Genomic DNA, 230686 nt, shown 5'->3' with positions numbered 1-230686 from the left:
GCCGGCATCCGTTCGATTTCCGAGATCGAATGGTTGAGCAAGACCATGCTGCCGAAATCCGGAATCCACACCACGTCGACATTCATGTCCAAGAGGTCGATGTACAGCGCTTCGATGGTCGCGGCATGCGCCATGGTCAGGACGATGTAGACGCGGCGCACTTCCAGACGCGTGATGATTTCGCGGATCGCGGCAACGTGGCCGAGCAGCGGCAGAATGCTCGGGGCCGGGCCGCTATTGTCGGCGGCGGCGATGAAACCGAGCACCAGCGCGCGGTTCGGTCGCGAGAGTTTTTTCGCCAGCTCATGGGCCGTCGGGCAGGTGCCGATGATCACTGAACGGCGCTCTTTGCAGACCCTGCGCGAGTGCAATCGGGCCAGATAATGCAAGGGCAGAAAGCTCAAAGCCTGGACGACGAAACCCAGCACCGCCCAGACCATGATCACTTGCCGCGAGTAGATCGCGCTGGTCTGGGTAATGAAGGCAATCGCCGCCAGCACGGCCAGCAGAATCAGCCACGCTGCGAGCAATCGGCCCAGGCCGACCAACAGGCCATGGCGCTTGTGGTAAACCTGCATCACGCTGTAGATCGGCACCGAGCCGAGCACGGCGAGAATGATCAGGATGCGGTATTCGCTGTTCAGACTGCCGACGCGCCAATGCACCAGCAACATCAGCAATACGGTGGTCAGCGACAGTGCACACAGCCACTGGCCCCAGAAGGTCAGGCCTCGGCGATGCGTCAGGTGAGCGGTATAGAGCGGCGTCATGGGCTTAACCTCAAGGCAGCAGTCATGCATCAGCGCTAATCGAACGGACAGGACGTGTCGCCCGATGGCTATTCCGTAGCTCGGCAGAGGTGAAGCGGGTTGTGCGTGGGCAGAAGGGGGCGTAGCGGTTGGCGTATTCGCCTGGTGTTACCTGGGCGCGAAATCGTAGTTATAGAACGCCCGGGAGTGGTGATAGCCGTACTTGCGCGCCTTGCGCAGGTCGACCTGATTGAGCACGGTGCCAAACACCGGCACATGGCTCTGCTGCAACACGGCCAAGCCGCGCTGCACCTGGCTGATCGGCGTGCTGTCGGCCTTGACCACATAGATCACGGCATCCGAATGCCGCGCCAGCAACAGCGCGTCGCTGATCATCTCCGCAGGAGGGGAGTCAATAATGATGTGGCGATAACGCGACCTCAGCGCCTCAAGCATGCGCGCCATGCGCGGTGAGCTGAGCAGATCCTGCGGCGGTGGCTGTAACGGATTGAGCGTATCGGCCGGGGATGGCAGGCGCGGGGCGGCGAACATGTCCAGCGGTGACGGCAGGACCTTGCCGGCCGGCAACATGTCCAGATTGCCCACCGAAACAATACAGTCTTCAAGTCTGGCGGTGCCGGCAATGACATTCGCCAGCCCCGGGCTGTCCGGTGGGAAATCGAAGTTCAGCGACAGGGTTGGCTGACGCATGTCGGCATCGATCAACAGCACTCGTTCGAGTGACGTCAGCGAGCTGGCCAGATTGTTGGCAATGGTGCTTTTACCCTCACCGGCAACGGTCGATGTCACCAGCACCACCTGCGAGGGCATTTCGCTGCTTTGCAACATCAACCAGGTGCGCAGGTTGCGAATGGTCTCGGAAAAGCGCGGGTTGTCGTTATCCTCGAACAAGCGCGCCAGTTGCCGACGGGTTTTCTTCGTCACCAGTGGTACGACGCTGAGCAACGGAATGTTCAGCGCGTTTTCGATCGACTCATCGGTTTTGAAGGTATTGCTCAGGCTGTCGAAGAGCAGCGCCAAGGCAACGCCGATCACCGCAGCGATCAACCCGACGATCGCGACAATCAGGGTTTTACGCGGTTTGCTCGCATCGACCGGGACAATGGCTGGGTCGACGATGCGCACCTTGGTCGAGTCCATGTCGGCGGTGGCGGTGGTTTCTTTCAAGCGGGTGACGAAGGTTTCATACAGCGCGCGGGAGCTGTCGACCTCACGCTGGAACTCGCGCAACTGGAACTCTTTGCGCGCAATGTCCTGGATTTGCGCCTTGTTGCTGTTGAACGACTGACGCAGCGAGGCTTCACTGGCGGTAGCGAGTTGGTATTGCCGCTCAATACCGGCGACCACTTGCTGCACCTGCAATTGCAGACTGGTGGTGGCGGTGCGCAATTCGGTCTGCGCAGAAAGCAGGCTCGGGTGTTTTGGCCCATAGCGGCCCGCCAGTTCATCCACCTTGGCTTGCGCCACAGCGCGGTCGGCCTGGAATTTCTGCACCAAGGGATTGCTCAGCACCGCAGGCACGCTGGACAGTCGGCTCAGATCACCGTTGCCCAAAGCCTTCGCCTGGCGGTACTCACTCTCGGCTTCAGCGCGGTTGCGCCGGGCGTCGACCATGCGATTGCCGGTCATTTCCAGTTCGTTGGCACTGATGGTGGCAACGCCGCCAACGTCCACCAGACCTTGTTCTTCGCGGTAGCCCTGAAGCTTTTTCTCGGCGACGCGCAAGTTGTCGCGCAACTTCACCAGCCGTGTGTTCATCCAGGCTGTGGTGGTTTGCGAGGACTTTTCGCTGGTGTCGAGCTGGCTGTCGGTGAAGCCTTGGGCCAACGCATTGGCCGCTGCGGCTGCGAGAACCGGATCGGGCAACTCGACCTCGATTTCGAGCAACTGGCTCTTGCCGACGAACTTGACGCTGGTGTGCAGCATGAGGTTCTGCGTGACCTGATTGAAAACATCTTCTTCAGTGGGCTGCTCTTTGTTGGTCAGCGGCATCACCCGGCTCAGCTCCGGGATCCATTGATCAAGGTCGAGATCCGCCAGCCACTGGCGCGGTGTGAACCAGGGCTTTGCTTGTTGGCGCGGGTCGGTGACCGGGTGGGTGGTCAGGCCGAGTTTTTTCACTGCGCGTTCGGCAAGATCGCGCGATTGCAGGAGTGCCTGCTGAGTCTGCAAGTAATCCGTGGCGTTGCCGCCGGAATCCTTGACTTGCTGGAACGACATCAGCGGCGGGGTTTTATCGTTGAACAGCAAGGTAGTGCTGCCGATGTATTGCGGCGTGATGTTCGAGACCACAATCGCGGCCAGCGCAGCGCTCGCCAGCACCAGCCAGGCGATGCTCCATTTGGCGCGCCAGATCACTCTCCAGAGCTTTAACAGGTCAAGGGTGTCCTTGTCTTCGCTGTACTGCTGATGCAGATGCGCTTGCAAAGGACGTTCGACGTAGGTGCTAGGGCTGTTGTCCATGATTAGAAAAAGCCTTGTGCAATGGAAATGGTGTCGCCGGGGGCAATCGTGGTGTTGCGCGTCACGTCATCGGTGAGGGTCGCGCCACCATCGCCGCGCAAAATGGTCACGCGCTTGATCGAGGCCCGCTCGGTCAGGCCACCGCCCAAGGCGATGGCTTTCTCCAGAGTCAGACCGGGCACGAACGGGTAGCTGCCGGGTTTCTTCACTTCGCCGTTGATGTAGAAAGACCGGTATTCGATCTGGCTGAGGCTGACTTTCGGGTCGATCAGGTAACCCTGCTTCAGCCCGTCGACGATGATTTTTTCGACTTGGCCGGGGGTCAGCCCCTTGGCGGAGATCTCACCGAGAAAAGGGTAGGAAAAAGTGCCGGCATCACTGAGACGGATCTTTTTCAGGCTCAATTCCGGCTCACCGAAGACGATGATGCGCAAGACATCGCCAGCGGCCAGTTTGTATTGGGTGCTGGGGTCTGCGGCAAAGGTATGGGGTACAAAACACAGGGCGAACAGCAAGACGAGTGTGCGTGTGTTCATGTCGAGACCCTCTTAAAGGCTGACGTTGAAACTGATCTGGAACACGTTGCGGGTGAAGCTTTCATCGTCGGCATCGGAATCGTTGTCGCGGTACCGATAGCCCAATTCGATATCCAGCCAGCGGCGCATCGCGTACACCACGGCCAGGTTGTAGTCCTGAAGATTGTCGGTACGGCTTTGGCCTTCGTAGACATAACGGCCAAACCCGGCTTGTGCCACGGTGGTGATGCGTTCGGTCCAGCCGTGGCGCCAACCGACCTGAGTGAACGTCGACTTCACGGCATCAGCGCCATCGTCGCCTTCGGCGAGGGCCTGACGGGCGACAAAGGTAAACGTCGAATAGGTTCGCGGTTTCCATTGCAAGTCCACTTGCCAGGTCGGGTTGTTGAGGTCTTTGGATTCGCTGTTGTCGAAGTTCTTGCGCTCATAACCGAGGCGCACTTTGCCCGTCGTACGTGCGGTGAAGTCCCACACGGCGCCGGCCAGTACCGCATCGGATTTACTGCTGCGCGGGCTGTTGGCCTGTTGGTAATCAAAGTCGGTGTGGTCATATTCCAGCAGGCCGCGGGTGTTACTGCCGATGCGGTGGTACCAGGTGCTGGTGAGGGCGGTGGTATTGCGTTCCTTGTCGTCGTTGATGCCGTCGGCATTGTCGTAGCGAAGTTGCGCGTAACTGGCGCCGACATCGATTTGGTTGTCGGCACTTTTAGCGCCGAAGGTGTAGAGACCGCCCACGCGTTTATTGTTGAGCTTGTCGTTGATGCCCTCGACTGCCGTCGACTCGGTGCGCTCCCATTTACGGTATTCGGCGTCGAGTTTGAGACGATGGCGGTCGGTGAACTCCATGATGCTGTCGGCACGCACGCGCTGGGCGGTGTTCGAGGCATCGGAATCGTCGTGATAGATATAACGCGTGGGCTGCCAGATCAGTCGAGTGGCGCTGTTGCGATCTTCGGCCTTGAGCTCGAAGGTCGGCGCCAGTTTGGTGACCATCGATGACTGTTTACTGTTTTCCACTTCGCGAAAGTTATCGTCATAACTTTCTGAAAACAAAAAGGATGGTGTGAAATCGAATCCGTAAACATTAATGGCTTGCGGATCGATACTCCAGGCCATTCCAGGATAGAGAGAGGCCATCAGCAGTGCGACAGGGCATCGTGACTTCAAAGCCATGTTATAGCTCCTGAGCAAAGGCTTATAAGGCAAAGGGTTAGTGATAGTTCTGAACGTTGGGTTGTTGACGTTCGATCACGCTGAGTGGCAAGCAAACGGATTGTTCGCGATTCAGAAACTGCAAGAGGACCATCACCCGGTCGTTGCCGTGCAAGCCGAGAAACACGCCCTCCAAGGGAGCCAGCGGGCCGCTGACGATCTGCAGGTTCTGCCCTGGTTTCAGGGCCTGATCCGGCTCCGCCAGGGATGATTCGATACAGCGCACACGCAGGTGCTCGATGACATGCTCTGCCACCGTCGCAGGCCCGTGATTGAATTCGACGATACGACTGACCCCGCGTGTAGAACGCAAGGGTCCCCAATTGTCGTTACGACTGAGTTGGATAAACAGATACCCGGGGAACAGCGATTCGCGCACTCGCTGTCGTTTCCCGCGAATGATGCGTTCACTGAGTAGTTGGGGATGGAATACCACGTAATCCTGTTGGAGCAGGTTCAGGTGAGCACGCTCATCCTGACGTGGCTTGCATTGCAAAAGGTACCAAAAGGGACGTTCGGAGCTGATAACTGGCATGCTGGTAAACTCTGTAATGATCGAAAGTTTATGCAGGCAGAAGCTCTATCGAGGGCTAAGTAAGGGCAAGGGGTGAAGATCTATTCTTATTTTATTAACACTGAAGTGTTTCAAACTTGAATCACACAGCGTTTCATTAAGGTGCGTTGAACTGCGGCGTGACGCTATATTGTGCGGCGCATGGGGAATAAGCCGCGGCTTAACTTTTCAGAAGGCAAAGCTACCGCACGGTCTGCTCATGCAGCTTTAACGATAGGTAACTAAGTAGTTGTCTCTGAAACGACAGGGCGCGAGTAGAAGATTGCTCGCGCCCTGTAAAAATGAACCTTGGTAGTTATCGGCCAGTCTTTGCGGTCTGTCAAACGATCCCAGTCAAAAAACACGCCATTTATCTGCTAATGATGGCACTCGCACGCAGGTTATTGTTTTCTAAGGCGTCAGCCTTTTGTCGGAAGGCAAGAAACTTTACTGTCACTTCAGAGTCGTCGCTCGCTATTTAGATCGGGTGTTAATTCCTATCGTTGGGGGAAGTTATAAAGTCTGGACTGCGCAAGTCGACCAACGCTATAACTAATCGCCTGGCGACTTGGCTGGAGAGGCGAATATGTCCGTTCTTGTTACAGGTGCTGCAGGCTTTATTGGATATCACACGGTCAGACGATTGATATTGCAAGGCCATCAAGTAATCGGCATCGACAATCTTAACGATTACTACAGCGTGGAACTCAAACAGGCGCGCCTCAAGCAGTTGAGCGAGCTAAAAGGTTTCCGTTTCCAGACCATGGACATTGTTGATAAGCCAGCCTTGATGGCACTTTTCGAAGAGCAGGGGTTCACCGAAGTCGTGCATTTGGCCGCGCAAGCGGGTGTCCGCTATTCGCTCGACAACCCGGATGCCTATGCGCAATCGAATCTGCTGGGCTTTCTCAATGTGCTGGAAGCCTGCCGCCACTATGCACCCGCGCATCTGATCTACGCGTCGAGCAGTTCGGTGTATGGGGCCAACAGCAAGCTGCCATACAGCGTCGATGACGCGGTCGAGCATCCGGTTTCGCTGTATGCCGCCACCAAACGCGCCAATGAATTGCTTGCCGACAGTTACTGCCATCTCTACGGCCTCAAGGCCAGCGGGCTGCGGTTTTTTACCGTCTATGGGCCATGGGGTCGACCGGACATGGCGCTGTTCAAGTTCACCGAAGCGATCCTGCAGGGGCGGCCGATTGATATCTACAACCAGGGCCAGATGGCGCGGGACTTTACCTACGTCGATGACGTTGTCGAAAGCATCTTCCGCCTGTGCCCGAAGCCGCCGATGCCGGACAAAGACGCCAAGGGTTGCCACCGGATTTTCAATCTGGGGCGGGGCAGGCCGATAGCGCTGCTGGATTTTGTCGACTGCCTGGAGACGGCATTGGGCATAAAAGCTCAGCGCAATTTGTTGCCGATGCAGGCAGGCGATGTCATCAAGACCTGGGCGGATGTTTCGGCGCTGGCAGACTGGATCGGGTTTTCGCCGCAGGTGGAGGTTGAAGCCGGTGTGCAGCAGTTTGTACGCTGGTATCGCGAGTATTATCGGGTATGAGTGATCGGGTCGTGGATAGCACGTTCCAGCCAGTCAGAATCAAGCTGCGGAAAACGCTCTTGCAGCCACTCGATAAAAGCTTGAACCTGCGGTGCCAGATGAGTCCGGCTCGGGTATACCAACGACACAGGGCGAGGGGCTGGCCGATAGGGCTTTAGAATCTCCACCAAACCGCGACTTTCCAAATGGTCGGCCACGGCGATCCCGGGCGCCTGGATTATTCCGAAGCCCGACACGCCACACTGGACGTACGCATTCGACTCGGTGACGGTGATGCCGGCATCAGGCACAAAGGATCGATTCTGACCTTTTAGCGAAAAATGCCAGGGCAATGTTCTGTTGCTCTGACCGGACAAGAAGTTGACGCCTCGATGGGAGGCCAGATCGTCGAGTGTCTTGGGTTCGCCATGCTCGTTCAAATACTCGGGCGCGGCACACGTCACCATCGTCGCCATCGCGACAGGGCGAGCGATCAAGCTCGAATCTGGTAGATCGCCGATACGCAACGCACAGTCGACGCCTTCGCCGATCAAGTCGACGGCCCGATCAGTCACGCCCAGAATCATGTTGATGCCTGGGTAGGAGACGGTGAATTCTTTAAGGCTATTGATGAATTTCATTTGCGCGAAGGCGCTTGGAATATCGACGCGAAGCCGGCCAGTGAGCGTGACTCCGGATCGATCGAACATTGAGGTCGCAGCAGAAATACCCGCCAGAATTTCCTGTACCCGCTCATAGAACCTCTCGCCCTCGGCGGTGAGTGCCACCTTTCGCGTGGTGCGCTGGAACAACCGCACGCCCAATGACGTTTCCAGTTCCTGGATATACCGAGTGACCTGAGGTCGGCCAATGTCTAGCGATTCGGCGGCTTTGGTGAAGCTGCCAAGTTCGGCAAGCCTGGCGAACAGGCGCATTGATTGAAGCAATTCCATGACGCTTTCCCGTGAACCCCGATTGAATCAAGAGGTTGAGCATGATTGTTATCCAAGAATAGAACAATCATGTCTTTTCTCACGCATTTATTGCGCGCCATCAACAGCGAAAAATGCACCCAAGGCGGAACCGGCTCTGGTTCGTGGCCATTGATGTGTAATTGGAGATTCGCAATGAAAGCCTGGTTATTAAAAGATTTCGGACTCGACAACCTGCAATTGGGAGAGGTGGCGACCCCGCAACCCAAGGCTGGCGAGTTACTGGTGAAAGTCGGTGCTGTCTCGCTCAACTTTCGCGACAAGGCTATCGTCGACGGCATTTATGAACCCCACATGGTGCCCAAACCGCTGATTCCCGTAAGCGATGCAGCCGGCACGGTGGTCGTGATTGGTGACAACGTCACGCGTTTTAAAGTCGGTGATCGCGTCAACTCCCACCTTTATTCACGCTGGCTGGATGGTGAGCCAGGGCCGAACGAACCCGATTACTGCTTCGGTTCGCCGTTGCCAGGCGGTCTGGCCGAATACATGATCATCCATGAAGACAGCGCCGTCGGTGCCCCCGACAACATGAGCGACGAGGAGGCGGCAACACTGCCTATTGCTGCGCTCACAGCCTGGTATTCGCTGGTGGACTTTGGACAGATCCAGCCGGGTCAAACCGTATTGGTTCAAGGCACTGGAGGGGTATCGATATTTGCCGTGCAGATTGCTACTGCACTTGGCGCAAAGGTCATCGCAACATCGAGCAGCGACCAGAATCTGCAAACCGTGACGGGGCTGGGGGCCGTGGCTGGCATCAACTACCGAACCACCCCGAAGTGGGCGGACGAGGTGCTCAAGCTAACCGACGGCAAGGGTGTGGATCTGCTACTCGATGTCGCCGGTGGCAGTGGTATCAATCAATCGGTCGCAGCAACCAAAGCATCGGGGCGTATTGCACAGATCGGCTTTCTGACAGGGCAAACTGTCGAACTGAATCTGATGCCCCTCATTTTCCGCCAGACGACCATTCGCGGAATCGCCGTGGCGCCGCGCTCATCATTCGACCGGATGAACGCTTTCCTCAACGAGCACAAGATCCGTCCCGTGATCGATCAGGTATATCCGTTCGAGAAAGCACGAGAAGCTTACGAGCATCTCGCGAGGGGAGCATTTGGCAAGGTTGTGATCAAAGTCGCTTAATAACGTAAAGGCGCCAATTTGGCGCCTTTTTTCTCGCCCATCGCAGCTGATTCTCCCGCAGATCCTAATGTCAACGCATAAGCAGGGAGAGTGGAAAACTAAGCCGCCGGACGGCGCAAGTCATCAAGGCGCTGCATGCGTTTGAAAAATCTTGCTGATCACAGTCCACTTTCCATCAACTTTCAGCAGATGAAAAAAGTCAGTGAAAGAGATACCTGACATGTCGTTGGCGTCAATGCGAGCGCTAGCCGCCGTACCGACGACTTCGACGCGGACGATAGCTGCCGGTGCGTCAGGAGAAGGGCGGAAACCCTTGTCGATCCCTTCGAACAGTATTGAAATCGCCCCTCCAGCCAGCTTACCGTCGCCATCGACGCTGAACATGGTTGCTTGCTCACTGAACGCTGGCTTCATGATGCTGCTTTTGGCCTGCTTGCAGCCCTCAATGTACTTGTTAAGTACCTCGGTAATGGCTTGGTATTCTTCCACGTAAGTCGGTTTGCTCATGTGCTTGCTCCTGCTTCATAGGATTAGTGCAACGAAGGCATCAGGCTTTGGTATCAAGCCAGACAGATCCATATCGTGTGTAGGCGGCAGGAATTTCAATGATTTCTCCAAGATCATCTGCAGCGGTGCGAACCCAGAATGGATCTCGGAGCATTTGCCGCCCGACAAACACCAGATCAGCTCGGCCGTTCTGCAAGATTTCTTCCGCCTGACGCCCACTCTGGATCACACCCACTGCGCCTGTCGCAATATGCAACTCCTTGCGGAGTAATTCAGCGGCCGGTACTTGATAACCTGGGTAAGTCTCGACCTTCACCATCTTGATCCCACCTGAGCTGCAGTCGATCAAGTCAACTCCCTGTTCTTTCATCCAGCGACCGTATTCGAGAAACGACTCGGGCGTGTTTCCGCCTTCGGCGTAATCAGAACTCGAGATGCGTACGAATAGAGGGCGATCCCCCCAATGAGTTTTGACCTCTTCCAGTACCTCGCGCAGGAAGCGGTAACGACGCTTGGCATCACCGCCATATTCATCATCACGGTTGTTGGCCAGCGGGGAGAGGAACTCACTCAATAGGTAGCCGTGCGCGGCATGGATCTCTAGCACATCGAATCCAGCGTCGCTGGCACGCCGTGCGGCATCGCCAAAAAGTTTAACCAGCCCCGGAATCTCGTCAGCCGCAAGTTCGCGAGGAACAGGGCTGGTTTCCGTGAATGGAATCGCCGACGGCGCGATGTGAATCAGACCGGGCAGGTCAGCATTGCGACCCGCATGGCCGATCTGAGCGCCCGCTTTTGCACCAAAGCCGTGAAGCAACTCTGTTAGCGCCTTCAAGCCGACAACGTGCTCATCGCTCCAGATGCCAAGGTCACCGGCTCCAATACGACCGTCAGCCTGAATGGCCAGCGTTTCGGGAAAAATCAGCGCCGCCTGACCCAAAGCACGAGCGCCGTAATGAACGCGGTGCCAGTCAGTGACGAAACCGTCATCCGCCGCCATATGCATGCACATAGGGGACATGACGACCCGGTTTTTCAGGGTGAGGCCCTTAATTTCATAGGGTGATAACAACAAACTCATCTGTCCGATTCCATAGTGGTGAATATGGAATCCATGCTAACTTTTGCAGCACATTGACGTAAGTACGCACAATTTTGTGCGGTAGGCACACTTTTTATACCTAGGTGATAACAGTGAAAAAATGTAACCCTCAAGACGAAATCGAGGCTTTCGCGTGCCCCGTGGCGTTCACTGTCGATGTCATTGGTGGAAAATGGAAATCGCTCATACTTTTTCACCTGATGTCAGGCACGAAGCGCTTCAACGAGCTGCGTCGGCTAATTCCAGATATCACGCAGAGAATGCTCACACTCCAGCTGAGAGAACTGGAGACTGACGGGGTGATTCATCGCGAAATCTACCGCGAGGTGCCACCCAAAGTGGAGTATTCGCTTACAGCGTTAGGTCACTCACTCGCGCCATTGGTGAGTGCGATGCGAGAGTGGGGAGCAGTGCATGAACGCACGATCCTGGAGCTCAGGCGCTCTGCTGTCTGTGATGACAAACTGCAATCTCTGGCGTGAGTCATGGCGATGTTGAGAGATGGCGGGAGTGATCAATTCGAAGTTTGGTGCCCACTTTGGGTTCGCTGAGTAATGTCTCAAGCGCACTTCATGAACTCATGATCGCAGCCAGTTTTGGATGGTTGTTTGCGTAATACAACTCTGACTCAGCGTCATCTTCCAGGAAGTGCCATACCTTTTTTGATCCCATGGAATACATGACGATAATCAGAAATACCCCGAGATAAAGCCACATCAAACTGGTTGCGCCGGATTGGGACATGATGGCGCCCGTCATCATGAATGAAACCGAGCTTCCCAGTTGACTGATCACTAATGTGGATGCCATCAGTCGTACGCGGACGCCGGAGGGGATCGACATGAGTCTCTTGTCCATTCCGACCATCGTAATACATGCACTCGCCGCCCCGGCGAAAAACAGGCAAGCACTCAACAGCCAGATTTCGTCGGCTTGTGTCGCTGCACAGAGTGCAAAATGACGAGTCCGAGCAACGACACAAATAGCAGCGAGATTTCCAGTGAAGAAACCGTTATCACAATACCCGCCAACAAAGGCCCCGTAACCCTGGCGACAGTAACAACGATGCGCCGGACGCGAAAAGCAGCGTCCGCACGATGTTTATCAACGGTTTCCGCAGGATAGATGCCCAAGAGAGGCTGGATCATTCCAAAAGCTGATGCGCCGATCACATCGATCAGTATCAGCGCATCAAGCGAATACCAGTTTGCGGCAAAAAAGTATCGCAATACGCTAGCTATCAATACCGCAAAACAGCCGACCTTAAGCGCCGTACTGCGGCGCATCGACTCAACACGCGGCGCCAGGCACAACATTGAAATGATCGCCGCGAGCGCGAGCGCTGTTTCGTATGCGGCCAGCTCCAGCAGGCTTCCTCGCTGCAAGATGATCAGAGGTAGCGTGGTATTCCAACAACCGAGGTAGATCCAAAGTAACAAGTCCAGGCAAAGATACTTTCGAAATGTACTCAATGGGTGGCTTCCTTGCTCGCACCTTGTGTTTGGGAGGTCATTCACACGCGCCGAATTGTCCGCAATACAACTGCGCAAATATCAGCTTATACCTGCGCTGACATCCGGTGATGCTCCAGCAAGAAGTCGACGAATAATCGCACCCGTGCTGGCATTGCCGCGCCGCCGACGAACACCGCATGAATCGGCTCCTGATCCCCCGGGTTCCACGCTTCCAACAGCGCAATCAGATCGCCGCGCTGCAGATCCTCGCTCACGCTGAACGCGCCGATACGGGCAATACCGGCGCCCACTCGCGCGAGTTGTGCCAGCGCTTCACCACTGCTGCATTCGATGTTACCGCTGACCTTCAGGGAAAACGCTTTGCCATCGCGGATAAATGGCCAGTTGGGTTCGGCACGCTTGAAATTGAAGCGCAGGCAGTTGTGCTGCAGCAGGTCCTCCGGTTCCTGCGGGACGCCGTGACGCTGCAGATACTCGGGCGATGCCACCACGACCTGGCCGGTGGTGCCGATCCTGCGTGCGGTTAGCGGGCTGTCGGGCAGATGGCCAAAGCGCACTGCGACGTCGGCCTGCCCGCCAAGAATGTCGACCACTTCGTCGCCGAGGGTGAGGTCGACGACGATGTTCGGGTAACGCGCGCTGAAGGCTGCGACCAACGGAACAATGGCCAAGCGTCCATGGCCAAGGGCGGCACTGACGCGCAAACGCCCCTTGGGCACGCCCTGATCGGCGATGGCTTCTTCGACCTCGTCCATGTCGGCGAGGATACGTCGAGCGCCGCGCAGGAACGCCTCGCCCTCGGCGGTGAAGGTGATCGCTCGGGTGGTGCGCAACAGCAGGCGGGTGCCAAGCCGCTGCTCGGTGCGCGCGATGATCCGACTGACGGCCGAGGGCGTCAGGCCCAGCGCACGCGCGGCGGCCGACAGGCTACCTTCCTGCGCCACGGTGGTGAACACGCTCATTTCACCTGACCTGCCGTTGAAATCCACTTGTGCCTCCTACGCAAAGGTGATTGCCAAAAATACTATCTACCGCCTGAAAAGACAGGATCGTAGCATTGGCGGCATAGATAAGGAGCTTTCCATGCGTATCAATCCACCACTTGTCGCACTCGCCATCGGTGCCTTCGGCATCGGCGTCACAGAATTCGCCCCCATGGGCATGTTGCCGGGTATCGCTGCGGATCTGGGCGTTTCCATTCCCGCTGCCGGTTTGCTGGTCAGTGCTTATGCGCTGGGCGTATTGCTCGGCGCACCACTGATGACCCTGACCACCGGCAAGATTCCCCGGCGTTATTTGCTGATCGGGCTTATGGCGATTTTCACTCTGGGTAATCTGATGTCTGCCCTGGCCACCGATTACTACAGCCTCATGGTCGCCAGGGTGGTGACGTCACTGAACCACGGAGCCTTCTTTGGCGTTGGCTCAGTTGTCGCCGCCACCCTGGTCGCCCCGGAAAAACGTGCCGGGGCGGTTGCGGCGATGTTCATGGGCCTGACCCTGGCGACCATCGGCGGTGTGCCGCTGGCCGCCTGGTTTGGCGAACTGTTCGGTTGGCGCACGGCTTTCTGGGGGATTACCGGCCTCGGCGTGGTGACCATGGCCGCGTTGTGGTTCGCTCTGCCCAACGTGCGGGCGCCGCAAAGCGTCGGTGTCATGGCGGAAATCCGCGTATTGGGGCGCGGCCCGGTGCTGGCCGCGCTGGCCCTGACCGTCGTCGGTTCAAGTGCCATGTTCACCGTTTTCACCTACATCGCGCCGATTCTCAGCAGCGAGACCCATGCGTCCACCGCCTTCATCACCGCCATGCTGATGCTTTACGGTGTCGGTTTGACGCTGGGCAACATGTGGGGCGGCAAGGCCGCTGACCGCTCGATAGATCGCACTCTGATCGTCTCGCTGAGCGTGCTGATTGTGGTCTTGTTGGCGTTTACCGTACTGATGCGCTGGCCGCTGCCGGCCGCCGTGGCCATCCTGATCTGGGGTATCGCCAGCTTCGCCCTCGTGCCGCCGCTACAGATGCGCGTCATGGAAGCGGCCAAGGACGCGCCCAATCTGGCCTCGGCGGTGAACATCGGCGCCTTCAACTTCGGCAATGCGATTGGCGCAGCGCTGGGCGGCGCGGTGATCAGCAGCGGGCTGGGTTATCCGGCGATCTCCCTCGCCGGCGCCGCAATGGCGGGCCTGGGGTTGCTGATGGTGTTGGGGTTTGCGTGGCGTTCCAGAACGATTGAAGCCGCCGTGGTGTGACTGCGTACAGTTAACTCCACCGGTGACTGAATGTACCAACAGCTTTGGGCCGTTTTCTGCCAGTCGCGCAAGGCAGCAAAACGGCCTCCTCAAGGACGGCTTGCGGATATCACCGTCTGAGTGCCTGCCGCGTGAGTGGAATAACGCTCTGACTCGAACCTCGGAAGTTCACTGCCGATATCACTCAGGCGCTCCAGGCGAGCGCTTTCTCCCAGGACATGGTTCTCCTGATCTTGACGCGGAAGAAAACCCTGATGCATCCGCACCTCAAAAATGGTCCGTGAAACCCCGTTGATAGTTTCTACGAAGGACGTCGACACCGGCGAGCGTTGAACGCTGGCTTGATGCACTACTGACTCCGTTTCCGTTGCCACTCCTCGAATCCTGAGCAATGCCCATTCTTTTGCAGGCGTACCTGACATGACCAGTTCAACGGTGACGCCGCCATTCCCTTCGTAACCTCGTACGATGGGCCTTTGTACGCTGGAGTCGGCGTAACAATAATTGCCCGCCCACAGCCCCAGCGCTGGCGCGATGAGCATCAGTAGCGAAATAAGCGCTTTGAAAGACGACATGCTGCTATCTCAATGTACAAGGCAGCGCAGCATAGGCAACCTCGAGCTGTTGACCTATAGCGCAACTTATCCATAAGCTGTGCATATGACGTACAGCTCAGACGATATTCTCCCGCCCTTTGAAGCGCTGCAAGCTGCCCTTGCTGCCGCCAGAACCGGCTCCTTCACTGCAGCAGCGGAGGAACTGGAGGTTACCCATGCGACCATCAGCCGACGTGTTGAAATGGCTGAAAAATGGTTTCAATGCGCCTTGTTCGACCGGCATGCGCGCGGTGTCACCGTTACGGCCACGGGACAAATCGCGCTGGTCAAGGTTGCTCATGCCTTCGATCAGCTTAAGCAAGCGCGACAGCTGCGGCCCGGCGGCCAGACGTTGCCCGTCGTCAAATTGGCCACGACGGCATCCTTTGCGCGTTTCTGGTTGATCCCGCGTTTGATCGAACTGGAAGGCTCGCCTCAGGATCTGCGTATCGAACTGGTCACCTCTGCGCTGAATGCCAGCCTTTCCTCAGGCGAGGTCGATCTGGCCATCAGGTACGGGCGCGGACAATGGAATGATGGTGACGAAGAGCCGTTATTCGACGAATCGCTTTGCCCTGTGGCATCACCTGACGTCATCTCCATGAATGAACAGCCGTTGTCCTTGATACAGAACACTGCACTGCTGCACACCGGCGATACGACATTGTGGCGAGCGTGGATGAGCCATCACGGCAAACGCCTGACCTCCAGGCCCGCCGACAGGGTGCTGGGTGATTACGCCCAGGCAATCGAAGCCGCCCGCTCAGGGTTGGGCATCGCACTCTGGAATCCGGCGATTCACTCTCTTGAGGCATTCAATGGACAATTGGTTGCGTTGGATGCATTGAACTGCCCAAGTCCGCTGAGGTTCTTCCTCCTTTCGAAGCCCGGGCCGGCGCATACACCACCAATGAGGGTTCGGTCGAGGCTTCGCCGGTTGTTGAATTTAAGCCAAGAGACGAAAACGACCGCCAACTAACTGTCCGGCAAAGGCTGGTTAGCGGTCGCCTGCCTGACGCCGCAACAAGTCATCGACGGCGCGGATGGCGAGGGGATATCCGTCGGCGCCCATGCCGCAAATTACCGCATTGGCCACCCCAGACATGATCGAATGGCGGTGCAGTTCGTCCCGTGCATGGATGTTCGACAGGTGCAGTTCAATCAGCGGTGTGTCGAGCAGCTTCAGCGCATCCAGTACCGGAATCGAGTGGAACGACAGTCCGGCCGGGTTGATGATGACGGCCGCACCTTGCTCGAACGCCTGCTGAATCCAGTCGACCATCACGCCTTCGTGGTTGGTCTGGCGAAAGTCGCAGATCAGGTCAAGTTCCGCGGCCAGTGTTTCACTGCGTTGGCGGATCTGCTCGAGTGTGGTGTGGCCGTAAATGTGCGGCTCACGGCGACCCAGCAGGTTGAGGTTTGGGCCGTTGAGGATGAAGACGGTGCGGTTCATGGTTGTCCTGCTGCGTTATTTGGAAAGAAGGGCGGTGGCGCGGGTGTCGAGAGTGTCGTCACTGGCGACGGCGTTGAGGTCAATGCCGCGGGTTTCCGGGCCGATGACAATCATCGCCAGGGAGATCAGGTTGATGACCGCGCACAAGGTCACCAGCGGCCACGGCGAGTTGTTCGACTGGCTCATCAGCCATACAGCGATCATCGGTATCGGCCCACCAATCACCAGGTTGGCGCCGGTGTAAGCCAGTGCCGAACCCGAATAGCGAACCTGGGTCGGGAACGCCTCGGCGAAAGCCACAGGCTGGATTCCGCTCTGGAATTGGGTGAAGCCCAGAAACAGCCCCATGATTGCCATGATCGCCGCAACGTTCAGCGTGTTGAGGATCGGGAAGTACACGAACAGGATCAGCAGGGTCATGCATGAACCCAGCGCCAATGCCTTTTTTCGGCCCCAGCGATCGGACAGATAACCGCCGGCCAGCGCACCGAAAATCGCGCAGACGTTAGCCACCATCAGTGACATGAACCCCGTCGATTGGCTGAAACCCAGGTGCTTGGTCAGGTAGCTGAGGGAAAAAATCACGATCAGATAGAACAGCGCAGCGGGCGAGCAGAAAAACAGCATCAGGCGCAGGATGGTTTTGTAGTGGCTGCCGACCGCGGATTTGAGCGGGCTTTTTTCCTGTTTGACCGGAGTCTTTTTCAAGGCCACGAAAGCCGGGGTCTCATCGATTTTCAGGCGAATGAAAATCGCCACCACGACCAGCACGAAGCTCATCAGGAAAGGAATTCGCCAGCCAACGGTTTCGAATTGCTCGCCTGAAAGTGTCGCCGCCAGACCCATCAACACGCCGTTGGCCAATATCTGGCTGAGCGGTGAGCACAAGCCGAGCATGCCGGAATAACGTCCGCGGCGATCGGGGGAGGCGTGTTCCAGCGCCATCAGTTGCGCACCGGTGGACTCGCCACCCAGCGCAAAGCCCTGAATGATCCGCAGCAGCACCAGCAGGATCGGCGCCCAGATGCCCACCTGAGCGTAGGTGGGCAACAAACCCATGAGCACCGAAGCCAGCCCCATCATGGTCACGGTGGCCAGCATCAGGTTACGGCGGCCAAGTTTGTCTCCCAGGTAGCCACAGGTAATGGCGCCCAATGGCCGAGCGGCCAGGCCGACACCGAACGTTGCCAGAGACGCGAGCAGGCCGGCGGTTGGTTCCATGGCGGGGAAAAACAACTTGGGCAAAATGGTCGCAGACATCGCGCCATACAGCGTGAAGTCGAACCATTCGAGGGCCGTGCCGATCGTCGCAGCGGTCACCGCTTTGCGAGGCATGCGCGAATCATGAGTCTCGTGACTGATTGTGCTCATAAGGGTGCTCGTCATTATTTTTATAGTGTCGGGATGCCCGGACGGTTCTGCGCAGTAACGACGCAATGGGCAGGAATCGTCGAGGTGGCTAGACGTTAGCGCATCCTGCTTGCAGAATAATTATCGAAATCACGACAAATAGATAAGCCGACCTTATGAGTAGCGAGTATGGAACTGCGTCACCTGAAAGCCTTTGTCGTTGCCGCTGACCTGCAGCACTTCAGTCGCGCGGCTGAACAGTTGGGTGTTGCACAGCCGGCACTGAGCCAGTTAATGCGAACCCTCGAGTCCGAACTGGGCTTGGCATTGTTCCGGCGGGAAAACCGTGGCGTCGCGTTGACCGCTGCCGGCGAGGCATTTCTGCCCCATGCGCGGCAGTCCATCGAATCCAGTGAACTGGCGATTGCTGCTGCACGGCGAGCGCGCCGTGGTGAGGTGGGCGAGATCAACATCGGCTATCACTCGGCGCTGTTCGAGGCCAATTTGCCGCAGTTGCTGCGGCATTACTTCAGCACCTTCCCGGAAGTCAAAGTGTCGCTGGTGGACGCCGGTATTCGCGCGCAGTTCGACATGTTGCTCGACCACAAGCTTGACCTGGCCTTCGCCCGGGTTTTCAAGGACCACCTGCCGGATCGCCTGCGCACCCATCATTTCAGTCAATCGAGGCTGGTGCTGCTGATGCCGGACAACCATGACATGGCGGACAGTTTTACCGGCGAACTGGCGACGCTGCGCCATGAGAAATTCGTGTTCCTGCAGGACAGCGCCGGCATCGGCCTGACCTCACACACCCTCCAGGCGTGCCGGCAGAACCAGTTGCACCCCGAGAACATCATGCACGTGCCGTCGCTGATGAGCATTCCGGGGCTGGTGGCGGCCGGCATCGGCCTGAGCATCGTCCCGGAAACGATGACGCGGTTGACCATGCCGGGCATACGCATCGTACCGCTGGCGCAAGCGGAAATGGTCAGCGAGCTTTCGCTGATTTCGCGCATTGATGAAAGGTCCAGCGCGGTGCTGCACTTCATTGAAGAGGCGCAGGGGTGGGGGTGAAATGCGCTGTTCATAGAGCATCACACGTTGTCAGTCACCGACAGGGTGAGTAAGCTGCCCCCATGAATCAGCCATCCCTCTCTACCTCCTCGCCGAGCACTCGCGGCCCCGCCGAACACGACATTCGTGACCAGATTGTCGCCGCGGCCAACGAGCATTTCAGCCAATACGGCTACGGTAAAACCACGGTTTCCGACTTGGCCAAGGCCATCGGTTTTTCCAAGGCCTATATCTACAAATTCTTTGATTCCAAGCAGGCAATTGGCGAGGCCATTTGCGCCAACTGCCTGGGGCAAATCGCTGCAGCAGTCGAACAAGCGATTAACGCAGAAGCGCTTTCAGCGACCGAGCGTTTGCGCAGGTTGGTCAAAACTGTGATCGCCACGGGTGTGGACCTGTTCTTCAACGATCGCAAGCTCTACGACATCGCGGCGTTTTCCGCATCGGAGCGCTGGAACAGCGCCCAGGTGTATGAGGCGCAGATCAAGGGCTTTATCCTCGATATCGTGCGTCAAGGTCGAGAAGCGGGGGAGTTCGAGCGCAAGACGCCGTTGGACGAGACCGTCGAAGCGATCAATCTGGCGTTGCGACCTTTCGTCAACCCGCTGCTGCTGCAACACAATCTGGATCTGATCGAGCAAGCGCCCACGCTGACTACAAACCTCATCCTGCGCAGCCTCATGCCTTGACCCATCGCTGAGCACGGTTTCCAGGCGATTCGAGTCAAACGACATCCCCCCATTACGTTTCCTGACCACCGGCACATCAGTGCCGGGAGGGCGTCGAATTTAGCTCGTCGTGACCATTGACTGAATTGGTCACATGGATAATATGGCTGCGCTGTAGTGCTCGATGTTCTATTCCAGTGATCTCCATAGAGTCCCGATAATGAAAAAAACAATGCTCAAGAGCCCCGTGGGCCTAGCCGTCGTGCTTGCGTCTTCCAATGTGTTTGCCGGTGGCTTTGCACTCAACGAACAAAGCATCAGCGGGATGGGCTCCGGTTTTGCCGGGCGATCTTCATCAGCCGAAGACGCCAGTACGATCTACGGCAACCCGGCGGGCATGGCGCGGCTTAAACGAGAGCAGGTCAGCGTGGGCGCGGCGACGCTGTTCGCCAAGTCAGATATCAGCCGCACGCGCAGTACGTTCGGCGGCAATGAAGATGGCGACATGGTGCCGACGACCACAGTGCCGATGGGGTATTACGTCAAACCCATTGATGACCACTGGGCATTCGGCGTCGGATTTTATGTACCGTTCGGGCTGATCACCGACTACGGCAGTGGCTTTGCCGGACGCTATTACGCCAACAAGAGCGAAGTCACCACGCTGACTTTCCAGCCGACCATCAGCTACGCCTTTAACGAAAAAGTCTCGATCGGTTTCGGTCCGACCATTAACCGTATCAGCGGCGAGATATCGGGCATGGTCCCCAATCCGCTCAGCCCGGGGCGTAATGACGGCAAGCTGAAAAGCACCGGCGATGACACCGCGCTGGGCTTCAACGCTGGCGTGCTGGTGCAGGCGACAGACCAGACTCGCTTGGGGCTGACCTATCACTCCAAGGTCAGTTACCACCTGGATGCGAAAACCAAGGTCACCGATGGCATTTTCAGCGTGCTGGGTGTCAGCGGCCGCAGCTATGACGCGTCGCTGGACGTGGACACGCCGGAGTCGGTGGACGTTTCGGTCACGCATCAATTCAATAACGACTGGACGCTTTATGTCGGCAGTACCTGGACGCGCTGGAGCCGCTTCAAGGAACTGACGATCGAGAACAGTGGCTTGCCGCCGTTGCTGAGTGGCCAATTGGGCACGATCAGCGAAGAGCAGAACTGGCATGACACTTGGGCTCACGCGATCGGTGCAGCCTATCAATTGAATAACCAATGGGTGCTGCGCGCCGGTTTCTCGGTTGATCAGTCACCGGCCAACAACACCAATCGGGGGCCGCGCATTCCGACGGGCGACCGCAAGGTGCTCAGCTTCGGTGCCGGCTGGACGCCCGTGGAAAATGTCACGATCGACCTGGCTTATTCCTACCTTTGGGAGGAGAGCGTCGAGGTCAACGACACCTCGGCATCGAGAGGTACCTACAGTGCCAGATACAAGAACAGTGCGAGCGGGCTCGGGACTTCGGTGAGCTACCGTTTTTAGTCAGGCCTGTCGGTCGATTCGTGGTTCGATCTCGCAGGTGGTCAGGATGCAGGTTGTGACTATTGACGATATTGGTCACAAGACTGAGAATATGATGATCATCCTATTCCTCAGTAAGTGAACCTATGCGCCGGCTCCGACTTTTCCCCATTGCCGCATGCTTGTTGCCTCTTGCACTGACCGCCTGTGGCGAATCTTCCAGTGTTGCAGATCCCCGTACACAGGCGCCGCTGGTCAGATCCGCTGCGGTACAAGCGTCACCTGACATCGCTCGTTCTTTCACCGGTGTCGTGGCGGCGCGCGTTCAGGGCGACCTGGGGTTTCGCGTATCGGGCAAGGTGCTCGAACGCCTGGTTGATACAGGACAGGCCGTGAAGCAAGGGCAGCCGCTGATGCGTCTCGACCCGAGTGACCTCGGACTGCAAGCGCGGGCGCAGCAGGCGGAGGTCATAGCTGCTCGTGCTCGCGCCAAACAGACAGCCGACGACGAGGCTCGCTATCGCAAACTGGTCGGCGTTGGCGCCATTTCGGCATCAGCCTACGACCAGTACAGAGCCGCTGCGGAGACTGCAAAGGCGCAGCTCAATGCCGCGCAAGCGCAAGCCGACGTGGCCCGCAATGCGTCGGGTTATGCGCTGCTGGTCGCTGATGCGGACGGCGTAGTGGTGGAAACACTCGCCGAACCTGGACAAGTCGTCAGCCCGGGACAACCGGTGGTTCGACTGGCGCGCGCAGGTCAGCGCGAAGCCATCGTGCATCTGCCCGAAACCCTGCGCCCGGCTGCCGGCGCCACCGCGCAAGCCAGCCTCTACGGGGTCAATTCAGCGGCGGTGACGGCAAAACTGCGGCTGCTTTCAGATTCGGCAGACCGCACAACGCGCACGTTCGAGGCGCGCTATGTGCTCGAGGGGCCTCTGGCCAACGCGCCGATCGGTGCGACCGTGACCCTCAGAATTGCCGAGGGCGCCACCCAGACACAGGCGTTACAAGTCCCCATCGCAGCGATTTACGACCCGGGCAAAGGTCCCGGTGTGTGGGTCATCGCCGGGACGCCGGCAACAGTGACCTGGCGCGCGGTTCAGGTGCTCGGGTTGAGCGATGATTCGGCGCGCATCGCCGGCGACCTCACTGCTGGTGAGCAGGTTGTAGCGTTGGGCGCCCATCTGCTGCGCGATGGCGAAGAGGTGCGATTACCGCAACAGAGCGAAGCCAGCGTTGCCGGGAGTCGTCCATGAGCCAGGGGCGATTCAACCTGTCCGTCATCGCCGTTCGCGAGCGGGCGATCACCGTGTTCCTGATTTTCCTGATTGCCGTTGCCGGGACGTTGTCGTTCTTTCAATTGGGGCGTGCGGAGGATCCACCGTTTACGGTCAAGCAGTTGACCGTGATTACCGCGTGGCCCGGCGCGACGGCGCAAGAGATGCAGGATCAGGTCGCAGAACCCCTTGAAAAGCGCCTGCAGGAACTCAAGTGGTACGACCGCTCGGAAACCTACACCCGACCTGGACTGGCGTTCACGATGGTGTCGTTGCTCGACAGCACGCCGCCCGCGCAAGTGCAGGAAGAGTTCTATCAAGCACGCAAGAAACTCGACGATGAAGCCATCAGGTTGCCGGCCGGTGTGATCGGGCCGATGGTCAACGATGAGTTTTCCGACGTGACCTTCGCGCTGTTCGCCTTGAAAGCCAAAGGCGAGCCACAGCGCTTGCTGGTGCGTGATGCGGAAGCCATGCGCCAGCGTCTGCTGCATGTACCGGGGGTGAAGAAGGTCAACATCATCGGTGAGCAAGCCGAGCGCATCTACGTTTCGTTTTCCCATGAGCGCTTGGCGACCCTCGGCCTGTCACCGCAGGACATCTTCGCCGCGCTGAACAGTCAGAACGTGCTGACTCCCGCCGGCTCCATCGAAACCAACGGGCCACAGGTTTTTCTGCGTCTCGACGGTGCCTTCGACAAGGTGCAGAAAATTCGCGACACCCCGGTCTCCGTGCAGGGGCGCACACTCAAGCTCTCTGATGTAGCGACGGTCGAACGCGGTTATGAAGATCCGGCGACTTTTTTTGTGCGCAATAACGGCGAAGACGCGTTGCTGCTGGGTGTGGTGATGCGCGAGGGCTGGAACGGTCTGGATCTGGGCAAGGCGCTGGATGCGGAGACCGCGAGGATCAATGCAGAAATGCCATTGGGCATGACCCTCGCCAAAGTCACCGACCAGGCAGTGAATATCGACTCGGCGGTCGGCGAGTTCATGGTCAAGTTTTTTGTCGCGCTGCTGGTGGTCATGCTCGTGTGTTTTCTCAGCATGGGCTGGCGGGTGGGGGTGGTGGTCGCTGCAGCTGTGCCGTTGACCCTGGCGATCGTGTTCGTGGTGATGGCCGCCACCGGCAAGAACTTTGATCGCATCACCCTCGGCTCATTGATCCTCGCGCTCGGGCTGTTGGTTGATGACGCGATCATCGCCATTGAAATGATGGTGGTGAAAATGGAGGAGGGCTACGACCGCATCAAAGCGTCCGCGTATGCCTGGAGCCATACGGCGGCGCCGATGCTGTCCGGAACGCTGGTGACGGCAATCGGTTTCTTGCCGAACGGTTTTGCCCAGTCCACTGCCGGTGAGTACACCAGCAATATGTTCTGGATCGTCGGCATTGCGCTGATCGCTTCCTGGGTCGTCGCGGTGGCGTTCACCCCGTATCTGGGCGTGAAGTTGTTGCCGGACATCAAGAAGGTCGAAGGTGGCCACGCGGCGATCTACAACACGCCGAATTACAACCGTTTCCGCCGGCTGCTGACCGCGGTGATCGCGCGCAAATGGCTGGTGGCGGGCACGGTGGTCACGCTGTTTTTCGTCGCCGTGCCAGGCATGGGGCTGGTGAAGAAGCAGTTCTTCCCGACCTCCGACCGCCCCGAGGTGATGATCGAGGTGCAGATGCCCTACGGCACTTCGATCGAGCAGACCAGCGCCGCAGCCGCCAAGGTCGAAGCCTGGTTGCACAAGCAGGATGAGGCAAAAATCGTCACGGCCTATATCGGCCAGGGTGCGCCACGTTTCTTTCTGGCGATGGCGCCGGAATTACCTGATCCTTCGTTCGCCAAAATCGTGGTGCTGACGGACAGTCAGGAAGCACGCGAAACCCTCAAGTTCCGGCTGCGCGAAGCAGTTGCTGAAGGCCTCGCGCCGGAGGCTCGTGTGCGGGCAACGCAAATTGTCTTTGGTCCTTATTCGCCGTTTCCGGTTGCCTACCGGGTGATGGGCCCTGATCCGGCGAAGTTGCGCGATATCGCCGAGCAAGTCCGCGGCGTGATGCAAGACAGCCCGATGATGAGAACGGTGAACACTGACTGGGGACCGCTGACCCCGACATTGCATTTCAGTCTCGATCAGGACCGTCTGCAGGCAGTGGGGCTGACCTCCAGCGCGGTTGCCCAGCAACTGCAGTTCCTGCTGAGCGGAGTGCCGATCACGGCGGTGCGCGAGGATATTCGTTCTGTGCAGGTCGTCGGGCGTGCCGCCGGTAATATCCGGCTCGACCCGGCGCAGATCAAAGGTTTCACCTTGGTCGGCGCGACGGGGCAACGCATCCCGTTGTCGCAGATCGGCGAGGTCGATGTGCGCATGGAGGATCCGATTCTGCGGCGCCGTGATCGCACGCCAACCATCACCGTGCGTGGAGACATTGCCGAAGGCTTGCAGCCACCGGATGTTTCGAGTGCGATCCTCAAGCAGTTGCAGCCGATCATCGAAACACTGCCTTCCGGTTACCGGATCGAGCAGGCGGGTGCCATCGAGGAGTCCGGCAAAGCGGGCAAGGCAATCTTGCCCCTGCTGCCGATCATGATCGCCATGACGTTGCTCATCATCATTGTGCAGGTTCGTTCGATCGCGGCGATGATCATGGTCTTCCTCACTTCGCCGTTAGGCTTGATAGGTGTGGTGCCGACGCTGCTGATCTTCAATCAGCCGTTTGGCATCAATGCGCTGGTCGGGTTGATTGCGTTGTCGGGGATCCTGATGCGCAATACGCTGATTCTGATCGGGCAGATCCACCACAACACACAGGAAGGACTGGACCCGTTCCACGCCGTGGTCGAAGCCACGGTGCAACGTGCGCGGCCGGTACTGCTGACGGCAATGGCGGCCATCCTGGCGTTTATTCCCCTGACACACTCGGTGTTCTGGGGCACGCTGGCTTACACCCTGATTGGCGGCACGTTCGTCGGCACTATCATTACGCTGGTGTTTCTGCCGGCGATGTATTCCATCTGGTTCAAGATCCGCCCTGAGCACCAGGCTCAGACTGAAACAGTCAAACTGGCCTGAAATCGAGGCCCGCTTTCGCGGGCCTCTTTGTCCCCCCGTCAAAGCGTAGTGATCTGCCCGTTGCGATCCAGTTCATACACCTTGTTGCCCTGCAATTTCTCCTTCAACCAACGTTCGGCTTTACCCAGCGGCCGTTGCCGCGCCCAGAGCAAATCGACACCAATCTGCCAGTCCGTATGCGGATACGCCGAGAGCTGCAGTTCCACCAGTTCACCCTTGGCCAGTTCACGCTGAACGAGCTGGCGGGGCAGGGTGGCCCAGCCGAGCCCGGCGCGGACCATTTCCAGTAACGCCAGATAGCTTTCCGCTTGCCACAACTGGGTCGAGCGCAGGTATTCGCTGCTTGGCAGTTTGCTCGCATGAGCGCTGAAAGCCAGGCGGCGATGGACGTGCAGGTCGTCGAAGGTGACGTCATCGAGTTGCGCCAGTGGATGATCGGGATGGCAGACGTGGAGCATGATCAGTTTGCCCAGTTGCTGGAACACCAGTTCCTTGGGGTAGCCGGGCTGCGAAAACGCCACACCGAGTACCGCTTCGCCGCTGCTGACCAGTTCGCTGACGTCGCCATACACCGGATGGCGGATGATCAGGTCGACGAAGGGGAACGCGGCTTCGAAGGCTTTGAGCACCGGCATGATCGGGCCGTACGGCGTTTCAATGGCGAGCGTCAGGCTGGTTTCGACGTTGTCCGACAGGCAATCGGCGTGGGCTTCGAAGGTCATGCAGCGTTCGAGCACGGCTTCGGCCTGCACCAGCAATTTGTGGCCGCTGGCGGTGAGGGCAGGGCTGCGATTGCTGCGGTCGAACAGGTCGACGCCAAGGTCGGTTTCGAGGTTGGCAATCGCCGCGCTGATGGTCGATTGGGTCTTGCCCAGTTGGCGCCCGGCGGCGGAAAACGATCCGCTTTTGACCACTTGGACGAACATCAACAGTTGATCGAGTGAGAAGCGCAAGCGGTGAACTCCCGGGTCGAAAATGAAGGTTTGGAGCGGCTAACGAATGCCTGATTGTGCCATCGAAAAAAGCGATGGTTGCTAATTTGTTTCATCGTAATAAACGTTCAACTATGGCCCCGCGTCAAACGATCTCCGGGGTGGATCTGACTTTCAAACGCCCCTGAGCATGCCCGCGATCTCAACAGATGCCGCACCTTCAGGAGCGTGTGAAATGACCACACAACGCATTCATCCGGTGGACGAGGTTTTGCCACTGCGACAGTTGTTCACGTTTGGCTTGCAGCATGTACTGGTGATGTACGCGGGAGCGGTGGCGGTGCCGCTGATTCTCGGCAGTGCGATGGGGCTGACTTCGGCGCAGGTGGTGTTGCTGATCAACGCCAACCTGTTGACCTCGGGTGTGGCGACGTTGATTCAAACCCTCGGTTTCTGGAAGTTCGGCGCGCGTCTGCCGCTGATTCAGGGCTGCTCGTTCATTGCTCTGGCGCCGATGATCATGATCGGCAAGGAATTCGGTCTCAGTCAGATTTTCGGTGCGGTGATCGCCGCTGGCTTTATCACCATTGCGCTGGCGCCGGTGTTCAGCCGCTTGCTGCGTTTTTTTCCACCGGTGGTGATTGGCAGTCTGATCACCATTATCGGCATCTCGCTGATGCCGGCAGCGGCGATCTGGCTGGGCGGCGGCAATCCCGACTCGGCGGATTTCGGCAATCCCGCGAACTTGTTGCTGGGCCTGGCCACGGTCAGCGTGACGCTGGTGATCTACGCCAAATTCAAGGGTTTCATCGGCAACCTCAGCGTGCTGATTGGCTTGTTCGTCGGCAGCCTGATCGCCGCGGCTTGCGGTATGACTCACTTCAATCAGGTCAGCGAAGCCGCGTGGTTTGAGCTGAGTGCGCCGATGGCCTTCGGCGCCCCGGAATTCGCGCCGGTGCCGATTCTGATCATGACCCTGGCGATGCTGGTGATCATGGCCGAGACCACCGGCAACTGCCTGGCGATCGGCAAACTGACCGGCAGACCGACCACGCAACAAACCCTCGGCAACGCATTTCGCGCCGACGGTTTATCGACCATGCTCGGTGGTTTGTTCAACAGCTTTCCCTACAACGCCTTCACTCAGAACACCGGTTTGATCGCGCTTTCCAACGTGAAAAGCCGCTTCGTCGTCGCTGCGGCCGGGGCAATCATGGTGCTGATGGGCCTGTTCCCGAAACTCGGTGCGTTGATCGCCGCCGTGCCGACGCCTGTGCTCGGTGGCTGCGCGATCGTGATGTTCGGCATGACCACGGTGGCGGGGATTCAGGAATTGTCACGGGTGCAATTCGAAGGGACGCGCAACGGCATCATCGTCGCCGTATCGGTGAGCGTCGGCGTGCTACCGATGTCGTTTCCGGCATTGTTCGAACACGTCGGCCCGACCCTGAAACTGGTGCTCGACAGCGGGATTTTCCTCGGCGCAATCACCGCCATCGTCCTCAACGTCCTGCTCAACAACGACAAAAAATCGACCGAAACCCTCGGCGCTGAACTGGCCGACTGACTTTTGTTTTCCACTGCCCAGGAGTTACCCATGAATCAATTCACTCAGCTCATTCCGGCCGGCGTCAGCGCGCTTGATCTGACCTTGCTGCGCCAGACCATCGCCTTGTCCGAGGCATCGAAGCAACGCGGCCGCCATCCATTCGCGGCATTGGTGGCCGACCGCAACGGCAAGGTGATTGTCGAAGCGGGAAACAACTCGATGCCGCCGGAAGGCGATCCGACGCAGCACGCGGAGTTGGTAGCAGCCGCCGCAGCGGCAAAATTGCTGTCACCGCAAGAGCTGGAACTGTGCACGCTGTACACCAGCGCCGAACCTTGCTGCATGTGCGCCGGCGCGGTGTACTGGACCGGCATCGGGCGGGTGGTTTATGCCTTGTCGGAGCATGCGTTACTGGGATTGACCGGTGACCATCCGGAGAACCCGACGTTCTCCTTGCCGTGCCGCGAGGTGTTCGCCAAGGGGCAGCGCAAGGTCAGTGTGTTGGGGCCGATGCTGGAGGGGGAGGCGGCTGAGCCGCACAAGGGTTTTTGGTCGTAACCGCTTTGAAACGAAGCGCGAGTGGTGTGAGGTTGCGCTATCCAGAGACTTAAGAGCACTTGCTCGCCGAGAGGGAGAAGAGCGAAGTTTTGGAACTGCCAGCCCTCGGCCGATGCCGAATGCGTAACCAGAACGAGGGCAAAGCAATGACTGAAGAAACAGCACAATTTCCAGAGGAAGAAGTACCGGATCAATCGACGCCTGCGCATTCCACAGAGGAAGAGCAAAAGCGCCTTAAAGATTTTAACAAGGAAGGCATCCCGCCCGGCAGCTGCTGATGGGTAGGCACTGGCGCGGGCCACGTACCTTCGGCTCGTCGCGTGCGACGCGCCATGAGGCGTTGGCCCGCCAGTGCGGCCATCGGCGGGGATTTCAAGCGTGTGTGTCAACGCTGAGTGTCATTTGGATCAATGTTGCCTGCAGCGCGTGGAGGTTGCCAGCGCATACAGAAATCTGATTTTGAATCTCGATTGTTCTTTGAGCCTTCTCTTCTTCTGGCATATTCATTCTTTCGGTTTTAGCCAGCTCAGCTTTGCGAGTTGCAAGTTGTTGCTGGATCTCGGCAATTTGTTTTTTTATGAGCTCGACTGCACTAATCGGCTGTTTGACCGTATTAACTCCTTCTTCGCTGGAATCAATTCTAAACTTGTCGTCGCTTGTGGTTTTCTTCGTGAGTGATAGATGGCTTTGCGAATCTGATTTTATGTGTTGGTTGTCCTCTGGTTTTTTCTTATAGGTGGTTACGCTGACTGCGCTGATTTTTGGCATGGCTAATTCTCTTGGCTTTCTCGCCTATAGGGCGGTGGGGCTATTGATCTCACACGGTTGCGCGGGAGTGCTCACTACGCCTTTTATGGTAATGAGCCTTCTGCGCATGGACATAGGAATTGTCTTGTTTTTATGCGCCATGGCTAGACGCGCAGAAACGACAAGGCTCTGAATAAATCAGAGCCTTGATGTTGAAGATTGACGAATTGAACGTGTTATTTCGATGTGTCTACGCTGGTAGAGCAAGAAAGCCGGTAATGCTCATAGTTCAAATCCTTCAGTCGTTCTGGAAGCTTGTAAGGGGCGGGGCAACTTTTACCCTGCCACTTGATTGTAATGATGCCTTGATCTTTGGTAACAAGCGCTAACGCCTTGCCGGTGGGGTCAGAAAGTGCCAGTTGTTTACCATCGGCGTCCATCAAAACCGCTCCGAATGGGAGGGGTTTGCCCTCGGCATCGTAGAGTTCGAACTGGATCCGCCTCCCTTTGCTGCCTTCAAAGCGCGCGAGCACGACTGAACCTCGTCTCGGTACGAGTTGTTGAGTGGCGTTGTCCAACTCGATTTCACCGCCGAGATTGCGTGTATCCAACGTCACCCAGTTCACGCGATAGGGCTGTGCATTTGGAACGACGGCATAGCCGTTGAGGCCGGTTTTCACGCCGGAGTAGCTGCTGACTTCTACCCCTGACATGCCAGGCACCGCCACCAGTGCGAATGTTTCGCCCACGGTCTGGCCCATGTTGATGCCCCCCGCGTGGGCCACGATCGATCCGGCCGCGCTCAGGTTCTGTGATTCATAACCGCTGCCTCGGCTGTAGCCCAATCCCAGATCACCCATCGCTGTACGTGTACTCAAGCTAAGCGAGCCGGAGCGGTCACCTTGCACACTGCGCCCGGTCTGTACGGAATAGTAGGTGTCACTGTCTTCAGTCAGATAACCATTAATCCCGGCTTGTGTACTGGTGCCGGTATTCTGATGATTGCTGGAAATATAGGCGCGAGGTGCGCGAGGTGTCGATCCGAGCGGGAATGAGATCGAAACGCTCAGTTGGGTGTCGTGAGTGGTGTCACCGCGTGCGCCGAACTCTTCGGTTTTACTCAAACTGATGTTGTAGTTCAGGTCGCGCCAATTATTGTTGTAACCGGCAGAAAAGCTGCGCGAGCCACCGCGATCCCAATAGCGCTGATCACTGGCATTCAAGTACAGCGAGCCGTACTGGCGCGCTTCGCCCAGGGTCTGGTTGACCGTGAGGTCGGTACGGGTTTTGGCGTTACCTGCGCGCCGCGTAGCGCCGGTGCTGGTGTCCTGAACGTGGTCGGTCAGCGTGCGGTAACCCTCGGTCGAATAACGATAGGCGGCGAGGGTGAAGCTGGTATCGGTGCCGGTGAAGGTCTTTGCATAGAGCGCGCGTACGCTGCTGCCCTGGGTCGTTTTGCCGAATGCCTTGCTGGACGATTGCGTGACGTCCAGTGACATCGCGCCAATCGAAGTGTTCTTCGCCGCACCGACGGAAAGCGCCTTGAAACCGTTGCTGGCCTGAATGCCGGCAATGCCTGTCAGGTTGCTGGTCAGACCGTAGGCGAAAGTGCCGCCCAGGAAGGCCGGCTTGTCGTAGCCCTCGCTGTTGTTGTTGAATTTGCCGCTCGACAGGCTGTACTTCAACTGTCCCTCACGCACCATCGTCGGCAGGGCGGAGAACGCCTGTCGGGTGACCTTGCGCCGACCATCCGCCTCGACAATGGTGATCTCCAGATCGCCATTGGAACCCGACGGATAGATATCACTGATCTCGAACGGCCCCGGCGGCACGTTGGTGGTGTAAAGAATGTAGTTATCCTGGCGGACCTCGATCTTCGCATTGGTTTCAGCCACGCCACGAATGATCGGCGCATAGCCGCGCTCGCTGTCTGCACGCATGCCCTCATCAGAGGCCACCTTGACGCCTTGATAGCGCACGCTGTCGAACAGGTCTGAGTCGGAAAAGATTTCACCCGCGCTCAGTTGCCCCTTGATCGCCGTGAGGTCGCGCTGGATGAACGTGCGATTGCTGACAAACCGATTGGGCCGGCCGGTGGCACTGCTGAGGTTGGACTCGTTGCGCAAACGCCAGGCACCGAAGTTGATGCCGTTGCGCAGCCCCAGATTATTGGAGATTTGCGTCGAGTAATCGGTTTTGCTGCGGGTGCTGCTCAACTGATAGTTGATGAACCCGGCGGCCACGCCATCGTCCCAAAGTTCTGGGTCAACATAGCCGCGCATGCCACGCGCCATCGCAACCTGCGGCACGCTGATATTGAGGCGCAGGCGGTTGGCGTCAAAACTGATACTGGCTTGCTCGATCATCGACGCAAGATCGTAGTGATCGGCAGGCCGTTGCTCATCAACCAGACCTTGCTCACGCAGTTTGCGCATGTCCACACCCAGCTGCTGTAACAATTCCAGGGTGATACGTGGCTCGACTTTGCCGTTGAGCGGGTTGGCCGCGAAATCAACGTCGCGACGACCGACCAGCGTGCCGTTGCTGAACACGTCAACGCGATATCGGCCTGGAAGAACGCTGTTGGCATTCAACAAGGGTTGCAGATCGACCGCCGATGAACCTTCCAGAAACAAGGTATTGAACGCCTCACCCGCTACCGCGGCGGGGGCTTCGGCACCCATGGCGAATCCACAAATGGCCATATTGATGGCAAAGCACAATGGATGCAGGCAGCCCAACGCCGTTTTGTTTTTATGGCGCGCAACGTGATGCTTTACACAACTTGAAGATGTGTGGTGTTGGGAGGAAAACATGCAATTTGCCTTATCAGTCCGTGTTGCTTCAACCGGAGTCCGGAACTCGTAAATAGCTTGTAAATTGGCGGGGTGGGGCGGGGAAGTTATTGGGCGGATGCATCTTTCAAGCGCTCGGCATGACTTTCGGTAGCGCTGAGTGGTGCATCGAATCGTTGTTGTGCGCCGTAATCGTTAATGGCTGAAAACGTCAGACGCGGAGATCCAGGTGGCAACTCTTTCAAGTTGAATGAACGAACTTCGCCCGGAACGATCATTGTCGAATCAATCACCAACTCTGCTTTTTTTCCTGCAGCGACTTTCAGGTCGGCCAGCGATACGTGGTAATTACTTTGATTTTTTACTTTCAGTACCGACTTGCCAGCTTGCGTGACCAATTGCCATACAAGTTGCACCGGCGCTTGCGCGGCGTCACCGGTGAGTCCGTTCGGGCGGAAAAAAACCTTGATGCGCTGACGCACCGCCAGTTGCAGGGTATTGACATCGGCAGCGCTGGCCTGAGGGATTTCCTGCACGTTCAGCCACACCACCGACTCTTTGTCCGCAGGCATGCCGCGGCCTTCATACAGAATCCTCAACAGTTGCTGTTGATTGGGTTCGAGTCGGGCCAGCGGTGGAGTCACCGCAAATGGCGGCGCGCTGCCAGCCGTGTCGCCGGCATCCAGCCACGATTGCGCGAGGATGGTTTGCCCGCCGTTGCGCACGGTGACGTTTGCCTCTTTGTGCGCGCCATCGAAGATGATCCGGGTGGAACTCAAGGAGATGCTGGCGAATGCCGAGTGCGTCATCAACAACCCGGCAAGCCCCAGGCAGAGCGGAAAATAGCGACTTAACATAGTTTTCACCGATTGATCTGGTCGGGAAGGACGAGGCACAGCGGCCCCGTCCAGGTATTACGCGCTGCTTATTCGTATTCGAGAACGAACGGCAGAGTGGCGTTACCGGTACCTGCAGTAGCGGTGGTCTTGTCGCCGGTGGTGACGTAAGCGGCTGCGAACGACAGGGTGCCGTCGCCGCCAGTGGTGCCGTCGCCGGTCAGGCTGGTCTGTACTTTGGCTGTGGCTTCGGAGCTCAGGTCGATCAACTGGCCGTTGCTGTCCAGCAGCGCGATACCTACGCCTTTGGCCGCATCAGTGCCTTGCAGCTTGAGCACTTTCTTGCCATCAACCAGGCCCGAACCGCCGTTGACGGTTGGTTTGAACAGCATCGACACCTTGGTGCCGGCGTTGCAGTTCACTTTCAGGTTGAAATCGTTGGCAGCCACGCGACCAGCACCCGGAGCAGAATCGGTGCCCATGTCTTTGATCGATACGCTGCCCATGTCCACGGCGATCATCTTGTCGTTACCCGAAGCGCCATCTACCGAGCACGCATCATTGTTGATGACGCCGGTGAAGCTGATTTGACCGCTGCCGCCCTTGACGGCTTTAGCGGCTTCTTCAGCCAGTGCACCAGTGGAGGCAGCCAGCACGGAAAGAGTGAGTACTGCGAAAGCGAACTTTTTCATGTTTATATCCGAAGTTATTGTGAAGTGCTGCATTTGAAATGCCCGGCCATCTTAGGTCGGTGATGGTGGCGGGTCTTTGAGATTTGTCTTAAAGCGTGGCAAGTTCGAGCAAGTCAGTAACATCGGAAGTGCGTATTTATATTTTCAGTCAATTGTATGACGGATCAAATGAGACAATTCTCAAAGTCGCACGGGTTCTATTTGGTTAGTATTCGCGGATGCAGAAATTCTCAGTCAATGCAAAGTTTGTCAGTGTTCTTTCTGCTTGAAAGATAATTCAGATGTTTTGCTATTAATGACTGATAGAAAGAGGTTCCCGGTTTGTGAACACGCTTCGTATATTGGTATTGGAAGATCACGCCTTCCAGCGCACGGCTGCGGTCAGCGCGCTTAATAGTCTGGGTTACAAAAATATCTTTCAGGCGGCTGACGGCAAGGATGCGCTGGCTGTGATATCCCAGGCAGGGGGCGTGGACATTGCGTTGTGTGACTTGAGCATGGCGGGGATGGATGGTTTGACCTTTTTGCGCCTGGCGAGAGAGGCCGGATTGATTCGCGCAGTGATCATCTGCAGTTCATTGCCTGAAGACTTGTTGCGCACGGTTGATCGAATTGTCACGTTGCAGGGCCTGGAATTGCTCGGCAGTGTCGCAAAGCCGTTGATGGTCGATGTGCTGGCGCCATTGCTGGCGCGCTATCGGCCGCACAGCCAGGTCGATGCCAAAGTGGCGGAAAGTCATCTGGATCAGCCTTCGGAGAACGAAGTGCTCGAAGCGATACGTCGGCAGGAATTTCGCGCGTACTTCCAGCCCAAGTTCCATCTGCGCAGTGGTGAGGTGGATGGCGCCGAGGTCCTGGTGCGCTGGCAAAGCCCCAGTCGCGGGCTACTTTCACCGGGTATGTTCCTGCCAACGATCGAGCGTTGCGGGCTGCTCGACGAAATGTTTTTCAGCCTGCTCACGCAAGGACTGAGTCTGCAGCGTTTTGTGCAGTCCCACGGCAAGCCGTTCAAGCTGGCATTCAATCTCGACGTGACGCAGATGGCCAACCCGAATCTTGTCGACCGGATCAAGGCACTGTTGCGCATACACGGCGCCTCGCCAGCCGGGCTCATATTCGAGCTGACGGAAACCGGTCTGCTGCAGATGCCCGAGATCAGCATGGAAAACATGGTGCGTCTGCGCATGCTCGGCTTCAGCCTGGCGATCGATGATTTCGGTGTCGGCTATTCTTCGCTGGAGCGACTGTGTCAGATGCCGTTCAACGAAATCAAACTCGACGCCGGCTTCGTGCAGAATTTCCAGCAGGCTCGCTACAGTGCGGTCATCCACGGTGCTCTGGCCCTGGCGCGCGAACTGGACATGCGTGTGGTGGCAGAAGGCATTGAAACCGCAGACCAGGTTCATCACCTGGCTCGACTCGGTTGCCAGTGGGGGCAGGGTTTCTTCTATGCCCGACCCATGAATTGGGCGCACCTGGTCGATTGGCGTTTCGAGGGTCAAAAGTCGTCCTGGCGCCGCGCAATAGGCACGTCGGACGTTTAATGAGCGCACGCGGTCTGACTTTTGGGACAAAGCCCTATTTCGTCACATCTTCAAAACAATCATCATGTGCCGAGAAATCAATCAGATGCACCTGAAAGCTTCGGTGATGCCCGGGATCTGCTGCGGTTGCCAAGTGCTGATGATCCTTCAACCCTCCTCATCATGGAGCTGCTCATGCATTGGTCAGTCGTGAATCCGTTACGCGTTGCCATCCTTGATGATCACTCGCTCATACGTCTGGCGATGAAATCGCGGCTGACGCGCGAAGCCGAGTTCAGTGTCGTGGGCGTGTACGGGAGCAGTGCGCAGTTGCTCGCTGGATTGCGCGAGATCGACATCGACCTGCTGATACTCGACTACAAGCTGCATGATGGCGAACTGGACGGGCTTAATCTGATTCGCCTGCTGCGCAAGCAATATCCGGGCATGCGCATCCTCGTTTCATCCTCTGAAGAGCGCCCGGCGGTGGTGAACATGGCGATCGGAGCGGGCGTCAGCGGATTCTTCGGCAAGTCCCAGCCAGTCGATGATCTGATCACGGGTATCCGCTGCGCAGCGTCCGGCCAGTTGTACCTGTCGCCGGCAATGGCCTTCGAACTTGATGTGCTGCCTGCGTCGGTCGATGAGCCTGCTGGTGCCAGTGATGACGGCGCGGCGCACAGCGACGATTTCCTGAGCAATCCTTTGCTGTCGCCGAAAGAAAAAGAAGTCTTGCGCTGCTGCCTCGAGGGTATGGGGGTGACGCAGATCGCTTTGAAGTTCTCCCGAAGTCGCAAAACCATCAGTGGGCAAAAACAGGCCGCTTTCAAAAAGCTTGGCATTCGTGGTGATGCAGAGCTGTTCAAGTTGCAGCACAGCCTGACAGCCGATAACCAGGGATAACACGCTTATGTTTCATCTGTTGCGCGGTGTTTTGCTAGTCAGTGTGCTTTTCGTAGTCGGTAGCGGGTCGTTGTGGGCAGCAGAGCCGCGCACTCTGCAGGTTTTCGGTCGATCAGACTGCAAGGAGGTGCAGGTCGATCTGGGCAATGAAGACTGGAGTTGGCTACGGCAGAAACGCAGTCTCGTATTGGGATCGGCGCTTCCGGATTTCCCGCCTTATGTCATGACCGCCAGCGGTACGCGTTACGAGGGAATTGCCGCCGACATCGCCTGCATTATCGGTCAGGCCCTGCATGTCGAAGTTACTGTCAAGGCATATCCCGACCGTCGCGATGCCATGGCGGCGCTTGAACGCGGCGACATCGACATGTTGGGCAGCTCCAACAGTTTCGAGTTGATCGACGGCCTCGTCACGCTCAGCAAACCTTATGTCGAAGACGTGCCGGCAATGTTCATGCGCGGCGATGATCGGCGACCGATGCCTGCCAATCTGGCCGGTTTGCGTATTGCGGTTGCCGACGATTACCTGCCATCCAGTCAGCTGCATGGCTTGTATCCCAACGCCGAGTTCGTACTCTTCCCATCCAACGAGTTGGCACTGGCTGCGCTGGCGTTTGGCAAAGTCGATCTGTTTCTGGGCGACACGGTGTCCAGCAACTATCTGATCAACCTCAACTACTTCAATTATGTGCGCCTGCACTCTTTCGTCAAAACGCAAACCAACGGTTTCAGCTTTGCCCTGCGCCGAGGTAATGATCAACTGCTGCGTCTGATCGACTCGGTCATCGAGTCGATGGGTGAGGGCAAGATAGCCGAAATCACCAAGCGCTGGTCCGGTGGCGGCGGGGCACTGACACCCAAACGTATCGATCTGACACCCGGCGAAGCACGCTGGCTTGAGCTGCACCCGGTCGCGCGGTTCGTGATCAATGACGATCAGGCGCCATTTGCGTTCTTTGATGGCGATGGCAATTTTGGCGGGATCGGCGCCGATCTGCTGGAACTGATTCAGCGGCGCACCGGTTTGCAGATCGATGTGAAGCGCACCGACAGTTTTTCCAGCTTGAGCACCCGCCTGCTGGATGGCAGCGCCGATATCTCGTTGCTGACGCCAACCGTCTCCCGTGAAGTCGGTATGCGTTTCACCCATCCGTTCCTCGCCAGTCCCTTTGTGATCGTCACCGCCAAGGACGCAGGCGCGCCGTCAAGCCTGCAGGAGCTACGCGGCAAGCGTGTCGCCGTCCCCGAGAGTTCGGCGGAGCGTGAGCTGCTCAAGGATTATCCCGACATTGAAATTGTCGACAGCGAAACAGTGCTGGGTGCGCTGGCTGACGTGAAGGATGGCCGAGCGGACGCGATGATTACCACGCTGCACGGTGCGCGCTACTACATCGCTCACATCTACAGTGACAGTTTGCGCATCTCCAACATCGTCGGCATGAACAAGGGTTTCCTCGCCTTCGCCGCCCGACGTGCAGATACCGAACTGGTCAGCATTCTGAACAAGGCTCTGCTGAGCATTCCACCCGATGAGCTGGACGTGATTCTCAACCGTTGGCGCCCCATTGCTGCGTTCTCGGGCTTGTCATGGCGCGATTACAAGACGTTGATCTACCAGATCAGCGCTGGCGCTTTCTTGATTATCCTCGGGTCGCTGGCGTGGAATTTCTATATCCGCCGGCAGATCCGCGAGCGCAGTCGGGCAGAGCGCTTGCTCGGCGATCAACTGAAGTTCATGGGGGCGCTGATCAACGGCACGCCGCATCCCATTTACGTTCGCGATCGGGAAGGTCGGCTTGTCACCTGCAATAACAATTATCTGCAGACGTTTGGCCTGTTGGAAAAGGACGTGATTGGCAAGACCGTGCTCGAAAGCGGCAAGCGCAATCGCCAGGAAGCGTTGCAATTTCACGATGACTATCTGCGCGTCATCGAGCGGGACGAACCTTACGAGGTGGATCGCACACTGCATGTCGGTGATACGCGGCTGATCATTTATCACTGGATCCAGCCGTATCACGACACGACGGGGGAAGTCAGAGGCGTGATCTGCGGCTGGATCGACATCAGCGAACGCCGCGAACTGATCGAGGAGTTGCGTTCGGCGAAAGAACTGGCCGATGAGTCGAGCCGTGCCAAAACCACGTTCCTGGCGACCATGAGCCACGAGATCCGTACGCCGATGAGTGCTGTAATCGGCATGCTCGAACTCACTCTCAAGCGTGCCGAGCAGGGCCACTTCGATCGACCGGCGATTGAAGTGGCCTACGACTCGGCGAAAGGCCTGCTGGAGCTGATCGGCGATATCCTCGATGTGGTTCGCATCGAGTCTGGGCATGTCAGTCTTTCGCCGAAACGTGCCAACCTGCGCGAGCTGGTCGAATCCGTGGCGCGAGTGTTCGACGGCCTGGCCAGGCAGAAGAGTCTGGTATTGAAGCTCGACATCGACGCCACTGTCGGCTGTGACGTACTGGTTGATCCGATGCGCTTCCAGCAGGTGCTCTCGAACCTGGTGGGCAACGCCATCAAGTTTACCGATACCGGGCATGTCAGCGTCTCGATTCGCGGCCAACGCCTTGCTGACGAACGTTTGCAAGTCGACCTCAAAGTCGAAGACACCGGCATCGGTATTTCCAGTGCTGATCTGCAGAACCTGTTCCAGCCGTTTTCGCAAGCCAATCACGGCCCCTCGAACCGGGGCGGCACCGGTCTGGGATTGGCGATTTCACGTTCGTTGTGCGAGTTGATGGGCGGGCGGCTGAACATCACCAGTACGCTGGGCAAAGGCACCTGCCTGGAAGTGTCGCTGTTCTTCAATATCCTCAGTCCGCTCGGCGGCAAGGTGCTGCCTGTTTCGGTTGTCCAGGACAAGCCAGTGCCGACGCTGCGGATTCTGGTAGTGGACGACCAGAGCGCCAACCGTCTGCTGCTGACGCAGCAGCTCAGCTTTCTTGGCCAGGCGGTGCGTGATGCTGCCGATGGTGCCCAGGCATTGGCGTTGTGGCGCTCGGAGCCGTTCGACATTGTGATCACGGACTGCAACATGCCGGTCATGAACGGCTATGAACTGGCCCGCACCATTCGCCAGGACGAACGCGGTAGTGGTGAAGCGCCGTGTATCGTGCTGGGCTTCACAGCCAACGCGCAGCCGGAAGAAAAAGTGAAATGCCGAGAGGCGGGGATGGATGACTGTCTGTTCAAACCGATCAGCCTCAGCACCTTGTCGACCCTGCTTGCCGGCTGGGAAAAGAACGTCGAAACCGAGCCAGTGGAAAGCCCGCCTGCGGCGGGTATCAAGGAGCTGGGATCGATTCGCGAGCGTCTGAACGAGCTCACCGGAGGCGATCTCGACATGATGAAAGAACTGCTGCGCGAGGCGCTGTCGAGTTGTGAGAAGGATCTGGAGGAACTGCATTCGCTGATACCCGAAAGCGATCCCGGGCTGTTGGCTGACCTGGCACATCGGATCAAGGGCGCGGCGCGCATCGTCGCCGAGCATCAGGTCATTGAGGCGTGTAACGAGCTTGAGGCCGAGTGCGAAGCGCCGGTCATCGATCCACTGGATATCAATCGCAGCGCGTTGAAGCTGGAGCATGCACAGGCTGATCTGATCAAGAAAATCAAACGGGTCGAGCTGTAACCGTATTGGCGCAGGGCTCTGCTGACTGGCCTTGCATTGAAGGGGGATGCTAAAGATCATTTTGCAACGGGCGATACCTTGGTTAATAACCATGGAGTTTCGCGATGATCATTCGACGTCCTTTATTGATTGCCTGTCTCTGCCTGCTGGGTTTTGACACCGTCAGCGCGGCCCAGTCTGCACCCGTCAGCGGAGTGATTCGCTTCAGCGGACAGATCGTCGAGGCAAGTTGCATGGCGAGTGGCGCCAGCCGTGCTTCTGCTTCTGTCGAGCTGCTTGATTGTCCGCAGGCGAGCACTGGTCAGATGTTCTCGGTGACCAACGTCAGTGCGACAGGGCGGGGTGAGCCGCGCCAGCAAGTGTTCGTGAGGATGATTGCCGATACCCACGAGCAGGAAAAATATTACGACCAGCGTTTGCTGCTCACGGACAACAAGGGCCATCAGATAACGACTGGCAATTACGTCGTGACGCTGACGCTGCCTTGATGGACTGAGAAAGAATGAGTTTGCGCCTCTTGTTTCAAGGTTACTGACAACAAGGGGCGTTAATAATGAGAATTGTCTGGTTCGTACACAACCGTCCCGCGCTTCTGGCATTGCGCCGCTCGCCACCGTTGCAAACCCCCTCCCTCCAAAGACTTTGAACCAGGCCGGGCCCCGCTAGCGTGGGCGTGTCATCAAGGTGTGGTTTTCGTTCAGCGATCCCCGTGGTCATTTTGAGACAAGTCTCATATCGGACAGGTTGGCCCTTGGTTATTTTCTTGAAAGGAAGAATGGAGCTGCCAAAGGTGTCCGATGTTTCTTGAAAATAACCGAAGTCGATCCTTGCGGATCCTGATCGCCGATAACGACGTGCGTAGAGGTCTGTCGATTGAACAACAGTTCAACAAGCTGGGCTGTCTCAGCGTAGTGAATGTCTGTACTTATCGTGACCTGAGAGTACTGACGTATTACTGCCCCCAACGGCTAAGCCTGGTCGTCGTCAATGCTGAGTTGCTCAACGAGATGGCAATGGATCCGCTCGATTTTTTTGGGGAAAACCCGCTGATTCGTCACCTGCTGATTTTCAACCCCAGTGATGATCATCAGTGGTCGAAGACCTTCTTCAACCCGCATCCGCAACGCTGGATGCGTCTGGTCTCGAAAATCAATCTGCCGCGATTGGCGGATTTTCTGATGCTGGCCGACCCGACGCTCAAGGAACTGGCGGAGCCGGCCTCATCCGATTCCACGCTTCCTTCAGGTGCAAACCGCTAGCTGTTGCGCCTTCGCGCGGTAATCCGCTTGTGCTTTGAGGTGCTATTGCCCAGCGCCTGCTGTGCTGCCCACTCGTTTGCCCCATTGTCTTGAATACACTCTAAGGTAAGGCATCATGCTGCTTCGTAAACTCAATCTCGCGCCGCGTTCGGCGCTGTGTTTTGGCTTGTTCTGTCTCATGATTATCGCGATCGGACTGATCGCCTTGCAGCAAGTCGACTTGCTCAACAAGGCAGAGACCTATGTCGAGACGACCATCGTGCCAAGCATCAAGCTGCTCGGCCAACTGGATCGTGAGTTCATCGAAATCAAGGGTAATAACGCCCGCCTGCGCAACCCTATCGAAACCCCTGAGCGCAAGGCTCAGGCTCTGATGGACATTCAGCAGTCGCGTCAGCTCATCAAAAATCATCAGCGAGCACTCATTGATCTGCTGGCAACTGACGCTGGGCGTGAGGCCTTCGAGGCGTTCGCCAAAGCACAACAGGTCAATGATCAGGCGCAGGACCAATACCTTGAAACCGTGGCGAAAGGGCAGCTTGAAGCGGCCATTGCGCTGTCAAAGAATCAGATGCGTGCCGCCTCGGACGGCGTGCAGGTCGCGCTCAAGAAGCTGATTGCTCTCAACGAAATTGAAGCTTATGAAGCGGGCAAGCAGGCCGACAATGTTTACGAACACACGCTGTTGATCGTCAGTGTGTTCATTGTCATTGCCATCGGTGCTTCCTTGGCCTTGGCAGTGTTGTACACCCGCAGCCTGACGGTGCCGATTGCAGGCTCGCTAAGGGTTGCGGAATGCATCGCCGCCAACGATTTGAGCGAAACCATCGCGCTGGATGGTTCCGATGAGGCGGCGCAGATGCTGTCGTCACTGGCGGCGATGCAAACCAGTTTGCGTGATGCGCTGATCATGATCCGTGACTCGTCCACGCAGTTGGCCGAAACCTCGGAAGTCATGCACGGCGTCACCGAAGATATCTCGCGTATCACTCAGCGTCAGAGCCATGAAATCGAAATGGCCGCCACGGCCGTGACGCAAATGAGTGCAGCGGTGGAACAGGTTGCGGACAACGCCGCATCGACCTCGCAACTGACGTCGGAATCAAGCGCCGCAGCCATCGCCGGTAAAACCCGGGTCAGCGAAACGGTTGCGGCAATTAACCTGATGGTTTCCAGCGTGCATAGCACCTCGGCAGAAGTGCAGGCGCTTTCTACGATGGCGAGCGATATCAGCAGCGTGCTGGACGTCATCCGAGAAGTCGCCGAACAAACCAATCTGCTTGCCTTGAACGCAGCGATCGAAGCTGCGCGGGCGGGGGAGGCGGGCCGTGGCTTTGCCGTGGTCGCAGATGAGGTGAGAGGGCTGGCCCAGCGTACGCAGAAATCGACCGAAGACATCGAGTCCATGGTCAGCTCCATTCAATCGGGCACCAGCAGGGCGGTTTCTTCCATGAGCCACACCCGCTCTCAGGCCGAAAGAACGCTCGAGATGGCCAATATCGCCGGCGAAGTGCTGACCGACATCACTGGCTCTCTGAATCTTATCAATGAACGAAACCTGCTGATGGCGACCGCTGCCGAAGAGCAGGCTCAGGTTGCGCGCGAAGTGGATCGCAGCCTGATCAGCATTCGCGACCTGTCTTGCGAAACCGCAGAAGGCTCGAAACAGACGGCGGTTGCATCGGCGGAGCTCTCGCAGTTAGCGGCGTCGCTGAACAAATTGACCAAGGAATTCAAGCTCTGACTGTGAGCATAAAGCCCTGGTTGCCAGGGCTTTTTTATCAGTGCTTGATCGGTGAAGTGAAGTCTTGCGCATCGGGTGCAGAATTCTGAGCTGGCGATGCGGTTTGTGCCGTCAGTTGTTCAATGCAGGTGGCGAGTTGTTTTTCATAGCTTTCAAGCACGGCTTCGGCTTCAGCTTCGCGCTCATCACGCAAGCGAAAGAAGTCGTCGCGACTGAGCTGATCCGCTACGAGGCGGATATTTTGCTCGATGATCGCGCACAGAGAATCTTCGTCCTCTAACGCGGCGCTGGTTTGCGCCGCGCGTTGAGTGTTTTCGAGCTCCGTCTTTGCCGCCTCGGCGGCCTTCACTTGTTCCTTCGTGGTAAGCAGATCGGTTTCCAGGGCTTGCTTCTGTTCTGCCAGACGCTTGAGTTCTGCGCTCATTGACTGGATAGCATCGGCGCGGTGGGTGAGCTGGACCTCCTGTTGTTGCACCACAGCCTTCAGTGGAAACAGTTCATTGAGCTGGTAACCGGCGACCACAGTCATGGCGATCAGCGCCAGTGCCAGAATCGTCAGGCAGTAGATGGCGGCGTTGCTCTGGGGGTTTGGACTATTGAGGGTATCGAGGGCTCTCACGGAATCGTTTCTCCTATCACGAGCGGCCAGTGTAATGGCCGAGTTCGGTTGCGCCTTTAAGACGAGTCTTAAATTGGGTGTTGGTTATTTGCGCTGGTAAAGGAGGTGTTCAACAACGCGTCCTTTTTATAGGTTTCAAGATTTAGTTAGTTGACTATAAATCCATGAGAATTGTCTGATTGTTGAATAAATAAACTTTTTGCCCAAGTGCTATTTATTCATTATCTTCTCGCTCCGGTTGTGGTGATTTTGCTGCCGGTTGAATATTCGCACCATCGTCAATCATTCAGTTGTTTGCATGCAACGCAGAGTCAGAGAGAGTGTTATGAAGTTATGCTATATATTAATTGTCGGGCTCTTGTATGTGCTGTCGTCAAATGCAATGGCGGCGGTATGCGAGTTCTATCCCGACAACTCCAAGGGCAATGTCCACATTGTCCTTCCGGCCACGATCTCGGTGCCGCAGGACACACCGAACGGCACGGTTATCTATGAAAGCCCAATCGTGACCCTGGGAGCCATTCCCAGTTCGTTCAGGTGCTCTGCGGTACACAATGAAGGTGTGCGCAACTCTGTGGGTGTCACCCAATCAGGCGCGCAGATTTTTCCTGTTGGAAATACCGGGATCGGCTGGCAATGGATTCGACCACCCTCGGGTAAAGCATGGAAAGGCTTTCCGGGAGACAGCGACGTTGCTGGCGGTTGGGGTTGGAATGGCAGTGAGCACATCTTGCGGCTCGTAAAGACGGGCACTATTTCAGGGAGTGCGACGATACCCTCAGGCCAATTGGGAGTCTTTGTCGCCGCTGAAATCGAGCCTCTGGCAATGAATACAAATGGCACCAGGGTCGTCTCACAGTCTTGCGAAACACCTGATGTGAAAGTTGATATGGGTAGTTATAACTTGAGCGATTTCCCGAAGAACGGTGCCTATGCCAAGGAGCAATACTTTTTTCTCAGTATGAAAAACTGTCCTGCCGGAATAAATAACTTCCGCTACTCCTTTTCGCCCACTGCGGGCAGCCCTGCGTGGGACGCTAATACTGGCATGGTAAATCTGAACAGTAGCTCCACTGCCAAAGGTTTGGCATTGCAGATGCGCTTCAGAGACGGGAAGCCACTCAAGCTGAATCAGAACTACATAACGAAAGCGCCTACATCGGAAGGCGGGAATGCAGCTGTAGACTTGCAAGCGCGCTTCGTGCGCATTGAACCCGCCAATTCACAAATGAGAGCGGGCAATGCCAATGCCGAAATTGCCTTTGTCGTTGAGTATCTATGAGGAGGCCAACAGCTTCTTCACCTCAGCCACAATCACTTCAATGTCGAAAGGCTTGGGCAGCACCACGTCAAACAGATCCGAGCGCTGCATGCCAATGTGCGCCTGCGCTCCACTCATGAGAATGATCGGCAGGTGTTTGACGCAAGGCTGGGCACGCACGGCTTCGGCGAATTCGAGGCCGTCCATGACCGGCATCATGAAGTCCGTGATGATCAGTGCTGGCCGTTCTCTCTCCAGCACTTCGAGGGCTTTCTTGCCATTGCTGGCCGTCACCGTCATGAAGCCTTCATCCTCCAGCGCAAAGCCAAGAATGTCAGCAATCAGATACTCGTCGTCGACTACCAGGATGGTGGTCATGTTATTTCAACCCGCTCGAAGACTTACGATATTGAACCAGGCAATGACTCAGATGAGACGGAAGGTTCATTTCTCAAAGCCTTTTCCAGGAACACATCTTGATCACGGATGACTACCTCGAACCGCGAAGGGTTATAGGAGCTATCACGTATCTTGAGAATGGAAAGCGTCCTGCGAAGTTCAGCGTGATTTTCAAAGAAACGCATGAGAATCAGGTTGTCGGCAATACTGGACAGGTCGGAATTCGGTGCGCTGACCTCGGAGCCGAACAGATCGCGCATTTCCCAGGAGGCGAAGACCGTAACGCCTCGGGATCGCAGCTCGTTCATCAGTGCACTGAAAAAGTCGGTGATGCGTTCCGGTGTGGTTGAAACCCGAGTCATGCCGCTGAGGCTGTCGATGAACAGGCGTTTGATACCTTTTTCATCGACCAGGCTCAGCAGGCGCGCACCGAGGGCGTCCAGCAAGCCCTCGGTGGTCGGCTGCCAGGCAATGCTCAGCGCACCGCTGTGTTCCATTTGTTCAATATCGATGCCCAGCGAATGGCCTTTGAGTCGTAGCCGTTGCGGGCTCTCATAGAAACCGAAATGCAGGCCCGGCGCTTCGGCCGTCGACTGCGCGAGAAACTTCAGCCCCAGCGTGGTTTTGCCGATCCCGGAAGGCCCCATGACGAGCGTGACGCTGGAGCTGTGCAAGCCGCCACCGAGAATGTCATCCAGCGAAGCGATGCCGCTGGGAATGCGTGTCATGTCTGCACTGTCGGGGGCGGAAGGGCGCTTGTACAGACTTTCCAGGCGCGGATAGACCACCAGGCCGTTTTCGGTGATCTCACACTCGTGAACACCGGTCAAGGCGCCGCTGCCGCGGGTCTTGCGCAGGTGAATGCGTCGCACCGATCGCGTGCCGAACAGCTCTTCGCCCATTTCGATGACGCCGTCGACCATCGTGTGTTCCGGGCTGCCGTCGTCCAGGCGCGAGCTAGTGAGAAACAGCACGGTGCAACCGGCGAATGCCGCATGGCCTTGCAGTTCGGAGATGAATTTTTTCGTGTCGATCGGTGAGTCGGCCTTCGAGCGGGCGTTGAGCAAACCGTCGACGACCATGACCGTCGCTTTCTGCCGGCTGATTTCGCGCCGCAGCAGTTTCACCACTTCATCGAGGCCTTCGTTTTCCAGCGTATCGAAAGCGCTGACAAACTGTATTTCAGCGCCCACTCGGGATGCGTCGAAAAAACTCATGGTCGACAGAAACTGAAACAGTCGGTCGTGAGACTCGGCCAGCAACGTGGCGACCAGAACGCGACCGCCATTGCGGGCATGATTGAAGCCGAGCTGATTGGCGAGGATGGTCTTGCCGGAACCGGGGCGGCCCTGAACGATGTACGAAGCACCCGCGACCAGGCCACCCTGAAGCAGCGCGTCGAGCCCTTCGATTCCGCTTTGAAGGCGTTTTAGCTTTTCCACTTTGCGACCCTGATCTGAAAAAACAGGCTTGTTAAGCCGAATGGGTGAAATGCTAACGCCATTTCCATTTTTGGGCCATGCCGGTGGAGGGAAAGTAGCGTTGGAACGTATCGTTTTGGCGTGTTCCACGCCCCCGTGACTTCGGCCAGGCCTTTCAAAAACGGTGCCCATCCAGGGCACCGTTATCAATCGAGAACTCAACCCGTTTCAAATCAAGTTCAGCGCGATTTTAGGAACAGTCTGATAGGAAAACTCTTGATGAGTCCTGAGAATGGGGGTGAGACCTCAGATAATGCCCTCGTCGAAGGATTAAGCCGATGAAACCTCTGCGTGACCTTCAAAATCTTCAGCTAAGACTGGTTGAGTCTGCCGCTGTGAACGAAAGCTGCGCCGCTGACTTGTTAAGCATTCTGCAAAAACTGACGAACAAGGAGGCAAACAGCGTCGTTGAGATAATCGGCTTACTGCAGCATGAGGCAGCAATGCTTCAGCAACTATCGAGAGACTTAACGCTTCAACGCTATAAAACAATGTTTGGCTAACGACTTGCCGACCCGAGCAGCGCATCGCGAGCATTATCTTGGATGGAGTAACGCAAAGCGCAGGGAGAGGTTTTCACCGCTGTATACGCCATACAGCCGTCGCAAAGCAGCACTTGTACGATGTCCTATCACAAGGTATTACTGTGTCTCCCCCAAAAAAAATAAAATCACGGAGATCGCTACATGGACTCATCCCTGTCCGCCAGTTCTGAAAGCCTTGACCCAGCGAAAGGCAACACCCGCCGCAGCTTCCTGAAAAAATCCCTCGCCGTTTCCGCCACGCTCGCCACCGTCGGCAGTACCGCGCTAACCCGACTCGCCGAGGCCGCCGAACCCTTGAGTCAGCGCTACCCTGATCCGCTGATCCACATCCTCGACGACAGCTTTCTCGAACTACGTGTTTTCAACGCCAGTGTTGAAAAACTTGCCACGGGCATGCGCTGGGCCGAAGGGCCGGTTTGGATCGGTGATGGCCGCTATTTGTTGGTCAGCGACATCCCCAACAATCGCATCATGCGCTGGGACGAGATCACCGACACCTTCAGTGTGTACCGCGAACATTCGAACTTTTCCAACGGCATGTGCCGGGATCGCCAAGGGCGCCTGATTGTCTGCGAAGGCTCCACCACGACCAGCGAAGGCAGGCGCATCACGCGCACCGAAGCCAATGGCACGATCAGCGTGCTGGCCGACAGCTTCGACGGCAAGCCCTTCAACTCGCCCAACGATATCGTCTGCAAAAGTGACGGATCGATCTGGTTTACCGATCCGCCATTCCAGACCAGCAACAACTACGAAGGCCACAAAATCACTCCGAGCCAACCCCACGCCGTGTACCGCATCGACGGCGAGAGCAAAAAAGTCACCCGGGTCATCGATGACCTCAACGGCCCCAACGGCCTGTGCTTTTCGCCCGATGAAAAAACCCTGTACGTCGTTGAAGGTCGGGCCAAGCCCAATCGTCTGATCTGGGCAATTGCCGTAAAGGACGACGGCACACTGGGCGAACGTCGCAAGCACATCGAAGGGCTGGAGTATGCCGCGATCGACGGCATCAAATGTGATGAAGCGGGCAACCTCTGGTGCGGCTGGGGCGGCAATGGTGATCCCAAGGCCGACCTGGAAAAACTCGACGGTGTGCGCGTTTTCAATCCGCAGGGCAAGGCCATCGGGCACATTTCCCTGCCGGAGCGCTGCCCGAACCTGTGCTTTGGGGGACGCGAAGGGAATCGGCTGTTCATGGCCAGCAGTCACTCGATCTACTCACTGTTTGTGAATACTCGCGGGACTACGTTTGCGTTGTAAAAACAGCCTGCAGCGCATCTGAGGATGCGCTGCATTTTCGGCTGTTTTATGAAGCCCTACTGCCTGGAGACGCCTGGCACATCCATATTGATCTTGCGCCAGAACGCTTCAGAAAAACTGTAAACCGAGAAGGCAATCAACCCCAGGGCCATCATCATCAAAACCAGCCACCCAGCGGGCAGACTCTGCAGCGCATCGAGCGCTTCTTTCAGACCCGGTGGATCCATGGCTTGATAGGTGGAACCGCTGATTGCCAGGAGCAATGCAATCTCTATAAACACCAGTCCGCGAGCGATCAGACCAAACCGGGATACCGGGCGGACGTAGCGCATGACTTCTTCATCGGCCTCAAAATACCTTTCGAACGACGCTTTCCAGCCCTTGATGATGTGAGCAATGCCAACACCGAGCGGAACGAGGGCGATCACATACACCAACACATTCGAGTATTCCCACGACAAGAGATGCGCTAGCCAATCTTTGGTCTGCCCTCCGGTATTGCCCGAGCTTCGAATACCGCTTACGAGCAGGCCCAAGGCAAAAAACGCCAGAGCCCCATTGACCAGACCTCCCGCCAACAGGCCGGCGCGAATCACCAGGCCTTTGAGCTGTTTGCCGTGATGATCGACATCACGCGTAGCTTGCAGGACACGCCAGGCCGCAAAGGCGAGCAGACCCGCCACCACCAACCCAACTAAAAAGTAGCCGAATGGCTGGCCTAGCAAGGCCTCCAGACTCTTGTGGCTGTCCTTGGGTCGGGTCGAATCCCGGGCGGCGAGCAATGCGAAGATACCGATGATCAGATACAGCACTCCCCGAGCGGCGTAGCCTCCCCGAGCAAGTATGACGAGGCTGTGTTGTGCGGACATGAGGTGTATTCCTGAAGGGGGCATAGGAGAGCAGACCCTTCTTGCCAGGAGGGGTTCTATTTCGCCTTCCTGGCGTTCAAACGTTGGTTATCTGCGGCGGGCAGAGGAGGGCTTACTCAACCATCACCTCATCCAGTGCCTGCTCCAGCAGGCTGACCGTGCGCTCGATATTCTGCAGTTTTTCGAGTCCGAACAGACCGAGGCGGAAGGTCTGGAAGTCGGCCGGCTCGTCGCATTGCAGCGGCACGCCGGCAGCGATCTGCAGGCCGTGTTGGGCAAATTTCTTGCCGCTTTTGATATCGGCATCATCGGTGTAGCTCACCACCACGCCGGGGGCCTGAAAGCCCGCAGCCGCCACGCTTTTGATGCCTTTGCCGGTCAACAGCGCACGCACCCGATCGCCCAGCGCCTGTTGCTCGTCGCGAACCTTGTCGAAGCCGTACGCTTGCGTCTCTTTCATCACGTCGTTGAACCGCGCGAGGGAATCGCTGGGCATGGTCGCGTGATAGGCATGTCCGCCCTGTTCGTAGGCCTGCATGATCTGCAGCCACTTTTTCAGGTCGCAAGCGAAGCTGCTGCTTTGCGTCTGTTCGATACGCTCAAGCGCCGCAGCACTGAACATCACCAAGGCACAGCAAGGTGAGGCGCTCCAGCCTTTCTGCGGTGCGCTGATCAGCAGGTCGACCGCGCATTGGTGCATATCCACCCAAATGGTGCCGGAGGCAATGCAGTCCAGTACGAACAGACCACCCACCGCATGCACGGCGTCGCCAACGGCTCGCAGGTACTCGTCCGGCAGGAGGATTCCGGATGAAGTTTCAACGTGGGGCGCGAAAACCACTTTCGGCTTGTGCGCTGCAATGGCGGCCAGCACTTCGTCCAGAGGTGGCGGGGCGTAGGCGGCTTGGCGACCCGTCTCAACCGGCCGGGCTTTGAGCACCGTAGTGGCCGCCGGGATGTTGCCCATCTCCAGAATCTGGCTCCAGCGATAACTGAACCAGCCGTTGCGTATCACCAGGCACTGCTGGCCGGTGGCGAATTGTCGCGCCACCGCTTCCATGCCGAATGTGCCGCTGCCCGGAACCACCGCCACCGCCTCGGCGTGGTAGACCTGTTTCAGGGTCATGGAAATGTTCTTCATCACGCCTTGAAAGGACTGCGACATGTGGTTCAGCGAGCGGTCGGTGTAGACCACGGAATACTCGACCAATCCCTCGGGATCGATGCTCGGATAGAGCTTGGACATGGTGACTCCTTTGGCAGGGCTAAACATCTTTGGCAAGCAAGTGTAGGCAAAGGGCAGGGATCAGCTCATCGAAATGCGCAAATGAGGTTAGAGTGCTCAGCAATGTCTCTGTCGTTGCGTGAACCATGAAGCTGCCGCTGTTTATTTCTCTGGATGGGCCCAAGGGCACCGGCAAAACCACACTGCTGGAGGCCGTTACCGCTGCACTGCGGGCAAACAACCAGAAAGTCATCCGCCTGTGCGAGAGAAAAAGCGATCCGTACCGCGGCGAAACCATGGCCCTGGTCAACCAACTCGCCAGACATCCGTCCCGGGATCTGGAGTGGGCGGTGTGTCAGCGCCTTGCCGATAGCCGTCGCTGGATTTCTGAGCGGGTGCTGCCCAAACAGCCGCTGGACAGCATCATTCTGATCGACCGCTGGTATCCGTCGGATGCCGCATTTCGCCATAGCGTGCCGTTTGCCGAGATTCTGCATCTGAACATGCAGCGAGGCGTGCGCGTGCCGGATCTGCATGTCGGCGTCGTCACCGCGCCGGACATTTCATGGGCACGGGCAACGGCCCGATCACGAGGACTGGGCGGCACAGTGATCCAGAAACACGCCGAGCATGTCGTGTGTAGCGAGATGTTCGAGCAGGCGGTTGCCGATCATGGCTGGGTGTTGTGCCGTAATGAGGGAACCATCGAAGCCGCAACGACTCAGGTAGTTGCAGAGATCTATAAAGTGCTTGGCTGATTGTCGCTGTGCAGGCGCTGGTTTAATTTGAATTTCAGGTTTTTCTGATCTGAGCTAACTGTACTGACGGATCAAACGCCCCCATGCTCACAAACCTCTGGTATGTCGTTCTCCCATCGTCACAGCTGACTGATGGATTGATGCCGGTTCAATTGCTCGGACTACCGTTCGTTGCGTTCCGCGATGACGCGGGTGTCGCTCACTTGCTGTCGGATATTTGCGTGCATCGCGGCGGCTCGCTGTCCGCCGGCAGCAAAGTGGGCAATAGCGTGCAGTGCCCTTATCACGGCTGGCGGTTTGGCACTGATGGAGTGTGCACGCTGATACCGGCGCAGCCCGACCTGCGGATTCCCGCCAAGGCCCGCGTCGATGCGTACCCGACGCTGGAGCGATACGGATGGATCTGGGCGTTTTTAGGTGATCTGCCTGAGTCTGAACGTCCACCCTTGCCCGCGCTCGACTGGATCGATGATCCCGCCATCCGCGTGGTCTCGGGCCACTTTGACTGGCAGGCCAGTTGGGACCGGATTATTGAAAACGGTCTGGACTTCGCGCACGCACCGTTTGTCCATGGTTCAACCTTCGGCGATCCGGATCATCCCGAGATTGAATCATTCGAGGTCGCAAGCGATGCGTGGAGCGGCAGCGCGCAAATAGTCATGCGCAGGCCGGCACGCAAGGGGCTGCTGCGGCGCAAATCCTCCACTGAGTTTGTCAGCGTCGGCACTGTTCCGGGGTTTCACCTGTCCGGCCCTTGTACAACGCTTGAGCTTCAGTTGCCCAACGGCTGGCGGATCTACATCGTCTCGGCGCATGTTCCGATTGACGCCAATCGCACGCGCACCTGGTGGATGATGGGCAGAACGTTCCTGCGCACCCGACTGCTGGATCGCAGGTTCATTGCGAGCAATATCCGCATCTTCGAACAAGATCATGCCGTGCTGAAAAACGTCCGGCCCGAACGTGTGCCGGACTCTTTCCAGCAGGAGGTTTCGTTGAAATCCGATGCGCTGCAGATTGCTTTTCGCAAAGACGTGCAGGCACTGGAGCAGCGCGGCTGGCGCATTGATGAAGGCCGCCTCGCGCGAACGTTCACTGGACGCAAAGCCTGCGCAATACCCAGCCCTGAACGTCGTCAGATTCGCGCTTGGGCCATTGAGCCGATTCCGCTCGTGGACATCACCCACGAATCGGAATAGTGCTGCGAGCCAGCCTGCGCTTGACGCAGACTGGCGCAACCCTTAGCGCGTCTCACATTGTGGCGAAGGTTCGCCGCTCAGTGCATCAACCATTGGCGGATGCTCCTGCACTGCCTGACGCAGATCTTCGGTCACTCGCAATTCCGCACCTGTCGGCGAGAAGGTTGCTGCCGCTGCAAACGGCGCGGGATTTGCCGGAACCGGACGTTTGCCACGGCGCCACAGGAAGAAGGTGACCATGCACAGATTGACCAGCGCAAATACCCAGAACAAACCATTGGCGCCGAACGAATTCATCACCGGAGAGATCATCATCGGGCTGATCGCCGAGCCCAGCGAATTGATCAGCAGCAAGCCCTGAATCATTGGCACCAAGGCTTCGGCAGGGGCGCGGTCTGCGGCGTGGCTGACCGCGACCGGGTACAGCGCGAACACACCACCGCCAAGCAGAAACAACATCACCGCGAGCATCGTCTTGGACAAGGGCACCAGGACGATCACCAGCGATAACAGCGTGCACGCCACCGTCAGAATGGTCAGCACTTGCAAGCGATCCTTGCGATCGGACCAGCGCCCGACCGGGTATTGCAGGAGCATGGCGCCGAGAATCGTCCAGGCCATCATGCTGCCGACTTCCCCGACATTCAGACCGCTGCGTTGCAGATACAACGGCAGCAAGGTGTAGATCGCCGCGATGGTCACACCCGAGCCGAAACAACCGACCAGCCCGGTCGGCGTCACGCCCAGCAGTTGCCGTGGCTTGAGCGGCTCGACCTGATCGAGCAGCGGCGACACGCGCGGCAGGATCACGATCGGCAGCACCGACAACGAGGCGAGCATGCCGGCGACCATGAACGGCGCGCTGTCGCTGAGCCCGGTGATTTTGCCCAGCGTTGCCTGACCCAGCACACCGGCGCCGTACAAGACGATCATGTACAACGCGAGCAAGCGCCCGCGAATCTTCGCGTCGCCCGCCAGCAGCAGCCAGCTTTCGATCACCAGAAACACACCGACCGTGGCCCAGCCGTTGATCAGGCGCAGGGCGAACCAGCCCCAGGTGTCATAGAACAAGCCCTGCAGCAGGATGGTCACGGCGATCAGCGAAGCAAAGCTGCCGTAGGCGCGGATATGACCGATGCGCAGAATCAAACGGTCATTGAACACCGCACCCAGGGTCAGACCGATGAAGTAGGCCGATGAAACGACACCGATCATCGTCGCCGAGGCACCGGCGGCGTCGAGTCGAAGGGTGGTCAGCGAAGATAGAAAACCGTTGCCCAGCGCAACAATGAACAGCCCGAGCAGGGGCGCCAGCGCCATGGCCAGCAAACGCGGAGACATAAAAACCTCTGGAGATCGAACAGCAGAACGTGCGCCTCTGCGCATGCGATTGCCAAGCCGAAAAAATGTGTGGTGCGAATGCCTGCCGAACGGGCAGGGCGGTTGAGTCGGCCACTCGTCAATGAGGTGTGGCTAGCCCTTCAAGTCGGGCGCCAACTCTGGCGACGGCAAGAGCGCGCGGATTCTAAGGCTTGTATGGAATTTTCCAATGGCTGTTTGCTGCGACAGTTGGACGCAGGTCAATCAAGGTCATGACATAACGACAGCTCATGGTTTGCACGGCAAAAATGTTCCTTTATTGATCCTCTTGCGCTGGTTAGCCTGTGCGGTCGGTTTGCCATTTTGTGCCAGGAGTCATGATGCTGATCAAAGGTGAGCGGGCCGCCACGGCGTGTGGTTTGGTAGCGATCGTTTTGTGGAGTACCGCAGCCGGATTGATCAGAGGCGTCAGCGAGCACTTCGGCCCGCTGGGGGGCGCTGCGCTGATCTATTCGCTGGGCGCGATGCTCTTGCTGGTGTTCCTCGGCCGCCCGCGGATTCGCTCGCCCTCCAGGCTCTATCTGGTGCTGGGCAGCGCTTTGTTCGTCGCTTATGAGGTGTGCCTGTCGTTGGCGTTGGGTTTCGCCAGTGATCGTCATCAAGCCATCGAACTGGGCGTGGTCAATTATCTGTGGCCGTGCCTGACCGTGGTGCTGGCGATTGTCATGAACGGGCAGAAGACCCGGTGGTTCATCATCCCAGGCTCCGCGCTGGCGATTTTCGGCATCTTGTGGGTGGTCAGTGGCGAGGGATTATCGTTGCCGGGGATTGTGCGCAATGTTCAGTCCAACCCGTTGAGCTACAGCCTGGCCCTGACCTGTGCGATTACTTTTGCGCTGTATTGCAATGTCACGCGTCGTTATGCCGGCGGGCAGAATCTGGTGGTGCTGTTTTTCGTACTGACGTCCGTGGTGTTGTGGTTGAAGTGGTTCCTCAGCCTCGAACAGATTCCGCCATTCACCTGGGCAAACTCTCTGGAACTGCTGGCGGCGGGAATCGCCATGGCCGGTGGCTACGCACTCTGGAACATCGGCATTCTGCGGGGAAACCTGACCTTGCTGGCGACCGCGTCCTACTCCGCGCCCGTGCTGTCGTCGGCATTCGCTGCGGTGTGGCTTGGCGTCAGTTTGCAGATGCAGTTCTGGCAGGGCGCCGTGCTGGTGACGGTGGGTTCGCTACTGTGTTGGCAGGCGACCCGGCAGCACAAGATTTCCCAAGCAACTCCGATCAAGGTCAGCGTGGGCGAAAACCCTCACTGAAAGAGGCCTTAGCGGCCTCCCTTAACGATGCTAAATTAGCGTCGCAACGCAAGTCTCCCGCAATCACGCGGGTTTATGGAGAGCAACAGCATGGAAGCCACCCCGGTAGACCGTTCAGCCCCGATCCGTTACTGGGCAGTACTGGGCTTGTCACTGCTGTTCAACCCCTCAACCCCGGCCATGGCCTTTACCCCCGAGCTGCATTCGGCCTACGCGCTAAAAGCAGCGCAGGCGTTTCAGCGCTGCCCCGGAGTAAAGCTACCTGTGCAGTTGGGCGAGGCGTTGGTTAAAGGCACGGATGCAGAAGACTCAAGCCCGCGGACGATCCTTCAGCGCGCTACCCACTGGCATTTCTACAACCGCAACGAAAAGCTTGAGCCATTCTGGTTCTTCGAGCGCAATCTGGACGCGATTTTCAACAAACGCATCAAGAAGCTGAACGAGTTGCTGGTGAAACCTGATGCCGACCCGTTTGAGGTCTACGAGCAAGCGGGAAGGGTCTTGCACTACATACAGGACATGAGCGTACCCGGCCATGTGGTGCCGGCTTACCACGCAAAGTTACCGGGCAATCCTGCCGATCCGTTTGATGAGTTCGAAAGTATTGAAGCCCTGCCAGTGTTCGACTTGTCTGACGCGCAGTGTCAGGCGCTTCGTGATGGGGCGGGTAAAGCCGATGCCAACCCTCGACGTTTTCTGGACGCCGCTGCCACAGCAACCTTGCAAGCGATAGGGCAGATAGACGCGGCCGGTAAACCTGTCGTCGACGGTGCATGGAACGCGTATTGGGTTTACCCCGCACGAGACACCGATGAAGCCCGCAAAGGCTGGGGCCAATACGGTACCTGCGAATTTGCAAAGGGCAATGTCAATGCTGGGTGCAAGCGTGAAGAAGAACTTGTGACGTTGTTCGAACAACAGTCTCGGCAAGCTCAGAGAAACTCGGTGCTGATGCTTTTTTATGTGCAAAAGAAGCTGGCCGAAGCAGGCCAGAAAAACGCCAGTGCAATGGCTAATCAATAACCAGGACTGAAATTTAGAATGCGCCGCTTAATAGCTCATGGATGTGTTGTTGTCAGTATCGCGATGCTGTGTTCCGGCTGTACCTCCTATGCGACCGTGCCGACAATCAACGAGCACGCTGGAACTGGAACACAGGAAATCATCTCTAGCTTCAGCTACCAAATAGACTCTCCCTGGAAAAACAGTCGCCTTGGCAAAGACGCCTACGCGCAGACAAAAAGCATGTTTCCAAATGCACAGGATCTCAGCTCCAGACCTGCAGCCTCGAGACTCCCTGCACTGGAAATAAAAGTCTCGGAATTTTCATTGGGTGGCGCTTGCACACAAGAGTATTTGACGGGGTTGAGTTTTGGTTTGATTCCGAGCTGGTGCACAAGGCCAGACCTGTTCAAGTTTGATTTCATCCTGAATAAAGAAAACGGCGTTTGCAGGCAAAAAACCTATTCAGTAAACGCCACAACGGTTTCACATCTCGTTGTGATTCCATTTGCACTGTCGCAGCCCGACAATCGACCACTGACCCTTTATCAGGCTTCGCTAAAAGATTTCCTTCAAGCCGATCAATGTTCCAAAGGCTTGTGACCAGCGCATCAGGCTTTCAAAAATCTCGCGGCGTAGCTGACAAACAACAACAGAAATACCAATCCCCCCAATGCAATGACCAGCGTACTGAGATGCGCAACCATGCCGATAAACGCCGGCCCCATGAGAATGCCGGCGTAGCCCATGGAAATGATCGCCGGGATGGCGGTGCGCTGGGGCATGCGCTGTTGCCGACCCGCCGCCGTAAACAGCACCGGAACAATGTTCGAGCAGCCGATGCCGACCAAGGCATAACCCAGCAAGGACGCTTGCCAGCTATCGAACACAAGAGAAACCAACATGCCGGCCGCCGCGCAGATCCCGCCCAGCGCCACCACGCGAACGCCACCCAGCCGGCTGACGATGGCATCTCCGGTCAGGCGCCCGAGCGTCATCGCCGCCGCAAAACTCGCATAGCCCAAACCGGCGTAGCTGGGTTCCATTGCGCGTTGCGAGGCGAGGAAAACCGCGCTCCAGTCGAGCATGGCGCCTTCCGTCAGGAAAACAATGAAACACAGACAGCCCAACAGCAGCACGATCCCCCTTGGCAGCGCCAACAACGGGCCGTCTCTCTCCGTGCCATAGGGCAACAAACTCGGCGCAGCCTTGTACAGCGCGGCGAGGATGATCGCCACCAGACACAGCACCGACAACAGCGGATCCAGACCCAGGCTGAGCATCGCCGTCATGGCACCTGCGCCGGCGATGCCACCGACACTGTAGAGCCCGTGGAACCCGGATTGCAGGGTTTCGCCGCTGTTCTTTTCAACGATGATGGACTGGATATTGATCGCGCAATCGAGCATGCCCATGCTGGCGCCGAACCCCAGCACCGCAAGCGCCAGCCCCGGCAGCCATGTCAGATGGCTCAGCATAGGCAGCACCGAACACAACGCGAGGGTTGAGCAGATGATCACTGGCCGACAGCCAAACCGTGCAGTCAGATAACCGGCAAACGGCATGGCGACGATCGAGCCGATACCGAACCCCAGCAACAACAGGCCCAGTCCACCGTCGTCCAGTCCGGTACGCGCCTTCACCAACGGAACGAGCGGCGCCCAGGCCGACATCACAATGCCGGTGATCAAAATACGATGCGCGTGGATACGCGTTCGCCGTGGTTTGCGTAAGCTGCCAGGGATGACGTCGAGGCGTTCATTGATGCGGACATCCTTATCGGTGCCTCCCGGCTTTTTTGGCGACGAACCGGAATAACAGCTTTTCGAGACGAAAGAGTCCCTGCCAGCATCCGTCGGGATGCTGGCAGGGAGCAGGGTTAACGCAGGTCAGCCAACAGACTTCAACGGGATAGGGCCTTTGAGCCGATCCATCATGGTGGCGCAGTACCAGTCATCGAACTGGCAAACGCCGGTCTCGGCGGTTTCCGAATAAGGCCCCGGCTCGTACGAAGGCGAGGTCACGCCACGCTGGGTGCCCTCGACCAGCGTGCGGTCCTGATCGTTGGTGGCAATCCAGACTTTGGTCAGGCGTTCGATTTCGTAATCAACGCCTTCCACTGCGCTGTCGGGTACCAGCCATTTGGTGGTGACCAAGGTTTCGGTGGCGCTGATCGGCAGCACGCGGAAGCTCAGCGCATGGTCACCGAGGAAGTGATTCCAGGTGGAGGGGTAGTGGAAGTAAAGCAGCGCGCCGATGTCCGCTTCAGCTGTCTTGTCCAGGCGACCGGCAACGGCCGGTTTGCCATCCATGGTGTAGCTGACGGCACCGGATGACAGCGGAATACGGGTCATGCGGAACTGGCCATTGATGTCCATCACCAAACGGCTTGGCAGCCCGGCGCTCTCGCACTTGGACCAGTAAGCCGACAGCTCTGGATCATCTTCGCCACTGACGCCGCCCACCGACAGGTTATCGACGAACGAATGCAGCAGCTCCGGGTGTGAGCCGTCGCAGTGGTAGCACTCGCGATTGTTTTCGAAGACCAGTTTCCAGTTGCCTTTCTCGATGATGTTCGACTCGAACGCCACTTTGCAGTTTTCAAGATAATGCGGCGCTACGAAAGGGCTGACGGCTTTGCGGAAACCCTCGAAGTCCGGGGCCTTGGCGGCCACGCAGACATAAATGTAGGTATCGACGATCTCGCAGTGAACGCTTTTCAGACTGTATTGGGACTTGTCGAAATCCTGGCCCATGTTGCCGGCGAACAACAGGTTGCCATCTAGCTCATACGTCCACTTGTGATACGGGCAAACCATCTTCGCCACTTTGCCATGATCGGCCTCGCAGATTTTTGCGCCACGGTGACGGCAGGCGTTATGGAACGCCCGAACCTCGCCGTCTTTGCCGCGGACCACTGCGACGGGATAGTCACCGATCTGCAGAGTGAAATACTGCCCTGGCTTGGTAATTTCAAAGGTATGGCCGGCGAAGATCCAGTCCTTGTGCCAGATCTGCTCAAGGTCCTGACGGTAAACGCTTTCACTGCTGTAAAGAGCACCCGGCAGCGAGTGCCAGGGTTTGCGCTGAGCGATCAGGTCAAAAACGCTTTCTTTATTGTTCATTGTTATCCTCCCATAGGCGACATGGTTCTCAGCCTATATGGCTCAGGACAGACGTCACAAACGATATTTGCTGTGGGCAATTCATGCGTTGGCGTTATCGATGAGGGCCTGACTGGAGTGCCGGAAGCGGGTGGAAAATCGGTTCCAGGGCGGTTATGGCGCAGCTGGATTGAGCGATGTGTTTGATCGCTGTTTTCACCTCGGCACTGCGTTCTACACCGAGACCGCTGGCGAACAGATCAAATTTCTGACTCAGCTCTTCAGCGCTGAGGGCGGTTTCGGGATCGCCACGTGCGGCGGTGACCGGACTGACCAGCACGGCACCGTTCTTCAGGGTAATGGTCAATCGGGAGAGGATTTCGTCGGGGAATCGGGCGGAGATATCGGCGGCTTCGACGACTTCGATACGGCGGCTCAGTGCCAGAATGTCTTCGGCAAAAATCACCGCCCCGGTGACTTCTTCCGGACCGACCTTGCCCCGCACAATCAATGCGGCCAGCGGAAAGGCGAGGGCGTACTGCGCCTGGTCGGCGTCACTCGGCGTATGCCCTTGCAAACACATTGATTCGTAGAACGTTTCCACACGAACGGTTTCAATCGAGTCGGCATCGAGCTGAGGATTTTCCCGCTGCAGTTCGAGCATGGCGGTCAGCGCCGGTTGCGCCCAACGGCAGACCGGCCAGGGTTTGAAGTACTGACTGTCGATCTCCCAGCGTGTTCCGATGTCGGTCCAGTATTCGGCGACGGTGACGTCTTCAACCGTTTCTGCCGGTGCACCGGTGATGCCTTCCCGGGCCATGAACAGCGCGTTCAAACCCGCAAATGCGCCTGCTCCGTGGGCATCGCGCAGCATCGTCGGCGCTTGCACCACGCGCATCATCGGGCAGCGTGCGCTGAAGTACTCGGCGATGCCCAAGGCGTGGCGAAAGGTCGGCTCATCCAAGCCCAGCAAGCGCGCGCCGGCGCAGACAACGCCCAGCGCGGAAAAACCACCCGATGCGTGATAAGTCGGCGAGGTCGCCATCAATGCGGAACCGGCTCGCAGCGCCGTTTCATAACCGATGCACAACGCGGTTAGCAGTTCATGGCCGCTGATCGCCTGGCCTTGATGATGCAGCGCATCGGCGAGGGCGAGCACGGCGGGAACAACGGTGGCACCGGCATGACCCTTGGATTTGAAGTGGCCTTCGTGGGCGTCGAGGCTGTCAGCACTGAACCCTCCGGCCCAAGCTGCACCGAGTACGTTGACGCGCTGCCCGGCAAAGATCAGGCGACTGCTGTAAGCGCCCGCCGGGTAATGCCGTTCGGCAAAACGTCGCATCGCGCTGGTGGTGTCATTGCTGGCCGCACCGGCCATGACGCCGACGATATCCAGCAGACTGTCCTGCACGATTGCACGAGTCTTGAACGGGGCATCGAGGAAATCAAAGTCGCGACAGAATTCGAAGAGTGACATTCAACAATCCCTTCCTGTGAGTTGAGCCGAACCGATCATGGCCGGCGCGGCTCAACAATGAGCCAGGGGGAGGGTGCCGCTCTAGCAACATTTTCGGCGGGCTATTGATAACCAAATCAGCCGACGCCTGTGCGGACTGAATTAACGGCGGGGAAACTTCGCCAGAATCCATTCGCGGAAACGCCGCAGTTCGTCTTCGTTTTCGGAGCTTTCGCGACAGCTCAGGTAGTGCCAGCTGTTACGCAATTGCACCTGTTGCTCGATCGGTCGCACCAGCAGACCTTGCTGTACCAATCCCGTGACCAAGTGATTCCAGCCCAACGCAATGCCCTGATGGGTCAGGACCATGCTGATGAGCAGGTTGTAGTCGTTGGCGTTGAAGATCTGCGGACTGTTCGCCGGGCGATCGTCAATATCGATGGCCTGAAACGCCAGCCACACGCCCCAGTCGACATGTTCGGCGACTTGCGAGCGGCCGTAAGGGCTGAGGTTGAGCAATGACGAATCGCGCACGCCTTCGATCGTCGCAATCTCCGGGTGTTTCTCCAGATACTGCGGGGTGCACACTGGGTAAATCACGTCGTGGCACAACGGGTAGCTTCTATAACCATCACGAATGCGCGAAATCTTGGTGATGAAGATGTCCGGCTGCACACCGGGTTCCATGGTCAGAAAGTTCTGCGTGGTGATCAGGTTGAGTTCGATGTCCGGGCATTGCGCGAAGAACTCCTGCAAATGATTCGACAGCCACAGCGCGGAAAAGGCCGGCGAGCAACAGACGGTGAGCACCTTCTTGGTCGACTGGCTGCTGCGGATACGTTCGGCAGCTTGGGCGATGTTGACGAACGACAGTTGCGCGGCATCGAAGAACACCGCGCCGGCGGCCGTCAGTTCCACCGCCCGGCCGACCCGGGTAAACAGTTGCGCGCCCAGATAGCTTTCCAGCTCACGGATCTGCCGGCTGATCGCGGCTTGCGAAACGCACAACGCCTCCGCCGCACGGGTGAAGCTTTCGTACTTGGCCGCGGCGACAAATGCCTTCACAGCCCTCAAGGACGGCATTTTCAGCAGGATGGTGTCAGGGTCGACATGCTTGCTCATTCGTACACTCTCCTAACGATACAGCTCCCCAACGAAGCGCGAGGAGGGTAACGGAACCGTGCGGGGAGGGCTACGCGAGCGTCGCTGTGGGGATAGACCCGGTCGCTCATGGTGTTGACGCGGCACTCGGCAATGGCAGCCGTCGCAACCGATAACCCGACGTTATCGAATTGCCCCTGTAAATGTAGTTGGATTAAGCGGGGTGATGCTAATAGATTTGAAACATCCCTTTTTCCTGGGACCTCAAAAATAATAAAAGGAAGCCCGTCGTGAAGACATCTATTCATTACCGCTGCCGCTTACAATTATTTTTGCTCGTTTGCCTGTCGCTTGATGCGAAAGATGCACGATGCGAAGGAGGCAAGGTATGACAAGTTCCGACGAGATCATCTGCGTAAAGAATGTTTTCAAAGTCTTCGGTACGCAGCCAGCACTTGCCATGAAAATGGTTAAAGAAGGCGCATCAAAAGCTGAAGTGTTTAAAAAGACCGGTCAGGCGATTGGTGTTTTTGATGCCAACTTCTCGGTTCGCCGCGGTGAGATTTTCGTGATCATGGGTTTGTCCGGCTCGGGCAAATCGACCATGGTCCGATTGTTCAACCGGTTGATTGAACCGACCTCCGGACAGATCTTTCTCAATGGCAAGGAAATCACCGGCCTGGGCGACAAGGACTTGTTGCAGGTTCGTCGCAAAGACATGGGCATGGTCTTCCAGTCGTTTGCTTTGATGCCGCACATGAGTGTCATCGACAACGTCAGCTTCGGCCTGGAAATCAGCGGGGTCAGCGAGAAAGAGCGCTATTGCCGTGCGATGGGCGCACTGGAGCAGGTCGGGCTCTCGGGGCAGGAGCTGAGCTTTCCTCACCAACTCTCCGGCGGCATGCAACAACGTGTCGGCCTGGCCCGCGCGCTGGCCAACGATCCCGCCATTCTGCTGATGGACGAAGCCTTCTCGGCACTCGATCCGATGATTCGCAGCGAGATGCAGGGCGAGCTGATCAAGCTGCAGGCTGAGCAGGATCGCACGATCATTTTCATCTCCCACGATATTGAAGAAGCGGTTCGCATCGGTCACCGCATTGCGATCATGGAAGGCGGGCGCGTGGTGCAAATCGGCACGCCGCGTGAACTTCTGTGCAACCCGGTGAATAAATATGTTCGTGATTTCTTTAATGGATTCGACACCAGTCGCATTCTGAAAGCGGGCGATATCGCGCAACAGGATTGCAATGTCGCTTACATACCGGGCGGGCAAACACCGATTAAAGCGGAAGCGTCTCTTCGCGACATCTTTCATCTTGTTGCTGCCTCGGCAACTCCCATGCCGGTTGTGGATGAAGTTGGGCTTTATAAAGGCTCGATTTCGCAAGGCCATCTTCTGAGTTGTCTGTGTAACAGCTGAATTGCGAATAATCAGCATTGATATGCCGTTTCTGAGTGCGAGGTAGCATCATGTCAGACTTCAACTTTTTAGATCCCTTTCAAAGTCTCAATATTCCTTTGGGATCCTGGGTGGAAACCGCCCTTAAATACCTGGTGCATAACTTCAGGGAAGTGTTTCGCTCGATCCGCTGGCCGGTCGATCAAGTGCTCGACGGTGTGCAGTGGGGACTGCTGTCGGTTCCGCCGACGGTGTTCATCATCATCGCCGGACTGATCAGTTGGCAGATTGGCGGCAAACGCATCGCCATTTTCAGCGTCGCCACCCTCACCGGGCTTGGACTGATCGGTGTGTGGAGCGATGCGATGGTCACGCTGGCCCTGGTGCTGACATCGCTGTTGTTCTGCGCAGTGATCGGCATACCGCTGGGCATCCTGTGTGCACGCAGTGATCGCACGGAAATGATCATCCGTCCGGTACTGGATGCCATGCAAACACTGCCCGCGTTCGTCTATCTGGTGCCGGTGGTGATGCTCTTTGGTATCGGCAACGTCCCCGGTGTGATCGTCACCATCATCTTTTCCGTCGCGCCGCTGGTGCGGCTGACCAACCTTGGTATTCGCCAAGTCCCTGCGGACAAGGTCGAAGCTGCCCGCGCGTTTGGCTGCACGGCCACGCAAATGCTGATGAAGGTGCAGTTGCCGTTGGCGGCGCCAACGATGATGGCCGGTCTCAACCAGACGTTGATGCTGTCGCTGTCGATGGTGGTGGTCGCCTCGATGATTTCGGTGGGCGGTCTGGGCTTGATGGTGTTGAGCGGCATCGGTCGCCTCGACATGGGCCTGGCTAGCGTCGGCGGCGCGGGGCTGGTGCTGCTCGCGGTATTCCTTGACCGACTGACCCAGGCAATGGGTGAGCGCAGCAGCGATCTGGCCACTGGTCAGCGCTGGTATGAAAGCGGCCCGGTGGGGCTGGTCATGAAACTGAAGAAAAAGAAGAACGTTGCACGTCCAGTGACGAATTGAGTTGGCCTGCTCACCCCATTAAAAACTCCAAGCGTGGTGAAACATGAAACTGACAAATCTCAAGAAAAGCGTGGTTGCGAGCCTGGTAGCTTCAGTGTTTGGGACTTTGCTGTGCTCGGCGGCCTACGCGGCCGATGCCAACAAACCGGGTGCCGGTGTTTCGATTACACCGATTTTCCCGACCATTGCTGAAGAACGCTTTCGTGGTGAGGTGGTGATCGCCGGCCTTAAGGAGTTGGGCTACGACGTCAAACAGCCAAAAGAAGTCGACTACCCGGCGATGTTTCTCGCGCTGTCTTACGGCGATGCGGACTTCACCGTGCATGAATGGGAACACCTGCACCAAGCGTTTTATGAAAAGGCCGGCGGCGATGACGTGATGGTCAAAGTCGGGCAAGTCATGAAAGGCGTGCTCCAGGGCTACATGATCGACAAGAAAACTGCCGACGCTTATCAGATCAAGGATCTGTCGGACCTGAAGAAACCCGAAATCGCCAAACTCTTTGACAGTAACGGTGACGGCAAGGCCGACCTGACGGGCTGCAACCCGGGCTGGGGCTGCGAGATCATGATCGAACACCACATGAAAGCCTATGGCTTGGGTCCAACCGTAGTCGACAACCGCGGCTCCTACTTCGCGTTGATGGCTGACACCATTGCGCGGCTTCAGCAAGGCAAGCCCGTGCTGTTTTTCACTTGGGTTCCGCAGTGGATTGCCAGTGTATTGGTGGAAGGGCGTGACGTGGTCTGGTTGCCGGTACCTTTCACCTCGCTGCCGGATGGCAAGGAAAGCAAGGACACCTTCCATGACGGCAAGAACCTCGGTTTCCCGGTGGACACGATCAATGCCGTCATGAACAAAGAGTTCGCTGAGAAGAACCCGGTGGCGCGCAAATTCCTCTCTGAAGTCAGCATCCCGACGGCCGCTGAAAGTGCGCAAAACCTGCGCATGCAAAACGGTGAAAAGTCGCTGGCCGACATCAAGCGCCATGCCGCGGAATGGATCAAGGCCAACCAGCAAGCCTATGACGGTTGGTTGAGTGACGCCCGGGCGGTAGCGAAGTAATCGGTTCGAACACGGGTTGGCGGCGGGCGGTGCCAGTCGCCAAGCCACAGGGTTGTCGTTTCAAGTGAAGGCGAGCGGGTGACGCAAGATGGAAACGTTCCAGAGTCCGTTGAAACAACAGAACATCGGCTTTCGCCCATCCACCGTGATGTCGGGCCATGAACGCATGGTGCGGGTGGCGTTTATCCTGCTCGATCATTTTTCGTTGACGACCCTTTCAACGGCGATGGATGCCCTGGCCACTGGAAACCTGATCAACGCTGAGACGATTTACACGGTATCGACCTACTCACTTCAGGGTGGACTGGTTGAAAGTGATATCGGCGTGTCGCTGGCTTCGCAAAGGCTGGTCGCAGAAGGCTTCAGTCATGATGCAGTGATTGTCGTCGGAGGCCAGCGTGTGAGGCTCGCCACGCAGCCAGTGCTGCGCCGAGTACTCAAGAAGTCCGCGAACAAAGGGATCGTTGCCGGTTGCTGGAATGCCGCGTTTTATCTCGCCGATGCCGGTTTGCTCGATACTCAGGAGTTCGCCTGCCACAGCGACAGCTGCGGTCTGGTCCATGAATATTTCCCGCAGTTGAAAGTTTCGACTCGCGAGTTTATTTGCACACAGCGTCGGGCCACTTGCGCCAACGCTCATTCGGCGCTGGATATGACCCTGGCGATCATGCAGGAACTGGGTGCGCACAACGATGCGGTACTGGTCGATGAGATAAAACGTGTTCACCAGCCCGCACAAGCTCGTCCGAAGTTCTCGGCAAATGCCGACAGCCTTCGCTGTTCATCGATTCCAAAGCCTTTGAACATCGCGCTCGACTTGATGGAAAAGAACATTGAGGAACCGCTGGAAATCGATGCAATCGCCAGCCAGGTCGGCGTGTCACGCCGGCAACTGGAAAGAAGGTTTGCCCGCTATCTCAATGCGGCACCGAATCGTTACTACCTGGAACTGCGTTTGACTCGGGCCCGGCAACTGATTGTGCAAAGTGATCGCTCGTTGACGGATGTCGCTCTGGCCACCGGGTTTGTCAGTTATCCGCACTTCTATAAACGCTTCAAGGACCTGTTCGGCTTACCGCCCATGACCTTCCGGGATTATTACTACGCCAACGACTGTGCCAGTAGCGGACGTTATGCCGTAGCGGCCAGTTTTTAAAACAAGCAGTCAATCGTCACTGTTTGCGCAAGTGCCAGTTTTGCAAGTTTCCGGATCGACGCTACTGCGTGCGTTTGCTTTGTGCCGCGTGCGTTTTGCAACTTCAACGATTAACGGTTTAACACTATGAAAGTCAGTTCATTACCCGCCGATGATGATAGTTGTGGCTGGTTTCATCTGAGCACGCCACGCAGTCCCGAGCCGGCTCACCGTGGGCACCGTTCAGCCCGCTGGGTGATCATCGGTGCCGGCTTCACGGGACTGGCCTGCGCGCGGCAACTGGCGTTGAATTTTCCCGACGACGAAGTGGTACTTATCGAAGCGCAGGAAGTCGGACTGGGCCCGTCGGGTCGCAATGCCGGTTTTGCCATTGACCTTCCCCATGACATTGGCGCTGAGGATTACATCGGTGACATCGCACTGGCCCGCACCAGTTTGAAACTCAATCTGGCCGGCCAATCGATACTTCGCGAGCTGGTCGATCAATACCGCATCGAATGCCAGATGAAAGCCTGCGGCAAATATCAGGCAGCGGTAGAGACCCGCGGTATCGCCGTACTCGATGCCTATCGCCGGGGCCTGGAAAAACTCGATCAGCCTTTTCAGATGATTGATGCCGATGAGTTGCCCGAACATTTGGGCACGCGGTTTTACCGCAAGGCGTTGTTCACGCCGGGCGCAGTGTTATTGCAACCGTCCGGACTGGTGAAAGGCCTGGCCGACAATTTGCCATCGAACGTCACGCTGTATGAGCGCACCCCGATTCTGGAAGTGGAATACGGCGCCAAGACGCTCCTCAAACATGCCCACGGCAGCATCACCGCCGACAAACTGATTCTGGCGAACAACTCGTTCGGCATGCGCTTCGGTTTCCTGCAAGGGCGCATGTTGCCGATCTACACCTACGCGAGCATCACGCGGCCGCTGACCGAAGAGGAACAGGCGCGCCTTGGCGGTAAACCGTTCTGGGGCGCCATTCCGGCGGATCCGTTCGGCACCACGGTGCGCCGCACCCCGGATAACCGCCTGCTGATTCGCAACAGTTTCACCTTCAACCCGGATGGTCGCAGCAACAGCAAATACAACGAACGTTTCGTGCGCCGGCACAAGGCGTCATTCGATCAGCGTTTTCCGATGTTGCCGGACGTAACGTTCGACTACACCTGGGGCGGCGCCTTGGCCATGTCGCGCAACCACAACGGCTTCTTCGGTGAACTGGCGCCCAACGTTTATGCCGCGCTCGGATGCAACGGTCTGGGCGTCACGCGCGGAACCGTCACCGGCAAGTTGCTCGCTGACTGGCTGGCGGGGCAGCGTGACCCACTGATTGATTTCCTGTTGCAGGCGCCAGGTCCCAACAGCAACCCGCCAGAACCGTTTCTTTCGCTTGGGGTGAACATGAACCTCAAGTGGGGGCAGTACCGCGCCGGGAGAGAAAGCTGAGTCTGAGGTGACTAGTCGCCGAAGCCTCGTCGCTCTGCTGCCGTCCTGAAGGCTTGCGCCGCCAATAACCACGGTCTGCCCGGCATGCCGTCGGGCGCACGGATTGAACATTGAACCACTGGAGAAAACGCTATGAACTTTGACGGAATTTTTACCCCTGCCATTACCCCGTTGTCCGCTGATGGCCAGATCGACTATTCGGCGTTCGCCGACGTGCTCGAATATCTGATCGAGTCCAAGGTTCACGGCATCGTTATTGGCGGCTCCACCGGCGAGTATTACGCGCACACCGCCGAGGAGCGCGTGGCCGTGGCCGAGCGCGCCAAAGAGGTGATCCGCGGACGCTTGCCTCTGGTCATCGGCACCGGCGGCATTCGTACCGAAGACTCGGTGTACTTCGCCGAAAAGGCCAAATCCCTGAAAGCGGACGCGATTCTGGTCGGTTCGCCACCGTATGCCTTGCCGACGCAGAAGGAAATTGCCGCCCATGTGCTCGCCGTGGACAAGGCGGCCGGGCTGCCGATCATGCTTTACAACTATCCGTCGCGAATGGGCGTGGCGATGGGCGACGAGTTTTTCGAAGCCATCGCTGGCTGCAAGAATATCGCCGCGATCAAGGAAAGTTCGGGCGAGATGAGTCGCCTGCACCGTCTGGCTCACGCTCATCCGTCGATCCAATTGTCCTGTGGCTGGGATGATCAGGCGCTGGAGTTTTTCGCCTGGGGTGCGCGCAGCTGGGTTTGCGCCGGTTCGAACTTCATCCCGCGCGAACACATCGCGCTTTACGAAGCCTGCGTGCTGGAAAAGAACTTCGATAAAGGTCGGCGGATCATGTCGGCGATGCTGCCGTTGATGGATTTCCTCGAGAGCGGCAAGTTCGTGCAGTCAATCAAACATGGCAGCGAACTCAGTGGCCTGCGTGCCGGCGGCGTCCGTGCGCCACTGCAAGCACTGGAGCCTTCCGAGAAGCAAGCGCTGGAAGGTGTGATCAAAACCCTGCAGAAAAACGTCGCGCGTATCGTCGAGGAGGCTTGAAATGGCAGACCTGCTGAGTAAAGAGCAATACCTCGAGCTGGCTGCGAAGCTCGAATTTCGCAATCAAGCGTTCATCAACGGCCAGTTTTGCGCCTCGCGTTCAGGCAAGACATTCACCACAACCAACCCGGCTACCGACCAGGTGCTGACTGAGATTGCTGCGTGCAACGCCGATGATGTCGACGCGGCCGTAGCGGCGGCGAAGGAAGCCTTCGATGACGCACGCTGGCATTCACTGGCGCCGTCCGCACGCAAATCGGTATTGCTGCGCTTCGCCCAATTACTGGAAGACCACGCCCATGAGCTGGCGGTGCTGGAAAGCCTGGACAGTGGCAAGCCGATTCGTGAATGCCAGAACATCGACGTGCCGGAAACGATTCATACGTTACGTTGGCATGCCGAGCTGATCGACAAGATCTACGACGCTACGGCACCGGTCGGCTCGGGTGCGGTAACCATGGTCGTGCGTGAACCGATCGGCGTTGTCGGCCTGGTGTTGCCGTGGAACTTCCCGCTGCTGATGCTCGCCTGGAAAATCGGCCCGTCGCTGGCCGCAGGCTGTTCGATCGTGGTCAAACCGGCCAAGGAAACCACCTTGAGCACCTTGCGTGTCGCCGAACTGGCGTATCAGGCGGGGATTCCCGCCGGCGTGTTCAACGTCGTGCCCGGGGGAGGCAAGGAGGCCGGTGAGCCGCTGGGTCGTCATCCGGATGTGGCGATGGTCAGCTTCACCGGTTCAACCGATACCGGCCGGCTGTTCCTCAAATATTCCAGCGAATCGAACCTGAAACGCATCGTGCTGGAATGTGGCGGCAAGAACCCTGCTGTGGTGATGAATGATGTCGAAGACATCGACCACGTCGCCCAGCATGTGGTCAACGGCGCCTTCTGGAACATGGGTGAAAACTGTTCGGCCTCATCGCGGCTGATCGTCCACGCTGACGTCAAGGATGAACTGTTGCAGCGTGTCCAGGTGCATCTGGGCGACTGGAAAATGGGCGATCCATTGGACCCTGAAAATCGCTTGGGCTCGATGATCAGCAAGGCGCATTTCGACAAGGTGCGCTCCTACCTTGACGTGGCCCGCGACGAAAATCTGTGCGTACTGGTGGGCGGCAAAACCCGCCAGGATATTTTCGTCGAACCGACTATCGTTGACGGCGTGAGTCGCGATAGCCGTTTGTTCCAGGAAGAGATCTTCGGCCCGGTACTGAGCGTCACCACCTTCCAGACCGTTGACGAAGCCATTGCGCTGGCCAACGACACAGCCTACGGTCTGGCAGCATCGGCTTACACCGGCAACCTGCGCCATGCCCTGAAACTCTCACGCGGGATTCGCGCCGGGATCGTCACGGTGAACTGCTTCGGTGAGGGCGACGCCTCCACGCCATTCGGCGGCTACAAGGAATCAGGGTTCGGCGGGCGCGACAAGTCGATCTGGGCGCACGACCAATACACTGAAATCAAAACCATCTGGATTGACGCTTCCTGATAGCGCCTTGACGCAAGAAACCACATCGCCCCCGACACTGGATTCAGTGGCGGGGCGATTTACCCAATCCATGAGCTGTATTGGTTGGTGGCCACGTCAGCAGAAAGCTTTCAGTCATCCGCTTTTCGTCAGACATTTTGAACCTAACCCGAAGTCGGTCGCTCAACCGGGAAATGTTCGGGGTGAGCGACATGAACGCGTTCAAGAATCAACTGACATTCGCACAAGAAACCAAATTACTCGCGTTGGCGGCCTGGCAACGTGCACTGGAAAACCTTGAACTGCGAATGGACTGCCCAGACGCCTATCACGACGAACTGCTGCGCCAGTCGGATGAAATGGACCGCTTGGGCATACTCAGTTGGAACGAGTGGCGCGACCTGCGTAGAGAAGCAGATGTCGCCTATCTGCGCGCAGTCGCTGGAGACGATTACCACTGAGGTCATGTACGGTCGTTATCCGCATCCACTGAAAAGATCGAATCAACAAAACAGGAGATTTCCATGCCCGAGCCGTTGTCCTCATCAGGTGCACCAACTCGCTCCTGGTTCGCTCGTTTCTCAGGGTCTGGATGGGGCGGGCGGGTCTTCTGGTCAATTCTGATCGGCGTGACAATCTTCCTGCTGATAAGCGGGTATGGCGCCTTTGTCGGGGCCAACAAACAAAATCTGCACTTCGCTTTTATCGGTGGCATGACTGGCTTCGCTGCGACAGCAATCGGTGCTGTCGTAGCGATCGCGTTGCGAGACATCGCCGCCCGAACCCAAGACATCATGCTCGGCTTCGCCGCCGGGATGATGCTCGCCGCGAGTTCGTTTTCGCTCATTCTGCCTGGCATAGAAGCGGCTCGGGCGCTTTGCGATAACCAGTTGCTCGCGGCCTGCGTCGTCGTCGCAGGGTTGGGATTGGGCGTAGCGCTGATGGTCGGCCTTGATCGTTTCGTGCCTCACGAACACGAGAAAAGCGGACGCCGAGGGCCGGACGCGCAGCGCATCAATCGTGTCTGGTTGTTCGTCCTGGCAATCACACTGCATAACCTGCCGGAAGGCATGGCCATTGGCGTGAGCTTCGCCAACGGCGACATGAAGGTGGGACTCCCGCTGACCACGGCGATCGCCATCCAGGATATTCCCGAAGGCCTGGCTGTCGCTCTAGCGTTACGCGTGACAGGCATCTCTGCACTTCGCGCAGCGCTTATTGCAGTGGGTTCGGGGTTGATGGAACCGATTGGCGCCATTGTCGGACTGGGCATTTCTAGCAGCTTTGCGTTGGGATATCCCGTTGCGCTCGGTTTGGCCGCCGGGGCGATGATTTTTGTGGTCTCCCATGAGGTCATTCCCGAGACCCATCGCAACGGTCATGAGACCCCGGCTACCTTGGGACTGATGCTCGGCTTTGGGGTGATGATGTTTCTCGATACTGCTTTGGGTTAATCACGAACCTGACCACTGGAGAGAAACCCTCACGCACTGGCTTTAACCTCAGCCTTGACTACTGATTTACGGTAAGTCAGCAAAACGATGCCCGTGACCACAATCACCCCGCCGAAAATCTGTCCTGTACTGAGCATTTGGTCCAGCACAATCCAGCCCATCAACAGCGTTGCTAGTGGCTCGATGTTCATGACCGGCGCATTGCGCGGCATGTCGAGGCGAGGCACGGAAATGAACAGGACGATAAAACCTGTGCCGTACAGCACCACCAGGGTGGCAAGGGCCAGCCATCCGGTCGAGGTGGCGGGCAGGTTCAAGCCGCCAGGAAGGGCGCCCGTCAGTCCTGCCAGGTTGACGCTGCTGAACACGATGAAAATGGTCAGCAGACTGCGCACCGAGCCGCGTACCTGAGACAGTTTGTGGTCGGTGATCCACAACGCGCAGGCGAACACGCTGGCGGCACAGAACGCGAGCGCGACGCCGGTCAGCCATTGCGCACTGACGTCTGTCGTGGTCGAGAGACGCCCGGGGACGTCCAGCACAAACACCAGACCCAACAGAATCAAACCCATCAACGTCGCAGTGCGTGCGCTCGGTCGCTGGCCACCCAGCGCCCAGGTGAGCAATGCCAGCAGAATAGGAAATACGTTCGCCACCAGCAGGGCCAGCGCCACCGGCACCCGTGCGACAGCAGAGTAAAGGCACAGACTCTGCGCAGTGATCAGCAACCCCAGCAACAGTTGCCAGCGCCAGGCACCGGCCGGCAAGCGCCGGCTTTGTCTTTGCCACAGCACCAGGATGGCGAGCACCAGCAGGGTCCCGCCGGAACGCATCAAAATAGCCAGCAACACACCCGCACCATCATCAAATGCGACCCGCGCCGCCACATGATTGCCGGCAAATGCACAGCCCATGCACAACAGAATGATCACCGCCAGATAACGGGGGTAGGGCGGCGGTACGGTTTGCGTAGCGGTAGGGCGAGGCATGGCAGATCTCAGGATTGTTAGCCGTTCGAACGACTTGGTTTTTATTGGTTGTCGTACAACTAGCCCGTTTTATCGCATTCGGCGACGTCGGGCAATAGACCTGAAAGCGCACAGCTACGCATATGCTTGACGTTACGGTGGATTTCCCACGCCTTTGATTAGGCACAGAGATCGTATGACCTAATAAAAAGGGGCGAGTCCGCCCCTCCCATAGGTCTGCATTTGTTCAGGCATGAAATGGATAATCGATGTACCCACGCTGATCCCCGCCGAAAAAGCTGCTCGGGTCTGGCGCGTTGAGCGCCAGACCATCATGCAGCCGACGCGGCAAGTCAGGGTTGGCCAGGAACGGACGGCCAAACGCAATGATGTCGGCACGATCGGCAATCAGCGCCTGTTCGGCAGATTGCGCATCGTAGCCGCCCGCCAGGATCAGCACGCCGTTCCACGTCTTGCGCAACTGCGCAATGATCGCGTCCCAGCGCGGGTCGAAGTTCTCATCTTTGACTGTGCCGACCATTGCTGGCTCGACCAGGTGCAGATAGGCCAGATTCCATTGGTTAAGCGCTTCGACGAGGTGGCCGAAGGTTGCCTCCGGAGTGTCATCACCCATGCCCATAAAGCGCCCCATCGGCGTCAGGCGTACGCCGACCCGTTCGGCACCGACTTCTTCAGTGACGGCCGCCACCACTTCCAGCAGAAACCGCGCGCGATTCGCCACGCTGCCGCCATAGGCATCGTTACGCTGATTGCTGTTGCTGTTAAGAAACTGATCGAGCAGGTAACCGTTGCCGGCATGAATTTCCACGCCGTCCATGCCTGCCTGCAATGCGTTGCGCGCGGCCACGCGGTAGTCCTCGACGATACCGGCGATTTCCGTGGTTTCCAGCGCACGCGGCACCGGCACATCACCCCAGACGCCGTTACCGTTTTCATCGACGATAAACGTCTTGCCAGGCACCGGCAGCGCGCTGGGCGCAACCGGCAGGCCGGCATCGGGTTGAAAGCTGGGGTGGGACACCCGGCCAACATGCCACAGCTGCATAAAGATCAAGCCGCCGGCCTCATGCACCGCCGCGCTGACGTCACGCCACGCCCGGACCTGCTCTGGGCTGTAGATGCCCGGCGTCCAGGCGTAACCCTGAGCCTGCCGGGAGATCTGTGTGGCTTCGGTGATGATCAGCGCGGCACTGGCCCGCTGGCGGTAGTACTCGGCGTTCATCGGTGTCGGCACATCGCCCGGTTGGCCGGCGCGGGAGCGCGTTAACGGCGCCATCGCCACGCGATGGGCGAGGGTGTAAGGACCGAGTGCGAGGGGTTGGAACAGACGACGGGTCATGGGTAGCTCCAGATTTCAATAGAAGGAATTCAAGCGCGGCAGCGGTGCCGCGAACCATTGCCGCTAACTTAACCGCGCTCAGCGGGGCTGATAATCGGTGACCGGCGCTATGCTGTTTTGCGCGCAACGCAACGGCGCCCGTGCTCATCAGCGATGGACACGGGCGTGGCTCAGGCGGGTGGGTTTGAGCGCGTCAGCGGAAGGTTCAGCCAACGCCGGCCGGTGGCGTTGGCGACAGCGTTGCCAAGGGCGGCGGCCATCGGCCCCTGGACGATTTCAGCGGCACCGAGGAACGGTTCTCCCGGTTGGTCGAGCAAATGCACATCGACTTTTTTCGGCAGTTGTGTGAAACGCAGAATCGGATAACCGCTCCAGTCGTAGCTGCGAATACCCCCCGCGTCGTAGGCAACTTTTTCGTACAGGGTCCAGCTCGCGGACTGCACGATGCCGCCCTCGACCTGATTGCGCAGGCCGTCTGGGCTGACGATCTGGCCGACGTCAACCGCCGTCACCACGTGATCGATGCGAATCTCGCCGGTCTGCGGATGCACCCGCAGCTTCACGGCGATGGCGCAGTAACCCATGATGTTTTTGTAGCGGGCAAAGGCGAAACCGATACCGGCGCCGGGCTCGCTGCCTTTTTGGGGCCAACCGATCTCATCACGCACACGTTCAACGACCGCGCGAGCACGCGGGTCGCTGAGATGGGCCAGACGCAAGGCGACCGCGTCGAGGCCGGCCCGGATCGCGAGTTCGTCGATACTCGCCTCGATGGCGAAGATATTGATGTGCGCACCCAGCGAACGCATGGCCGAGGTGCGAAAGGGCATTTCGGTGACAAAGGTCATGTTGATGCGCGTCGAGTTCAACTCGTACAGCGGCACCGCGTTGCGATCACCATCGCCTTCGGGCTGGGCGATCGGCACGGATGGCGCTGACGTGAAGGGCCGCGCGAGCAAGCGTGCCGGCAGCAGACGCCCGGCGTTGACGATGCGTTCGTTGTGCGGCGTGGTCCAGAGTTCGTAGGCCCAGTCCTGCAGGCGGCCTTGGCTGAGGCTGGCGTCGACTTCGGTGACCATCGCCGAGCTATACGGCTCCCAAAGATTTTCCTGTTCGCGCATCCATTGCACGCGCACCGGCGTCCCGGGCACGCGCAGGGCAATCAATGCCGCATCGGCGGCGGCATCATCGGCGCCGTTGTGGCCGTAACACCCTGAGCCTTCGGTATGAATACAGCGCACCCGCTCAGGTGGCAGATCGAGCATTTCGGCAATGCCGGCGCGCAGCGGGTAAACGCCTTGGGTGTGGGTCCAGACCGTGAGATTGCCGTCCTTGAACCAGGCCACTGCGCAAGACGGGCCGATCGAGCCGTGCATCAGATATTGCTTGGTAACCCGCGCCTGAAAACGCGTGTCGGCCGCGCCGCTCGGCGTGCCGCTGTGGCTGATCGGATAGCGCCGTGAGGGCAGGCGTTTAAGCAGACCATGAATTTCGGCCGCATCGGGAATCGCCTCGCCCTCGCTCCATTGCGTCACCTCGCTGGCACGGCGCATGGCTTTGATCGCTTGCCACTCATCACCGGCGACCACCGCCAGATAGTTGCCGTCGCGGATCACCTTGACCACGCCAGCCAGCGCTTCGATGGACGCCGCATCGAATGCTTGCAGCGTGCAGCCCGGACGAGGCGGGCGGATCACCCGCGCGTGCAGAATGCCCGGCAGGCGCATGTCCTGGACGAATGCTGCGCCACCGCTGACCTTCGCCGGGATGTCGAGGCGCGGCAAAGAATGGCCGATCAGTTTGAAGTCAGCGGCGGCCATCGCCGGTGACTGGGCCTTGGCGTATTGGTGCACATCGACATGCCCGACCGCGTCGGCATAACTCATCCGCTGACTGGCCGGACCTTCGATCACACCGTCGCGGGTGCTCAGCAGCGCCGCATCAACCTGCCAACGGCGCGCGGCGGCATCGACGAGCATTTCGCGTACCTGCGCAGCGGCGTTATACAACGCGGTACCGCTGTCGAAAATGCTGTGGCTGCCGGCGGTGTAGCCTTCGTTGGGTGTCAGCGCGGTGTCGGCGGTGAGCAGGTTTATGGAGGTTGTCGGCACCTGCAAACGCTCAGCGGCAATTTGCAGCAGCGCGGTTTTCACTCCGGTGCCCAATTCGACCTTGCCGGTGTAGACGGTAATGCCATCGGCGCCGATGCGGATCCAGGCGTCGAGAAACGGGTTGGTGCGCAGGCTTCCGGGCAGGTCGGGTGCGAGGACCACGGTGCCGAGCGTATCGACTTCCGTATCCGCCAACACACGTCGCGCCACCGGCATCAGGGTGAACGCCATCAGCAACGCACCACCGCGCAGAAAGGCGCGCCGACTAGGGTTCAAACCATTCGACTCGCTCATTTCAGGCTCCCGTTGTGCCCGGCCACCTGTTTGATCGCCTCGATGATCCGCAAGTGCGTACCGCAGCGGCACAGGTTGCCGGCCATGTGCTCGAGAATGGTCGCCTCATCCGGGTGGCGATTACGCTCAAGCAAAGCTTGCGCGCGCATCAGCATGCCGGCGATGCAGTAGCCGCATTGTGCGGCCTGTTTCTCGATGAACGCGGCTTGCAGAGGGCCTGGTTTTTCCGTGCTGCCGAGGCTTTCCACGGTGCGGATCTTTTTGCCTTCGAGGCCGGCGCAGGGCGTCAGGCAGGCGAACACCGGTCGATCATCGACGATCACGGTGCAGGCGCCACATTGACCGAGACCGCAACCGTATTTGGCGCCGTTGAGGTTCAAGTGATTGCGCAGCGCATACAGCAGCGGCATGTCCGGCTCCAGCTCAAGCGGTTGCGCGGCTCCGTTGACGTTGAGGGTGATCTGGCTCATTTCGTCTCCTGACGTAACGCTTCAATAGTGGAAGGGAGGTCGGCCCACGGCTGATCGGGGCTGGCTTGCTGACGCAGATACGCGGCCAGTGCACCGAGCTGCGCGTTGTCGAGGCTGGCGGCGAACGCCGGCATCAGCGGGCCGGGCGATCCTGGCGTGGCGGGCAAGCCTTCAAGCACGGTTTTGAGGAAGTTGCGCGAACTGGCCGCTTGCAGCGCCGAGGTGCTTTGCAACCCCGGGCGACCATCGATGGTGCGCATCGGCGCCGCCGGGCCATGGCAGCCGGCGCAGGCACTGCTGAAGAGCAGGGCGCCGCTCGAATAGTCTGCCGGCTCACTGGCAGGCGTCTTCGCCGTCGTCTCTGTCACCGAAGGCGGGTTTTCCAGGCTGAGCAAATACTCGGCAATTGCCTCGGCTTCACTGGCGGGCAAGCGGGCCAGACTCAAGCTGACCGGCCGCATCGGCCCGGCGGGTGTGCCGTGGCCATCGACGATCTCGGCGCGCAGATAGCCGACCAGTTGCGCGCGACTCCACGGGTTGACGCGTTGGCCCATACCGACCAGTGCGGGCGCATGCCAGCCGTCAACGCTGCCGCCCTGTAGGTATTCCGAGGACTTTTCCGCGCCGATCAGGTTCAGCGGCGAATGGCAGCCAGCGCAATGGCCCGGACCGTCGGCCAGATAACGCCCTCGATTCCACGCTTCGCTGCGCCCCGCCAGCGGCGTCAGTGGTTCTCCGTGCAGGAACAGCAGGTTCCAGAACGACACCAACGGGCGAATGTTCATCGGAAAGTTCATCTGGTTCTGCGCGGCCGGCGCGTGCACGGCGGGGCCGCTCATCAAGTAGGCATAGGCGTCGGCGATGTCTGCTGCGCTCATGCGCCGGTAATGTACGTAGGGGAATGCCGGATAGAGCAAGTGACCATCGCGAGCGATGCCCTGACGCATCGCCCGCTCGAAGGCCGGCAGCGACCATTGGCCGATACCGGTCTCTGCGTCCGGGGTGATGTTGGTGCTGTACAGCGTGCCGAACGGCGTTACCAGCGGCAGCCCGCCGGCCAGATATTCACCGCCGGGGCGCGTATGGCAGACCGCACAATCGCCGGCCTCGACCACCCTCGCCCCGCGTTGCAACTGCGAAGTGTCGAACATCGTCGGGCGCTCGATCGGCGCAATCACCGGGCGCCACATCAGCCAAGCGGCACCGATCAGGCCGAGCACGGCGACGACGGCCACGCTGATCCAAAGCGTTCTGGATTTCAGAAATGAGTTGTTCATGGCACAGGAAGAAACGCGGCAGGCGATGACAGGACGGATGGGCTGCGGGTCATGGAAACGCTCCTTGTGATAGCCGGGGAAGGGCGCCGCCGGGGACGACAGCGCCAGAGGCCAAAGCGTAGAGAAACCACCAGCGTCGGAGAATCAGCGGCGCACGCAACAGCGCGTTGCGCGAGAAGCAACGCCTGCGCCGTTGCGCCAGACGCATCACTGCGTTGCCCGCCGCATGGATTCTGCGCATCGCCACAGGGCCGTAGCCTTGGCAGCACTTTCCTGAACTCAATGAGGTGTCATCATGCTCACGAGCAATCCGGTCATTGCGACCAACGCCGAACAGCCGGCTGGACTTTCCGGCCTGATGGTCGCGTTCCTGGCATTTTGCTGTGGCGCGGTCGTGGCCAATCTTTATTACGCGCAGCCGATCGTCGAACTCATTGCACCGCAGATCGGTCTGTCCAGCGCCAATGCCAGCCTGATCGTTTCGCTCACGCAGTTTGGCTACGCGCTGGGCCTGATGCTGCTGGTACCGCTGGCCGATCTGATGGAAAACCGTCGGCTGGTGGTCGGCTTCACGCTAGCGGCCAGCGTCACGCTGTTGTGCGCCGGACTGACCCATTCGCCGTCGATGTTCCTGGTGTTGTCTTTGCTCATCGGTCTGACGTCGGTGGCTGTGCAGATCCTTGTGCCGCTGGCGGCGCACCTGGCGCCCGAGGCCAGCCGTGGCCGCGTTGTCGGCAATATCATGAGCGGTCTGCTGCTGGGGATTCTGTTGTCGCGGCCACTGTCGAGTTTGTTGGTTGAAGTGTTCGGCTGGCGCGGAGTGTTTTACAGCGCATCAGCCCTGATGGCCGTCATCGCGCTGATTACCGCCGTGGCACTGCCGCGTCGGCTGCCGACGCATAAAGCCACCTATGCTGCGCTGATCGGTTCGGTGTTTGCCTTGGCCCGGCGCTATCCACTGTTGCGTCAGCGCTCGCTGTATCAAGGGTTGCTGTTTGCCAGTTTCAGCCTGTTCTGGACCCTCGCGCCGATTGAACTGATGCGTCACCACGGTTTCACTCAGGCACACGTGGCGATCTTCGCGCTGGTCGGTGCGGTGGGTGCCATTGCCGCGCCGATTGCCGGACGTCTGGCCGATGCCGGGCATGGTCGTCGCGGCACGCTGGTCGCATTGCTGCTGGCGCCGGTTTCGCTGCTGATCGCTGCGCTCCCGGGCAGCGGCTATATCTGGTTGGTGGTGTGCGCGGTGCTGCTGGATTTCGCCGTGCAATTGAACATGGTGCTCGGCCAGCGTGAGGTGTACGCCCTCGATCCCCACAGCCGTGCGCGCCTGAACGCCGTGTACATGACCAGTATTTTCGTCGGCGGCGCCGTGGGCTCACTGGTCGCCAGTCCGCTGTACGAGCACTTCGGCTGGAACCTGTCCGCCGTCACGGTGGCGCTACTGCCAGCGCTGGCGCTCGGGTTGTTTCTGAGCCGCAAGAGCGATGTCTGAACAGCCGACGAGTGCGGGCAAGCACGGCGGCACAAGACGAAGGGCGAACAGTGATGCACAATCATCCGCGTTCCCTTTCGACCGGACCCCGCTTATGGACAAGTTGCTGGCACTGAAGATGTTTGTGGAAACCGTGCGCTGCGGGGGCTATTCCTCGGCAGCGCGCAAACTCGGGATATCCACGTCGTCAGTGACACGGCAAGTGGCAGGGCTGGAACACGAGCTGGGCGCGAGCCTGCTCAATCGCACCACGCGCAACACCAGCGTGACCGTTGCCGGCCAGACCTATTTCGAAAAAGCCGTGGCGATTCTCGACGCGATCGACGAAGCCGATGCTGTTGTCGCCGATCGTGGCGCCGAAGCGCAGGGCCGTCTGCGCATCAGCGTGCCGGTGGAGTTCGGCCGACGCCTGATCGCGCCGCACCTGAGCCGTTTGCTCGAGCGGCATCCGGGGCTGGAGATCAGTCTGTCGCTGAGTGATCAGGTCAGCGACCTGCTCAGCGAGCAGATCGATGTTTCGGTGCGGCTGGGATCCTCCGTGGTCAGTGAAGACATCGTCAGCAAACGCGTGGGGCAGTTCGAGCGCTGGGTGGTGGCGAGTCCGGCGTATCTGGCGCGTAGCGCCACGCTCTGTCATCCACGGGACTTGCTGGAGCATCAGTGCCTGCGTTTCGATTACGGCGGCACGCACCAGCACTGGACCTTCCAGAATGAAGACGCGCCCATTCAACTCAACGTCCATGGGCGCCTGCAAAGCAACAACGCCGACATCCTGCGCGAGGCCGCCATCGGCGGCGGCGGGGTGACGCTGCTGGCTGACTGGCTGGTACGCGACGACGTCGCAGCCGGCCGGCTGACCCGCTTGCTTGAGCACTACGAGGTCAATCCCGGCAGTGCCAGCACGTGCATCAACGCGTTGTATTTACCCAATCACCGTGGGTCCAGCCGGATCAATGTGTTTATCGACTTCCTGATGGAAGTTCTCAACCCGGCGCCCGCGACCACGCCCGCTGCGTGATGCCTGCGGCTCAACGGCGCCCGGTCCGCGTACTGACATCTACCCAAACGGCCAACACCAAGATGCTGCCCTTGACGATCATCTGCCAATAGCTGTCGACGTCGAGCATCGACATGCCGTTGTCCAGGCTGGTGATGACCAGCGCGCCGAGGAGGGCGCCGTACACCGTGCCGGAGCCGCCGCGCATGGAGGTGCCGCCGATAAAGCACGCGGCGATGGCGTCGAGTTCACCCATGCTGCCAGCCGAAGGCGAGCCGGCGGCCAGGCGCGCGGTGTTGACCACGCCGGCGAGGGCGCACATCACGCCCATGATCCCGAAAATCCACAATTTCACGGCCTGTACATTGATGCCAGACAAGCGCGTCGCTTCCATATTGCTGCCCACCGCATAAACGCGGCGGCCGAAAACCGTCTGACTGGTCACGTAGCTGAACACGCCCAGCAGAATCAGCAGCAACAAGACCGGCACGGGAATGCCGTCATAGCTGTTGAGCGTCTGCACGAAACCGGCGAGCACGGCGCCGATCACCAACACGCGGACGACGTCACGCAGCAATGAATGCGCCGCGAGGCCGTGCAGGGCACGATTGCGTCGTTGTTTCCAAGTCAGGAACACGGTCAGCGCGAACAGCACAATGCCCAGGCCAGTGCCAATTGCGTGGGGCAAGTAACCCTGGCCAATGTAAACCAGCTCCGGCGATACCGGTGCGATGGTCGTGCCGCCGGTAATCCCCAGCAGAATCCCGCGAAACGCCAGCATGCCGCCCAGGCCGACGATGAATGAGGGGATGCGCAGGTAAGCCGTCATGTAGCCGTTGGCGAGGCCGATCATCAGCCCGCACAAGGCGACCAGACTCAGATTCGCCAGCAGCGGAATGTGATAGACCACATCAAGAATCGCCGCGAGACCACCGAGCAGGCCGAGCAACGAGCCGACAGACAAATCGATCTCGCCGCTGATGATTACCAGCACCATGCCACAGGCGAGAATCCCGGTAATCGACATCTGCCGCAGCAGATTGGAAAGGTTGCGCGGGGTCAAAAATCCGCCCTCGGTCTGCCAGCTGAAGAACAACCAGATCAGCACCACGGCAAACACCAGCGCGAGCATTTTGTAGCGGGTGAACAGTTGTTTGACCTGATTCATTTACGCGGATTTCCGATCATTATTGTTATGGCTACCAGGCGGGGTGAGGGCGGCGGCGAGTACCTGTTCCTGGGTGAGCTCATGGTTGATGAAGTCGCCGCGCAACTGGCCTTCGCCGATCACCAGCACGCGGTCGGAAACGCCGAGCACTTCGGCCAGCTCCGACGAGACCATGATGATCGACACGCCGGCGGCGGCCAGCGCGCCCATCAACTTGTAGATTTCGTATTTGGCGCCGACGTCCACACCTCGGGTGGGCTCGTCGAGAATCAATACCCGGGGTTTGGCCAGCAGCATCTTCGCCAGCACGGCTTTTTGTTGATTGCCGCCCGACAGGCTGGTGATCGGCAGGAACGGGCTGGCGGTTTTGAGGTGCAGGCGCGAAATTTCCTTATCGATGCTGCCCAGTTCGGCTTCGGCATCGATGCGGGTCAGTTTCGAATAGTTGTCCAGCACGGCGAGGGTGATGTTCTGACCGACGCCCAGATCGGGAATGATGCCTTGGCGCTTGCGGTCCTCGGGCACCAGGCACAGGCCAGCACGGATGGACTTGAGTGGCGTGCGGGTGTCGATGGGTTGGCCATCGAGCCAGACTTCGCCCTCATGACGGCCGGGGTAAGCGCCGTACAGCGCGGTGACCAGTTCAGTGCGGCCGGCACCGACCAGCCCGGCTATGCCGAGGATTTCCCCGCGCTTGAGGACGAAGGAAATATCGTCGACCCGTTTGCGCTTGGGGTTGTCGACGTCGTAGCAATTGATGTGGCGGGCCTCGAAAATCACCTCGCCAATGTCGTGCGGCTCGGAGGGGTAGAGGTTGCTCATTTCCCGCCCGACCATTTGCGTGATGATCTGCGCAATGTCCATGTCGGCCATGGCGGTGGTGGCGATGTGTTTGCCGTCACGGATCACTGAAATGGTGTCACACACGGCGGCCACTTCATCGAGTTTGTGCGAGATGTAGACGCAGGCGACGCCTTTGGCTTTGAGGTCACGGATGATGTCCAGCAACACCTCGATTTCCGAGCGGCTCAGGGCCGATGAAGGCTCGTCGAGGATCAGCAGTCGGGCCTTTTTGTTCAGGGCCTTGGCGATTTCCACCAGTTGCTGATAGCCGCCGCCGTACTGCGAAACCGGCAGCGATACGTTCATGTCGGGGACTTTCAATTCGCGCATCAGGGCTTCGGCGCGGTGAATCATCGCCGGGTAATTCATGCGTCCGCCGGGCAGTGTCAGCTCGTGGCCCATGAAAATGTTTTCGGCCACCGACAGGTCGGGCACCAGGGTCAGTTCCTGGTGAATGATGACGATGCCGGCAGCTTCCGTTTCACTGATCGATTGCGCTCTGAGTGGTTGCCCGTCCCAGAGGATTTCACCGTCCCAGGTGCCGTGCGGGTAGACCGCCGAAAGGATCTTCATCAGCGTCGACTTGCCGGCGCCATTCTCGCCGCACAGGCCAACGCACTCGCCGGGTCTGACCTTGATGTCGATGCCGTTGAGCGCTTTGACACCGCCGAAGGTTTTGACGATGCCGTTCATTTGCAGCAGATAGTCGGACATGGACAGGGCTCGTATTCCAAAAGGATCAGACACTTAACCCTGTGGGAGCGAGCCTGCTCGCGAAGGCGTCTTTTCAGACAGAGCTGTACTGACTGACACTCCGCCTTCGCGAGCAGGCTCGCTCCCACAGGAGTTACGCACAAACAGCGTCAATCACTTCCCGGCAATTTGCGCCTTGGTGTAGAAGCCGTCCTGTTCGAGCAGGTCGATGTTGTCCTTGGTCAGCGGGGTTGGCGTGAGCAGGATGGTGTCGACTTTTTTGCTGCCGTTGTCGTACTGCGAGCTGAAGGCGGGTTTTTCGTTGCGCGCCAGTTGCACCGAGAGTTTGGCCGCTTCGGTGGCGATGAGTTTCAGCGGTTTGTACACGGTCATGGTTTGCGTGCCGGCGATCACACGTTTGACTGCAGCAAGGTCAGCGTCCTGCCCGGAAATCGGCACCTTTCCGGCTAGTTGCTGCGCCGCCAGTGCCTGGATAGCGCCGCCGGCCGTGGCGTCGTTGGAGGCAACGATGCCGTCGATTTTGTTGTCGTTGCGGGTCAGGGCGTTTTCAACAATGCTCAGCGCTTCGGTCGGGTTCCATTCCTTTACCCACTGTTGGCCGACGATCTTGATATCGCCCTTGTCGATGGCCGGTTGCAGCACTTTCATCTGGCCTTCACGCAGGATCTTGGCGTTGTTGTCGGTGGGCGCTCCGCCGAGCAAAAAGTAATTGCCCTTGGGCGCGGCATTCAGCACGCCGCTGGCCTGCATCTCACCGACCTTTTCGTTATCGAAGGAAATGTAGGCGTCGACATCAGCGTTGAGAATGAGCCGATCATAGGACACAACTTTGATCCCGGCTTTCTTCGCTTCGGCCACCGCGTTGGTCAGCACCGTGGCGTTGAACGGCACGATGACGATGACATCGACGCCTCGGGAAATCAGGTTTTCGATCTGGGAAATCTGCTTCTGCTCGTTGGCATCAGCCGATTGCACGAAGACCTTGGCGTCCATTTTTTCTGCCGCCGCGACAAAGTAGTCACGGTCACGCGACCAGCGTTCCAGGCGCAGGTCATCAATGGAGAAACCGATTTTCGGGTGGGCAGCGTCAGCCATCACCGGCAGTGACAGCAGCGCCAGGGCAGAGGCCAACAGCGTGCGTTTTACGTTCTTCATGTGGGGCGTCCTTTTATTGTTGTTGGAAAGACACGGCCTGACGATGAGTATCGGGCTGGTAAAACTGTAGAGAATCCGCAGACGCCGCAGGCACAGATTTGTCGTAGAAATGTCACCGCGTTAATGCGCCCGCAGACTCCCTGTGTGATCAGCGATAGATAAACCGGTTGACGATGTTCTCAAGCATTTCCTGGCGGCCGCTGACGGCTTGCGGGTTCAACTCGTTGGTGAATGCGTGCTCGGCCAGCGATTCAAGGTTGAAGTCGCCGGCCATCACCGCTTGCCCGAACGGCTGCTGCCAACCGGCGTAGCGCTGATCCTTGAGCCGTTGCAGTTCATCGTTCTGCACCATGGCCGCGGCGCGTTCCAGAGACAGGGCCAGAACGTCCATCGCGCCGACGTGACCATGGAACAGATCGATCTGATCGAGGCTTTGCCGGCGCACCTTGGAGTCGAAGTTGAAGCCGCCATTCTTGAAGCCGCCGGCCTTGAGAATTTCATAGGTGGCCAGGGTCATTTCTTCGACGCTGTTGGGAAATTGATCGGTATCCCAACCGTTTTGCGGATCACCCCGGTTGGCGTCGATGCTGCCGAAAATCCCCAGCGAGACCGCCGTCGCGATCTCGTGATGAAAACTATGCCCGGCGAGGGTCGCGTGGTTGGCCTCGATGTTGACCTTGATTTCGTGCTCCAGCCCGAACTGCTGGAGAAAGCCAAACACGGTGGCGCTGTCGTAATCGTATTGGTGCTTGGTCGGCTCCTGTGGCTTGGGTTCGATCAACAGGTCGCCGGTGAAACCGATCTTGTGCTTGTGCTCGACCACCATGCGCATAAAGCGGCCCAGTTGTTCGCGTTCCCGTTTCAAGTCTGTGTTGAGCAGGGTTTCATAGCCTTCGCGACCGCCCCACAACACGTAGTTGGCGCCTTTCAGGCGATGGGTCGCGTTCATGGCGCTGAACACTTGCGCTGCAGCGCAGGCGAACACTTCCGGATCTGGGTTGCTCGCGGCACCTGCCGCAAAACGCGGATTGCTGAAACAATTGGCGGTGCCCCACAGCAGCTTGATTCCGCTTTGTTCCTGGTGTTGCTCGAGGTGATCAACCATTTGCGCGAAGTGGTTGCGGTATTCCCTCAGTGACTGGCCTTCCGGGGCGACATCGGTGTCATGGAAGCAGTAGTAGTCGATACCCAGTTTGGAGAAAAATTCGAAGGCGGCGGCTGCCTTGCCGATCGCCATTTCCATCGGGTCGCCGGCGTGTTGCCATGGGCGCTTGAACGTCCCCGCGCCGAACACATCGGAACCCGGCCAGACGAACGTGTGCCAGTAACAGGCGGCCATGCGCAGGTGTTCGCGCATGGGTTTGCCGAGGATGAGTTTGTCGGCGTCGTAGTGACGAAAGGAGAGGGGAGAATCGCTGTCCGGGCCTTCGTAGCGAATCGCATCGACATCGGGGAAATACTGCATGGACCTTGTCCTTGTTGTTCTTGGCGGTGTCTCGATACTAGCAACGGCCCCGGCCCTGCTGATTATGAAAAACATCAACACGGAGTGCGATTTTGCGTATTGAGCTTCTCCGGCCAGGCGCCTAGTCTGTGTCAATCGCCTCTGTGAAAAGGGGCCCGGGACAAACATAAGAACAATGAAAACCGTACCGCCTGTTCACCGCATCGCTCTGTTGTTCAACGGCAGCAAGATCTACGACCGTGGCATCATCAGCGGCATCGGCAACTACCTGAGCAGCACCCGTGCCTCTTGGGACCTGTTTCTCGAAGAGGATTTTCTCTGTCGCTTGAAAGGCATCGAACGCTGGCAGGGGGACGGGATCATTGCCGACTTCGACGATCCGCTGATTGGCGAGGCGTTGGCTGATATCCAGATGCCGGTGGTAGCAGTAGGGGGCTCGTACGAGGATAAACGCGCCTATCCGAAAGCGATTCCCTACGTCGCCACCGATAACAATGCGCTGATGACGCTGGCTTACACGCACTTGATCGAGGCAGGACTGCAGCGTTTTGCCTGCTTCAGCCTGCCGGAAGCGCAAGCCAATCGTTGGGCACAGGAGCGGGAAAAAGCCTTTCGCAAACTGATGAAACGCGACGGCTTGCACGGCGAAATCTATCGCGGCATGGGCACCAGCGCACCGCTCTGGGACAGCGCCGTCGAACAACTGATCGCCTGGCTGCAAAGCCTGCCCAAACCCATTGGCATCATCGCCGTCAGCGACGCCCGTGCGCGCCAGTTGCTGCAAGCCTGCCTCACGGCCGGGATTGCCGTGCCGGAGCAGGTGGCATTGATCGGCATCGACAACGACCCGCTGACCCGCAGCCTGACTCGAGTGCCGCTGAGCTCGGTTATTCAGGGCACGGAAACCATGGGACGCACCGCCGCGCAATTGCTTCACCAGATGCTGCACGGCATGCCGTCCACCGGCACGCAAATCCTGGTTCCTCCCGATGCGGTAAACGTGCAGGTGTCGAGCTTGCACCAGCCATTGGGCAATCCCTATGTCATGCAGGCGCTGCTGTTCATTCGCCAATATGCTTGCCAAGGCATCAAAACGGCGCAGGTGGCGGCTTATGTCGGCGTGTCGCGTTCGTCACTTGAAGCGCATTTTCGTGCTGAGCGAGGTTGTAGCGTGCATGACGAGATTTTGCGTTTCAAATTGGCAGCGGCGACTAGCGGCCTTAAAGATGCAGATTCAGTGATTGCCGACGTTGCGCGCAGTTGTGGGTTTAAATCTGCGCAGTATCTGCACACGGTGTTTCGAAGGGAGTTTGGTTGTACGCCGCGGGAGTATCAGCAAGGGGCAGGGATGCGCTAAGGGAATACCCTACGGACTCGGCGCTATTGTTCGAGCGTGCTTGCCGCGAATCATTGCGTTAGGGGTAGCCAGTGCAGAAGAAGTAGAAATCGAAGCGTTGCAAGAGCGTCTGGATCAGGAGCGTTCAGCCTTTTCAGGCATCTACGTCGGTGATGTGATGTTCGGAAGCTGGGCGCGGAAGTTTTGACGTTTTGAAAAGTGGATATAGCGGACTCGCGTAAGCGAATGTCTGCTATTGGCCGTTTTCTGCCCGTCGCGAGAGGCAGAAAACGACCCATAGCAGGGCAATGTCGCAACCGCTGGCGGCGGCCTGGCATCGCAGTATCTGGCCGCCTGGTTCATTTCCCGCCTAGCGGGTGTAGAGGCTGAGCGCAGTGCGCTTCATTACGTTGCTCTAAATGCAGATTCCACCCAATCCGAAAAGTCAGGCTGTCATTGCCCGATTGGTGGCAATAATTTGCTGGTGAGTAAACTGACTGCCGGGAGTCATGAACTTTGCGAGCAGTGCGTCGCGGTTTTGAGGTGCTCGTACCTTGTCTGCAGCTTTCAGTGCTAATTTGAGTTCTGGCAAGGTCAGTTCAGTGCAGTAAGCAGGTGTACCTGGTTGCTGGCGCCATGAATCCTCAAGGTTGCCTGCGGCCAGAGCGATAAAGCCAGTGTCCTCTACGAGATCCTGTGCAATTGCCTCAGCATTAATATCATCGCCGGCTACAGGTAAGGCAATGCGTTCTGACGACCGCGCTGGTTGACCCTTGTCGGCAAGAGTCGCTGCGAGAACGGCGTTCCAAGCCTTAATCACCGGTCGGCCAATCTGTTCGCTTACCCAGATGCTCTCAGGCTTGCCGTCGTCAACTTCTTTGATCGCCCCGTCGCGCCCCGGATAATAATTGGACGTGTCAATGACGACGGTCTTCTCAGGGACACTGCTCAATGTCTGTTTGAGATCAGGGTATTTTGCGAAGGGGATCGAGAGGATTACAACTTCTACTCCGGACACCGCATCTTCCTTGGTTACCGCGCTCACGCCGATTTCATTGGCAAGGTTCTGAATGCTCTCAGGGTCTTTCGAGTTTGCCAGCTTAACTTCATGGCCGCACGCAGCAAGCTTGCGGGCAAGCGTAGCCCCAATATTACCGGCGCCAATAATTCCGATTTTCACTTCAACCTCCTTATCTACAACCAATACTTGAGTGACCGCTTGGTTGGATATACGAATGAATTAAGCATGTCACGCAGCCACTTCGCTCTGGGGCACGCATGTCGCCTGGCTCAGGTAAATACGACTCTTCAAGAGTGAAAGGTCACGCTGTCAGTAATTGGCACGCGATCCATATGCATGCGGTTGCCTGGAGCACTCTCGTCTGGGTAGCCAAATGACATGCCAAACAGCATTTTCATTTCTTCAGAAATGCCTAACACCTCGCGGATCGTTTCTGCATAGAAACCAAGCGAGGTTTGCGGGATGCCGCCTAACCCACGGGCAGCGAGTGACAGTAGGAAGGTTTGGCCGTACATACCAATGTCGCCAGCAGTTCGAACGCTGTCGCCAAACACCGGCATGAATAAAAAAACTGCCTGGGGAGCATTGAAAAAAGACAAGTTCAGGGCTGCGGCCCGCCGACGCCCCTCCTTGTCTTCGCGCATAACATTCATAGCCTCGTAGTAGGCTTTGCCTTGCGCATTCTTACGATCCCCATACATGCCGTAAAAAGCATCCATATCGAACGAAAAGTCTGGCGTGAATTCGCCTGCAGTATTTTTTGCGTGGAGGATTTGCGAAAGCTCTTTTAGTTTTTGACCGCGAACGATGTGCACGTCCCAAGGTTGGGTATTGCAGTTGGAGGGGGCGCACTGGGCATCCTTCAACACCTCCTGAATGATGTGATCGGGTACGGAGGTGTCCAGAAACCCTCGAAACGACCGCCGAGTACGTGCCGTCTTTTGAAATTGAAGGGTGTCATCCATCGCTGTATCAGCATCGAATCTAGATATTGAAATAGTCATGATTTCCTCTTTGTGCAAGGCGTGAAAAATACTCAGTCGGTTGCCGGATGACCGAGCGCATCGAGTGTTTGTCGAAGCTCATCGATACCCCGCTCATCAAGCTGGCAAGCTGACTTAATTTTGCTAGTGATTCCCCGAATGTCAGCTTCCAACATGCGGCTATTAGGCGTCAGGTCGATCATCACGCGGCGCTCGTCGGCAGGATCCCGTGTGCGGCTGACGAGTTCGGCAGCCTCAAGCCTTTTCAGCAATGGCGTTATGGTTCCAGCGTCCATCGCAAGCCGGGTTCCGAGTGCTCCCACAGTGAGTGGCGAACCGTTTAGAAGCTCCAGGATGACCAGATACTGAGGGAAGGTTAGGCCCAACGGCTCCAGATAGGGTTTGTGCAATCGCACGACCCGATTTGCCGCCGCGTAGAGTGAAAAAGACAGCTGGGTACCCACCCGTTTCAGGTTTGAGGTCATTTCATAGCTCGCTATTGTATAGTGCACTATATATTTAAGTAGGAGAGTCGCTCTGTCAACCGACGCCTTCGGCGCTCGACGAATGGCTCATCTAGCTAAGTAGCATATGCCTTGCACTTGCTGTGATTTGAGGCGGACGCCTGGTCATGCGGTAGGAAATGGCCAATCCCACTTGCCAGAGGGGTAGGCCAGCGTTTCAGGCTGCATCGGACTGCTCCGCTGGGTAGCCAAATTTACGGGCGTGAGATTGCGCACTGCATCCATCTACGCGCTCCAATTGGATGATCAGCTTTGCCGCCATTTTCCCTTGATGAATAGGAGCAACAAAAAACTGTGCGCCCAGTAGGCAGATGCTAGCTGCTTATTTGGACGCATCAGGTGTGCCCACAAGGTAAACGTTACTCTGTCGGTGGCTTGTATCCCGCGAGCATTTTCAAGACATCACCATGTGATCCGCTCGCTTCCGCAAATCGTAATGGCTTCGCGCGTTCAACGACAAGTTCAGGCGGGGTCGGAGAAATCTTGAGCAGTTCGAAGATTTCATCCAAAAACTCCTCCAAAGGCATAGCATTTTCGTCGTTTTCCTGTCCAAGCAATGTGGTACGTACCCCTGGCGGCACAAGCTCGATGACCTCGACAGACGAGGCTTCTAGCTGCACTCGAAGACTTTGAGTGAACGAGTGAACCGCCGCTTTAGTTGCGCTGTAGGTCGGTGTGGCTGGCAGCGGTACGAATGCCAACGCCGAGCTGACATTCACTATCGTTGCACTGATCTGCTTGATCAGCTGGGGAGTGAATGCGTACACCATTCGAATCGTGCCAAGCAAGTTCGTTGTCACGATATCTTCGGCGGTGCTCAGGCTTTCCGGATCAGTCAGATCCTCCCAGTGCATGATCCCAGCGTTGTTTATGAGAACGTTCAGATTCGGATGGCTGATCGCAAGCGCTTCGCTGGTACGCTGGATGGATTGGGGATTTGAGACGTCAAGCAATACTGATTCAATGCCAGGGTGTTCTGACACGACCTTGTCGAGCAGAGCCTTGCGACGCCCAGCGATGATGACTTTGTTGCCCGCCTTGTGAAATCTCAGCGCCAGACCGAGGCCGATGCCTGAGGTGCCGCCAGTAACCAGAATCGTGTTGCCAGTGCTGTTCATAGTAAACTCCAGAAACGATGCCTAAGCGGACAGCTGTCCACTTTTCGACCGTACCGGACAATTGTCCGCTTAGCAATGCAGTGAAGGAAAACTTTTTCATGACTGACGAGTTGGTGATGCGTTCTGACGCAAAAAAAAACCGGGAACGGATTTTGGCGGTCGCGGTGGTAGAGCTGACAAGCGACCCTGCGATGCCTTTAAGCACGATTGCGAAGAAGGCAGGGGTAGGGCAGGGCACGTTCTATCGCCATTTCCCTACCAGGGAGAAGTTGGTGTTCGAGGTCTATCAATTCGAAATGCAGCAGGTGGCCTCCTTGGCGGAAGAGTTACTCGCGACAAAACCACCTAAGGAAGCCCTCCGAGAGTGGATGGACTGCCTCGCTGAATATGCAATGACAAAGGCAGGACTCGCTACTGCGATCCAACAAGCTGCTTGCGTTTACGAGTTCCCTGGGAAGTCGGGATACGCTCCTGTCCAAGGAGCCGCCGAGTTGCTTTTGAGGGCAAATGAAAAGGCAGGAACGATTCGTAGCGGGATTACAAACGACGACTTTTTTCTAGCCATCGCGGGAATATGGCAAATGGATGCCCAGAGCGAATGGCGCTTACGTCTCGCCAGATTGATGAATTTGGTGATGGATGGTCTGTGCGCTGGCAGCCCTGAGAGCCTGAAAAAGAATAACGCCTAGCATCAAAATCAGGACACGCGTCGGCGAGAACAGGAAACGGAGCGCATCGGCAAATAGTCGATCTTGTTTAGAGCGGCTTAAGCTTGAGTAGGCGACTCAACCTATAGCCGCGATCCATCCTGAGCGGTGGCCATACCGCCAGCGTCCTTGTCGTCACTGCTGCGTCCATCTGCGTCCTAGCCCGTGAGTGTTCACGAGGTCTCTTGGTTGCCGTCCTTCGAGACCCGTAAGCAAATTTTCCAATGCGCGCAGTGCCATCGCATTGCGTGTATCGCCTGTTGCAGAGCCGATTTGAGGCACGGTGACAACGTTCTTCAATTTGAAAAGACCTGAACTCACTTGTCTTTTTCATGACGCTTTATTTCACCTGTTTCAAACTCAATTTGAATCGTGTCCTGACTTCAAATAGGTTTTCGCCCACTCACGGTAATTGTCCGAGAGTGTGTATTTAGAAAGCAGATCAGGAAGCGAAAGCTCACTTCCGTCTGTGCCGCTTTGTTCGCGCAGCGCCTCGTACGTCGCTTTGATTGCGGACAAATACGGAGCATGCCCATTGACGACAATCCGCACATTGGCAGCACTCAGTTTCTCAACATCACTAAGAGCCGGATTTCCATAATTGATCAGCATGATCGGCACGCTGAGGTGTGCTGTGAGTGCTTCCAAATGTTGGAAGTCTTTTACTCCGACGAGGCAAATCGCGTCGGCCCCGGCTTTTTCATAGGCCGTGGTACGTGCAATGGAATCTTCCAAAGTGGTAACGGCCACATTCGTTCGGGCGATGATGCTGAGCGCATCATCTGATCGGGCAAACCGCGCAGCGTAAATCTTGCTCGCGGCTTCTTCCCTCTCGATGAGCACATGCGATTGCTCGTCGTACTTGGCCGGTAGGTGGGTGTCCTCCAGCGTTAGGGCAGCGACGCCGGCTTTCTGCAGCTCGGTCACAGTTCGCATTACATTCAGCGCGTTTCCGAATCCATGGTCAGCATCCCCAATGATTGGGATTTGGCTAGCTCGTCCGACTCTGGAAACCTGCTCGACATACTCATCCAGCGTGAGCAGTGCGATGTCCGGTGCCCCGAGCACCTGAAGCGAGGCGACGGAACCACCTTGAATGGCGACCTCAAAGCCAAGGTCGCAAGCCATACGAACCGAGATCGGGTCGAATACTGAAGCAGCGAATTTGCAGACGGTACCCTGAAGTAAATCACCAAACGCCTTGCGCAGTTCATGATGTGATCGCTCAATCATTTTTGGCTCCATCAAATTCTTACAAGTAATTTGTTGGTCTCATTCGAGTTGAACGACACCTGGACGGCACTACCGGTCATAACCGTTTCAAGACGAGATGACCGACTCCCTTTGCAGTTTATTTCTGCGCCAGCAATGCCTTCCTGGCCGCTTTTTCGTGTTTCATGGCGGCGATTTCACGCTCGCAGGCCTCGACATCGAACGAGTTATCCCACTTGGCAATGGCGATGGTGCCGATGCCATTACCGATCAGGTTGGTCACGGCCCGTGCTTCGTTCAGGAATCGGTCAATGCCCAGTAGCAAGACGAGGCCGACCAGAGGAATGGAGTGGATGGTTGTTAGCGTTGCCGCAAGGGTTATGAACCCGGCACCCGCCACGCCAGCGGAGCCTTTTGAGGTCAGCAGGAAGACGCCCAACAGAATCATCTGATCCATAAACGTCAGTGGCGTATTTGTTGCCTGTGCGATAAAAATCGCCGCCATGGTGAGGTAAATGCAGGTGCCATCTGCATTGAAGGCATATCCAGTGGGTAGCACCATGCCTACCACTGACTTCTTGCAGCCCAGCTTTTCAAGTTTCACCATCATTCGCGGAAGCACGGCTTCGGTTGAGCAGGTGCCAAGCGTGATGAGAATTTCATCTTTGAAATAACGAAGAAATTGCATCAGCGGCATGCCCGACCATCTGGCAACCGTACCCAGTACTACCACGATGAAAATCAAGGTGGTGATGTAGAGCGCGACCAGCAACTGGCCGAGTGACAGCAAGGTACCAATGCCGTACTTGCCTATAGTGAAAGCCATCGCGGCGCCAGCGCCAAGGGGAGCCAGGCGCATCACCATTGCCACGATCTTGAACAGCCCTTGCAGAAACAAGTCGATGGTATTGATCAGCGGTTTGCTGGTTTCGCCCATCTGGACAAGGGCAACGCCCATCAATACCGAAATCAGAATGACCTGAAGCATGACACCATTCGAGAATGCGCCAATGAAGGTGCTCGGGATGATGTTTAGAAAGAAATCGATAGTGCCACCCTGTTCCGTGGCGGCTTGGCTGTACTTGGCGATAGCGCTGGCATCAAGCGTGGTAGCGTTGATATTCATCCCGGCGCCTGGCTTTGCGATATTGACCACAATAAGGCCGATGACTAGCGCAATGGTGGAAAGGATTTCAAAGTAGAGCAGCGCCTTGACGCCGATCCGTCCGACCTCCTTGATGCTGCCCATCTTTGCGATACCAACCACGACGGTACCGAAAATAATAGGCGCCAACAGCATTTTGATGAGTTTGATAAAGCCATCCGCAAAAGGTTGAAGCTTGGCTCCGAATTGCGGTTCAAAGTGACCAATCGCTGCGCCGATGACGATACCGATCAGCACCTGCACATATAGCTGGCTGTACCAGCGGGATTTGGAAATTTCCACGGAAGCACCTCATTTTATTTTTGTGATGGGCATGTGGTTTGGCGTCAACGGATGACGCCTGAGTCTGCGGTCTCTTTAAAAGAAACCGCAGATCGAGGTTGATCAGCCTTCGCCTAGCTCGCGCATAACTGCGTACAAGGCGGACTTGGCTTCGAAGCCAACACCTGGAATATCTGGCAGGCCGACATATCCATTTTCCACCTTGATTCCGTCGGCGAAGCCGCCGAAAGGCTGGAACACATCGGGGTAAGATTCGTTGCCGCCCAAGTGCAGACCGGCTGCGATGTTCAGGGACATCTGGTGACCACCGTGCGGCACTACGCGGCGCGAAGACCAGCCCATTTCTTCCATCACTTTCAGAGTGCGCATGTACTCCACGAGTCCATAAGACAGCGCACAGTCGAACTGGAGGAAGTCGCGATCCGGGCGCATGCCGCCGTGACGCAGCAAGTTACGGGCGTCCTGGTGGGAAAACAGGTTCTCCCCGGTCGCCATAGGCAGTTCATAGTGATTGGCAAGCTCAGCCTGAAGTGCGTAATCGAGTGGGTCGCCGATCTCCTCGTACCAGAACAGGTTGTACTTCTTGATGGCTTCCGCGTAAGCAATACCGGTCTGAAGATCGAAACGACCGTTGGCATCGACCGCCAGTCGACGACCGTCGCCAACTACTTCGAGTACCGCTTCGATACGACGGATATCTTCGTCCAGTGGCACCGCACCGATCTTCATTTTGACAACGTCGTAGCCACGATCCAGGTAGCTCTGCATTTCTGCTTTGAGTTTGGTCTGGTCTTTACCTGGGTAGTAGTAGCCACCCGCCGCATAGACCCAGACCTTGTCATCGGCCACGCCGTTACGGTAACGATCAGCCAGCAGACGATAGAGAGGTTTGCCTTCGATCTTGGCGACGGCATCCCATACCGCCATGTCGATAGTGCCAACTGCTACTGAGCGCTCACCGTGACCGCCAGGCTTCTCGTTGGTCATCAGGGCTTTCCAGATGGCAAACGGATCCAGGTTATTGTTTTCATGGTCGACAAGCGTGTCTGGATCAGCTTCGGTGATACGCGCCAGGAAGCGATCACGCATCAGAGCGCCTTGGCCATAACGACCGTTGGAGTTGAAACCGTAGCCGATGACAGGTTTACCATCGCGAATCACATCCGTGATAACAGCGACGACCGAGCAGGTCATTTTGGAAAAATCGATATAGGCGTTGGCAATTGGGGAGGCAATGGAAACAGTTTTTTCACGGATGTCTACGATACGCATAACGGGTTCCTCTTGTTGTTTGTGGCCCCACGTTATGCTTTGCGATGTGACCCGCCCAATGCTATTAATGCCGCGCCCTATGCACAGGAGGCATTGCCCTTGGAACTCGTTTGGCTTGAGGATTTTTCAGCGCTTGCGGAATACGGCAGCTTTGTACGGGCGGCTGAAGCGCGCCACGTAACTCAGCCCGCATTCAGTCGCAGAGTCCGGTCTCTGGAGAACTGGATGGGCGTCGAATTGTTCGTGCGCACCCCCCAAGGAGCGACCCTGACCGAGGCTGGAAGACAGATTTTGCCTAGCGCTCAAGAGGCAGCCAGACGTTTGTACCGGATGCGATCTGAGGCTCAGGAAGTGGCGGGGATGGCCGCAAAAACACTGCAATTCGCAGCTACTCACTCCTTGTCATTCACCTTCTTCCCAAGATGGCTGAGAAGTGCAGAAAATGGCGCACCGATAGATGCGGTACGCCTGCATTCAGACAGCATGGCTGTTTGCGAACAGATGCTAATTCACGGCCAGGTTCAGTTTCTGCTTTGCCACCGCCACCCAGATGTGCCGCCTTTGCTAGCCCCTGATCAGTTCACTGGAAAGAAGATTGGCGAGGATGTACTCGTGCCACTGGCGAGTCCCTCTGCCAATTTTGGTTCCTCCCCTGAAACACTGCCTTACTTGGCCTATACGCACGAATCGGGGCTTGGCCGAATCGTCGCTCACCGACTCCACGGCAAAGAAGATTATCTTCATCTGAAACCTCTTTTCAGCAGCCATCTTGCTGCCGTCCTGATGTCTATGGCACTGGAGAGCAAAGGGGTTGCCTGGTTACCAAAAAGCCTGACTGAACAGGAAATGATTGATGGACGTCTCGTTCGGGCGCTCGACGAAAGTTGGGATATTCCTCTGGAAATTCACCTCACGCGTCCGACTGCCCCCATTAGTCCGTCAGCAGAGGAATTCTGGGCCCGAGTGGGCAACGATAAACCGCGTTCTATATGACTCTCCGGCCCAGGCAGCAGCCTGCGCGGTGTCCAGGATGGAATTGGGCCGCACACCTAGAGGTGGCTCGAGTTGTCTGGCGCGGCGAGGAGGGCGGTAGCATCGAGTTTCTGTTCGGAAGATCCGCTGTCTTCATGCAAATGCACGTGGCAGGTAAAAGGCGCTTGCCGCTGGTATCGGATAAACGCGGCGCGTTCGCTGGATCGAAAGCTGTAGTGCAGCTGAAATCGGCCCCTTGATGATGGAGTTCATGGGCCATCGCCAGCATTGGCGTAATGTCAATTCCGCCGGCAAACAACAGGTGGCGTTTGGCTGAGTCCGCGCACAGCGAATATTGTTGAGTGAGGCCGCAGGCAATGTGGATGTCGATGTGAGCAACGGCGTTGAACGGTGGTAACGGGCTACCGTCTGCTGAGCACAGTTCAAAACTGCAAAGACCTTCGGCCTCAACGACTTTTCTTGACGGCTAGGGGTAAAGAATTGCATGACCGTGCGCTCAAAGTTGCACTTGAGTGAGAGTCGCGTCTGCAAAGCGGGGTTTTGGTTTTAGGCAATTGCCGCTCTGCAAGGGCGCATTGCGTAATACATGATTTTACAAGTGGGCGATGTCAGATGTTCATAAAGTGATCCAAACACCGATCAATGTTGGCTTTACCTACAGTTTTTTAAGTCCAGTGTTCATAGATACCGTTTCATGAGGACGGATTGGAAGCAGCAAGAAGAGAAGATTGATGCCTGACCATATTCCTTGTCACTGGTGAGGCGGAGCCCGTCTCACTGGCTCCGGCATCACAAGAGGCTACTGCGCTCGTCTAGGGCAGTAGGTTCATATCAGCATCAAAGAGATGGTTTCGAGAGATGTCACGTCCACCTCTTAAGCGATACGTTGCGGTTACACAAACGATAGTTTGGTTATTGGTCGCGCGGACTCCATCTATGCGCTCTAGATTTGGGTGGGCACTGAGCTCGTGACATTTTCGCTCCAGGGTATCAAAATTATCGCCAAGAGCAGCACGCAGCTCCTTCGCGGAAGATAATATTAGGTGCCGGTCAAAAATACCTGCTCCCGTTCGTTCGCACGCCTCCCGAGCAGTGCTCTTCTGGATGCACTTGAACTCAACTTCGTATCCGCGTACGGAACCTTCATAAATCTCGACAGGACGATTCTTCATTTTATAAAGAATCCGTGACTTCGTTTTCGGGGCAATACGTGGCCCTAGATAAATTCGCTTTAGCGCTGGGTCCGTATACAGCTTGCGACCCTCTCTTCCAGCGAGATATCGCCACTCATTTTCATGCTGCCACTCTTGTCGCTTCTGCATTAGCCGACCGTTGACTACATCCATTGGATCAGAATATCCAAGCAGTTCAAAGGTCACAGGAGGAGGAGCGATGGAGTTGTAGACAACGGGCACCAATAAATGCTGGTACAGATCTGCAATGGCTAACTCTTGAGTATCAAACTCTAAGCACATACCTTCGAAATTGCTAGCGTAGTACGCCCACAGTGGGTAGTCCAAATGGGTAGTCGACATGGATATCAAGCCTGATTTTTTTGCTGTCGCTGCTGCCCCTTCGAGAGCCTTGCTAGCAAACTCAAGAAGGTTTTTTGGCATCAAAACCGCCATCCGATCTTCGCGGGGATATTCGAACAGTGCCTCCATCGGGTCATTCATTTGATCAAAGCGTGGCGCGTACAGATAGCTGTTGAAGATAGCGTCAAGCTCTCGTTTCACGAGCTCTGCATTGCCCAGAGGGCGGTATCTATATAGTGTTGTAGGAGGGGGTATTCTATTATTTGAATTCACGGAAGAGCACCGTTTTTGAGCATGAGAAATCGCGGCAATTGTATTTTCTAAAAAATTAAAATGCTAACCGTTGACCGCCTTTTGATCCGCGCGATCGAAATATAAACTAGAGCGTGTCAGGTGCTAACATCCATGACTCCAAGACTTCGACAACATAATCCTCGACACCAACACCATCCGCATGAAGTTTAAGAATCTCTCGAGCCAAGCTCTTATTATTTTTTAACGTTTTGTTTGAATAACCTCCAAAGTACGAAGCCTCGCTAACCTGCGGCGGACGAATATTTACTATAGTCTGCCGAAACGACATTGGCGCCGCATCCTCGTTATAGTGAACATTAACCTGAATGAGATAAAGCGACAATCCATCAGGATCTGCGCTAAATTTCGAATGAAGCTTAAATCGAATCCTATCTGTTTCCTGGGGCTTGACTTCATGGTGGACTTTCTTCGTTGCTAAGCTTCCGGGGTTCTCGGAGATAGTAATATCATACGTCGCTGAGACATCCACAGCGCGATGATGCCTGTCCGTCAAAAGTTGCCAATGCTTAACAGTATAGAAGGATACTTCCTTGACAAAAGCGACTTCAGATCCCGCATTTCTGAGCTTTAATTCGACTTCGGTAGCTACCTCATCCCCATCATCTTGGTCGTCGTCCTGAACTTCGTAAAAGTCCACTACCTTGAGATTGTGAGCGGGTGGTGTAGACTCAAAAGAATTCAACACTTGCTTGATTTGATCGTTACTCAGTAAGAACAGCTTTCTTTCTAACTGGCTTGCTAAGAATACCTCAGCGTGGTCTAAACCATGCATGTGCTTTAGTTGCTCGACAGCTTCATAAATATGAGGAGAGACACCTTTAAACTTATCGTTTATGACGAAATAAAATTCTCGTACAGACGATATGTGATCCCAGAAGCTTTTTAGCTTCTCGAAATCATCATTGAGTTTTCTCAGCGCATTTTTCGTATTGCTGGTTAACGTTTCAGGAGCGTATGACTGATAGTATCGACCATTATTGGCCACCCACCCGTCATTCCCCCGATCACCAATATTCCCGTAGGCTTTCACCGGCTTAAACCCCGGGTCACTGTAGGACATGATCTTTACAAAAAGATCCTCATATTTCTGTCCTTCAGATTCGTGAACCAATAATTTAAAAGCGGTACGCATCTCACATCCTGTTTTTATCTTGAGACCAGAAACATAAATTTCTCGCCATACATGAGCTGATTAACCGGGCTAAGTGGAGTGTGCCCCACACGGTTCAACTTCTTACACCTCTCACAGCACGACAATCTCGTCTGCCTTCAGCCAGCCGGCTTCAATGACGTTCGTTTTGGCAGTCTCTGGCTGGGCGCTATAAATCACGATTGCCAAGCTCTCCTCTGCACGACTGCAGGTCACATAAAGAAGCCTGCGCGTGCGCGATAAGGAATCATCCTTGCCCGCGCGCTGATTCTTCATGTCGGTTGACGAAGCAGGCGTAACGCCGAGCAGCTTCTCATAGCTAAACAGAAAACCGCCTGCCTCTTCATCGTTCAGGATGACCATCACACGCGGAAACTCTAGGCCTTTCACCCCCTGGTGGGTGCCGAACGGTGAGAGCCCATTTGCGTAGCCAGCGAACGCCTCCATCTCCGAGTAAGAGCGTCCCAGGACGATCCGATAAGCATGAATCTCAAGCGCTTCGCGATCCGATGTTTCCGGGGCATCGTCAGCCGTTGCGCCCAGAGCCATCGCTTCGACGAAGCGAGCAGGCAGGTCTAGCAGGCCAGTCCTTTGAAGAACTTGAGCCACCTCCCCAATGAGTGGATCATTGTCCGTAAGCATCTCACAGAGCGACTGGGTCGCTTTTCCAGCAGCCTCCAGCACCTCTAGTTGGTTGGTGCCAGCCGACTCCAAGTATTTGGGATCAAGCAAGGGGGAGCGCAGCCGCACCGCTTCCATGAGCGTGAAATCATCCGCTCGAGCCGCTTCTACTATTGGGGCGACCCCCTCAAAGAAAAGCTTGAGTATGGGTAGCGTTCCGTCCAGTAGGCCCGTGTTTAGGTGTTCAACGGCATACAACGGCGTGAATACACCTTCAAACCCCATACGCCGCCCAGCCATCTTGTGTTCCAGGATGAGCGTCTTGCGGCCTTGCATACCGGTTGCCCACTGAACATCGCCGGTGACGTCAGCCATTTGCTTAGCAATCTGCTCTTCCAGGCTGAAATCCTGACCCGGTACCTGCCGTGTGCAGAACATTCGTACTGTGCCTCTGGCAGCCCCCGGCTTAGGTATTTGCTGATGACCATCAACGCTCGCACGGATCACATTGATTAAGTCGACAACTCGAGTTGGGCAGCGACGGTTCACGCGCTTTTCTGGCTTGGCCCAATCCGCAGGAATGGCATCATCCAACCCAACTTTCCCGTCGTTGTAGATGCGTTGCATCGTGTCGCCGAGAAGCCCTAGGCAGAACCTTTCAGGGATTGCCGCTTGAGCTTGCAGAAAGGTATCCATTAGCGGGCCGTACGTATCCTGACTTTCATCGATCAAGAGCACCGGGTGCCGGTCGGCCATCACATCAAGCAAGGGCGGCTTCGGGATGAACGCCGCGGCCATCTGGATGACCTCGCTATGGTTCAAAGATTGCCTGCTTCGGTTGTCTCCCGTCGGGCTATAGGTGAAGTCGGTGATTTCATCCAGGCTCGCGAGGCGACGGGCCTTGCTGTCCCGGCTCGCCCGATTAGCACGAGACGTCTTATTCTCTCCTTGCGCCCTACGGAGTTTGTCATCCAGTTCGTCAATGTCGGCGGCGAGCTTAACGCGCAACCAATCACGAATGTCATCGTTGAAGCCCTTGATCATCCTCCAGGAGAAAGCGTGGATCGTTGAGACTTCAACCAGAGGATCGTGCTCGAGTCGGCGCTCGATCTCCTCGCAGGCCGCATTGGTATAGGTAATGATCGCGATCTGCCGACCTTCAAATGTGAGACGTTGTCGCTCACGCCCTTTGAGCGATTTCACTGCTTCTACGAGCGAGTGGGTCTTGCCAGAGCCGGCCCCGGCGTAAAGGAAGAAGCTGCGTGGCTGCTCTAGGTTTAGACATTCCCTGATAACCTCATCAGCAGTCGGCTTCATTTCATCAACAACCTCGGTAATGGCGCTCACTGTCCAGTCACCTCGATGCTGGCCGTTGGAATTATCAGGAGTTCCTTACTCTTTTTCTTGAGCTTGGTCTCTAACCAGGTGAGCCCTTCGCGGATGTACTCGGGAATCGCCACCTTGGCAAAGTTGGGATCTCCCAGTATCTGTAAAGCAAACTCCGCCTTGTCTCCATTCTTGAGAGCGTCGAACAACGCCTGACCCAGATCGTCCGCGGTTTCCGACTCACGCAGCGCTTTGGAAACTGCCTTGGTCAAACCCCGGCCTTGCTTAGTCGCAAAATGCTTCACGTTGCTCATTACCAGGCTGTCCTCGAAGGTATTGGGCAGGGCCTCTACATCAACTTGAGTCTTAGGAAGACGAATGGTGATGGGTGTCTGATACGCCACTCTGATAGCAAACAAATCATCGATCTGAACAGCTTTTTGCTCACTATCCAGATCCAGCAGAGTGTCCACGTCATGACCCAGTTGTCGGGCCGCCACCCAGTGCCGGAGGGTAGGGTTATTGGTTGACTGCTCTGCCTGGCGCCTAACCGGTACCGCTGATTTCTTGTGGCCAGCGTCCAGATCAGTGATCACCAAAGTCACGATGCCCAATGCGTCTACCAGCGGCCGGAGTCGGTGAGCGTGGCTGCCCCCGATATCCAAGATGGTGATGTAGCATCGATCCAGGAAGGGGAAGTGGTTGCGCAGGAAGTGAGGCAGCATCATTCGCTCTGCAGCACCTTCTACCAAAATGACCGCGTCGGCGAAGAAGAGATCGGCATGTTGCGCCCTGAGGTAACGGGTCACGAACTCCTTTGTTTGCTTGTGAGGGTTTTTCTGCCCGAAAACAGTGCTTAGGTTGGAGACTGTGGACACTGGAATAGGTACGCCGGCCATGCCCGCGGGCAGCCTACGGAAATACCGAAGATTCGCGTACTCCGTCTCATGCGCGACGTGGCTCGAATGAGAGCTGACAATCAGTTGAGTTTTGAGCTTCGGATATTTCTTAAGCAGAGGGTCATTACACAGGACGTGATACGCATGCTTGATGAAGGCTTGCTGCACCTGGACGTGTAGGTGAGCCTCAGGCTCCTCGATCAGCACTAGGTGGATTGGTTCGACACCAGTGTCGGACTGCTCCTCCGCGTTCTTGTACTTTCTCAGCCATTCATCTCGAAACGCCATCAACTGGAAAATCATTGAGATGAGGTTTTGGTAACCCAAACCGTTGGACGTCTCGGGCAAGCGCATGGGAGGGGCGCCGGGCGCGCCTGCGGCTGAGTCCAGCTCGAATAGTACTGCTGCTTCGTGGTTCATCCCGTCTGTAGGAGACAGCCGGGTTTCTACCCTGATAGCAGGGTCAGAATTGTTAGGGTATCCAAGGCCTGCGACTTCGTCGAGGGCAGGGGCGAAGCTGGAGGTGAGTCGGGAATCGAATGCAGATTGGGCAGCCTGGATGGCTGTCAGCGCCTCCAGGTCCGAGATATCTGGACTGTCACCCGGATCCAGATGCCGGTTGTAGTAAGTGCGCAATTGCTCCGTCAACTTTTTCCCCGAACCACCTCTGCCTTCGGTGATGGATTCTTCCGCGCTGTCTCCAAAGCCGCGTTGGGCGTTGATTTCGTGAACTCGGATGAGATCGGTCAGGGGGTTGCTTTCCAGCGGAATAGCGGTCACGGACAGTCCTTGAAGTTTGGCGTGACGAGTCTTGGGATCTGGTGCGCTGAGTTGCGTAGGATCGAGACGGTACCAGCGAATCGCGAACATCGTTCCCAGGCGCCGGTTGAGGTAATCGTGCAAACTTTGCGGCCACAGTTGCAGGGTGAGCGGAGTCTTTCCCACCTCGGCCTGTTTCTCAATTTCCTCTTGCAGCAGCTTTACGCGCTTCCGCTCCTTCCGGTAATCAGTAAAGAGCTTAGCCATGTCCTTTGGCTCGAGTCGGAAGCGCATGCCAACGTGGCCGCCTTTCCAGGCAAAATTGGGAATCAGATCTCTGATGTGGTGGAGTTCGCCTTGTGAGGCTTCCACCCACAGATCCAGGGTGGGTAACCAGTGCGCCCACTCGTTCGCCGCGGGGGCTTCGAGACTTTCATCATCAGCTTCCCAATCGACGCCAATGGCATCAATAGTTCTGAGATGCGAGAGCGTCAGATCTTGGAGCCGGAACGCGGTCGCTTTTGAAAGAAGGAACTTGCGTAGCGCCAACATCGCGGAGGATTTACCGCTGTTGTTCGCTCCGACCAGAAGGGTAGTAGTGCTCGCCAGGTCGATTCGAACTGACAGGAGCTTGCGGAAGTTCGCGATCTCCAGGTGCTGGATTTGCATAGCCTCTTCCTTGTGACCGCACTTTGGCGGTTTGCCAAGCCGATAGATGTGTGGAGACGACTCTAGCCCAATTACAACAGGACTCCATTAGGAATGTCATTTTGCCACTTCAGAGGGTGCCGATTCACGGCTCGCTCAGCGTTGTTCATTGACTGTCGTAAGAAGGTAACGGCACTTCTAAATGCTCGCACCAAACCGCATGTCTTGAGGCAACTAAGAAGTTGCGATGACGGCCTTTGCATTTGGCTTAGATGCTCAGCCCGAGTTCAAGCCCAAATTTGTACCAAGGGCAAAGTTGTGTTGTCCTCCATCCTTCCAGTAGGCTTGACCGATAGTGGCAGCCCGCCAGTAACACGTTGAAGGACGCAACGCATGCCTGAATCCTACAAGCCAATGCCGGCAGTGCTCGATCGGCAAATCGAAAACGAAGCTCAGGATGCATTTGGTCACAGGCATTTTTCCCAGGCACTCCAGAGCCTGATTGAGGCCGATCACCATAAGCCTCCGTTCAGCATTGGACTACTCGGCGGATGGGGTACCGGGAAAAGCTCTATCAAAGAGCTTTACACCCAAGGCCTCGCCGACGGCGCATCCGACGGTTCCGGTAAGCCTTCACGTAGGTCTAGCATCAAGAGCATCACTTTTAATGCCTGGCGTTTCGGCGGTAAAGATCAGGACATCAAACGCGCGCTTCTGCGCCACGTTTTTATCGAGCTTGGGGGAGACGAACAGGCGCTTCATGACAAGCTCTTCCGAAACATCACACAGGTTGAGCATCAGTGGAAAGGATTTCGAGAGTACGCTTGTCAGTTGTGGCGCGCGTGGTCGATGCCGTTGCCTGCCTTCCTGGTGGCCATGCTGTTGCTTTTTGGTTTGCTGTGGGTTGGGCTAGCCGTCCTCCCTTGGAGCGACCCCTATGTTCGATCGACCTTCATCTTGGCAATAAGCGGTGCCTACAGCTATCTACTCAAGAACCTGAAGCCCTCAAAGGTCGATAGCTTCCGGTCGATCACAAAGGTTTCTCTTCCCAGCGCCAGCGCAGAACAATACGAAGAAATGCTCCTCGAACAGTTGAAGGCGTTCAAGGAGCCCTCAGGGATATTTCGAAAAGTAAACCCTTGCGAGCGCTTGGTGATCTTCGTCGATGATCTGGATAGGCTCTCAGCAGAAGAAATGGTACTCGGCCTCGACGCCGTCCGGGCGTTCATGGAAATCCCCCCTGAAAAGCTTCCACACGGGTTGGGCCTAGTGTTTGTGATCTCGTGTGACGAAGCAAAAGTTGCCGATGCGCTGGCGCGGGGTCGCGGCAAAAACCCTGAGCAGCCAGGTACCGTTTTCACGCACATGGACGCTCGTCGGTACCTTGATCGCATCTTCCAATTTCGACTTGAAATCCCGCCAGTACCTCGAGGCGACATGAGGCAATTCGCGCTGAAAAATCTCCTGTCATTTACTGAGATTGTCAGCGACCTGAAGACTTCGGGCTCCAGCCCCGAGCAAGTGATTGATCGGATGATTCACGTGAATGTCGCGGATCCTCGGAACGCTTTGCAAATCGTCAACGCTTTTGCACAGTCCTGGTGGTTGGCGAAACGTCGTGAGTATGAAGGCAGTGCAGGGGAGCGGCCAGGCGGTCTGCACGAGGGATCGGTGACTGCCCACCCCATCTCCTTGGGTGCACTCAGTGCAGCACGGGTGAGCTTCCCGGACTTCTATCGTGATCTTCAGGATGACCCCTTGCTGCTAGGTCGACTGACCCAGTTGCTTGTGAATGAAGGTTCGCTTCTGGATCAACCAGTTGAAGCCCAAGCGTTACTGGGTAAGCGTTATGTAACCTTGGACAAGGATAGTAAGACAACAACGATTCGCGATGACTGTAGGGACCTTCGTCAATTCCTGTCCAGCCTTGTTGGTATTCGTTGGCCGGACTCTCTTCAGAGTCTGCTTCTGCTGTCTGAAGATCCAATAAGTCGAAAGTTTGGTGCCGGGACCAGCGTTATATACAATCTGCTGATGTCTGGCGATACTCGTGGTGTGGTTGAGCAACTGTCAACGCGCGCCGATAATGCCGCCCTAAGCGATGACCACGCTCACCTGCTCCACGAGCTGGTCAGTGATCTACACTTGGAGACGACTGCCCGCCGTCATAATGCAATGCGGGTGATCGCCAACCTCCTTGATCGGCTACCACCGCGGACAGTGCGTCTGATGCTGGGCAAACTGTGCAACGAGCTCACGGCGTCACTCGATCTCCGGTCAATGATTGGTCTGGACAGAATTGGCAACATCGTCTCAAGTGCCAATACTCAGGAACAACGCCAAATCGCTGCAGAGTTGATTGACGATCTACTCTCGACCAGCCAAACCATCGAATTTCGCCTAGAAACCATGCAGACTCCGAGCTTGGACGAAGCCCGGGTGATGGTTAGTAAGGCCTGTGACATCGTGCTCAGCGTCCGCTCAGAGCACGGACTGCCAGCTGCTCAGGAACGCAAGTTGATCGATTGGCTCAAGGTCAGAGATGTCAATCTCAGTGGCGGCTCCTACCAGTTCGAGTTCCAAGAGCTGGAGCGGTGGTTAGATGATCATGAAGCTATGTTGCTATCGATGTTGGGTACGGACTACGTGACACTTGTTGCCGACGAGTTGGATGCAAACCGTGGCGAAGTGATGAAGTTGCCAGTGGTCGCAGGGCGAGTCGGTCGTCTGTTTGCCGAGTTGGTGTCCCAAGGTGAAGAGAGCAGATCCATTTTGTGGCCACTCGTGCTGAGATATTTGGCTCTACCGCGAATTGAGCTGCAGGCTTGCGCACTGACTGTGCTAGAGGCAGCACATCAAAAGGCGGACGCACAAACGCTTTCGGGATGCGTGATCGCGGTGGCGAAAAATCTTCTGGCTCGTCCAAAACCTGAGATCGATTACCGTCGAGGGTTCCAATGGACAATGGCTGTGGCTTCAGCTCGTTTTGGTGAGTTGACAGCAGACGCACAATCGAATCTTGTTTTACTGTGCAACAACCTATCCACTGGAGAAGACTATCAAGTCGATGCGGTAGCGCTTTTCGAGCTAATGATCCAGCGTGCCCCTGATCTTGCCGCCCAGGTCAGCACGAACTGGGTTGAGCGTTTGGCTGACGAACTGCCGATAGACTGCTGTCGCTCTCTGATGAAGGGCTTCGACAAATTGCCGGACGAGGTTCAAATTAAGATCACCACTTATTTCGACTCCGGGTTTACCGCTCCGATGCCTGAAGGCTTTGGCGAAATTTACACGATGGCCTCCGTGGAAATTCCGAGTCAATCCTGGGCTACCGGGAATCTGCAAGCACATCTTGATAGAGCGCTGAGCCGGCTGCCGTCATTCGTATCACGATCAGCCGACGATCTCGACAGCGTTATGGCCGGCCTTTCAAAAATCTACCTCAATGGATCTCCAGCGACAATCGCATCCTGTCTGCGTGATACGTTTTCTTCCGCTAGCAGCTACCCCGCTCAGAATAATCAGCTCCATCAGCATTTCGCAGACACATGGCCATCGGTCGATCAGGTACATCCAGGGTACGTGCCTGACACGATCTTTACGGAGGCGATCAGTACCGGCCGGCGCGACCTCAAGGAAGCGAAGCGCGGTTTGCTGGCGTCCCTTGATTCCATGATCACTGCCAAACGTGTGACTGCCGAGCGTGAAGCTGATCTCGTCGAATTCGCCTGCCAGGTATGGCAAACCCACCCAGCCGAAGCAGAGCATTTCTTCACCTGTGCCGCCAGGCATTTTTCGCCAAGTCAGATCGCCCAACTACCAGCGCCCATCAGTTGGAATTCGGAGCAAGAGGTGGCCTGGTTGGCAGCAGTCTGGAAAAAAGCGGTATCGGTGCTGGATCTGCCGAAAAGCGTCGCATCGACATTAGAGGTGCTTGCGCTAGCGCATTCAGGCACTGTGGACGCGCCCGATCAATTGTTGTCGTTGTGGTCGAAGTGCTTGGACAAGACTGCTTATCGAGTATTGGCGCAAACCCTACTTACCGCCGAAGCAACCGACAATGGACGACGCCGAATCTGGCGTCAGATCACATCACTTGATCCAATGCAGGCACCGCAAGAACTTATCGATCTTGGTATCCGGATCTTGGCACTCGGCTCAGCGCCGGAAACAGCCAGCGCGGTCAACGAAAACCTGGAGTCCTTCTGCGTCCGCCTGACCAACCAAGAGAGCAAGCTCGCTACGGCCCAGACCTTATTGAGAACACTGCCGCGCTGCTCCTCGATCAAGATCAAAACAAATATGGCTCGTTTGTCTTATAGCCTGGGTACCCATGCAGCGCTGGCATCGGTCGACGCATCCACACTCAGCGAAGAGGACATGCAGATAATCTCGGACACGTTTGGGAAGGGACGTGAATTGACCAAGCTGAAAAGCCGATTCGACAAGGCTTCAGAAGAATGACGGGCAATGTAATCACAGCATGGGCATCCCCGATGCAAATGACAGCTGGCAAGCTCGCTGACTACCTATTTGCTCAATCGTCTGTGGGCCTTCCGGCAACTGATTGCAGCGCTGAATTTCATGCATGTACATGCTTCCTGCGAAGCGATGACCCAGCGGGCTGGAATAAGAGTAGTCCAATTGATTAGTAGGTCGCATTTATTGATTGCCGACGGGAGGTCGCGGGGAATACGACCCTGAGCACAATCAGCTCCAGATGTGCTACAGATTGCGTTTGCGCTGCCGATCATAGCCCGTGAGCGACCGGCGAAACTCGACGTTAAAGGCTACGGGGGATCAACGAAAGCTTGGGCAATTTAGAGAGGCGTAAAGCCATGTATCACTACTCGCTAGTGCAGCATAGCGAGCCCACCGGTGTGTGGTTGTCATGCACCGATATTCCGGAAATGAACGCCGAAGGCAGTACGCTGTGCGAAGCATTTGCCGAAGCCCTAAATGGTTTGGAGTCGGCGCTGTCGTTGTACGTAGAGCAGCGGCGCAAGATTCCAGCACCCTCGGTGCCAAGCGCCCCTGCGATGGTGCTGCACTTGCCGGTGCTGACTGTGGCCAAGATCTTGCTATGGAATGCCATGTGTGATGAAGGCGTGAGCCGCGCCGAGCTTGCCCGTCGAATGGCTTGTTCGCGGCAGGTTGTCGACCGTTTGCTGGACTTCATCCACGCCTCGAAAATTGAGCAGATGGAGCGTGCGCTTGCATTGCTGGGTCGGCGTCTGTCGCTGGTCCTGGAAGTAGCCTAATGCCGGAATCTGCCTCGTCCCAAGCGCACCATTCACGCCTGCTGTTGGTCTGATATCACCGACGCTCTCGTGTATACCCTAAGGCCGCGCCGGGTAGACCTCGCTAAGGCGTACCCAGGGATGATTGGACCGAACAACTGTGCTATTTGTGTACCGCTGGAGCTAGGGGAGTATGCTTTTGACGTGAGGGCTCAGTTGCTAATGACTGCTCGCAACCTTGTGATCAGCTTGCGAACGCGGCAGTGGTATCCCAGTGTTGGGTAATTGCACGGACTTGCCCACCCATTTGCATTCGACCTGACCATCATTTGCATCGGATCTGACCATCAAGCGTGGCCATGACCGGCAGAAAACGGCCAGAAGAGGGCGATGACAATTAAATAAGTTTGTCCCTTTTCAGTTCCTTTCGGTCGTCATTTCGCGATGGAGCTTTACAGATGGTAGGATGATGGCTTCTGGCCGGCATCATGATAGGCCACTGATGAATTTTGGAATGGACATGTCTCAACAAATGGAAGTAAAAGACACTGAGTCTTCTAAGGGGTATTTTAAGGATGACGAGATGCATCGTCTCCTTCTAGAGACTGAGAGTCGGTACAGAAGTGCTATCGATACTGACGGGATGGACACTAGTGGTATCAATATTTTTATAATTAGATCACTAGCCGCGATGCGAAATAATTATATTGCTTTTGAGCGCGGCTGCCTGTTTAACATTGAAATGATCGGTCGTGAATTTAAAGAGAAATTGGAGACGATAGATCCTCAAGATTCCAAAGATTCTGAACTGTTGGCTGCTTTTATATTTCGCTTTGTGCAGGAGTATGAGGTATCGAATTCCAGCGGTCTTTCTGAAGAATTAGCACATGGACTCAGGATGATCCGGGGGCTGAAATTAGATCACCCTGCAGGAAGTCACATAATTTACGGTCAGCACTCAATGCTGATTGGAGTGTTGAAGAAGTATCTTCATCATGAGGATATTGTTGCTATAAAAAAACTTCCAGAAACTATTGAGCGTGCGGTGAGAGTTAATGCTGACAATGAGCGCACCCTCAACGAAGGACAGCAAAAAGTAGCACACTTGGCGGAAGGTCTAAAAAAACTTAAGATTGGTTCGGATTTTGTAGAGCTGGTATCAGGGTTTTCAAAAATGAGAGCTGGCAAGGCAATCGAAAAGCATTTCAATTTTGCGTGTTTACTGCTTTTGGCAGCGATGATGATCTCCCCGGCGGCGCTGAAAGTATATGTCTATTATGCTGAACTAAAAATCCCGGAGATTGATGTCTATACAGCTGTATCGATTGCTGCTTTGGAATTGGTGTTCGTATACTTTTTTCGCGTGGCGCTTCACAATTTTAGAGGCGTGAAAGCGCAGATGCTCCAACTTGATCTTCGTATAGCTCTACTTCAGTTTATTCAAAGTTATGTGAAGTTTTCAGGCGAGGCTAGAAAAACAGTTTCCAAATCCAATGGTGAAGGCTCTTCTAAGGAGCTGACTTTAGACCGATTTGAACAAGTGATTTTCAGTGGATTGGTAACTGGTGAAAATGAGTTGCCCTCGACTTTTGATGGTCTGGACGGATTAGCAAAAATCATCGAAAAGGTGAAAGGTAAGTGAGCCTGAGATAAAATTTAGTTCAAGTTAAAAATTTCCGTCTCTTGAATCAAGTGCGCGTTGGGAAAGGGGGCTGATTTACTTTTTAGTCCCCTTTTTTGCTATTAGAATCCGTTTTCTGAAAATAAAATCGTCCCCTTTTCCGCATTAGGTTTTTCCATGTTTAACAGAAGCGATTTTGACAAACTCTCCGGGGAAGGAATGACTTATTGGAACGCGTGCGGTCGTTGGCGCGGTCTCTATTACGTCACCTATCCAGCAGTTGCCTTTGAATACCCCGACTCTGAAGAGACCATTCGCATAACTCGCGCGCCCAAACAGCAAGGCGAGAACGGATTGAAATTCTGGCTTCATGCGGAATGTGTAGCTTGGCATCCCGATAGAGAAAGCTACTTCCTGGGCTACGTTTCTGACGCTAAGTTTGAGGAGATTTCGGAAGCTGTTTTCAATCAGATGGTCGCGGATCAGGCGCGGGATTTGATTGCTCCCCTCAAACAGCCGCTGCATGAGCCGAACGGCTTCATCGGAGCGTTGTTGATGTATTCAATGAAGACGGAGTTCATCGTTTCACTGTTCGCGGAGTATGAAGAGGAGTACATCCATTTTTATTGGGACACGACATCATGAGCTGCAGCCAAGGGCCGAAAGCGGATTAAGTCGAACCCCACACTGTTGCCGAGAAGCGGCCGTTATGAATGGCACGCGGATAGCTAGCGGCTACCTATCGCAAAAGATAAGCCATCGCTTCCAGGCGGATGGGACAGCGCGCCGTATGGTGTGATTTTTTGTACATCCGCCTATAAGCGTTCCGATAAAGCTATGACAGATAAGTGACGGCCGAAAATGGAAAGTCAAGGTCGATCGCCCGCTCTTGAGTCACGCTCTACCCATTTCCTCGTACGAAGCATCAACGAACATGATGTGCTCATCCCAAGCGGCTTCAGTTACATCCCGGATTATTTCAGCAAGAGTATCAACATCCACCCCCTGAGCTTCGATGCAGGCCAGGCGTCCGGGTGACCAGTCGATGACAGAGCACTGTGGATACTTCCCTAGCAGTGCGACCAGGGTCTTCTGAGGCGGCTCTTTGCAGGTGTACATGAAGTCAAAATACGGGGCGCTGGTATCCTGAAGCGAGTACACCAGAGCCCAAGCATTCGATGGACCGGAAAAGTACATAGTGACGTAACGATGTGCCCATTCTGGCCCTCCGTGTTTGATGAGGCGAAGTACTTCGACGATCGAATGACAATCGGGGATTCGGATCATGCGATCAGGGTCAAACGTCCGGCCAATCAAAGGTTGGGCTACTACTTTACTGAGCAGAAATGCAGTCATTTTTGCTTTTTTGTTCATCGTATTGTCTCGTGTTCGAATGTCCGCTTTTGGCCGTATGCAGTCGCATGGGAACGTCCGCTCTTGGTCGTTCTCTGCCGATCACGGTTACAAAGCGTGCGGGTCAAATCCGGTGCAATTGGTGTCAGAACGAATGAAAATGACTGGTCAGGTCGAATACAACTTGGTGGTGAAGTAGAGTGCAATTTCGCAAGTGTCATGCGGCACGTTGACCGGCCGCGATGGCAACCTTAAAACTTAACGCTTTCGCAACGGGGCTAGGATTTGTTCGACATCCAATCCTTTAAGCAGGCAATTATGTGTAATTGCCGACAGTGCTTCATAGAGTTGGTCCCGCATCTTTATTAACTCAGCATTCTCCATTTGCAGATTGGCAATTCGTTCTTCGAGGCTTCTTCGGCGGCGGGCACCGTCTGGATCTCTCCCACTCTCCTTGAGTTGTGCGATACGGGCGGATTCAATTCGCCTCCCACGATCACCTACCAGGGTAGCGCGGCTAGTCAGGCCCAATCGTCGCTGCACTTCGGGGCGTGAAATAGGCGCGAGCTCCAGCCCTAAGCTAATCATTTGAGCGAGGAGGGCGTCGATTGCCTCGTCCAAGTTGCTGCCTCTCAAGGTTTGCCGTTGCGCCATGGTCGCCTCTAATCATCCGAAACCGAACTGTGTCGTTTATCCGTGTCCGCAATTGTCATTGGATGCCCATTTGGAAACACGCGTTGCATACCTACATCGGTCTCGCGTGCGAGGACGGATTTTAAATTGTTTAGCTTGTTTTTCTGGTCCGCCAGCCATACATCGCTGCCTGCCTCTCCGGTACCGGCATCACGCATGATGGTAATTGCCGTAGCGAGATTCTCGGCTTGCTTCTGAAGATTGGCCCGCTCCGATAAAGTGCCCATCAGATGGAGATGCGAGCAGCCATTCCAGCACTGAAGATGTTTAGGGCAGGGCGCCTGTGAGAAATCGTGAATGCAGCCTCCGAAGGGTGTCACGTGCAACGCCGTGGCATGTACGGTGAGGAAAGCTTCTGCCGTAGCCGTGCCTTTATCTAAGAGCAACGCATGGTAACTGTCGGTCAAAGAGCCCTGAATGCGCTTATTTCTTATGCCTGCATGTAAGAAATCGATGCGCTCGTGATGACTATTGAACGCCAGAAACTTCTGATGGGCAGCGGTATTTTCTTCAATGCTCGTGTGTTGATAATAAGTATTCTGGTCTAGGCTTTTTCGCCCCAACGCCAACGCTTGCTGAACATTACTCATTCCTGCCAAGTGGTAGATAGTGTTACGCCAATGACGAGGCTGATGGCTAGTAAGCTTGATAGGCTCTCCGTTTATTTCCACTAGGGAGCGCCTGGAAAATATTGATGAACGATGGGGATTTGAGCCGAGCGCTATATTGATATCCGATAATGTCACCGGCCGAGGCACGTACCCAGCTTGCACGAGCAGCGGCACACGCTGACCTGAAGAGAAACGGCACTGAATCAGCTTCATCGGCAGCCACCTCATTGAATGACTCGCCATGAGCACGAAGGACATGGCCCGTTGATAGATTGGACGTCAGAAGCCGGTTTGTCGAATCAGTACCTTATGAGCCTCATGAACATTTCTAACATGGCATCTAGTTTAACATAATATACATTACACGTAACAAGATGTTTCGAGATTAGCCCGGTTGCACAGTGGATTTCAACCTGCAGAATCGCCCTGAAGCCGGTCCACTGCTTTTCCTTGAATTCGACGGCGCTCAACGCTCATCACGCGTCAGCTTTTCAATCAGCGTTCGATGCTGTGGAAATTGCAGCGTAAGTTTCTGCCGATCACCCATTTCCATATCGGCAAAATCAAACCCTGGCGAAACGGCTTCGCTGATCAGCCCAAATCCGTTTTCGCCTTCGAGCAACCGCGAAGCTTTCCATATTCCACCCGGTACGTGTAATTGCAAAAGCTGTCCTGCCAGAATGTCGGTGCCCATCACCAATGTCTGCAATGAGCCGTTAGCATGAATCAGGCTGTACTCAATGGTGTCGCCCAGGTGGAAATAATGCAGGATGTCGGATCGATTGAAATGAAACTGGCCCACCGGTGATTGCTGATCCAACAGATAGTAAATCGAGGTCATCAGATACCGTGGGCCGCTGGGGGTTTCGAGTGGGTCGCGATGATCGGCCTGATAGGTTCTACGGAAATAGCCACCTTCGAGGTGAGGCTGCAGATCCAATGTTCTAATAATGTCTCCAGCTTTGGCTTCACGCATGATCATGGACTCTTCTCCGCCGAATATGCTGCTAACTTACGTTAACTCGACTAAACGACCATTTAGTGTAGTTAAACATTATTTCTAATAAATACAGGTTCATGCTCGTGCCACTGCTTTTGAAATTCACTACGCCGGTGGCATCTTCAGGCAATCATGACGGAGCCGCCCTACCCTCAATGCAAACCTCATCAGGTGGAGTTAAAAGGCAACTCGGTGACTATCGCGCCGGTACTCCCTCGATCAAGTAGACATCCGTCCTGGCTGAGCGCTGGCGGACTTTCCTCAGTTCGGTGTACTGCGCAGAGTTGTACCAAGCCTGGGCTTTTTCGACGCTGGCGAACTCGATGACAACACGGCGTCGCTTTGGCGCTTCACCTTCAAGCGAGATGGTCTTTCCGCCGCGCACGATGAAATGTCCGCCATAGGGTTTGAAGGTTGATTCGACCTGTGCACTGTAAGGCTTCATCCCCTCGGGATCGGTTACTTCAAACTCGGCGACATAGTAGGCCGGTGCTGCTGCCGCGTGGTCGTCCGAAGCCATCACGCGACAACTGCCCGCCGCAAAAAACGCCAGTCCCGCCATTGCAATTACCATCACTTTTAAATTTTTCATCACTTTGCTCCATTGAAAAACCAGCTTGCCCAGCGCGCAAATCTCTTTCGAACCAGCTGATTACGGGCCAGGCCGGGGGCTAAGTTCGATTGGTGTGGATTCAATCAAGCGTTTCGACACAATCATCGACTGCGTGGTAACGGCGTACTTTTTGAAGTGCGGCGATTCGATATGGCTTCGGTATGCCGAGTCGCTGGCGTAGATTTCGAAGAAATGAAACCAATTTGGGCGGTCGACTTCGGCGACAGCGTAGATTGATATGACGCCCGGCTCTGTTCGAGTCGACTCTGAGATTTCTTCTTTGACTGCGGCTTGATAGGCCGCAACCTGTGCAGGATCGATTTCGAGTTGCGCGATGCGCACCACTAAGCCATTTTCTTCGGCGGCCAGCGCTTGTCCTGCCAGTAATCCAGCCAATGCGAGCACTCCTAATAAACGTTTACCCATCAGTTTTCCCCTTTTTCACTGCGGCAGCGCATACGCCACCACGTAATCACCCTTCTGCGTCGTTGCTGAATTACCGCCAGCGCTGACGACTAAATATTGTCGGCCACTCTTTGGCGATACGAACGTCATCGGTGTTGCCTCTGCCCCGACAGGCAAACGCCCTTTCCACAGTTCTTTGCCGCTACGAACATCAAAAGCGCAGATGTAAAAGTCCTGCGCTGCCGCGATGAATACCAATCCACTGGAGGTGGTAATTGGCCCGCCACGGGTTGGCATGCCGATTGGCATAGGAAGGTGAGTAGCGATTCCCAGTGGGCCAGTTTGCTCGGTCGTTCCCAACGGCATAGACCAGGCGACCTTACGCGTCGCCAAATCAATCGCGCTGATCAAGCATTGAAAAATCAGCGCACTGCTAAAGAGTCATTTCGCCGCACGATCACCGCATAACGAATCCGCCATCCACTGAAATGGACTGGCCTGTGACATAACTGGAGGCGCTACTGCTTAACCAGAGAACCGCGTCGGCGATCTCTTCCGGCTTGCCATGCCGCCCCATTGGCACCGCTCTGGTCATGCCCTCAAGCGCCTCGCCCTGCCCGGCCGCGACCATCTGATCGACCATCGGCGTCCAGATCAGCCCTGGGCAAACCGCGTTGACGCGAATATTCCGAGCTGCATATTCCAATGCTGCACTTTTGGTCAGCCCTATCACTCCATGCTTGGCAGCGTGGTAGTTGGCACGTTCGGCACCCCCGATCAGTCCGCCCAGAGACGAGCAGTTGACGATGGTGCCGCTACCTTGGCGGCGCATGTGCTCCAGCTCAAACTTCATGCAGCTCCAAACGCCGCGAAGGTTAACCGACATTACTTTGTCGTAATCCTCCACTGTGGCATCAGCGGTTTCTGCAAGAAGGTTCTGGATACCGGCATTATTGAAGGCAGCATCGAGGCGACCGAACGTTGCGATGACTTCTTGCACCATGGCTTCGACCTGGTCGATTTGCGCGACATCGCAGCGGATCCCGATGGCTCGATGACCGGCCTTCACCAAGGCCTCAGCGGCAGCATTGGCCGCGTCGCCATCGACATCGGCCAACGCGACGGCAGCGCCAGCCTGGGCGAATGCCTTGGCCGTTGCCAGCCCGATACCGGAGGCGGCGCCAGTAATCAGGGCGACTCTATTTTCAAATGCGAAGTTCATCGATTTTTCCTCTAATGCCAAGGCTGTTGAATCGGTTGCGAAAGGCGCAGGGCGAAGGCTGCACTCAGTGCGCATCCCAAGCCGCAAATGGCTACAACCCACCCCATGGGCCAAGGCGTACCATCAGCAAAAACGGCGACCAATGCCGAGCCCAAAATCCCCGATCCGTACTGCAATGCGCCGGCGAGTGCCGACGCCGACCCGGCAAATTCAGGGAGACAGTTGAGCGCACCAGTGATCGCGTTGGCCAGCACGAAACCGGTGGCCGATACGAATAGAAAACAGCCGCAGATCAAGAGCGCCCCCCCCCCAATCTGCCCACGTGGTACCAGCAATAACGCGGCGCACCGGCGATAATGTCTCTGGCAACCAAAGCAAACTCATCAGTGTCGCTCCACCCAATAGCACCAATGTCCAGAAGATCGCGTGCCACGACCACAGATGGAGAATCTGTCCACCCACTGTCGGCCCCGCGAGCGGTGCGATTGCCATGACTGTCATCAGCGTCGACATCTTCTGTGCGGCCCGCTGACCTTCATACAAATCCCGCACCATGGCGCGTGCAAGTACCACATTCGCACAAGCGCCAAATGCTTGAACCAGGCGCCAGGCGATCAGGGTTGTCCCGCTGGTCGAGAGTGCACAGCCAGCAGAACCGGCTATGAACAACAGGCAGCCAAGTGCTACGGGTAGTCTTCTGCCAAACCGGTCGCTGAACGGCCCCCAGAAAAGCTGCCCCACACTGAAGCCCGCCAGGTAACCGCTGATGGTCAACTCCATCGTGCCGCCGTCCGCATGCAGATCGGCAGCCATCACGGGCATCCCAGGCAAATAGAGATCCGTGGAGATGGATGCAAACGCGAGCAGCGCGCTGAGGATCAGCAGGATGCTCAAGCCGTGCTCTCGCTCGCCTTGCTGGCTGCCTTCGCCTAGACCCGGTTGCTTTGTCGTTGCAATGCTGGTCTGGCTCACCGGGCACTCCTTGTCCGTGAGAAACGCACAGTGGCCGTATGGGAGCGCTTGCTAACCTTCGAAGCTATGTACCGACTAGCGCTGTATTTGGTGCGGTAATACGCCCATGTTTTATCCAGAGCAGAGCCGCCGAGCAGTTTTAAAGCGACTATCGCCGAGCTGGATAAGCGTGTGGGGATCATCAATAAGCCTCCGTCAGGCGCCGTAGGAATCACAGCCAGTGAATGGGGCTGGTGAGGCCACCCACGCTAATCAAGGAGAAAGAAGATGAATATGGGGCAAATCCGGGATGTGCTGATGAGTGATACTCAGCAATCCAGGTAGCGACTGCGCTAGAGGACTCGAGTCAACAGGAGCAGGCACACAGCCGGACTAATGAGAGATATTCATCGCTTCATGTCGGTTTTGCCGTGTAGTCCTCAGGTGGGTCTTGGAATAGTTTGTCAGCTCTATTGCATATCCAGCAGGAGCTTGCCTCATGAGAACACTCGTCACCGCCTCGATGCTGACTGCCGCGATCCTGTCCGACGCCTCTGCGCACGCAGCGGATCTCCCTAAGGATCAAGCCATGAGCATTGTCAGGAATGGCGACCAAGCCTCACTGATGGGGGCTCCAGGTAATTTCGTCGGCAACGCAAGGATCGACCCTCTTTTCGCCGCGCCGGAACCTTCTACTGTTTCTGCAGGTGCGGTGACCTTCCAGCCGGGGGCTCGGTCTGCATGGCATACACATCCTAAAGGCCAGGCGCTTGTCGTCACCGCCGGCGTGGGTTGGATTCAGCAGGTGGGCGGTGAAAAAACCGTGATAAGGCCAGGCGATGTGATCTGGACACCGCCCGGCGTTAAACACTGGCACGGGGCGACCGCGACCACGGGTATGACCCATATCGCGATCCAAGAGGCCGTGGATGGCAAGAATGTCGTATGGATGGAGCCGGTCAGCGAGGCGCAATATGAGGCATCGCGATGAGGCCTCTCATGGCTCATCAAGGGGCTGCAGTTCACGGATGAGATCGATCAGCAGACGCAGGCCCATCGGTAACTGCCGGTGACTTGAGTAATACATGTGAAAACCGGGTGCGATGCTGGCCCAATCATCAAGAACTGTCGTGACATACCCGCTCTCGATAAGCGGCGCCATGGCCGGCTCTGGGGCATACATCAAACCGGCGCCCTGGCGAGCTAAAGACAGGCCGACACGGGTTTCGTCGATGGTGATCAACCCAGGCACCGCAATCGAAACGGCTTCCTCGCCTTTCTCGAACTCCCAGTCGTACATACAGCCGTTGCCCAAGCGAATGCGTAAACAACGATGCTTGAGCAAATCCTGCGGATGCTCTGGAACACCAAAGCGCTCCAGGTATTGCGGAGCGCCAGCCACGACCCAGCGTATGTCCGGAGACAAACGTTGCGCGATCATGTCCTCCGGCACAGTGCCGCCGTAGCGTATACCTGCGTCATGGCCACCGCCGATGATATCGACGATCAGGTTGGTCACCGTCAGGTCAATCTGGATTTCCGGGTAGCGGTCGTTGAAGACGGGCAATACCGGGCCGAGCAGAAGATCTGCGGCGTCGCTGAGCAAGTTCAAGCGAATACGACCAGTAGGCTCATCGCGGAAACGATTGAGAACCTCCATGGCCTGCCCCATCTCCAGCATGGGCTCACTGATCAGCTTGTGCAGTTCTTCGCCCGCCGCAGTGAGAGTAACGCTGCGAGTGGTGCGATTGAGTAGACGAACACCGATTCTGCTTTCCAGGCCCTTGATCGCGTGGCTCAGCGCGGAGGCGCTGATCCCCACCTCTTTGCCTGCGCGATTGAAGCTTTGATGGCGGGCAATGGCAAGAAAGTAGACAAAATCTGCGAGGTTGGCGCGGCTTACATTCATGAGACCTCACAACTTGAATTCTGGATGGAAGCCGGACGAGCGACCACGTCAGATGATTCTACGGATCACATCAACGTATTTTGATGAATTTGCCTCATCAAACTATCGCATCAAACTCATCAGTTGATCCCGCTGGAGAACGGCGGAAAAAAATCGTTCCAGTGATCATTGCCACGGGTGGCTGATCGCCCGAGAGCGTCTGCCGCGGTGCGATGCCCCCTCGTTTACCCCTACCGTTAGTCGGATATTTCTGAGGGGTTTAGCGCAACAGCTAGCCTGCAGCCTAGCGTCAGGGATAACGCTGATCATTCGGTCCATGAAGGGCCAGTACGCCTCGTCGTCCCGACGCTTTATCTGCTGAGGAGACGATAATGAAAATAACCCTGAAACGGCTGGCGTGCCTGAGTGCAAGTTTCACCAGCGCGCTCGCCATAGCCGATGCGGCTGGCCCGCCGGTGCTGTTATCTGCGATTCCCCACGACGTCACCGCCAACCCCCCCTTCACTCTGGACAACCTGCAACACGATTTCGACGTGCTTTCGTGGCAGACCTTCGTCGCCCTGAACTGGCCCGCCAACGCTGACGGCAGCGCCAACACCTCGGCGATGATCGGCGCGCCGGGGCAGACGGTGTGGGAGTCGTGGAAGGAGAGCTACGAGATTTTCTTGCCCCAAGGCCAGAAACCGGTCGCCTGGAACCAGAAGGCGCCGCTACCCGCCGCCTGCCAAGGCAAGGGTGATCTGCCCGTGTTGCAGCAGATGGGCAAGGTCGCCGGTGTACTCGACGAGATCATCCAGCCATTCAAGACCGGCCCACTGGTGGATCAGAACGGCACTTACACGCGCAACGCGATCATGGTCAACCAGCCGATGTTCGATGACATCGTCAACAATGGCCTGTACAGCAAGGAAGGCCAGCAAGCGTTCCTGAGCAAGGCCAGCAACGGCATCGCCTTCGCCTGCGGTACGAATAAGCCCCAGCAGGTCGGCGCGATCATGGTCAAGTCGGCCTGGAAGGTACTCGGCGGCAGCGACAACCCGCAGGAATTCCACGCCATTGACGCCTTGGTCTACACCCCCGGCAACGCCGACCCGAATAAGGGCGCGGTGATCCCCGAGTCGTGCAGCGCGCATAAGGTCGGGCTGGTCGGCCTGCACATCGTGCACAAAACCGAAAGTGCGCCGCAGTGGGTGTGGTCGAGCTTCGAGCACGTGCGCAACGTGCCGGAGAAGACCACGCCGATGAACGAGCGCAAGGGCCCCTACCTGTTCTACGACGCCCAAGCCAGCGACCGCCCGGTGAACGAACCGCCCGCGCAACCGTGGGACCCATCAAAGAAAGCCACGCCCTCGCAGATCGTGCGGGAAATCCCGCTCACCGCCGCGACCCACCAGCTCAACGCACAATGGCAAGCCTCGCTCAAGGGCACTGTGTGGGCCAACTACCAGTTGATCAGCACCCAATGGCCGACCGCCCCGGCCAAGGGTTGCGAAGAGCCGTCGCCAACCAACCCGCTGGGCACGCCTGCGCCGAGCTTCCTGGCCAACGCCACGCTGGAAACCTACAACCAGGGCACCACGCCGCAGGCTTCATCCAGTTGCATGGAATGCCACAACAACGCGACCACCCGCGTCACCCAGTCACCGCGAACCAGCTTCGCCGATTTCACCTTCCTGCTTGAACGTGCCCAATCCACCGGCGCCAAGGAGTGATGCCATGAGCGACCCGAACCTGCAGAACTTCATCGACCTGTCCGCCACGCTCACCGGCCTTGCGGCCGACAAGCTCGCGCCGTCCGTCGACCCGATCAACCTGCCTCCGCTGTTCTTCGCCACCGCCCAGCAAGGGATGGGCACCGTAGCGTTCAGCAACCTGCTGGAGCTGTACGCCAGCCTCAAGAGCCAATCAGATCAGCAAATCGCCAGTCTCAAGAGCCAGTCAGAGCAGGAAATCGCCAGCCACAAGGGCCAATCAGATGAGCAAATCGCCAGCGCCATACGCGGCCATTCGGATCCGCAGATCGCTCAAGGCGCCCGCTCGATCATGAAGCTGTGGCTGCTCGGCAGCTGGTACCAGCCTTATGACCAAGGCAACGCCAAAAAGGGTTCTATCCGCGTGGTTTCCGACCAGGCCTACAAGGAAAGCTGGGCGTGGAAGATCGCCCAGTCCCACCCCATGGGCTACAGCCAGTACCATTTCGGCTACTGGGCCGAACAGCCACCGACCCTCAAGCAATTCACCGGTGTCGACGCCAAGGAAGGGCAGCAGCCATGAGCAATCTAAAAACCCAGAACATCGAAACCGCCGATGTGATCGTCGTCGGCGCCGGTATGGCCGGCAGCGTCATGGCCTATCAGTTGGGCCTGGCCGGATTGAAAGTGCTGGTGCTCGAGTCGGGCCCGGCGATTCCACCTAACCGCAGCGAGTACCTGGAGCGCTTCTACACCGCCGTGCTCAAGTCGCCCGAGTCGCCATACCCCCCCGAGCAGACCGAGCAGACCCCAGCCACGCAGTTCGCGCCACGGGCGACCATCCAGGACCTGATTACCGCCGGCAGCGAAGAAGAGAACAAGGCGCAGAAGAGCTACCTGGTGCAGCAGGGGAATCTCCTGTTCGCCAGCACCTACGAGCGGGTAGGCGGCGGCACCATGTGGCACTGGATGGGCACAGCCCTGCGCCTGTTGCCCAACGACTTTCGCATGCGCACTGCGTACAACGTCGGGGTCGACTGGCCAATCAGCTACGACGACCTGCAGACTGCCTACTGCCGTGCCGAGGAAGAGATGGGCGTGTCCGCCGATGTCGCCTCGCAGACCTACCTGGGCGTGACCTTCCCCAAGGGCTACGAATACAGCATGCACGGCATCCCGCCGTCGCTGGTCGACCAGGGCCTGAGCAAGAATGTCACGGGCAAGGTTTACCAGAGTCCGGAGAAGGCCCCCGACGGCAAGCCTTACCCGGGTGTCACCCTCAACGTCCGGCAGACCCCGGCCGGGCGCAACTCGCAGAACGACAATGGCCGCCGGGTGTGTGCCGGCAACACCAGTTGCACGCCGATCTGCCCAATCCAGGCCAAGTATGACGCCACCGTGACCATGGCCAAGGCGTTGGATACCGGCAACGTACGCATCCTCTACCAGAGTGTGGCGAGCAGGGTGAAGGTCGATGCCAGCGGCGTCACCGGTATCGAGTACATCCAGTACCAGAACGATGGCACGCGCCAGAACGGCGAGGCTCAGGGTAAACGCTACGTGATCGCCGCCCACGCGATCGAAACGCCGAAACTGCTGCTCAACTCGGTCAGCCCGGACAGCCCCCACGGCGTCGCCAACAACAGCAAGCAGGTCGGCCTGGGGTTATCCGACCACCCGGTTTACCTGGCCTGGGGTCTGATGCCCGAAGGCAAGCCGTTGTTCCCGTTCCGCGGGCCACTGTCCACCTCGGGGATCGAGGACATGCGCGATGGCCCGTTCCGCAGCCAGCGCGCCGCCTGGCGTATCGAGATCGGCAACGAGGGCTGGAACTGGTCGGCGAATGATCCGTACAACACGGTCTGCGATTTCATCGACGGCAGCAACAACGGCGGCGCTAATCCCAAAGGTCTGGCGCTGTCCGGCAAGGCGCTGGTGCAGCAGCTCAACAGCGTGCTGACCCGCCAGTTCCGCCTGGGATTCTTGGTCGAGCAGTTGGAGAAAGACCCAGACGAGCCTGCCCGCCCGGGGAAGCCACCCAAGGCGATCTGCCAGGTGGAGCTGTCCAAGACGCTCACTGATGGCCTGGGCCTGCCTCGGCCGCAGATCACCTACAATTTCTCCGAATACACCAAGGAGGGTTTCAAGCAGGCGCGCCTGGCCGCCACGCACATCATCACCGAGCTGATGGGCGCCACCGAGCTGACCGACCTGAACCCCACGCTCAAGACCGGTTCGCAAACGGTGTTCGAGTACGACCACCAGAACTACACGTTCTTCGGCGCTGGCCACCTGATGGGCACCTACCGCATGGGCTCGGACCGCAAGAATTCGGTGGTGGACAAGGACCAGCGCACCTGGGACCACTCCAATCTGTTCCTGGTTGGTGCCGGCGTATTCCCCACCAGCGGCACTGCCAATCCGACCTTGACCATCACCGCGCTGACCTTCCAGGCCGCCGACGTAATCGCCAATGATCTGATCAAGCATACCGTGCAGGTGCAGCGCCAACCAGGCCTGGCAGGGTACCGGTGTGCAGGTCAACGGGCAGAGCTGGCAACTGGCGGTGTGCACCGGTGGGGAGTGGACGGCCAACCCGGACACCGGGAAGGTCAGCGCGGCGGGCAATCCGAGGTTGATCGCCAAACCCGGCTATACCTTGCCCGGTCAACCAGAAGGAGCGTTGATCGGGCGGATCGGCACCAGCGGCGTGCCGTTCCTGGTCGGCAACCAGGCGCAATTGCCGCGTGGCCAGCAGGGAGAGTTGCAATTGTGCATCAATGACGACCTGGACGGGCGTTTCGGGGCTGGGCTGAGCGATAACCAGGGCAGCCTGTCGGTGGAGGTGCGTTTCGGGGCGGTGTAGGCCCTGTCATACCAACCCCACAGCGCTGCGGCAATGCCGCAGTAGTGTGGGGTTGCTCTCTCTGGCCAGATGAATCAACAACTCTTAAAGCTGCTTCGTATCGCTATTTCCCACCGAGACTCCCTCCCCCATCGACGCTGATCACTTGGCCCGTTACGAAGGATGCCGCCTCGCTGAGCAGGAAGGTAATCAGCGAGGCCACTTCTGATGGCGTTCCCAGTCTTTGCATCGGAATCGTGGAGAGTATCTGACGCTCGCCCTCTCTGCCCACGGGTCGGTTTTTTCGGAAAAGCTCGGTGTCTATCGGGCCAGGTGCGACCGCATTGACCGTAATGCCAATGGGCGCCAGTTCAAGTGCCCACGTACGCGTGACACCCACCAATGCGCTTTTTGCGGCCGCGTAAGCGGTTCTGTCCCGGGCTCCAAAAATGGCTCGGCTGCAGACATTCACGATGCGTCCTGCAGAAGATCGCTTGAGAGACGGCAGGCAAGCCTGGGTGACTTGTACCGAGGCTCTGACATTCAGGTCAAAAACGTTTTGGAGTGTTTCGAGTTCAAGCGTTTCCAGGCTTTGCGGAGATGCAACGCCTGCGTTATTGACGACGGCATCAATAGAAGTCCGCTCCAGGAGTTTCTCAAGCATTTCCCTCGTTTGTTGAGCATCGCTTAAATCACAGAGCAACAGCTTTCCGGGAAAATCATTAACCGGATGCCTGGCAATGCCGACCACATTCCAGCCTGCCTGATTCAACTGAGTACTGAGTGCGAAACCGATTCCTTTGGTTGCACCCGTGATCAGTGCGGTTCGGCGGTTGTTCATGATTACCCTCTCATCATCCGATGCCAGACCTATTGATAACACTTTCAGAACCCTATCCGACAGACAGGCTTTTCCTGGTATTCGAGACACGATCTCGAGGCGGCTCGTCCAACAGCCGTTTATATTCCCGGCCAAATCGATGGGCGCTTTCATCGAAGCTGGCTACGCCCAGGCATCAAAGCTTTTTGCTTTGAAGCCAGTTATCAATGGCAACAACGAGTCCTGACTTGCATTCCAGCGGCAGCCAGTGCGCGCCTGGCAGGCTCGTTATGGTGAGGTCTGCACAAGCCGCCCGCATCGGGTCGCCCAATCGATTGCCGTTGATGTTGTTCATCTGATCGTAGTCGCCGTTCACAAACAGCACAGGCAATGACAACCTGCCGCCATCCGGCGCGCGACGAGCGTAGGCGATGTTGGCGTCATCGTTTAGGTACCACGCGCAGGGAGAGCGGAAGCCTCGCTCCTCGAATGCCTGCAGCAGTGCGGAGAAGTCCGTCACTGGCCAGAGCGCCAGATCAGGCTGCATAGGCGGCGCACGATGACTGACGCCGAACCGCCCTCCTTTGCGTGTCACTTCGGCATTCGACGCGACCTTGCCAATATTCGCCGGGTCTCCTCGTCGATAAATCGAAGCCAGCGATGCCGCTTTGTCCGCGTCCAGATCAGCGACGGCGGATGTGAAGTGCGTGTTGTAGTAGCGGTAATAGTCCCATTGACCATCAGGATACTGATTGGCTGGATAGATCGCCCGGTCAACCAGTGGAATCAGCGTCGACAAAGCGTTCGTGTCGGGGAAATACGGCACGGAGATCAGCACCACGCCACGACTGCGCTGTGGTTCATGAGCCACCAATTCACCGGCCACTACACTGCCCCAGTCGTGGCCAACCCAGATGGCGGGCTTGCCGTCGAGATGGTCATGAAGTTCGGCCATGTCCGCCACGATTTTTTCCAACGTATATTCGCGGGTGGATTCTGCCGCGGCAGAACGGCCATAGCCGCGCATATCCGGTGCAACGCAGTGCCAGCCTTTTGCAGCGAACGCTTCCATCTGCGCGCGCCAGACCAGGCTAATCTCCGGCCAACCATGCAGGAACATCATCAGCGGCCCGTCGTCTGGCCCGGACTCCAAATAATGCGTCGTATGGCGCGGGGTACTGAAAGTGCGTGAGGTCAGCGTGAGTGTGGACATGAGAACTCCCCTGCTTGATGTGACCTTCTCAGAGGAAGTTTGCGTTCAATCAGATTGAGCGCCTCCTTCCAAAATCTCAAACCCATCATCAATGGGAGCATATCCGACCACTTTTCTGCTCTGATCAATAGAGAGGCGCTTATAGCGGTTATCTGAGACCCCATGGATAACGTGAAACCCCTTTAGCTCGGCTTCAACGCAATTATTGAGTAGCGCGACAACATCTCTAAAACTGATGAAGGCGGCGACGTCTCTGGGACTGTGGGTCTCCCCTTGTTGAAATTTGGCTACGTTGGCAATACGGACTGCGATGGTCGTCATCTGTCCGTCGTTTGCATACATCGAAGCCAATGCTTCTCCAAACGCCTTGCTGACGCCGTAAAGATTGCCTGGTTTAGGTGCCATGCATTCCTGTACCTGAACATCCGTTGGATATCCTTCGATCACTTGGGCACTGCTCGCAAATATGAAGCGCTCGCAGCCTTGCGCCTTTGCGGCGAACAGCATGTTGTAAGTGCCCACGATGTTCACTGGAAGCAGTGAGGCCATGAAATCGGCGTCTGGGTCAGGGTCAGCAGCTAGATGGATGACGGTGTGGATACCTTCGCAAGCTCGAAGGCAACTGGCTTGATCCGTGACATCCAGAGCGAAACGCTGTGCCGAGTCCGGAAGTGCTGTTACGTCTAGATCGGCCAAACGCAAATCGGATTGATCATCGCGCTCTTGCCAGAAAGCAGTGCCGATTTTTCCTGCCGCACCTGTGACGAGGATTTTTCCTGAGCTCATTTCGGCATGTCCTTATGGTAAATGTCACGCTAGCCTCCCAGCCTTTTGAGCGGTCTACAACCTCTGATCCAATCAGCAACCCGCCAGCTCGCGTCGGGCTGCAGCCCTCAATTTCACGCTGCAGTCTGCCGAGACTCACTCCTCACTCGGGTCATAACTGTTCACATTGGGCACTTGCAGGTGCAGGCGCCCAAGCAAGTCAACCAACGTGTCGACCTCAGCCGGGGTCAATCCGCTGAGCAGACGCGACTCACGCTCAAGTGCGACTTTGAGCACGCGGTCATGCAGTTCTTTGCCGCTGGCCGTCAATCGCACGGTGTAACGCCGCGCGTCCTTGGGATCCAGCTGACTGGTGATCCGCCCCGCCGCTTCCAGCGTCTGCAATGAACGACTAACCGCGCTCTTGTCGAGACCGATCGCCTGACAGATTCGATTGGCGGTGATGTCGGATTCAACGGCAAGCATCGAAAGCATTCGCCATTCAACCACGCCGATGCCGAAGTGTTTGCGATAGCACTGGGAGGCTCCGGTGGCGAGTTTGTTCGCCAGGAATGTCACCAGGCCAGGTACATAACGCGACAGGTTCAGTTGTGTATCGGTAGGCATCGAGAAAACACCGTAGATCGAAGATCTTGCAATTTGGTTGACACCGCAACTAAATTATCTGAGGATTCACTCAGGCTGGCATTGCGGACGATGCGCCGCATGATACGCCGTAGCACAACCTCAAAAAAATAATTAACAGGTCTTGCTTATGAACGCTCCCCAACTGTGCCCTTCCTTGGCGCCCTTGATTACCCAGCCTTTCTACTTCTTCTTGCCTGGCTGATTCGTCACCCGCAAGCCCCTTTCGTTTTTCAGCAGCCACTTCAATGTGGAGGGAGAAGTCATGCTTCAAGTCAACGTCACCCGCAAGGTCGTCGAGGCCGAGGGCATCTGCAGTTTCGAGCTGTGCGCAGTGGACGATAAGCCGTTACCACCGTTCAATGCCGGTGCTCACATCGACATCCACATTGCCGGCGGCCTCACCCGGCAATACTCGCTGTGCAATGATTCCCGAGAACGTAATCGCTACGTGATCAGTGTGCTGAAGGACCCCGCCTCGCGCGGCGGTTCCACTGCGATGCACGACACCATCAGTCAGGGACAGACACTCAGCATCAGCGAACCCCGCAACCTCTTCCCAATCGCCGATTCAGCGAAGCGTCACCTGCTGTTCGGCGGCGGTATCGGCATTACGCCGATGCTGGCAATGGCCCATGAACTCCATCATCAAGGCGCGGATTTCGAACTGCATTACAGCTTCCGATCCAGCAAGCGTGCCGCGTTTATCCAATGGCTCAAGCAAGCGCCTTTCGCCAACGACGTGCACTTGCATGACGACAGCGGATCGCCCGAACAGAAACTCGATGCAACCGCCCTCCTCGCCGTGCCCGAGACCGCGACTCACCTCTACGTGTGTGGCCCGGCCGGCTTCATGACTTTCATCCTCGACACCGCGCAGGCCGCTGGCTGGCCCGAAGATCGCGTGCACAGAGAGTTCTTCGCCGCCGCACCTGTCGATGCAAGCGCTGATTCGCCTTTCGAAGTTCAGCTGGCGAGCACAGGGCAGATTTTTTACATCCCCGCCGATCGCACCGTTTTCGAAGTGCTCGATGAGGCCGGGATTGCCATCGAATCATCGTGCGAGCAAGGCGTCTGCGGCACCTGTGTCACGGGCTTGCTCGAAGGCATTGCCGATCATCGTGATCAGTTCATGACGGCTGCAGAACACGCTGCCAATGACCGTTTCACCCCGTGCTGCTCACGTGCCAAATCGCCCCGCCTGGTATTGGATCTTTGACCTGAACCGAGCATCGACCGCTCGCCGGAGAACATCATGACAACCGCTGCCCAACCCCTTGCCCATGAAATTGCCCCGGCCACTGCGCCGAGTTTCCCTCTCGATCAATGGTACGTCGCAGCCTTGAGCCGAGAACTCACAAACCAACCCCTTGGCCGTACGTTACTGAATAAACCTGTGGTGCTTTTCCGCACGGCAGATAACCAGGTCGCCGCGCTGGAAGACCGCTGCTGCCATCGTGCATTGCCCCTGTCTGGCGGCACTGTGGAAGCACGCGGTTTACGCTGCGGTTACCACGGTCTGCTGTTCAATGAAGGCGGTAAATGCATCGAAATTCCGGGCCAGGACAAGATCCCCAGCAAAGCCAAAGTCCCTGCCTACCCAGTCCGAGAGCAGGATCAGATCATCTGGATCTGGTTTGGCAGCGCTGAGCATCCTGAGCCGACATTCGCGCCACCGGTCTACGACGTGCACAGCAGCGGCAAATACCTGTTCGACGGTGATGTCTATCACTACGACGCGCCCTATCAACTCATCCATGACAACCTCATGGATCTCAGTCATCTGGGCTACGTCCATTTGCACACCATTGGCGGCAACGCCAGCATTCATATGAACGCGAAGATGAACGTCGATGGTGATGACTCAATGGTTCGTGTGGTTCGCCACATGCCCGATTCCGTCCCGCCGCCGACCTACACCGCGGCCTACCCGTTCAAAGGCAACATTGACCGCTGGCAGGAGATCGAATTTCACATCAATCACCTGCGCATCTGGACCGGCGCGATAGACGCAGGCACGGACGATCTGAACAACCCGGATCGAGGCGGTTTCCACATGCGTGGTTTTCACGGCGTGACACCTGAAACAGACACCACAAGCCATTACTTCTGGACCATGGCCACCAACCCTGAACATGATCCCGAAGCCGTCACAGCCAAAGTTCTGCATCAGACGCGATTGACGTTCGACGAAGACAAAGTGGTGATCGAAGCGCAGTACCAGAACATGTGCCGGTTCGGTACGCGCCCGATGATTGATATTCATGTCGATGTCGGAGCCAATCGTGCCCGCAGAATCATCGAGCGACTGCGCAATCCAGCGGGTTGATTGCCTCAGAACAGTGGCGGCGGCAAACGCCGTCCACTGTGTTCAAAGCCTGCCGTTCTCTTACTGTCGTTGAAAGAATGCCTCAAACAGCCCGATCACTCTTCGAAAATAGCCACTGCGCGCACAAAACCTGCCGACGCATGCCGGATCTTGTAGGGAAAGCACGACACAGTGAAACCACTCGTAGGCAGGGACTCAAGGTTGGCCAGTTTTTCCATTTGCCCGTAGCCGATATCGCGCCCGGCCTTATGCCCTTCCCAGATGATCGAGGCATCGCCGCTGGCAGCAAAACGTTCACGGGTGTATTTGAACGGCGCGTCCCAGCTCCAGGCATCAGTGCCGACCACGCGCACACCACGTTCCAGCAGATACATCGTCGCTTCGCGTCCCATGCCAATGCCTGCGTCGAGATACCCGGGCTCACCGAACAGCGCACCGGCGCGTGTGTTAATCAACACGATATCCAGTGGTTGCAACGTGTGCTCGATGCGCGCCAGTTCCGCTTCAACCTCTTCTGCCGTGACCACGTGACCGTCGGGCAAATGGCGAAAATCCAGTTTGACCCCCTGCTGCAAGCACCAGTCCAGCGGCAACTCATCAATGCCAAACGCCGGCTCGCCGCCATCGGTGGTCGAGGCGTAATGCCACGGCGCATCCATGTGGGTGCCGCTGTGGGTGGTGATCTGCAAACGCTCGGCGGCCCACGATTCATTGCCGGGCATCTGTTCAAGCTGCAACCCCGGGAACATTGCCGCCATCTCCGGCCAGCCTTGCTGGTGGTCCATGTAATCGATTTTCGGCAACAGCGGCGGCGGGTCTGTGTACGGGTTGTTATCGAGGGTCACCGAAAGGTCGACCAGACGACGTTTACGCTGGATGGGCTGTGACATGAGGCGTGTCTCCGTTCAACGGCAGAGGCCGATATGGGGCTGGGTTGAGGGCGTTGCGAATAAGTGTGGCGACGTTGCCGTCATGGCTGAAGCCGGCAGCGCGGGCCTGCGGGGTTTTCAAGGGCGGCATGCGCCCGAACAGGGTTTCGAGATCAAGGTCAGCGGCGAAACTGATGAGTGCCCGGCGTTGCTCGCCGTAATTGGCCGCCAGGGCATCGATGACCTGGGCGATGGACAAATGCAGCACCGGCAGTTGCCAGACCCGCTGTTGCGCGGCGGCGTCGTCCAGTTCGGCGGCGTGGATCAGGTTGTTCACGCAACAGCGCGCCGACATCCACCACGCTGTAGCTTGCGGTGACACCGGGCAGCAATACTCAGCGCCCTCGGCAAAGGCACGCATCAAGTCGCTCATAAAGGCCGAGCGCAAGCCGTTGGGTTCGCGCGGGCGAGCGACAATGCCCGGCAGGCGCACCGCACGGCTGTCGACTTCACCGCGCCGACCCAGATCGATCAGCGCGCGCTCGACCATCAACTTGTGTGTGCCGTACGACAGTTGCGGGTGCAGTTCAGCCTGCTCGTTCATCTTCGCTGGCAGATCAGCGCCGTACACCGCGACGCTGCTGGCATACACCAACACCGGTGGTCGCGCCTTGTTGCGCAATTGATCAAGCAGTTCGAGGCTGGCTAGCAGGTTGACCTGATAACCCGATTCGTAATGCGCCTCCGCCGCTCCGCCGGGAATGCTGACCAAGTGAAACACCACGTCGATGCCATCGGCCAGGACACGGCGCATCAACGCCGCATCCGTCACGCTGCCGCTGTGCCGACGCAGGCGGGGATCGTCTGGCAGGCCTTGGACATCAGTGTCGAGCACCAGCAACGAACGAATGACTTGCCCGCGCAAACTGCCGCGCGCGAGCAGACAACGCAGCAGTTCGCGGCCGACAAAGCCATTGGCTCCGGTAATCAGTACACGCATGGGCGTTCCTTAGCCGTGGGCCTTGACGACGCGTTGATCGATCGCACCAAACAACGACCGACCATCGCTGCCGGTGACGTCCATGCGCACACGATCACCGAAACGCATAAATCCTGTCACCGGCGCGCCGTGCTCGATCATCTCAATGGCCCGACGTTCGGCGATGCATGCCGAGCCGACGTTGCGCTCGGCGTTCGACACCGTGCCGGAACCGATCAGCGTGCCGGCGCGCAGGCGACGGGTCAGGGCCGCGTGGGCGATCAGCTCGCCAAAATGAAAGTTCATCTGTGCGCCGTGCGGTTGGCCGAACCACTCGCCGTTCCACTGCACTTGCAGGGGCAAATTGACGCGGCCGTCTCGCCAGGCTTCGCCGAGTTCATCCGGGGTAATCGCCAGCGGGGCAAAACTGGAGGACGGTTTGGCTTGTAGAAAACCGAACCCGGTGCGCATTTCACGCGGTGCCAGCGCACGCAGGCTGACATCGTTGATCTGCAGGATCAGTTTGATGTGCTGCAACGCGCGCTCGGCCGAACAGCCCATCGGCACATCATCGACCAGCACGACAAATTCGCCTTCGAAATCGATGCCCTGGCTTTCGCTCGGCAGTTCGATGTCATCGTGTGCGCCGATGAAGTCATCACCTGCACCCTGATACATCAACGGCGTACGGTCAGCGCCTTCAATCGGATCGAGATTGAACGCTTTCTGCATCAGTGCACCGTGACTGAGAAACGCCGAACCGTCGCACCATTGATAAGCACGCGGCAACGGCGCCATCACCTGCGCCGGGTCGAAGGCAAAGGCCTCGCGGCAATCGTGGTTTTCAAGCTCACGCGCCAGGGCCTGCAAACGCGGCTCGGCTTCGCGCCAGTTTTCGATGGCGTGCTGCAAGGTCGGCGCCACCAAACGCGCGTCCAGCGCCCGGGCCATGTCGCGCGAAACCACCACCAATTGGCCGTCACGGCTAGCGTTTTTCAAGGTTGCGAGTTTCATGATTTTTCTCCCGGGCAGTCTTGCAGTTCAGCGGCAAAGCGCCCGTCGAGCAGGATAAAAACCATGCGTGCCATGGCCTCGGTACGGTTGCTCCACGCGTGATTCGTACCGCGTTGAACCACCACGTCACCGCGTTTGAGGTGGACTTCTGTCTCGTCGAGCACCAGCCAGACTTCGCCTTCGGTGACGATGCCGTAATCGAGGGTTTCGGTGCGGTGCATCAGTTTGTGCCGCGAGTTCGCCTGGCCGGTGCCGGCATGCGCCTGGCCAATCTCGGCGAATGCGGCGGCTGCATCGGCAGCGCTGACCTGGTTCTGCACGCTGTCCGGCGGAATGTCGACGACACGAATCACACTGCCCAGCGGGCCGGGGCTCAGCTGTAAGGGTTTGCTGGTTGGATCATCGGCATTGTCGAGCAGTGCCGGACTGCCGCTGCTGTTCCATATTTCATGAAACACCGTGCCCGGCACCGCTTGCAGTGCGAAGACGTTGGTAGTTGCTGCGTGACTGGCGACGACCGCGCGGCCGTGGGCATCATGCCCGGTGACCACGCGTTTGAAAGGGGGAAGCGCTTGCATGGAATATCCTCGTTCAATGGCCGTTGCCGATGGAGTCATGACCGCCGACATGGCTGCGGGTCAACAGTCCACCGAGCCTCGGCACGGACAGACAAAACAGCGCCACGACCAGTTGCAACCAACCGATCATGGCCAAGGCTTGAGGCAACGCCGTGGAAGCCCCGGAAGTGATGGCGAGTACCACCAGCGGGCTGATGAACTCGCCGGCAAAAATCGCGGCGGTGAAACACCCCGCCGCTCGCCCCCGCTGAGCAAAGCCGACTTGCGCCATGATCCAGGTGATCAACGTCGGCAACATCAGGCCGATGCCCAGACCGTTGATCAAGACCGCGACCACTACTTGCGCGTGGCTGCCGGCAGCGGCCATCAACAGCCCGCCGATGCCGGCCAGGCCATAGGCAATCAGCAACACATGCTGGCTGCGCAGACCGCTCAATAAACGAAAACTCAAGGCCCCAGCGAGCACACCGAGTTGATTGGCGCCCATGGTCATGCCGATCTGCTGCGGCGCATCCACGTGCAACAGGTTGAGCAAGTAGCCGGCCTGCACCGGCACGATGAATAGGCTCAGGCCCGCGAGCAGCGACAACGCATACAGGGGTGTCAGTGCGCGCCACGGAAACAGGCGCGGGACTGGCGTCGGCACCGTTGCTGCCGGTTGCACGCGGGGTTGCGGTTCCCAGAGTTTCCACGCCATCAGCGGCAGGAAAATCAGTCCGACTGCGTACAACGCAAACGGCGTGCGCCAGTCGTCCTGTCCGAGAAAACCACCCAGGGCGATAAACACCGCAGCGGACAGCGACGTCGCGACCATCTGCAACGCAAACAGGCGTTCACGGCGTGCGCCGCTGTAGTAGTCGCCCATCAGCGTCGTGCAGCAGGTCATGATCCCCGCCTCCGCCAGACCGATCCCGGCGCGGCTGGCGACAATCGCCGCCAGCGAATCCAGCCACAGCGGCAACACACCGCAGAGCGTGTACAGGGCCATGCTCGCCAACAACAAAGATTTGCGTCCGAGCCGATCAGCGATGACCCCGGCAAACGGCGCCAGTAGTGCAATCATCAATGCCGGCAAGGTCAATACGATCGGCACCAGCACCGCGCTGCCCGCGACCTCGGCAAAATGGGCCTGCATGCGCGGCAATACCGGTGCGAGCAATACCGCGCCGAGCACTGGCAGACAGCTGCCGAGCAGCAACAGCAACGATTGCGTCAAACCGGCGCGACGGCCGCTGTTTTCCAATGAAGACTCAACGGCCATGACAGGTCTCCCGATGACGCGATTGATGAACATCTACCGCCACCGCTCGCGGCAGCAGGCTCAGATTGATCGCCTCCTCCGGCGTTTCTGCGTCGGTGTTCGTGCGCCGAGCAGGCAGCAGGAAGTACGCCAGCGCTGGTAACAGCAGCAGTGCGCCGACCATGTTCCAGACGAACATGAACGCCAGCAGCACGCCCATGTCAGCCTGGAATTTGATCGGCGAGAAGATCCACGTGGCCACGCCAATGGCGAGCGTGATGCCAGTGAGCATCACCACTTTGCCGGTGGACACCAGGGCGCGGTAATAGGCTTCTGACAGGCTCGCACCCTGGCGCAGATGACCGAGCAGGATGCTCATCACATACAACGCATAGTCGACGCCAATGCCGACACCCAACGCGATCACTGGCAACGTCGCGACCTTCACGCCGATGTTCAGCCAGACCATCAACGCTTCGCAGAGGATCGAGGTGACCATCAGCGGAATCACCGCGCACAGCGTGGCGCGCCACGAGCGGAAGGTGATCAGGCACAGCACGATCACCGCTCCGTAAACCCAGAACAGCATCTCGCGATTGGCTTGCTTGACCACGATATTGGTCGCCGCCTCAATGCCGGCATTGCCCGCTGCCAGCAGGAACTGCACATCCTTGTCGTTATTGGCTGCGGCGAATTGCTCGACGTGTTCGACCAGCCGCGTCAGCGTTTCAGCCTTGTGGTCGGTGAGGTAGGCGTACAGCGTGAGCAGGCTGCAATCCTCGTTGTACAAGCCGCGTGGCGCACTGGCGGTGATCATGTTGAGCATCGCCTGATTGTTCTGCAGCTCGTACCACTTGGCGCTGCCTTCGCTGAGGCCAACCAGCATGCGGCGGTTGAGCAAGGCCAACGAGTTGGTCGAATCCACCCCCGGCAGCGCGCGCAGTTGCCAGTCCAGCGCATCGACCTTGGCGAGGATGTCGTAACGCGCACACTGCCCGGCCGGGGTCTTCACCATCACTGCGAACAAATCACTGCTGGCGCCGTAATGCCGGGTCAGAAACGCGTCATCCTGGTTGTAGCGTGAGTCGGCCCGCAGCTCCGGTGCGCCGGCATCCAGATCACCGATCTTCAATTGCAGGCTGACCACAAAACCCAATGCCGCCAACGCCAGGCTGATGGCAATGCACAGACTGGCCCAGCGACGTCGGGTAAACAGATCGAGAAAACGCCAGAAGCCATGACGCCGCGCGCCGGTCTGGTCGTTCTGCTCGCTCTTCAGGCTAAGTTGCGCCGCACGCGGCGTTACGCCGACATAGGACAGCAACACCGGCAACAGAATCAGGTTGGTGAAAATCAGCACCGCCACACCGATACTGGCGATCACCGCCAGATCCTGAATCACCTGGATCTTGATCAGCATCAGCACGGCGAAACCCACTGCATCGCAGAGCAATGCCGTCAGCCCGGCCAGAAACAGCCGGCGGAAGGTGAAGCGTGCGGCCACCACCCGGTGCATGCCGCGACCGATGTCCTGCATGATCCCGTTCATTTTCTGCGCGCCGTGGCTCATGCCGATGGCGAACACCAGAAACGGCACCAGCACCGAATACGGATCCAGCTGATAGTCGAGCAACGGCAACAGACCCAGTTGCCAGACCACCGCCACCAGCGAGCAGAACACCACCAGCACCGTGCTGCGCAGGCAGCGCGTGTACCAGAACAGCACGGCGGTGGTGATCAGGATTGCGACGGCGAAAAACAACAGGATCTGCTTGAGTCCGGCAATCAGGTCACCGACTTTTTTCGCGAAACCGGTGATGTGAATGTCGATCTTTTCGTTCTGGTACTGGCTACGCAACGCCTCCAGTTGCTCGGACAGCACCGAGTAATTCAGCGCCTGGCCGTCAGCAGTCGTCGCCAGCAACGGCACGTAAATGATGCTCGAGGTTTGATCGAACGCTACCAGTTGGCCGAGTTCGTTGGAACGCTGCACGTTGCGGCGCAAGTCCTCGAGACTGGCCGGTGTGCCGGCATAATCGTCCGGGATCACCGGGCCGCCATCCAGTCCGTCTTCAGTCACTGCAACCCAGCGTGTTGCGGGCGTCCACAGCGACTTCATGTAGGCACGATCGACGCCGGGCAGCAGGTAAAGCTTGTCGCTCAAGGCCTGCAAGGTTTTCAGATAATCAGCGTCGTAGATATCACCCTGGCGATTGGCGACGACGATGCGCAAGGAGTTGCCCAGACCGCTGAGCTGCTTTTGATGTTGCAGATAATTGGCGATGTAAGGCTGTTGCGTGGGAATCATCTTTTCGAAACTGGCGTTCAGCTCGACGCGCGTGGCCTGATAGCCCAGGAAGAGCGTGGTCACCAAGCACACCAGCAACACCCACAACCGGTGATTGAACAAAGAGCGTTCCACGACCGAGCCGGAGCGCGGATCGAAACTCGCCAGGCTGGCCGTGGCGTTGTCGAATGGTTTCATAACCTCACTCCGAAGCTGTAGCAGTGGGCGACGCCAGGCGCGTCACCCCGGTGAAACCGGCCAGCACCAGGCTGCCATCGGCGGCCTGCACGACGCTGGCAATCGGTTTGCCCAGCGGTTTGCCGAAAGGCTGCAGGGTGGGTGCGTCGCCCGTGGTGCGAAACATTGCGCCCGCCTGATTGACCAACAACAGCTGGCCGTCAGCGCTGCGGATCGCATCACTGAAGGACACCGGCATCGGTACGGGCGCGGGCACGAAGCTGCTGCCGTCGTCGGTGGAAATGAACGCGTTGCCTTTCAACCCAGCCGCCAGCAGCGCGCCGTCATCGCGTACTTGCAGGGCGAAAAAGCTGCCGCTGTACGGGCTGTCGAGCGCGACGAAGGATTGTCCACCGTCCTCGGAACGCGCCACATAGCCTTGCTCGCCGGCGATGAACCAACGCTCGCCTTGTTGCGCGATGGCATACAGGTGCGCGCCCATCGGATTGTCGATATGGCCCATCAGCGACTGCCAGCTCACGCCGCCGTCCTCGGTGGTAAACGCGAGGCCGTAGGCGCCGACGATCAGGCCGTGACGCGCATCGGTGAACTTGAGGCTCAGAAAGGGTTTGTCCGCGCCTTCGCTGACCATCCGCTCGGCGGTTTGCACGCGTGCCGCCGCTGCGTCGGGGTCAGTGGCTGTCGGCAATTGCTCGCGTGCGGCGTGCAATTCCAGTTGCGCAGCGCGGTTGCCGTCCAGTTGCAACGCCCAGTTTTCGCCACCGTCATGGGAGACCAGCACCGCACCGGCATGACCGACCGCCCAGCCCGTGTTCGCATCGACAAATTGCACCGCCGTAAGGCTGACGGAGACCGGCACCTGCGCCTGCCGCCAATTGATGCCGTTGTCATCGGAAAGCAAGACGATGCCGCGTTCGCCGACCGCCACCAACCGCGCACCTGCCCGCGCCAGATCAAGCAAGACCGCTTGCCGGGCCTTTGGCGCGCGCATTGCCGGGGTGTGCAATACATCACCGACAACAGCAGCCTGAGCCTGGCTTACGGGTAATACGCAAGGCAGCGCCAGTAACGCTAACAACCGCCCGAGCACCTGACAGATTCTGTTCATACCGACCTCGAAACCACCTGTGAAACCGGATCGCCACAGCGTGTGGCGATCCGGCCCGATTCAACGAACCCCGGCACCCGCCATCGCCGCTGGCGAGAATTCCGACGCCTTGTAGCGATCGACCACGCCGTATTGCTCAGGCAGGCCGGTGTAGACGTTCTGGATAAACCAGGCGCCGGAGGTCAGGTCGTAGAAACCCGAAGACAGCTGCGCCTGCGCTGGCAGATCCGGCAGCACTGCTGGCAGCGACCACAAGGTTTTGGCGAGTTGGCCGTTGGCGTCCCAGCGATCGCCGAGCATCGCTTGCCAGGTGTCTTCGTCGAGGTAGTAGCGGCCCTTCGGCAGTTGGTGACGCTTGCCCGGCGCGAGTTCGGCGTCTACCACCCACACGCGGTGCAACTCCCAGCGCACGTAATCAGGATTCATGTGATGGGCCAGAAACAGGTCTTCCGGTTTGCCGGCCGTCAGAACCTTGTTGGTGTTGTAGGGGATATACATTTCCTGCTTGCCGACCAGTTTCCAGTCGAAGCGATCGATGCGCCCCTGGAACACGCTCAACTCATCGAACGACATCACCCCGGCGGTTGCCGGCGTCGGTGTATCGCAGCAGGCATTCGGCAACTTGCGCACGCGGCGCTGGCCGGTCAGATAGACGTGGGTCTGGGACTTGTCGCCGTTGATATTGGTGCGGCCCATGATCTGCTCGCCAGCACGCAACGGCGGGCCGACGTTAAGCAGGCGGAACAGCCAGTAATCACCGGCGAAGCTTTCCGGCGTGCCGTCCTGGTAGTAATAAGGCATGTCCTGGATCGCCTGGCCGTCGGTGGTCATCACCTGTTTGCCGTCTGCAGTCATCAGGTAATGGCGAAAGTGCATGGCGAGTGACGTGCCGCGCCAGTTGAGGATGTGGTTCCACATGGCTTCGGCGCCGTTATGCGGAATCGGGAATGGAATACCGCCAAACGCACCTTCGGGCACCGGTCCGGCGCTGCTCTCGACCAGCTTGGCGCGGGTGGCATTTTTCAGGGTGTTGTCGTACACCCATTGCGGTGCGGCGGCCGTGCGCCGGGTCGGATAGACGTCGATGCGATAGGTGTCGGGAAAACGCTTGAACATTTCCTTGGTGCCATCGCTAAGCTTGCCGGCGTATTGCGCCAGATTCTTCGAGGTGATGCTGAACAGCGGCTTGTCGGCCGCAAACGGATCGCTGCGTTTGCCGCCCGCTTTGTACGCCGGGTCGACCTTGGTGTAACCGCCCTGCCAGGCTGGAATGCTGCCGTCGGCATTGCCTGCGCGCTCGGCACCCATTGGCGTGAGGCTGCTCGACAGTTTGGCCGCCTCTTCTGCGGTGGCCGCAGTCGCAACCTGGCTCAGGACGGTCAGCGTTCCGAGCAAGGCAAAGCATAGGGCCGTGAAGCTCGGGAGACGATTGTGGTGGTGAGAATTCATGCGCAAGTCCTCTTAAAACGTGGTCTTGACGGAGAAGGCGAGGTAATCCCGATCCTTCAGCGATTGCTTGTAATTGAACTGGCTGAGGCCGTTGAGGTTGGTGTCCTCGGCGCCGTAGTAATGCGTGTAGGTCAGGCCGGCCGTGACGCGATCGAGGTAAGTAGCGGTGATGCCGATGTTGATGTCGCCACCGTTGTCCGGGCCGAACGAACTGACCACCGCTGATTTGCCCAGCGGGAAATAACTGACGCCGACCGGAATGCTGATATCGATGCCGGAAAAGAACTGGCGGTAGGTCGGCGTATAGACGACTTTGAAACCGAGGCCATCATCGGTGGCGTTCGGGTCCAGCGCGGCGCGATTTTTGCTGACGCTGAGCAGGCGGTTCCACGCCACTTCGCCGACCAGTCCGGACTCGCGGGCGATGAAGTTGGGGCCAAACGATGCCAACACGTTCAAGTTGACGTGAGCGGTGCGACCCACGGCGTAGAGCGCGTCATCATCGTTGTCGGCAATGACGCCGGGCAGCACGGTCTGACCGTTTGAAACCAGCGGCATGTTCCAGCGCATCGATGCTTCACCGGCGAAGCTGTACTCGTCCACGGTAGTGGAAAAACTCGCGCCCAGCGCGCGAATATCTTCGGGGTAAACCCAGTAGTACTCGCCGATCTGGCCGGTGCTGAAGTTCGGCGCCGCCGTCGACGGTTTCAGATACAGCTTCGGCGTCTTGTCGTGGTACTGGATGGCGTAGAGGCCGTACTCGACGGTCTCGGCGCTGTATTTCAGTTGCAGACCGCCCTGCCCCGAACTGCGCGCTTCCTTGTCATTACCGTGGAAAAAAGCGGCGGGACTGGCCGGGTTGCCGCCGAGGAATGCCGGAAACGGCGCACCGACGATCAAGCGCTCATTGCCTTCGCCAATGGTGTCGCTGGTGGAGAAATAGCTGCCGGCGGCGGGCAGTCGGGTTTCTTCCCACTCGAGTTGGTAGTACGCCCCGAGCGAGACGTCGTCAGTCAGTTGGAAGGTGCCAGATAGTTGATTGACCGGACGGGTGATTTCCTTGAACTGCGTATTAGGCACCGACTGCGCCTTGACCACATCAACCGGGGCCATGCCACCGGCAATGCCGTTGGCGCCGAAGAACAGGCTCTCGCCCCAGATCAGACCATGACGACCGGCGCGCACCGACGTTGCACGGTCGGCCAGTTCACCGTTCCAGTAGACGAACGCGTCGAGGATTTCACCATCGCCACCATGCAGATGACGGGTGTCATCGGTGAACTCGTCGTAGCCCACGGAACGTGCGTTGGCGCGGGACGGATCGTTATTGTCGTTGTTGCCCTGGTACTCGCTGTCGTACCACGCTGCGCCGCTCAAACGTGCGCCGAAATCCTGAAACGACAGATCCAGCTCCGAGAGGATGTCGGTGCGATTGGAGATCAGGCCTTTTTTGAACGCACGATCGCCATCGTCCTGATTGAGTGCCACCTGCCCCTCGGTCAACTTGCTGCTCGGATTCTGCGTGCGCCAGGCAGCGCTGTACTTGACCGTGTTGTCCCAGCGCAGCTTGAAATCCGGGTTGCCAGTATCGATGTCGAAAGCCTGAGCGGCCTGGCTGCACAGCACCAGCAGCGCAGCAACGCTCAAACCAAAGGGTGCAGACGAGCAGACCGGGCGACGCGCGAGCGCCGCAGTCGTAGAACTAACCATCGCGTTAACCTCTTGTTTTTATAGTGGTAACTGCTGTGGATGCGTTGCAGGTGGGCTTAGATTGGCTCGGCAGTGCGCGCGAGCATTTGCTTGACCAGGCCAATGCGATCGAAGGCGCGGTCGTGCTGCATCTCCTTGTCGCCGGCCAGCACCGAGCTTTCGCTGATGTATTTGCATCGCTCGAAGCGCCGCGCCATAAAGCGCTGCAACTGCTGCTCGACGCTGCTGGAGGCGGGCTGCTCGCGAGTGAGTTCTTCGCTGAGCACAATCGCGTCTTCGATGGCCATGCCGGCGCCTTGACCGAGATGCGGCGTGGTGGCGTGGGCCGCATCGCCAATCAGCAGGACGCGTCCGCGATGCCATGGCTCATCAACGAACACCACTTCCATCGGCTTGTAGACGACCTGGCTGTTGTCAGTGATTTGCTCACGCAGCTCGCCGATCAGCCCAGTAAAGCCTTGCAGGCGCTGGCGCATCTGCGCGGCCAGATCGGCAGGATCCATCCACGGATTGGACGGTTCGTGGGACGTCAGAAACAGGTACATCAAGTTACCGGCCAGCGGCACCAGCCCGGCGTTGCCGTCAGCACTTTGATAGTTGGCCAGATGATCGATCTGCGGCGCGCGGGGAAAGTTGTAGCGCCACACCGACTGACCAGTGAAACGCGGGGTGTAGGCATCGCCGAAGACCAGGCTGCGCACTTTCGAGAACAGTCCGTCGGCACCGACCACCAGGTCGTAGTGGCCGCGATTACCGTCGGTAAACAACACGTCGACCTCTGTGCCGTTGTCGTCCAGCGTTTCCACACTCAGGCCCAAACGCACGTTGGCACCGAGTTGCAAGGCGGTTTCACTGAGGACTTTATGCAGCGCCAAGCGGGAAATCCCGACGTTGGCGGGGTATTGCGGGCCAGCGAGGCGTTGACCCGGGATGCGCGCCAGTTGCTGTCCGCCCGGGCCGTAGATGGCGACGTCTTCAAACGCATAAGCGGCATCGAGATAGCCGTCGAGAACGCCTAGCTTGGCCATTTCACGAACGACGTTGCTCTGCTGAATAATCCCGACGCCATAGACTGTCCATTCGGACTTGAGCTCGATCAGGTCGACCTCGATACCTTTACGCCGCAAGGCGATGGCCGCGCACAAGCCGCCGATACCACCGCCCACGATCAGAACGTTGTTCACTGCACTCATGGTGTTCTCTCTTTTTATTCTTGTGATCGATGCTGCGTCGGGCACGGCATCGTTGGATGAAGCTTCCCGGCAAAGCAGGGATTTGACTAATCGCGAGTAAGGATGCGATGTATCGCCGTACGCGATACCTCGATTTATCCCGGCAGCGGCAACCCTTCAGGCATTTGCACCAGCAGCCAGCCGTCCTTCTCGCAGCTCGGCAGCGCCTCCAGCGTCTGGCCCAGACACGGGCCGTAGATGCACTCGCCTGTCGCCGGCAGAAATTGCGCACCGTGGGCATAGCAGACGATCAACTGGCCATCGGCGGACAGGAACTTGTCCTTGCGATACTCCAGGCGCACGTCCAGATGCGGACAACGGTTGCGATAGACCCGCACCTGATGGTCATGACGCAGGGCAAACACGCTGTCGCGTCCCTGCGCCAACGGATCGAATCCGCGCGCCCGGCCCTCCTCCAATTCGTCCAGCCGACACAGTGGCTGCGAAATTGCGCTCATGATCAGCGCCGCCATCAACCGAGTTTTGGCGGCGGGCCACCGGGAGCCCATTTTTCTTTGGCGCTGAACAGGAACAGCTGCGAGTTATCCGCCGACAGCGGCGCGCGACGGGCCTCCCAGGCGTCATCGTGCTTGTCCATGTCGGCGTCGTATTCGATGTGGCAGCCCAACGGACTGTTGAAGTACCAGAACCAGTTGGAGCCAAACAGGTGACGGCCCGGGCCCCAGAAACTGGTCCAGCCTTTTTGCTCGAATCGCGTCCCGGCCAGCAGCACTTCGGTGCCACTGCCCATGTGGAAGGTGAAGTGTTCGCAGCCTTTCATGTGCGGCGGGGTCTGGATCATGAACAGGCAATGGTGATCGTCAGAGCCTGCCGGGCGCATGAACGGCCCGGCGCCAATGAAGGTGTCGGTGGTGCGAAAACCCAGGCGCTCGGCGTAGAAAGCTTCTGCTTTCGCTGCGTCGGGCACGAAATACACCACGTGCGACAAAGTGCGCGGGAAAGCGCCCATATCGAGGGTAATGCCCGGCTGGTTAAGCGGCCGCTGTGGCGCATGGCCGGCGGCATTGGTCAGGTCATCCGGTGCGCTGTAAGGCCTGCGTACGCTGACCTGAAAAGCGATGGCGAAACCCATGTCATCAACGCTGTGCAGCACGCCGTGCTGATCGCGACAGACGATGCGATCACGGGCCAGCTCATCTTCGATAGCATCCAGATCGCTGATCGCAGCGACCCCGTAAACCGTCTCGCGAATCGACGGCGCCGGGCCGATTGCCGCTGGCAAATCAGGATCGTCGGCTCGACGGATAATCACGGCGGTGCCGTCCAGCGCTTCGAAACGCCCGCCTTCGCTGTCTACGCCGACCGGCGCAAGGCCGTAGTCGCGCAGGCAAGCGGTGCAGGCTTGAATGTCATCGACGCCAAAAATCAGGGCATCAAGGCCAATGATGTTCATGGCTTACCACTCCATTGAAATTATGATCCGGTGACTGTCGCCATGGACGCTTTGCAGCGCGCCGGGCCTGACTGGAAACCGGTGGTGGTGTCGGCAGCAGGGCCGACTGCGGCGAAGATTGGCGTACGGGCTGAGCGCTGACTAATCGCGAGTCGGGATGCGACCTATCGGCAAACGCGATACCTGCGCCGAAGGTTGACGTGTCGATGGATTCGTTCGAATGTATTGCGAAAATAAATACAAAAACGGACCTGCCCATGCGTTTCAACCATCTGGACCTGAACCTGCTGGTCGCGCTCGATGTATTGCTCGAAGAGCAGAACATCACCCGCGCTGCCGAACGCCTGCACATGACCCAATCCGCCACCAGCGGCGTGCTCGCGCGTTTGCGCACCTACTTTGAGGATGAGCTGCTGGTCCAGGTGGGACGCAAGATGCAGCCCACGCCCTACGCCACGGAACTGGCCAAACCGGTGCGTGAAGTGCTGCTGACGATCCAGTCCTCAATCACCGCCAAACCGGTGTTCGACCCGGCCACCAGCAAGCGCCATTTTCGCTTGGTGACCTCGGACTATCTGATCAGCGTGCTGTTCGCCCAGGTGATCCAGAACATTCATCAGCAAGCGCCCAACATCACCTTCGAAATGCTTGGCCCCAGCGACAATTCCGGCGAGTTGCTGGTACGTGGCGAGGTCGATCTGATGATTGTTCCCGAGCGCTACATCATTGAGGGCCACCCTTCGCGCCTGCTGTTCGAGGAAGAACACGTGTGCGTGGTGTGGCAAGGCAATACGCAAGTCGGCGACACCCTGACCCTTGAGCAGTACATGGAGATGGGCCATGTTTCGGTGGGCTTCGGCCGTACACGACACATGAGCATCGAAGAATGGTTCATGAATCAATACGGCTTCAATCGGCGCATTGAAGTGATCACCAGCGACTTCAATACCCTGCCGCAACTGATTGTCGGCACGCAGCGCATCGCCACGATGCACCAGCGTCTGGCGAACCTCTACGCGCACTATCTGCCGCTGCGCATTCTGCCGCCGCCGGTGAAAATTCCGGTCATGCGCGAGTACATGTTGTGGCATCGCAGCGTTGACGGCGACCCGATGCACCGCTGGCTGCGCGAACGCATCAGCGAATCCATCCAGCATCTACAACACGTGCCCATCGTATCTCGCGATACCTCGTATCCGCCGTCACGATTGGCCAATTAGTCAGGTGATCCTTAACGTGCCTTGGGAATGCCAAGGCAACCACAAGGACAACAATAATCATGTTTCGCTATTTCCCGACCAACTACGTTTGGAATCTCTCTGTCGACCTGGCCATTGAAATGGGCGCCCGCATGGGTGAAATCGAAGAGATGTGCGCCCCACTGCAAGAGGCGGCCAAGCAGCCGGACGCGGCCGGCACCCGCGCCTTTCGCGAAACCTGGGCGAAAATGGCTGACAAGCTCTGCGGTCTGGCCGAGGAAGACGAAGGCAATGGCCGGATGCTCTCGGCTGGCGAAAAATACAACCGCGCCGCCACTTACTATCTGACCTGCGAGCGCCTGCAGGCCCACGGCGCGCCGGGCCGTACCGAGCTCTATCAACGCTTCCTGCAAACCTTCAAGCGCGGCATCGAACTGTCGCGTGAAAACTGTGAACGGGTGGAAATCCCCTACGAGGGCAAACATCTTTCCGGCTTGCTGGTGCGCGCCGAAGGCGTCGAGGGTCCGGCGCCGATACTGGTGCAGGTCAACGGTCTGGACTCGACCAAAGAAATGAAATACCGCGTGGGCCTGCCAGCCTGGCTGGCGAAACGCGGCATCTCTTCGCTGATCATCGACCAGCCCGGCACTGGCGAAGCGCTGCGCCTGCATGGCCTGACTGCACGATTCGACAGTGAACACTGGGCCAGTCGCGTGGTGGATTGGCTGGAAACCCGAAGCGATGTTGATGCCAAACGTATCGGCCTCGAAGGTGTCTCGTTGGGCGGTTATTACTGCCCGCGCGCGGTTGCCTTCGAACCACGCTTCGCCTGCGGCGTCGTGTGGGGGGCCAACCATGACTGGCGTGATGTGCAAAAGCGTCGACTGGAAAAAGAAGGCAGCTTCCCGGTACCGCATTACTGGGCGCATGTCTGCTGGGTGTGGGGCGCCAAGAACGTCGAAGAGTTCATGACCATCGCCGAAAACGTCCACCTCGATGGCGTGCTCGACCGGATCAAGGTGCCGTTCCTGGTGACCCATGGTGAGCAGGATTCGCAGATTCCATTGAAGTGGGCGCATCGCACCTACGAACAACTGGTCAACAGTCCCAAATGTGAACTGAAAGTCTTCACCGAACGTGAAGGTGGCGTGCAGCATTCGAGCTTCGACAACAGCATCAATGCCGGGCATTACATTGCTGACTGGATCGCCGAAACTCTGGGCGGCCGTACCGCCTGATCACTGAAAAACACGCACAAAAAAACGCCGGACAATCTTTCGATTGTCCGGCGTTTTGCATTACCGGATTCAAGCGCTGGCGCAGCTATTGATGCCGTCAATACGCAGCCATCGATGCAATCTGCTGGTCGTCCCCTCGCCTGCTCTCTAGCCTCTCTTTGCATAACAATCACAGAGCGAAGACGCCATGACTGCCCTGCACCTGAAATGCCAGACCCTGTTCGACGGCACTGGAATGGAGACCCGCCAACAACAGACATTGATCGTCGAAAACGGCCTGCTCAGTTACGTCGGCGCTACCGCGTTGGCACCCGCTCCCCAGCCAGGCGATACACAGGTGGATGCGGGGGATGATTTCGTGATGCCAGGGCTGGTGGATGTGCACACGCATCTGGCCTTCGGCAACGCGCAGAGCGAAGAGGACATTGATCTGTGGACCAGCGACGAATTTCGCGCGTTGCGCGGGATGTTCTTCGCGCAACACGTACTGGCCGCCGGCGTCACCAGCATGGTCTGCCCCGGCGACAGCGGCCAGCTCAGTATCGCCGTGCGCAATGCGGTGACCGCTGGTTTATTTGAAGGTCCGAGGATCGCGGCCAGCAGCCGCGTCATCACCAATCGCCAGAGTCTGAATGACTGGTTCCCGAGTCGGGTCGGCGCCCCGGAATACTTCACCGCCCAACTGGTCACCAGCCGTAGCGATGCCCTCGCGGAGATCCGCAAGCAGGCCAAGGACGGCGTCGACCTGATCAAGATCGCCATGGACGGCACGCACCGCCGTCCCAACGGCGAAATCATTGCGGCCTTCACTGCCGACGAAACTTTCGAAATGGTTGAGGAAGCGCATCGTCTGGGCTGCAAGGTCGCCACCCATGCCTACGGTCGCGAAGCCGTGATGTACGCGGCGCGCGCCGGCGTTGATCTGGTTTTCCACGCCTTTTACATGGACGACGCGTGCATCGAGGCGCTGCTTGAAGCCGGCAGCATTCTTGCCCCGACCATGACGTTCCCGCAGAACACCGTGGATTTCTGCCAGCCCCATGATCCGGCGATCAGCACCGGTTATGCCGGTTATTGTGCACGCACACTGGAAATCGGTTCGGCGGTACTCAAACGCGCCAAAGCGGCCGGCGTACCGTTCGCCTGCGGCAGTGACAGCGGTTTTGCGGTGACGCCCTATGGCGAATGGCATGCGCGCGAACTGGAGCTGTTGGTTACGCGCTTGGGATTCACTCCGGCCGAAGCGTTATACGCAGCGACGGCTGTCGGTGCGCGCTGTATGCCGCGCGGTGAAACCCTCGGCTCGCTGCAAGTGGGCAAACAGGCCGACTTTCTCGTGCTCGACGGTTCACCGCTGGATGACATCCGCATCCTTCAGGATCGTTCGCGCCTCAAAGCGGTGTACAAGGCCGGCCAACCGGTACGCATGGATCGCAGCCCCTACAACCCCAAGCAAGTGTCCGATTTCAACTCGCTGAAATGGACGGATCTTTACACCCGCGACCGCGTGGCCCAACTGGGCAAGTGGGCTGTATGAGGACTGAGGCCATGCAACGACTTGATTTACAGACTGCGACGAACATGGCCAGCGATGCCATCCGCATCGCTCGGGAAACCGGGATCAAACCGCTGGGCGTCGCCGTACTGGATGCCGCCGGCCATCCCTTGGCGGTTCTGCGCGACGAACACGCCACTTTCCTGCGCCCGCAAATCGCCACCGGCAAGGCACGCGGTTGCCTGGGCATGGGTTTTGGTGGACGTGAATTGGCGCGACGCGCGCAAGCCATGCCGGCGTTTTTCGACGCGATCAACAGTTTGACCGGTGGTGAGGTGATTCCGGTGGCGGGCGGCGTGCTGATTCGAAATGCCGAGGGCATGATTCTCGGGGCCATCGGCATCAGTGGCGATACCTCGGACAATGACGAACGCTGCGCGTTACTGGCCATCGCCAAGGCAGGATTAATCGCCGACAGCGGCGATCAACCAGAGGGCTGATCGAGTAACGCGGCCTGTTCCATGAGCAGGCCGCGAAACCATTGCATGACCGGGTCATGTTCTTGATAGGGATGCCATTGCAAGACTTGAACGGCCTCGGGAAACGCCAGCGGTGCTGGATGGACGCGCAATGGATAACACTGGGCGAAGCGTTGCGCCTGTCGTCGAAACACCGTGGCAATGCGTGCGGTACCGACAATGAATTGCGGCATCAGCACAAAGCTTTCAACGGTCACCGCCACTCGCCGCTCAATGCCGAGTTCATCCAGGTGCATGGCATCCATCGCCAGGTTGTGCCCGTCGGCAAACTCACGCACCACGTGCGCTGCCGCGCGATAGTCAGCCATGCTCAGTTGCTCGGCAAACTGTGGCTGTTGCGCGCAGACGATGCAACAGAGCTGGTCAGTCATGAGCGGCACATGGGGATAGGCCGGGTTCAGCCGTCGCTGCGGCACGATCACGCAATCACTGCGCCGATAATCCAGCGCTTCGCTGACGACATCACCGTCGCGCGGGACAGGCATGTCGCGCAGGCTCAAGCGAATATTCGGAGCGATACGCGCCAATGCATGGCTGACCGCAGGGAGCAGCACATCGGCGACGTAATCGGAGGCTACCAGAGTGATGTGTCGGTCGCAGTTCGCCGGGTCAAAGTTCAGCGGTGCGTTGACGATCTCCCGGGTCAACGCCAACGCTGCACGCACTTTTGGCAGCAACTCCAGACCCAGCGCAGTGGGTTCCAGGCGGCGGCCCACTTGTACCAGTAACGGGTCGTTGAAATGTTCACGCAGGCGGCCCAATGCCGAACTGGTCGCTGACTGTCCCAGGCACAGGCGCTCGGCCGCCCGGCTGACACTGCATTCGCTCAACAAGGCGTCGAGCGCAACCAACAGATTAAGGTCGAGGCGTCGATATCGCATGTGGGTTCCGCTGAAGGTGATGGTGACGTCTTTGCGCCCGGTTTGCGGGCAGGATCAAAAACGAATCATGACCTTAGCGAGCTGTGTAGCAATGCGCCAATCGCGTGCGTCGTTGGGAGGTATCGCTAACGAAGATACCAAGCGCCAATGCGCGCTATAGCAGGTAAGCACCACTTTTGATCGAGAGCAACTTATAGGTTGCTCGAAAATCGATGCTCGTGGATGACGGCAATCGGCCAAAAGCAGACTGTCCTCCAGCGGCGGATAGTCCAAAACCCTGTCGACCACCTTGGCGTATATTTCTGCATTCCCTAAGCCCAGAAGTTAGCTAGCCCGATCACCCTTTTTCATGGATATAGTAGAGGAGCAGCCGCGTCGCGAACCGGCTAGGCACTTCTGCTTCTGTACGTAAGCTTGAGCCACCCAGACCGACTCGCCGAGACAAAGCACAACATACATGCATTATTAGTCGATCCATCACTACATGTTGTGCTTATCCGTTTCGATGCTATCTTCTATTAAGCATGCAACCCACTAGAAGAGGTGCTCCATGGCAGGCAAAAATCAGCACGTCGTGAAACGTGATGAAGGCTGGGCGGTTCGGGGTGAGGGCAATACTAAAGACACCTCCCACCATCGAACTCAAAAGGAAGCTGCTGACGCGGCTCGTCAGATAGCTCAAAACCAAAAAAGCGAGGTGCTCATCCACGGCCGGGACAACCTGATCCGTGAACGTGACTCCTATGGCAACGACCCCCATCCTCCCAAAGGCTGATTACGACCTCACAGCGCCTCCGGAAGGAGGCGCATCTTGGGCTTCAATAAGGTATTCAGCATGAAGATCGTAACAGTGGTTCACGTGCACCTGAATCGAATCGGCTCTACCCGTGGCGGGTTTGGAAGTCATAAGCGACTGACCACCTATGCAGAAGCACCGGATGCAGAAATCGAAACCCTTCGAGATCTAGTGATTTCGATTGCCGAACAAAATGGTGAGACACCTGGATCTCTGAACGACCTTCGCCATGAACGGCAAAGCGGCCACCCTCCCCACGTTAAGGTCTTCAACATTCATGCGCCCAGCACTTCATTCAGCGAGCCCTATGCATATTGCGAAGCCTTTCCAGCGCTCAAGGCTGACAACCGGATCTTCAAGCTAGAAGAACTGCCAAGCTAAGAACGAAGGGTTCATTGTTGCCTCTCCCCCTTCCGCCTGCTGGCCACGCTCAATTCTTTAGGAAAGCTTGCGTCCGATTCGGAACAAGACGTCTTCCAGCCACTGGTTGAAAACGCCCTGTGACGCTGGAATCAGCAGTTTTCTTTCCTCAATGTTTTTCTCACTGCGATGCGGCATGGACATCGACGATGCAGGGGTGGTTGGCGGCTCTGCGTAAACTTGGTGAGAAATTCCGTAGATCCCCAGCTGGAACCAGCCTCCCTTACCTCGGCTAATCAAACTAAAAGCTTCTTCCGCAAAGCGTTTTAGCCGGCTGGGCGAGATGTAATAGGAGGCAAAAAATTCGCCGCCCTTTCCTGGGGCTGCCAGAGGAATAGTGAGCCAGCTCATCCCATTATCGTGATGCCGCCAAGAGGCCTCATCCGCATCTAAGCCGGTGATATCTCCCTCGTTAAATGACTTGTAACCACCCTTGATAGAAACCAAGCCCGCTTGAGAAAGCTTGAGGAAGAATTCATCATGCTGGGTGTGCATGGAACGCAACGTACTCGAGAGGATGGGCTGCGGCAGAAACACGAGCTCTAGGCGATCTTCACGAGGCCGGCTACTCCAATTTCGGCTGTTGCTACGATTCTGCAGGTGCTGAACGAACTCCTGCTCGGAAATGGCACTGCGACTAGCTGCAAGTTGGCTTAGCCCCTGGATGATTTTGTCTGAGAGATCGCGATCACCTGTGAAGGTGGAACGGAAAAGGCCGTCGACGTAATCGGAAACCTCCCAGTGAAAACGCTTTTGATCATCCTCGACCGGAACCTCTTCCAGAAAAGCTAGGATGGGTTTATTGGCAGCTTTGGCGCGATGGAACTCCTGCTGAGTGACGGACTCACCTGTGTTGGTTTTGAAACCGAAGTCCGCGCCAAGAATCAGCACCACTACGTCGGCCTGGTCAACCTCAGTCATGCATGCGACTTCAGAGGAATAGGGTCTTGCACCAAAATCCTCACACATCACTGGGGTGTGCCCCAACAGAGAAACTGCTTTTTTAGCCGCCGCACGATAGTGCTCAAAATTACGTACTACAGAGCTGATAAACACGTTCATAGCAGTCCTCATCACAAATAGGCCACATCCGTTTCGCCTCATCATACCGGCCGCTTTACTCGAAGTGAAAGCTGCCGAAAAGAAGCTGGGCGCTGAATAGCCCGCCGATTTCGTAGATACCGACTGCTTTTGGCCGATTTCATTTCTGCCTCTCGAATCAAAAAGGGGACTGATTTATTTTTCAGAAAATAAATCAGTCCCCTTTTTTGCTTGTCCGGTCAGAGCAACAGAACGCTGCCCTGGCATTTTTCGGTAAAAGGCCAAGATCGATCATTTGTGAGTAACGCCGGCATCACCGTCACTGAGTCAAATGCGTACGTTCAGTGTGGCGTGTCGGGTTTCGGAATAATTCAGGCACCCGGGAGTACCGTGGCCGAACATTTGGCCAGTCGAGGTTTGGTAGAAATTCTAAAGCCCTATCGGCCAGCCCCTCGCCCCGTGTCGATGCTATACCCGAGCCGGACTCATTTGGCACCCCAGGTTCAAGTGTTTATTGAGTGGCTGCAAAAGCGTTTTCCGCAGCTTCATTCTGACTGGTTGGAACGATAGCGATCATTGAGCCGCGAAAACGGTGGTTACGGGGCGGGAGCGGTCATTCGTGAACGTCCGCTTCTGGCCGATTGCTGCCGGTCACCAAGGCCGCAATCGCCCATAGCTCCCGGTGAGGAACGGTAGATTTTGACCACAACCGGACACTTGACCGCCCCCCCGAACGTTTGTTGAGTCCGTCTGATCATCTATGAAAGAAGCGCTCGCAACGGAGCTGGAATGGGTACAACTTCCTTACTTTCCGGTGAGACACATACATGTGTGACATTCGCTGTAAATGACAGCACGCCTTCGCCGATAAACCCCTCAACCAAAAAAGTAAAAGAGTGCTCCCCCAACCTGGCCACGCTGACTTTAATAGTCAATTCGTCATCCCACGTCACCGGAGCCAGCAACTCGATCGACATCGCACGCACCGGCGGCAATATATTAAAACTCATCACAGCCCTAAGCCCCGGGCCCCCTACCCATCTGTCGAGTGCTACACCAATGGCCTCTACAGCAAAATATGAGAATCGCGGGGTGTAAACCACCCCTGCCGGATCACAATCCCCGAACAAAATTGTTCGACTTACAAAAACCGCCTCAGGCATAAATCCCCCCTACTCGCCAGCGTCAGTCCGTTATCGATGAGTTCTTCTCGCTCGGCCATCAAGGGCTTCTGCCTTTGATGGCGGCGATTGTCCCCACATCAGTGACTCAAAGATTTTCACCTGGGACCTAAGCACTCATCTGCTTGATCCAGTCAAGACTCTCAACGGTAGAGCCAGAAGGACGATATTCACACCCGATCCATCCGGCGTAGCCGCGCTGCTCCAGCGCCGCGAACAACACAGCAAAGTCGATATTCCCCGTTCCCGGCTCGTGACGCCCCGGGCAATCGGCGATTTGTACATGGACGGTTCTGTCATAAAACCGCGCCAGCACATCCGCTGCGTCTCCAGTCAAAAGCTGGGCATGGTAAAGATCAAGAATCAGCCCGACACTCGGGAAGGTCTCCAGTACCTGTTGCGCCTTGCTGAAGTCAGACTTGTAATAGCCCGGCATCGCCTGCGCGCTGATCACTTCGATCAGCGGCCGCAGCCCCTGGTCCTCCAAGTACTTAACCGCATATTCCAGGTTGCCCGCGTAGGTTCGCTCAGCGTCATTCTGCGTGGTAACGCCCGACATGATGTGGACATCCGCACACGCCAAGGTCTTTGCGTAGCGGGCGGCCTGGAGCAACCCGTCACGAAACTCCTCTCCCCTGCCCTGTAACGCGGCGATGCCTTTGGTCACGCCAGCCGGGGCGGCGAACTGAATCAACGGCAAACTGTATTGGGCTAGATGGTCGGCAAGCAGACTGGCGTCGAATTCATACGGCGAGGGGAATTCAACTGCCCGGAAACCGGCGGCTGCGGCGGCTTCGATGCGCTGCAGAAAAGGCAATTCATTGAATTGGAAACCGAGATGAGCATTGAACTTGAGCATTGGGTAATCATCCATCCTGGGAAGAAACGACATCATCAGCCTGGAGTATCCTTCGCCGCTCCAGCACTGCACTATCGCAAGTGCGTTCAACAATTAAAACCAGGTTTCCATCTGTATACCGTATTGCCACACCCCTCCCGCCTGGAAGTCGGACATGCCAAAGGAGTCGTTAGTACTGAACCTGTCCAGATCCGAAGACCAGTTCATGTAGCTGGCGAACACTCGCAACTCCGGACGCGTGAGTAGATCGCCGACGTCGAGTTTGAATGTCGGGGCGACCGTGAACTTCCAGAAGTTACCATCGACCGCATTACGTTGTAGATAGCCTTTGGGGTCGAGGTTCATGGTTTGCCAGCTCATTTCGTAGGCCATTTCGAAGTTGCTGTTGATTTTGTTGGCCAAGCGCACGTTGAGAGTCAGCCAGCGGTAGTCGTCACCTTTAACGTATCGATCCTTGCTCTGTTCAGCCAGCAAGCTGGGCCCGATGCGCCAGTCAGAGGTCAGCGGGGTCTCACCGTAAAGCGCCAGACGCAGCGCGCGGGCATCGTCGATCAGTTCACCATCCGAGCCAACGTTCTTGACCTCGGCCCCCAGACCTTGCCCATAAAGCAGCGCCGTTTTGAAGAAGCCTTCCCTGCCGAAAAAGCTTTTCTGGTGATTGGCCAGCATGCTGTGCAAACCGGAATCCGCAGGCGTCAAACCGGCTTTATTGGTGCGGGTGCCGACATCGTTTTTCTTTGCGCCGATGGCGTTGTACATCCACTGCCACTGGCCATCCTCGAAGAACTGGTTGGAGGTCAGGATGTAGCTTTCCACGTCGGCATTAATTCCGCCTTGACTGAAATCCCCGTAGCTACGCCCAATCAACGAGTAATTCGAGCGCCAATGCTGGTTCATCTGCACATCGTAAATTCCACCGCCAGTGCCGGCGAGGTAAACGACGTCGGAGTCCAGCCAGTGGATATCGAAATTATCTCTATCGAAGCGCTTGCCCGCCCACAACGCAGCGTTCTCGAAGACTGAATTGCCTTTGAATGCAGCGACATGGTCGAGCGTGGCGAACACCTGGCGTAAGTTGAGTTTGCTTTCGTCGGCCGTCCAGTCATTGGAGCTTTCTACACCGTCGGCGATGGAGACGGTGAATTTGGAACGGGTACCGTTTTGCGCATAGATCTCTTTCGACAGGTCGATACGCAGGTAGGTGTCGTCCTCGTTGCCGAGTCGCCCGACTGCCCCGCCCACCGAGCCGGCCGGCGTTGTATAAGGGCCGCCACGCCCGCCACCCAGCCCCTCGTCGACCAGCAATCCGGAGCGCGCATAGCCGTTGAAGCTGAACCCATCGGTGAGGTTTCCGGCACCGCCCTCCTTCTCCAGGCTTTGCTGGCGGGCTTCGAGTTTTGCCAGTCGGGTGTCCAGAGCAGGCGCCGAAATGGCTGTTGCGTTAGAGGCGACGGGTTGCAAGGGCGGCGTCGCGCGTTTGACCTGCTGCAATTCACGGGCAAGTGCCTGGGTCTGCTGTTCGGCCGTGGCCGCACGCTTTTCCGCTGCGCTGGCACGCGCTTCAAGTGCGGCCATGCGCTCTTCCAGCGTCGCGCCCTGAGAATCCGCCGCCGATGTGCCGAGCACGCCGACCAGCAGCCAGCTTGATCCTTTCTGCATGTTGATTCCCTGTTTTGTTTTTATTTTTTGGTTGCCGCAATTGCCTTTTTTGTGTAAGTGGCGAGTTGTCACAAACGACAAAAAAAGGATGCCTCCTCGCAAATACGCTGCTACATTTGGCGATGTTAACGTTAACTTTTCTAAAAACAAAAATAAAGGACGCTCGATGAAACACCTGAAATCGCTCCTGCCCGTTATATTGATCACCCTGTCTGCCGCACTGCCATCCGTGTCGAACGCAACCGATCTGACGATCTCTTGCGGTGCGGTGGGTGCGGAGTTGCAACTGTGCAAAGAGGCCGTCGAGACATGGTCGAAACAGACCGGCAACAACGTTGAGGTGGTCTCCACGCCTAACTCGGCAACCGAGAGGTTGTCGTTCTACCAACAGATCCTCAGTGCGCAGTCCACCGACATCGACATCATTCAAATCGACATGGTGTGGCCGGGGATGCTGGCCAAACACCTGATGGATCTGCGTGAAGTGCTTTCCGCCAACGCGACCCAAGGCTACTTCCAGGCCCAGGTCGATAACGCCACGGTCAACGGACGGCTGGTGACGATGCCGTGGTTCACCGACTCGGGGCTGCTGTATTACCGCAAGGACTTGCTTGAGAAATACAACAAACAGGTTCCCCAGACGTGGGAGGAAATGACCGCTACCGCCAGGGATGTGCAACAGGCCGAGCGCAACGCTGGCAACGCCAATGCCTGGGGTTATATTTTTCAGGGACGTGCCTACGAGGGGCTGACGTGCAATGCGCTGGAATGGATCAGCAGTCAGCCGCAAGGCGGACTGATCAATCAGCGCGGCGACATCGTGGTCAACAGCCAGGCCTCTAGAGCGGCGTTGACCCTGGCGAAAAGCTGGGTCGGAGATATCTCCCCGCGTGGCGTGCTCAATTACACCGAGGAAGAAGGACGTGGCGTATTCCAGTCGGGCAATGCGCTGTTCATGCGTAACTGGCCTTATGTCTGGGCCCTGGTGCAAAGCCAGGACAGTGCCGTAAAAGACCAGGTCGGCGTCGCTCCCCTGCCCCGCGGCGGCGAGACCGGCGAGCATGCCTCTACCCTCGGTGGCTGGGGCCTGGCGGTATCGCGTTACAGCACGCATCCGAAACTTGCCGCCGAGCTGGTGAGCTACCTGAGCAGTGCCCAAGAGCAAAAACGTCGCGCGCTGAAAGGCGGCTATAACCCGGTGATCGAGTCGCTGTATCAAGATCCCGAGTTGCTCGCGGCCATGCCTTATTACGCTCAGTTGCACAGCATTCTCAACGCTGGGGTCATGCGCCCCGCCGCCATCACCGCCGAGCGCTATCCACGGGTCTCCAATGCGTTCTTCGATCGGGTGCATGGCGTGCTGGCCGGCGAGTTGCCCGTCGATCAGGCACTGGCCGAACTGGAAAGCGAACTCACGCGCATCAAACGCCGGAACTGGTAAGCCACAAGGAAGGAAACACCATGTCTGTCTCTACGACCCATGCCCCGTTTGACGAGCTGCTGCTCGCGAGGGAAACGCCTGTACAACGTCGCCGGGTGCGCGCCGCCTGGCTGTTTCTGACGCCAATGCTGATCTGCCTGGCCCTGGTGGCAGCGTGGCCGTTGCTGCGCACTTTCTGGTTCAGCCTGACCGACGCCAGCCTGGCGGATACCGGTGGCGCAACCTTCATAGGCGTGAGCAATTATCTGTCGTTCAGCGGTTCCGGCTGGTCGGGCATCCTCGTCGATCCACAGTGGTGGAATGCGGTGCGCAACACGTTGTATTTCACGGTGGTCTCGGTGGGACTGGAGGTCGTGCTGGGGTTGTTGGTGGCGTTGCTGCTGAACATCAAGTTCACCGGCCGTTCTCTGGTGCGGGCGTTGATTCTGATTCCGTGGGCGATTCCGACGATTGTCTCGGCGAAGATCTGGTCATGGATGCTCAACGATCAGTTCGGCATCATCAATCACCTGATGCTCAGCCTCGGTCTGATTGACGCGCCTCTGGACCTGGACGGCAGATGCCGACCTGTCGATGTGGGCGGTGATCATCGTTGACGTCTGGAAGACCGTGCCCTTTGTCACGCTGTTGATGCTGGCGGCCTTGCAGATGTTGCCGAGCGATTGCTACGAAGCGGCCAGGGTCGATGGCATTCACCCGCTGAAGGTGTTCTGGCGCGTCACGCTGCCACTGTTGATGCCTGCACTGCTGGTGGCGGCGATCTTCCGCATCCTCGATTCCCTGCGGGTGTTCGACGTCATCTATGTGCTGACCTCGAACTCGTCGAGCACCATGAGCATGTCGGTGTATGCCCGCCAGCACCTGGTGGAGTTCCAGGACGTCGGTTACGGCAGCGCCGCTTCGACACTGTTGTTTCTGGTGGTCGCGGTGATCGCAATGCTTTATCTCTACCTCGGACGCCGTCAACTGGAGGTCCGCGCATGAGCCCGCGCCTGCTGAAAAAAGCGCTGTTGCGCCTCGGCTTCTGGTGCCTGATCGGGGTGTTGCTGCTGTATGCGGTTTTTCCTTTCTATTACGCCATCGTGACCTCGCTGAAGCCCTCCAGCGCGTTGTTCGAGGTGAGCTACTGGATCGAAAATCCCAACTTCTCCAATTACGCGGCGGTCCTCCACCAGGCTTCATTCCTGCGAGCGATCGGTAATTCGCTGGTGGTTGCGCTGTGCGTGGTGACGCTGGCGCTGTTCCTCAGCCTGACCGCTGCCTATGCCTTGGGCCGGGTCAAATTCCGTGGACGTGGCACGGTGTTGATGTTGGTCCTTGGCGTGTCGATGTTTCCTCAGGTCGCGGTGCTGTCGGGACTGTTCGAAGTGATCCGCGCCTTGGGCCTGTACAACACGTCGTGGGCGTTGATCCTCAGCTACACGATTTTCACCCTGCCCTTCACCGTCTGGGTGCTGACCACGTTCATGGGACAACTGCCCCATGAACTGGAGGAAGCGGCAATCATGGATGGTGCGTCGCCCTGGGTGACGCTGACCCGCGTGCTGTTGCCGCTGCTCTGGCCAGCCCTCGTCACCACTGGTTTGCTGGCCTTCATCGCCGCGTGGAACGAGTTTCTGTTTGCCCTGACCTTCACCCTCACCGACAGCCAACGCACGGTGCCGGTGGCCATCGCCTTGATTTCCGGCGGCAGCCCCCATGAGTTGCCTTGGGGCTTGTTGATGGCTGCCTCGGTGCTGGTCACCGTCCCACTGGTGATTCTGGTGCTGATTTTCCAGCGCCGAATCGTTTCCGGTCTCACTGCCGGCGCGTTAAAGGGTTGATGCCCAATAAAGACAAGGAACCGCATCGTGATCAAATTGAAACTGGACAACGTGAGCAAACAATTGGGCGGCGTGCGGATTCTTCGCGACATCAGCCTGGAGATTGCGGCGGGTGAATTCGTGGTGTTCGTCGGTCCTTCGGGCTGCGGAAAGTCGACGCTGCTGCGCCTGATCGCCGGGCTGGATTCTATCTGCGCCGGTGATCTGCTGATCGACGGGCGCCGGGTCAATGACTTGGAACCGCGCGAGCGTGGCGTCGGCATGGTGTTTCAGTCCTACGCGTTGTACCCGCACATGAGCGTCTACGACAACATCAGTTTTGGTCTAAAACTGGCGAAGACTGAAAAGACCAGCCTGCGCGAGCGCGTACTGAAAACCGCGCAAATCCTGCAATTGGACAAACTGCTGCAACGCAAACCAAAAGAACTGTCTGGGGGGCAGCGTCAGCGTGTGGCCATGGGCCGGGCCATGGCGCGGGAGCCGGACATTCTGTTGTTCGATGAGCCGCTGTCCAATCTGGATGCCTCCTTGCGGGTGCAGATGCGCAACGAAGTCGCCCGACTGCATGACCGATTGGGCTCGACCATGATCTACGTCACTCACGATCAGGTGGAGGCGATGACCCTGGCCGACAAAATTGTCGTGCTCAATGGCGGCCATATTGAGCAGGTCGGCTCACCGCGCGAACTGTATGAACGCCCGGCCAGCCGCTTTGTCGCCGGTTTTCTCGGTTCGCCGAAAATGAATTTCCTGCCGGCACGCCTGCAGGCGCCGGGCGAAACCAGCCTGGTCGATGCTGCCGTTTTGGGGATCACCACCCTGCCCTTTGACAGCTCGAACCTGGCGGCAGACGCCGCGCTGAGCCTGGGCGTTCGCCCGGAACACCTGTCGCTCAAGGCGGCGCAGGGAACGGCTGGCGTCGTTGTGACCGGGGTCGAATACCTGGGCAGTGAAACCTATGTGCACCTCGATACCGGGCAGGACGAGCCACTGATCTGTCGTTGTGAAGTCAACGCCGGTTGGCAGGCAGGCGATCGGGTCGAGCTGCAACTGGACATCGACACGATCCACCTGTTCGACAGCGACGGCACGGCATTGAAGCGCCACCCGCACGCCATTGAGTCCGTGGCGGATGACCTCTCTCTACGCTCAATCCGAGCACACGCCCTATGACCTTGTCTTTGAATACCGCGAGCGATCACATGCCTTCGACCCTTGACCTTGCGCAGCGCGCACTGGCTGACAGCCAGTCCCGCGTCATCGAGGATTATCGACCCGGTTATCATATTGCCCCGCCGGCAGGCTGGATGAACGACCCGAACGGGGTCGTGTACTTCCGTGGCGAGTACCACGTGTTCTATCAGCATCACCCCTTCGACGCGAAATGGGGGCCGATGTATTGGGGCCACGCCAAGAGTGCCGATCTGGTGCATTGGCAGCACCTGCCCATTGCGCTGGCACCCGGCGATGACTGCGACCGCGACGGCTGTTTTTCCGGGAGCGCCGTGGTCTGTGGCGATACCCTGGCGCTGATCTACACCGGACACACCTGGCTGGGCGAAGTGGGTGACGAGCGCTTGATCAAACAGGTCCAGTGCCTGGCAACCAGCAACGACGGCATCCGCTTCGTCAAACACGGCGCAGTGATCGACAGCGCGCCGCAAGACGCCATCATGCATTTCCGCGATCCCAAGGTCTGGCAGGAAGATGGCCATTGGTACCTGATTGCCGGCGCACGTCTGGGCGACAGGCCGCTGCTGCCGTTGTACCGCTCCACGGATCTGCACGCCTGGGAATTCCTCGACTATGTGTCCGCCGGCAGCGAGGGCGATGGCTATATGTGGGAATGCCCGGACCTGTTTCGACTGAATGGACGCGATGTGCTGCTGTACTCTCCGCAAGGCATGCAAGCCGACGGTTATGACCGGCTCAACAAGTACCAGACCGGTTATCGAGTGGGCCATCTCGACAACCAATGGCAGTTCACCGGCGGGCCTTTTATCGAGCTGGATAACGGCCACGATTTCTATGCGGCGCAGACGCTGTTGGCCGCCGATGGTCGGCGCCTCCTATGGGCATGGCTGGACATGTGGGAAAGCCCGATGCCGAGCCAGACCCATCACTGGTGCGGCATGCTCGGATTACCCCGCGAACTGGAACTGTGCGCCGATCGCCTTCGCGTGTATCCGGCACGGGAGCTCAGCGCGCTGCGAATGGCGCAATGGCCGGGGACGCCGTGGTGGGGAGATTCAGGAACTCGCTGGGTACCGCAAGTAAACGGCGACATGCTGGAAATCCATGTGCATCTGGATCTGCTCGGCTGCACTGACGGCCACCTGGGAGTCGCCTTGCGCTGCAGCGACGATGGCCGTGAAGAAACCCTGCTCTACTATGATCCGTCACTGCAGCGCCTGATGCTTGATCGCAGCCGTTCGGGTGCGCAAGTCACCGGCCAGCGCAGCGTGGCGATAGACCCGACACAAGAGCGCCTGGAACTGCGCGTGTTTCTTGATCGCTCATCCATCGAAGTGTTCGACGAAAACGGCCGCTTCAGTCTCAGCAGTCGCCTCTATCCGCGCTCCGACAGTCTGGGTGTGAAGCTGATGGCCAGTGGGAGTGGCGGACGCGTCTCGATTGCCAAGGCATGGCCGCTCGGTTCTGCATGGTCATGAGCGGCGTCATTCGGGTCGCGAGAAGCCCGGGCCCTGTGTCATGATTCTGCGTCAACCTGACCGGCCGCACTTCGCATGACTTCAGTGAAAGACGTTGCACAACTGGCCGGCGTGTCCCTGATGACGGTGTCTCGAGCGCTCAATACTCCGGAAAAACTGAGCCCCGAAACCCTTCTACGGGTGCGTCGTGCCATTGATGAACTGCAATTCGTACCCAGCCTGTCAGCGCGCAAGATGCGCGGTGACAACCTGCAGTCGCGCACCATCGGCGTGTTCGCGCTGGACACTGCGACCACGCCCTTCGCGGTCGAGCTGCTGCTGTCCATTGAACAGACTGCGCAGCAAGCTGGCTGGAATGTCTTTATCCTCAACCTGCTAAGCAACCCGCCCACCGACCAGAACATCGACCTGATGCTGTCGCACCGTCCGGACGGTTTGATCTTCAGCGCCATGGGGTTTCGCCAGGTCAGCATTCCCGAGCGCTTGAAGAGCAAGCCTCTGGTGCTCGCCAATTGTCTGGCAGATGACAGCAGCCTCGTCAGCTATGTACCCGACGACGAAATGGGCCAGTATCGCGCCGTACACCACGCATTGAGCCTCGGCTACAAACGTCCTCTGTGTATCAATCTGCCGAAACAGAGTCTGGCATGGGGGCTGCGACAACAAGGTCTGCAGCGTGCCTGTCAGGCATTCGGACTGGCGCCTGAAACGCTCCTGCAATATGACCTTTCCGATCATGATGCCTACAGTGAAACAGCCGCCATCCTCGACCGGCATGTCATTGATGGTCGTCCCCAATTCGATATTCTGATCTGTGGCAACGACCGTATCGCCTTTTGTGCCTATCAACTGTTGTTGGGGCGTGGCCTGAAAATTCCCGACGATGTCGCCGTGCTCGGCTACGACAACATGATCGGCATTGCCGAGTTGTTCATCCCGCCGCTGACCACCGTGCAATTGCCGTACTACGAAATTGGGCGCCAGGCTGCACGGCATCTGATCGAAACCCTGGAGCTATCGGGAACCCAGCGCGTTGACTGTCCATTGGTGGTCAGGACATCACTCTGAGAGTGGGTCAGCTCGCTGATAGCACTCCCGATTGCTTTCGATTTGCCGAGTGGAATCAGAAGTCCACCGTCGCTGAAAGCAGATAAGTTCTCGGTGTCGACAACGTCAATCCTGGCTCACTATCGTCCGAAGCGCCTGCCGAACTCCAGTAGCGTTTATCCAGTACGTTTTCGACATTGGCGCGCAAGGTGACGGTTTTCTCATCGACCTTGAAGGCATACCGCGTACCTACGTCGAAGCGCTCCCAGGAATCGATTTCCTTGTCGTTGGACTGATCCAGGTACTGCGAACTCGAATAGATGCCCCGCGCTGTCAGCGTCAGCCCCTGCACAGTCGGCACGTCCCACTCTGCGCCCAGATTGACGTTGTATTTCGGCGTCGCCGGCGCCCGGTTTCCGTCGAAGGTGCCATTGGTGGTCTTGGTCAATTCGCTGTCGATGTACATCACACCGCCAAGCAAACGGAAGCCTTTGAGCGGTTCGCCGAACACGCTCAATTCCACGCCGTCGTTCTGTCGCTTGCCGTTGGGTCCGAAGACTCGGGTCGTTGCGTTGGTTTCATAAGCGGGCTGTTTGATCCTGAACACCGCTGCCGTCAAGGCATACGAGCCGGCGTCGTACTTGGCACCCACCTCGACCTGCCGACTGATAAACGGCGGGAAGATTTCATCTTCGTTCACCGAGGTCGACGGCGCGATCTTGCCCTGACTCAGGCCTTCCATGTAGTTGGCGTACAGCGACAATCGGTCCGTGGCCTTGAACAGAATCCCGCCCGATGGCGAGACCTTTTCTTCGTCGTAAGCCGTGTCGCCTTTTACGTCATCGCTCCAGTCGTCGACTTTCACCCGCTGCCAGCGAGCACCGAGGGTCAGCAGCAATCGATCGTCGAAAAAGCCCAGGGTGTCGGACAACGCCACGCCGCTGAAGCGGTTCTCGGTATAGACCTTGGCGTCATTGCGTGTCGGCGTGCCGGGTTTTGCTGTTTCAACCGGGTCATACAGGTTGCTGCGCCCTGCCGCGTAACGCGCGCCGCCGTTCTCGAAATCCATGTAGAAGTAGCTGGCCGCGAGGTTGACCTCATGGCTCACTGGCCCCGTGTGGAACCAGTTGCGCACGCCGGCCGTGGCGGTACGGACATTCTCGTCGCGGGTGAAGTCGCGCGGCAGTACGCTGAAATCACCGGCATCGTTGGTGACGGAAACGGCGTGGCGCAAGAAGTCATGATTACTTTTGCGCGCGCCGACGCCGCCGTACAGCATCACCGAATCATTGACGTCGAACTCGGCGTTGACTGTGCCGAAGGTGTCCTCGGTTTTCGCCTGGCTCCACGGTTGCGCATAATTGCGATGCACGCTATTTGCGCTCGGAACCTTGGCACTGGCGGCGACTTGTACGCGCTCTTGCGGTGCGTCGGTATCGCGCTCGGTGTGGCCGATATCGGTCGAAAGTCGCAAGCGCTCACCGCGAAAATCCAGGCCGAGCACGGCCATGTCACGGTCGACACTTTGATGATCCCACTCGGTATCACCGGACTGCTTGACGCCGTTGAAACGCAGGCCGAACTGGTTGTCCTCACCAAACCGGCGCCCGACATCCACCGCTCCACCGACCTGATTATTCGACGCGTAATTGGCAGTCAGTGAAGTGATCGGCTGATCGCTAGCGCGCTTGGGCACCACGTTGATCCCCCCGCCCACACTGCCCCGCGGCGAAATGCCGTTGATGAGCTGGCTCGGGCCTTTGAGAATATCGACGCGATCGGCCATTTCCATGTCGATCGTGTAAGTCGGCAACACACCGTAGAGGCCGTTATAGGCCACGTCGCTGTTGAACAGGCTGAAGCCACGGATGGTGAACTGCTCATAGCGGCCCCCGGCCGGGTTGGTCGCGCGCACCGAAGGGTCGCTGGCAATCAGATCACCCAGCGTGCGCGCCTGTTGGTTTTTCACGGTTTCACTGGTGTAGGTGGTCATGCTGAACGGGGTTTCCATGAAGTCCTTGGACCCGAGCAAACCCTGCGAACCGCGTCGTGCTACCTGCCCTCCGGCAAATAAATCGGCGCCTGTCGAATCACTGGCGCCGAGGATCGACGTCGGCGCCAATTGCAGGCTGCTGCCCTCCGCTGCAGGCACCAAGGTGTAAGCCTGATCGCCCAGCGGTTGCAGTTGCAAGCCAGAGCCCAGCAACAACCGGGTAAACCCCTCCTCCACGCCAAACTCGCCGGACAAACCATTACTGTTGCGCCCGCTGACCAGCGCCGGATCGACCGACAGATTGACCCCGGCCAACCCGGCAAAGCGGGTCAGTGCTGCACTCAAACTACCGGCCGGCACCTGGTAACTGCGCCGAGCGGCGTCTTCGGCCCAACTGGATTGAATCAACACAGGGCTGGCACTCAGGCTCAGCAGGAGGCTCAACTGCAACAACGGACGCAAACGACTTGGGAATACTGCGGGCATTGGAAGAAGCTCTCGATTTTGTTCACTTGCCTGGAATGACCAGCGAGGCGAAAAAAAGGGACAGGCTTCAGCCAGTTTTTTCTGAGGAGGGAATGTTTCGAGGCGTGAGAGACACCCAGAACCGTGTACGCGTATGAACGTCGATCGGCAAGCTGGCCGCGAGCAGTGTGAGGATTTGATCAGTATTGTCGAGGCGGAAACTGCCGGTGATGCGCAGCGTTTCCAAGGCCGGATCCCAGCGCAACAAGCCCGAACGATAGCGACTCAGCTCGCGCAAAAAATCCCCCAGCGGTTGGTTTTGCGCCATCAACACACCGTCGCGCCAACCCGGCATCAGCGCATCGAACGCTGTAACGGAACCGGAACCAGATGCTTTCAGGCTAACCTGCTGACCTTGATTCAACACCAGCGCCGCCCCGTGCAACGGTTGTAACTGCACCTTGCCGCTGACGACCGAAACGTTGCAGTCACGCTCATTGATACGCACGCACACCTCGCTGCGACTGACGATGATTCGCCCGTAAGGTGCGTTGATCGTCAGCGCCGAACTGCCCGGCACGTTGAGTGCTATCTCGCCACGCACCAGCGTCAATTGCCGTGCCGGCAGATCGACGTTCACTGCGCTGGCGGTGTTCAGTTGTAACGAACTGCCGTCACCCAACGACAAACGCTGGCGCTCTCCAGTGCTGGTGTGCAGATCGGCACGCCATGCATCCATCGGCAATTGTCGACTGATCAGCCACGCTGCTGGCACCAGCGCGGCGAGTCCGAGCGCACGTTTCAGCGCGGCACGACGTTCCAGATCCGGACGATCCAGCGTGGCCATGGCCAACGCCGCCGGCACCGCGGAAAAGCGTTGGCGCAGCAGTTGAATCTTCTGCCAGGCGTTCTCGTGACGACTGTCGCTGTTGCGCCAATACTGCAGGCGCGCGTGATCAGCATCCGTGGCGTCGCCCGATTCGAGCAGTGCCAACCATTGCGCGGCGGCACGAGCCACTTCGCGCGCTTCTGAGTTGGACGATACGCGCATCATAGATCCAACATCAAACAATGCTCGTAAGCCTGCGCCATATAACGTTTTATGGTGCGTTCGGAGACCTGCAGGCGCTCGGCGATTTCGCGGTAACCGAGGCCTTCAAGCTGACTCCATAAAAACGCCCGGCGCACTGCTCGGGGCAAACCATCAAGCAACTCATCCAGCGCTTGCAGGGTTTCCAGCAGCACCCAACGTTGCTCGGGCGACGGCACGCATTCTTCGGGCAATTGCGCGAGGGCTTCGAGGTAGGCTTTTTCCAGGCTGCGACGTGTGTAGAAGTTGCTCAGCAGGCGTTTGCCGACAGTCAGCAAATACGCCCGAGGCTCGCGCATATCGGTAATCGGCTGAGCGCTGCACAGCACGCGCAGGAAGGTGTCCTGACTCAAATCCGCCGCATCCCACGCATTGCCCATGCGCCGCCGCAACCAGGTTTCCAGCCAGCCCTGATGATCGCGGTACAACTCATGCAGGCTCTGCTCCGATGGCGTCGCTGCTTCAGTCATCTCAAGAGGCCCTGCGCGAAGTAAGAATTCAAATGAGACTGATTCTATTTAACTTCAACGCTGACACAAAGGTCTTTTTGCCCATTGATGTCGGCCTGCAACAAAATTTCGCGCAAGCAGCCTGTTTTTTGTCGCGCTTTAGTCTGCGTCGGGCTGTAATTTTTGCAACGGGACCTTCTCTAGCGGGTGTCATCACCTCAAAGAAAAGGAACAACCATGAACACTTGCACTTTGTCTCGCCTGCTTTCGAATGACTTCGAGATCAGATTGATGCGCTGGACACTCGTACTGATCTTCGCGATCTTTGGCTATAGCAAATGGTTTGCGTACGAAGCTGAAGGCTTGATTCCTCTGTTGGGCAACAGCCCTCTACTGAGCTGGATGCACAGTGTGTTCGGAATTCAGGGGGCCAGCTATGCCTTGGGTGTAGCCGAATGGGCCATTGGCCTCGGTTTGATTGTGGGCGCCTGGTTTCCCCGAGTATCGCTGTGGGCCTCGGCCGGATCTGCGATCACTTACCTGACCACGCTCACCCTGATCCTGACCACCCCGGATGCGTGGGAAGCGTCTGCCGGCGGCTTTCCGGCAATGGGCGGCGCAACCAGTTTTCTGATCAAGGATGCAGTTTTGCTCGCAGGATCTGTTGTATTGCTCAAACACAGCTTGTTGACACTGTATCCAGTCACCGCAGCGAAGGTTGTCAGCAAGAATCCGTAACAATCGAAACCGGCAGAAAAGCTGCGCGCCCGGGAAACAGGGCGCTGTCAGTTCAAATCACTGGTGAGCGTTTCAGCGTCTCGCTCGGCAACTCCTTGAACAACGCCCGGTAACTGCTCGAAAACCTTCCCAAATGCCAGAACGACCACTGCATCGCCACCTCGGCAACCGTAGTTTCCGTCGGCCGGCGCTTGAGCAATTCACGGTGTGCACTGTTCAACCGGCGCAGGCGCAACCAATGGCTAGGGGTCATCCCGGTGTAGGCTTTGAACGCCTGCTGCAATTGTCGCAATGGCACGCCGGCCACGTGCGACAGCTCAAGCAGATTGACCGTGTCTTCCGGCGAATCCGCCGCCCACTCTCCAACGCGTTTCATGATCATCCGCTCTTCGCTGCGCCGCTGTAATCCGCCGCGATCAAGACTGGTGTGAGCGTTATCGAGAATGAACAAACAGTCTTCCAAGAGTTGCTGCGTCAACGCATCTTTATCAAACAGATCAACAGCTTGCGACAACTTCGTGAGAGTGGAGCTTAACCAGCGACTGAACAGAGCGTTCTGTCCGCAATTGAGTTGTGTCATGAACAACCCTTCGAGTTTCGCCACATTCAGACCGTGCTGACGGACAAACTCCGGACCGAACACCACGGCGATTTCCTGGTAGTTCTCCGGGGTGATCCAGATATTGCGGCTTTCTTCGTTGAGCAGATACAGCGCGTTGTCACTGCGATCAAAACAGAACGCCAAAGCACCCGACGGCGCGCTGAAATTCTGCTCGACCCGGGTGTTCATCTGCTCTTCATAGACCTCGACGCCCTGCAGATCCAGATAGCGGATCTGCCCGGCAAAATGCCCCGGTGACATCTGTTGGTAATGCTGGACCCAGCCCGGTGTGGCACGGACTTGTTCGGCGACATCGGCGGTGTTGAACGCTTGGACCTGTAACGAATTGCACGTTGTCATGGGGTGACCTTGCGCACTCTTTTGGTGCGCTTTGGTGCTGCTTAAAGTGGATAGATGGAACTGCATGGCTCGCCCAAGATAGTCGTCAACGCGCCACAGGGGAAGGGGCGGAAGATGAAACCCGCCCTCCCCGGCGTCTATAAAACCAATAACGAGGTCTTTATGAATGCCCCTTTCGATCAGCTGTTCACGTGGCTGAAAGATCACAAGATTACCGAAGTCGAATGTGTGGTCAGCGACCTGACCGGCATTGCCCGCGGCAAGATCGCACCGACCAACAAGTTCCTGCATGAGCGAGGCATGCGCCTGCCGGAAAGTGTGCTGCTGCAAACGGTAACCGGGGATTTTGTCGACGACGACATCTACTACGACCTGCTCGATCCTGCCGACATCGACATGGTGTGCAAGCCCGTGGCTGACGCGGTCTACGTGATTCCATGGGCGATCGAACCGACCGCCATCGTCATCCACGACACCTTCGACAAGTTCGGCAACCCGATCGAACTGTCGCCGCGCAACGTGCTGAAGAAAGTCTTGCAGCTCTACACCGACAAAGGCTGGAAGCCGATTGTGGCGCCGGAAATGGAGTTCTACCTGACCCAACGCTGCGAAGACCCGGATCTGCCGCTGAAGGCACCGCTGGGCCGCTCGGGCCGTGCTGAAAGCGGTCGGCAGTCGTTCTCGATCGATGCCGCCAACGAATTCGATCCGTTGTTCGAAGACGTCTACGACTGGTGCGAACTGCAAGGCCTGGACCTCGACACGCTGATCCACGAAGACGGCCCGGCGCAGATGGAAATCAACTTCCGTCACGGCGACGCCCTTGATCTGGCCGACCAGATCACCGTGTTCAAACGCACCATGCGTGAGGCGGCGCTCAAGCACAACGTTGCGGCGACGTTCATGGCCAAGCCGATCGGTGATGAGCCGGGCAGCGCCATGCACATCCACCAGAGCGTGGTGGACATCGCCACTGGCAAACCGATTTTCGCCAATGAAGACGGGCAGATGAGCGAGCTGTTCCTGCATTACATCGGCGGTTTGCAGAAGTACATCCCGAAAGTGCTGCCGATGTTTGCGCCCAACGTCAATTCGTTCCGCCGCTTTCTGCCGGACACCTCGGCACCGGTCAACGTCGAATGGGGCGAAGAAAACCGCACTGTTGGTCTGCGTGTACCGACTTCCAGCCCGGAAGCCATGCGCGTAGAAAACCGTCTGCCGGGCGCCGATGCCAACCCGTACCTGGCAATCGCCGCGAGCCTGCTCTGCGGTTACATCGGCATGGTTGAAGGCATCGCACCGAGCGCTGCGGTACAAGGCCGCGCTTACGAGCGTCGCAACCTGCGCCTGCCGATCACCATCGAAGAAGCGCTGACGCAGATGGAAGAGTGCGAAACCGTTGGGCAGTACCTGGGCGACAAATTCGTCCGGGGCTACGTCGCGGTAAAGCGTGCCGAGCATGAAAACTTCAAGCGCGTGATCAGCTCGTGGGAGCGTGAGTTCCTGATGCTCAGCGTGTAATTCAGATTTGCACAGACCCTGTGGGAGCGAGCCTGCTCGCGAAGGCGTCAGCACAGTCGCCATTTATGTTGCCTGACCCACCGCTTTCGTCGGAACGCCGCCCGGAGCAGGCTCGCTCCCACAAGGGATTAGCGAACCACCTGAAAAATCCAACAATTTAAGAGGTGTCGAAATGCGTCTGTTGAAAACCATGATTCCCGCCGCTCTGGCCCTGATGTGCAGCGCCGTAGCAAACGCCCAACCCCAGGTCAGCGTCTACAACTGGACCGACTACATCGGCGAAACCACCCTCGCCGATTTCCAGAGCCAAAGCGGGATCAAGGTGATCTACGACGTTTTCGACTCCAACGAAACCCTCGAAGGCAAACTGCTCGCCGGTCGCACCGGGTATGACGTGGTCGTGCCGTCCAACCACTTCCTCGCGCGTCAGGTGAAGGCCGGCGCCTTCCTCAAACTCGACCGTGCGCAACTGCCGAACTTCAAAAACCTCGACCCGAAACTGCTCGAGCTGCTGGAGAAAAACGACCCGGGCAACGAGCACTCGGTGCCGTACCTGTGGGGCACCAACGGCATCGGCTACAACGTCGACAAGGTCAAGCAAGTGCTGGGCATTGACCACATCGATTCCTGGGCCGTGCTGTTCGAACCCGAAAACCTGAAAAAACTCAGCCAGTGCGGCGTGTCGATGATGGATTCCGCCGACGAAGTCTTCCCGGCCGTGCTCAACTACATGGGCATGGACCCGCGCAGCGAAAACCCGGAAGACTATAAAAAGGCTGAAGCGAAACTGCTGAGCATCCGCCCGTACATCACCTATTTCCATTCCTCGAAATACGTGTCGGATCTGGCCAACGGTGACATCTGCGTAGCCTTCGGTTACTCCGGCGACGTGTTCCAGGCCGCCAACCGTGCCAAGGAAGCCAAGAACGGCGTGAACATCGCTTACGCCATTCCGAAGGAAGGCGCCAATCTCTGGTTTGATCTGTTGGCCATCCCCGCCGATGCGAGCAACACCAAAGAAGCGCACGCTTTCATCAATTACCTGCTCGATCCGCAAGTGATCGCCAAAGTCAGCGCTTCGGTCGGTTACGCCAACCCGAACCCGGCCGCCAAGCAATACATGGATCCGGAGCTGGTCAACAATCCTGAGGTCTATCCGCCTCAAGAAGTTCTCGACAAGCTCTACATCTCTACCACCCCGCCCCAGGCGATCATGCGACTGATGACCCGATCCTGGAGCAAAGTGAAGTCGAACAAATGAATCAGTACACCCAGGAACACGCCCGCTCCTATTACGCCGCTTCGGCCCGGGCGAGCACACCCTATCCGCTACTGGACGGTGACTTGACCGCCGACGTCTGTGTGATCGGTGGCGGCTTCACCGGGGTCAACACCGCCATCGAGCTGGCTCAGCGCGGATTGTCGGTGGTGTTGATCGAAGCCCGGCGCATCGGCTGGGGCGCCAGTGGGCGCAATGGCGGCCAGTTGATTCGCGGGATCGGTCATGAGGTCACGGGATTCGCCAAGTATGTCGGTCAGGAAGGCGTGCGTTATTTGCAGCGCGCCGGCATCGATTCGGTCGAACTGGTGCGTCAGCGCATCGGCGACAACGCCATCGATTGCGACCTGCGCTGGGGCTTCTGCGATCTGGCCAATACCCCGGCGCAGTTCGCTGCCTTCAAGGATGAATTGGTCGACCTCGCCGAACTCGGTTACGCCCACGAAACCCGGCTGATCGGCCCGGAGCAGGTGCGCCAGCAGGTGGTCAACTCCGACATTTACGCCGGCGGCTTGGTGGACATGGGGTCCGGTCATTTGCATCCGCTGGATCTGGTGCAAGGCGAAGCGCGACTTGCAGCATCGTTGGGCGTAAGGATTTTCGAGCAGAGTGAAGTGCTGGAAATCATCCATGGCCCGACCGTGCAGGTCCGCTGCGCAAGCGGCACGGTGCGGGCTGGCAGTCTGGTGCTCGGCTGCAATGCGCATCTGGACGAACTCGAACAGCAACTCAGTGGCAAGGTGCTGCCGGCCGGCAGTTACATCATCGCCACCGAACCGTTGTCCGAGGCGCGCGCCGCGCAACTGATCCCGCACAATCTGGCGGTGTGCGACCAAAAAGTCGGCCTCGATTACTACCGGCTCTCCGCCGATCGGCGCTTGCTGTTCGGCGGTGCCTGCCACTATTCCGGGCGCGATCCGGCGGACATCGCCGCTTATATGCGACCGAAGATGCTCAAAGTCTTCCCGCAACTGGCCGACGTGCGCATCGATTACCAGTGGGGCGGCAAGATCGGCATCACTGCTAACCGCTTTCCGCAGGTCGGCCGGCTCAAGCAACAGCCGAACGTGTTCTACGCACAGGGCTATTCCGGCCATGGCCTGAACGTCACGCACTGGTGCGCGAAGCTGCTCGGTGAGGCGATTCATGCCGGTCACAGTCAGGGCATGGACGTGTTCAGCGGCGTGCCGCACATGACCTTCCCTGGCGGCCCGTCCCTGCGCTCGCCACTGCTGGCACTGGGCATGTTCTGGTATCGCCTGCGGGAAATGCTCGGATAACCCGCAACCCGCTCCGACACCATGCCCAAGTAGGAGCTGCCGAAGGCTGCGATCTTTTGGCCCTGAAAAAGCAAGATCAAAAGATCGCAGCCTCGTTTCACTCGACAGCTCCTACATGGAAACTGTCAACGATGCGAGCTATACACATTTGCTCTATCGCCAAGCACTTCTATATTGATGAGGTGCTTTTGCGTTCCTGACGCTCAGTGCCCATTCAATCGAGGAGACATGGATGAAGTCGTCAGCCACCGACGAGCCGCGAGCGCCAGGCCAAGCCCCCGTGAAAACCCGCCGCTTCGGCATCTCCCTCGTCTGGATCGTACCGATCGTGGCGGTGCTGGTGGGTATTTCGCTGGTGGTGCACAACATCCTGCAGGAAGGGCCGACCATCGTGGTCACCTTCAAGACCGGCAGCGGTCTGACAGCCAATAAGACCGAAGTCAAATACCGCAACGTGGTGATTGGTCAGGTCACCGATGTCGACTTGAGCGACGACCAGAAAAGCGTCAACGCCACGATCAAACTGGCCAAACAGGCCGAGACGTTTACTCGTGAAGATTCACAGTTCTGGGTGGTACGCCCGCGAATCGGTGCCGGTGGCGTTTCAGGTATCGACACCCTGCTTTCCGGCGACTATATCGGTGCCGACATCGGACAGGCCAACAACCGCGCCAAACAATTCAAGGGCCTGGAAAACCCGCCGCCGATTACCTACGGCGAACCCGGCAAGCGTTTCATGCTGCACACCCAGGATCTCGGTTCGCTGGACATCGGTTCGCCGGTGTATTACCGCAAGATCCCTGTCGGCCAGGTCGTCACCTACGAGCTGGCGCCTGACGGTAAAGGCGTGAATATCGAAGTGTTCATTCACGCGCCCAACGATGCGTTCGTCACTGAAAACACCCGATTCTGGAACGCCAGTGGCATTGACGTCAGCGTCGGCGCCAACGGTTTCCAGGTGAAAACCGAATCCCTGTCCTCCATGCTGGTGGGCGGTATCGCTTTCCGTGCGCCGGATTACAGCCCCAACGACGTGGCCGCCGCCGATGACAAGGAATTCGAACTGTTCGAAGACCAGCAAACCGCCCTCGCCCCACCCAACGGCAAGGCGCAGTATCTGAGTCTGCGCTTCGACCAGTCCCTGCGCGGCCTCAAGGTTGGCGCACCGGTGGAGTTCCTCGGCATGGAAATCGGTCGGGTGGTGGCGATCAATCTGGATTTCGATGCGAAAAAACGCAGCTTCCCGCTTAACGTCGGCATCGTCATTTACCCGCAACGTTTGGGCATGGCTTATGGAAAAATGCTCACTGCGTTCAAGCATGATCCCAACGATGAGGCCGCCGGCATTCGCCTGATGGGCACCTTCATCGACAATGGCCTGCGCGCCCAGGCCCGCAGTGGCAACCTGCTGACGGGGCAACTGTACGTGGCCCTGGACTTCTTCCCGAAAGCCGAAAAAGTCGCGTTTGACCCCACGGCGCGCCCGGTGGTGATTCCAACCGTGCCGGGCAGCCTCGAACAGCTGCAGGAAAAACTCGAAGCCGTGGTCGACAAGCTCAACAAGCTGCCGGTTGATCGCATCGCCACCAACCTCGACAGCAATCTGATCGAGCTGCGCAAAGGCCTGACCCAGTTCAACGCCAAGACCCTGCCGGGCGTGCAGAGCACTCTGGCCGACGTCAGCAAGACCTTGCAGTCCGCCAGCTCCACCTTGGCCGAAGATTCGCCGCAACGCGAGAAACTCACGGAAACCCTCGACGAGCTCGGGCGCATGTCGCGCTCGCTGCGTGAGCTGTCGGATTACCTGGGCCGGCATCCTGAATCGCTGATCCGCGGTCGCCCCGATAACGCCGCGCCTATCGATCTGAAAGGCCCGCCACGTAACTGAGCACAGGAGCTGAACCATGGCTGTACCGCTGAAAATCACCGTGCTCGCTGCGTTCATGCTGCTTGGCGCCTGCCGCAGCGACCCGATCAGCTTTCACACGCTGACGCCGGTGCAGATCGCCAACACCCGGACCGGCGCGCAGATTCCGATTGAAGCGCTGAGCGTGCCGCCGCAGGTCGACCGGGCGCAAATCGTTATCCGCCAGGGCAACAGCGGCCTGGCGATTCTGGAAACCGATTGGTGGGGGGCGACACTGGCGGATGAGTTGCGCGGTGCATTGGCCGACCAGTTGAGCAATACCAGTGGCCAAGGCAACGTTTCGGTTCGCATCGAAGTGCAACGCTTCGACTCGATCCCCGGTCAGTACGGCCTGATCGACGCCAAATGGCGCTTGCGTCCCGTCGGCGCCACTGACAATGGCTCGCTGACCTGCCGTTCGACCCTGCAAACACCGTCCGGCCCGACCATCGATGATCTGGTGGGTGCCCAGCAGAACAACGTCAAACGCTTGGCCGTGCAGATCAGTCGGGCGGCCACCGGCAACGCGCGCACCTGCCCTTCCCCGTCCTGACGGGGCCTACAGATCGAAGCGATCGACCGCACGCCGCCGCTCGTTGTCATCACGCACATCGTAGTTGGCGGTGGTCTGGATGTTGCTGTGGTGCGCCAGTTTCTGCGCAATCGACAAATCATGTTCCTCGATCACCCGCGTGATAAACGAGCGGCGGAAATCGTGGGGCATGATCTTCACCCCGACCTGAGTACCCCGCTGACGGGCAATGTAATAAATCGCGTGTTTGGTGATGCGCTCACGGGTGATATGGCTGCCGCGACGGATGCGGTTGAACAGAAAGGCATCGTCACTCTCGCCCTCCTTGAGTTCTGAACGCCGCAGTTCCAGCCACGCATCAAGTTTGGCGAACGCCCACGCCGGTGCGTACTTGATCAGTTGCTTGTTGCCCTTGCCGGTGACGGTCAGGCTGCGTTCGGTGAAGTCGACCTGATTCAGGTCCAGATCAACCGACTCCGATTTACGCATGCCGGTGCCGTACAACAGCGCAATCACCGCTGCGTCGCGCAGCCCTTGCGGACGCGGATCGGCGGCGCAGACTTCCATCAATTCGTGGATCAAGGTGCGCTTCAAGTTGCGCCCCTGGGACAAGCGCGTGCCGGCAATACCTTTGACCGAGCGCATCTTCAAAAGATGATCCTGGCTGATCAGGCTCATGCGCCAGGCTTCATTCATCACACCGCGCACGGCATTCACGTACAGCGACGAGGTATTCGGCGCATAACCGTCGGCGCGCAATGCGGCGACCAGTGCCACGACGTCTTCCGGTTGCAGCCCGTGCCAGGGGATTTCTTCGATATCCACGTCTTCGAAACCGAGGCGGTCCGCAGCATCCTGCAAGACATAGCGCATGGTCAGTTGGCTGGAAGGCGCCAGTCGCGCCAGATAAAGCGTCAGCGGATTAGTGTTGGACGGGGTGGATTCAGTACTCGACAAGTCAATCAAACGAAACGGCCTTGAATAGAAAACAGTTCAACAAAACAACTTAAAAGTGCAAACAAACTTATATAAAGAGCGACTCTTTCGTAAGACTTTTCGACTAAAACAGCCGATGAACGGAAGAAGTCTGAACGGTGGCTGTATGGCTTAGAGATAGACGAATCGCCGACCGTTTTTTCATGTTCCTTTGACAAAAACGCGCATAACCTTAGTTACAACAGGTTGCCCCGAAAGGCCTGCAACCCTGCCGTCCGTGGACTTAAAAGTCAATCAGGCATTCCCCGGCCGGTATCTCAACCCTTTGAAATTCCGTGTTTTTCAGACAATCGGCTGAAGGATGGCTGTCGCCCCGAGGTTCTTATGAGTCAAGCGTTTCTGCCGTTTTCCCGTCCGAGTATCGGCGATGAAGAAATAGCCGCCGTTGAACAAGTATTGCGTTCGGGGTGGATTACCACCGGGCCTAAAAGCCAGGCACTGGAAGAACACTTCGCCAACTATGTCGGTTGCAAGCACGCCGTGGCACTTTCCTCGGCCACCGGCGGCATGCACATCACCTTGTTGGCTTTGGGCATTGGTCCGGGTGACGAAGTCATCACCCCGTCGCAGACCTGGGTCTCGACCGCCAACATGATCTCGCTGCTCGGCGCTACACCAGTGTTCGTCGACGTTGATCGCGGCACCTTGATGACCGACGCCTTGCGTATCGAAGCCGCCATCACCCCGCGCACCAAAGCAATCATCCCGGTGCATTACGCCGGCGCCGCGTTTGATCTTGATCCGCTGTACGCGCTGGCCGACAAGCACGGTATCGCCGTCATCGAAGACGCCGCCCACGCCGCTGGCAGCCGTTACAAGGGCCGCCAAGTCGGCGCGCAGGGCACGGCGATTTTCTCCTTCCACGCGATCAAGAACATGACCTGTGCCGAAGGCGCAATGTTCGTCACCGACGACGAAGCCCTGGCCAGCCGCGTGCGCATGCTCAAATTCCATGGTTTGGGCGTTGACGCCTACGACCGGCTGACCGGTGGCCGCAAGCCGCAGGCGCAAGTGATGGAGCCGGGGTTCAAATACAACCTCGCCGACATCAACGCTGCAATTGCCTTGGTGCAGCTTGAGCGTCTGGACGCAATCAACGCCCGCCGCACCGAACTGGCTGCCGCCTACCGGCAAAAACTCGAAGGCTTGCCGGTGCTACCGCTGGCCCTGCCCGCTTACGCACAAACCCACGCCTGGCACCTGTTCATCCTGCGCATCGACAGCGAGCGCTGCGGCATGGACCGCGAAGCCTTCATGAAATGCTTGCAGGACCAGGGCATCGGCACCGGTATCCATTTCATCGCCACTCACCTGCACACCTGGTATCGCCAGCGTGCCCCCGACCTGTATCTGCCCGACACCGAATGGAACTCGGCGCGGCTGTGCTCGATTCCGTTGTTCCCCGACATGAGCGATCAAGACCTCGATCGCGTGGTCGGCGCCATCGCCACCCTTATGGACAAACGCCTGTGAAAACCTATCCGATCCGCTGTGTGTCGATCGTCATCCCGGTCTACAACGAACAGGACAGCCTGCCGGAACTGTTGCGCCGCACTGAAGCGGCGTGCCGGATGCTGCGTCACGACTATGAAATCGTCCTCGTCGACGACGGCAGCCGTGACCAGTCCGCCCTGCTTCTTGAAGAAGCCGCAACCCGTGAGGACAGCCCGTTCGTGGCGGTCATCCTCAACCGCAACTACGGCCAGCACGCGGCAATCATGGCCGGTTTCGAACAATGCAAAGGCGATGTGGTGATCACCCTCGACGCCGACCTGCAGAACCCGCCGGAAGAAATCCCGCGCCTGGTCGCCGAAGCGGAAAAGGGTTACGACGTGGTCGGCACTGTGCGCGGCAACCGCCAGGACTCGGCCCTGCGCCGCTATCCGTCGAAGCTGATCAACCTCGCCGTGCAACGCTCCACCGGCGTCGCCATGAGCGACTACGGCTGCATGCTCCGCGCTTACCGGCGGACGATCATCGACGCGATGCTCGCCTGCCGTGAACGCAGCACGTTCATCCCGATTCTGGCCAACAGCTTCGCCCGCCACACCACCGAAATCGTCGTGGCCCACGCCGAACGTGAGCACGGCGATTCGAAGTACAGCCCGATGCGTTTGATCAACCTGATGTTCGACCTGATCACCTGCATGACCACTACGCCGCTGCGTCTGTTGAGCATCGTCGGTTTCGCTATGGCTGGCCTCGGCGTGTTGTTTGCCGCCGCACTGATCTTGTTGCGCCTGGTGTTCGGTGCCGGCTGGGCCGGTGACGGCATGTTCGTGCTGTTCGCGGTGTTGTTCGTGTTCACCGGTGGCCAGTTCATCGGCATGGGCCTGCTCGGCGAATACCTGGGGCGCATGTACAGCGACGTGCGCGCCCGCCCGCGTTTCTTCGTTGAAAAAGTCTTGCGCGGCCAACCCGCCATGCCGCCGCGCGCCATCACCGTCGACGGTCTCTCCTCCTCCAATGATCAGGTTCTCTCATGAGCGCAAAAACGGTTGTCTTCGCTTATCACGATATCGGCTGCGCCGGCATTCAAACCCTGCTCGACAGCGGCTATGAGATTGCGGCGGTATTCACCCATGCCGACGACCCGAAAGAGAACGCCTTCTACGCCTCGGTCGCACAACTGTGCGCACGCAAAGGCATTCCGGTGCACGCCCCCGAAGACGTCAATCACCCACTGTGGATCGAGCGGATCGCCAAACTGAATCCGGACTACCTGTTCTCCTTCTACTATCGCCACCTGCTGAGCGAGTCGTTGCTGGCCACCGCGAAAAAAGGCGCGTTCAATCTGCACGGCTCGTTGCTGCCAAGCTACCGTGGCCGCGCCCCAGCCAACTGGGTGCTGGTCAACGGCGAGACCGCAACCGGCGTGACTCTGCACCGCATGGTCAAACGTGCCGATGCCGGCGCCATCGTTGCCCAACAGCGTGTGGCCATTGAACGCAGCGACACCGCGCTGAGCCTGCACGGCAAGCTGCGCATCGCCGCGACGGATCTGCTGCGCGACACTTTGCCAGCCATGCTGCAAGGCAAGATCAGTGAAACCGCGCAGGACGAATCGAAAGCCACAGTATTCGGGCGTCGCACGGCGGCGGACGGCAAACTGCTTTGGGCGAAACCGGCCGAGCAGTTGTTCAACCTTGTGCGCGCCGTCACCCAACCTTACCCGGGCGCGTTCTGCGCTGTGGGCGAGCACAAACTGATCGTCTGGAGCGCTGAAGTTGCCAAGGGCAACGACAGCCAGGCGCCGGGCCGGGTGATCAGCGTCGATCCGCTGCGCATTGCCTGCGGCGAAGACTCGCTGGTAATCCTCTCCGGTCAGCGCAACGACAACGGCCTGTTCCTCAGTGGCCCGCAACTGGCCAGTGAACTGGGTCTGGTCGACGGCTCGCTGTTGCGCGGTGCCGAATCCGGCCGTGCGCCACGTCGCACTCGCGTGCTGATCCTTGGCGTTAACGGTTTTATCGGCAATCACTTGTCCGAACGCCTCCTGCGCGATGACCGCTACGAAGTCTATGGACTGGACATCGGTTCCGACGCCATCGACCGTCTGCGCAGCCATCCGCACTTCCACTACGTCGAAGGCGACATCAGCATTCACTCCGAGTGGATCGAGTACCACATCAAGAAGTGCGACGTGGTCCTGCCGCTGGTGGCCATCGCCACGCCGATCGAATACACCCGCAACCCGTTGCGCGTGTTCGAACTCGACTTCGAAGAAAACCTCAAGCTGGTGCGCTACTGCGTCAAGTACAACAAGCGCGTGATCTTCCCGTCGACCTCGGAAGTCTATGGCATGTGCCAGGACAAGCATTTCGACGAAGACACCTCCAACCTGGTGGTCGGCCCGATCAACAAGCAGCGCTGGATCTACTCGGTGTCCAAGCAATTGCTGGACCGCGTGATCTGGGCGTACGGCGCCAAAGGTCTGAATTTCACCCTGTTCCGCCCGTTCAACTGGATGGGCCCGCGCCTTGATCGTCTGGATTCGGCCCGCATCGGCAGCTCCCGCGCCATCACTCAGTTGATTTTGAATCTGGTGGAAGGCACGCCGATTCGCCTGTTCGACGGTGGCGAGCAAAAACGCTGCTTCACCGACATCGCCGACGGCGTCGAGGCCCTGGCGCGGATCATCGATAACGACAACGATGTCTGCAACGGTCAAATCATCAACATCGGCAACCCGGACAACGAAGCGAGCATCCGTCAGCTGGGTGAAGAACTGCTGCGTCAGTTCGAAGCGCATCCGCTGCGCGATAACTTCCCGCCGTTCGCCGGTTTTCGCGACGTCGAGAGCAAGGCGTTCTATGGCGCTGGCTATCAGGATGTTGAGCACCGCAAACCCAGCATCGCCAACGCCAAGCGTCTGCTCGACTGGACGCCAACCGTGGAAATGCGCGAGACCATTGGCAATACGCTCGACTTCTTCCTGCGTGAAGCGATGCTCGAAATCGCGGACAAGCGCTAATGCAGGCCGGTCTACGCATCGACGTCGACACCTTTCGCGGCACCCGTGAAGGTGTGCCGCGCTTGCTGGAAATGCTCGACGAGGCGCAGATCAAGGCAACGTTTTTCTTCAGTGTCGGCCCCGACAACATGGGCCGGCATCTGTGGCGCCTGATCCGCCCGCAGTTTCTCTGGAAGATGCTCCGCTCCAATGCGGCCGGCCTGTATGGCTGGGACATTCTGCTGGCCGGCACCGCGTGGCCGGGCAAACCGATTGGCCGTGATCTCGGGCACCTGATGCGTCAGGCCCGCGATGCCGGTCATGAGGTTGGCCTGCATGCATGGGATCACCACGGCTGGCAGGCCAACGCCGGGACCTGGAGCGACAAGCAACTGATCGAGCAGATTCGTCAGGGCGTCGACTCGTTGAGCGACATCCTCGGCGCGAAAGTCGACTGTTCCGCCGCCGCTGGTTGGCGTGCGGACGAGCGCGTGATCGAGGCCAAGCAAGCCTTCGGCTTTCGCTACAACAGCGATTGCCGAGGCGACCGCCTGTTTCGTCCGCTGCTGGCCGACGGCACGCCGGGCACGCCGCAGATTCCGGTGGATCTGCCGACCTTCGATGAAGTCGTCGGCCCGATCGTCGCAGCGCGGGACTTCAACGGGTTTATCCTTGACCACTTTCGTCCGCAACAGCTCAACGTCTACACCATTCACGCCGAAGTAGAAGGGATTCTGATGGCTGAGGATTTTCGTCAACTGCTGGTCGATGCACGCCAGCGCAACATCGCTTTCAAACCGCTGGGCGACTTGTTGCCCGAGTTCTTCAACACCTTGCCCATGGGTCGCGTACAACGTGGCGCCCTCGACGGCCGTGAAGGCTGGCTGGGAGTGCAAGACGCATGACTAAACGCTGGACGCTGCCACTGCTGTTGCTGGTCATTTGCTTGCTGGCCTATCTGCTGCCGCTGGGCACGCACGGCTTGTGGATTCCCGACGAAACCCGTTACGCACAGATCAGTCAGAACATGCTGCTGAGCGGTAACTGGGTGTCGCCGCACTTCATGAGCCTGCGCTACTTCGAGAAGCCGATTGCCGGTTACTGGATGATCGCGCTGGGTCAGCAAGTGTTCGGGCAGAACCTGTTCGGCGTGCGCTTCGCTTCGGCGCTGAGCACTGGCTTGAGCGTGCTGCTGTGCTATCTGGTTGCCCGGCGCTTGTGGAGCGAGCCGCGCAAAAGTTTCGTCTGCGCCCTGCTCTACATGAGTTTCACCATCGTTGCCGGTCAGGCGGGCTACGCCAACCTCGATCCGCAATTCACCTTCTGGGTCAATCTGAGTCTGGTGGCGCTGTGGTTTGCCCTCGACAGTCAAACCGGCGGCAAGCGCATGGCCGCTTGGGCCGTGCTGGGGCTGGCCTGCGGCATGGGTTTCATGACCAAGGGTTTTCTCGCCTGGCTGCTGCCGGTGCTGATCGCCGTACCGTGGATGCTCTGGCAAAAACGCTGGCGAGAACTGCTGATGTTCGGCCAGGTGGCGATTGCCATCGCGATCCTCATCAGCTTGCCTTGGGTGCTCTCGGTGCATGCGCAGGAGCCCGATTACTGGCGATTCTTCTTCTGGCACGAGCACATTCGTCGCTTTGCCGGGGACGATGCGCAACACGACGCGCCGTGGTGGTTTTACCTGCCGCTGCTGGTGGCGTTCAGTCTGCCGTGGGCCGGCCTGTTGCCGACGGCGTTCAGGCAAGCCTGGCAAACCCGCGCTCAGCCGAAAATCGTGTTCCTGCTGCTGTGGCTGCTGATGCCGCTACTGTTTTTCAGCCTGAGCAACGGCAAATTGCCGACTTACATACTGCCGTGCCTGCTGCCGCTGGCGTTGTTGCTGGGCGATGCGTTGGCCGATCGTTTGCGTCTGGAGCAAGGTCGGGCACTGAGCATCAATGGGTTGCTCAATCTGCTGCTGGGCGTCGTCACGCTGATCGCGCTGGTGTACCTGCAACTGAGCAAACCGGTGTACGACCACGAACTACACAGCATGGTGCTGGTGTTTATCGCGCTGATCGGCTGGATCATCGCCAATCTGCTGCAAGCCTTGCTTCCGCTGCAATGCTGGGCGGCTCCGGCGCTGGGCAGCCTGTTGCTGATCGCGGTGTTGCCAGCGGCGCTGCCGAAATCGGTGGTCGCCAACAAGATGCCCGATCAGTTCATCAAGCATCACGTCACGGAACTGGCGCAAACCACACACCTGTTGAGCAACGATCTGGGTGCTGCTTCGGCACTGGCCTGGCGCCTGAAAACCCCGCAAGTGGCGTTGTACAACACGATAGGCGAATTGAAATATGGCCTTGCCTATCCTGACGGCATTCAACAGCGGGTCGATCCCGAACACGTACAACAGTGGATGCGCGAGGCACGCCGCAGCGGTGCGGTCGGCGTGGTGATGCGCGTCAAGGGGCAGGACGAACTGGACGAAATCGACAAGTTGCCAAAGGACGGCGTCCGTTACGAGCAGGGCAACCTGGTGATCATGATCCTGCCCAAGGAGGCGTCATGAGCCTGTTGCTGCTGTTGGCCGCGTGCCTGCTGACCTGTCTCGGGCAGATTGCGCAGAAGTACGCCGTGGAGAGCTGGCGCGGGAGCGATTCTTCGCTGACCGGCAAACTGCGCTCGCCGTGGTTGTGGCTGGCGCTGCTCGCCCTCGGTTCCGGTCTGTTGGTCTGGTTGCTGGTGCTGCAGCGGCTGGAAGTCGGCGTCGCTTATCCGATGCTCAGCCTCAACTTTGTCCTGATCACCCTGATCGCGCGCTTCGTCTTCCGTGAACCCATCGACCGCCAGCATTGGCTCGGCGTGGCGTTGGTGATCGGCGGCGTGGCGTTGCTGGGGCAACAGTCATGAATCAACGTCGCGGCATCACTTTCGCGCTGGGCAGCGTGTTACTCGTCAGCGCTGCGCAACTGGGCATGCGCTGGAGCATGACCCGTCTGCCCGTGCCGGAACAATGGCTGCACATCGACAGCCTCGACCTGCGTGCATTGGCCGTGGTCGTTGCGGCGATTTTTGCCTACGCGCTGTCGATGCTCTGCTGGCTCGCCGCCCTGCGCGATCTGCCGCTGGGCCGGGCTTACTCGCTGCTGAGCATCAGCTATGCGCTGGTGTATCTGCTGGCGGCCAGTCTGCCGCTGTTCAACGAATCCTTCAGTTTCACCAAATCACTGGGCGTGGCGCTGGTCATGCTCGGGGTCATCACCATCAACACTCGTCCGGCTCGTGCGCCCGAATTCAGGAGTGCTCCATGAAAATCACAGTATTTGGCAGCGGTTACGTCGGTCTGGTGCAAGCGGCTGTGTTGGCCGAAGTCGGCCACGATGTCGTGTGCATGGACGTCGACCAGAAGAAGGTCGACCTGTTGCGCCAGGGTCATGTCAGCATCTTCGAACCGGGGCTGGACCAGCCTGGTACGCGAAGGTCTGGATTCGAAACGCCTGCAATTCACCACCGATGAAAAGCTCGCCGTGCAGCACGCTCGGGTGGCGTTTATTGCCGTGGGTACGCCGTCGCGTGAGGACGGTTCGGCGGATCTGCGTTATGTGCTTTCGGTCGGCGATGCCATTGCCCGCCATCGTGAGCAGCCATTGATTCTCGTGGAAAAATCCACGGTGCCGGTGGGCACGGGCGACACCCTGCGCACGCACATTGAAAAAGCCTTGATCAAGGTCGGCCGCCTGCTGCAATTCGATATCGTTTCCAACCCGGAGTTTCTCAAGGAAGGCTCCGCCGTTGCCGACTGCCGTCGGCCGGACCGTATCGTTATCGGTTGCGAAGGCGATGACGTGCGCGACGTGATGCGCGATCTGTATTCGCCGTTCAACCGCAACCACGACCGCATCATGTTCATGGACCTGCGCAGCGCTGAGCTGACCAAGTACGCCGCCAACTGCATGCTGGCGACCAAGATCAGCTTCATCAACCAGATCGCCGAACTCGCCGAACACTTGGGTGCCGACATCGAGTCGGTACGCCAGGGCATCGGTGCCGACACGCGCATCGGTTATCACTTCATCTACCCAGGCTGCGGTTATGGCGGTTCGTGCTTCCCGAAAGACATGCGCGCGTTGATCCACAGCGCCGAAGAAGCGCATTGCTCCAGCGACTTGCTGCAAGCGGTCGAGGCGATCAACCAGCGCCAGAAACACAAATTGTTCGAGCGCATCAACGCGTTCTACAAGGGCGACCTGCGCGGCAAGACCTTCGCCCTGTGGGGCCTGGCGTTCAAACCCAACACTGATGACATGCGCGACGCGCCGAGCCGCGTGTTGCTGGAAGAACTGTGGGCCGCCGGTGCCAGCGTGCGCGCCTTCGACCCGGAAGCCATGCAGGAAACCCAGAACCTTTACCCGAACGAATCGAAACTGATGCTGATGGGCACACCGGAATCGGTCTTGCCCGGCGCCGATGCGTTGATCATCTGCACCGAGTGGCAGCAGTTCAAAGCACCGGATTTCGACCTGATCAAACAGCGCCTCAACAGCCCGGTGATTTTCGACGGGCGCAACCTTTACGACGCCGAGCGTCTGGCGCGCAATGGCTTCCAATACTTCCCGATGGGCCGTGGCGAATCGCGCAAACTGCCGATCCCGCTGCAACAGTGGCCGAATGCGTCCGACGTTGCTTGATCGCGTTATCGCCTGAGATTCGCCGGCAGTCCCTGATCGCAGGGCTGCTGGCGTTTTTATTGTTCATGGCCGGGGTCCACGGGCAGGCCCCGATCGGTTTCGACTCGCGATTTGTGTTGTTCGCGCAAGAGATGCTACGCCATGAGCCGACGGTGTTTCCGACCACCTATGGTCAGCCTTACGCGGATTACTCAGCGGTTTCGACGCTGTTCATCTGGCTGTTGTCGTTGCCGTTTGGCGCGGTGAATGCGTTGACCGCGTGGGCGCCGAGCGCAATCGCGGGCGCGTTGATCGTGACGTTGATGTATCGCCTGCTGGCACCGTACTCACGGCCCTGGGCGTTGATCAGTATTGCCTTGCTAATGCTCACCAGTGGCTTTGTCACTGAAGTGCGCGCGGTGTCGCAGGACTTGATGCTCGCGGGTGCGGCGTTCGCAGTGTTTTATCTGGGCTATGCCCATGATCATTTTGGCGGCGGGCGTCGTTGGCCGTTGATCTTCGTATTGCTGCTGCTCGGTTTCGGCATACGCGGGCCGATTGGTCTGGTGGTGCCGACCGGAATGCTGTGCAGCTATTACCTGCTTAACCGTGAATGGTCGCGGTTGCTGGTGTTCGGCGCGTTGGCTTCGCTGTTGCTGGCCGCCTGTGTCGGGTTGTTGTTATGGCTGGCACAGGTCAGCGGTGGCCCGGTGTTCCTGCAGGACGTGATCCGCATGCAGTTCATGGGGCGCATGGACGGCAGCGAAGGCGTCAGCGGTTCGCTGTATTACTTCACCAGCTCCTTCGGTAACTATGCGCTGGCCTATCCGTTGGCATTGCTGGTGCTGGCAGCGGCCTGGCTGAGCAAGCCGCAACAGCGTGGCCCGGCGCTGCGTCTGGTGCAGTACTGCGCGGCGGCGGCCCTGATTGTGATGGTCGGGTTGTCGATTCCCCAGGCGAAGAAGGCACGGTATCTGCTGCCGATGCTGCCCATGGCGGCGGTCATTGCGGCGTATCCGTTTCAGGTGGCGCATGGGCGGGTGTTTCGCTGCTTGCGCGGGTTGATCATGGGCTTGTGGCTGGTCACACCGGGCTTGTTGCTGGTGGTTTTACTGGTCGCGCAACGGCGCTTTCCCGAGCAATTGAGTGAAGTTTCCATTGTTTTGCTCGCGCTGGGCGTTCTTCAACTGCTGGCTCTGTCGAGATTGTTGATCACGCGTTGGCGCGCCGAACTGTTGGCGTTGTGTGCCGTGTTGGCGCTGTGGATGGTGTATGCGGCGGTCTTCGAACCGGTGGAACGGCGTTTGTACGACACCCAGTCATTCAGCCACGCGGTGTTCGCCCAGGTTCAGCAAAACCCGGCGCCGCTGGTGTTGCATGGCATGGGCAAGGACGCGAAAGCGATCAAGTTCATGGTCAATCTCTCGCAGGACCTGCAACCGCAGTTCAGCGACTCGATCCAGCAACTGGAGGCGATCAAAGGTCCGGCGTGGCTGATGATGGATCGCAGTGATCTACCCTCCCTCAAGGGCACGCCGCTGGAAAGCGCGCAACCGGTGTTGAACGGGCGTTTCGACAAAAACGACTATGTATTGCTGTGGCTGAAACCGTAACCTGTCCAGCTCTAGACCGACAGGATGCGCCTCAACATGACCTTCGACGTACGCCGCGCCAGCCTTGCTGACGCGGTTGCCCTCCCCGCGATCGAGCGTTCGGCAGCGCAATTGTTTCGTCTTGATCCGCCGTTGGCGTGGCTGGCTAATGCCGAGGTACTCGATGCTGCCCGACATCGGCAGGCCATCGAACAGGCGTACGTCTGGGTTGCTGAAAATAGCGATGGGCAACTGACTGGATTTGTTCGTGCTGTAGACATCGATCAGCACCTGCACATTGAGGAGCTCTCCGTCAGTCAGGCTTTTCAAGGACAAGGCATGGGTCGTGCACTGGTTGCGGCCGTCATTGAACAAGCGCGCGCGATGCAGTTGAACTCAGTGACGCTGACCACTTTTCGCGATCTGCCGTGGAATGCGCCGTTTTATCAGAGGTTGGGGTTTGTCGAGTTGACGCATGCACACACCGATCGCCATTTGCGCGATGCGCTGCAAGCCGAGGTCCTCTTCGGCTTTCCCGCAGAGCGCCGCTGCGCGATGCGCCTGCCCCTTTCCTGAAGACAACACAAATCCCCTGTAGGAGTGAGCCTGCTCGCGATAGCGTCTGCACATTCAACACTTCATTGGCAGATCTACCGCTATCGCGAGCAGGCTCACTCCTACAGAGGAAATGCGGTGTGGCAGCTTGACCGGTGATGGCCGCCCGGTAAGGATGGCGTACCCCCGCCAGGCATTTGAAATAAGGACATTGACCCTTCGTGGCCACCTACTCGCGCCTCATCCGCCGGTTGATGATCAGCTCGCTGACCGTCGTCATCAGCCGCGCCCTGATCAGCCCACTGCTGACGCTGTTCCTCAGCAACAAGCTCGGCCTCAACCCGCAAGATGTCGGTCTGCTGCTGGGCATTGCGGTGTTCAGCGCCACGTTGTTGTCGCTGTACGGCGGTTACATCATTGATCGGCTCGACAAACGCCAGTTGCTGATCCTGACCATGCTTTCCAGCGGTATCGGTCTGATCCTGCTGACCTTCGCGCAGAATCTGTATCTGGTCACCCTGGTGCTGATCATCAGCGAAACGGCGTCGGCGCTGTTCCTCATCTGCTCTAAAGCCATCCTCAGTGAAAACCTGCCGGTGGGCCAGCGGGTCAAGGCGTTTTCCCTGAACTACACGCTGACCAACATCGGTTACGCCGTCGGCCCGATGATTGGCGTGGTGATTGCCGGCGTTCAGCCGTCAGCGCCGTTTATCGTCGCGGGCGCGATTGCCATCGGCAGCATTTTTCTGCTGTTCGGTGCCGCGCGCGAAGTGAACCCGGTCGCCGCGGTCGCTCAGCCACAAAGTTTTCTGAAAACCCTGATCATCCTGAAAAACGACCGCACGATGATTCTGTTCACTCTGGGTTGCCTGCTCAGCACGCTGGTGCACGGGCGTTTCACCCTGTACCTGTCGCAATACCTGCTGGTGACCCACACCCAGCAACAAACGCTGGACACCATGGCCGCCCTGCTCGCCTGCAACGCGGTCACGGTGATTCTGTTGCAGTACCAAGTCGGCCGATTACTCACCCGGGAGCACCTGCGCCACTGGATCGCCGGCGGTACCGCGTTGTTCATCATCGGCCTGATCGGCTTCAGTCTGGCCGACAGTCTGGTCGGTTGGTGCGTGGCGATGTTCATCTTCACCTTGGGCGAGATGATCATTTACCCGGCCGACTTTCTGTTTGTCGACACCCTCGCCCCGGAAGAACTGCGCGGCAGCTATTACGGCGCGCAGAACCTCGCAGCGCTGGGCGGTGCGGCGAGCCCGGTGATGTGCGGGTTTCTGCTGATGCACACACCCGCGCCGAGCATGTTCTACGCCTTGAGCGCACTGGCGGCGGTGGGCGGCTATTTATGCTTTGTGAGTGGCCGCCGCGTCGCTTCAATACAAAATTAATGCACTAAATATGCATTAATATGAATTTGTCAGCATCGAGTTTGCCCGGCACACTGTGCACGTTCCTCCCCCAATGTTGGAACGCTTCGAGGGCTTTCCGGATATGCCGGACAAGTCCTTTTTTTTGCCTCGAATTTGCTGCAAGGATCGGATTCACATGCTCGCTCGCTGGTTGCCCGCCGCCATCAATACCCGCCCGACCGAATGGAGCCGCGCCGCCATCGGCATGGCCTTGGGCACGTTGTTCAGTGTGTGGTTGTGTGCACAAGTATTCGGCCATGAAGTCGCCTATCACCTGATCGGTCCGCTGGGCGCCTCGGCCGTGCTGCTATTTGCCGTGTCCTCCGGTGCTCTCGCTCAGCCGTGGTCGATTCTCGGCGGGTATTTATGTGCCGGCGTTGTCGCATTGCTGGTCGCTCACGTGCTCGGCCGGACCCTTGGCAGCGCGTGTCTGGCGGCGGGCATGGCGCTGATTCTGATGTGCTGGCTGCGTTGCTTGCATCCGCCCGCTGGCGCGTTGGCCCTGACGCTGGTGCTGGCGGATCCCGCGACCATCGCCCTGGACTGGAAAGCCATGGAACCGGTGATGCTCGGCGCGGCGTGCATGCTGCTCAGTGCCCTCGCCTACAACAACCTGACACGGATTCGTTATCCGAAACGTCCGGCTGAACCGGCACCGCTGGTGGCCCCGGTCGACAGTCAGGCGATCACCGCTGAAGACCTCAAACTGGCGTTGGCCGACATGGAAGCCTTCATCGACATCACCCCTGAAGACCTCGAACAACTGATCCACGCCAGCGAACTGCACGCCAAGCGCCGCAGCATTACCCAAACCTTCCGCTGACTCCGTGTAGGAGCTGCCGCAGGCTGCGATCTTTTGATCTTTAAAATCAAAGTCAAAAGATCGCAGCCTGCGGCAGCTCCTACATGAGCGCGCACATTTTCGACCAAGGTAAAAACGCAAACTCCCCCTGCGAATATCCCGGTTGTACAGGGCAAATTTGCACTGTTACGATCGGCTAACGCTCGCGCGCGAGCTTCTCGAATAAAGACAATAAAAGCAGGGAGTTACTGATGACAGCTCAGGCTTCATCCCCGCGGACCCCGTCCATGGATGCCACGCAAAACGAAGTGCTGGCCGAGGTTCGCAACCACATCGGTCACCTGACCCTCAACCGCCCCGCCGGTCTTAATGCCATCACCCTCGACATGGTGCGTTTGCTGCAGCAGCAGCTCGACGCCTGGGCGACTGACGCCGATGTTCACGCGGTAGTCCTGCGCGGTGCCGGTGAAAAAGCCTTCTGCGCCGGTGGAGACATTCGCTCGCTGTACGACAGTTTCAAAAGCGGCGACACGCTGCACGAAGATTTCTTCGTCGAGGAATACGCCCTCGACCTGACGATTCATCACTACCGCAAACCGGTATTGGCGCTGATGGACGGTTTCGTCCTCGGCGGCGGCATGGGCCTGGTGCAAGGCGCCGATCTGCGCGTGGTCACCGAGAAGAGCCGACTGGCGATGCCGGAAGTGGCCATCGGTTATTTCCCCGATGTCGGTGGCAGTTATTTCCTGCCGCGCATTCCCGGTGAGCTGGGGATTTATCTGGGCGTCAGCGGCGTGCAGATCCGTGCCGCCGATGCGCTTTATTGCGGGCTCGCCGACTGGTACCTGGACAGCAGCAAACTGGCGCTGCTCGACGAAAAATTCGATCAGATGGAATGGCAGGAGACACCGCTGAAGGCGCTGCAAAACCTGCTGGCCAAACACGCCGTGCAAACCCTGCCCGATGCTCCGCTCGAAGCCTTGCGCCCGGCCATCGATCATTTTTTCGCCCTGCCGGACGTGCCGAGCATGGTCGAGCAATTGCGCGCGGTGACCGTCGCCGACAGCCACGAATGGGCGACCACCACGGCAGACTTGCTGGAAACCCGCTCGCCGTTGGCCATGGCCGTTACCCTGCAGATGCTCCGTCGTGGCCGACACTTGAGTCTGGAGCACTGCTTCGCGCTGGAGCTGCATCTGGATCGTCAGTGGTTCGCCCGTGGCGACCTGATCGAAGGCGTACGCGCCCTGCTGATCGACAAAGACAAGACACCTCGCTGGAACCCGCCGACCCTCGCTGCGCTGGACGCAGAGCATGTCGCGAGTTTCTTCCACGGTTTTCCTGAGAGCGGGAGCTGAGCCATGCACGATCTCGAACTGACTGAAGAACAAGTGATGATCCGCGACATGGCCCGGGACTTTGCCCGTGGCGAAATCGCACCGCACGCGCAGGCTTGGGAAAAGGCTGGCTGGATCGACGATGCGCTCGTCGCGAAAATGGGCGAACTCGGTTTGCTCGGCATGGTGGTGCCTGAGGAATGGGGCGGCACCTACGTCGATTACGTCGCCTACGCCTTGGCCGTGGAAGAGATTTCCGCCGGTGACGGCGCGACCGGCGCGTTCATGAGCATCCACAACTCGGTCGGCTGCGGCCCGGTGCTCAACTACGGCAGCGAAGCACAGAAACAGACCTGGCTGGCGGATCTGGCCAGCGGGAAAACCATCGGCTGCTTCTGCCTGACCGAACCACAGGCCGGTTCCGAAGCGCACAACCTGCGCACCCGCGCCGAACTGCGTGACGGCCAGTGGGTGATCAACGGCGCCAAGCAATTTGTCAGCAATGGCAAACGCGCGAAGCTGGCGATCGTGTTTGCGGTGACCGATCCGGATCTGGGCAAGAAAGGTATTTCGGCGTTTCTGGTGCCGACCGATACCGCCGGTTTTATCGTCGATCGCACCGAACACAAGATGGGCATCCGCGCTTCTGATACCTGCGCGGTGACGCTGAATAACTGCAGCATCCCCGAGGCCAATCTGCTGGGTGAGCGCGGTAAAGGTCTGGCGATTGCCCTGTCCAACCTCGAAGGCGGACGTATCGGTATCGCGGCTCAGGCGCTGGGTATTGCTCGTGCGGCATTTGAAGCGGCGTTGGTGTATTCGCGTGATCGCATCCAGTTCGGCAAACCGATCAATGAGCACCAGAGCATCGCCAACCTGCTGGCCGATATGCACATGCAAATCAACGCCGCGCGGCTGATGATCCTGCATGCAGCGCGTCTGCGCACGGCGGGCAAACCTTGCTTGTCCGAGGCTTCGCAGGCCAAGCTGTTTGCTTCGGAAATGGCCGAGAAGGTCTGCTCGTCAGCGATTCAGATTCATGGCGGGTATGGGTATCTGGAGGATTATCCGGTCGAGAAGTACTACCGCGATGCGCGGATTACCCAGATCTATGAAGGCTCGAGCGAGATTCAGCGGATGGTGATTGCGCGGGAGCTGAAGAACTACCAGTTGTAATGGTGTTGGCCCCTTTCCCTCTCCCCAGCCCTCCCGAAACGTCGGACCGCCCAGAGGGAGAGGGAGCCGACCGAGGTGTCTGGCGTTATACATCGACCTGGAAGATTGTGTCGATTATGGATTCATTAAAGCACTTTCAGGTCGGCGTATATCTAAAGCATCCCCCAATCAGTCCCCTCTCCCTCTGGGAGAGGGCTAGGGTGAGGGGCTTTTCGCTTTTGCCGCATTACTTGCCTTGGAATGCCGCCTCACGCTTGGCAATAAACGCCGCCATCCCTTCCTTCTGATCCTGCGTGGCAAACGCCGCATGGAACACCCGACGCTCGAAGCGAACGCCCTCAGTCAGGTTCACTTCAAAGGCACGATTCACGCTCTCTTTGACCATCATCGCAATCGGCAGCGACTTGCTGGCAATCACCGCCGCCACTTTCAGCGCTTCGTCCAACAACTCATCACTCGGTACAATTCGCGCAACGATGCCGCAACGCTCGGCTTCCACCGCATCGATCATGCGCCCGCTCAGGCACATCTCCATGGCTTTCGCTTTACCCACGGCGCGGGTCAGACGCTGGGTGCCGCCCATGCCCGGCAGCACGCCGAGGTTGATTTCCGGCTGGCCGAATCTGGCGTTGTCGCCAGCCAGAATGAAGTCGCACATCAACGCCAGCTCACAGCCACCACCGAGGGCAAAACCGTTAACGGCGGCGATGATCGGCTTACGGCGATTGGCCACGCGATCGCTGTCACTGAACAAGTCGTCCATGTAGATCTGCGGGTAAGTCAGTTCGGCCATTTCCTTGATGTCGGCGCCGGCGGCGAAGGCCTTTTTCGAACCCGTGAGGACGATGCAACCGATGTTCGCATCGGCTTCAAGTGCATCAAGAGCCTGGTTCACTTCGCTGACCAGTTGCGCATTCAGCGCGTTCAACGCCTGCGGACGGTTGAGGGTAATCAAGCCAACGCGGCCATGGATTTCCAGCAGAATGGTTTCGTACGTCATGAATAAAAATTCCTTCTTAAAGATTGCGCGAAATGACCATGCGCTGAATATCGCTGGTGCCTTCGTAGATCTGGCAGACGCGCACGTCGCGGTAGATGCGCTCCAGCGGGAAGTCGTTGAGGTAACCGTAACCACCGAGCGTTTGCAACGCCATTGAACAGACCTTTTCGGCCATTTCCGAAGCGAACAGTTTCGCCATGGAGGCCTCGACCAGCGCCGGTTGGCCGCTGTCACGCAGGGCCGCCGCGTAATGCACCATCTGCCGGGCGACGGCAATTTGCGTGGCCATGTCGGCCAAACGGAATGCCACGGCCTGATGCTCGATGATCGGTTTGCCGAAGGTGTCGCGCTCACGGGCGTAATCACGCGCCGCTTCAAACGCCGCGCGGGCCATGCCCACCGATTGCGAAGCGATGCCGACACGGCCGCCTTCAAGGTTGGCCAAGGCGATTCTGTAGCCCTCGCCCTCTTCACCCAGGCGGTTGGCCACCGGCACTTGCACATCTTCGAAAAGAATCTGACAGGTGTCGGAAGCGTGCTGGCCGAGTTTGTCTTCGACGCGAGCGACTTTGTAGCCCGGCGAATCGGTCGGCACGATAAACGCGCTGATGCCGCGTTTGCCGGCACTCGGATCGGTCACCGCAAACACAATCACGATCCCGGCGTTTTGCCCGGAGGTGATGAACTGTTTGCAGCCGTTGAGCACGTAGTGATCGCCTTCCAGCCGTGCACGGGTTTTCAGGCTGCTGGCATCGGAACCGGCTTGCGGTTCGGTCAGCGCAAATGCGCCGAGCATGGCGCCGCTGGCCAAGGGTTTGAGGAAGCGTTCGCGCTGATCGTCGTTGCCGAACTTGAGGATCGGCACGCAGCCGACCGAGTTGTGCACGCTCATGATCGTCGAGCAGGCGCCGTCGCCGGCGGCGATTTCTTCCAGGGCCATCGCGTACGCCAGGTAACCGGTGTCGCAGCCGCCCCACTGTTCCGGCACGAGCATGCCGAAGAAGCCCAGCTCAGCCATATGACCAATGGCTTCCTTGGGGAAACAGTGCTCGCGATCCCATTCGGCGGCGAACGGTTTGAGTCGTTCCTCGGCGAACTGCCGGGCCATGTCACGGATCTGGGTTTGGTCTTCGTTGGGAATCATGGTGAATCCTTAAATATCAGTCGCACCGCTTTCCCTGTAGGAGTGAGCCTGCTCGCGATAGCGGTGGATCAGACAGATCATTATTGACTGAAAAGACGCTATCGCGAGCAGGCTCACTCCTACAAGGGGATTGGTGTTGGGCTCAGTAAAGGCATTCCACGGCCATGGCCGCGGCTTCGCCGCCGCCGATACAGATCGCTGCGATGCCGCGTTTGTGCTTTCTCTGGCGCAGGGCCGACAGTAGCGTCACCAGAATCCGCGCCCCCGATGCACCGATCGGGTGACCCAAGGCACAGGCGCCACCATGCACATTCAACTTGTCATGGGGGATTTCCAGATGCGTCATCGCCGCCATGCCGACCACGGCAAACGCTTCGTTGACCTCGAACAGATCGACGTCACCCAGCGACCAACCGGTTTTCTTGATCAGTTTCTTGATCGCACCAATCGGCGCCACCGGGAACAAGCCCGGAGTATCAGCGAACGCGGCGTGGCCATGGATCACCGCCAGCGGTTTCAGTCCGAGTTTCTGCGCCTGCGACTGACGCATCAGCACCAGCGCCGCCGCACCGTCAGAAATCGAACTGGAGTTCGCCGCCGTCACCGTGCCGCCTTCACGGAATGCCGGTTTCAGCGAGGCGATTTTGTCGAGTTTGGCTTTCGGTGGCTGCTCGTCGTGGCTGATCAGTACCTGCTCTTTGCCGACGGTCACGGTCAGCGGGACGATTTCGTCCTTGAAGCTGCCGTCCTTGATCGCCTGCTGCGCGCGGGTGGTCGAGGCGATGGCAAAGGCATCCTGCGCTTCACGACTGAAGTGGTTGGTCTCGGCGCAGTCTTCGGCGAAGGTGCCCATCAGGCGGCCCTTGTCGTAAGCGTCTTCAAGGCCGTCGAGGAACATCGAGTCAAGCACGCGACCATGGCCCATGCGGTAACCGGCGCGCGCGCGATCCAGCAGATACGGCGAATTGGACATGCTTTCCATGCCACCGGTGATCACCACATCGGCACTGCCAGCCAACAGCATGTCGTGAGCGAGAATGGTGGTTTCCATGCCCGAGCCGCACATCTTGTTGACGGTGGTGCAACGGGTCGATTTATCCAGCCCGGCGCCCAGCGCAGCCTGACGTGCAGGTGCCTGGCCGAGCCCGGCAGGCAGCACACAACCGAACAGCACTTCATCGACCGAGTCGCTGGCGACACCGGCACGTTCCACTGCGGCTTTGATCGCCGCAGCGCCGAGTTGCGGTGCAGTGAGGCTTTTCAGCTCGCCCTGAAAACCGCCCATGGGCGTGCGCACGGCGCTAACGATAACAATCGGATCGTTGGAAATGGTCATGACAAATCCTCCTTACTTGGCGGCCATGCGCAAGGCGCCGTCGAGACGGATCACCTCGCCGTTGAGCATGCTGTTTTCGATGATATGCCGAACCAGCGCGGCGTACTCGGCAGGCTTGCCCAGACGTGGCGGGAACGGTACGCCGGCGGCCAGCGACTCGCGGACTTCCGGGGTCATGCCGGCCATCATCGGCGTTTCAAAAATGCCTGGGGCGATGGTCATCACGCGGATGCCGAAACGCGCCAGTTCACGGGCAGCCGGCAGGGTCAGGCTGGCGATCGCGCCTTTCGAAGCAGAGTACGCCGCTTGGCCGATCTGGCCGTCGAACGCCGCGACAGATGCAGTGTTGATGATCACACCGCGTTCGCCATCAGCGTTTGCCTCGGATTCAGCGATGGCCGCAGCGGCCAGACGCAGCATATTGAAGCTGCCGATCAGGTTGACGTTGATCACTTGCGCGAAGCTGCTCAGCGCATGTGGGCCGCTCTTGCCGAGGATCTTCTCGCCACGGACGATACCGGCGCAGTTGACCAGACCGTTGAGGCTGCCAAAGGCTTTGACGGTAGCCTGCACGGCAGCTTCAGCGGCGGCTTCGTTGCTGATGTCGGCGACCACGCTTTGCGCGCCAAGACGCTGAGCCTGAGCGGCGACGGCTTCGGCATTCATGTCCACCAGCATCACTTTGGCGCCGGCACTGACCAGCAATTCAGCGGTAGCGGCACCCAGGCCGGACGCGCCACCGGTGACGATAAAAACCTTGTTCTCGATCTGCATGACTGTTTCCTTCGGTTCAAGCTGAAACGTTGTGCGCCGCGGCCTCTTGAGCCTTGGCGATTTCCTGGTTGCGCAAGATAAAGCGCTGCAATTTGCCACTCGGGGTCTTGGGCAATTCGCTGACAAATTCGATTTCACGCGGGTATGAATGCGCGGCCAGACGTTTGCGCACGTGTTGGCGCAATTCTTCGGCCAACTCCGGCGCGGCGCGGTATTGGGCGCTCAGCACCACGAAGGCTTTGACCAGTTCGGTGCGCTCCGGATCGGGTTTGCCGACCACCGCCGCTTCGACCACTGCCGGGTGCTCAATCAATGCACTTTCAACATCAAACGGACCGACGCGGTAGCCCGACGTGGTAATCACGTCGTCGCTGCGGCCGACGAAGCTGATGCTGCCGTCCGGGTTCCATTCCACGGTATCGCCACTGAGGTAGTAATCGCCGACGAACGCCTTGGTGGGCGCGCCTTCGTAACCGCCAAACCAGCACATCGGCGATTGCGGGCGGTCGATGGCGAGAATGCCGGGCTGGCCGACGCCAAGTTCTTTGTATTGCTCATCGAGCACAACAATGCGGTGGCCAGGCGAGGCGAAACCGGCCGCACCGAGATGAACCGCGTGGTCGAGGCCGTGGTGGTTGCACAGCACCATGCCCAGTTCGGTCTGGCCGTAATGGTCATGAATGACCACGTCGAGGTTGTCGGCGAACCAGCGGATCACTTCCGGGTTCAGCGGTTCGCCGGCACTGCTGACGATGCGCAATTTGCCTTTGATCGAGTTGGCGAACTCGTCGCCGCCGGCAATCAGCAAGCGGTAAGCGGTTGGCGAACCGGTGAGGTTGGTGATGCCGTATTTGTTGATCACCCGGCAGGTGCTTTCGAGGGTGAACGGGCCATCGTAAAAAGTGATCGGGTGCCCCATCGACAACGGGCCGGTGACGCCGAAATAAATGCCGTAGGCCCAACCCGGATCGGCGACGTTCCAGAACGAATCTTCCGGGCGCAGATCGACGGCATCACGGGTGTAGCTCTGGAACGCGACGATGGCTTTGAGCGGTACCGACAGCGCTTTCGACGGGCCGGTGGTGCCTGAGGTGAACATCAGCAAAAACGGGTCTTCACCGCTCAGTGATACCGGTTCGCAGACGCTGGAATGGTTGGCCAGTTCGGCCCAGAAACTGAAGTCGCCACGGACAATGCCCTGGCCTTTCGCGCCGCCAACGGTGACGAGTGTCGGACAATCGGCGACTTCAGCGAGTTTCGGCCGGTTGACCGCGTCAGTGACCACCACTTTGGCGCCTGAGCTGTTCAGGCGATGTTCAAGGGCTTTTGGGCCGAACGCGGTAAACAGCGGCTGATACACCGCGCCGATGCGCCAGGTGGCGAGCACAGTGATGAGCAATTCGATGTTGCGTGGCAGCAGACCGGCGACCTTGTCGCCCTTCTGCACGCCCTGGGCGAGAAGGAAATTGGCGAAACGCGCGGCTTTGTCCTGCAGCTCGCAGAAAGTGTACGTCGCACTGGCGCCATCGCGGCCTTCCCAGAACAGCGCAATGCGCCCCGGCAAGGCATGGCGGTCGCAGCATTCGACGCAGGCGTTGAGCGCCGCAAGCGTACCGCTGAGCGCGGCATCCACGGTGTGCTGATAGTTGAACTGTGCGGTGGCAGACAAGTAATCGCGCATTGCCAGAATCCCTCTGTTTTTTATTAGGCTGGGAACCGTAAACAACACAGGGATAGTCGCGCCGTGCGGGGACTGGGGCAATGGTCAAAGCTATCAATGTGGCTGACTGGTTTGGCCAACCCTGACTGGCGTACAACCGTTTACTTACAAGTTGATAATTATATGCAGTGGTAGAAAGTTGGATGCCTTGATAGTTTGCGATGACGAACACCCAACTTCTATCTTGATCCAAAAGGAACGCACAGTGTCGCCCCAAGAAAACTCATTTGATGACAAAAGCTTTATTTTCGAACAATCGATACGCGCTCAATTCAAAAATCACCCGACGTTACGCAGTGTTGCCAGATCGCAACTGGAAAACTATCTGGAACACTGTCTTGAATCGGGCTCACTAACGCTTGATTCGATATTTTATCGTGATACCCGTTTTGTTCTGGACGCCGAACCAGTACCTTTTCTGGATGCATTCATTCAGGCCTTCACTGAAGGGCGCAGTGTTGTTCTGGCCGACGAAAACCTGATCATTCCGGTAAATGCCGAGAGCCACTCTGCAATCGATCTCGCCGAATTCCACCTGGCTCAGGAAGAACTGTGCCAAGCACTGGTTCCTGCGTTGCAGCAACAGTTGCTGGATTATTGGCAGCAACCAGCCGATAACGGCATGACGCGTTGGCAGTGGCTGGCTGAGGTTGTAAAAGATGCCTGCGCATCGAACATCAATGAATTACTTCACCAGTCAGATCAAGACTTTTATTTTGCTTTGACTGGCTTGGTCATAAAATCAGAAAAACACCATCGAGAAATTTTTAACGAGCATTTACGGGCGCCGGCTTATCTGTTGAAAATCACCTTGAATAACGAGGCTGATAATCTCTCGCTAATCTATCCTGCTCTGTTGATTACGGACAAATCAGGAACAGTGTTGATTCAATCTTCAGGTGCCTGGGAGCGATTTGAATCCGAGTCTGACTGCATACAGAATATTGCCCGAGACTTGCAGCGAAGCTGGGAGTTCACCACCCTGAGCGTTGATCGTTATGAGCCTGATGCGGATATTTTTGATGAGCTGGTGCGGGTCCTGATCGATCAGCAACTGTTGGAACTTGAGTGCATCCAGATTCCGGTCAACGAAATATTCGAGGGCGCTGAGCAACTGTTCGACCAGATCACCGATCCACTTCGCCTGCTGGCCGGCAAACAGCCGCATGTTTACCAAACGGCAAATGTCGACCAGCATTTGCCGCAATGGCTAAAGAATGCAGACTCTGGTGATCGCCGTACTTATCGGCGCTATGTATCGGCCATGGCGGCAACTCATCTGGAGTACGACGGTGCGACGTTTTTCACCGATCTGGATTCCATTCGCGACTTTGCCAGTCAAGCACTCGTCGATCAGATGAGCCATGACGGGCATGAACCGGTAAACCCTGATGACATGGAACTCAACGTCAAGGTGGCGCGAGGTGTACCCGGTGGATGGGGAAGCGTGGAAACCATCAGGCTGGGCATCATCGATTTTGCGCTGGAGAATCTTGCCGGCCTGCCATGGGGCACGATGACCGTCAATGGCTTGCACCAGCGTAATGTACCAGCGTGGATGACCCCCGATTACGTCAAGAGTCTCATCCAGTCGGTGGACATTGGCCGTACCTACCCGGCGTATCTGAAACAGCATTTGCTTGATAATCGTACCGAGGCGTCGTCCCGACAAAATCTGTTCACGGTTCACCTGCGCAATCAATTGCCGCTCCAGGCACTAGAGGCAAAACTGACGGGCGCCCATGGTTTTGACGATGACGGTGTACGTCTGATCATCGCGCTGGCTGATGGCGACGCCGCTCGACAGATCGTCGTCAGCCCCTTGCACCTGCGGCTCGGATCAGTTCTGAATATGTTCGTCATTGCTGCCGGCGACCTGAGCGATGCTCCGGTTATCCTCTATCGCCCCTTCTATTCCCCTTCGTTGATTCAATACCCTTCGCGCAGGCATCTGGAGCAGGCAATTCAGTCCGACGCCCCGCTGCAGAAGAGCATTCATGACTGGTACCAAGCCGTGGTCAGGCACACCGGGCTGCTGGGCGCTAACGAAATACGCCTGCGTTGGGAACTGAAAAACGTGTCCCCACTGCAGGGCGATGTATTTCAGCACTTGTATGAGGCGAACAGCCGGGCGCTTGTCGAGTTGGCAGACCGCCAATCAGTGTCCAATGCAGAAAGTCGCTGGGCCCACTTCAAAACACTGAGCTGGTTGATATTCGAGTCGTTGTTGCCGCTGGTGACCGGGCCGGCAGCCACCGCCGGATGGTTAGTGCAATTGGCGGTGAGTCTCAAGGCCGATCTTGAGGCACTGTCGCAATCGGATGGTCAGGACAAGTCGTTCGCCGTGGCTGACCTGTTGCTTAACCTGGCGGCCGTACTCATGCACGCCGGGCGCGTCACGACGAGGTCCCAAAACGCCGAGAGTGTGCCGCACCTGTCGATCGAACCGGAAGTGTTCGACTATTCCGTCGAAAGTCCCGCCCCCGCTACGCCCGACGTGCCGGTCCTTGAAAACCGTAGTTTACCGAGTGAGCAACATCCACAGGTGGACCTGTCGATTACCGAAAACGCGTTGGCGACACCGCGCTCATCCTTTTCCCGGGCGCAGCAAGCGATACTCGACAGTTTCGCGATGGAAAAGCCGGTAGACCTCGGAGAACCCGAGGCGCAAGGACGCAACAAAGGCCTTTATCGGTACAACAACAAATGGCATGCATTGGTGGAAGGTCAGTTTTTTCGGGTTTCGATTGAAGAAGGGCCGGTGCTGATCATTGACCCGGTGGATTACCAGCGGCCCGGCCCCTTCCTGATCTCCGACGGTCAGGGGCGATGGACAGTGGATAACCGGATGCACCTGAAAGGGGGCGCGCCAAGCAAGCGCGGCCATGATGATTCCAACACTGAGGCACCGGGGCCTTCACGGCGGGCAATCGCTGACAGTAGCGGGTTTCCGTCGGTTATCGAAACCGAAATCAAACCCTTGCCCAAGCGACTGTATCACTACGTGAACCGGGATAAATTAGCGACGATCAAAGCCACAAGAAGCGCGTTTATCGACAATTCGTCCAACGATGCGTACGGCAGACCGCAACGCAACATCGTCGGACTGTATGTGACCGATCTCGCTCCGGATTCCATGCCTCTGCAGCAGCTTTCGGAGACGCTGTTCGGGAAAAACCGCTACAACATTTCATCCCGTGCCAACAAGATCCACGCGGTACTGGAACTTGACCCCACGCTTTATCCAGAGGGCAGTGTGAAACTGTTCAAGCTCGAAAGCCCGAAGCTGACGGATCATATCTATGTCCTGCGCGGTGCGAAGAATGACTTGCAGTTGCGCATCAAGGCTTCGACGTTCGGTACCGGTACCACCTCGCTGGTCAGTGTGAAAGAACTGTAACTGTTCCCTCGGTCGAGCCAGCTTCGGCTGGCTGGCTGAGGATCAGGCTGCGGTAGTGACCAGGATTGGAGCCCGCCCATTTGCGGAACGCTTTATAAAATGAGCTGACATCGGCAAATCCCAAGCGGCTGGCAATTTCGACAAAACTGATCGAAGGTTCCGCCAGCCAGACAATGGCCAACTCCTTGCGCACACTGTCCTTGAGGCCTTGATAGGTCTGCCCTTCCTCCGCCAGTCGCCGGCGCAAGGTCGAGGCCGACATGCACAACTGTTGCGCCAGTGCCTCGGTTTCCGGCCATTGTTCAGCGGGCAGTTGCCGTAGATCCTGCTTGACCCGGCTGGCAAGACTTTGCGGATCGCGGTACTTCACCAGAATATTGGCCGGGGCGTGGGCGAGAAAGCGTTTCAACTCCTCGGCACTGCGCTTGATCGGCAGATCGAGGCAATCGGCGGAGAAAATCATCCGTGTCCGTGGCCGCTCGAAACGCAGGTTTTCCGAGAACATTACCCGGTAATCATCGGTGAAGTCCGGCGCCGCACAGCGCAATTCAATCGCCAGAATCGGTATCCGTCGCCCGGCCAGCCAGCACGCGACGCCGTGGACGATCATCCAGTAGGTGAAATAGCTGAAGGCACGGCGTGGTTCGGGATCGTCTTCAAGCAGAACGATTTCCGCCAGACTTTGCTGGTGCACCAGTTGTGCAGGCAGACGTTCGAGCATCAGTGAGAGAAAGCTCAACCCCGTGCTCAAACCCGCTGCGAGTGTCGGTTGCGCCATCGCACTGCGACAGAGGAATTCAAGGCTGCCGGACTTGAGCTTGCGCGGGTCCATACCAAAGAACTCGTCATCGCCACGGCGCGCCAATAACCGCCATAGCTTCGCGTACTGCGAGGCCGGTACCCGACCGTGATCGGTTTGCAGCAACGCCGGATCAATCCCGACCTTGTTCAAGGCTTCTTCCGTGGCCACGCCCGGGGCACAACTTTGCAGCAGTGCTTCACGCACCAGTTGAACAGCGATGGTGTCTTTTTCCGACATGGAGCGCGGTGAACCTTGTTGTTTTGAGTGGCAGGCATCTTACCGCAGGTGGCGAATTCAACACGAACCCCCTGTAGGAGTGAGCCTGCTCGCGATAGCGGTGGGTCTGAAAAATCAGCGCTGACTGACACGACGCCATCGCGAGCAGGCTCGCTCCCACAGGGTTCTGTGCTGGGGCAAAAAACAGGTTGTTCAGCTTGTGTTCAGGTTTATGTCAATCAATGTCATGTGAGAATGGTTGTCATTATGTTACAACTTGTAACCTCTTCGAATGACTTGTTGGATACCGAATGCTCGTTCCCTTTCTGATCATGCTGCGCGAAGGCATTGAAGCCGCGCTGATCGTTGGCATTATCGCCAGTTACCTCCAGCAAACCGGCCGTGGTCAATGGATGCCCGCCGTGTGGATCGGCGTGTTTCTCGCCGCCGCCCTCGCCCTGCTGGTCGGTGGTGGCCTGGAACTGGTCAGTGCCGAATTCCCGCAAAAACAGCAAGAACTGTTCGAAGGCATCGTCGGCCTGGTGGCCGTTGGCATTCTCAGTTCCATGGTGTTCTGGATGCGTAAAGTCGCGCGTTCGATCAAGCATTCGCTGCAAGCCTCGCTGGATCACGCGCTGACTTCTTCGAAGCATCAGGTCATTGCGCTGATCGCCATGGTGTTTTTCGCTGTCGCCCGGGAAGGTCTGGAAACGGTGTTCTTCCTGCTCGCGGTGTTCCAGCAGAGCGAAGGCCCGGGCGCGCCGATCGGTGCCCTGCTCGGGTTGATTCTGGCGATCATCGTCGGCTTCCTGATCTACAGCGGCAGCATGCGTCTCAATCTTTCGGCGTTCTTCAAGTGGACCGGCCTGTTCATTCTGGTGGTCGCCGCCGGGATTCTCGCCAATTCCGTGCAAGCCCTGCATGAAGCCGGGCTGTGGAATCACCTGCAAACCGTGCTGTTCGACTTCAGCGCGACGCTGCCGATGGACGGCCCCTTGGGCTCGGTGCTGGCCGGCATGTTCGGTTACCAGGATGCGCCGACCGTCAGCACCCTCGGCGCGTATCTGATCTATCTGCTCGTCGCGCTGGTGATGTTCTTTCTGCCGGCGCCCAAGCCGTCCGCTCAATCGTCTTCTGTTTCCAGCCAATAAGGGCATTCATGTCAAAGCCTAATACTCCTCAGGCCTCCCCTCCCCGCGCCTTGCGCTGGGCGGTGGCCGGTTCGGTGGTGGTGATGATCGCCGCAGGTGGTCTGTTTTATTACGCCTCGAAAATGGCTGCGGCCAAGCGTCAGCACAATCACGATGAAGTGGTGGTGAACATTCATCCGGGCAAATGCGAGCCGAACGCGCTGACAGTGCCGGCCGGTCGCGCCAGTTTCCGCATCGTCAACCGCTCCGACCGGGCGGTGGAATGGGAAATTCTCGACGGCGTGCTCGTCGTTGAGGAGCGCGAAAACATTGCGCCGGGCCTGAGTCAGGTGATCAATGCCAACCTGCAACCGGGCGATTACGCGATCACCTGCGGCCTGCTGAGCAATCCGCGTGGCACCCTGCATGTGACGCCGACTGCCGCTTCTGATGCTGCCGCGAAGGCCAAACCGTCGATGGTCACCTTCGTCGGGCCGTTGTCGGAGTTCCGTGTGTACCTGGCCAGCCAGAGCAGCGCGCTGATCAAAGCCGTGACCGCGCTCGATCAAGCGATTGAAAGCGGCGACTTGAGCCAGGCGCAGGCGCTGTACCTGCCGGCACGTGCGGCTTATCAACGTCTGGCCCCGGCCGCGCAGCGCCTCGCCGAACTGGACAACAGCATCAACGCCCGCGCCGACTACTTCGAAAAGCGCGAAGAGGATCCGGCGTTCGTCGGTTTCCACCGCGTCGAATACGCCCTGTTCCAGCAACGCAAACTCGACGAACTGACACCGGTCGCCAAGCGCCTGCTCAGCGATGTCACCACACTCAAACAGCAATTGCTCGCGCAGAGCCTGCCACCCGAGCAATTGGTCAGCATCATCGTGCGCAACCTCAACACCCTGGCCGACGTCCGCGCCGCCAGCGGTGAAGAAGAACGCTACAGCCACAGCGACCTCAACGGTTTTGCAGCCAACGCGCAAACCGCACACAAAGTCGTCGATCTGCTGCGGCCAATGTTGAGCAAGTCCGCCGCTGACCTGCTGCCGAAAATCGACAAGGCACTGACGGATTTCGACAGCGAACTCGACGCCTACAAGATCAAGGACGGCTACGCCAGCTACGACTCCGTCAGCGGCGCGCAACGCAAGCAGATTGCCGACAAGGCCCAGGCCCTGGCCGACGCATTGGATGGCATCGATCCCGCCCTCGGCCTCTCCGGCCTGTAAGCAGAAGACGAATTCCCGATGAAAGATATCGAACCACTTAACCTGCAACGTCGCCGTGTCTTGATGGGCATGGGCGCCGCGGGTGTTGCCCTCGCCGGTTCAGCCTTGAGCTGCCCGGCCATGGCCGCAGCGCCGGCGCAAGTCACCGAAGCACCGAGCAGCGACAAGACCGAAGACCGCCACGATTTCCACGGCGTGCACCAGACCGGCATCGTCACCCCGCGTCCGGCCTCGGGCATGCTGGTTTCGTTCGACGTATTGGCCAGTGATCGTGAAGATCTGGAGCGGTTGTTCCGCACGCTCAACGAACGCATCGCGTTTCTGATGAAGGGTGGCCCGGTCGCACAGATCGATCCGAAACTGCCGCCGCCGGATTCCGGCATCCTCGGCCCGAACGTGACGCCGGACAACCTGACCATCACCGTTTCTGTCGGCGAGTCACTGTTCGACGAGCGCTTCGGTCTGGCCGATGCTAAACCCAAACGACTGATGCGCATGGTCGGTTTCCCCAACGACGCGCTGGACGCCGATTGCTGCCATGGCGACCTGAGCCTGCAGTTCTGTTCGAACACTGCTGACACCAATATTCACGCCCTGCGCGACATCGTCAAAAACCTGCCCGACCTGCTGCTGGTGCGCTGGAAGCAGGAAGGCAGCGTGCCGCCGCAAGCCCCGGCGAAACCCGGTGTGCCGGCACAGTCGGCGCGCAATTTTCTCGGTTTCCGTGATGGCTCGGCCAACCCCGACTCTAACGACAGCAAGGCCATGGATCGCCTGGTGTGGGTGCAACCGGGCAGTGACGAACCGGCCTGGGCCGCGCACGGCAGCTATCAAGCGGTGCGGATCATCCGCAACTTCGTCGAGCGTTGGGATCGCACGCCGTTGCAGGAACAGGAAAGCATCCTTGGCCGGGTCAAAACTACCGGGGCACCGATGGGTGGCCAGCATGAAAGCGAAGTCCCGGATTACAGCAAAGACCCGGCCGGCAAGCTGACCAAACTCGACGCGCACATTCGTCTGGCCAACCCGCGCACTGCCGCGACGCAGGACGCCAACCTGATCCTGCGCCGGCCGTTCAACTACTCCAACGGCGTGAACAAGAACGGTCAGCTCGACATGGGCCTGTTGTTCATCTGTTACCAGGCCGATCTGGAAAAAGGCTTCATCACCGTGCAGACCCGCCTCAACGGCGAACCACTGGAGGAATACCTCAAACCGGTCGGCGGCGGCTACTTCTTCACCCTGCCGGGTGTCACCGGCGACAAGGACTTCATCGGCCGCTCGCTGCTCAACGCCACACAACCAAAAACTGCTGCCTGAAACAACATCCCAACACTGGAGCCGCCCCCATGAAAAAGACGCCACTCGCGTTATTGCTGACCCTAGGTTTGCTCAACACCACGCTGTCGGCGTTCGCCGCCACGGCACCGCTGGATCTGGTCGGGCCGGTGTCGGACTACAAGATCTACGTTACCGAACAATTGGATGAACTGGGCAGCCACACCCAGCAATTCACCGATGCGGTGAAGAAAGGCGACCTGGCCACCGCGCAAAAACTCTACGCACCGACCCGCGTTTATTACGAGTCGATCGAGCCGATTGCCGAGCTGTTCAGTGACCTCGATGCATCCATCGACTCCCGCGTCGACGACCACGAGAAAGGCGTGAAAGCGGATGACTTCACCGGTTTCCACCGCATCGAATACTCGCTGTTCTCGGAGAAAAGCACTCAGGGCCTGAACCAACTGGCGGACAAGCTCAACAGCGACGTCAAAGACCTGCAGACTCGCGTGGCCGGTCTGACCTTCCCGCCTGAGAAAGTCGTCGGCGGTGCTGCTGCGCTGCTGGAAGAAGTGGCCGCCACCAAGATCTCCGGCGAAGAAGATCGCTACAGCCACACCGACCTGTATGACTTCCAGGGCAACATTGACGGCGCGAAGAAAATCGTTGATCTGTTCCGTCCGCAGATCGAGAAGCAGGACAAGGCTTTCGTCGCGAAGGTCGACAAGAACTTTGCCACGGTCGACAAGATTCTGGCCAAGTACAAAACCAAGGATGGTGGTTTCGAGACTTATGACAAGGTGAAGGATAACGACCGTAAAGCGCTGGTCGGGCCGGTGAATACACTGGCGGAAGACCTGTCCACGTTGCGTGGCAAGTTGGGTCTCAACTGATTTTTTTGTAGCGCCTGTTGAAGCCCTATCGCGAGCAGGCTCACTCCTACATTAGGAATGCGTTCCCCTGTAGGAGTGAGCCTGCTCGCGATAGCGGTTGTATGACCGCCACAAATGTTAAGCCTTACAGGATCCGGTAGAGCAACCGCTCAATCCGCACCCGACTCACGCGCTTGAGAAACCTGGCCACCCCGGCCGGGTATTCCGGCAGCGTCTCCAGAGTCTGAAAGCCGTCGATCCGCGTGGTATGGCGGAAAATCTCTTCCAGCTCCTTCGCCCGCGGCTCCAGCCATTCGCCCTTCGGGTCATCGATCAACAACGCATTCTCCAGATCCAGGCGAAATGCCCGTGGATTCAGGTTGTTGCCGGTCAGCAACGTATAGCGCTGATCGATCCACATGCCCTTGAGGTGATAGGTATTGTCGCCATCACGCCACAAGTGCAGGTTCAACTGACCACTGTCGATATTGCGCTGGTGCCGTTTGGCAAAGCGGCGCAGGCTGATCTCGTACAGATACGGTAGCGCCGCGATCACCTTGAACGGCTCGCTCGGCGGGATATAGAAGTCGTTGGCGGTCTTGTCGCCGACGACGATATCGATCTTCACGCCACGGGCCAGCGCGCGGTTGATCTCACGGATCACGCCCAGCGGCAGATTGAAGTATGGCGTGCAGATGGTCAGTTGCTTTTGCGCGCTGGCGATCAACTCAAGAATCGCCCGGTTCAACGGGTTGTTCTTGCCGACGCCGAGCAACGGAGTGACTGAAAGGCCTTCTCTGGCCGTGCTGCCGGTGGCGGTATCGTACGTCGCGTATTTGAGACGGCTGCGCAGATCGCCGATGTCGTTGCGCAGGCTACGCGTAGTCGGCAGGTTTGGCAGATCGAGGCGATGGACCGCTTTCGATTCGATCAGGCCGTGCTTGACCAAGTGATGCATCGAATCGGCCAGTTCGCGACTTTGCAGGACGTGATAACGGTCGAAACGGTACTTGTCGAACTTGTGCAGGTAAACGTTGTTCAGGCTCGCGCCGCTGTAGACCACGCAGTCGTCGATCACGAAGCCTTTCAAATGCAGCACACCAAACAACTCGCGGGTCTGCACCGGCACGCCGTACACCGGCACTTCGCTCTGGTGCGTGCGGGTCATTTCCTGATACCACGCCGAGTTGCCCGGCTGCTTTCCGGCGCCGATCAGCCCGCGCTGGGCACGCAACCAATCGACGACCACGGCGATTTCCAGCTCGGGGCGCTTAAGCTTGGCCGCGTGGAGAGCATCGAGGATTTCCTGACCGGCTTCGTCTTGCTGCAGATACAGCGCGACGATGTAGATGCGCTGGGTCGCCGTGGCGATTTTTTCCAGCAGGCAACGACGGAACTCGGCGGCGCCGGACAGAATGGTCACGGCCTCGGCGGTCAGCGGAAAGCTGCGCAGTTTAGGCAGCAGGGAACGTTTGAAAAGCAACGGCATAGGGCTCGCAATGGGTCGAATCCGAAGAACCCGAGAGCTTACACCATCGCATCCTTCGGGTCTTGTTAGTGCCCGTAAAGAGATCAAAAGATCGCAGCCTTCGGCAGCTCCTACACGGGCCAATGTAGGAGCTGCCGAAGGCTGCGATCTTTTGATCCTAAAAAACCATTGCCAAAGGAGAACAATCGTTCTACTGTTCGCCACATGAACGAAATCACTAGCAACGACACACGAGACATCATTCTGGATGTCACCGAAAAGCTGATCTACAAAAGTGGCATCGCTGCCACCAGCATGGATCTTCTGGTGAAAACCGCCGGCGTCTCCAGAAAAAGTATCTACCGTTACTTTGCCGACAAGGACGCGCTGACCGTCGCCGCCCTGCAACGCCGTGACGTGCGCTGGATGCATTGGTACAGGAGCGCCGTCGATCAGGCCGAAACCCCGGCCGATCGCCTGCTCAACCTGTTCACCGTGCTCAAGAGCTGGTTCGCCTCCGAAGGCTTTCGTGGCTGCGCATTCATCAACACCAGCGGCGAAACCGGCGATCCACAGGACCCGGTGCGCCTGGTCGCCAAAGAACACAAACAGAAGCTGCTCGACTACGTGTGCGAGCTGTGTACCGAACATGGCGCCGAAGATCCGCAACTGCTGGCCAGACAGCTGCTGATCCTGATTGACGGTGCCATTACCGTAGCGCTTGTGATGGGTGATCACAGTGCCGCCGATAATGCGCAATGCATGGCGCGAAAGTTATTGGACCTGTAACGCCTTAATAAGCCGGACTTGTTGTTCAATTATTAATTAGATCGGGAGACTGAACATGTCTACTGCAGCCCAGGTACGTCCGCCATTGCCGCCCTTCAACCGTGAATCGGCGATCGAAAAAGTTCGTTTGGCCGAGGATGGCTGGAACTCCCGCGACCCGGAACGGGTATCGCTGGCCTACACCCTCGACACCAAGTGGCGTAACCGCGCCGAGTTCGCCAACAATCGCGAAGAAGCCAAGGCCTTCCTCACCCGTAAATGGGCGAAAGAACTGGACTACCGCTTGATCAAGGAGCTCTGGGCCTACTCGGATACCCGCATCGCCGTGCGCTACGCCTATGAATGGCACGATGATTCGGGTAACTGGTTCCGCTCTTACGGCAATGAAAACTGGGAATTCGACGAGCAAGGCCTGATGTTCCAGCGCTATGCGTGCATCAACGACATGCCGATCAAAGAGAGCGAACGCAAGTTCCACTGGCCACTGGGCCGGCGCCCGGATGATCATCCAAGCCTGTCCGACCTCGGTCTGTAACAATCGACCCTGTAGGAGCTGCCGAAGGCTGCTCCTACAGGGGATTTGTGGGGTTCAGGCGACAGCGGCGGTCTTCTCGGCCTCCAGTTCGCGCACCAGCGGCAACACCCGCCGCCCGAAATATTCCACCTCTTCCTGAAAGTGCAGAAACCCCGCCAGCACCAGATCCACCCCCACCGCCTTCAACGCGACAATCCGCTCGGCAATCTGCAGCGGCGTACCAATCAGATTGGTCTTGAAGCCATCGTTGTACTGCACCAGATCCTCGAACGTCGATTTCGCCCAGTTGCCCTCACCCTCCGGCGATGCCCGGCCCGCTTGTTTCGCCGCATCGCCAAAGGCGTTTACCGCTTCCGGATCCGCCTGATCGATGATCTGCGCAAGTACCGCCCGCGCCTCTTCTTCGGTATCACGGGCGATGACAAAAGCGTTGACGCCAACTTTCACCGAATGATTATTCGCCGCCGCTTTCTGACGAATATCGTCAACCTGTGCCTTGATCCCTTCAACGCTGTTGCCATTGGTGAAATACCAGTCCGAAACCCGCGCCGCCATGTCTCGCGCCGCACGGGAACTGCCGCCCTGAAAGATCTCCGGACGGCCCAGCGGCTTCGGTTTCAGACTGTAATTGTCGAAGCGGTAGAAGTCGCCGCGAAAGGTGAAGTTGTCCTCACTCCACACGCCTCGCAGTGAGCGGATGAACTCTTCGGAACGACGATAACGCTCGTCGTGCTCCAGCCAATGCTCGCCGATGGCCTGGAATTCGCCCTTGAACCAGCCACTGACGATGTTCACCGCGATGCGGCCGTTGGTGAGTTGATCGATCGTCGCCAGTTGTTTGGCCGCCAGCGCTGGTTGCCAAGGACCGGGCAGGATCGCCGCGATCACTTTGAGTTTGCTGGTGGCCGCGAGCAAGGCGTGGCTGAATGCGACGGACTCGTGCTGGAACTCCGCACCATAACCGGCGGTGAAGCGGATCTGCGTCAGCGCGTATTCGAACCCGGCCGCCTCAGCGATCTGCGCCAGTTTGCGGTTGTAGTCGATGCCCCAATCAGTGCGCTGTTCGATCTTGCTGACCACCAGCCCACCGCTGACGTTCGGCACCCAGTAGGCAAATTTAACGGCTTGCTGACTCATTGGCGTGTCCTCGGGACATTTGCGGAGATGTGGGTGATAGAGCAGCAAGCGTGCCAGGGTTGGAATGCCTGGTTTTATTGGTGTTCGGCGTTGAATAGATGTTTTGTAGAGGAGAGATTTGTTGGCTGGATGTTGAGTGGGCAACAGTAGATTTTGCAGTGGCTGGAAAGCCGCCTTCGCGAGCAGGCTCGCTCCCACAGGGTGGAATGCATTTCAAAATGTGGGAGCGAGCCTGCTCGCGAAGGCGTCAGACGGGTCGCCGCAACACTTGGAAATGAGTAACATGACCGCCCTCCCCGCAGCCAAATCTGCGCCCTGCCGAATAAGCCGATTCCATGCCTTTCGAACTCAGCGTTGACCTCACCACCCTGGCCATTCTGGCCCTTGTCGCTTTCATTGCCGGTTTCATCGACGCCATCGCCGGCGGTGGCGGTCTGTTGACCACCCCTGCGCTGTTGACCGCTGGCCTGCCACCGCATCTGGTGTTGGGCACCAACAAGTTGAGTTCGACCTTCGGTTCGGCCACCGCCAGTTTCACCTTCTACCGCCGCAAGCTGTTCCACCCAAGGCAGTGGACGCATGCGATTGTCGGCACTTTGATCGGCGCACTGACTGGCGCTGTCATCGCTCATTACCTGCCAGCAGAATGGCTGAACAAGATGCTTCCGGTAATCGTCTTCGCTTGCGGTCTGTACCTGTTGTTCGGCGGTACGCCAAAAGCACCGCTGGACAGCGACGCTCCGATCAAGAAGAAATGGCAATCGACCCAAGGCTTCAGCCTCGGTTTCTATGACGGCGTGGCCGGTCCCGGCACGGGCGCATTCTGGACGGTGAGCAGCCTGCTGCTCTACCCGATCGACTTGGTCAAGGCCAGCGGTGTGGCGCGCAGCATGAACTTCGTCAGCAACATTGCGGCGCTGTCGGTGTTCGTGTTTTCCGGGCAGGTGGACTGGATCATCGGCCTGAGCATGGGCCTGTCGGTGATGGTCGGCGCGTTCTTTGGCGCGCGCACCGCGATCAGCGGTGGCGCCAAATTCATTCGCCCGGTGTTCATCACCGTGGTACTGGGTTTGACCGTGCGCCTAGCCTGGCAGCACTGGTTCAGCGTGGCCTAAGCGCCGCGCCACGTAGACATCGATCAAGTAACGGGCAATCGACTTGGACGCCGGCAACGGCGGCAGATCGTGCACGTTGAACCACTGGGCGTCTTCGATCTCGTCTTCCTGACAGACAATCTCGCCACCGGCGTATTCGGCATGGAAGCCGAGCATCATCGAGTGCGGGAACGGCCAGCACTGGCTGCCCAGATACTGAATGTTCTTCACCTCGATCTGCACTTCTTCACGCACTTCCCGAATCAGGCAATCCTCGGCCGACTCACCCGGCTCGGCGAATCCGGCCAGCGTGCTGTAGACCCCGGTGACGAATCGCGGCGAGCGCGCCAACAGAATCTCGTCGCCCCGAGTGATCAGCACGATCATGCTCGGTGAAATCCGCGGATAACTGCGCAGGTCGCACGGCTGGCAATACATCGCCCGCTCGCGCGGCACCTGCGTCATCGCCTGCCCGCAGTTGCCGCAGAAGCGGTGTTCGCGAGCCCAAGTGCCGATCTGCGCGGCGTAACCGAGCACTTTGTAGATCGTGTGCTCGCCATCGAGCATGAACGCCCGCAGGCCTTTCCAGTTGCAACCCGGCACCTCACCGGCACTGCGCAACTCCAACAGGTACACCGGCTCGCCATCGAGATGGCCAATGCCGTGCTCGGCGAGAACTGACAGGTCCTGACGCTTGAGCCATTCCCGAGGGAACAGCGCGCCGTTGTCATCGAACAAAAAGCCTTCCGGGCTGCGCGCCACGGCCCAGCCGCCGGGTTGATCGGTGTCCAGTACTGCAGTGGTCCAGCGAGATGTCATGGTTTCTCAGTCCAGAAATTCGGGTTTCTGTTTGCTCATATGGGCGGCCATGGCCACGCGCAAGTCAGTGGATTGCAACATGGCGGCGTTCCAGGTGGCAACGTATTCGAGACCGTCGTCGATGCGATGGTCGCGCATGTAGCTGATCATTTCCTTGGTGCCGGTAACCGCGATCGGCGATTTCGAAGCGATCTCGCGAGCGATGTCCAACACGCCTTCGAGCAGCGCGTCCTTGTCGCTGTAGACGCGGTTGACCAGGCCAATGCTGCGCGCCTCATCAGCGCCGAAAGTGCGACCGGTGTAAGCCAGTTCACGCAGCATGCCGTCACCGATGATCCGTGGCAACCGTTGCAAAGTGCCAACATCGGCGGCCATGCCGATATCGATTTCCTTGATCGAGAATTGCGCGTCTTCAGCGGCGTAGCGCATATCGCACGCGGCGATCAGATCGATGGCGCCACCCAGGCAATAACCTTGAATGGCCGCGATGACCGGTTTGCGGCAGTTGTCGACGGCGTTGAACGAGGCTTGCAGGGTGAGGATCTTGCGCCGCAGCAGGCGCGCATTGCGGCCAACGTCCTTGCCCAATTCATTGGCCACGCCGGCGAGCATCATCAGGTCGATGCCCGAGGAAAAGTGCTTACCGTTGCCACTGAGCACCACCACGCGCACTTCGTCGGTGTCGTCGATCCACTGGAAGATCTCGACGATCTCGCTCCAGAACGCCGCGTTCATCGAATTGATCTTTTCCGGGCGATTGATCTGCACATGGGCGATGTTGTCGGCCAGTTCGACGCTGAAGGCGGAGTATTGAGTCATGGCAGTGATCCTTTACCGGGCTGAAAATGAGGCCCGAACTATAACAAGGCATCACAGTGGCGGTTCGGCCAAATGCGGGACTGTCCTGAGTTTTACTTTGCCTGTACTGACCTCTTCGCGAGCAGGCTCGCTCCCACAGGGGGGAATGCATTTCAAAATGTGGGAGCGAGCCTGCTCGCGAAAGCGTCCGATCAGGCACTACAAATCATCTGGCCAAACGCCGCAGCCCAAACAACATCCCCCCCGCCCCCAACAACATCGCCGCCAGAAACAGCGGATAGGAAACCCACCACGGCGTCCCCGCCGTCATCATGCTGAACTCCGACATCCCGCCAATACTGGCAATCAGGTTCAACGGCAGAAACACCACGTTGATCAACGTCAGCTTGCGCAGGAGGTTGTTCATGCTGTTGTTCATCAGATTGCCACGCGCATCGATCAGCCCGGAAAATACTGTGGAGTAGATTTCCGCCTGCTTATAGCACTGGTTGTTTTCGATGATCAGGTCGTCGATCAGGCCGATCGCCTCACTGCCGAAATGCTGCTTCTCGGCATGATTACGCAAGCGTGTAAGGACCGCGCCGTTGCTGTGCAGCGCGTTGATGTAATAGATCAGGCTTTCGCTGAGGTTGAACATCTGCACCAAGTGCTGGTTCTGCATCGATGCATTGAATTTCTGCTGCAGCTCGCGGGCGACCAGTTTGATCACCTTCAGGTGCCCGAGGTAGTGGTGGATGTTGTTGAACAGCAGGTCGAGCAAGACATCCAGCGGCGTATTCAGCGGCTGGCGGGTGCCGAGGCCGTGCAGCGGCGTGTCGTCGGTGGCGATCACCAGTAGTTGTCCCGGGGCGAACAGCAATCCGCACGACGACACTTCAAACGCCAGACTGCCACCGCCGGAATAGTTTTCCGGGCGCTTCCAGATCAGGAACAGATGGTCCGGATGGAACTCGATGCGTGACACCTCGTCCGGGTCCAGCGCTGACGCCAGTGCATGCTCGTCGACCTTGAAATGACTGTGCAGCAAGTCGCGCTCGGCGGCATCCGGGTTGCTGAACAGCATGACCTCGGCGTCCAGTCGCTCGACCCGCTGCAAGGCGCCGTGGCTCAGTGCGAAGCTGTTGATCATCGGCGCCTCACCAGGCCTGACCGCGACGCTTGAGTTCCAGACGACGCACGAATTCTTCCAGCACCAGTGAATACAGATCGTCGTGCAAATAAGCGTCTTCAATACCGGCGTCGAGGTTGGGGTTGTCGTTGACTTCGATTACCACCACCTTGTCGCCGGCCTGCTTCAGATCGACACCGTAGAGGCCGTCGCCGATCAGATTGGCGGTCTTCACCGCTAACTCCACCACCGCACGCGGCGCCTCGTGGATCGCCATGGTCCGGCATTCGCCGTTGACATCCTGACCTTTGGCCTTGTGGTTATAGATTTGCCAGTGGCCCTTGGACATGAAGTATTGGCAGGCGAAGATCGGTTTGCGGTTGAGTACGCCGATGCGCCAGTCGTATTCGGTGTAGAAAAACTCCTGAGCCAGCAGCAACACCGAGTGTTCGAACAGTTCGGCGGTGGCTTCGAGCAAAGCCTGCTGGCTTTCGACCTTGATCACGCCACGGGAAAAACAACCGTCGGGGATTTTCAATACCAGCGGAAAGCCGAGGCGCTCGCCCACGCGCTCGAAGTCCTCGGGTCGCTCCTTGTAGAGAATTTCGGTGGCGGGCATGCCCAGTTGATGGCTGTTGAGCAGATCGGTCAGGTAGACCTTGTTGGTGCAGCGGAGGATCGATGTCGGGTCGTCCATTACCACCAGACCTTCGCTCTCGGCCTTCTTGGCGAAGCGATAAGTGTGGTTGTCGACGCTGGTGGTCTCGCGGATCAGCAAGCCGTCGTACTCGGCCAGACGCGCGTAATCCTTTCGTTCAATCAGTTCAACATCGATACCCATGCCCTTGCCGACCCGGACGAAATTCGCCAGTGCCTTGGCGTTGGATGGCGGTAACGCCTCCTGCGGATCGTGCAGTATCGCCAAGTCGTAGCGCGCCACTTGCGGCGAGCGCGGCACTCGCCAGACTTTGCGACTGAAACCGTCCAGCGCATTGGCGAACTGATCTTCCTGATCATCGCGCAACTTGTGCAAGGCGCCGGACTTTATACCTTCGATGTGCCAGCCGTTAGTTCGGCGAAACTCAACTAACAGGATCGGACAGGGAAATACTTCAAACAACTGCCGGGCCAGATCCTGTAATGGCTCGATATGTGTTCGGCCAAAATACAGGGTCAGAGTAAAGCCTTCGGTATCACTGTAGAGATGATGACTGAGGGCTTTCTCCAGGGTTTTATCGAGATCGTCCAGCGCCAGGCCGTAAAGTGATTTTTTCGTCAGCTCGCTAATGGTACGCACCGAAGGAATCACCTTATGCCCGCGGGCTTCGGCCAGCAGCGAGCAGTAATAGCCATGGCCAAGGTACTTGTAGCTGCGGCACAGATTGATCACCTGCACGCGCTTGCCCGGCTCGCTGTCGCAGCTGTGCTCGAGATATTCCTGCGCCGTCAGGATGTCTTCACTGGGAAAATAGGAGGCCCAGTCTTCCTTGCGCTCGACAATTATCAACACTTGACTGGATGCCTTAACCGCCGAACTTAAATAAGTTGCCGCCGGCAAACTTTGCTCGGATACTTCGCGCCAATGACCCTGTACCGCTGACATAGAGATTGATCCGTTGGAGAACAAGACCTTTTCTATTAAGCACGAAGTTTTTCGAAAGTCTCGTTTCGTTACGCAACTTTTACGGTGGTCATATGAAGGCTGTTTTTCGTTTGGCGATAGTTGAAGACTTGCCGGCGCTGCTGGCACTGGAAAAGCAATGTTTCACCACGGACCGGCTCACCAGTCGCAGTTTTCAATGGATGATCACTCGTGCTCACGGGCAGTTGCTGGTGGCCGAGTGCGGCGGCCAACTGCTCGGTTACGGATTGGTGTTGTTTCATCGTGGTACTTCGCTCGCGCGGCTATATTCCATCGCGATCGCGGTTGAGGCGCGAGGCACGGGCCTGAGCAAGCAACTGCTGCAACGCATTGAAGCGATGGCGCTGGAGCACGACTGTGCGTACCTGCGTCTGGAGGTACGCACCGACAATCCTGCGGCCATCGCGCTGTACGAACGTAGTGGCTACCGGCGTTTTGCGCTGATTCACGATTACTACGAAGACCACGCCGATGCGCTGCGCCTGGAGAAACGCATCGTCCAGCATCGTGATTCGCGCAGCATCAAAGTGCCCTACTACCGACAAACCACTGATTTCACCTGTGGCCCGGCGTGCCTGCTGATGGCCATGGGTGCTCTGCAATCGGAACGTTTACTGGAGCGTGGAGAAGAACTGCAGATCTGGCGGGAAGCGACCACGGTGTTCATGACCTCCGGCCATGGCGGGTGCAGCCCGCAGGGATTGGCGTTGGCGGCGTGGCGTCGAGGCTACAAGGTGGGTTTGCAACTAAGCCTGGCCGGGCCATTGTTTCTCGACGGTGTGCGGGATGCGCATAAAAAAGACGTCATGCGCCTGGTACACGAAGAGTTCACGGGGCAATTGCAGGAGACCGATGTTGAGTGTTTGATCGGTGCGTCTCTGGACCTGCCGCGACTGCTGGATGCCGGTGGACAGCCGCTGTTGTTGATCAGCAGCTATCGACTGACGCGATCCAAGTCGCCGCACTGGGTAATCGTGACCGACTGCGACGAAGATTTCGTTTACCTGCACGACCCGGATGTCGACCATAGCCAGCATCGACAGCCAATGGATTGCCAGCATGTGCCGGTCAGCCATGGCGAATTCGAGAAAATGTGCCGGTTTGGCCGGGGCAAACTGCGTGCGGCGGTGGTGCTGTATTCCCGCGAAACGTAAGCGTCCACATGCAGGAGCTGCCAAAGGCTGCGATCTTTTGATCTTGATTCTGAGAATCAAGATCAAAAGATCGCAGCCTCGTTGCACTCGACAGCTCCTACAGGGGAATACCCGTCAAGGTGCGGGCTTCAGACCGATCTTGTACAGCGAGCCGTTCTCTTCATCCGTCAGCACGTACAAGTAACCATCCGGCCCTTGCCGCACATCACGAATCCGCTGCTTGAGTTCGCCCAACAAGCGCTCTTCATGCACGACCTTGTCGCCATCGAACTGCAAACGAATCAGTTCCTGAGTCACCAGTGCACCGACAAACGCATTGTGTTGCCACGGTTTAAAGCGATCGGCATCGTAAAACGCCATACCGGTGACGCCCGGCGACTTCTCCCAGACATGGTGCGGTGCAACGGTGCCTTCGGCCGTTTTACCCTGGGCTTCCGGGATCGGCTGCATCGAGTAATTGATGCCGTGGGTCGCCAGCGGCCAGCCGTAGTTCTTGCCGCGTTCGATGATGTTGACCTCATCGCCACCGCGCGGGCCGTGTTCGTTTTCCCACAACGTGCCTGTCCAAGGATTGAGTGCCGCGCCCTGCGGGTTACGCAGGCCGTAGGCCCAGATCTCCGGCCGTACGCCAGACTGACCGACAAAGGGGTTGTCATCCGGCACCTTGCCGTCCGGGTAGATACGCGCAACCTTGCCTTGCAGCTTGTCGAGATCCTGTGCGGTCGGCCGGTCGTTGTTTTCGCCCAGAGTAATGAACAAATAACCGTCGCGATCAAACACCAGCCGCGAGCCGAAATGGTTGCCAACCGAAAGCTTCGGTTCCTGACGGAAGATCACTTTGAAATCCTTCAGTGTCTTCAAGTCATCCGAGAGCCGCCCACGCCCGACGGCGGTGCCCGCCTTGTCGCCGGCCCCACCCCCTTCGGCATAGGACAGATAGACCAGCCGATCCTGTTTGAAATCCGGCGACAACGCGACATCCAGCAAACCGCCCTGCCCCTTGGCCCAGACCTGCGGCACACCGGAAATCGGCGCCGATAGTTTGCCGTCGGCCGCGACCACGCGCAGATTGCCCGGACGTTCGGTGACCAGCATGCCTTGGCGATCCGGCAGAAACGCCAGCGCCCACGGATGCTCAAGGCCAGCGGTGATGGTCGTGACTTCGAGGGTGCCCTGTTCGCTTTGCAGCTTTTTGGGGGCGGCGGCAAAGGCCGGTGCACTGAGCAGCGCACCGGCACACAGTGTGGCTAGAAGGGTTTTACGCAACATGCACGATTCCTTTTGTTCGCTTGAAGGGTCGACAGAAGCTCAGTCCTGCCGCTCAACGGTTGCTGCCTCCGCTGCGCGAAGGTGGATTGGGGATAAATGTGGGCGGCGAGCTCGGCACCGAGCGGATCGGCTGGCCGTTGCCGATGCCTCGGTTCTCGACCGTAGGCTGACGTGGCGTCGGCACAGTGTTCGGCCCCCGAATGGGTGGAGCGCTGGGCTGGGTGCCCTGCATGCTGTTGGGGTTAGCCCGGCGTATCGGGCTGTTGTAGGGGTTGTTGCTGTTGCCGGTAGGGCTTTGCGCCAACAGGACGTCGGCATGAACCAGACCGCCACTGAGGGTCAGGACGACGATGCCAAGCAGAATTCGGTTCATGACGCTGCCTCTCGATGGGCCAGGGATAGAGCCTTCGAGTCCACGCTACGCTCAGGGTTCGGATTTGTTAACCCGCATGCCTTAAACAACATGTAACACGGCTTGACCGAGTCCCTGGAAACCCGCGCATTCCGGGGAAACTTTCAGTCACAGCCGCAGGTCATCCGATCATCACTCGGAGAACTCACCATGGCTCGGGCAATCTGGAAAGGCGCGATCAGTTTCGGACTGGTTCACATCCCTGTCGCACTGGTCTCGGCGACCTCGTCGCAGGGTGTGGATTTCGATTGGCTCGACAGCCGCAGCATGGACCCAGTGGGTTATAAACGGGTCAACAAGGTTACCGGCAAGGAAGTCACCAAGGAGAATATCGTCAAAGGTGTTGCTTATGAAAAAGGCCGCTATGTGGTGCTCAGCGAAGAGGAAATCCGCTCGGCGCACCCTGTTTCAACGCAGACCATCGACATCTTTTCCTTTGTCGACGCCGAACAGATTCCCCTGCAAAACATCGACACGCCATACTACCTGGCACCCGACAAACGCGGTGGCAAGGTCTACGCGCTACTGCGCGAAACCCTGAGCAAAACCAATAAAGTCGCCCTCGCCCGCGTAGTGCTGCATACGCGCCAATACCTGGCTGCGTTGATGCCACTGGAGTCGGCGCTGGTGCTGGTGAAACTGCGTTGGCCGCAGGAGGTACGTGGCCTCGACGAGCTGGAACTGGGCAGCGAAGTGACCAAGCCGCAGTTGGCCAAGGGTGAACTGGACATGGCCAAACGGCTGGTGCAGGACATGAGCGCGGACTGGAAACCCGAAGACTACAAGGATGAGTTCGAAGACAAGATCATGGCCCTGGTCGAGAAAAAGGCCCATGAAGGCAAAATCGAGGATGTTGAAACGGTGGGTGGCGAGGAAGAGCGCAAAACTGCTGATGTGATCGACTTGACCGAGCTGCTTAAACGCAGTCTGGGCGGGAAAGCGGCGGCTAAACCGAAAGCGAAAGCCGCGACCAAGGCAGCGCCAGCCAAGAGGACCAAGAAGGCCTCCGGAGAATGACAATCCAAGGATCGTCAGGCAACTGACAGGTTGTATTTGAGAGAGTCTTCGCGAGCAAGCTCGCTCCCACAGGGTTCTGAGTCGAGTGCTAAATGCGCATTCACCCAATTCCATTGTGGGAGCGAGCTTGCTCGCGAAGGCGTAAGTTAATTCACCACATTGATCAGATCAGAATGAAGATCGCCAGCAAACCACCGAAGATCGCCCACTTTTCCATGTAATAGCGCTTACGGTTACGCTTTTTCAGCTCTTTACCACGCAGACGAATCTTGTAGATCCGGGTAAACAAGCGGTTGATGCCACCGGTCCGATCACCAGCATCATTCGGCGCTCCTGCCGCCGACATGACGGTACGGCTGAACCAGCTGTTGAACGCCGCCGCCCAGCGGTACTTCATCGGTCGTTCAATGTCGCAGAACAGGATGATGCGGTTCTTGTCGGTGGTGTTTTCGGCGTAATGGATAAAGGTCTCGTCGAACATCACCGCTTCGCCGTCACGCCAGTGGTAGCTCTCACCGTCGACGTTGATATAACAGCCGGCATCGTTCGGCGTGTCCAGGCCCAGGTGATAGCGATAGGAACCGGCATACGGGTCGCGGTGACGCACCAGCTTCGAACCCGGTGGCAGCTCGGCAAACATCGCGGCCTTGATCGAACCGATGCTCTGCACCAACTCGGTGGTGCGCGGACACAGCTTCATCGCCGACGGATGGCTCTCGCCGTACCACTTCAGATAAAAACGCTTCCAGCCGCTTTTGAAGAACGAGTTGAAACCGACATCGTCGTACTGGTTGGAACGCTTGATCTCGCCGGCACGCAGCAAATTCTGCCCTTCTTCGCGGATTTCTTCCCAGTGCGCCTGCAAAGGGCTCAAGTCAGGAAACTCGCTAGGATCCAGGTATGGTTTGTTCGGCTTTTTCGAGAACAGATAAAGGAAGCAGTTGATCGGCGCGAGAAACGTCGAATGGTCACTCAGTTGTCGACCAAGCTTGTGGCGCACGCGCCCACGCAAATGAACGTATGCAATGGAAATGACATAAATAGCAGCAATGATGAGTTTCACGGAAATCGTCACATGTCAGAAGTGAACAAACTGCGCGCCGTGCGGCCTGAGGCTCAACGTCTTATGCAGTGGTCTGAATACAAATGGCACGTCCTTGGCCCGCGCCGTAACCGGACGCTCGGTGAAAGGTGGCATTTTAGCCACAGTTTGTAACCGATAGTGAATCTTCAACTGTGAAAAACTGTCCCGCGATCATGCCAATCGGCGATCGTGGCGTGATCGCCCTATCGTTTAAAGAGCCAGACCAGTACAATCGCCGCCAAACTTTACGCGCCCCCCTTGGTTGATGACGGGACTCTCCCGCTTCAGCGCACTTTGACTCGGGCCAAGCGCTGCAGCCGCACCCTCGCTTTTTAAGAATGCTTCGCAGGAATAACTCTTGATTTCTACAGCTAACATCACGATGCAGTTCGGCGCCAAGCCGCTCTTCGAAAACGTTTCGGTCAAATTCGGCGCGGGCAACCGCTACGGCCTGATCGGCGCCAACGGTTGCGGCAAGTCGACCTTCATGAAAATCCTCGGCGGTGACCTCGATCCGTCCGGCGGTCAGGTCATGCTCGAGCCGAACGTGCGTCTGGGTAAATTGCGCCAGGACCAGTTCGCTTACGAAGAATTCACCGTGATCGATACGGTGATCATGGGTCATGAAGAGCTGTGGAAGGTCAAGGCCGAGCGCGATCGCATCTACTCGCTGCCGGAAATGAGCGAAGAAGACGGCATGGCCGTGGCCGAGCTGGAAACCGAATTCGCCGAGATGGACGGCTACACCGCCGAATCCCGCGCCGGTGAGCTGTTGCTGGGTCTGGGTATCGGCATCGAGCAGCACTTCGGCCCGATGAGCGAAGTTTCCCCGGGCTGGAAACTGCGCGTATTGCTGGCGCAGGCGCTGTTCTCCGATCCGGAAGTGCTGTTGCTCGACGAACCGACCAACCACCTGGACATCAACACCATCCGCTGGCTGGAAAACGTGCTGACCCAGCGCAACAGCCTGATGATCATCATCTCTCACGACCGTCACTTCCTGAACAGCGTGTGCACGCACATGGCTGACCTGGATTACGGCGAGCTGCGTCTGTTCCCGGGCAACTACGACGAGTACATGACCGTGGCGACCCAGTCCCGCGAGCAACTGCTGTCGGACAACGCCAAGAAGAAAGCGCAGATTTCCGAGCTGCAATCGTTCGTCAGCCGCTTCTCGGCCAACGCCTCGAAAGCCAAGCAGGCCACCTCCCGCGCCAAGGCGATCGACAAGATCCAGCTGGCCGAGGTCAAGCCTTCGAGCCGCGTGAGCCCGTTCATCCGCTTTGACCAGAACAAAAAGCTGCACCGCCAGGCGGTCATCGTCGAAAAAATGGCCAAAGGCTTCGACGGCAAACCACTGTTCAAAGACTTCAGCTTTCAGGTCGAAGCCGGCGAGCGCGTGGCGATCATCGGCCCGAACGGTATCGGCAAAACCACCCTGCTGCGCACCCTGGTCAACGAACTGACCCCGGACGCCGGCAGCATCAAGTGGACCGACGCCGCGGAACTGGGCTACTACGCCCAGGACCACGCGCACGACTTCGAAGACGACGTCACCCTGTTCGACTGGATGGGTCAGTGGACTCAGGGCGAGCAGATGATTCGCGGCACGTTGGGCCGCATGCTGTTCTCCAACGACGAGATCCTCAAGTCGGTCAAAGTGATTTCCGGTGGTGAGCAAGGTCGCATGCTGTTCGGCAAGCTGATCCTGCAAAAGCCGAACGTGCTGATCATGGATGAACCGACCAACCACTTGGACATGGAATCGATCGAGGCACTAAACCTGGCGCTGGAAAACTACCCGGGCACGCTGATCTTCGTCAGCCACGACCGTGAGTTCGTATCGTCCCTGGCCACGCGCATCATCGAGCTGAGCCCGGACGGCGTGACCGACTTCAGCGGCACTTACGATGACTACCTGCGTAGCCAAGGTGTAGTGTTCTAAAAGCGGCTTCAAGTGTTGAGCTGCTAGCTTCAAGCTAAAGCCCTGTCCATGTGACGGGGCTTTTTGCATTCCAAGGTGAGGGATTTGCGGGTGCGGCTACCTTCGCGAGCAGGCTCGCTCCCACAAGGGAATGCATTCCAAAGGTGGGAGCGAGCCTGCTCGCGAAGGGGCCATCAGCCGCTACATCAATCCTCGGGGAAAGTAGTTAGCCTGCTTTCTTTTATCTGACACCCAAGCCATGATGCGAACTCTCCCACCGCCGCCCGCGAACGAGTCCTCATGTCTGCGCAGCAACTGCCACCGCAAAGCTCCATGGCGATCACCCTGCAGATCGTTTCCATCGTGTTCTACACCTTTATTGCCTTCCTCTGCATCGGTCTGCCGATCGCGGTGTTGCCCGGTTATGTGCATGAACAACTGGGTTTCAGCGCGGTGGTTGCCGGGCTGGTGATCGGCTCGCAGTACCTGGCCACCCTGCTCAGCCGGCCAATGGCCGGGCGTATGTCGGATACGATCGGGACTAAGCGGGCGATCATTTATGGTTTGTGGGGGATTGTCCTCAGCGGCTTGCTGACGCTGGTATCTACGCTGCTACAGGACTTTGCGCTGACCAGCCTGATCATTCTGATTATCGGCCGCTTGCTGCTCGGCATCGCACAAGGGCTGATCGGCGTCGGCACCATCAGTTGGTGCATGGGCCAGGTCGGCGTCGAACACACCGCAAAATCGATTGGCTGGAACGGCATCGCTTCCTATGGCGCGATTGCCATTGGTGCGCCATTAGGGGTGGTGATGGTCGCCGAATACGGCTTCACCAGCCTCGGCATCGCGTTGGCCGTGCTGGCGGCCGGTGCACTGCTGCTGATTCGCAACAAGCCGTCGGTGCCGGTGATCCGTGGCGAACGCCTGCCGTTCTGGGCGGTGTTCGGGCGAATCGCCCCGTATGGCGCCAGCCTGACCCTGGCCTCGATCGGCTACGGCACGCTGACCACGTTCATCACCTTGTATTACCTGAACCGTGGCTGGACCGGCGCGGCGTACTGCCTGACCGTGTTCGGCGTGTGCTTCATCCTGTCACGGCTGATGTTTATCTCGGCGATCAGTCGCTTCGGCGGCTTCAAATCGGCGATCGCCTGCATGACCATCGAAACCGTGGGCCTGGTGATGTTGTGGCTGGCCCCCTCCACCGCATTCGCTTTGATCGGCGCAGGGCTGGCGGGGTTTGGCCTGTCGCTGGTCTATCCGGCGCTGGGTGTCGAGGCGATCAAACAGGTGCCCAGCTCCAGCCGAGGATCTGGTTTGGGCGCTTATGCGGTGTTCTTCGATCTGGCGCTGGCGATTGCCGGGCCGCTGATGGGCGCGGTGGCGCTGAATCTGGGCTATTCGTGGATATTCTTCAGTGCGGCGCTGTTGTCGGTGATCGGGCTGGGCCTGACGTTGCTGCTCCAGCGCCGGGCGATTTCCTGAAGTTCGCCGCGATCCCCTGTAGGAGTGAGCCTGCTCGCGATAGCGGTGTATCAGAAAAGGAAATGTCGACTGACACACCGCTATCGCGAGCAGGCTCACTCCTACAGGGGATTTGCGGGGTTATTGATCCGCGGTTTGCATGCCGGCCCGCGTCGGCTTGCCCAGCGCATGGGAGAAAAACCGTCCGGCTTCGGAGATCAGATTGCGGTGAATATCCTCGCGATCCACGCCATCCGCATCGGTACACAACGCCGGCATGGCGCGAATCTGCTCTTCATTACACGGTGCCATAAAGACGAAGTGCCCTGCCCCGGCCAGTAATTTGAAATCCGGCGCGGTCGGCAGTTTGCGCGCCAGCGCTGCCGCGTTTTTGTCGAAGGCCACCAGTTTGTCGCCATCACCGCTGTAGAGCAGCACCGGCACATGCACGTCAGCCAGGGTGTGACGACCGAACTTGAGGCTCAGCGGCGCCATTAACAGCAAAGCGTGAACACGCGGATCGGCCACCGGTTGCAGGTCATCGCGATCAACGATCAGCTCACCTTGCGTATTGCAGGCATCACGATCATCCGGACGCTCCTGACAATAACGACGCAGACGATCGAGATCCGGTTGCGCGCCCGACAGGATCAACGCCGTCTCGCCGCCCGCTGAATAACCGATCACCCCGACCTGATCCGCGTTGACATACGGCGCGAGCATACGGTCGCCCAGGGTTGCGGTGATGGCTTCGGAAATCTGGATCGGCCGCCCGTAGAGATTGCTCAGGGTGCCGAGTCGGCTGTGGTCTTTGGAGTTGTCGCCGGGATGAATCACCGCCACCACCACAAAGCCTTTGCGTGCCAGCGAGGTCGCGAGATCGTGCAGCGCCAGCGGCGTGCCGGTGTTGCCGTGGGAAAGCATCAGCATCGGAAAGCGGCCGATGGCAACTTTGGTGTCTTCGCCAGCCTCGACGGAGTAACCCTCGAGCAGACTCATGTGTTCGCGGTCGCTGGAAGGATAGAAGGCGATGGCGCGCATCGGTTGCAGGTCCAGCGGATCGAGGAAGGTCATCTCGTGGTAGCCGACGCTCCACACCGGGTGTCGCCCAGGCGCAGCGTGCACTGTGTTAAAGCTGCCAAGCAGGCAAATCAGTAACGTTGCACAAAGACGCATCATGGGATGCTCCACCCTGTTGTGACTCAATCGAAAGTTCCGTTGCGTTGCGGGCCTGAAACGCCGGGGATTCGGTATTTCGGTACGACAATGCACTCAGACGCTGATTGTGTGACTGCATAACCCGGGCCAGATTATGTAACAGCCAGAAACAAAAAACTCTGTATTCGCCCCTTGCGGAACCAGAATACAGAGTTTTTTGAGTATTACCTGAACAACAGCTGTTCTTTACGCAAGCCTTACGCAGCGGCGAACAGTTGCTCGCTGATCTTCGCTTGAGCAGCAGTCATGGCGTTGTTGCGCACTTCGTCGCCATACGCCAGGCCTTCGGCACGGACGATTTCGATGTCGGTGATGCCGAGGAAGCCCAGCACCAGCTTCAGATACTCTTCGTGAGCGATGCCGCTGGCCTGGCCAGCGTGGATGCCACCCGAGGTGGAAACGATCACCACTTTCTTGCCACCGCACAGGCCTTCCGGGCCGGCTTCGGTGTAACGGAAGGTTTGACCAGCAACTGCAACGCGATCGATCCACGCTTTCAGTTGGGTCGGCACAGTGAAGTTGTACATCGGTGCGGCGATGACGACGGCGTCGGCAGCGATGAATTCGGCCAGGGTCGAAGCGCTCAGTTCGGCTTCGTGCTGTTGTGCGGCGTTGCGCAGTTCAGCGGTGGTACCGGCGGCGACCAGCGTGGTCGACGAGAAGTGGCTGATGGCATCGGCGGCCAGGTCACGGTAGGTCACCACGGCGCTTGGATCGGCGGCCTGCCAGGCTTTGACGACTTCGCCGCTCAACTGACGGGAGGCCGAGTTGTCGCCCAGAATGCTCGAATCGATATGCAGCAGTTTCATGTGGAATCTCCTGGAATGAATCGCCGGTGGCGACGGAATGGAGACAATCCTACGCAAGAAACCAATGGATGATTAGCCGCCTGAAATGCGATAGTTTGTCCCACTGATAGAACAGTTGGATTTCCCTATGCAAGACCTCAACGATCTCTACTACTTCGCCAAAGTTGTCGAGGCCGGCGGTTTTGCCGCGGCCGGGCGTTTGTTGGGCATTCCCAAGTCACGGCTGTCGCGGCGTATTGCCGAACTGGAAGAGCGCCTTGGCGCGCGTTTGCTGCAACGCACCACCCGGCAACTCAACCTCACGGCGGTGGGTGAGCGCTATCTGCGTCATTGTCAGGCGATGTTGCTTGAGGCGGAGATGGCCGATGAAGCGGTGGCGAGCATGTCCAGCGAGCCGCGTGGCCGCCTGCGGGTCTCCTGCCCCACCGGTCTGGCACGGGAAATGTTGCCGTGGGTCATCAGCGAGTTCCTCGGCAAATTTCCTCAGGTGCAACTGGAAGTCGTCTTGCTCAATCGCCGGGTCGATCTGGTTGGCGAAGGCTTTGATGTCGCATTGCGTGTGCGCGAGCACGGTGACGAAGATCCGTTGCTGGTGACCCGCCGCTTGCGTCAGGCGCAAATGGTCGTGGTTGCCAGTCCGGATTTTGTACAGGACCAATCGATCAACCATCCGCAAGACCTGAAAAATCTGCCGGTGCTCGGCGCTCTGGAGGCCGATCGCATGGTGCATGTGCGCTTGCTTGATCAACAGGGTGAAGGCTTCGAGTTGAACATGGAAGCACGCTTGGGCATCGATGACTTTATTGTGCGCAAAGCCTGCGTACTGGCGGGTCAGGGTTTCACTTTGCTGCCGATGATGTACTGCGAAGAGGAACTGAGAAACGGCACCCTGGTGCAGTTGCTGCCAGAGTGGTCGCTACCCGGCGGCTGGTTGCAAGCGGTGTATCCGCATCGACGCGGGGTCATGCCGGCGGTGCGCGCGTGGATTGATCATCTGGTCGAGTCGTTCAATGCCTGTGGGGAGCGGTTGTTATGAGCAAGGGAAAAATGAGTGAAACCGACGTCGCGGCGTTCTGCCTGGAACTGCCGGGCGCTCGGGAAGATTACAAGTGGGGTGGTGTGCGGGTGTTTTCGATTGCCGGCAACAAGATGTTTGCCTTGCAGGGGCTCCGTGGGGATTCGTTGGCATTCAAGGTCGACAAGGATCTGTTTCTCTGCCATTGCGACCGCCCCGGCATTCACCCGGCGCCATATCTGGCGCGGGCGCAGTGGATCATCATGCACCCGCCCTACCCGCTGGGTGCCGAGGAATTGCGCGGGTTGTTGCAGCGTTCGCATCAATTGGTGGTGGGCAAGTTGCCAAAGAAAACCCAGGTGGGATTATTGCTCTAACCCCAATCCCTGTAGGAGTGAGCCTGCTCGCGATAGCGGAGTGTCAGTCAAAGAAATTCCAACTGACACTCCGCTATCGCGAGCAGGCTCACTCCTACATAGGGAATTGCGGTGTATTCAGAACAGTGTCAGCAGATTCGAGCCGAGAAACAGCTGGTCGATCCAGAACACTTGGTGCAACACGACAATCACCCAGAACAGGATCTGAAACGAGACCTTGCGCGTCTTGTGCCGGAACACCTGCTGGGCAATCAACGCGCCCGGCCAGCCGCCGGCCAGTTCCACGGCATGCAGGATGTTCTCCGGGGTGCGCCAGGCATCGGTGCGCGCCTTGCGCTTGTCGGCCCAATACATGAAGAACGCCAGCACGCTGACAACCCCATAGGCTGCCAACGGCACCAGCGAAATCCCGCGCAGCCACATCGATACAGAGCCGAACAGCGGCAGCGCGCAGACGATCAGCAGAACCAGCAGTTTCAGCTTCAGATGCTGGATATTGTTGCCGCCCGAAGGTCGACCATCCGGCCGGCGTGCGCGGGAATCACTCATGGTTTGGCCGCTGCCCAATCGATCCAGCCAAACTGCCACGTCGCCAGAATCACCAGGCCAAACACGATCCGATACCAGGCGAACGCCGCATAGCTGTGGCTGGCGATGAACTTGAGCAAACCGCGCACGGCGATCATGGCGAAGATGAACGCCGTGACAAAACCGATGGCAAACACTGGGAAGTCCGCCGGCACAAACAGGTCGCGGTATTTGTAGCCCGAGTAAACCGCCGCACCCACCATGGTCGGCATCGCGAGGAAGAACGAGAACTCGGTGGCGGTCTTGCGCGACAGACCGAACAGCAACCCGCCAATAATCGTCGAGCCGGACCGCGAGGTGCCGGGGATCATCGCCAGACACTGGGCGAAGCCGACCTTCAAGGCATCTTTCCAGGTGATCTCGTCGACCGTTTCGGCGTGCACTTCATGCTGACGCTTTTCCGCCCACAACATGATGATGCCGCCCACCACCAGTGCTGTCGCAACGGTGATCGGGTTGAACAGGTATTCGTGGATCAGGTCGGCAAAGATCACACCCAACACCACCGCGGGCAGAAACGCGATCAGCAGGTTGGCGGTAAAACGCCGTGCGCTCGGCTGCGTCGGCAAACCGATGACCACATCAAGAATCTTGCGTCGAAACTCCCAGACCACCGCGAGGATCGCGCCGAGCTGGATGATGATATTGAACGCCATGGCCCGTTCGCCGCCGAAATCGAGCAAGTCGGCAACGATGATCTGGTGTCCGGTACTGGAAATGGGCAAAAACTCCGTCAGCCCTTCTACAACTCCTAGTATCAGTGCCTGCAAGGCCGTCCAAAGATCCATCAATCCCCCAAAGAGCGATGCGCGTCGGCATGCCCCGATAGTATTTTTCTAGCGTTCACTGCGATCAGCGTAGCTGGTTATGGCTGTACCGATTCCGCGCGCACAGGATCCACACGAAACGGTCAAAATTCCGTGAAATATCAATTTGGATTCAGGTTTTCACGCGCGGGGCCGAAATCCTAACAGACAAGCCTTAATAGCGCTGCCGCGTTATACGACTTGGGTCGCGTATGCCCGCTCACGAAATCGTGGTTGGATGCTGGCGGTCGTTTATTACAAGAAAAAGAATCCGGAGTGACAGCGTTATGAACAGCTTGCGCAGTGTGTCGATCAGCCGACGCTTGTGGCTCATCTTGATTGTGGCGGTGGTCATGTTGCTGACCTTGGGCGTGTTGATGCTCAAGCAGATCCACGACGATCTCTATCATGCCAAAGCCCAGAAAACCCAACACGTGGTGCAGACCGCCAGCGGCCTGCTGACCTATTACCACGACCTTGAAACCGCCGGCACGCTGACAAAAGATGCCGCGCAGAAACAGGCCCTCACCGCCATTCGTGGTCTGCGCTACGACCAGAGCGATTACTTCTGGATCAACGATCTCACGCCCGTGATGGTCATGCACCCGACCAACCCCAAACTGGAAGGCCAGAACCTCTCGGCGATCCGCGATCCGGACGGCTTTGCGGTGTTCAACGAAATGGTTGCCATCGCCAAGGCCAAAGGCGCCGGCATGGTCGATTACCGTTGGCCGAAACCGGGCGCCAGCGAGCCGGTGGCCAAGACCTCCTACGTCAAACTGTTCGAGCCTTGGGGCTGGGTGCTCGGCTCCGGGGTTTACGTCGACGACGTCCAGGCCGAATTCCAGGGCCAAATGATCAAGGCTTCGGTCATCGGCTTGGCGATTGCGCTGATCATGGCACTGCTGGTGATCCTGATCGCGCGCAGCATCGTCCGCCCGTTGCAGGAAACCGTGAACGCCATGGCCAACATTGCCAGCGGTGAAAGCGACCTGACCCGCAGCCTCGATACCCACGGCAAGGATGAAGTCACCGAGCTTGCGCATCACTTCAACGCCTTTACCGCCAAACTGCGCCGGGTGATCGGCGATTTGCAGGTGTCGGCCAGCGCTTTGGGCCAGTCGTCCAGTGAACTGGGCAACGATGCGTCGCAGGCCCAGCAACGCAGCCAGCAGCAATCGCAACAGATGGAACTGGTGGCCACGGCGATCAACGAAGTGACCTACGGCGTGCAAGATGTGGCGAAGAACGCCGAGCACGCCGCCGCCGAAATGCGTGACGCCGAAGCGCAAGCGCAACAGGGCCAGATCAACATCGATGGCAGCTTGCAGCAGATCGACAAGCTGTCCGGGACCATTGATCAAGCGGTCGAAGTGATTCGCACCCTGGCTGCCGAAAGCACGCAGATCGGCAGCGTACTGGAAGTGATCCGCTCGATTGCCGAGCAGACCAACCTGCTCGCGCTCAACGCCGCGATCGAAGCGGCGCGGGCCGGTGAGCAAGGTCGCGGGTTTGCCGTGGTGGCCGATGAAGTACGCCTGCTGGCGCAGCGGACGCAGAAGTCGACAGCGGAAATCCAGTCGATGATCGAGCGCCTGCAGAACCATTCCGAAGCCGCCGTAAAGGTGATCGGCGACAGTAGCAAGGCGTCGCAATTGACCATCGAGCAAGCCGGGCTGGCCGGCGCCAGTCTGAACGCCATTGGCCAGGCATTGCGCAATCTCAACGGCCTGAATGCCTCGATTGCCAGCGCTACGTTGCAACAGGCCCACGTAGTCGAGGACATCAATCAGAACGTGACGCAGGCTGCTGGCCTCTCGCACAGCACGGCGATCGCGGCCGAGCAGTCGAGTGCGGCCAGCCTGAAACTTGGCCAGTTGAGCGAACAACTCAACGCCCTG

197 protein-coding genes and 6 pseudogenes (2 of these 203 running past the window's edge) are annotated in these 230686 nt (G+C 58.0%); 100 read left to right on the top strand and 103 right to left on the bottom strand.

The window, feature by feature from the left end; all coding sequences use genetic code 11:
• The 5 genes from ACOYXE_RS08035 to rfaH all read right to left on the bottom strand — a co-directional run.
• Nucleotides 1-770, bottom strand: partial view of an undecaprenyl-phosphate glucose phosphotransferase gene (locus ACOYXE_RS08035; protein ID WP_460928588.1) — the 5' portion only. It extends 622 nt beyond the left edge of the window; the window shows 770 of its 1392 coding nt (coding positions 1-770); it begins with the start codon at nucleotides 768-770; the stop codon falls past the left edge of the window.
• Nucleotides 771-917: 147 nt separating this feature from the next.
• Entirely contained in the window at nucleotides 918-3233 is a 2316-nt protein-coding gene (locus ACOYXE_RS08030; protein WP_460928586.1) for a GumC family protein, read from the bottom strand.
• Nucleotides 3234-3235: 2 nt separating this feature from the next.
• A complete protein-coding gene (locus ACOYXE_RS08025) occupies nucleotides 3236-3769 on the bottom strand; it encodes a polysaccharide biosynthesis/export family protein (protein ID WP_095118956.1) in 534 nt (177 codons plus the stop codon).
• Nucleotides 3770-3781: 12 nt separating this feature from the next.
• Complete coding sequence (locus tag ACOYXE_RS08020; protein ID WP_460929795.1) at nucleotides 3782-4885, bottom strand: outer membrane beta-barrel protein; 1104 nt, start codon at nucleotides 4883-4885, stop codon at nucleotides 3782-3784.
• A 94-nt stretch (nucleotides 4886-4979) separates the two neighbouring features.
• Nucleotides 4980-5516 carry a transcription/translation regulatory transformer protein RfaH gene (gene rfaH / locus ACOYXE_RS08015; protein ID WP_160057798.1) on the bottom strand — a complete coding sequence of 179 codons (537 nt, stop codon included), beginning with the start codon at nucleotides 5514-5516 and terminating at the stop codon, nucleotides 4980-4982.
• A gap of 604 nt (nucleotides 5517-6120) precedes the next feature.
• On the opposite strand from rfaH, the gene ACOYXE_RS08010 reads away from it, so the two are divergent.
• Nucleotides 6121-7098, top strand: a complete 978-nt coding sequence (locus ACOYXE_RS08010; RefSeq protein ID WP_460928584.1) for an NAD-dependent epimerase/dehydratase family protein — start codon at nucleotides 6121-6123, stop codon at nucleotides 7096-7098.
• On the opposite strand, the gene ACOYXE_RS08005 is transcribed toward ACOYXE_RS08010, so the two are convergent.
• Nucleotides 7086-8030 (bottom strand): LysR family transcriptional regulator, encoded by a 945-nt coding sequence (locus ACOYXE_RS08005; protein ID WP_460928582.1) that lies wholly within the window; start codon nucleotides 8028-8030, stop codon nucleotides 7086-7088. The genes ACOYXE_RS08010 and ACOYXE_RS08005 overlap by 13 nt on opposite strands.
• A gap of 174 nt (nucleotides 8031-8204) precedes the next feature.
• Between ACOYXE_RS08005 and ACOYXE_RS08000 the strand changes: the two genes are divergently transcribed.
• Nucleotides 8205-9215, top strand: coding sequence for a zinc-dependent alcohol dehydrogenase family protein (locus tag ACOYXE_RS08000; protein WP_405123806.1), 1011 nt, complete (start codon nucleotides 8205-8207; stop codon nucleotides 9213-9215).
• A 123-nt stretch (nucleotides 9216-9338) separates the two neighbouring features.
• Here ACOYXE_RS08000 and ACOYXE_RS07995 read toward each other — a convergent pair whose 3' ends face one another.
• Entirely contained in the window at nucleotides 9339-9722 is a 384-nt protein-coding gene (locus tag ACOYXE_RS07995; protein WP_405123805.1) for a nuclear transport factor 2 family protein, read from the bottom strand.
• Between the two features lie 40 nt (nucleotides 9723-9762).
• On the bottom strand, nucleotides 9763-10803 hold the full coding sequence (gene namA, locus ACOYXE_RS07990; protein WP_160057802.1) for an NADPH dehydrogenase NamA: 1041 nt from the start codon (nucleotides 10801-10803) through the stop codon (nucleotides 9763-9765).
• 113 nt (nucleotides 10804-10916) lie between these two features.
• On the opposite strand from namA, the gene ACOYXE_RS07985 reads away from it, so the two are divergent.
• A complete protein-coding gene (locus tag ACOYXE_RS07985) occupies nucleotides 10917-11306 on the top strand; it encodes a winged helix-turn-helix transcriptional regulator (RefSeq protein WP_160057803.1) in 390 nt (129 codons plus the stop codon).
• Between the two features lie 88 nt (nucleotides 11307-11394).
• Here the strand turns inward: ACOYXE_RS07985 and ACOYXE_RS07980 are convergent, their stop codons facing one another.
• The 3 genes from ACOYXE_RS07980 to ACOYXE_RS07970 form a co-directional block, all read right to left on the bottom strand.
• Entirely contained in the window at nucleotides 11395-11667 is a 273-nt protein-coding gene (locus ACOYXE_RS07980; protein ID WP_238785277.1) for a hypothetical protein, read from the bottom strand.
• A gap of 68 nt (nucleotides 11668-11735) precedes the next feature.
• Nucleotides 11736-12296 (bottom strand): hypothetical protein, encoded by a 561-nt coding sequence (locus ACOYXE_RS07975; RefSeq protein ID WP_460928579.1) that lies wholly within the window; start codon nucleotides 12294-12296, stop codon nucleotides 11736-11738.
• A gap of 86 nt (nucleotides 12297-12382) precedes the next feature.
• Nucleotides 12383-13288 carry a LysR family transcriptional regulator gene (locus tag ACOYXE_RS07970; protein WP_160057804.1) on the bottom strand — a complete coding sequence of 302 codons (906 nt, stop codon included), beginning with the start codon at nucleotides 13286-13288 and terminating at the stop codon, nucleotides 12383-12385.
• Between the two features lie 94 nt (nucleotides 13289-13382).
• Here ACOYXE_RS07970 and ACOYXE_RS07965 point away from each other — a divergent pair, with 94 nt between their 5' ends.
• Nucleotides 13383-14549 (top strand): MFS transporter, encoded by a 1167-nt coding sequence (locus tag ACOYXE_RS07965; RefSeq protein WP_123594619.1) that lies wholly within the window; start codon nucleotides 13383-13385, stop codon nucleotides 14547-14549.
• A gap of 89 nt (nucleotides 14550-14638) precedes the next feature.
• On the opposite strand, the gene ACOYXE_RS07960 is transcribed toward ACOYXE_RS07965, so the two are convergent.
• The gene (locus tag ACOYXE_RS07960) at nucleotides 14639-15124 is read right to left on the bottom strand and encodes a hypothetical protein (protein WP_460928576.1); all 486 of its coding nucleotides are present in this window, start codon (nucleotides 15122-15124) and stop codon (nucleotides 14639-14641) included.
• A gap of 85 nt (nucleotides 15125-15209) precedes the next feature.
• On the opposite strand from ACOYXE_RS07960, the gene ACOYXE_RS07955 reads away from it, so the two are divergent.
• Nucleotides 15210-16124 carry a LysR substrate-binding domain-containing protein gene (locus ACOYXE_RS07955; RefSeq protein ID WP_460928575.1) on the top strand — a complete coding sequence of 305 codons (915 nt, stop codon included), beginning with the start codon at nucleotides 15210-15212 and terminating at the stop codon, nucleotides 16122-16124.
• Nucleotides 16125-16142: 18 nt separating this feature from the next.
• Here the strand turns inward: ACOYXE_RS07955 and ACOYXE_RS07950 are convergent, their stop codons facing one another.
• Nucleotides 16143-16598 carry a type II 3-dehydroquinate dehydratase gene (locus ACOYXE_RS07950; RefSeq protein ID WP_160057807.1) on the bottom strand — a complete coding sequence of 152 codons (456 nt, stop codon included), beginning with the start codon at nucleotides 16596-16598 and terminating at the stop codon, nucleotides 16143-16145.
• Between the two features lie 15 nt (nucleotides 16599-16613).
• Nucleotides 16614-17969, bottom strand: coding sequence for an MFS transporter (locus ACOYXE_RS07945; protein ID WP_460928572.1), 1356 nt, complete (start codon nucleotides 17967-17969; stop codon nucleotides 16614-16616).
• A gap of 168 nt (nucleotides 17970-18137) precedes the next feature.
• On the opposite strand from ACOYXE_RS07945, the gene ACOYXE_RS07940 reads away from it, so the two are divergent.
• From ACOYXE_RS07940 to ACOYXE_RS07920, 5 genes are all read left to right on the top strand, one after another.
• On the top strand, nucleotides 18138-19022 hold the full coding sequence (locus ACOYXE_RS07940) for a LysR family transcriptional regulator (protein ID WP_123449816.1): 885 nt from the start codon (nucleotides 18138-18140) through the stop codon (nucleotides 19020-19022).
• Nucleotides 19023-19084: 62 nt separating this feature from the next.
• The gene (locus ACOYXE_RS07935; RefSeq protein ID WP_405123798.1) at nucleotides 19085-19711 is read left to right on the top strand and encodes a TetR/AcrR family transcriptional regulator; all 627 of its coding nucleotides are present in this window, start codon (nucleotides 19085-19087) and stop codon (nucleotides 19709-19711) included.
• Between the two features lie 199 nt (nucleotides 19712-19910).
• Nucleotides 19911-21182 (top strand): OmpP1/FadL family transporter, encoded by a 1272-nt coding sequence (locus tag ACOYXE_RS07930; protein ID WP_460928569.1) that lies wholly within the window; start codon nucleotides 19911-19913, stop codon nucleotides 21180-21182.
• Nucleotides 21183-21307: 125 nt separating this feature from the next.
• Nucleotides 21308-22417: an efflux RND transporter periplasmic adaptor subunit gene (locus ACOYXE_RS07925; RefSeq protein ID WP_460928567.1), complete on the top strand. Its 1110-nt coding sequence runs from the start codon at nucleotides 21308-21310 to the stop codon at nucleotides 22415-22417.
• A complete protein-coding gene (locus ACOYXE_RS07920) occupies nucleotides 22414-25503 on the top strand; it encodes an efflux RND transporter permease subunit (protein ID WP_460928565.1) in 3090 nt (1029 codons plus the stop codon). Before ACOYXE_RS07925 ends, ACOYXE_RS07920 begins: the two co-directional genes overlap by 4 nt.
• Nucleotides 25504-25541: 38 nt before the next feature.
• Here the strand turns inward: ACOYXE_RS07920 and ACOYXE_RS07915 are convergent, their stop codons facing one another.
• Complete coding sequence (locus ACOYXE_RS07915) at nucleotides 25542-26456, bottom strand: LysR family transcriptional regulator (protein WP_460928563.1); 915 nt, start codon at nucleotides 26454-26456, stop codon at nucleotides 25542-25544.
• 214 nt (nucleotides 26457-26670) lie between these two features.
• Here ACOYXE_RS07915 and ACOYXE_RS07910 point away from each other — a divergent pair, with 214 nt between their 5' ends.
• From ACOYXE_RS07910 to ACOYXE_RS07900, 3 genes are all read left to right on the top strand, one after another.
• Nucleotides 26671-28002: a nucleobase:cation symporter-2 family protein gene (locus ACOYXE_RS07910; protein ID WP_460928561.1), complete on the top strand. Its 1332-nt coding sequence runs from the start codon at nucleotides 26671-26673 to the stop codon at nucleotides 28000-28002.
• 30 nt (nucleotides 28003-28032) lie between these two features.
• Nucleotides 28033-28542: a nucleoside deaminase gene (locus tag ACOYXE_RS07905; protein WP_160057814.1), complete on the top strand. Its 510-nt coding sequence runs from the start codon at nucleotides 28033-28035 to the stop codon at nucleotides 28540-28542.
• A gap of 146 nt (nucleotides 28543-28688) precedes the next feature.
• Complete coding sequence (locus tag ACOYXE_RS07900; RefSeq protein WP_086936038.1) at nucleotides 28689-28820, top strand: hypothetical protein; 132 nt, start codon at nucleotides 28689-28691, stop codon at nucleotides 28818-28820.
• A 94-nt stretch (nucleotides 28821-28914) separates the two neighbouring features.
• On the opposite strand, the gene ACOYXE_RS07895 is transcribed toward ACOYXE_RS07900, so the two are convergent.
• The 4 genes from ACOYXE_RS07895 to ACOYXE_RS07880 all read right to left on the bottom strand — a co-directional run bounded on the left by ACOYXE_RS07895 (nucleotide 28915) and on the right by ACOYXE_RS07880 (nucleotide 33612).
• On the bottom strand, nucleotides 28915-29310 hold the full coding sequence (locus tag ACOYXE_RS07895; RefSeq protein WP_460928558.1) for a hypothetical protein: 396 nt from the start codon (nucleotides 29308-29310) through the stop codon (nucleotides 28915-28917).
• Between the two features lie 215 nt (nucleotides 29311-29525).
• On the bottom strand, nucleotides 29526-31994 hold the full coding sequence (locus tag ACOYXE_RS07890) for a fimbria/pilus outer membrane usher protein (RefSeq protein ID WP_460928556.1): 2469 nt from the start codon (nucleotides 31992-31994) through the stop codon (nucleotides 29526-29528).
• A gap of 197 nt (nucleotides 31995-32191) precedes the next feature.
• A complete protein-coding gene (locus ACOYXE_RS07885) occupies nucleotides 32192-32941 on the bottom strand; it encodes a fimbrial biogenesis chaperone (RefSeq protein WP_160060091.1) in 750 nt (249 codons plus the stop codon).
• A gap of 68 nt (nucleotides 32942-33009) precedes the next feature.
• Entirely contained in the window at nucleotides 33010-33612 is a 603-nt protein-coding gene (locus tag ACOYXE_RS07880) for a fimbrial protein (RefSeq protein ID WP_016986831.1), read from the bottom strand.
• Nucleotides 33613-33935: 323 nt separating this feature from the next.
• Between ACOYXE_RS07880 and ACOYXE_RS07875 the strand changes: the two genes are divergently transcribed.
• The 6 genes from ACOYXE_RS07875 (at nucleotide 33936) to ACOYXE_RS07850 (ending at nucleotide 42681) form a co-directional block, all read left to right on the top strand.
• Complete coding sequence (locus ACOYXE_RS07875) at nucleotides 33936-35156, top strand: EAL domain-containing response regulator (protein WP_160057817.1); 1221 nt, start codon at nucleotides 33936-33938, stop codon at nucleotides 35154-35156.
• A 174-nt stretch (nucleotides 35157-35330) separates the two neighbouring features.
• Nucleotides 35331-36038: a response regulator transcription factor gene (locus ACOYXE_RS07870; protein WP_160060092.1), complete on the top strand. Its 708-nt coding sequence runs from the start codon at nucleotides 35331-35333 to the stop codon at nucleotides 36036-36038.
• 7 nt (nucleotides 36039-36045) lie between these two features.
• Entirely contained in the window at nucleotides 36046-39678 is a 3633-nt protein-coding gene (locus ACOYXE_RS07865) for a transporter substrate-binding domain-containing protein (protein ID WP_405123793.1), read from the top strand.
• A 104-nt stretch (nucleotides 39679-39782) separates the two neighbouring features.
• Nucleotides 39783-40166 carry a hypothetical protein gene (locus tag ACOYXE_RS07860; RefSeq protein ID WP_016984508.1) on the top strand — a complete coding sequence of 128 codons (384 nt, stop codon included), beginning with the start codon at nucleotides 39783-39785 and terminating at the stop codon, nucleotides 40164-40166.
• Nucleotides 40167-40475: 309 nt separating this feature from the next.
• Nucleotides 40476-40937: a hypothetical protein gene (locus ACOYXE_RS07855; protein WP_160057819.1), complete on the top strand. Its 462-nt coding sequence runs from the start codon at nucleotides 40476-40478 to the stop codon at nucleotides 40935-40937.
• 115 nt (nucleotides 40938-41052) lie between these two features.
• A complete protein-coding gene (locus tag ACOYXE_RS07850) occupies nucleotides 41053-42681 on the top strand; it encodes a methyl-accepting chemotaxis protein (protein WP_016984510.1) in 1629 nt (542 codons plus the stop codon).
• Nucleotides 42682-42718: 37 nt separating this feature from the next.
• Here the strand turns inward: ACOYXE_RS07850 and ACOYXE_RS07845 are convergent, their stop codons facing one another.
• Nucleotides 42719-43210: a hypothetical protein gene (locus ACOYXE_RS07845; RefSeq protein WP_180697809.1), complete on the bottom strand. Its 492-nt coding sequence runs from the start codon at nucleotides 43208-43210 to the stop codon at nucleotides 42719-42721.
• 388 nt (nucleotides 43211-43598) lie between these two features.
• On the opposite strand from ACOYXE_RS07845, the pseudogene ACOYXE_RS07840 reads away from it, so the two are divergent.
• Nucleotides 43599-44516 (top strand): annotated as a pseudogene (locus tag ACOYXE_RS07840) (fimbrial protein); the annotation flags it as partial.
• Between the two features lie 60 nt (nucleotides 44517-44576).
• On the opposite strand, the gene ACOYXE_RS07835 reads toward ACOYXE_RS07840, so the two are convergent.
• Nucleotides 44577-44939 (bottom strand): response regulator, encoded by a 363-nt coding sequence (locus ACOYXE_RS07835; protein WP_093431585.1) that lies wholly within the window; start codon nucleotides 44937-44939, stop codon nucleotides 44577-44579.
• 23 nt (nucleotides 44940-44962) lie between these two features.
• Entirely contained in the window at nucleotides 44963-46402 is a 1440-nt protein-coding gene (locus tag ACOYXE_RS07830) for an ATPase domain-containing protein (protein WP_160057822.1), read from the bottom strand.
• A 317-nt stretch (nucleotides 46403-46719) separates the two neighbouring features.
• Between ACOYXE_RS07830 and ACOYXE_RS07825 the strand changes: the two genes are divergently transcribed.
• Nucleotides 46720-46944 carry a hypothetical protein gene (locus tag ACOYXE_RS07825; RefSeq protein ID WP_160057823.1) on the top strand — a complete coding sequence of 75 codons (225 nt, stop codon included), beginning with the start codon at nucleotides 46720-46722 and terminating at the stop codon, nucleotides 46942-46944.
• A gap of 183 nt (nucleotides 46945-47127) precedes the next feature.
• On the top strand, nucleotides 47128-48249 hold the full coding sequence (locus ACOYXE_RS07820; protein ID WP_460928551.1) for an SMP-30/gluconolactonase/LRE family protein: 1122 nt from the start codon (nucleotides 47128-47130) through the stop codon (nucleotides 48247-48249).
• A 56-nt stretch (nucleotides 48250-48305) separates the two neighbouring features.
• Here ACOYXE_RS07820 and ACOYXE_RS07815 read toward each other — a convergent pair whose 3' ends face one another.
• Nucleotides 48306-49118 (bottom strand): DUF1206 domain-containing protein, encoded by an 813-nt coding sequence (locus ACOYXE_RS07815; RefSeq protein ID WP_160057825.1) that lies wholly within the window; start codon nucleotides 49116-49118, stop codon nucleotides 48306-48308.
• A 112-nt stretch (nucleotides 49119-49230) separates the two neighbouring features.
• Nucleotides 49231-50364, bottom strand: coding sequence for an alanine--glyoxylate aminotransferase family protein (locus ACOYXE_RS07810; RefSeq protein ID WP_405123790.1), 1134 nt, complete (start codon nucleotides 50362-50364; stop codon nucleotides 49231-49233).
• Nucleotides 50365-50489: 125 nt separating this feature from the next.
• Between ACOYXE_RS07810 and ACOYXE_RS07805 the strand changes: the two genes are divergently transcribed.
• A complete protein-coding gene (locus ACOYXE_RS07805) occupies nucleotides 50490-51101 on the top strand; it encodes a dTMP kinase (protein ID WP_460928548.1) in 612 nt (203 codons plus the stop codon).
• A gap of 140 nt (nucleotides 51102-51241) precedes the next feature.
• On the top strand, nucleotides 51242-52300 hold the full coding sequence (locus ACOYXE_RS07800; protein WP_460928546.1) for an aromatic ring-hydroxylating dioxygenase subunit alpha: 1059 nt from the start codon (nucleotides 51242-51244) through the stop codon (nucleotides 52298-52300).
• Nucleotides 52301-52342: 42 nt separating this feature from the next.
• Here the strand turns inward: ACOYXE_RS07800 and ACOYXE_RS07795 are convergent, their stop codons facing one another.
• Nucleotides 52343-53641 (bottom strand): MFS transporter, encoded by a 1299-nt coding sequence (locus ACOYXE_RS07795; RefSeq protein ID WP_160057829.1) that lies wholly within the window; start codon nucleotides 53639-53641, stop codon nucleotides 52343-52345.
• 359 nt (nucleotides 53642-54000) lie between these two features.
• Here ACOYXE_RS07795 and yddG point away from each other — a divergent pair, with 359 nt between their 5' ends.
• The 3 genes from yddG to ACOYXE_RS07780 all read left to right on the top strand — a co-directional run bounded on the left by yddG (nucleotide 54001) and on the right by ACOYXE_RS07780 (nucleotide 56544).
• Nucleotides 54001-54939 carry an aromatic amino acid DMT transporter YddG gene (gene yddG / locus ACOYXE_RS07790; RefSeq protein ID WP_460928544.1) on the top strand — a complete coding sequence of 313 codons (939 nt, stop codon included), beginning with the start codon at nucleotides 54001-54003 and terminating at the stop codon, nucleotides 54937-54939.
• A 90-nt stretch (nucleotides 54940-55029) separates the two neighbouring features.
• Nucleotides 55030-55962 carry a hypothetical protein gene (locus ACOYXE_RS07785; protein WP_460928542.1) on the top strand — a complete coding sequence of 311 codons (933 nt, stop codon included), beginning with the start codon at nucleotides 55030-55032 and terminating at the stop codon, nucleotides 55960-55962.
• An 18-nt stretch (nucleotides 55963-55980) separates the two neighbouring features.
• Nucleotides 55981-56544, top strand: coding sequence for a hypothetical protein (locus ACOYXE_RS07780; protein ID WP_160057832.1), 564 nt, complete (start codon nucleotides 55981-55983; stop codon nucleotides 56542-56544).
• Nucleotides 56545-56552: 8 nt separating this feature from the next.
• Here ACOYXE_RS07780 and ACOYXE_RS07775 read toward each other — a convergent pair whose 3' ends face one another.
• The 4 genes from ACOYXE_RS07775 to ACOYXE_RS07760 form a co-directional block, all read right to left on the bottom strand.
• Nucleotides 56553-57614, bottom strand: a complete 1062-nt coding sequence (locus ACOYXE_RS07775) for an MFS transporter (protein WP_460928539.1) — start codon at nucleotides 57612-57614, stop codon at nucleotides 56553-56555.
• Between the two features lie 216 nt (nucleotides 57615-57830).
• Nucleotides 57831-59066: an aromatic ring-hydroxylating oxygenase subunit alpha gene (locus ACOYXE_RS07770; protein WP_405123784.1), complete on the bottom strand. Its 1236-nt coding sequence runs from the start codon at nucleotides 59064-59066 to the stop codon at nucleotides 57831-57833.
• A gap of 94 nt (nucleotides 59067-59160) precedes the next feature.
• Nucleotides 59161-60522: an MmgE/PrpD family protein gene (locus tag ACOYXE_RS07765; protein WP_460928536.1), complete on the bottom strand. Its 1362-nt coding sequence runs from the start codon at nucleotides 60520-60522 to the stop codon at nucleotides 59161-59163.
• A 141-nt stretch (nucleotides 60523-60663) separates the two neighbouring features.
• Complete coding sequence (locus tag ACOYXE_RS07760; RefSeq protein ID WP_160057836.1) at nucleotides 60664-61623, bottom strand: LysR family transcriptional regulator; 960 nt, start codon at nucleotides 61621-61623, stop codon at nucleotides 60664-60666.
• A gap of 367 nt (nucleotides 61624-61990) precedes the next feature.
• Here ACOYXE_RS07760 and ACOYXE_RS07755 point away from each other — a divergent pair, with 367 nt between their 5' ends.
• From ACOYXE_RS07755 to ACOYXE_RS07715, 9 genes are all read left to right on the top strand, one after another.
• Nucleotides 61991-63025, top strand: coding sequence for a quaternary amine ABC transporter ATP-binding protein (locus ACOYXE_RS07755; RefSeq protein WP_016986065.1), 1035 nt, complete (start codon nucleotides 61991-61993; stop codon nucleotides 63023-63025).
• Between the two features lie 50 nt (nucleotides 63026-63075).
• Nucleotides 63076-64029, top strand: coding sequence for a glycine betaine/L-proline ABC transporter permease ProW (gene proW, locus ACOYXE_RS07750; RefSeq protein WP_077572874.1), 954 nt, complete (start codon nucleotides 63076-63078; stop codon nucleotides 64027-64029).
• Between the two features lie 43 nt (nucleotides 64030-64072).
• On the top strand, nucleotides 64073-65095 hold the full coding sequence (gene proX, locus ACOYXE_RS07745) for a glycine betaine/L-proline ABC transporter substrate-binding protein ProX (RefSeq protein ID WP_174244451.1): 1023 nt from the start codon (nucleotides 64073-64075) through the stop codon (nucleotides 65093-65095).
• A gap of 88 nt (nucleotides 65096-65183) precedes the next feature.
• Nucleotides 65184-66251: a GlxA family transcriptional regulator gene (locus ACOYXE_RS07740; RefSeq protein WP_460928533.1), complete on the top strand. Its 1068-nt coding sequence runs from the start codon at nucleotides 65184-65186 to the stop codon at nucleotides 66249-66251.
• Nucleotides 66252-66377: 126 nt separating this feature from the next.
• Nucleotides 66378-67694, top strand: a complete 1317-nt coding sequence (locus ACOYXE_RS07735) for an NAD(P)/FAD-dependent oxidoreductase (protein ID WP_460928531.1) — start codon at nucleotides 66378-66380, stop codon at nucleotides 67692-67694.
• Nucleotides 67695-67826: 132 nt separating this feature from the next.
• A complete protein-coding gene (locus tag ACOYXE_RS07730) occupies nucleotides 67827-68729 on the top strand; it encodes a dihydrodipicolinate synthase family protein (protein ID WP_160057840.1) in 903 nt (300 codons plus the stop codon).
• A gap of 1 nt (nucleotide 68730) precedes the next feature.
• Nucleotides 68731-70221: an aldehyde dehydrogenase gene (locus ACOYXE_RS07725; protein WP_460928529.1), complete on the top strand. Its 1491-nt coding sequence runs from the start codon at nucleotides 68731-68733 to the stop codon at nucleotides 70219-70221.
• A 191-nt stretch (nucleotides 70222-70412) separates the two neighbouring features.
• Nucleotides 70413-70661, top strand: a complete 249-nt coding sequence (locus tag ACOYXE_RS07720; RefSeq protein WP_460928527.1) for a hypothetical protein — start codon at nucleotides 70413-70415, stop codon at nucleotides 70659-70661.
• 63 nt (nucleotides 70662-70724) lie between these two features.
• Nucleotides 70725-71654: a ZIP family metal transporter gene (locus ACOYXE_RS07715; RefSeq protein WP_160057842.1), complete on the top strand. Its 930-nt coding sequence runs from the start codon at nucleotides 70725-70727 to the stop codon at nucleotides 71652-71654.
• 29 nt (nucleotides 71655-71683) lie between these two features.
• On the opposite strand, the gene ACOYXE_RS07710 is transcribed toward ACOYXE_RS07715, so the two are convergent.
• The 5 genes from ACOYXE_RS07710 to ACOYXE_RS07690 form a co-directional block, all read right to left on the bottom strand.
• Nucleotides 71684-72643 carry an EamA family transporter gene (locus tag ACOYXE_RS07710; protein ID WP_460928524.1) on the bottom strand — a complete coding sequence of 320 codons (960 nt, stop codon included), beginning with the start codon at nucleotides 72641-72643 and terminating at the stop codon, nucleotides 71684-71686.
• A gap of 226 nt (nucleotides 72644-72869) precedes the next feature.
• On the bottom strand, nucleotides 72870-73982 hold the full coding sequence (locus ACOYXE_RS07705; RefSeq protein ID WP_460928522.1) for an alkene reductase: 1113 nt from the start codon (nucleotides 73980-73982) through the stop codon (nucleotides 72870-72872).
• A 170-nt stretch (nucleotides 73983-74152) separates the two neighbouring features.
• Complete coding sequence (locus ACOYXE_RS07700) at nucleotides 74153-76387, bottom strand: xanthine dehydrogenase family protein molybdopterin-binding subunit (RefSeq protein ID WP_460928520.1); 2235 nt, start codon at nucleotides 76385-76387, stop codon at nucleotides 74153-74155.
• Nucleotides 76384-76857: a (2Fe-2S)-binding protein gene (locus ACOYXE_RS07695; RefSeq protein ID WP_405123773.1), complete on the bottom strand. Its 474-nt coding sequence runs from the start codon at nucleotides 76855-76857 to the stop codon at nucleotides 76384-76386. The genes ACOYXE_RS07700 and ACOYXE_RS07695 overlap by 4 nt, the downstream gene beginning before the upstream one ends.
• Nucleotides 76854-78134, bottom strand: coding sequence for a c-type cytochrome (locus ACOYXE_RS07690; protein WP_405123772.1), 1281 nt, complete (start codon nucleotides 78132-78134; stop codon nucleotides 76854-76856). The genes ACOYXE_RS07695 and ACOYXE_RS07690 overlap by 4 nt, the downstream gene beginning before the upstream one ends.
• 295 nt (nucleotides 78135-78429) lie before the next feature.
• Between ACOYXE_RS07690 and ACOYXE_RS07685 the strand changes: the two genes are divergently transcribed.
• Together ACOYXE_RS07685 and ACOYXE_RS07680 are read left to right on the top strand one after the other, a co-directional pair.
• Nucleotides 78430-79629, top strand: coding sequence for an MFS transporter (locus ACOYXE_RS07685; protein ID WP_460928517.1), 1200 nt, complete (start codon nucleotides 78430-78432; stop codon nucleotides 79627-79629).
• A gap of 94 nt (nucleotides 79630-79723) precedes the next feature.
• Entirely contained in the window at nucleotides 79724-80647 is a 924-nt protein-coding gene (locus ACOYXE_RS07680; RefSeq protein ID WP_460928515.1) for a LysR family transcriptional regulator, read from the top strand.
• A 10-nt stretch (nucleotides 80648-80657) separates the two neighbouring features.
• Here the strand turns inward: ACOYXE_RS07680 and ACOYXE_RS07675 are convergent, their stop codons facing one another.
• From ACOYXE_RS07675 to xylA, 4 genes are all read right to left on the bottom strand, one after another.
• Nucleotides 80658-81794, bottom strand: a complete 1137-nt coding sequence (locus tag ACOYXE_RS07675; RefSeq protein WP_160057849.1) for a sugar ABC transporter permease — start codon at nucleotides 81792-81794, stop codon at nucleotides 80658-80660.
• Nucleotides 81795-83351 carry a D-xylose ABC transporter ATP-binding protein gene (gene xylG, locus ACOYXE_RS07670; RefSeq protein WP_160057850.1) on the bottom strand — a complete coding sequence of 519 codons (1557 nt, stop codon included), beginning with the start codon at nucleotides 83349-83351 and terminating at the stop codon, nucleotides 81795-81797.
• Between the two features lie 153 nt (nucleotides 83352-83504).
• A complete protein-coding gene (gene xylF / locus ACOYXE_RS07665; protein ID WP_160057851.1) occupies nucleotides 83505-84506 on the bottom strand; it encodes a D-xylose ABC transporter substrate-binding protein in 1002 nt (333 codons plus the stop codon).
• Between the two features lie 148 nt (nucleotides 84507-84654).
• Entirely contained in the window at nucleotides 84655-85971 is a 1317-nt protein-coding gene (xylA, locus tag ACOYXE_RS07660) for a xylose isomerase (RefSeq protein ID WP_460928512.1), read from the bottom strand.
• Nucleotides 85972-86146: 175 nt separating this feature from the next.
• On the opposite strand from xylA, the gene ACOYXE_RS07655 reads away from it, so the two are divergent.
• Together ACOYXE_RS07655 and ACOYXE_RS07650 are read left to right on the top strand one after the other, a co-directional pair.
• Complete coding sequence (locus tag ACOYXE_RS07655) at nucleotides 86147-87328, top strand: XylR family transcriptional regulator (protein WP_460928510.1); 1182 nt, start codon at nucleotides 86147-86149, stop codon at nucleotides 87326-87328.
• 40 nt (nucleotides 87329-87368) lie between these two features.
• Nucleotides 87369-87515, top strand: a complete 147-nt coding sequence (locus ACOYXE_RS07650) for a hypothetical protein (protein WP_460928508.1) — start codon at nucleotides 87369-87371, stop codon at nucleotides 87513-87515.
• 237 nt (nucleotides 87516-87752) lie between these two features.
• On the opposite strand, the gene ACOYXE_RS07645 is transcribed toward ACOYXE_RS07650, so the two are convergent.
• The 4 genes from ACOYXE_RS07645 to ACOYXE_RS07630 form a co-directional block, all read right to left on the bottom strand.
• Nucleotides 87753-88487 carry an NADPH-dependent F420 reductase gene (locus tag ACOYXE_RS07645; protein WP_160057854.1) on the bottom strand — a complete coding sequence of 245 codons (735 nt, stop codon included), beginning with the start codon at nucleotides 88485-88487 and terminating at the stop codon, nucleotides 87753-87755.
• A gap of 128 nt (nucleotides 88488-88615) precedes the next feature.
• The gene (locus ACOYXE_RS07640) at nucleotides 88616-89332 is read right to left on the bottom strand and encodes a nitroreductase (protein ID WP_160057855.1); all 717 of its coding nucleotides are present in this window, start codon (nucleotides 89330-89332) and stop codon (nucleotides 88616-88618) included.
• 32 nt (nucleotides 89333-89364) lie between these two features.
• Nucleotides 89365-89796 carry a MarR family winged helix-turn-helix transcriptional regulator gene (locus tag ACOYXE_RS07635; protein ID WP_137217017.1) on the bottom strand — a complete coding sequence of 144 codons (432 nt, stop codon included), beginning with the start codon at nucleotides 89794-89796 and terminating at the stop codon, nucleotides 89365-89367.
• A 398-nt stretch (nucleotides 89797-90194) separates the two neighbouring features.
• On the bottom strand, nucleotides 90195-90953 hold the full coding sequence (locus tag ACOYXE_RS07630; protein ID WP_460928505.1) for an SDR family oxidoreductase: 759 nt from the start codon (nucleotides 90951-90953) through the stop codon (nucleotides 90195-90197).
• Between the two features lie 98 nt (nucleotides 90954-91051).
• Between ACOYXE_RS07630 and ACOYXE_RS07625 the strand changes: the two genes are divergently transcribed.
• Entirely contained in the window at nucleotides 91052-91642 is a 591-nt protein-coding gene (locus ACOYXE_RS07625) for a TetR/AcrR family transcriptional regulator (protein ID WP_161986523.1), read from the top strand.
• A gap of 378 nt (nucleotides 91643-92020) precedes the next feature.
• Here the strand turns inward: ACOYXE_RS07625 and ACOYXE_RS07620 are convergent, their stop codons facing one another.
• The 3 genes from ACOYXE_RS07620 to ACOYXE_RS07610 form a co-directional block, all read right to left on the bottom strand.
• Complete coding sequence (locus ACOYXE_RS07620) at nucleotides 92021-92893, bottom strand: isocitrate lyase/PEP mutase family protein (protein ID WP_160057857.1); 873 nt, start codon at nucleotides 92891-92893, stop codon at nucleotides 92021-92023.
• Nucleotides 92894-93011: 118 nt separating this feature from the next.
• Nucleotides 93012-94319: a C4-dicarboxylate transporter DctA gene (gene dctA / locus ACOYXE_RS07615; RefSeq protein WP_460928502.1), complete on the bottom strand. Its 1308-nt coding sequence runs from the start codon at nucleotides 94317-94319 to the stop codon at nucleotides 93012-93014.
• Between the two features lie 102 nt (nucleotides 94320-94421).
• A complete protein-coding gene (locus ACOYXE_RS07610) occupies nucleotides 94422-95591 on the bottom strand; it encodes a mandelate racemase/muconate lactonizing enzyme family protein (protein ID WP_053123197.1) in 1170 nt (389 codons plus the stop codon).
• Between the two features lie 99 nt (nucleotides 95592-95690).
• Between ACOYXE_RS07610 and ACOYXE_RS07605 the strand changes: the two genes are divergently transcribed.
• Nucleotides 95691-96584, top strand: a complete 894-nt coding sequence (locus ACOYXE_RS07605; RefSeq protein WP_137217014.1) for a LysR family transcriptional regulator — start codon at nucleotides 95691-95693, stop codon at nucleotides 96582-96584.
• Between the two features lie 812 nt (nucleotides 96585-97396).
• Here the strand turns inward: ACOYXE_RS07605 and ACOYXE_RS07600 are convergent.
• The 4 genes from ACOYXE_RS07600 to ACOYXE_RS07585 all read right to left on the bottom strand — a co-directional run bounded on the left by ACOYXE_RS07600 (nucleotide 97397) and on the right by ACOYXE_RS07585 (nucleotide 103858).
• On the bottom strand, nucleotides 97397-98320 hold the full coding sequence (locus tag ACOYXE_RS07600; RefSeq protein WP_264365252.1) for a DUF2971 domain-containing protein: 924 nt from the start codon (nucleotides 98318-98320) through the stop codon (nucleotides 97397-97399).
• Between the two features lie 178 nt (nucleotides 98321-98498).
• Nucleotides 98499-99566 carry a hypothetical protein gene (locus ACOYXE_RS07595; RefSeq protein WP_460928499.1) on the bottom strand — a complete coding sequence of 356 codons (1068 nt, stop codon included), beginning with the start codon at nucleotides 99564-99566 and terminating at the stop codon, nucleotides 98499-98501.
• Nucleotides 99567-99677: 111 nt separating this feature from the next.
• The gene (locus ACOYXE_RS07590; protein WP_460929793.1) at nucleotides 99678-101522 is read right to left on the bottom strand and encodes a UvrD-helicase domain-containing protein; all 1845 of its coding nucleotides are present in this window, start codon (nucleotides 101520-101522) and stop codon (nucleotides 99678-99680) included.
• 26 nt (nucleotides 101523-101548) lie between these two features.
• On the bottom strand, nucleotides 101549-103858 hold the full coding sequence (locus ACOYXE_RS07585; RefSeq protein ID WP_460928497.1) for an AAA family ATPase: 2310 nt from the start codon (nucleotides 103856-103858) through the stop codon (nucleotides 101549-101551).
• A gap of 372 nt (nucleotides 103859-104230) precedes the next feature.
• On the opposite strand from ACOYXE_RS07585, the gene ACOYXE_RS07580 reads away from it, so the two are divergent.
• The 4 genes from ACOYXE_RS07580 to ACOYXE_RS07565 all read left to right on the top strand — a co-directional run bounded on the left by ACOYXE_RS07580 (nucleotide 104231) and on the right by ACOYXE_RS07565 (nucleotide 111343).
• Nucleotides 104231-108301 carry a KAP family P-loop NTPase fold protein gene (locus tag ACOYXE_RS07580; protein WP_460928495.1) on the top strand — a complete coding sequence of 1357 codons (4071 nt, stop codon included), beginning with the start codon at nucleotides 104231-104233 and terminating at the stop codon, nucleotides 108299-108301.
• Nucleotides 108302-108675: 374 nt separating this feature from the next.
• A complete protein-coding gene (locus ACOYXE_RS07575) occupies nucleotides 108676-109098 on the top strand; it encodes a type II toxin-antitoxin system HicB family antitoxin (RefSeq protein WP_460928493.1) in 423 nt (140 codons plus the stop codon).
• A gap of 499 nt (nucleotides 109099-109597) precedes the next feature.
• A complete protein-coding gene (locus ACOYXE_RS07570) occupies nucleotides 109598-110719 on the top strand; it encodes a hypothetical protein (RefSeq protein ID WP_460928491.1) in 1122 nt (373 codons plus the stop codon).
• A gap of 156 nt (nucleotides 110720-110875) precedes the next feature.
• Nucleotides 110876-111343, top strand: a complete 468-nt coding sequence (locus tag ACOYXE_RS07565; protein WP_460928489.1) for a hypothetical protein — start codon at nucleotides 110876-110878, stop codon at nucleotides 111341-111343.
• 249 nt (nucleotides 111344-111592) lie between these two features.
• On the opposite strand, the gene ACOYXE_RS07560 is transcribed toward ACOYXE_RS07565, so the two are convergent.
• The 8 genes and pseudogenes from ACOYXE_RS07560 to ACOYXE_RS07525 all read right to left on the bottom strand — a co-directional run bounded on the left by ACOYXE_RS07560 (nucleotide 111593) and on the right by ACOYXE_RS07525 (nucleotide 117567).
• Entirely contained in the window at nucleotides 111593-112072 is a 480-nt protein-coding gene (locus ACOYXE_RS07560; protein ID WP_264365259.1) for a hypothetical protein, read from the bottom strand.
• Between the two features lie 641 nt (nucleotides 112073-112713).
• Entirely contained in the window at nucleotides 112714-113568 is an 855-nt protein-coding gene (locus ACOYXE_RS07555; RefSeq protein WP_460928487.1) for a hypothetical protein, read from the bottom strand.
• Nucleotides 113569-113821: 253 nt separating this feature from the next.
• Nucleotides 113822-114337 carry a cupin domain-containing protein gene (locus ACOYXE_RS07550; protein ID WP_460928485.1) on the bottom strand — a complete coding sequence of 172 codons (516 nt, stop codon included), beginning with the start codon at nucleotides 114335-114337 and terminating at the stop codon, nucleotides 113822-113824.
• A gap of 214 nt (nucleotides 114338-114551) precedes the next feature.
• The gene (locus ACOYXE_RS07545) at nucleotides 114552-114947 is read right to left on the bottom strand and encodes a DUF1330 domain-containing protein (protein ID WP_460928483.1); all 396 of its coding nucleotides are present in this window, start codon (nucleotides 114945-114947) and stop codon (nucleotides 114552-114554) included.
• A 60-nt stretch (nucleotides 114948-115007) separates the two neighbouring features.
• Nucleotides 115008-115394 carry a putative quinol monooxygenase gene (locus ACOYXE_RS07540; protein WP_460928481.1) on the bottom strand — a complete coding sequence of 129 codons (387 nt, stop codon included), beginning with the start codon at nucleotides 115392-115394 and terminating at the stop codon, nucleotides 115008-115010.
• A 15-nt stretch (nucleotides 115395-115409) separates the two neighbouring features.
• A pseudogene (locus ACOYXE_RS07535) lies at nucleotides 115410-115781 on the bottom strand (membrane-bound PQQ-dependent dehydrogenase, glucose/quinate/shikimate family); the annotation flags it as partial.
• A 49-nt stretch (nucleotides 115782-115830) separates the two neighbouring features.
• Nucleotides 115831-116595: an SDR family NAD(P)-dependent oxidoreductase gene (locus ACOYXE_RS07530; protein WP_160057883.1), complete on the bottom strand. Its 765-nt coding sequence runs from the start codon at nucleotides 116593-116595 to the stop codon at nucleotides 115831-115833.
• A gap of 210 nt (nucleotides 116596-116805) precedes the next feature.
• Nucleotides 116806-117567: an MFS transporter gene (locus ACOYXE_RS07525; RefSeq protein ID WP_460928479.1), complete on the bottom strand. Its 762-nt coding sequence runs from the start codon at nucleotides 117565-117567 to the stop codon at nucleotides 116806-116808.
• A gap of 478 nt (nucleotides 117568-118045) precedes the next feature.
• Here ACOYXE_RS07525 and ACOYXE_RS07520 point away from each other — a divergent pair, with 478 nt between their 5' ends.
• A complete protein-coding gene (locus tag ACOYXE_RS07520) occupies nucleotides 118046-118537 on the top strand; it encodes a (R)-mandelonitrile lyase (RefSeq protein WP_174244456.1) in 492 nt (163 codons plus the stop codon).
• 6 nt (nucleotides 118538-118543) lie between these two features.
• Here ACOYXE_RS07520 and ACOYXE_RS07515 read toward each other — a convergent pair whose 3' ends face one another.
• Nucleotides 118544-119455, bottom strand: a complete 912-nt coding sequence (locus tag ACOYXE_RS07515) for a LysR family transcriptional regulator (protein ID WP_460928477.1) — start codon at nucleotides 119453-119455, stop codon at nucleotides 118544-118546.
• Nucleotides 119456-119826: 371 nt separating this feature from the next.
• On the opposite strand from ACOYXE_RS07515, the gene ACOYXE_RS07510 reads away from it, so the two are divergent.
• The 3 genes and pseudogenes from ACOYXE_RS07510 to ACOYXE_RS07500 all read left to right on the top strand — a co-directional run bounded on the left by ACOYXE_RS07510 (nucleotide 119827) and on the right by ACOYXE_RS07500 (nucleotide 124012).
• Nucleotides 119827-121167 carry a cytochrome C gene (locus ACOYXE_RS07510; RefSeq protein WP_405123763.1) on the top strand — a complete coding sequence of 447 codons (1341 nt, stop codon included), beginning with the start codon at nucleotides 119827-119829 and terminating at the stop codon, nucleotides 121165-121167.
• Nucleotides 121168-121171: 4 nt separating this feature from the next.
• On the top strand, nucleotides 121172-121729 hold the full coding sequence (locus tag ACOYXE_RS07505; protein ID WP_460928475.1) for a sorbitol dehydrogenase: 558 nt from the start codon (nucleotides 121172-121174) through the stop codon (nucleotides 121727-121729).
• Nucleotides 121726-124012: pseudogene (locus tag ACOYXE_RS07500) on the top strand (GMC family oxidoreductase). Before ACOYXE_RS07505 ends, ACOYXE_RS07500 begins: the two are co-directional and overlap by 4 nt.
• 103 nt (nucleotides 124013-124115) lie before the next feature.
• On the opposite strand, the gene ACOYXE_RS07495 reads toward ACOYXE_RS07500, so the two are convergent.
• The 4 genes from ACOYXE_RS07495 to ACOYXE_RS07480 all read right to left on the bottom strand — a co-directional run bounded on the left by ACOYXE_RS07495 (nucleotide 124116) and on the right by ACOYXE_RS07480 (nucleotide 127416).
• Complete coding sequence (locus ACOYXE_RS07495; protein WP_405123761.1) at nucleotides 124116-124832, bottom strand: SDR family oxidoreductase; 717 nt, start codon at nucleotides 124830-124832, stop codon at nucleotides 124116-124118.
• Nucleotides 124833-125007: 175 nt separating this feature from the next.
• Nucleotides 125008-126024 (bottom strand): alpha/beta hydrolase, encoded by a 1017-nt coding sequence (locus ACOYXE_RS07490; RefSeq protein ID WP_460928473.1) that lies wholly within the window; start codon nucleotides 126022-126024, stop codon nucleotides 125008-125010.
• A 45-nt stretch (nucleotides 126025-126069) separates the two neighbouring features.
• Nucleotides 126070-126810, bottom strand: coding sequence for an NAD-dependent epimerase/dehydratase family protein (locus tag ACOYXE_RS07485; protein WP_160057890.1), 741 nt, complete (start codon nucleotides 126808-126810; stop codon nucleotides 126070-126072).
• A gap of 135 nt (nucleotides 126811-126945) precedes the next feature.
• Nucleotides 126946-127416 (bottom strand): MarR family winged helix-turn-helix transcriptional regulator, encoded by a 471-nt coding sequence (locus ACOYXE_RS07480; RefSeq protein WP_077572848.1) that lies wholly within the window; start codon nucleotides 127414-127416, stop codon nucleotides 126946-126948.
• Between the two features lie 283 nt (nucleotides 127417-127699).
• Between ACOYXE_RS07480 and ACOYXE_RS07475 the strand changes: the two genes are divergently transcribed.
• On the top strand, nucleotides 127700-128653 hold the full coding sequence (locus ACOYXE_RS07475; protein ID WP_460928470.1) for a PDR/VanB family oxidoreductase: 954 nt from the start codon (nucleotides 127700-127702) through the stop codon (nucleotides 128651-128653).
• 36 nt (nucleotides 128654-128689) lie between these two features.
• Entirely contained in the window at nucleotides 128690-129763 is a 1074-nt protein-coding gene (locus ACOYXE_RS07470) for a Rieske 2Fe-2S domain-containing protein (RefSeq protein ID WP_460928468.1), read from the top strand.
• Between the two features lie 95 nt (nucleotides 129764-129858).
• Here the strand turns inward: ACOYXE_RS07470 and ACOYXE_RS07465 are convergent, their stop codons facing one another.
• The 12 genes from ACOYXE_RS07465 to ACOYXE_RS07410 form a co-directional block, all read right to left on the bottom strand.
• Nucleotides 129859-130653, bottom strand: a complete 795-nt coding sequence (locus ACOYXE_RS07465; RefSeq protein WP_460928466.1) for a cyclase family protein — start codon at nucleotides 130651-130653, stop codon at nucleotides 129859-129861.
• A complete protein-coding gene (locus ACOYXE_RS07460) occupies nucleotides 130631-131632 on the bottom strand; it encodes an NAD-dependent epimerase/dehydratase family protein (protein WP_460928464.1) in 1002 nt (333 codons plus the stop codon). Before ACOYXE_RS07460 ends, ACOYXE_RS07465 begins: the two co-directional genes overlap by 23 nt.
• 9 nt (nucleotides 131633-131641) lie before the next feature.
• Nucleotides 131642-132625, bottom strand: a complete 984-nt coding sequence (locus ACOYXE_RS07455; protein ID WP_460928462.1) for a fumarylacetoacetate hydrolase family protein — start codon at nucleotides 132623-132625, stop codon at nucleotides 131642-131644.
• Nucleotides 132622-133203, bottom strand: coding sequence for a cupin domain-containing protein (locus ACOYXE_RS07450; protein ID WP_460928460.1), 582 nt, complete (start codon nucleotides 133201-133203; stop codon nucleotides 132622-132624). Before ACOYXE_RS07450 ends, ACOYXE_RS07455 begins: the two co-directional genes overlap by 4 nt.
• A 13-nt stretch (nucleotides 133204-133216) precedes the next feature.
• Complete coding sequence (locus ACOYXE_RS07445; protein ID WP_460928458.1) at nucleotides 133217-134464, bottom strand: MFS transporter; 1248 nt, start codon at nucleotides 134462-134464, stop codon at nucleotides 133217-133219.
• Entirely contained in the window at nucleotides 134454-136928 is a 2475-nt protein-coding gene (locus ACOYXE_RS07440; RefSeq protein ID WP_460928456.1) for an efflux RND transporter permease subunit, read from the bottom strand. The genes ACOYXE_RS07445 and ACOYXE_RS07440 overlap by 11 nt, the downstream gene beginning before the upstream one ends.
• Nucleotides 136929-136932: 4 nt before the next feature.
• Nucleotides 136933-138036, bottom strand: coding sequence for a WD40/YVTN/BNR-like repeat-containing protein (locus ACOYXE_RS07435; protein WP_460928454.1), 1104 nt, complete (start codon nucleotides 138034-138036; stop codon nucleotides 136933-136935).
• A 60-nt stretch (nucleotides 138037-138096) separates the two neighbouring features.
• Nucleotides 138097-139485 carry a DUF1329 domain-containing protein gene (locus ACOYXE_RS07430; protein WP_460928452.1) on the bottom strand — a complete coding sequence of 463 codons (1389 nt, stop codon included), beginning with the start codon at nucleotides 139483-139485 and terminating at the stop codon, nucleotides 138097-138099.
• Between the two features lie 12 nt (nucleotides 139486-139497).
• Entirely contained in the window at nucleotides 139498-141195 is a 1698-nt protein-coding gene (locus tag ACOYXE_RS07425) for a DUF1302 domain-containing protein (RefSeq protein ID WP_460928450.1), read from the bottom strand.
• 56 nt (nucleotides 141196-141251) lie between these two features.
• Nucleotides 141252-142388 carry an FAD-dependent oxidoreductase gene (locus tag ACOYXE_RS07420; protein WP_460928448.1) on the bottom strand — a complete coding sequence of 379 codons (1137 nt, stop codon included), beginning with the start codon at nucleotides 142386-142388 and terminating at the stop codon, nucleotides 141252-141254.
• A gap of 134 nt (nucleotides 142389-142522) precedes the next feature.
• Complete coding sequence (locus tag ACOYXE_RS07415; RefSeq protein ID WP_160057903.1) at nucleotides 142523-142885, bottom strand: Rieske (2Fe-2S) protein; 363 nt, start codon at nucleotides 142883-142885, stop codon at nucleotides 142523-142525.
• A gap of 14 nt (nucleotides 142886-142899) precedes the next feature.
• Nucleotides 142900-143841 carry a VOC family protein gene (locus ACOYXE_RS07410; RefSeq protein WP_460928446.1) on the bottom strand — a complete coding sequence of 314 codons (942 nt, stop codon included), beginning with the start codon at nucleotides 143839-143841 and terminating at the stop codon, nucleotides 142900-142902.
• Nucleotides 143842-144098: 257 nt separating this feature from the next.
• Here ACOYXE_RS07410 and ACOYXE_RS07405 point away from each other — a divergent pair, with 257 nt between their 5' ends.
• From ACOYXE_RS07405 to ACOYXE_RS07390, 4 genes are all read left to right on the top strand, one after another.
• Nucleotides 144099-145061, top strand: a complete 963-nt coding sequence (locus ACOYXE_RS07405; RefSeq protein WP_007910238.1) for a LysR family transcriptional regulator — start codon at nucleotides 144099-144101, stop codon at nucleotides 145059-145061.
• A 59-nt stretch (nucleotides 145062-145120) separates the two neighbouring features.
• Complete coding sequence (locus ACOYXE_RS07400) at nucleotides 145121-146278, top strand: alpha/beta hydrolase family protein (RefSeq protein ID WP_460928443.1); 1158 nt, start codon at nucleotides 145121-145123, stop codon at nucleotides 146276-146278.
• 187 nt (nucleotides 146279-146465) lie between these two features.
• On the top strand, nucleotides 146466-147815 hold the full coding sequence (locus tag ACOYXE_RS07395) for a metal-dependent hydrolase family protein (protein WP_460928441.1): 1350 nt from the start codon (nucleotides 146466-146468) through the stop codon (nucleotides 147813-147815).
• A gap of 11 nt (nucleotides 147816-147826) precedes the next feature.
• Complete coding sequence (locus ACOYXE_RS07390) at nucleotides 147827-148273, top strand: GlcG/HbpS family heme-binding protein (protein ID WP_460928439.1); 447 nt, start codon at nucleotides 147827-147829, stop codon at nucleotides 148271-148273.
• On the opposite strand, the gene ACOYXE_RS07385 is transcribed toward ACOYXE_RS07390, so the two are convergent.
• On the bottom strand, nucleotides 148258-149193 hold the full coding sequence (locus ACOYXE_RS07385) for a LysR family transcriptional regulator (protein ID WP_460928437.1): 936 nt from the start codon (nucleotides 149191-149193) through the stop codon (nucleotides 148258-148260). The two genes, ACOYXE_RS07390 and ACOYXE_RS07385, sit on opposite strands and share 16 nt — an antisense overlap.
• Before the next feature lie 550 nt (nucleotides 149194-149743).
• Here ACOYXE_RS07385 and ACOYXE_RS07380 point away from each other — a divergent pair.
• Nucleotides 149744-149968, top strand: coding sequence for a DUF2188 domain-containing protein (locus ACOYXE_RS07380; RefSeq protein WP_017136943.1), 225 nt, complete (start codon nucleotides 149744-149746; stop codon nucleotides 149966-149968).
• Nucleotides 149969-150028: 60 nt separating this feature from the next.
• Nucleotides 150029-150370, top strand: coding sequence for a hypothetical protein (locus ACOYXE_RS07375; RefSeq protein ID WP_460928434.1), 342 nt, complete (start codon nucleotides 150029-150031; stop codon nucleotides 150368-150370).
• Between the two features lie 57 nt (nucleotides 150371-150427).
• Here ACOYXE_RS07375 and ACOYXE_RS07370 read toward each other — a convergent pair whose 3' ends face one another.
• A complete protein-coding gene (locus tag ACOYXE_RS07370; RefSeq protein WP_460928432.1) occupies nucleotides 150428-151471 on the bottom strand; it encodes a DUF4062 domain-containing protein in 1044 nt (347 codons plus the stop codon).
• A gap of 210 nt (nucleotides 151472-151681) precedes the next feature.
• Between ACOYXE_RS07370 and ACOYXE_RS07365 the strand changes: the two are divergent.
• A pseudogene (locus tag ACOYXE_RS07365) lies at nucleotides 151682-152020 on the top strand (LysR substrate-binding domain-containing protein); the annotation flags it as partial.
• Between the two features lie 188 nt (nucleotides 152021-152208).
• Here the strand turns inward: ACOYXE_RS07365 and ACOYXE_RS07360 are convergent.
• The 3 genes from ACOYXE_RS07360 to ACOYXE_RS07350 form a co-directional block, all read right to left on the bottom strand.
• On the bottom strand, nucleotides 152209-152613 hold the full coding sequence (locus ACOYXE_RS07360; protein ID WP_460928430.1) for an acyl-CoA thioesterase: 405 nt from the start codon (nucleotides 152611-152613) through the stop codon (nucleotides 152209-152211).
• 127 nt (nucleotides 152614-152740) lie between these two features.
• Nucleotides 152741-153490 carry a hydroxypyruvate isomerase family protein gene (locus ACOYXE_RS07355; protein ID WP_460928428.1) on the bottom strand — a complete coding sequence of 250 codons (750 nt, stop codon included), beginning with the start codon at nucleotides 153488-153490 and terminating at the stop codon, nucleotides 152741-152743.
• 93 nt (nucleotides 153491-153583) lie between these two features.
• Nucleotides 153584-155149: a carbohydrate porin gene (locus ACOYXE_RS07350; RefSeq protein WP_460928426.1), complete on the bottom strand. Its 1566-nt coding sequence runs from the start codon at nucleotides 155147-155149 to the stop codon at nucleotides 153584-153586.
• A gap of 166 nt (nucleotides 155150-155315) precedes the next feature.
• Here ACOYXE_RS07350 and ACOYXE_RS07345 point away from each other — a divergent pair, with 166 nt between their 5' ends.
• The 6 genes and pseudogenes from ACOYXE_RS07345 to ACOYXE_RS07320 all read left to right on the top strand — a co-directional run bounded on the left by ACOYXE_RS07345 (nucleotide 155316) and on the right by ACOYXE_RS07320 (nucleotide 162153).
• Entirely contained in the window at nucleotides 155316-156590 is a 1275-nt protein-coding gene (locus ACOYXE_RS07345; protein ID WP_460928424.1) for an ABC transporter substrate-binding protein, read from the top strand.
• A gap of 20 nt (nucleotides 156591-156610) precedes the next feature.
• Nucleotides 156611-157574 (top strand): annotated as a pseudogene (locus tag ACOYXE_RS07340) (carbohydrate ABC transporter permease).
• Nucleotides 157571-158413, top strand: a complete 843-nt coding sequence (locus ACOYXE_RS07335) for a carbohydrate ABC transporter permease (protein ID WP_160057920.1) — start codon at nucleotides 157571-157573, stop codon at nucleotides 158411-158413. The pseudogene ACOYXE_RS07340 and the gene ACOYXE_RS07335 overlap by 4 nt, the downstream one beginning before the upstream one ends.
• 27 nt (nucleotides 158414-158440) lie before the next feature.
• Entirely contained in the window at nucleotides 158441-159586 is a 1146-nt protein-coding gene (locus tag ACOYXE_RS07330) for an ABC transporter ATP-binding protein (protein ID WP_460928422.1), read from the top strand.
• Nucleotides 159583-161085 (top strand): glycoside hydrolase family 32 protein, encoded by a 1503-nt coding sequence (locus tag ACOYXE_RS07325; RefSeq protein ID WP_460928420.1) that lies wholly within the window; start codon nucleotides 159583-159585, stop codon nucleotides 161083-161085. The genes ACOYXE_RS07330 and ACOYXE_RS07325 overlap by 4 nt, the downstream gene beginning before the upstream one ends.
• A 75-nt stretch (nucleotides 161086-161160) precedes the next feature.
• Nucleotides 161161-162153 carry a LacI family DNA-binding transcriptional regulator gene (locus ACOYXE_RS07320; protein WP_405123739.1) on the top strand — a complete coding sequence of 331 codons (993 nt, stop codon included), beginning with the start codon at nucleotides 161161-161163 and terminating at the stop codon, nucleotides 162151-162153.
• Nucleotides 162154-162208: 55 nt separating this feature from the next.
• Here ACOYXE_RS07320 and ACOYXE_RS07315 read toward each other — a convergent pair whose 3' ends face one another.
• The 3 genes from ACOYXE_RS07315 to ACOYXE_RS07305 all read right to left on the bottom strand — a co-directional run bounded on the left by ACOYXE_RS07315 (nucleotide 162209) and on the right by ACOYXE_RS07305 (nucleotide 166150).
• Entirely contained in the window at nucleotides 162209-164611 is a 2403-nt protein-coding gene (locus tag ACOYXE_RS07315; protein WP_405123738.1) for a TonB-dependent siderophore receptor, read from the bottom strand.
• 67 nt (nucleotides 164612-164678) lie between these two features.
• Nucleotides 164679-165641 (bottom strand): FecR domain-containing protein, encoded by a 963-nt coding sequence (locus tag ACOYXE_RS07310; RefSeq protein WP_160057925.1) that lies wholly within the window; start codon nucleotides 165639-165641, stop codon nucleotides 164679-164681.
• A complete protein-coding gene (locus ACOYXE_RS07305) occupies nucleotides 165641-166150 on the bottom strand; it encodes a sigma-70 family RNA polymerase sigma factor (RefSeq protein WP_160057926.1) in 510 nt (169 codons plus the stop codon). The genes ACOYXE_RS07310 and ACOYXE_RS07305 overlap by 1 nt, the downstream gene beginning before the upstream one ends.
• A gap of 216 nt (nucleotides 166151-166366) precedes the next feature.
• On the opposite strand from ACOYXE_RS07305, the gene ACOYXE_RS07300 reads away from it, so the two are divergent.
• Entirely contained in the window at nucleotides 166367-166867 is a 501-nt protein-coding gene (locus ACOYXE_RS07300) for a YkgB family protein (RefSeq protein ID WP_160057927.1), read from the top strand.
• A 52-nt stretch (nucleotides 166868-166919) separates the two neighbouring features.
• Here the strand turns inward: ACOYXE_RS07300 and ACOYXE_RS07295 are convergent, their stop codons facing one another.
• Nucleotides 166920-167828, bottom strand: coding sequence for a helix-turn-helix domain-containing protein (locus ACOYXE_RS07295; RefSeq protein ID WP_460928417.1), 909 nt, complete (start codon nucleotides 167826-167828; stop codon nucleotides 166920-166922).
• A 162-nt stretch (nucleotides 167829-167990) separates the two neighbouring features.
• Between ACOYXE_RS07295 and ACOYXE_RS07290 the strand changes: the two genes are divergently transcribed.
• From ACOYXE_RS07290 to ACOYXE_RS07270, 5 genes are all read left to right on the top strand, one after another.
• Complete coding sequence (locus ACOYXE_RS07290) at nucleotides 167991-169349, top strand: glutamine synthetase family protein (RefSeq protein ID WP_460928415.1); 1359 nt, start codon at nucleotides 167991-167993, stop codon at nucleotides 169347-169349.
• A gap of 172 nt (nucleotides 169350-169521) precedes the next feature.
• On the top strand, nucleotides 169522-170610 hold the full coding sequence (locus tag ACOYXE_RS07285) for a polyamine ABC transporter substrate-binding protein (RefSeq protein ID WP_460928413.1): 1089 nt from the start codon (nucleotides 169522-169524) through the stop codon (nucleotides 170608-170610).
• Entirely contained in the window at nucleotides 170607-171908 is a 1302-nt protein-coding gene (locus tag ACOYXE_RS07280) for an NAD(P)/FAD-dependent oxidoreductase (RefSeq protein ID WP_160057931.1), read from the top strand. The genes ACOYXE_RS07285 and ACOYXE_RS07280 overlap by 4 nt, the downstream gene beginning before the upstream one ends.
• A gap of 232 nt (nucleotides 171909-172140) precedes the next feature.
• Nucleotides 172141-173796, top strand: coding sequence for a PqiB family protein (locus tag ACOYXE_RS07275; protein ID WP_460928411.1), 1656 nt, complete (start codon nucleotides 172141-172143; stop codon nucleotides 173794-173796).
• Nucleotides 173797-173812: 16 nt separating this feature from the next.
• Nucleotides 173813-174367, top strand: coding sequence for a PqiC family protein (locus tag ACOYXE_RS07270; RefSeq protein ID WP_160057933.1), 555 nt, complete (start codon nucleotides 173813-173815; stop codon nucleotides 174365-174367).
• A gap of 6 nt (nucleotides 174368-174373) precedes the next feature.
• On the opposite strand, the gene ACOYXE_RS07265 is transcribed toward ACOYXE_RS07270, so the two are convergent.
• Complete coding sequence (locus ACOYXE_RS07265) at nucleotides 174374-175219, bottom strand: site-specific integrase (RefSeq protein ID WP_224793216.1); 846 nt, start codon at nucleotides 175217-175219, stop codon at nucleotides 174374-174376.
• A gap of 447 nt (nucleotides 175220-175666) precedes the next feature.
• On the opposite strand from ACOYXE_RS07265, the gene arnB reads away from it, so the two are divergent.
• From arnB to ACOYXE_RS07195, 14 genes and pseudogenes are all read left to right on the top strand, one after another.
• Nucleotides 175667-176815 (top strand): UDP-4-amino-4-deoxy-L-arabinose aminotransferase, encoded by a 1149-nt coding sequence (gene arnB, locus ACOYXE_RS07260; protein ID WP_460928408.1) that lies wholly within the window; start codon nucleotides 175667-175669, stop codon nucleotides 176813-176815.
• The gene (gene arnC / locus ACOYXE_RS07255) at nucleotides 176812-177828 is read left to right on the top strand and encodes an undecaprenyl-phosphate 4-deoxy-4-formamido-L-arabinose transferase (protein WP_460928406.1); all 1017 of its coding nucleotides are present in this window, start codon (nucleotides 176812-176814) and stop codon (nucleotides 177826-177828) included. Before arnB ends, arnC begins: the two co-directional genes overlap by 4 nt.
• The gene (gene arnA, locus ACOYXE_RS07250; RefSeq protein WP_460928404.1) at nucleotides 177825-179816 is read left to right on the top strand and encodes a bifunctional UDP-4-amino-4-deoxy-L-arabinose formyltransferase/UDP-glucuronic acid oxidase ArnA; all 1992 of its coding nucleotides are present in this window, start codon (nucleotides 177825-177827) and stop codon (nucleotides 179814-179816) included. The genes arnC and arnA overlap by 4 nt, the downstream gene beginning before the upstream one ends.
• Nucleotides 179816-180700 (top strand): 4-deoxy-4-formamido-L-arabinose-phosphoundecaprenol deformylase, encoded by an 885-nt coding sequence (arnD, locus tag ACOYXE_RS07245; protein ID WP_160057937.1) that lies wholly within the window; start codon nucleotides 179816-179818, stop codon nucleotides 180698-180700. Before arnA ends, arnD begins: the two co-directional genes overlap by 1 nt.
• The gene (arnT, locus tag ACOYXE_RS07240; RefSeq protein ID WP_460928401.1) at nucleotides 180697-182349 is read left to right on the top strand and encodes a lipid IV(A) 4-amino-4-deoxy-L-arabinosyltransferase; all 1653 of its coding nucleotides are present in this window, start codon (nucleotides 180697-180699) and stop codon (nucleotides 182347-182349) included. Before arnD ends, arnT begins: the two co-directional genes overlap by 4 nt.
• Entirely contained in the window at nucleotides 182346-182690 is a 345-nt protein-coding gene (gene arnE / locus ACOYXE_RS07235) for a 4-amino-4-deoxy-L-arabinose-phosphoundecaprenol flippase subunit ArnE (RefSeq protein ID WP_460928399.1), read from the top strand. Before arnT ends, arnE begins: the two co-directional genes overlap by 4 nt.
• Nucleotides 182687-183091 carry a 4-amino-4-deoxy-L-arabinose-phosphoundecaprenol flippase subunit ArnF gene (gene arnF, locus ACOYXE_RS07230; protein ID WP_405123730.1) on the top strand — a complete coding sequence of 135 codons (405 nt, stop codon included), beginning with the start codon at nucleotides 182687-182689 and terminating at the stop codon, nucleotides 183089-183091. Before arnE ends, arnF begins: the two co-directional genes overlap by 4 nt.
• Nucleotides 183088-184468 (top strand): annotated as a pseudogene (locus ACOYXE_RS07225) (UDP-glucose dehydrogenase family protein). Before arnF ends, ACOYXE_RS07225 begins: the two are co-directional and overlap by 4 nt.
• Nucleotides 184465-186060 (top strand): ArnT family glycosyltransferase, encoded by a 1596-nt coding sequence (locus ACOYXE_RS07220; protein WP_460928397.1) that lies wholly within the window; start codon nucleotides 184465-184467, stop codon nucleotides 186058-186060. The pseudogene ACOYXE_RS07225 and the gene ACOYXE_RS07220 overlap by 4 nt, the downstream one beginning before the upstream one ends.
• 36 nt (nucleotides 186061-186096) lie before the next feature.
• A complete protein-coding gene (locus ACOYXE_RS07215) occupies nucleotides 186097-186615 on the top strand; it encodes a GNAT family N-acetyltransferase (protein WP_460928395.1) in 519 nt (172 codons plus the stop codon).
• Between the two features lie 200 nt (nucleotides 186616-186815).
• Nucleotides 186816-187994, top strand: a complete 1179-nt coding sequence (locus ACOYXE_RS07210; protein ID WP_160057943.1) for an MFS transporter — start codon at nucleotides 186816-186818, stop codon at nucleotides 187992-187994.
• A gap of 157 nt (nucleotides 187995-188151) precedes the next feature.
• Nucleotides 188152-188838, top strand: coding sequence for an HPP family protein (locus tag ACOYXE_RS07205; protein WP_160057944.1), 687 nt, complete (start codon nucleotides 188152-188154; stop codon nucleotides 188836-188838).
• Between the two features lie 230 nt (nucleotides 188839-189068).
• Entirely contained in the window at nucleotides 189069-190175 is a 1107-nt protein-coding gene (locus ACOYXE_RS07200; RefSeq protein WP_460928393.1) for an enoyl-CoA hydratase/isomerase family protein, read from the top strand.
• A gap of 3 nt (nucleotides 190176-190178) precedes the next feature.
• The gene (locus tag ACOYXE_RS07195; protein ID WP_064390160.1) at nucleotides 190179-191330 is read left to right on the top strand and encodes an acyl-CoA dehydrogenase family protein; all 1152 of its coding nucleotides are present in this window, start codon (nucleotides 190179-190181) and stop codon (nucleotides 191328-191330) included.
• A 226-nt stretch (nucleotides 191331-191556) separates the two neighbouring features.
• Here the strand turns inward: ACOYXE_RS07195 and ACOYXE_RS07190 are convergent, their stop codons facing one another.
• From ACOYXE_RS07190 to ACOYXE_RS07170, 5 genes are all read right to left on the bottom strand, one after another.
• The gene (locus ACOYXE_RS07190; RefSeq protein ID WP_160057946.1) at nucleotides 191557-192330 is read right to left on the bottom strand and encodes an enoyl-CoA hydratase; all 774 of its coding nucleotides are present in this window, start codon (nucleotides 192328-192330) and stop codon (nucleotides 191557-191559) included.
• 16 nt (nucleotides 192331-192346) lie between these two features.
• Nucleotides 192347-193474, bottom strand: coding sequence for an acyl-CoA dehydrogenase (locus ACOYXE_RS07185; RefSeq protein ID WP_160057947.1), 1128 nt, complete (start codon nucleotides 193472-193474; stop codon nucleotides 192347-192349).
• Between the two features lie 142 nt (nucleotides 193475-193616).
• Nucleotides 193617-194810: an acetyl-CoA C-acyltransferase gene (locus tag ACOYXE_RS07180; protein ID WP_460928390.1), complete on the bottom strand. Its 1194-nt coding sequence runs from the start codon at nucleotides 194808-194810 to the stop codon at nucleotides 193617-193619.
• Between the two features lie 12 nt (nucleotides 194811-194822).
• Nucleotides 194823-195584: an SDR family NAD(P)-dependent oxidoreductase gene (locus ACOYXE_RS07175; protein ID WP_160057949.1), complete on the bottom strand. Its 762-nt coding sequence runs from the start codon at nucleotides 195582-195584 to the stop codon at nucleotides 194823-194825.
• Between the two features lie 16 nt (nucleotides 195585-195600).
• Nucleotides 195601-197265 (bottom strand): AMP-binding protein, encoded by a 1665-nt coding sequence (locus ACOYXE_RS07170; protein ID WP_160057950.1) that lies wholly within the window; start codon nucleotides 197263-197265, stop codon nucleotides 195601-195603.
• 244 nt (nucleotides 197266-197509) lie between these two features.
• On the opposite strand from ACOYXE_RS07170, the gene ACOYXE_RS07165 reads away from it, so the two are divergent.
• Nucleotides 197510-200704: a dermonecrotic toxin domain-containing protein gene (locus tag ACOYXE_RS07165; protein WP_460928387.1), complete on the top strand. Its 3195-nt coding sequence runs from the start codon at nucleotides 197510-197512 to the stop codon at nucleotides 200702-200704.
• Here ACOYXE_RS07165 and ACOYXE_RS07160 read toward each other — a convergent pair.
• Nucleotides 200685-201743, bottom strand: a complete 1059-nt coding sequence (locus tag ACOYXE_RS07160; protein ID WP_460928385.1) for an AraC family transcriptional regulator — start codon at nucleotides 201741-201743, stop codon at nucleotides 200685-200687. The two genes, ACOYXE_RS07165 and ACOYXE_RS07160, sit on opposite strands and share 20 nt — an antisense overlap.
• A 290-nt stretch (nucleotides 201744-202033) precedes the next feature.
• Here ACOYXE_RS07160 and efeU point away from each other — a divergent pair, with 290 nt between their 5' ends.
• The 4 genes from efeU to efeO (ACOYXE_RS07140) are packed head-to-tail and all read left to right on the top strand — an operon-like array spanning nucleotide 202034 to nucleotide 206255.
• Entirely contained in the window at nucleotides 202034-202873 is an 840-nt protein-coding gene (efeU, locus tag ACOYXE_RS07155) for an iron uptake transporter permease EfeU (RefSeq protein WP_405123722.1), read from the top strand.
• An 8-nt stretch (nucleotides 202874-202881) separates the two neighbouring features.
• Complete coding sequence (gene efeO, locus ACOYXE_RS07150; RefSeq protein WP_405123721.1) at nucleotides 202882-204081, top strand: iron uptake system protein EfeO; 1200 nt, start codon at nucleotides 202882-202884, stop codon at nucleotides 204079-204081.
• 18 nt (nucleotides 204082-204099) lie between these two features.
• Nucleotides 204100-205401 carry an iron uptake transporter deferrochelatase/peroxidase subunit gene (gene efeB, locus ACOYXE_RS07145; protein WP_460928383.1) on the top strand — a complete coding sequence of 434 codons (1302 nt, stop codon included), beginning with the start codon at nucleotides 204100-204102 and terminating at the stop codon, nucleotides 205399-205401.
• A gap of 29 nt (nucleotides 205402-205430) precedes the next feature.
• Nucleotides 205431-206255 carry an iron uptake system protein EfeO gene (gene efeO / locus ACOYXE_RS07140; protein WP_460928381.1) on the top strand — a complete coding sequence of 275 codons (825 nt, stop codon included), beginning with the start codon at nucleotides 205431-205433 and terminating at the stop codon, nucleotides 206253-206255.
• 124 nt (nucleotides 206256-206379) lie between these two features.
• Here efeO (ACOYXE_RS07140) and pssA read toward each other — a convergent pair whose 3' ends face one another.
• The gene (gene pssA, locus ACOYXE_RS07135; protein ID WP_160057957.1) at nucleotides 206380-207723 is read right to left on the bottom strand and encodes a CDP-diacylglycerol--serine O-phosphatidyltransferase; all 1344 of its coding nucleotides are present in this window, start codon (nucleotides 207721-207723) and stop codon (nucleotides 206380-206382) included.
• A 204-nt stretch (nucleotides 207724-207927) separates the two neighbouring features.
• Here pssA and ACOYXE_RS07130 point away from each other — a divergent pair, with 204 nt between their 5' ends.
• Together ACOYXE_RS07130 and ACOYXE_RS07125 are read left to right on the top strand one after the other, a co-directional pair.
• The gene (locus ACOYXE_RS07130) at nucleotides 207928-208491 is read left to right on the top strand and encodes a TetR/AcrR family transcriptional regulator (protein WP_150792674.1); all 564 of its coding nucleotides are present in this window, start codon (nucleotides 207928-207930) and stop codon (nucleotides 208489-208491) included.
• A 55-nt stretch (nucleotides 208492-208546) separates the two neighbouring features.
• Complete coding sequence (locus ACOYXE_RS07125) at nucleotides 208547-209026, top strand: nuclear transport factor 2 family protein (RefSeq protein ID WP_038361256.1); 480 nt, start codon at nucleotides 208547-208549, stop codon at nucleotides 209024-209026.
• Between the two features lie 54 nt (nucleotides 209027-209080).
• Here ACOYXE_RS07125 and sfnG read toward each other — a convergent pair whose 3' ends face one another.
• On the bottom strand, nucleotides 209081-210163 hold the full coding sequence (sfnG, locus tag ACOYXE_RS07120) for a dimethylsulfone monooxygenase SfnG (RefSeq protein WP_405123719.1): 1083 nt from the start codon (nucleotides 210161-210163) through the stop codon (nucleotides 209081-209083).
• Between the two features lie 335 nt (nucleotides 210164-210498).
• Between sfnG and ACOYXE_RS07115 the strand changes: the two genes are divergently transcribed.
• Nucleotides 210499-211278 carry a TSUP family transporter gene (locus ACOYXE_RS07115; RefSeq protein ID WP_460928377.1) on the top strand — a complete coding sequence of 260 codons (780 nt, stop codon included), beginning with the start codon at nucleotides 210499-210501 and terminating at the stop codon, nucleotides 211276-211278.
• On the opposite strand, the gene nudC is transcribed toward ACOYXE_RS07115, so the two are convergent.
• The 4 genes from nudC to ACOYXE_RS07095 all read right to left on the bottom strand — a co-directional run bounded on the left by nudC (nucleotide 211246) and on the right by ACOYXE_RS07095 (nucleotide 215606).
• Nucleotides 211246-212076: an NAD(+) diphosphatase gene (nudC, locus tag ACOYXE_RS07110; protein ID WP_160057959.1), complete on the bottom strand. Its 831-nt coding sequence runs from the start codon at nucleotides 212074-212076 to the stop codon at nucleotides 211246-211248. The two genes, ACOYXE_RS07115 and nudC, sit on opposite strands and share 33 nt — an antisense overlap.
• A 6-nt stretch (nucleotides 212077-212082) precedes the next feature.
• The gene (locus ACOYXE_RS07105) at nucleotides 212083-212895 is read right to left on the bottom strand and encodes a crotonase/enoyl-CoA hydratase family protein (protein WP_160057960.1); all 813 of its coding nucleotides are present in this window, start codon (nucleotides 212893-212895) and stop codon (nucleotides 212083-212085) included.
• Between the two features lie 205 nt (nucleotides 212896-213100).
• The gene (locus ACOYXE_RS07100) at nucleotides 213101-214024 is read right to left on the bottom strand and encodes a magnesium transporter CorA family protein (protein WP_110718565.1); all 924 of its coding nucleotides are present in this window, start codon (nucleotides 214022-214024) and stop codon (nucleotides 213101-213103) included.
• 7 nt (nucleotides 214025-214031) lie between these two features.
• On the bottom strand, nucleotides 214032-215606 hold the full coding sequence (locus ACOYXE_RS07095; RefSeq protein WP_405123715.1) for a RimK family protein: 1575 nt from the start codon (nucleotides 215604-215606) through the stop codon (nucleotides 214032-214034).
• A 92-nt stretch (nucleotides 215607-215698) separates the two neighbouring features.
• Here ACOYXE_RS07095 and ACOYXE_RS07090 point away from each other — a divergent pair, with 92 nt between their 5' ends.
• Nucleotides 215699-216799, top strand: a complete 1101-nt coding sequence (locus ACOYXE_RS07090; protein ID WP_460928374.1) for a peptidase C39 family protein — start codon at nucleotides 215699-215701, stop codon at nucleotides 216797-216799.
• 114 nt (nucleotides 216800-216913) lie between these two features.
• Here ACOYXE_RS07090 and ACOYXE_RS07085 read toward each other — a convergent pair whose 3' ends face one another.
• Together ACOYXE_RS07085 and ACOYXE_RS07080 are read right to left on the bottom strand one after the other, a co-directional pair.
• Nucleotides 216914-218068: a PQQ-dependent sugar dehydrogenase gene (locus tag ACOYXE_RS07085; RefSeq protein WP_460928373.1), complete on the bottom strand. Its 1155-nt coding sequence runs from the start codon at nucleotides 218066-218068 to the stop codon at nucleotides 216914-216916.
• 52 nt (nucleotides 218069-218120) lie between these two features.
• Entirely contained in the window at nucleotides 218121-218441 is a 321-nt protein-coding gene (locus tag ACOYXE_RS07080) for a hypothetical protein (protein ID WP_160057964.1), read from the bottom strand.
• Nucleotides 218442-218630: 189 nt separating this feature from the next.
• Between ACOYXE_RS07080 and ku the strand changes: the two genes are divergently transcribed.
• On the top strand, nucleotides 218631-219497 hold the full coding sequence (ku, locus tag ACOYXE_RS07075; protein ID WP_160057965.1) for a non-homologous end joining protein Ku: 867 nt from the start codon (nucleotides 218631-218633) through the stop codon (nucleotides 219495-219497).
• 163 nt (nucleotides 219498-219660) lie between these two features.
• On the opposite strand, the gene lpxO is transcribed toward ku, so the two are convergent.
• Nucleotides 219661-220560, bottom strand: a complete 900-nt coding sequence (lpxO, locus tag ACOYXE_RS07070) for a lipid A hydroxylase LpxO (RefSeq protein ID WP_095118800.1) — start codon at nucleotides 220558-220560, stop codon at nucleotides 219661-219663.
• A 379-nt stretch (nucleotides 220561-220939) separates the two neighbouring features.
• Here lpxO and ACOYXE_RS07065 point away from each other — a divergent pair, with 379 nt between their 5' ends.
• Both ACOYXE_RS07065 and ACOYXE_RS07060 read left to right on the top strand, forming a co-directional pair.
• The gene (locus ACOYXE_RS07065; RefSeq protein WP_007914779.1) at nucleotides 220940-222526 is read left to right on the top strand and encodes an ABC-F family ATPase; all 1587 of its coding nucleotides are present in this window, start codon (nucleotides 220940-220942) and stop codon (nucleotides 222524-222526) included.
• A gap of 279 nt (nucleotides 222527-222805) precedes the next feature.
• Complete coding sequence (locus ACOYXE_RS07060) at nucleotides 222806-223993, top strand: MFS transporter (RefSeq protein WP_160057966.1); 1188 nt, start codon at nucleotides 222806-222808, stop codon at nucleotides 223991-223993.
• Nucleotides 223994-224113: 120 nt separating this feature from the next.
• Here the strand turns inward: ACOYXE_RS07060 and ACOYXE_RS07055 are convergent, their stop codons facing one another.
• Together ACOYXE_RS07055 and ACOYXE_RS07050 are read right to left on the bottom strand one after the other, a co-directional pair.
• Nucleotides 224114-225151 (bottom strand): alpha/beta hydrolase family protein, encoded by a 1038-nt coding sequence (locus tag ACOYXE_RS07055; RefSeq protein WP_368969216.1) that lies wholly within the window; start codon nucleotides 225149-225151, stop codon nucleotides 224114-224116.
• A gap of 236 nt (nucleotides 225152-225387) precedes the next feature.
• Nucleotides 225388-225999 carry an FMN-dependent NADH-azoreductase gene (locus ACOYXE_RS07050; protein WP_160057968.1) on the bottom strand — a complete coding sequence of 204 codons (612 nt, stop codon included), beginning with the start codon at nucleotides 225997-225999 and terminating at the stop codon, nucleotides 225388-225390.
• A gap of 127 nt (nucleotides 226000-226126) precedes the next feature.
• Between ACOYXE_RS07050 and ACOYXE_RS07045 the strand changes: the two genes are divergently transcribed.
• Together ACOYXE_RS07045 and ACOYXE_RS07040 are read left to right on the top strand one after the other, a co-directional pair.
• Complete coding sequence (locus ACOYXE_RS07045) at nucleotides 226127-227035, top strand: LysR substrate-binding domain-containing protein (protein WP_460928368.1); 909 nt, start codon at nucleotides 226127-226129, stop codon at nucleotides 227033-227035.
• Complete coding sequence (locus tag ACOYXE_RS07040) at nucleotides 227032-227391, top strand: MmcQ/YjbR family DNA-binding protein (RefSeq protein WP_460928366.1); 360 nt, start codon at nucleotides 227032-227034, stop codon at nucleotides 227389-227391. The genes ACOYXE_RS07045 and ACOYXE_RS07040 overlap by 4 nt, the downstream gene beginning before the upstream one ends.
• Before the next feature lie 117 nt (nucleotides 227392-227508).
• Here ACOYXE_RS07040 and ACOYXE_RS07035 read toward each other — a convergent pair whose 3' ends face one another.
• Both ACOYXE_RS07035 and ACOYXE_RS07030 read right to left on the bottom strand, forming a co-directional pair.
• Nucleotides 227509-227940 carry a DUF1294 domain-containing protein gene (locus tag ACOYXE_RS07035; RefSeq protein ID WP_160057971.1) on the bottom strand — a complete coding sequence of 144 codons (432 nt, stop codon included), beginning with the start codon at nucleotides 227938-227940 and terminating at the stop codon, nucleotides 227509-227511.
• Nucleotides 227937-228767, bottom strand: coding sequence for an undecaprenyl-diphosphate phosphatase (locus ACOYXE_RS07030; RefSeq protein ID WP_160057972.1), 831 nt, complete (start codon nucleotides 228765-228767; stop codon nucleotides 227937-227939). The genes ACOYXE_RS07035 and ACOYXE_RS07030 overlap by 4 nt, the downstream gene beginning before the upstream one ends.
• A 305-nt stretch (nucleotides 228768-229072) precedes the next feature.
• On the opposite strand from ACOYXE_RS07030, the gene ACOYXE_RS07025 reads away from it, so the two are divergent.
• A protein-coding gene (locus tag ACOYXE_RS07025) for a methyl-accepting chemotaxis protein (RefSeq protein WP_160057973.1) crosses the window boundary here: on the top strand, nucleotides 229073-230686 show its 5' portion. 21 nt of this gene lie beyond the right edge of the window; only the first 1614 of its 1635 coding nucleotides appear in the window; the start codon lies at nucleotides 229073-229075; the stop codon falls past the right edge of the window.

This window comes from Pseudomonas sp. MC6 (genome assembly GCF_054790575.1).
Note: the sequence above shows the minus strand (reverse complement) of the source record. Positions and strands in the feature narration are given on the sequence as shown.

Excerpts from the sequence above, each read along its gene's own strand:
- ACOYXE_RS08030 (WP_460928586.1), bottom strand. The coding sequence starts at position 3,233 with ATGGACAACAGCCCTAGCACCTACGTCGAACGTCCTTTGCAAGCGCAT.
- ACOYXE_RS08025 (WP_095118956.1), bottom strand. The coding sequence starts at position 3,769 with ATGAACACACGCACACTCGTCTTGCTGTTCGCCCTGTGTTTTGTACCC.
- ACOYXE_RS08020 (WP_460929795.1), bottom strand. The coding sequence starts at position 4,885 with ATGGCCTGGAGTATCGATCCGCAAGCCATTAATGTTTACGGATTCGAT.
- rfaH (WP_160057798.1), bottom strand. The coding sequence starts at position 5,516 with ATGCCAGTTATCAGCTCCGAACGTCCCTTTTGGTACCTTTTGCAATGC.
- ACOYXE_RS08010 (WP_460928584.1), top strand. The coding sequence starts at position 6,121 with ATGTCCGTTCTTGTTACAGGTGCTGCAGGCTTTATTGGATATCACACG.
- ACOYXE_RS08005 (WP_460928582.1), bottom strand. The coding sequence starts at position 8,030 with ATGGAATTGCTTCAATCAATGCGCCTGTTCGCCAGGCTTGCCGAACTT.
- ACOYXE_RS08000 (WP_405123806.1), top strand. The coding sequence starts at position 8,205 with ATGAAAGCCTGGTTATTAAAAGATTTCGGACTCGACAACCTGCAATTG.
- ACOYXE_RS07995 (WP_405123805.1), bottom strand. The coding sequence starts at position 9,722 with ATGAGCAAACCGACTTACGTGGAAGAATACCAAGCCATTACCGAGGTA.
- namA (WP_160057802.1), bottom strand. The coding sequence starts at position 10,803 with ATGAGTTTGTTGTTATCACCCTATGAAATTAAGGGCCTCACCCTGAAA.
- ACOYXE_RS07980 (WP_238785277.1), bottom strand. The coding sequence starts at position 11,667 with ATGTCGATCCCCTCCGGCGTCCGCGTACGACTGATGGCATCCACATTA.
- ACOYXE_RS07965 (WP_123594619.1), top strand. The coding sequence starts at position 13,383 with ATGCGTATCAATCCACCACTTGTCGCACTCGCCATCGGTGCCTTCGGC.
- ACOYXE_RS07960 (WP_460928576.1), bottom strand. The coding sequence starts at position 15,124 with ATGTCGTCTTTCAAAGCGCTTATTTCGCTACTGATGCTCATCGCGCCA.
- ACOYXE_RS07955 (WP_460928575.1), top strand. The coding sequence starts at position 15,210 with ATGACGTACAGCTCAGACGATATTCTCCCGCCCTTTGAAGCGCTGCAA.
- ACOYXE_RS07950 (WP_160057807.1), bottom strand. The coding sequence starts at position 16,598 with ATGAACCGCACCGTCTTCATCCTCAACGGCCCAAACCTCAACCTGCTG.
- ACOYXE_RS07945 (WP_460928572.1), bottom strand. The coding sequence starts at position 17,969 with ATGAGCACAATCAGTCACGAGACTCATGATTCGCGCATGCCTCGCAAA.
- ACOYXE_RS07940 (WP_123449816.1), top strand. The coding sequence starts at position 18,138 with ATGGAACTGCGTCACCTGAAAGCCTTTGTCGTTGCCGCTGACCTGCAG.
- ACOYXE_RS07935 (WP_405123798.1), top strand. The coding sequence starts at position 19,085 with ATGAATCAGCCATCCCTCTCTACCTCCTCGCCGAGCACTCGCGGCCCC.
- ACOYXE_RS07930 (WP_460928569.1), top strand. The coding sequence starts at position 19,911 with ATGAAAAAAACAATGCTCAAGAGCCCCGTGGGCCTAGCCGTCGTGCTT.
- ACOYXE_RS07925 (WP_460928567.1), top strand. The coding sequence starts at position 21,308 with ATGCGCCGGCTCCGACTTTTCCCCATTGCCGCATGCTTGTTGCCTCTT.
- ACOYXE_RS07920 (WP_460928565.1), top strand. The coding sequence starts at position 22,414 with ATGAGCCAGGGGCGATTCAACCTGTCCGTCATCGCCGTTCGCGAGCGG.
- ACOYXE_RS07910 (WP_460928561.1), top strand. The coding sequence starts at position 26,671 with ATGACCACACAACGCATTCATCCGGTGGACGAGGTTTTGCCACTGCGA.
- ACOYXE_RS07905 (WP_160057814.1), top strand. The coding sequence starts at position 28,033 with ATGAATCAATTCACTCAGCTCATTCCGGCCGGCGTCAGCGCGCTTGAT.
- ACOYXE_RS07900 (WP_086936038.1), top strand. The coding sequence starts at position 28,689 with ATGACTGAAGAAACAGCACAATTTCCAGAGGAAGAAGTACCGGATCAA.
- ACOYXE_RS07895 (WP_460928558.1), bottom strand. The coding sequence starts at position 29,310 with ATGCCAAAAATCAGCGCAGTCAGCGTAACCACCTATAAGAAAAAACCA.
- ACOYXE_RS07890 (WP_460928556.1), bottom strand. The coding sequence starts at position 31,994 with ATGGCCATTTGTGGATTCGCCATGGGTGCCGAAGCCCCCGCCGCGGTA.
- ACOYXE_RS07885 (WP_160060091.1), bottom strand. The coding sequence starts at position 32,941 with ATGTTAAGTCGCTATTTTCCGCTCTGCCTGGGGCTTGCCGGGTTGTTG.
- ACOYXE_RS07880 (WP_016986831.1), bottom strand. The coding sequence starts at position 33,612 with ATGAAAAAGTTCGCTTTCGCAGTACTCACTCTTTCCGTGCTGGCTGCC.
- ACOYXE_RS07870 (WP_160060092.1), top strand. The coding sequence starts at position 35,331 with ATGCATTGGTCAGTCGTGAATCCGTTACGCGTTGCCATCCTTGATGAT.
- ACOYXE_RS07865 (WP_405123793.1), top strand. The coding sequence starts at position 36,046 with ATGTTTCATCTGTTGCGCGGTGTTTTGCTAGTCAGTGTGCTTTTCGTA.
- ACOYXE_RS07860 (WP_016984508.1), top strand. The coding sequence starts at position 39,783 with ATGATCATTCGACGTCCTTTATTGATTGCCTGTCTCTGCCTGCTGGGT.
- ACOYXE_RS07855 (WP_160057819.1), top strand. The coding sequence starts at position 40,476 with ATGTTTCTTGAAAATAACCGAAGTCGATCCTTGCGGATCCTGATCGCC.
- ACOYXE_RS07850 (WP_016984510.1), top strand. The coding sequence starts at position 41,053 with ATGCTGCTTCGTAAACTCAATCTCGCGCCGCGTTCGGCGCTGTGTTTT.
- ACOYXE_RS07845 (WP_180697809.1), bottom strand. The coding sequence starts at position 43,210 with ATGACTGTGGTCGCCGGTTACCAGCTCAATGAACTGTTTCCACTGAAG.
- ACOYXE_RS07835 (WP_093431585.1), bottom strand. The coding sequence starts at position 44,939 with ATGACCACCATCCTGGTAGTCGACGACGAGTATCTGATTGCTGACATT.
- ACOYXE_RS07825 (WP_160057823.1), top strand. The coding sequence starts at position 46,720 with ATGAAACCTCTGCGTGACCTTCAAAATCTTCAGCTAAGACTGGTTGAG.
- ACOYXE_RS07820 (WP_460928551.1), top strand. The coding sequence starts at position 47,128 with ATGGACTCATCCCTGTCCGCCAGTTCTGAAAGCCTTGACCCAGCGAAA.
- ACOYXE_RS07815 (WP_160057825.1), bottom strand. The coding sequence starts at position 49,118 with ATGTCCGCACAACACAGCCTCGTCATACTTGCTCGGGGAGGCTACGCC.
- ACOYXE_RS07810 (WP_405123790.1), bottom strand. The coding sequence starts at position 50,364 with ATGTCCAAGCTCTATCCGAGCATCGATCCCGAGGGATTGGTCGAGTAT.
- ACOYXE_RS07805 (WP_460928548.1), top strand. The coding sequence starts at position 50,490 with ATGAAGCTGCCGCTGTTTATTTCTCTGGATGGGCCCAAGGGCACCGGC.
- ACOYXE_RS07800 (WP_460928546.1), top strand. The coding sequence starts at position 51,242 with ATGCCGGTTCAATTGCTCGGACTACCGTTCGTTGCGTTCCGCGATGAC.
- ACOYXE_RS07795 (WP_160057829.1), bottom strand. The coding sequence starts at position 53,641 with ATGTCTCCGCGTTTGCTGGCCATGGCGCTGGCGCCCCTGCTCGGGCTG.
- yddG (WP_460928544.1), top strand. The coding sequence starts at position 54,001 with ATGCTGATCAAAGGTGAGCGGGCCGCCACGGCGTGTGGTTTGGTAGCG.
- ACOYXE_RS07785 (WP_460928542.1), top strand. The coding sequence starts at position 55,030 with ATGGAAGCCACCCCGGTAGACCGTTCAGCCCCGATCCGTTACTGGGCA.
- ACOYXE_RS07780 (WP_160057832.1), top strand. The coding sequence starts at position 55,981 with ATGCGCCGCTTAATAGCTCATGGATGTGTTGTTGTCAGTATCGCGATG.
- ACOYXE_RS07775 (WP_460928539.1), bottom strand. The coding sequence starts at position 57,614 with ATGTCGGCCTGGGCGCCGCTCGTTCCGTTGGTGAAGGCGCGTACCGGA.
- ACOYXE_RS07770 (WP_405123784.1), bottom strand. The coding sequence starts at position 59,066 with ATGAACAATAAAGAAAGCGTTTTTGACCTGATCGCTCAGCGCAAACCC.
- ACOYXE_RS07765 (WP_460928536.1), bottom strand. The coding sequence starts at position 60,522 with ATGTCACTCTTCGAATTCTGTCGCGACTTTGATTTCCTCGATGCCCCG.
- ACOYXE_RS07760 (WP_160057836.1), bottom strand. The coding sequence starts at position 61,623 with ATGAGCAAGCATGTCGACCCTGACACCATCCTGCTGAAAATGCCGTCC.
- ACOYXE_RS07755 (WP_016986065.1), top strand. The coding sequence starts at position 61,991 with ATGACAAGTTCCGACGAGATCATCTGCGTAAAGAATGTTTTCAAAGTC.
- proW (WP_077572874.1), top strand. The coding sequence starts at position 63,076 with ATGTCAGACTTCAACTTTTTAGATCCCTTTCAAAGTCTCAATATTCCT.
- proX (WP_174244451.1), top strand. The coding sequence starts at position 64,073 with ATGAAACTGACAAATCTCAAGAAAAGCGTGGTTGCGAGCCTGGTAGCT.
- ACOYXE_RS07740 (WP_460928533.1), top strand. The coding sequence starts at position 65,184 with ATGGAAACGTTCCAGAGTCCGTTGAAACAACAGAACATCGGCTTTCGC.
- ACOYXE_RS07735 (WP_460928531.1), top strand. The coding sequence starts at position 66,378 with ATGAAAGTCAGTTCATTACCCGCCGATGATGATAGTTGTGGCTGGTTT.
- ACOYXE_RS07730 (WP_160057840.1), top strand. The coding sequence starts at position 67,827 with ATGAACTTTGACGGAATTTTTACCCCTGCCATTACCCCGTTGTCCGCT.
- ACOYXE_RS07725 (WP_460928529.1), top strand. The coding sequence starts at position 68,731 with ATGGCAGACCTGCTGAGTAAAGAGCAATACCTCGAGCTGGCTGCGAAG.
- ACOYXE_RS07720 (WP_460928527.1), top strand. The coding sequence starts at position 70,413 with ATGAACGCGTTCAAGAATCAACTGACATTCGCACAAGAAACCAAATTA.
- ACOYXE_RS07715 (WP_160057842.1), top strand. The coding sequence starts at position 70,725 with ATGCCCGAGCCGTTGTCCTCATCAGGTGCACCAACTCGCTCCTGGTTC.
- ACOYXE_RS07710 (WP_460928524.1), bottom strand. The coding sequence starts at position 72,643 with ATGCCTCGCCCTACCGCTACGCAAACCGTACCGCCGCCCTACCCCCGT.
- ACOYXE_RS07705 (WP_460928522.1), bottom strand. The coding sequence starts at position 73,982 with ATGACCCGTCGTCTGTTCCAACCCCTCGCACTCGGTCCTTACACCCTC.
- ACOYXE_RS07700 (WP_460928520.1), bottom strand. The coding sequence starts at position 76,387 with ATGAGCGAGTCGAATGGTTTGAACCCTAGTCGGCGCGCCTTTCTGCGC.
- ACOYXE_RS07695 (WP_405123773.1), bottom strand. The coding sequence starts at position 76,857 with ATGAGCCAGATCACCCTCAACGTCAACGGAGCCGCGCAACCGCTTGAG.
- ACOYXE_RS07690 (WP_405123772.1), bottom strand. The coding sequence starts at position 78,134 with ATGAACAACTCATTTCTGAAATCCAGAACGCTTTGGATCAGCGTGGCC.
- ACOYXE_RS07685 (WP_460928517.1), top strand. The coding sequence starts at position 78,430 with ATGCTCACGAGCAATCCGGTCATTGCGACCAACGCCGAACAGCCGGCT.
- ACOYXE_RS07680 (WP_460928515.1), top strand. The coding sequence starts at position 79,724 with ATGGACAAGTTGCTGGCACTGAAGATGTTTGTGGAAACCGTGCGCTGC.
- ACOYXE_RS07675 (WP_160057849.1), bottom strand. The coding sequence starts at position 81,794 with ATGAATCAGGTCAAACAACTGTTCACCCGCTACAAAATGCTCGCGCTG.
- xylG (WP_160057850.1), bottom strand. The coding sequence starts at position 83,351 with ATGTCCGACTATCTGCTGCAAATGAACGGCATCGTCAAAACCTTCGGC.
- xylF (WP_160057851.1), bottom strand. The coding sequence starts at position 84,506 with ATGAAGAACGTAAAACGCACGCTGTTGGCCTCTGCCCTGGCGCTGCTG.
- xylA (WP_460928512.1), bottom strand. The coding sequence starts at position 85,971 with ATGCAGTATTTCCCCGATGTCGATGCGATTCGCTACGAAGGCCCGGAC.
- ACOYXE_RS07655 (WP_460928510.1), top strand. The coding sequence starts at position 86,147 with ATGAAAACCGTACCGCCTGTTCACCGCATCGCTCTGTTGTTCAACGGC.
- ACOYXE_RS07640 (WP_160057855.1), bottom strand. The coding sequence starts at position 89,332 with ATGACTATTTCAATATCTAGATTCGATGCTGATACAGCGATGGATGAC.
- ACOYXE_RS07635 (WP_137217017.1), bottom strand. The coding sequence starts at position 89,796 with ATGACCTCAAACCTGAAACGGGTGGGTACCCAGCTGTCTTTTTCACTC.
- ACOYXE_RS07630 (WP_460928505.1), bottom strand. The coding sequence starts at position 90,953 with ATGAACAGCACTGGCAACACGATTCTGGTTACTGGCGGCACCTCAGGC.
- ACOYXE_RS07625 (WP_161986523.1), top strand. The coding sequence starts at position 91,052 with ATGACTGACGAGTTGGTGATGCGTTCTGACGCAAAAAAAAACCGGGAA.
- ACOYXE_RS07620 (WP_160057857.1), bottom strand. The coding sequence starts at position 92,893 with ATGATTGAGCGATCACATCATGAACTGCGCAAGGCGTTTGGTGATTTA.
- ACOYXE_RS07610 (WP_053123197.1), bottom strand. The coding sequence starts at position 95,591 with ATGCGTATCGTAGACATCCGTGAAAAAACTGTTTCCATTGCCTCCCCA.
- ACOYXE_RS07595 (WP_460928499.1), bottom strand. The coding sequence starts at position 99,566 with ATGCGTACCGCTTTTAAATTATTGGTTCACGAATCTGAAGGACAGAAA.
- ACOYXE_RS07590 (WP_460929793.1), bottom strand. The coding sequence starts at position 101,522 with ATGAAGCCGACTGCTGATGAGGTTATCAGGGAATGTCTAAACCTAGAG.
- ACOYXE_RS07585 (WP_460928497.1), bottom strand. The coding sequence starts at position 103,858 with ATGCAAATCCAGCACCTGGAGATCGCGAACTTCCGCAAGCTCCTGTCA.
- ACOYXE_RS07580 (WP_460928495.1), top strand. The coding sequence starts at position 104,231 with ATGCCTGAATCCTACAAGCCAATGCCGGCAGTGCTCGATCGGCAAATC.
- ACOYXE_RS07575 (WP_460928493.1), top strand. The coding sequence starts at position 108,676 with ATGTATCACTACTCGCTAGTGCAGCATAGCGAGCCCACCGGTGTGTGG.
- ACOYXE_RS07570 (WP_460928491.1), top strand. The coding sequence starts at position 109,598 with ATGTCTCAACAAATGGAAGTAAAAGACACTGAGTCTTCTAAGGGGTAT.
- ACOYXE_RS07565 (WP_460928489.1), top strand. The coding sequence starts at position 110,876 with ATGTTTAACAGAAGCGATTTTGACAAACTCTCCGGGGAAGGAATGACT.
- ACOYXE_RS07560 (WP_264365259.1), bottom strand. The coding sequence starts at position 112,072 with ATGAACAAAAAAGCAAAAATGACTGCATTTCTGCTCAGTAAAGTAGTA.
- ACOYXE_RS07555 (WP_460928487.1), bottom strand. The coding sequence starts at position 113,568 with ATGAAGCTGATTCAGTGCCGTTTCTCTTCAGGTCAGCGTGTGCCGCTG.
- ACOYXE_RS07550 (WP_460928485.1), bottom strand. The coding sequence starts at position 114,337 with ATGATCATGCGTGAAGCCAAAGCTGGAGACATTATTAGAACATTGGAT.
- ACOYXE_RS07545 (WP_460928483.1), bottom strand. The coding sequence starts at position 114,947 with ATGAAAAATTTAAAAGTGATGGTAATTGCAATGGCGGGACTGGCGTTT.
- ACOYXE_RS07540 (WP_460928481.1), bottom strand. The coding sequence starts at position 115,394 with ATGGGTAAACGTTTATTAGGAGTGCTCGCATTGGCTGGATTACTGGCA.
- ACOYXE_RS07530 (WP_160057883.1), bottom strand. The coding sequence starts at position 116,595 with ATGAACTTCGCATTTGAAAATAGAGTCGCCCTGATTACTGGCGCCGCC.
- ACOYXE_RS07520 (WP_174244456.1), top strand. The coding sequence starts at position 118,046 with ATGAGAACACTCGTCACCGCCTCGATGCTGACTGCCGCGATCCTGTCC.
- ACOYXE_RS07515 (WP_460928477.1), bottom strand. The coding sequence starts at position 119,455 with ATGAATGTAAGCCGCGCCAACCTCGCAGATTTTGTCTACTTTCTTGCC.
- ACOYXE_RS07510 (WP_405123763.1), top strand. The coding sequence starts at position 119,827 with ATGAAAATAACCCTGAAACGGCTGGCGTGCCTGAGTGCAAGTTTCACC.
- ACOYXE_RS07505 (WP_460928475.1), top strand. The coding sequence starts at position 121,172 with ATGAGCGACCCGAACCTGCAGAACTTCATCGACCTGTCCGCCACGCTC.
- ACOYXE_RS07495 (WP_405123761.1), bottom strand. The coding sequence starts at position 124,832 with ATGAACAACCGCCGAACCGCACTGATCACGGGTGCAACCAAAGGAATC.
- ACOYXE_RS07490 (WP_460928473.1), bottom strand. The coding sequence starts at position 126,024 with ATGTCCACACTCACGCTGACCTCACGCACTTTCAGTACCCCGCGCCAT.
- ACOYXE_RS07485 (WP_160057890.1), bottom strand. The coding sequence starts at position 126,810 with ATGAGCTCAGGAAAAATCCTCGTCACAGGTGCGGCAGGAAAAATCGGC.
- ACOYXE_RS07480 (WP_077572848.1), bottom strand. The coding sequence starts at position 127,416 with ATGCCTACCGATACACAACTGAACCTGTCGCGTTATGTACCTGGCCTG.
- ACOYXE_RS07475 (WP_460928470.1), top strand. The coding sequence starts at position 127,700 with ATGCTTCAAGTCAACGTCACCCGCAAGGTCGTCGAGGCCGAGGGCATC.
- ACOYXE_RS07470 (WP_460928468.1), top strand. The coding sequence starts at position 128,690 with ATGACAACCGCTGCCCAACCCCTTGCCCATGAAATTGCCCCGGCCACT.
- ACOYXE_RS07465 (WP_460928466.1), bottom strand. The coding sequence starts at position 130,653 with ATGTCACAGCCCATCCAGCGTAAACGTCGTCTGGTCGACCTTTCGGTG.
- ACOYXE_RS07460 (WP_460928464.1), bottom strand. The coding sequence starts at position 131,632 with ATGCGTGTACTGATTACCGGAGCCAATGGCTTTGTCGGCCGCGAACTG.
- ACOYXE_RS07455 (WP_460928462.1), bottom strand. The coding sequence starts at position 132,625 with ATGAAACTCGCAACCTTGAAAAACGCTAGCCGTGACGGCCAATTGGTG.
- ACOYXE_RS07450 (WP_460928460.1), bottom strand. The coding sequence starts at position 133,203 with ATGCAAGCGCTTCCCCCTTTCAAACGCGTGGTCACCGGGCATGATGCC.
- ACOYXE_RS07445 (WP_460928458.1), bottom strand. The coding sequence starts at position 134,464 with ATGGCCGTTGAGTCTTCATTGGAAAACAGCGGCCGTCGCGCCGGTTTG.
- ACOYXE_RS07440 (WP_460928456.1), bottom strand. The coding sequence starts at position 136,928 with ATGAAACCATTCGACAACGCCACGGCCAGCCTGGCGAGTTTCGATCCG.
- ACOYXE_RS07435 (WP_460928454.1), bottom strand. The coding sequence starts at position 138,036 with ATGAACAGAATCTGTCAGGTGCTCGGGCGGTTGTTAGCGTTACTGGCG.
- ACOYXE_RS07430 (WP_460928452.1), bottom strand. The coding sequence starts at position 139,485 with ATGAATTCTCACCACCACAATCGTCTCCCGAGCTTCACGGCCCTATGC.
- ACOYXE_RS07425 (WP_460928450.1), bottom strand. The coding sequence starts at position 141,195 with ATGGTTAGTTCTACGACTGCGGCGCTCGCGCGTCGCCCGGTCTGCTCG.
- ACOYXE_RS07420 (WP_460928448.1), bottom strand. The coding sequence starts at position 142,388 with ATGAGTGCAGTGAACAACGTTCTGATCGTGGGCGGTGGTATCGGCGGC.
- ACOYXE_RS07415 (WP_160057903.1), bottom strand. The coding sequence starts at position 142,885 with ATGAGCGCAATTTCGCAGCCACTGTGTCGGCTGGACGAATTGGAGGAG.
- ACOYXE_RS07410 (WP_460928446.1), bottom strand. The coding sequence starts at position 143,841 with ATGAACATCATTGGCCTTGATGCCCTGATTTTTGGCGTCGATGACATT.
- ACOYXE_RS07405 (WP_007910238.1), top strand. The coding sequence starts at position 144,099 with ATGCGTTTCAACCATCTGGACCTGAACCTGCTGGTCGCGCTCGATGTA.
- ACOYXE_RS07400 (WP_460928443.1), top strand. The coding sequence starts at position 145,121 with ATGTTTCGCTATTTCCCGACCAACTACGTTTGGAATCTCTCTGTCGAC.
- ACOYXE_RS07395 (WP_460928441.1), top strand. The coding sequence starts at position 146,466 with ATGACTGCCCTGCACCTGAAATGCCAGACCCTGTTCGACGGCACTGGA.
- ACOYXE_RS07390 (WP_460928439.1), top strand. The coding sequence starts at position 147,827 with ATGCAACGACTTGATTTACAGACTGCGACGAACATGGCCAGCGATGCC.
- ACOYXE_RS07385 (WP_460928437.1), bottom strand. The coding sequence starts at position 149,193 with ATGCGATATCGACGCCTCGACCTTAATCTGTTGGTTGCGCTCGACGCC.
- ACOYXE_RS07380 (WP_017136943.1), top strand. The coding sequence starts at position 149,744 with ATGGCAGGCAAAAATCAGCACGTCGTGAAACGTGATGAAGGCTGGGCG.
- ACOYXE_RS07375 (WP_460928434.1), top strand. The coding sequence starts at position 150,029 with ATGAAGATCGTAACAGTGGTTCACGTGCACCTGAATCGAATCGGCTCT.
- ACOYXE_RS07370 (WP_460928432.1), bottom strand. The coding sequence starts at position 151,471 with ATGAACGTGTTTATCAGCTCTGTAGTACGTAATTTTGAGCACTATCGT.
- ACOYXE_RS07360 (WP_460928430.1), bottom strand. The coding sequence starts at position 152,613 with ATGCCTGAGGCGGTTTTTGTAAGTCGAACAATTTTGTTCGGGGATTGT.
- ACOYXE_RS07355 (WP_460928428.1), bottom strand. The coding sequence starts at position 153,490 with ATGCTCAAGTTCAATGCTCATCTCGGTTTCCAATTCAATGAATTGCCT.
- ACOYXE_RS07350 (WP_460928426.1), bottom strand. The coding sequence starts at position 155,149 with ATGCAGAAAGGATCAAGCTGGCTGCTGGTCGGCGTGCTCGGCACATCG.
- ACOYXE_RS07345 (WP_460928424.1), top strand. The coding sequence starts at position 155,316 with ATGAAACACCTGAAATCGCTCCTGCCCGTTATATTGATCACCCTGTCT.
- ACOYXE_RS07335 (WP_160057920.1), top strand. The coding sequence starts at position 157,571 with ATGAGCCCGCGCCTGCTGAAAAAAGCGCTGTTGCGCCTCGGCTTCTGG.
- ACOYXE_RS07325 (WP_460928420.1), top strand. The coding sequence starts at position 159,583 with ATGACCTTGTCTTTGAATACCGCGAGCGATCACATGCCTTCGACCCTT.
- ACOYXE_RS07320 (WP_405123739.1), top strand. The coding sequence starts at position 161,161 with ATGACTTCAGTGAAAGACGTTGCACAACTGGCCGGCGTGTCCCTGATG.
- ACOYXE_RS07315 (WP_405123738.1), bottom strand. The coding sequence starts at position 164,611 with ATGCCCGCAGTATTCCCAAGTCGTTTGCGTCCGTTGTTGCAGTTGAGC.
- ACOYXE_RS07310 (WP_160057925.1), bottom strand. The coding sequence starts at position 165,641 with ATGCGCGTATCGTCCAACTCAGAAGCGCGCGAAGTGGCTCGTGCCGCC.
- ACOYXE_RS07305 (WP_160057926.1), bottom strand. The coding sequence starts at position 166,150 with ATGACTGAAGCAGCGACGCCATCGGAGCAGAGCCTGCATGAGTTGTAC.
- ACOYXE_RS07300 (WP_160057927.1), top strand. The coding sequence starts at position 166,367 with ATGAACACTTGCACTTTGTCTCGCCTGCTTTCGAATGACTTCGAGATC.
- ACOYXE_RS07295 (WP_460928417.1), bottom strand. The coding sequence starts at position 167,828 with ATGACAACGTGCAATTCGTTACAGGTCCAAGCGTTCAACACCGCCGAT.
- ACOYXE_RS07290 (WP_460928415.1), top strand. The coding sequence starts at position 167,991 with ATGAATGCCCCTTTCGATCAGCTGTTCACGTGGCTGAAAGATCACAAG.
- ACOYXE_RS07285 (WP_460928413.1), top strand. The coding sequence starts at position 169,522 with ATGCGTCTGTTGAAAACCATGATTCCCGCCGCTCTGGCCCTGATGTGC.
- ACOYXE_RS07280 (WP_160057931.1), top strand. The coding sequence starts at position 170,607 with ATGAATCAGTACACCCAGGAACACGCCCGCTCCTATTACGCCGCTTCG.
- ACOYXE_RS07275 (WP_460928411.1), top strand. The coding sequence starts at position 172,141 with ATGAAGTCGTCAGCCACCGACGAGCCGCGAGCGCCAGGCCAAGCCCCC.
- ACOYXE_RS07270 (WP_160057933.1), top strand. The coding sequence starts at position 173,813 with ATGGCTGTACCGCTGAAAATCACCGTGCTCGCTGCGTTCATGCTGCTT.
- ACOYXE_RS07265 (WP_224793216.1), bottom strand. The coding sequence starts at position 175,219 with ATGCGCTATGTCTTGCAGGATGCTGCGGACCGCCTCGGTTTCGAAGAC.
- arnB (WP_460928408.1), top strand. The coding sequence starts at position 175,667 with ATGAGTCAAGCGTTTCTGCCGTTTTCCCGTCCGAGTATCGGCGATGAA.
- arnA (WP_460928404.1), top strand. The coding sequence starts at position 177,825 with ATGAGCGCAAAAACGGTTGTCTTCGCTTATCACGATATCGGCTGCGCC.
- arnD (WP_160057937.1), top strand. The coding sequence starts at position 179,816 with ATGCAGGCCGGTCTACGCATCGACGTCGACACCTTTCGCGGCACCCGT.
- arnT (WP_460928401.1), top strand. The coding sequence starts at position 180,697 with ATGACTAAACGCTGGACGCTGCCACTGCTGTTGCTGGTCATTTGCTTG.
- arnE (WP_460928399.1), top strand. The coding sequence starts at position 182,346 with ATGAGCCTGTTGCTGCTGTTGGCCGCGTGCCTGCTGACCTGTCTCGGG.
- arnF (WP_405123730.1), top strand. The coding sequence starts at position 182,687 with ATGAATCAACGTCGCGGCATCACTTTCGCGCTGGGCAGCGTGTTACTC.
- ACOYXE_RS07215 (WP_460928395.1), top strand. The coding sequence starts at position 186,097 with ATGACCTTCGACGTACGCCGCGCCAGCCTTGCTGACGCGGTTGCCCTC.
- ACOYXE_RS07205 (WP_160057944.1), top strand. The coding sequence starts at position 188,152 with ATGCTCGCTCGCTGGTTGCCCGCCGCCATCAATACCCGCCCGACCGAA.
- ACOYXE_RS07200 (WP_460928393.1), top strand. The coding sequence starts at position 189,069 with ATGACAGCTCAGGCTTCATCCCCGCGGACCCCGTCCATGGATGCCACG.
- ACOYXE_RS07195 (WP_064390160.1), top strand. The coding sequence starts at position 190,179 with ATGCACGATCTCGAACTGACTGAAGAACAAGTGATGATCCGCGACATG.
- ACOYXE_RS07190 (WP_160057946.1), bottom strand. The coding sequence starts at position 192,330 with ATGACGTACGAAACCATTCTGCTGGAAATCCATGGCCGCGTTGGCTTG.
- ACOYXE_RS07185 (WP_160057947.1), bottom strand. The coding sequence starts at position 193,474 with ATGATTCCCAACGAAGACCAAACCCAGATCCGTGACATGGCCCGGCAG.
- ACOYXE_RS07180 (WP_460928390.1), bottom strand. The coding sequence starts at position 194,810 with ATGACCATTTCCAACGATCCGATTGTTATCGTTAGCGCCGTGCGCACG.
- ACOYXE_RS07175 (WP_160057949.1), bottom strand. The coding sequence starts at position 195,584 with ATGCAGATCGAGAACAAGGTTTTTATCGTCACCGGTGGCGCGTCCGGC.
- ACOYXE_RS07170 (WP_160057950.1), bottom strand. The coding sequence starts at position 197,265 with ATGCGCGATTACTTGTCTGCCACCGCACAGTTCAACTATCAGCACACC.
- ACOYXE_RS07160 (WP_460928385.1), bottom strand. The coding sequence starts at position 201,743 with ATGTCGGAAAAAGACACCATCGCTGTTCAACTGGTGCGTGAAGCACTG.
- efeU (WP_405123722.1), top strand. The coding sequence starts at position 202,034 with ATGCTCGTTCCCTTTCTGATCATGCTGCGCGAAGGCATTGAAGCCGCG.
- efeO (WP_405123721.1), top strand. The coding sequence starts at position 202,882 with ATGTCAAAGCCTAATACTCCTCAGGCCTCCCCTCCCCGCGCCTTGCGC.
- efeB (WP_460928383.1), top strand. The coding sequence starts at position 204,100 with ATGAAAGATATCGAACCACTTAACCTGCAACGTCGCCGTGTCTTGATG.
- efeO (WP_460928381.1), top strand. The coding sequence starts at position 205,431 with ATGAAAAAGACGCCACTCGCGTTATTGCTGACCCTAGGTTTGCTCAAC.
- pssA (WP_160057957.1), bottom strand. The coding sequence starts at position 207,723 with ATGCCGTTGCTTTTCAAACGTTCCCTGCTGCCTAAACTGCGCAGCTTT.
- ACOYXE_RS07130 (WP_150792674.1), top strand. The coding sequence starts at position 207,928 with ATGAACGAAATCACTAGCAACGACACACGAGACATCATTCTGGATGTC.
- ACOYXE_RS07125 (WP_038361256.1), top strand. The coding sequence starts at position 208,547 with ATGTCTACTGCAGCCCAGGTACGTCCGCCATTGCCGCCCTTCAACCGT.
- sfnG (WP_405123719.1), bottom strand. The coding sequence starts at position 210,163 with ATGAGTCAGCAAGCCGTTAAATTTGCCTACTGGGTGCCGAACGTCAGC.
- ACOYXE_RS07115 (WP_460928377.1), top strand. The coding sequence starts at position 210,499 with ATGCCTTTCGAACTCAGCGTTGACCTCACCACCCTGGCCATTCTGGCC.
- nudC (WP_160057959.1), bottom strand. The coding sequence starts at position 212,076 with ATGACATCTCGCTGGACCACTGCAGTACTGGACACCGATCAACCCGGC.
- ACOYXE_RS07105 (WP_160057960.1), bottom strand. The coding sequence starts at position 212,895 with ATGACTCAATACTCCGCCTTCAGCGTCGAACTGGCCGACAACATCGCC.
- ACOYXE_RS07100 (WP_110718565.1), bottom strand. The coding sequence starts at position 214,024 with ATGATCAACAGCTTCGCACTGAGCCACGGCGCCTTGCAGCGGGTCGAG.
- ACOYXE_RS07095 (WP_405123715.1), bottom strand. The coding sequence starts at position 215,606 with ATGTCAGCGGTACAGGGTCATTGGCGCGAAGTATCCGAGCAAAGTTTG.
- ACOYXE_RS07090 (WP_460928374.1), top strand. The coding sequence starts at position 215,699 with ATGAAGGCTGTTTTTCGTTTGGCGATAGTTGAAGACTTGCCGGCGCTG.
- ACOYXE_RS07085 (WP_460928373.1), bottom strand. The coding sequence starts at position 218,068 with ATGTTGCGTAAAACCCTTCTAGCCACACTGTGTGCCGGTGCGCTGCTC.
- ACOYXE_RS07080 (WP_160057964.1), bottom strand. The coding sequence starts at position 218,441 with ATGAACCGAATTCTGCTTGGCATCGTCGTCCTGACCCTCAGTGGCGGT.
- ku (WP_160057965.1), top strand. The coding sequence starts at position 218,631 with ATGGCTCGGGCAATCTGGAAAGGCGCGATCAGTTTCGGACTGGTTCAC.
- ACOYXE_RS07060 (WP_160057966.1), top strand. The coding sequence starts at position 222,806 with ATGTCTGCGCAGCAACTGCCACCGCAAAGCTCCATGGCGATCACCCTG.
- ACOYXE_RS07055 (WP_368969216.1), bottom strand. The coding sequence starts at position 225,151 with ATGATGCGTCTTTGTGCAACGTTACTGATTTGCCTGCTTGGCAGCTTT.
- ACOYXE_RS07050 (WP_160057968.1), bottom strand. The coding sequence starts at position 225,999 with ATGAAACTGCTGCATATCGATTCGAGCATTCTGGGCGACAACTCGGCC.
- ACOYXE_RS07045 (WP_460928368.1), top strand. The coding sequence starts at position 226,127 with ATGCAAGACCTCAACGATCTCTACTACTTCGCCAAAGTTGTCGAGGCC.
- ACOYXE_RS07040 (WP_460928366.1), top strand. The coding sequence starts at position 227,032 with ATGAGCAAGGGAAAAATGAGTGAAACCGACGTCGCGGCGTTCTGCCTG.
- ACOYXE_RS07035 (WP_160057971.1), bottom strand. The coding sequence starts at position 227,940 with ATGAGTGATTCCCGCGCACGCCGGCCGGATGGTCGACCTTCGGGCGGC.
- ACOYXE_RS07030 (WP_160057972.1), bottom strand. The coding sequence starts at position 228,767 with ATGGATCTTTGGACGGCCTTGCAGGCACTGATACTAGGAGTTGTAGAA.